The sequence below is a fragment of the Burkholderia sp. AU38729 genome (genome assembly GCF_020419725.1).
Lineage (GTDB): Bacteria > Pseudomonadota > Gammaproteobacteria > Burkholderiales > Burkholderiaceae > Burkholderia.
Genome location: NZ_JAIZQO010000001.1, coordinates 516,995 through 743,469, shown reverse-complemented (window position 1 = coordinate 743,469; position 226,475 = coordinate 516,995). Strand labels below are relative to the sequence as shown.

Genomic DNA, 226,475 nt, shown 5'->3' with positions numbered 1-226,475 from the left:
CGCGACGTCGCCGCACGCGAAGATCGCCGGGTCGCTGGTCGCGCCGAATTCGTCGACGACGATGCCGTCGTCGATCGCCAGCCCCGCGTCGCTCGCGAGCGACGCGTTCAGCGCGAGGCCGATGCCGGCCACCGCGAAATCGGCGTCGATCGTCGTGCCGTCGGCGAGCGTTGCACGCACCTTCGACGCGTCGTCCGGCTGCGCGTCGAGCGACGCGAGCGCCGCGCCCAGGCGGACGTCGACACCGTTCGCGCGATGCAGGTCGAGCAGGAAATCCGACACGATCTGCGGCACCGAGCGGCCGCACAGCCGCGGCGCGCCTTCGACGACCACGGCTTCGACGCCGAGCTTGCGCGCGGTCGCCGCGACTTCGAGGCCGATCCAGCCGCCGCCGATCACGAGCACGCGCCGGCTCGCACGCAGCTTCTCGCCGAGCGCGGCCGCTTCGTCGAGCGTACGCAGGTAATGCAGGTTCGGGGTCCTCACGAGTGCGTCCGGCAAGCGGCGCGACGTGCCGCCGGTCGCGATCACGAGGCGGTCGTACTCGATCTCGCGGCCGCTTTCGGTTGTCACGACGCGGCGTGCGCGGTCGATCGATGCGGCGCGCTCCGGCTGCCATGCTTCCACGTTCAGCGCGTCGAATTCGTCCGGACGCACGACGCGCACGGTTTCGATGTCGGCGTCGCCGGCCAGCACGGCCTTCGACAGCGGCGGACGCTCGTACGGCAGATGCGGTTCATCCGCGATCATCACGAGGCGGCCCGCAAAGCCTTCCGCGCGCAGCGTCTTCAGCACCCAGCCCGCGGCCTGGCCGCCGCCGATCACGACGACCGTGCCGGGCGCGGCCTGCTCCGGTGTGTTCTCTTCGCTCAAGATTTGCGCTCCGTCATGAACTTGCCTTCCGGCGCCTTCGCGTTCTTCTGCCGCCGCGTGTTGCCGTCGAGGCCGCCATCGACCGCCCATTCGGCGAACACGGTCGGGCCCGGCTCGAACTCGCGCGGCTGCCACTCGGGCGTCAGCACGTCTTCATCCGCGTAGTACTCGATCAGCGCGCCGGCCGGGTTCTGGAAGTACCAGAAGTACGCGGACGACACCGGGTGGCGGCCCGGGCCGAGTTGCGTTTCCCAGCCGCAGCGGTCGATGTGCATGCCGCCGCCGAACACCTCGTGGATGTCACGCACGGTGAATGCGACGTGGTTCAGGCCACGTTTTCCGTTCGGCAGCGCGAGCAGGAACAGGTCGTGATGGCCGCCGTGCGGCGCGCAGCGCATGAACGCGCCGCGGCCCGGGTAACGGTCGGACGTCTCGAAGCCCAGCAGCTCGTGATAGAACTTTTCCTGCGCGTCGAGGCAGTTCGTGAAGAACACCACGTGCCCGACCTCGACCGGCTCCGCGCGCGCATAGATCGGGCTCGGCTGGTCGACGCGCAGCGTCTGGCCCCACACGTTCGACGGCGAGCCCGTGATGTCGAGTGCGCGCTTGCGCGTGACTTCGATGCGGATCGCCATCCCGTTCGGGTCGATGCAGCCGACCGCATCGTCCTGCGCGTAATAACCAGGCTGGCCGGCGAGCTTCGTGCGCAGCGCGTCGAGTTCCTGCCGCGTCGCGACGCCCCACGTGACTTCCCGCAGCGTCGGCCCCGCCTCGAACGCAGGCGGCAGCGACGGATCGTCAGCCTTCACGGCCAGCACGGTGCAGCCGTTCAGCGTCTCGAAGCGTGCGCGCGTGTCGTCGTGCGAGACTTCCTTCATCCCCCAGTCGGCGAAAAAGCGCCGGCAGGTCGCGAGGTCGTCGACGCCGTACGTGATCTGCTCGATTCCCAAAATGCTCATTGCGTCATTCCCCTTCGCTCAGTTCGCCCACGGCAGCGGCGCGTCGTTCAAGCCCCAGTAGAGGCTCTTCTGCTGCATGTACTCGCGGATGCCGAGACGCCCCTTCTCGCGCCCCATCCCGCTCTCCTTCCAGCCCGAGAACGGCGTGGAGATCGAAAACAACTTGTACGTGTTGATCCAGACGGTGCCCGTCTCCAGCGCGCGTGCGATGCGCCACGCACGCTTGTAGTCGCGCGTCCAGATGCCGGCCGCCAGGCCGAACACGCTGTCGTTCGCCTGCGCGATCAGCGACGCTTCGTCGTCGAACGGCATCGCGACGAGCACCGGGCCGAAGATTTCTTCCTGGCAGATGCGCGCGCTGTTCGGCAGCCCTTCGAGAATCGTCGGCTGATAGAAGAAGCCGTCCTCGCGCCCATCGCCCGCAGGCCGCTCGCCGCCGCACAGCAGGCGACCGCCTTCCTCGAGACCGATCGCCACGTAGCGCTCCACCGATTCGCGATGCTTCGCGGTGATCAGCGGCCCCATCTGCGTGTCGGGGCGCGTCGGATCGCCCACGCGCAGCTTGCGTGCGCCCGCGACCAGGCGCTTCATGAATTCGTCGTACACCGAACGTTGCACGAACAACCGCGAACCCGCGATGCACGCCTCGCCCGACGAGCTGAAGATGCCGTACAGCACGCCGTTGACCGCGTGGTCGAGATCGGCGTCGTCGCACACGATGGTCGGCGACTTGCCGCCGAGTTCGAGCGACACGGGCATCAGCTTCTCGGCCGCGATGCGCGCGATGCCGCGGCCCACTTCGGTGCCGCCGGTGAACGACACCTTCTTCACCAGCGGATGACGCACGAGCACGTCGCCGATCACCGAACCCTTGCCCGGCAGCACGCTCAGCACGCCCTTCGGCACGCCCGCTTCCTCGCAGATGCGCGCCAGCGCCAGCGACACGAGCGGCGTGACTTCCGCCGGCTTCAGCACCACCGCGTTGCCGCCCGCCAGCGCCGGCGCGAGCTTCTGCGCATCGGACGCGATCGGCGAATTCCACGGCGTGATCGCCGCGATCACGCCGATCGGTTCGTACACGCTCATCGTCAGGTAGTCGCCGCGCGACGGCGTCAGCTCCTCGTCGAGCGTTTCGAGGCACGCCGCGAAATAGCGGAACGTGTTCGCGGCGCTCGCCACCAGCACGCGCGTCTCGCCGATCGGCTTGCCGTTGTCGCGGCGCTGCAGGTTCGCGAGCGCCTCGTGGCGCTGCATGATCAGGTCGGCGATGCGGTACAGCACCTGCGCGCGCTGGTGCGGCTTCAGCCCGGCCCAGTCGGCGCGGCGCCATGCGGCGTCCGCCGCCACGACGGCTTCGGCCGCGTCGTCCGCATTCGCGGTCGACACTTCCATGTTCAGCGACTGGTCGGCCGGATAGATGCTCGCGTAAGGCGCGCCACGGCCGCGCCGCCATTCGCCGCCGATCAGGATGTTGCCGTCGGGTACGAGGCTCGTATCGAAAGGAGTCATGTCACAAGTCCCACAAATCTGTCTCTGCACGCCCGCCCTCGCCGTGGCGCGGGCAGGCATTCAATGGCCCGGTCAGATCACGCAGCGGGCCGCGCGGTTGCGCAGCGCGCGGATCGCGCTGTACGCCGTCAGCGCGGACGTCTTCGGGTTGTCGGGCAGCGGTTTGCCACTCATTTCCAGCGACATCTCGCCGAATGCGCCGCGCGCGGTGATGCGGTGCACGTTGCGCTCGACCGCCGGATCGGCGATCAGGCGCACGTGCGTCGCATCGAGGCCGAGGCCCGCGAGCGCGACGGTGGCCGCGACGTTCGCGTTCTTCGGATACAGGCGCGCGGCATCGCGCGCGCTGCCTTCGAAGATCACCTTTTCCGCGGTCATCGCGCGCAGGTCGCACAGCGCCTCGGCGGGCGTGCCGAGCCAGCCGAGCGGCGGCTTGCGGCCCACGTACAGCACTTCGTCGAGGCCGCCCTGCTTCGCGGACGCCAGCGCATCGATCCCGCCGATCGCGCCGGACAGCAGCGTGACCGTCGCGTCGCCTTCGTCGGCCGCCTGCGCGAGCACGTCGAGCAGCGCGAGATCGGACAGCGCGCCGATCGACGCGACCGCGCAATCGGTGCCGGCCTTCAGCAGCGGCACGACGTGATCGACGAGCGCGCTGTGGCCCGCGCATTCGAGCGCGAACTCGGGGCGGCGGGCCAGTGCGTCGACCGACGACACGACCTCCACCGCGCCGCCCAGCACGCCCTGCACCGCCGCGCGCTGGTGTTCCGGCACGATCACGTGGGCGACGCGCAGCGACGCATCGTGCTCGACCGCGTGGTACACGGCCGCGCCGATCGCACCGAAGCCGATCATCGCGACGTCGACGGGTGCGTGGGCCCGCTTTTGCCCGTTAAGCATATTGGCGCTCCGACGGCTCTTCCTTCTTCACCGGCGGGCCTGCGAAGTTCGACGCGAACGCGCCGACCGACAGCATGTCGACCTCGACCATCACGGGGCCTGCCTTCGCCATCCCTTCGCGCACGATCGCTTCCGCGTCGTCGAGCGACGTGATCCGGTAGTGCGTGAGGCCGAAGCTCGCGCAGAACTGCGCGAAGTCGGGCTGGTGCAGCTGCACGAAGCAGCGGCGGCCACCGTAGTGCGCGTCCTGGATGTTGCGGATCACGCCGTAGCACTGGTCGTTCATCAGCACGATCATCACGTTCGCGTTTTCCTGCACGGCCGTGACGAGCTCGCCGACGTTGACCATCAGCCCGCCGTCGCCGACGAGGCACACCGTCTTCGCCGCCGCATCCGCCAGCGCCGCGCCGATGCCCATCTGGATGCCCTGGCCGATGCCGCCGCCGAGCGCATGCACGCCGGAGCGCGGCTCGAAGATCTTCAGCAGGCGGTTGCCCCACGTGCTGTTCGAGATCGTCACGTCGCGCACCCAGTTGTAGTCGCGGCCGACCGCGCCCTGCAGCGTGTCGACGAGCTGCTTGTACGGCCCGAGGCCCTTCGACACGTCGGCCACCGCCTGCTCGCGGGCGGCCGCGAGATCGGCCGCGAACTGCGGATCGACCGCCAGGCGGCCTTCGAGCTGGTCGGCCAGCTCGGCCAGCACACGCTTCGAATCGCCATGCACGAACAGCTCGTTGCGATAGCCGCGGTTGTCGGCAAGCGCGTCGGCATCGACGCGGAACAGCGGCTGCGGCAGCGCGAGCTTGTACTTCAGCGTTTCGTTGCCGCGCAGGCGCGAGCCGACGACGACGAGCGCATCGCAGGTCTTGTAGAACGCTTCGACGGACGCGTGCACGTTGAACGCGCCGAGCGTCGCCGGGTGATCCTCGGGCAGCACGCCGCGGCCCTGCACGCTCGTCACGACGCCGAAGCCGAGCTTCACGAGGCGTTCGACTTCCTCGCGTGCGTGGCGCGCGCCGCCGCCGAGCCACAGCAGCGGGCGGCGCTTGGCCGCGAGGGCATCGGCGAGCTTCGCGACGCGGGCGGTGTCGTGCTCGCGCACCGCGACGTGTGCCGGCGCGAGGTCTTCCGGCCATTCGATTTCAGCGGCCTGGATGTCGATCGGAATCTCGACCGACACGGGGCCCGTCGGCGCGGTCTGCGCGATGCGCACGGCTTCGCGGATCGTCGGCAGCACGGTTTCGACGGTACGCACGCGGAATGCGGCCTTCGAGATCGAATGCAGCATCGACAACTGGTCCGGCGCTTCGTGGATGTACGCGAGATCCTGGTCGAGGTACGGCGTCTCGATCTGCCCCGTGACGTGCAGCAGCGCGGTGCCGGCCGTCAGCGCCTCGACCATCGCGCCGGCCGCGTTGCCCGCCGCCGTGCCCGTGCTCGTGAACGCGACGCCGAGGCCGCCCGACACGCGGGCCAGGCCGTCGGCCATGTTCAACGCGCCGGCTTCGCCGCGTGCACCGACATACCGGATGTTGCCGCGCGAATTGATCGCGTCGAGGATCGGCATGTTGTGGATCGAGATGACACCGAATGCGGTCTTCACGCCGCACTGCTCGAGAAAGGCGGCAATCAGCTCGCCAACCGTGGTTTTTTTAGACATGGCGTGCAAAGCCTCCAGAAACGTCGATATGGCTGCCCGTCGTGTAGGACGACAGATGCGTTGCGAGATAAAAGAGTGCCCAGGCGGCCTCGTCAGGCTTGCCGAAGCGGTTCAGCGGAATGTTCTTCGTGCGGGCGATCGCGCCCGTCCAGTCCTCCCAGCTCTCTCCGGACTGCGCCTGCGTTTCGTAACGGCGGCGCCACTGGCCCGACTCGACGATGCCGATCAGGATCGAGTTCACGCGGATGCGCTGCGGCGCGAGTTCGGTCGCGAGCGACTTCACGAGGCTCAGCACGCCCGCGCGCGCCGACGACGTCGCGACCATGTGCGGCTCCGGCTGCAGCGCGAGCAGCGAGTTCACGCAAGTGATCGTCGGCGCCTGCGCGTCGCGCAGCAGCGGCAGGAACGCGCGCGTCGGGCGGATGATGCTGAAATACTTCAGTTCGAGTTCTTCGCGCCATGCGTCGTCGGTCGTGTCGGCGAAGGTCGACACGCGGCCCTGGCCGGCGTTGTTGACCAGCATGTCGGCACGGCCGAAGCGCGCCGATACGGCTTGCGCAAACGCGGCCACATCGGCTTCGTCGAGCACGTTGCAGCGCGCGGCGAGCAGTTGCGCGCCCGGATATTTTTCGACGAGCATCGCTTCGGCGCATGCGAGGCGCTCGCTGTCGCGGCCGCAAATCGCGACCGACGCGCCCGCCTGCAGGAACCGTTCGGCGGTCGCGAGGCCGATGCCGGACGAACCGCCCGTCACCACCGCCACCTGCCCGGTCAGATCGATCTGAATCATCGGAGTCCTAATGCCTTGAGAAACGTGTGCTCGTCGTCCGAGCGGTAATTGAGCCGCCGCGACAGTTCCGCCGCCGCGCGCTGCACCTTGTCGATCAGGCCGTCCGCGATCAACGCCGCGTCGATTTCCGGCCTCGGCACCGTCACGGTGATGCACGCGACGATTTTCTGCGTCTCGTTGCGCACCGGCGCCGTCACGACCGAGATGCCGCGCTCGAACGACGAATTGCTGACGCCGTAGCCGCGCAGCGCATCCTCGCGGATCACTTCGTACAGCGCGTCGACCGTTTCCGGCGTCGCGTTCGTCATCCGGTTCAACGCGCCTTCCGGGTACAGCGCATGCAGCTCCTTCAGCGACAGGTCGCCCATCAGCACGTGGCCGTGCGTCGTCGCATGCGCGGGCAAGCGCGTGCCGACGTTCACGCGGATCGAGCTGAACACCGGCGCCTGGCTCTGCGCCTTCGCGACGAACACCACGTCGCGGCCATCGCGGATCACGATGTGCGTCGTGAAGCCGGTCGCATCGCGCAGGCTTTCGATCACGGGCAGGCCGAGATCGGTCAGCTCCAGCGAGCTCAGGTATTCGAAGCCGAGCCGCAGCACGGCGATGCCGAGCTTGTAGTTGCGATCCTTGTCCGCACGCTCGAGGAAGCCGAGCGATTCGAGCGTCTGCAGCAGACGGAACACCGTCGTGCGCGGAATGCCGAGCCGTTTCGACAATTCGGGCGCGCCGAGCACGGGCTCGCGCGGCGAGAATTCGGCGAGAATCCGCAGCCCGCGTTCGAGGCCGGGGACCACGTAACTGGCTTCGGCCTTGCCGTTTTCGGTATCGGGTTGTTGCAGCGGTTCGTTCATGCCAGTCCCCGCTGTTGGTCGCACTGACGGCAGAACGTGTCGATCAGTGCGGAATAGACGGCCGGTGCTTCCACGTAGCCGGCATGGCCTGCTTGCGGAATCACCTGCAGCCCGACGTGCGCGGCCGCGGCGATCCGCTCGCATGCAGCGGGCGGCGTGATCGCGTCGTTCGCGCCCACCGCCACGGCCGTGCGGCCGCGAAAGCCGGCGAGATCGGTGGCGAGATCGGCGTTCGCAAGCAGATGCGTGGCCTGCGCGTAGCCGGCCGGCACGATGCGCGCCATGTTCCAGCGCACCCACGCACGCGCATCCTCGTTCGCGAAACCGGACAGCATATTGCCGCTGCGCTGCTCGGCGAGCCCGGCCGGGCCGAGTTCGGCGAGCAGCGCGAGCCGCGCGTCGCGGCGCGATTCGCGTGTTTCAGCCGGTGCGCTGCCGTAGCCGCCCGCGGGCGACACCAGCAGCAGGCCGGCGATCCGCGCGGGCATCACTCGGACGAGACCGCCCGCGATGATCGCGCCGAGCGAATGACCGACCAGCACGCAGCGTTCGATGCCGAGTGCCTCGAGCCACGCGTTCAGCGATGCCGCGTAATCGGCGGCTGCCGGCGACGCGCCGTGCACCGGCGTCGACACGCCGTAACCGGGCGCATCCCACGCGAGCACGCGCCGAGATGCGCCGAGCGTGTCGAGCTGGCGGACCCACGATGCGGCGCCCGAGCCGATGCCGTGCAGCAGCACGACGGGCAGCGCACGGCCCGCATGCTGCGCGCCGGCCTCGCGATAACCGATCGTGCCCGCCGCGCCGACCGCGCAACGCTGCTCGGGAAACTGCCCGAGCAGCGTGGCGAACGCCGCGGTGCGGTCGCGTTCACGTTTGTCGATGACACTCATTGCTTCACCTGCTCCGTCTCAACGCTTGATCTTCGCGAGCGGCGAATCGGGCGGATAGGTCGGCGTGACCGGCTTCGGCGAACCGAGCATCACGCACATCAGCGCATCTTCCTCGCCGATGTTGATTTCCGTGCGATACACGCCCGGCGGCACCGAGATCAGATCGCGCTCGCCGAGGATCGCTTCCCACGTCTCGCCGTCACGCTCGCAGATCACCTTCATCTTGCCGCGCAGCACGAAGAAGATTTCCTCGACGTCCATGTGGATGTGGCTCGGGCCGATGTTGCCGGCCGGGATGACCATCGTCGAGAACGTGAAGCCGCCGGCCGGCACCGTGTTGACGTCCTTCGCGACGCCCGTGCCGCCCGTGCCGACGTAGCGCATCTGCGCACGGCGGTACTTCGGGTCGTAGTCGGCCTGGAACTTCAGTGCGTCCCAGTCGTAGCGACGGGTTGCGTAGCGCGCCACGCGCCCTTCCATCCAGTCGTTGAAGCTTGCGCCTTCCGGCTGGTCCCACGACTTGCGTTCGAGATCGGCGTCCGCCATCGTCCTCTCCTTCATCAGAGTGAAAACTTCAATTCAATCAATTCATCACGAAGCCGCCGTTCACCGGCAGCAGTTGACCCGTCACGAAGCGCGCGCCGTCCGACAGCAGGAACAGCACGGGGCCCGTCACGTCGTCGGCCACCTGCGCACGCGTCAGCGCGCGGCCCTGCAGGTAGAACGCGTGGCGCTCGGCGGGCACGTAGGCGGTCGCCTCGACCTCGGTCAGCCCCGGCGCGATCGCATTGACCGTCACGCCGTGCGTGCCGAACTCGCGTGCCTGCGCATGGGTCATCGCGATCACCGCGCCCTTGCTCGCGACGTACGCGAGCAGCTTCGGCGCGCCCCACAGCGCGGTGTCCGACGCGAGGTTCACGATCGCACCGCGGCCCGACTGCGCGAGATACGGCAGCGCCGCATTGCTGACGAGCCACACGCCGCGCACGTTCACGTTCATCACGGCGTCCCACGTCGACACGTCGAGCTCGGTCGACAGCTTGCCGCCCGAGTTCGTGATCGCCGCGTTGTTGATCAGCGCGTCGATGCCGCCGAGCGCCGCCGCGCCCTGCGCGACGAACGCGGTGACGCTCGCCGGATCGGCGAGATCGAGCGCGAAGCAATGCACGACATGGCCGGCTTCGGCGAGTTGCGCGGCCAGCGCGCGGCCTTCGTCGAGCAGCACGTCACCGAACGCGACCTGCGCGCCCGCTTCGACGAGCGCCTTCACGAACGCCGCGCCGAGCCCGCGCGCGCCGCCCGTCACGAGCACGCGGCGCCCCGCGAGCGACACGACCGGAGCGCGCTCAGCCATTTGCCGGCTCCGAGGCGGCCTGCGCCTGCGCCGCGCGATGCGCGTCGAGCGTCGCAAGATGCTCCTGCGCACGCGTGCGCAGCATCCGGCGCACACGCGTCATGCCGACGTCGTGCTGGTACAGGTATTCGTGATCGCGCGCGTTCGGCGCGAGGCTTTCGAGGACGTAGCGGTCCTGCTCGAGCACGTCCCAGTGCAGGCCCTCGAGGCGGTTGCGGTACATGAAGCGCCACACGTCGCGCTGCCAGCCGCTGACCTTGCGGGTGCGCCAGAAGTAGACCTGGCAGTTGTCGCCGTCGACCGGCGTCGCGAAGCCGATGATCCCGAAGTTGCCGCCCGGGCCGAATTTCTGCTTGTACGGGATCGCGAGGCGCATCCACAGGCAGCCCGTTTCGCCGAGCTCGACCCAGTCGAAGTTCACGTCGCGCTGGCCGATCTTCTCGAACATCAGGCCCGTTTCCGTCTTGCGCACGCGCATGTCGGCCTGCTTGTCGCCTTCGGCCATCGAGTGCGAGGTGGCATGCAGGTACGCGCCGTGCATCGGGTCCATCACGTTGTCGATCGCGTACTGGTAATTGCACTTCCAGTTCGACACGCACAGGAAGTGGCCGTACGCGTCGTCGACCAGTTCCTCGGGCAGGTTCAGCGGCGCCGGCTCGCCGTGCGCTTCGTCACCGAACCACAGGAAGATCGCGCCTGCCTTCTCTTCGACCGGATACGACTTCACGCACTTCGTGCCTTCGAGCGGACAGTTCGATACGGCCGGCACGCGGTTGACCGTGCCGCCGCCGTCGACTTCGATGCCGTGATACCAGCAGGCGATGTTGCCGCCGAGGTTCCAGCCGAGCGACAGGCGTGCGCCGCGGTGCGGGCAGCGATCCTCGAGCGCGTGGACCTTGCCGTCGTGATCGCGCCACAGCACGATCTGCTCGGACAGGCGCGTGAGGCCGACCGGTGCATTCGACACCTGCCAGCTCGGCGCGACGGGGTACCAGTAGTTCTTGATGCCGCGGTCGAGATAGGCACGGACCGGGTCGTGTTGTGCTGCGTGTTGTTCGGGGGACGTCATCAGTGTGCTCCGGATGCGGTTGTCGTCGGATCGGCGGTCGGCGCTTACGCGGTCATTCCGCGAGCGAGGCCATTTCGGCGCGGAAGCGCTCAGGTGTCCAGACCGTGCCGTCCGGCGCGCGGAAGCCGATGCGGTTCAGGCCCGCGACGACCTCGTCCAGCTCGATCGCGCCGGCTTCGAACACGCGTTCGAGCGCATCGCCGAGGTCGTTTTCATACTGGGTCGGGGCGGCCTTGCGGTTCTGCCAGACCTGGTTCTCGACCTGGCCGGGGATCTCGATCTGCCCCTTGCCCGCGACGTTGTTCGGCTGCGGCGCCACCCACGGCTTCAGGAAGGGGTTGAAATTCACGGTCGCTTCTTTCATGTCACTCCACCTTGATCTGGATTTCCTCGCCGGCGAGCCGCACCGCGTACTGCTTCAGTGCGCGTCCGCCCGGACCCTTCAGGCATTCGCCCGTCTTGATGTCGAACACGGCCTCGTGCAGCGGGCATTCGACCGTGCCTTCGTCGACGAACCCCTGCGTCAGCAGCGCGTACGCATGCGGGCACACGTTCTCGAGCGCATACACGTCGTCGCCGACGCGGTAGATCCCGATTTCGACGCCGTCGGTCCGCTTGAACTCGATCGGCGTGTCTTCCGACAGCGCGCCGGCGTGCCCGGCGCAAACCCATTGTTCAGACATCTCACACCCTTCCTTCTGATCGACTCTCGGTTTGTTCCGATTTGTTCCATACCCGGAACATCAGTTTATGGATGGTGATTATAGGAGCGACTTTCCACGAGTAAAACAAAAAGCTGCTCGCCCTAGGGAAAACACTGACCGCCGGGTCGGCAATCGCGTGTATCCACCCCATCAAATGAAATTTTTTGTTATGCGACGGGGCTTTAACGGGTTTACGCGAGTTTTGTGCAGCGACGCCGGGTGCCGGCCGGAAACCCATCCGTCCCGAAAAAATTATTTTTGATACGGTGCGAGACGCCCCTATACTCCATTCCATCAGAGGCACATTGTTCCTTATATGGAACATACGAATGCCCACCCGATGGCGAAAACGCGCGACGGCCGGCCGTTCCCGCGCATGCCGCCACGGCACGTATTCATCAGGTTGGAGATTCAGGAGATCAAATGGTCAAGCATGCGGTAGCAGCAGCAGTGATCGGAGTGGGCGCCGTGTCGGGCGCGTGGGCGCAGAGCAGCGTGACGCTGTACGGCAGCATGGATGCGGGTGTCGCGTACGTGAACAACGTCGGCGGCCATGCGAAGTGGGCGATGATCCAGGGCAATACGCAGCCCGATCGGTGGGGCCTGAAAGGCAAGGAAGACCTCGGCGACGGCCTGTCGGCGATCTTCCAGCTCGAAAACGGCTTCTATACGAACAACGGCCAGTTCGCGACCGCGAACACGATCTGGAACCGCGCGGCCTTCGTCGGCCTCGGCTCGGAACGCTACGGCACGCTGACGCTCGGCCGCCAGACGCCGCTGTCGTTCGATTATCTCGATCCGCTCAGCACGGCCTACCTCGCGATGAGCTGGTACGCGTTCCACCCCGGCAACATCGACGGGCTCGCCGCGACCGGCAACGTGCCGTACAACAACTCGGTCAAGTACCGCTCACCGACCTTCACGGGCTTCTCGGCCGCGGCGACGATGGCGCTCGGCAACACGACGAACTTCTCGACCGGCAAGTCGGTCGGCGTCGCGCTGAACTATGCGAACGGGCCGTTCAAGGCGTCGGCCGTGTACTCGAACGAGCACGACCGCGCGATCCTGATCAGCACGACCGGCATCACGTCGTTCCAGGGGCAGAACACCGCGAACGGCTACACCGCGAGCAAGGTCGAGAACATCGGGGCGGGCGCGTCCTACCAGTTCGGCGACTTCCTCGTGCACGGCCTGTACACGCGCACGAAGATGCAGTCGAACGGCTTTTCGGACACGTTCCAGAGCTACGACGCGGGGATGAACTACCGCAGCAGCGCGTTCAACACGATCGCGGGCGGCGCGGCGACCACGACGCTGGCCGGCCGCCGCTGGACGCAGGTCGAGCTCGGCGACATCTATGCGCTGTCGAAGCGCACGCAGCTTTATGCGAACGTGTTGTACGAGCACGGTTCTGGCGGTGCGAAGGCCGCGTTCTTCACGGCGGGTGTATCGAGCACGGCAAACCAGGTGATCGTGCTCACCGGGATCCACCACTCGTTCTGAACGATGTCGGGCGTGCGTCGCCTGAAACGACAAAAGCGGCCCGCGGGCCGCTTTTGTCGTTCGCACATGGCATTTGCACGACCGCCGGCCGCGCATCGGCGCACTCAGAACATCGCGACCTTGTGGCGCGCGTGCGCGAAGGTCGGATCGCTTTCGAGCGGACGATAGTTCAGCCGCTGTGACAGGTCGACCGCCGCGCCGCACACGGCTTCGACGAGCCGCTCCTTCTCGCGCGCCTCGCCGATTTCCGAGCGCGGCACGGTCGCGGTGATCGCCGCGACGATCGAGCCCGAATGATCGCGTACGGGTGCGGTCACGGCCGAAATGCCGCTCTCGAACGCCGCCTCGCTCACCGCGTAGCCGAGCCGCGCGTAATGGCGCACGCGTTCGTACAGTTCGTCGACCGTGCCCGGCGTGCGCTCGGTGAACTGCTCGAGCCGCTTTTCCGGATACAGCTGGCGCAGTGCGTCGCGCGTCAGGTCGCCCATCAGCACGTGGCCGTGCACGGTCGCATGCGCGGGCAGGCGCGTGCCGACGTGCACTTTCACCGAACCGAACATCGACGTGTTGCTCTGCGCCTTCGCGACGAACACGACGTCACGCTGGTCGCGGATCAGCAGATGCGTCGACAGGCTGGTCGCGTCGCGCAGCCGTTCGAGCACGGGCGTGCCGAGATCGGTCAGTTCGAGCGAATTCAGGTATTCGAAGCCGAGCCGCAGCACGCCGACGCCGAGCCGGAAATAGCGGTCGCCGTTCACGCGCTCGAGGAAACCGAGCGCTTCGAGCGTCTGCAGCAGGCGGAACGTGGTCGTGCGCGGAATGCCGATGCGCTTCGACAGCTCGGGCGCGCCGAGCACCGGCTCGCGCGCGGAGAATTCGGCGAGGATCCGCAGCCCGCGTTCGAGCCCCGGCACCAGATAGGACGACGCGCCGCCGGACGATTCGTCGTCGCCGGGCGCCGCGGTTTCAGGTGCGTCGCTCATCGTTGTCTTGACCATGTGGACATGGACGGTAGGAAATCAGTCACGTAACAGGTCACGGATCGTCGTGGATATTCAGTCATGCTACCTCAGCGCGCACGGGGTTCACACCCGCGCGCATCGCCGCACCGCAGCATGCGGATCGCGACGCCGTGGCGAGTCAATCACGGTCGAGAGGATAGCAGCGATGGACCGCGCCACGCCATGCCGGAGTGGCCGGCAGCGCGGGAAGGCAGCCGCGTGAGTGGCGAGCGGCCGACGCGTGGCGGCCGGTGTGGCAGGCAAGACCGGACGGCCTACAGGCGCGACAGGTGAACCCGGATGTTTGCTCGATCGTATGTGAAGCCGCCGGCCGCATCCGGCTCGAGCACACGCGCCAGGTCGACCGCATACATCCATCCGCTGCCCAGGCGGCCGCCGTTGATCGCCCGGATGCGGCTGCCGCCGACGGCGATCGCCGCATGAAAGACCGTGCCGCCGCGCGAGAAGCCGACTGCGGTTCCCGCCGGAATGCTCGCACGCCCGTCCCATTCACCGCCGGTCTCGAAGTTGAAACGGGTTCGCCAGTGCTGGCCGATCGTGTCGAGCAGCGCGCCGGGCGCGATCATCGCATCGCTGCGCAGCAGGTACCGGACATAAGCCGCGGCGTCGTAGCAGACGCCGCCGGAAACATACTCGTTGATGTCGGCCATGCCGAACATCAGCGCCTGGGCGTGCTTCTGCCGTTCGGCGAAACCGGACTGGGCGACATGCCCGCCTAGCTGGGAGAGTTGCATGGGTGGCTCCTGGTGAAGAAGCAGGACGTCATCGTCCCGCCAACGCAATAACGTCATATGTTATTACGATATCGAACCACGTCCGGGCACGCGCTCGGACGTCACGGCATGCGCGCCGCCGAAGCCGGCGCGGCGGCGGCCGCCGCATCGGGATTCGGCGCGAGCCGCAGGCGCACGCGCAGCGGCTGCAGCATGTCGGGCGGCGGCGCTCGCCGACGATCGCACCCGAGATCCGACAGCGCGCGCACGTCCTGCGCGATCGCTCGCATCACGGCGCCCAGCGCCACGGCGACGATCGCCAGCGCGATCAGCGTGAATCCCCGTTCCGGCGCCCGCGCCGTGCGCGAGCCGCCGCGCGCATGGCGGTTGTAGTCGGTTCTGTCGTCGCACATGGCCTGCACTCTTGTCGATGGGTCGGCGTCCGGCGTCCGGTATTAGAATCACGGCGCGAAGAGCCGCATCGCCGGCGCGACGGATGCCTTGCAGGGACGTTAAGCGCGACGTATGGCACACACGTGTCGAATGGTACGGACCATTTGGCACGGCGAGCCCAGGCGGACGAGCGCGCAAGTGCGCCGCACGCGCCATCGCGCGAAGCGCGACAGGCGACGGAAAACTGGAAACGATCGGGAAGAACCACCCGGCGGCGGGCGGCATGCGATGAAGACGATCCTCGGGCGGCGGGATCGACGCGACGGCGTCAGGCTGTCACGGCGGCGTCATACGCGGCGCGGGCAAGCTGGCCGGCGGCGTAGGCCTCGGCTTCGCCGCGAAAGCCGTCCCGGCTGAACGCAACGACTTTCACGCCAACGCCGGTCGCCCGCTTCACCGTCAGCGCCCATTGCCATCCGCCGTCTTGTTCGAAGACGTGCAGCGAGGGTTCGAAGGAAGGGTCGAATACGGTCACGCGTTTTGCTCCTGCCCCCTTGCGCACCGCATCGGCAACGCTTGGGGCATGTCGAAAGGATCGCGCCGGGTGCGACGCGCTTTTGCCATTCGACAGTCTAGTCAAGGATTGTTGCGACGCACCATCAGAGGTTTCACTCATCTATCGGAACCGGGCGGTCGATCAAATTTCCTGAAACCCCATATGGCACGGGCCTCAGCGGCGTTTCAGCGCGCATGGCTCAGCAGTCGTGCGGCAACGTGCCGCACACGCGACCGCTTGCCTGCATCGATCGCCCATGAATTGCAAAACGGGGCGCGAATTGCCCGGCGATCCAGGCACGTCGGCGATGGGCGGGGTTACCGGCCCGTACCTACCGGCATCACGCGCCGAAACGTCAGGTTCACGCGCTCGCCCTGCACGCCCGGCGCCTTCGGCACGCGATGCTGCCATTCGGCCTGTGTGCGGCCTCGCATCACGAGCAGGCTGCCATGTCCGAGGCGATACGCATGCGTGACACCGATCTTGCGATGGCGAAGGTCGAACACGCGCATCGCCCCGAGGCTCACCGATGCGATCACCGGCGCATCGCCCAGCTCGGGCTCGTTGTCCGCATGCCAGCCGAGGCTGTCCTGCCCGTTGCGGTAGCGGTTGAGCAGCACGCTGTTGAAGTGCGCGCCGCACGTCGCCTCGACCGCGCGCTTCAGGTCGAGCACGGCCGGCGTCCATGGCGCCGGCACGTTGCGGATCCCCGAATACACGTAGACGGCATCCGGTTCGCCCTGCCATGCGGTCAGCCGCGGCAACGGAATGCGCCCGCGCGGCGTGCGGATCGTGTCCTGCTGCCACGCGACTTCCCCGATCAACGCGACCAGCGCGCGATCGGCATCGGACGGCGCCAGCCAGTCCGGGTACCAGTCCACGTCGGGTGCGGGCGTATCAGCGAAGAAATCGGGTGTCGACATGTCGGGAGAAACGGGCGATGAACGGAGCGAACGGGGCATGCCTGCATACTAGCCAACGGCGTCGCGCACAGCCATGCGCTGTCATTCGCGGATGCAAGGTGGCCGCGCTCGCACTCGGCGTCGACGCAGGCCCGATGTCCGGCTTCGACGGCGCGAAGATCGATGCCGCGTTCTTCGCGGGCACGGCGATCAAACGCAACTTCCTCGCGAATCTGGCCTACGGCGATCCGGGCGGCCCGTTCCCGCGCAGCCCGTGCTTCGATTTCGACGATATTGCCGGCATCGAGTGACGGCCGCGGGCCAGGGCCGGCGCCCGTAGATGTCGGGCTTGCGCCGGCCTGTTTCCAAACGGGGAAACGTGCCCTACCCGCCGCGCGTCAGCCGGATCAGCGTGATCTCGGACGGCACGCCGAAACGGTTCGGCGGCCCCCAGTATCCGGTGCCGCGGCTCGTGTAGAGCCACAGATTGCCGATGCGGCTCAGCCCGCCGATCACCGGCTGCTGCAGCCGCACGAACGGCGGCCATGGCAGAAACTGGCCGCCGTGCGTATGCCCCGACAACTGCAAGGTAAAGCCGGCGCGGTTCGCTGCTTCCGCGCTGCGCGGCTGATGCGCGAGCAGGATCTTCGTACCGACGTCATGCGGTGCACCCGCCAGCGCCTGCACGGGATCGCTGCGATGAGCGGGATCGAACCCGCCCGCCGTGAAATCGGTGACGCCCGCGAGCACCGCGTGCGCACCGTCATGTTCGATGAGCACATGCTCGTTGAGCAGCACCGTCAGCCCGATGCGCCGGAACTCGTCGATCCACGCATGCGCGCCCGCGTAATACTCGTGGTTGCCCGTCACCAGGAAGCTGCCGTGCCGCGACTGCATGCGGCCGAGCGGCGCCGTGTGGTCGCGCAGGCGCTTGACCGAGCCGTCGACCACGTCGCCCGTCACGACGACGAGGTCGGCATCGAGCGCGTTGACCGCGCGCACGATCCGTTCGACGTAGGGCCGCTTGATCGTCGGCCCGACGTGGATGTCGGACAGCTGCACGATCGTCAGGCCGTCGAGCCCGGCCGGCAACCCCGCGACCGGGATCGACACACGCTTGACCGCCGCCGTGCGGCGTGCACCGACGAACCCGATCACGGTGACGAACACCGCACCGGCCAGCACGCCGATCGCCGTGTCAGTCGCCGCGCCGGGCCACGCACCGTCGTGCCCGAGATGCCGCCATCCGGACACGCCGAGCAGCACGAATTCGCGAAGGAACGTCAGCAGGAGCAGCGACGAGAAGAAGCCCATCACGAGCGAGCCGGCCCAGCCGGCCAGCGTCGCGGCCCAACCTTCGTCGAAGCGGCGCGAGAACATGCCGACCGGGATCAGCACGACGAAGCTTGCCAGCACGAGCGCCGCGATCGTGCGCGCGACCGGCGACGTGAATGCATCGGGAATGATCCGAATCCCGACGTACAGATGGAACAGCATGCCGATTGCAATGAACCGGACAAAGAAACTTCGCATGGAACACTCACCTTCGTTGCGATACCGATACCGCTTCCGCGTTGCGTGTCGCACGAGGCCGTGAGGCTCCGTGCCGCGCGTCGCGCCATACGTACGATGGTACACAGATCGCGGCTGTGACGACCGGTCGCCGGCCGGGCTTCGACGCCGCGCGGCGCACCGGTCGACCGCGACTTCATCGGCCCGCCCGACGCGAGCGACGTTGACGCTTTCCCGAAGCCCGTCGTTACCGACATGCAGCGCACGCTGCACTTGCCCATCCCGGTCAGCCACTTCGAGAACGACGGCCGGATGATCGATGCGAACTTCCGCGTCTTGCCCGAAGGCACTGCGCGTTGCCGCTCTCGCGGGCGAGCACACGAGCAAACGAGCAGACAGCTCAGGCCGAACGCCCGCCGCAAATCCGTGGCGTCGATCACGACACGCTGCCGCGCTTCACACGCAATCCGGTCGACCCACTCGTCAACATTGCCCTCCATCCGCCGGATCGACCCTATTCCCCTGCGTTCGAACGGCAATCGGCCTTTTCCGTCCCGATTCCGCGCTGTCGACACGACAAATCGGCCGCCCTTCGTTCGTCTGACGATTCTTTACAGTCCGTTAGCAACCCTACGCGAGCGTGCGCTGGCAGAATCGCGACGGTCCGGTTTCGGTCGCCGAAACGCGATGCCGGACGTGTCGACGCGTCCCGTGACCGGCTCGCTCCCCCGCACGATGTACAGGGCGGGTAGCTGGCGGTCCGCATCGCGCTGATTTATTATCGGCCCCATATCCCGGAATCGTCGTCGCGGCGACGATTCGCATTGCGCCGCGCCCGGCATCCACCCCCAACGTCGAGCTCGTCACACCATGAGAAAAACAACGCCGCGCGCGCCCTTGCGCGTCGCCGCCGTCCTGGCGCCAGCCCTGCCGCTCGCGGGCTGCGCATCGCGCGGTGCACCGTCGTACGTCCTGTTCGGCGCGTATTTCCCGCTTTGGCTCGTCAGCGCGATCGTCGGCGTCATCGGCGCGATCGTCGCGCACCGCATATTCGTCGCGACCGGCTGGGCCGCGACGGTGCCCTACCAGCTGGCCGTCTGCACCGCGATCGGGCTCGTGGTCGCGGTGATCGTGTGGCTCACCGGCACGGGGCCGTTCGCATGAAGGCCGCCGGTATCGCCCGCCCCTCCGTCAAAGGCCGCGTGATCGCCCTGGCGATCGTCGCGCTCGGCATCGCGGCACTCGTGTATGCGTACCACCGCACGACGGCGTACCCGTCCACCGACGATGCGTCGATCGACGCGGACGTCGTACACGTCGCGTCGCCGGTCGGCGGCCGCATCGTGCAGCTCGCGGTACATGAAAACCAGCGCGTCGCGAAAGGCGACCTGCTGTACGTCATCGATCCCGTGCCGTACCGGCTGACGGTTGCGCAGGCGCAGGCCGACCTCGAACTCGCGCGCGCATCGCTCGACACGCGCCGCCGTTCGCTGATCGGCGAGCGCTCGAACGCGGCCGTGGCCGCCGAGCAGGTCAAGCGCGCGACCCAGAACAACGACCTTGCCACGCGCGACGTGAACCGGCTCGCGCCGCTCGCCGCGCAGGGCTACGTCAGCGCGCAGCAGTTCGACCAGGCGAAGGTCCGCCAGCGCGACGCGGCCGTGTCGCTCACGCAGGCACAGGAACAGCAGCGCGCGTCCTCACAGACGATCGGCGACGAAGCCGACGCGATCGCGACGCTGCATGCGCGCGAGGCCGCGCTCGCCCGCGCGCAGCATGCGCTCGAAGACACCGTCGTGCGTGCGCCGCACGATGGTCTCGTCACGGGCCTGAGCGTGCTCGCCGGCGAAACCCTTGCGCCGAACCAGTCGATCTTCACGCTGATCGACGCGAGCGAATGGTTCGCCGTCGGCAACTTCCGCGAGACGTCGCTGAGCCGCATCGAGGTCGGCGACTGCGCGACCGTCTATTCGATGATCGACCGCAGCCGCCCGCTGACCGGCAAGGTCGTCGGCGTCGGCGCAGGCATTGCCGACAGCGCCCGCATCAACCTGCCGCGCACGCTGCCGATCGTGCAGAACTCGGTGAACTGGGTGCACGTCGCGCAGCGCTTCCCGGTGCGCGTGAAGCTCGACGAACCCGACGGCAAGCTCGTGCGTGTCGGCGCCAGCGCCATCGTCGAGGTCCGGCATGGCACTGCCTGCCGCTGAGGTTCGTGCGCCGGGCCCGCGCGAAGTCCTGCGACTGCTCGCGCCGTTTCCGGGGCGCACGTCGATTGCCGTGCGGGTCGCGCTGATCTGCGCGCTGACCGCGCTCGTGACGGCCGCCTACGGCACGCCCGAAGCCGCGCTGTCCGCGTACGTCGTGTTCTTCATGATCCGGGCCGACCGCGTGACGAGCGTCGTGCTCGCGACCGCGCTGCTGGTGATCGTCACGATCGTGATCGGGCTCGTGCTCGGCATCGCGATCTTCAGCATCGACTATTCGATCCTGCGGGTCGCGTGCATGGCCGTGCTGTCGGTCGGCCTCCTCTATCTGACGTCGGCCAGCAAGCTGCGCCCGGTTGGCGCGATCCTCGCGATGATCGTCGGCTTCGGGCTCGACCAGCTCGGCCTCGCGCCGTTCGGCGAAGCTGCCACGCGCGCGCTGCTGTACATCTGGCTGACGATCGCGATTCCGGTCGGGGTCGCGATCGTCGTCAACCTGCTGATCGCGCCGTCGCCGCGCAAGCTCGCGCACGCGCAACTCGCGAAGCGCTTGCGGCTCGCCGCGCAGCGGCTGCGCGGTGACGATGCCGCGCGCGACGCATTCAATGCCAGCCTGCACGAAGGCGACAAGCAGCTGCTCACGTGGCTCAAGCTGTCGAAACTCGAGGGCTCGTCGTCCGCCGCCGACTTCGCGGCGTTGCGGCAGGCCGTGGCTTCCAGCACCGCGCTGCTCGTCGGCGTCGCGCTGGCCGATCGCGAACCGGATGCACGGCTGCCCGACGCATTTGCCATCCCGATTGCCGCGACGCTCGACGAGATGGCCGACATCCTCGACCAGGGTGGCTACCCGGTCGACGTGACGCTCGCGCTACCGCCGACCGACACGCTGCCGCCGCTCGCGCGGGTTGCTGCGACGGATCTCCAGGCGGCGATCACGCATTTCGCGGAACCGGCTGCGACGACCGACGTCGCTTCGTCGGCTTCGTCGGCTTCGTCGGCTTCGTCGGCTTCGTCGGCTTCGTCGGCTTCGTCGGCTTCGGCAACTGCCCCCGATGCCCCCGAATCCGCTCCGCCCCCCACCCCGCGCGGCGGCTTCTTCCTGCCCGACGCGCGCACCAATCCCGACCATATCCGCTACGCGCTGAAGACGACGGCCGCGGCGATCTTCTGCTACCTGCTGTATTCACAGCTCGACTGGTCGGGCATCCATACCTGCGTCGTCACCTGCTACATCGTGTCGCTCGGCTCGACGGCCGAGACGGTCGAGAAGCTCACGCTGCGGATCTTCGGCTGCATCGTCGGCGCGCTGCTCGGCACGGCGGCACTCGTCTTCGTCGTGCCGTCGCTATCGTCGGTCGGCCACCTGATGGCGCTGGTGTTCGCCGGCGGGTGGCTCGCCGCGTGGGTCGCGTTCGGCTCGCCGCGCATCGCCTATGCCGGCTTCCAGATCGCGTTCGCGTTTTTCCTGTGCGTGATCCAGGGCGCCGGCCCCGGCTTCGACCTGACGATCGCGCGCGATCGCACGATCGGCATCCTGCTCGGCAACGTCGTCGTGTATCTCGTGTTCACGCGCATCTGGCCCGTCAGCATCGGCAAGCAGATCGACGCCGGGCTCGCCGCGCTGATCGACCAGTGGCGGCGCCTCGTGCAGGTCGCACAGCCGGCCGAGCGGCGCGCGCTCGCGGCTGAGGCGTTCGCCCGCCACGGCGCGATCACGCAGGCGCTCGGGCTCGTCCACTACGAACCGTCGTGGGTACGGCCGGCCGCGTCGTGGCTCGCCAGCCGACGCCGTGCGCTCGCGGAACTCGGCGCGCTCGAAGGGCCGCTGTTCCTGCTCGCCGAACGCAAGCCCGGCGACGCGGCGATCGGCGCGCAGCTCGCCCGCGTGACCGAACCGCGCGACGACGCCGCCGCGCCCCATCGAGAACCCTTCGCGCCGCCGGCCACCCCGCCGCGCGCAGCCCCCACCGACCCCGCACGCGACGCGCTGCTGAACCTGATCGACACGCGGCTCGCGCACATCGCCGATGCCGCCCGTCAAGCCACACCGAAGGAGCCTGTTCCCCATGCGCCTACCTGAACCGCCGGCCGCCTCGATCGCCGCCGCCGCCCTCGCGACCGCCGTCGCGCTGGCCGGCTGCGCGACGTCGTCGATCGATCTGGCGCCGGAGGCGTCCGACCGCCCATGGCAGCCGCAAACGTCGGCCGCAGGCGACATCGTGCCGGGCCCGCCGCGCGCGTCCGCGCAAGGTTCGCACGACTACACGCTGCCCGCGTCGCCGGCGCTCGCGTCCGTTTCGCCGCCGGCCGCGCTCGATGCCGCGCACGCGTACACGCTGCCCGAGCTGATCGATCTCGCCGAATCGGCGAACCCGTTGACCCGTATCGCATGGAACGACGCGCGCAACGCCGCGCTCGCGGTCGGGCTGGCCAAGACCGCCTACCTGCCGAAGCTGTCCGCGACTGCCATGGGCGGATACCAGGCAAACCACGGGTCGACGTCGTCGTTCCTCGGCGACTCGTCGAGCAACTCCACCGTGCACGGCACCATCTCGGCGCTGTCGCTGCAATGGCTGCTGTTCGATTTCGGCGGCCGCGCGGCGCGCGTCGAAGCGGCCGAACAGGCGTCGATCGCGTCGAACGTCGCGTTTACGGCCGTTCACCAGCAGGTGATCCACGACGTGACCGTCGCGTACTACCGCTACGAAGCCGCACGCTCGCGCGCGCTCAGCGCCCAGCAGGGCCTCGCGAACGCGGACGCGATCCTCGCGGCGTCCCGCGCGCGGCTCAAGCACGGCGTCGGCACGGTCGTCGAACTCGCACAGGCGACGCAGAACCGCGCACAGGCCAACCTCGCGCTCGTGCAGGCGAACGGCACGGAGAGCGACGGCTACCTCGCCCTCGTCTCCGCGCTCGGCATCTCGCCGCTGTCGAAGCCGACTGTCGCCACGCTGCCGAAGCGGCCGCTGCCGCCCTCGCTCGGCTCGTCGGTCGACGCGATCGTGTCGGATGCGATCGCGCGCCGCCCCGACCTGCAGGGCGCGTTCGCGCTCGAAAAGGCCAATCGCGCGAAGATCAAGGCCGCGGAAGCCGCGTTCATGCCGAAGATTTTCCTGTCCGCGTCGACGTCGTACGCGAGCGGCGGCACGTCCATCTCCGCGCTGCCCGCGATCGGCGACCAGGCGCCGACCGTCAATCTGAACGGCAGCCGCTACGGCGGCGGCGTGTTCCTCGGCGTGACGATTCCGCTGTACGACGGCGGCCTGCGCTCGGCGGTACTGATGCAGGCGCGCAACGACGCGGAAAGCGCCTCCGCGCGCCTCACGCGGACCAAGGAGGAAGCGGTCCGCCAGGTGGTCGCCGCGCAGAACGCGGTACAGACGAGCCTGGCGTCGCACGACGCCGCGCAGGCGCTCGTCGATGCCGCGCAGACGAGTTACGACGCGGCGCTGACCGCGTACCGGAACGGCGTCGGTTCGGTCACCGATGCGACGATCGCGCAAAGCCAGTTGCTCGCCGCCCGCAACGCGGAGGTCGACAGCTATGCCGGTGCACTGTCGGCCGCTGCCGCGCTCGCACTTGCGACGGGAACGATCGGCTCGGCGCAGTAGCGCAGCCGCCGCGAGGCGGTTGACGCATGCGCTCGCCGCCTACTAGAATGCCGCCCATTCTTCCTTCAGGAACCATCGTGGACAGTTGCAGCACTCCGTTGCGTGCGCCGCTTGCCGCCTGAACGCCTGTCCGACGCAGTTCTCCTGCCCGGCTCGCGTTCCGCGAGCCGCACGCCACCCGTTTCACACTGAATGACGCATTCGCGCGGTACAGTACCGCGCGATGACGGCTATCTTCGTGTCGCCCTCGGCCTTGCGCCGCCGCGACGCGAAACGGCACGCGCTCCTTGCACGGCAGGACAACCATGACTTTCGATTTCGCACTCCGTCTTTTCACCGCGTTCGCCTGCGGCGTCGCCATCGGCATCGAGCGCCAGATGCGCCAGCGCACGGCCGGCCTGCGCACGATCACGCTCGTCGCGAGCGGCGCGTGCCTGTTCGTCACGCTCGGCGTGCTGACCGGCAACGGTGTCGCGGGCGTCACGCAGATCGCCGCCTACGTCGTGTCGGGCGTCGGCTTCCTCGGCGGCGGCGTGATCATGCGCGACAAGGGCTCGATCCAGGGCATCAACACCGCCGCGACGCTGTGGTGCTCGGCCGCCGTCGGCGTGCTGTCCGGTTCCGGTCATTACGTGCCGGCGCTCGCCGGCACCGGCGTCGTGCTGCTTACCAATACGCTGTTGCGCAGCGTCAGCCAGGCGATCAACGCGACGCCGGTATCGAACGCCGATCTCGTGCGCGAATACCAGATCACCGTGATCTGCCTGGCCTCCGACGAAGTGCACATCCGCACGCTGCTGTCGAACTCGATGTATGCGAAGCCGCTGTCGTTCCAGAGCCTCACGAGCGAGGACGTGCCCGACCAGCCGGACCGGCTGAAGGTCACCGCGACACTGAAGCTGCATCCAAAGGATCAGCAAAAGCTCGAGCAGATCGCGAGCCGGATGAGCATGGAGAAGAGCATTTCCAGCGTGAGCTGGACCGCGAAGGAAGCGGAGCCGATGATGGAGTGAGCGGCCTGGCGGCAGCTGCATATTGCGCTGCCGCCTTCACGCCCTGTCAGGGCGTCTCGATCAGCCCGGCCGAGATGGCCTTGACGACCGCCTGGACCTTGTTCGTCGCGCCCAGCTTCTCGAGGATGTTGTTGACGTGGAAGTTGACCGTCCGCTCCGAGATGCTGAGGATCTGGCCGATCTCGCACGCGGTCTTGCCCTCGGCCGTCCAGCACAGCACCTCGCGTTCGCGCGCGGTCAGCGTGACGCCCGCCGCCGGCGCCAGCTTCGGCACCATGAAGCGGCTCATCAGCGAATGCGACAGGTTCGCGAGCCAGTTGGTCTGCAACGTCAGCATGTTGATCTCGGCCGGCGTCAGCCGGTCGGCATGGCGGGCGATGCTCAGCAAGCCGAACGCACCGCGGGGCGCCCAGCTCGACTGCGCGACACCCACCGACAACCCGAAATCACGTGCGTCCTGCCACAGCGGGCACGGTTCGATCCGGTCGACGTCCGGCCAGACGATCATGTTGGTGCTGAGCGCGCCGTCGCGAACCGTCGAGTCGATCTCGATGTAGTTCTGCGCCTGGTAGTGCGCCATCCAGCCGTCCGGATAGGTATCGAAGATCGCGACCGCGGGCTTCGAAACGGGCAGCGGGACGCGAATGCCGTAACAGCAGTATTCGAATCCCAGCCGCTTGGAATAGGCGGCGATCCGCTGGAAGAGCTGCTGCTCGTCTTCCGCGGCGCTGAATTGTTGATAGGCATCCTGCCAGCGCAGTTCCATTCATTCTCCGACAACGTCACGCTGTCATACTTGTCAGGTTCCAGACCCGTTCGAGGCTGATACATTCCGCGCATGACTTCACCTTTGCTGCACTCGGTCCCCGGCCCGTCCCCGGACGGCTACGTACGCCTGTCAGAAAGCGCACTGGCCGTGCTTGCGCTCGACCATGTCGCAAGCGGCCTCGACGCATCGCTGCTCGAGGAATTGCGCGACAGCGCCATCGACGCGCGCCTCGCCGGCTACACCGAATGGCATCGCCCGGCCAGTGCCGGCGTCGCTTACGTGACGATCGGCTGGGACTGGTACCTCGAACGCGCGACGGGCGCGTTCGTGATCGCGGGCGGCGACGTCCGCAGCAACGTGATGGTCACCGACGCCACGGGCGCCGACATCGGCATGGTCCGCACGGCCGCCGCGCTCGCCGCACGGCTCGCGTGCATCGACTGGCCCGCCGCGGTCGCGTCGGCCCTGCTCGGACGCAACGACGCCTATCATGCCGGTCCGACGCTCCAGTGACAACTGGCTGCGCCTCTATTCCTCTGACAATTTCCGCCATGCTGGCGCTCTTTATAAGCAAAAGCGCCACGGTTTTCAATCCTGTTGATCAAGAAACCGTTACCACGTCCTAAACGGCGTCTTTCCGACGCGATCCTGTAAGAGTTACCAGTTACAGCCCCCTCGTGCTGCGCGATGTAATGCATGCATACAAAAGCACAGATCCGAGGACACCATGCGGACCTTCGTTCACGAGGAAGGGCGGTTGCCACACGAACTTGCGGCGGATCTAGGGCGCTATCGGCGCCGTGTGTTCGTCGAGCAGCTCGGCTGGGCACTCCCGTCAGCGAACGAAAGCTTCGAGCGCGACCAGTTCGATCGCGACGATACCGTGTACGTGTTCGCGCGGAACGCCGGCGGCGACATGTGCGGATGTGCGCGCCTGCTGCCGACGACGCGCCCGTATCTGCTGAAGTCGCTGTTCGCCGACCTGATCGCCGAAGACATGCCGCTGCCGCAATCGGCCGCCGTCTGGGAGTTGTCCCGGTTTGCGGCAACCGATGACGAAGGCGGGCCGGGCAATGCCGAATGGGCCGTGCGCCCGATGCTCGCAGCCGTCGTCGAATGCGCGGCGCAGCTTGGCGCGCGGCAGTTGATCGGCGTGACGTTCGCGAGCATGGAACGGCTGTTCCGCCGGATCGGCATACACGCGCACCGCGCAGGCCCGCCGAAGCAGGTTGACGGACGTCTGGTGGTCGCCTGTTGGATCGACATCGATCCGCAAACGTTTGCCGCACTAGGAATCGAGCCGGGGCAAGCCGCCCGGCAAGCCATCGCCGCCTGAACCGGAACGCGCGTTTCTGTCCGGGCGGTATCGTAACGAAGGAGAATCAACGTGGACCCGTCTCAGGTCTTTCGCGCGATGATGCCCGGGTTGACGAGCGCCAACGGCGCCCGCATCGCGGTCGCCTACCCGTCGTTTCCCCGGCCGCTGCCGCTCGTGCGGCTCGACCGCCGCGGGCTCGTGTTCCGTGCGGCCGGCGCCGCGCCGCTCGTCTGCGGGCTGCCGCGCGCGGCGACGCTGCTGGTCGCGGACGAGCCGCTCTGCTCGCTGCGCCTTGTGATCCGCGACATCGCGCCGGCCGGCGAAGGCCGGCATGACCTGACGATGCAGCCATCCGGCGCCGCCGGCGACGAATTGCTGTGGCACGCGTTGCGTGATCGCGAGCCCTACCGCCAGATTCAGCAGCCGCTTGCGCCCGTCGACGCGTCCGTCGCCACTGACGGCGACCCGCATGCGTCGGCCGGCGAAGCCGCGCCGCGCCCGTCGCGCAGCGCGGCCTTCCGGCTGCCGTGCCACAGCGACGCGCTGTTCTTTGCCGACTGGCTCGAATATCACTTCGACGAACTCCGTGCGCTGTCGCAACAGCATGGGCCGCAACTGCAGCTCAACCAGCTCGAGCGGCAGGTGGCCGACGACGAGGTCGGCGTACGCTTCGTCTACGACATCGATGGCCATGCGACGCGGCATGCGCTGACCGACTGCGCGCGCGAGGCCTGCGCATGGATCGAGACGGAGATGCGCGACAAGTATGCGTTACCGGTCGCGCAGGAGCGTTTCAGCGCGTTTGCGGCGCACGCGCGGGCAGGCGGCATGTGAGTGCGATGCAACACGAAGTTGTATCGATACAACTAGGGCTTGCCATGCCTCGGGTTTTCCCTTAAATTTACGTCTGTCTCCTCCATGTCTCCAAACATGGATTCAGCCCGCTCAATGTAGCGGGCTTTTTCTTGCCCGCGTGAATTACGGGGACAGATCATCTTCCTCCCCGCCTAACCTGCCTGGCGCACACTAGACGGCCACGGCCAGTAGTGGTGTACCGCAAATATCAGCGCCACCACCCCGATCACGACCAGCAGCAGGTACAACCAGCCCTTTTTGGTGGTGGGCAAATCAACCAGCGCACTCACGTCGCCCGTCAGGGCCGCCAGCGCGACCATGCCGAGTCCGACCAGCACCATCGTTCCCTTGGCCACCCATCCAAAGGCAATCTCCAACGCGCCCGCCCATCGCGACTGGCGATAAGGGCCGGTAACCGGCCGACGGAGATCGGGCTTACTCATTTGCGCCCTCTCGCCCGGGATCGGCACGTCGGCCCATCAATCGACAGACTGGCGCGAAAACAGGACGTCGAAGGTTGTCCTGACAAGCACCGGCTGCAATGGGGTGCGCGCATTTGATCGGGAGCGTCATGTTTTTTCTTTCACGAGACGAGGTTCGGCGGTTCGATTCGTTTGGCCGGAAGAAGCCCATATCGTTCGATACGATGGACCCACGCCGGAACGCGCGCCGTTCGTCACACGCAATCCGGATCGGCCGGCTTATCATTGACCGGCCCGCCACTCGCCCCCGAGGCCATCTTGCACGCCCATCTGCGCATTGCCCGCCCGGTCAGCAACCTCGCCCGTACCGAGCGCATGTATCGCGACGCTCTCGAGCTGTCCGTTCTTGCGCGCTTTGAAGATCACGACGGTTTTTCCGGCGTGATGCTCGGGCGCGACGGCCTCGACTATCACTTCGAATTCACGCACTGCCCCGACCACCCGATCGCGCCGTCACCGACGCCCGAAGACCTGATCGTGTTCTATCTGCCCGATCGGCCGGAATGGGAAGCTGCATGCGCGCGCGCCACGGAACATGGCTTCATGCCGGTGACGTCGTTCAATCCGTACTGGGAGATATCCGGGCAGACTTTCGAGGATGCCGACGGCTACCGGATCGTGCTGCAGAACGGCACGTGGCGCTGACAGGCGAACACGCGTGAATCGTTACGCGCCGGCCACGCCGGCGGCACGGGCGGCATACACGACGTGCCGACGCAGCGCGTGCCCGTCCGGCAACGCAGGATGGTCGAAATCACGCGCGGGCCGATGCTGCATGCCGAGCCGCTGCATCACGTGGCGTGATCGCAGGTTGGTGTCGGCCGTCCACGCGAAGATCTCGCCGAGCCCGATCCGGTCGAACCCGTCGGCCAATGCGGCGGCGGCGGCTTCGGCAACGTAGCCGCACCCCCAGGCGTGACGCGCCTGCCGCCACATGATCTCGACGCACGGCGCCATCGGATGCGTTGCACGCGCTTCGTGCGACAGGCCGCACACCCCGATCAGCATCGCGTCGGCACGGCGCTCGATGGCCCACGGGCCGAAACCGTGTGCATCGAAATGCGCGTCGAAGCGCGCGAGGACGTCGCTCGCCTCGTCAACGGACATCGGGCCGCGCGCGAGCCATGCGGTCACGTCTGGATCCTCATGCATCGCCGACAGCGCGCCCGCATCCGTCGGCCGCCAGCGACGCAGCGTCAAACGCTCGGTTTCGATCTTCGACGGTGTGGACATAGGGGCGATGGATCGTTCTGGCGACGTAACGCGAGCGCCGTCACAAACCTGAAAGCGGAACGGATGGGAGAAATGAAAATCGTCGCCTTTGTAGGCGACGATCCAGGGAACAGATGACGAGAAACGGGCGCCGGTGCGCCCGAGGCGGTTACTCGTTTTCCTCGAAGTAATGCCCAAACTTCGTCTGCTTCGTGCGGATATAACGCTCGTTTTCCTCGCGCACGGGCACCGCAAGCGCCACGCGTTCGCAAACCGGAATACCGTGCTTCGCGAGCGTGTCGAACTTCGCCGGGTTGTTGCTCATCAGCCGCACCGACGTCACGCCAAGGATCCGGAGAATCGCGGCAGCCGAGTCGTATTCGCGGGCATCGTCAGGCAGGCCGAGGTCGAGGTTCGCCTCGACGGTGTCGCGCCCCTGCTCCTGCAGCGCGTAAGCACGGATCTTGTTGCTCAGGCCGATCCCGCGCCCTTCATGGCCGCGCAGATACAGCAGCACGCCGCGGTCTTCCGCCGCGATGTAACGCAACGCGAGATCGAGCTGCTCGCCGCAGTCGCAGCGGTACGAGCCGAATACATCGCCGGTCAGGCACTCGGAATGAAGGCGCGTCAGCACGGACTGCTCGCCGGCGACGTCGCCCATCACGAGCGCGAGATGTTCGGCATCGCTGCCCGATACGCGGAAAGCGTACGACGTGAACGTACCGTAACGCGTGGGCAGCGACGCGGTAGCGACGAGCGTCACGCACTCGTCGGCCTGGCCATTGCCCGGCGTGGGCGATTGGGGACGCGAAGACATCATGAATTCAATCGAAACGTTCAGGAATGTAGGAATTGTGTGGATAGTGCGTGACCGGAGTTTACCGCTAATCTGGAATCGTCACGCGACTGCCGCCACCTGCGCGGCTATACTGGGCTCATCGGGTGACAAGCATCACACCCTGCCTGCCCAGCATCGACCTGCACACGGAGAAAGCGAATGAGTACGACTGTCGCGCAACTTCTCAAGGCCAAGCCGGATTCGGGCCGCACCATCTACACCGTCACGAAGAGCGACCTCGTCTACGACGCCATCAAGCTGATGGCCGAAAAAGGCATCGGCGCGCTACTGGTCGTGGACGGCGACGACATCGCGGGCATCGTCACCGAGCGCGACTACGCGCGCAAGGTGGTCCTGCAGGACCGCTCGTCGAAAGCCACCCGCGTCGAGGAAATCATGACGGCGAAGGTACGCTACGTCGAACCGTCGCAATCCACCGACGAGTGCATGGCGCTGATGACCGAGCACCGGATGCGCCACCTGCCCGTCCTCGACGGCGGCAAGCTGGTCGGCCTCATCTCGATCGGCGACCTCGTGAAGAGCGTGATTGCCGATCAGCAGTTCACGATCAGCCAGCTCGAACACTATATCCACGGCACGCCCGCGGTCACGTCCGCCTGACCCGCCCAGCAAAAAAGGCCCAAACGCGCGAGCGTCTGGGCGGAAAGCCGCCGGAATGCGGCGACGGAGGTTCTGCTCCTGCGGGCGAATGACGCGCACAACGGGTGCGCGTCTCGTCGATTAAGCGGTGCGCTCGGGCAGACCCGGGGACGTTCAGTTGCCGAAATAGACCGAGTTCACGGGATTCGGTGCTTCGCGCGTCATGCGACGGCCGGCTTGGCCCGCACCCGTCGCCACGGCACCGTAGCCGCTCGTATCGGCTTGCGCGAGCATCGGCTGGTTCGGTTGAATGCGTTGTTCAGCGGCCTGGATGTTGTCCGGATATTGCGAATCGCTCGCCAGCGGCTTGTAGCCGTTCTGTTCGAGTTGCACGAGTTCGGCCTTGACCTGGTCGCGGGTCAACCCCTGCTCGGACTGTGCAAACGATGCGATCGGGGTGGCAAGGACGGATGCGGCGATAGCTGCGTAGATGACCGACTTCATGATTTACCTCCGGTATGTGTTCTCTTTTGGTGTCGCCTCGGCAGGACTGTCTGAAGCGATTGAATCCAGTGTAGTGCTCGCCCATCCGAGGGGAAACCCTTAGTTTGAACATACAGCGTTGCGATTTTGACAAAAATCGCTGGCACATCCGGGACGATATCGCGGCAACTTGCTTCACTCGCACAACAATCGCTGACAAAATGCCGACAGCCGAATCACATATCCCGAAGGTTGTGTTGTAGAATCGTAAGGTTATATTCGTCAGTCGATCTTCCATCCACCATGTACGCGCTCACGCCCCTTTCGGTTTCGCCGTCCGGCCCGGCCGGCGTGCGCGCGCGCGCCGGTCATCCGGCGCATCCCCTCGCTCGACGCACGGCCCAGGCGCCGCTCGCCCCTGCCCGGCGCCTGATCTGACGGCTCGGTCTCCTCCCGGAGCCAGGTCAGACAGGCTCCGGGCGATCCCCATAGGCACGCCACGCCTGCCCTTGCCGATCATTTGGAGAACTGCCATGAAACAACGCCTTTACCAGTTGACCGAACTCGACGTTGCTCGCCTCGAGAAGCACGCCGAACACAACCCGCGCTTTCAGACGATGCTCGATACGCTTCTTGAGCGCGCCGACATCGTCCAGCCCGACGCCATCAAGGCGAACGTCGTCACGATGAACTCGCAGATCACGCTGCTCGACGAAGCGACCCAGGAACAGGCCACCTGGACGATTGTTTATCCGGATGCCGCCAATCTCGAGCTCGGCCGCCTGAACGTCTTCTCGCCCGTCGGCATGGCATTGCTGGGCACCCAGCGCGGCCAGATGGTCAAGGTGACGCAGCCGAGCGGCGCCGAAAAGCAGATGAAGGTCGCCGCGATCGTGTTCCAGCCCGAAGCCAACGGCGAATACACGCGCTGAGCCCCCCCCCTGCCGTCGGCACCGCGCCGTAGCGGTGCGCAACGAAAAAAGCGAGGCACAGGCCTCGCTTTTTTTGCGTCCGGACGACATGAATCGTCGACATCGCATTCCGCAGACGAAAAAAAGGCGCCCGAAGGCGCCTTTTTCGATGCTGCGTAGCGGGTTACCCCGCCGTCACGCTTAGAAGCGGTGACGCAGACCAACCGTTGCTGCGGTTTGGTTGATCGACGAGCTCGGCAGGTTGTCGCTGAAGTTGCTGCCGTTGTAGATCGACGCGCCGATGCCGTTCTTCGCTGCACGCTGGTACACAGCTTGTGCGTAGACGTCCGTGCGCTTCGACAGAGCGTAGTCAGCTTGCAGGCCGAACTGGTTCCAGTGCGTGCTGCCGTTGTTGATCTTCGCGTTCGTGTACGTGTAAGCAGCGCCCAGGCCGAGAGCCGGCGTCAGGTTGTACTTTGCGTTGACTTCGTAGTTGTCGGTGCGCAGCGTGCCGACGCCAACTGCGTTGTTGTCGAGGCGAGCTTGCGTCCATGCAGCGCCGACTTGTGCCGGGCCGAATGCGTAGCCAGCAGCAGCACCGTACGTGCGGACGCGGCCTTGGCTAGCGATGCCACCGATTGCCGACGACGTTGCGCCGTTTGCGTTCGTACCGTCACCCAGGTTCGCTTGCGAGTATGCACCCGCCAGCTTCAGGCCTTGGAACTGGTATGCAACGCCTGCGCTGTACGCACGGTTGTTACCGAAGTTCGTGTTGTTCGAGAACGAGTACGTGCCGCCGAATTGCAGGCCAGCGTAGTTAGCGCTCGTGAACTTGATCGTGTTGTTCTGAGCGACATCACCGTTCGTGCTCAGACGGTCGAGGTTCAGCGGGTGCGCGAAGTACGTGCCGCCCCACGAGCCCGTTGCCGTCAGCGGCGCCAGGTAGTCTTGCGTTGCGTCATACTGCTTACCCAGCGTGACCGTGCCGTACTGGCTCGACAGGCCGACGAAAGCTTGGCGGTTGAACATGCCGTTGCTGTTCGCGAACTTGCCGTTACCGATGTTGAAGCCGCTTTCCAACGTGAAGATTGCCTTCAGGCCGCCACCCAGGTCTTCCGAGCCACGCAGGCCGAAACGGCTCTGGTCAATGCCCGAACCCATCGCCCAACGCGACTTGCCAGCTTGGCCGAGTGCCGGCTGGACGTTGCTCGTGTAGGTGATGCCTGCGTCCAGCACGCCGTACAGCGTGACACTGCTTTGTGCGTGAGCGACGGTAGCAAACGATGCTGCAGCTGCTGCAACGATCAGAGTCTTGTTCATTCGTGGAGCTCCCTTCTAAAAAGAGGCAGGTCTCGCGACCTTGTTCATAAACGGTCTTCAACCGCCCGGGAGCGCCATCGATCCTGCTGGCCGCGCCCGGATAGTTGCCCGTTTGGGAACCGTGAGTTTAGGGGTGTACCCTAGGGGAGCGATCCGCAAATAAAGAAATAAGCTTTTCCAGAACTAGAAATAATGAAAGTGGGGACGAGTTATAAGTATTTGTTTTGACGTTTGTTTTTGACTTCTTGACGGGGGCTTTTTGGAGCCTTTCATCGCACCATTCTTACATGTCATCGTCTTGACGGTTGCATAGAAACAACAAACGGATTCGGCGCGACACCCCGAAATCGGTAAATTCTACCCAACTGGCTCTCGAATTTCTGGCTCCGGACACCTAAAACGCATCCGTCGGCCAGTAAACAGGGCACGACAGTCGTTCGGCGGGTCACATCCCCTGCACCCATCCATATAGAAAGGCCAGCTTCCACCTGCCGTGACACACGGTAACAGCGTTAACCGCTCGCGTAACCCGGCCGGCCGACTGGCAGGCTAATGTAAGGCAGCCTCGAATACAGAACAGGACACGCCATGAATCGACGCTCGTTGTTGCGCGCCATCGGATTGACTGCCGCCTTCGTCGGCACCGGCGGCTGGCTCCGCGCCGCCTCGGCCCAGCCGGCGCCGCCCGTGTACCGGCCGTCGGGCCCGAATCGCGTGCCCGGCGGCCCGCCCTATCCGGACCGCCCGGGCATCGCACCGCCGGCCGCCCGGCACGACCGCCGTCCGCCGCCGCCACGGCCGCACGGCTATATATGGACCGACGGCTACTGGCGCTGGCAGCGTGGCCGCTATATATGGGTGCCGGGGCGCTGGGTCGCACGGCGCCCCGGGCGTCGGTGGGTGCCCGGCTACTGGCGCCGCCAGGGACAGGTGTGGATCTACGTCGACGGTACGTGGCGATAGGCAGCCACCGGGCGCCCGGCCAGTAGCAGGCTCGGGGCAGGTGGCGCGAGCGAACCCGTGCCGCTCCGCCCCGACATCAACATCATGATGCCCGGCAGGCGCCCCCACGAATCCTGCCCCCTGGCCCAATGCCGGCGCGCAAACCGGGGAGATGCTTCCGGTCACGCAACCTCGACCATCGACGTTGCTCGCCGGTCTACCGCACACCATCCCGCCTCGACCGGACCCTGCCGCACTCTTCGTGCGCGATGCACAGAAAGACCGCCGTCTCGATCGCCCCGTACCTGCCCTTGTTAAACGGAGCATCGCCAGCGCATTGCCGCATACGGGACGAATGGAACGCACTGCAGCATCGGCGCCCTTGATCAAACCGACGAAATCATTTGGATAACGAACTCATGCAATGGCGATGCACCGGCAACTACGCCACGCCTCGTCGCATCGCCCCCGAACGCAGCACAACACCCAGCGACAAGGCGGCGCAAGCCCCCGCTCAGCGCCCGCCCCCTTCCATTTCCCGCGCACGACGTCGCGCAACGCAGATCGCGCGATGATGTTCGTCGGCCCACCGGATCATCGCCTGCATCGGCGTCAGGAACGAACGCCCGAGGTCGGTCAGCGCATATTCGACACGCGGCGGCACTTCGGCGTACAGCGTGCGACTGACGAAGCCGTCCTGCTCGAGCCGCTTGAGCGTGCGCGACAGCATCTGGTTCGACACATCGCCGATCGTACGGCCGAGTTCGTTGAAACGCATCGTCCCGCTGGACAACGCTTCGAGCACGAGCAGGCTCCACTGGTCGCCGATGCGGTCGAGCACATCGCGAATCGGGCATGGCTGATCGAGTTCGACGGATTCGTCGGCGGGCGGGAACGGCATGACTGGATTCTCTTTCACGGGCAACGCAGGGTCAGCGCGGTGTGACCTGTTCACACCGCGCTGACTTCTTGTGACGGGTTCGCGGCAACTGTACCATTCGATCGCCCCGACAGCCGCGCGGATTCGCCAGTTCAACGAAGCATGACGACGGCGCGCGGCCGTTACCGGCCCGTGTCGTCACGATACGGGCCGGGCGGAAAACCCCTCGCGGCGACAAGGCGCGTGCATCCGCAACCATGCGCCGCCGCCCGCTGATCGCCGCGGCAGGCTCGACCCGCGGTCGCTCTTCGCGCACCCACCCACGCTTCATCAGACAAGGAACCCGCTACATGTCATCGCTCCGCTCCCCCGTTCGCGCCGTTGCCGCGCTCGTCCTGCTGGCCGCGTCGACGGCCGCGCTGGCCGCCGGCCCGGCCACGCGCGACCTGGCCGCCGAGGAAGCCAACCGCCAGCTCGTGCTGACGTTCTACGACCGCTTCTTCAACAAGCACGAAGCCGTCGAAGCCGCCGCCGTCGTCGCGGACGACTACAAGCAGCACAACCCGCACGTGCCGGATGGCAAGAAGCCATTCGTGTCGTACTTCGTCGGCGCGTTCCAGAAGAACCCGGCATCGCGCGCGCGCATCGTGCGCAGCGCAACCGACGGCGACCTCGTCTACCTGCACGTGCATGCGACCGAGCGTCCGGGCGACCGCGGCGAAGCGGTCGTCGACATCTTCCGCGTCAAGGACGGCAAGATCGTCGAACACTGGGACGTGATCCAGCCGGTACCGGAAAAGTCCGCGAACGCGAACACGATGTTCTGACGCGCGCGGCCGGCACGTGGTGCGCCACGATGCGCAACCCCCGTCTAAGGACGATCGGCCGCCCGCCGGGCAAGCGCGCATGCCCCGCGGCGGCGAACTCCCCTACAATCGAGCTTCGCCGCCGTGCCGGCCTCCGTCCCGCATGACCGCACCGCCAGCCGCCGCGCCGCCGGCGCGCCATGGCAAGCGAAGCACGGCCGGCACGGGCGGCCGTTCGCGCAGACGGTGTCAACGATGAGCCCCGCCCATATTTCCCTCAGCAATGCCGGCGACCTGGTCGCCAGCCTCGGCAGTCCGCAGTTTCCCGCCCGGCTCTGGGCATGGCTGCGCGAAACCGTCGATCCGCACTCCCATTACAGCGTCGCGACGCGCTACCGCCGCGATGCGCCGTCGCAGTCGGTCGACAGTGTCGACGTGCTGTTCTTCGCGGGCGGCGACGATCCCGACGGCACGCGCCACGCGCTCGATCTCTATACCCAGGGCGACTGGCGCACCGACACGCTCCTCCCGCATATCGAGCGCGCCACCGATTCGCAGCTCGTGTTCTCGTGCAACGAAGACATCGATACGGCAACCGAATACGGCCGCCATTTCGCGCTCGGCGATCTCGGCGAAGACTGCACGCTGCTCGGCAGCGAGCGCGACTATGTCTATGCGTTCTCGTTGTTCCGCCGGCGCGGCCAGCCGTCCTATACGCTGGCCGAGCTGGCGCTGCTGCGGCAGCTCGGCGATTTCGTGCTGCCGCTCCTGATCCAGCATGCCCGGCTCGCCCGCCTGACGCCGCGCTCGGACGACGGCGCGTTGCTGCAGCGGTTCGAACAGCGCCTGTCGGCCAGCAGCGCGGTGCTGTCGCAGCGCGAACGGCTCGTGTGCCGCGCGGTGCTGCAAGGCCAGCCTGTCCCGCAGATTGCCGATACCCTCGCGCTCAAGCCCAGCAGCGTACGCACCTATCTCGGGCGCGCGCTCGCGAAGCTCGGTGTGGCGAACCGGGCCGGGCTGTTCGCGTGGTGCGTGACCGAAGAGGAACCGCCGGGGGACCGCGGTCAATAGCTGACACCTCCGCATCGCTGCACGCCCGCTCGCCCCCGCCTTCTTTGTCGCGCTTTGTCCTCAAAACGATGACAGACAACCGGCCGCCCCGCTCCTAGTATCTGACTCACCCGACGACCGGAACGCGTCGGATATCACGGAGACACGGCATGCCGAATACCGGATGGACGCCGGCCCACGCGGCCGCGCGCGCGTCGCCCATCGATCCGCCGATTCAGACCTGGCGGCGTGATCGGCATGACGCTCCGGCAGCGGCCGGCCTTCACGGCGACGCATCGCCGCGCCCGCCGCGCAACACCGGCACCTAGCCGCCCCGCATCTCATTCCAACCCGACCGGGTTCACGCGACCGGACGAGCCAGACGGCCCGCCCGCCGGACACGTGCGCCCGTCGAATCTTCCCCCATCCGGAGGAGACACATGCAACACGCCGATACCGTCTATCTGAACGGCCTGCTTTACACGGGCGACGCGCAGCGCCGCTTCGCTCAGGCGCTGGCCACCCAGGACGGCAAGATCGTCGCCGTCGGCCGCGACGACGACATCCGCCCGCTGGCCGGCCCGGCGACGCGCGTCGTCGACCTGGCCGGCAGGCTGATGCTGCCGGGCCTCATCGACGGCCACGTGCACCCGCTCGAAGGCCACCAGATCCTCGGTGACTTCGACCTGTCCGGCATCAACGATCCCGACACGATCCTGCAGCGCATTCGCGCATGCGCCGATGCGACGCCGAACGAACCGTGGGTCTATCTCGGCGGCGCCAACCTGGCCGCATTCGGCGCGTATCCGACCCGCGAGCTGCTCGACCGGATCGTGCCCGACCGGCCGCTGCTCGTGGTCGGCTTCGACGTGCACAGCGGCTGCCTCAACACGAAAGGGCTCGAAGCGGCCGGCATTCACGCCGATACGCCGGACCCGGCCGGCGGCGTGTACGAGCGCGACGCGTCCGGCGCGCCGAACGGCGTCGTGCACGAAGCGGCGTTCTACCGCGTGTGCCCGCTCATTCCGCAACTGAGCCCGGCCGGCTACCCGAAGTCGCTCGCGAAAGCGCACGCGATGGCGCACGGTTACGGCCTCACCGGCTGGTTCGACGCGCGCGTCGAGGAGGCCGAACTCAAGGCGTATGCCGACGCGCAGCGCTCGGGCGCGCTGAGGGTGTACATGAGCGCGGGCCTCTATGCGAACCCGCGCCGCGATCCGCGCGAGCAGATCGAGCGCTTCGCCAGATGGCGTCGCGAATACGAATGCGACAACCTGCGCCTGCATACGGTGAAGATCTTCGTCGATGGCGTGCCCGAATCGAAGACGGCCGCGCTGCTCGAGCCGTACGCCGGCACCGACGACTGCGGCCTCGCGCTGTGGAGCCAGGACGCGCTGAACGAGATCTGCCTGCTCGCGGATACGGCCGGCTTCGACCTGCACTTCCACACGCTCGCCGACCGCGCGGTGCGCATGACGCTCGACGCGCTCGAATACGTCCAGATCCGCAACGGTATGCGCGACCGGCGCGCGCAGCTCGCGCACCTGCAGCTCGTCGATCCGGCCGACATGAGCCGCTTCAACCGGCTCGGCGCGATCGCCAGCGTGCAGACGCTGTGGACGGCCGCCCGCGAGGAGCAGCAGCAGCTCTATCGCGACCTGCTCGGCGCCGAGCGCACCGCGCGCAACTATCCGTTCCGCAGCCTGCGCAACGCGGGCGCGATGCTCGCGGCCGGCTCCGACTGGTCGGTCAGCACGATGGACCCGATGCAGATCATCCAGACGGGCGTCACGCACCTGCTGATCGACCAGCCCGACAGCCCGCCGTGGAATCCGCACGAACGCCTCGACCTGCTCACGATGCTCGAGGCCTATACGGTGAACACCGCGTATGCGCTGCGCTTCGACGACTGCACGGGTTCGCTCGAAGCGGGCAAGGACGCGAGCTTCGCGATCCTCGACCGCAATCCGTTCGCGCACCCGGTCGAGACGTTCGCGCAAACCCGTGTGATCGAGACGTGCTTCCGCGGCGAAGTCGTGTATGCCGCGCCGGGCTGGGCCGACTGAAGCACGCAATCGGCGTCAGGCGACGGCCAGCGCCAGCACCTGCTCGGTCGTCAGCACGTCGCCGAACGTGTCCGACAGCGCGGCCAGCGTCGCGCGATGGAGGTCCCGGTGCGATACCGTGCCGCCCTCCGCGAGGTCGAGGTCGCGCGTCGCGCATGCGTCGTCGACGACGATCACCGCGTAGCCGAGCGGCACCGCATCGCGTGCCGCGCCGGCGACGCATGCATGCGTCATCAGCCCCGTGACGATCAGCGTGTCGACACCGGCCGCCTTCAGGCGCGCATCGATGTCCGTCGTCGGGAACACGCTCACCGACGTCTTCTTCACCACCGTGTGATGCGCCGCCGGCTGCAGGTTCGCGTGAAAGCGGAAGCCGTCGCTGCCGTCGGCGAAGATCGGGCCGTCGGCCGCATCGACGTGCTGCACGTGAAACACCGGCATGCCCGCGCGGTCGGCGAACGCGATCACGCGCTGCGCGTTGCCCAGCGCGCGCGGCCCCTCCGGAATCGGCAGGCGGCCGCTGAAATATTCATTCTGGAAATCGATCACCAGCAGCGCGGTGCGGGCGGCGGCGATCGATGTCGGCGCGCTCGCGCCCGCCAGGGTACGGATGGTCGGATGTTGCATGGGTCGCTCTCTCGGTTGGCATGTCGAAGGAACGGCGCGCCGGGCCAGCCGGCGCCGCCGGACGCGGCCCGGATGCTCCCGGGACGCGAGGCGCCAGTGTCGGGCCGCGCGGCCTGGCGCGACAGCGGTGCGCGGGACAACGTCCGACAGGATCGGGCCAACGTGCAAACCGCCTACGACAGCGCGGCTGTTCGCGCACCCGGCTGCGTGCGGCCATACGCAACCATCATCGCGAAGCTGAGCAGGAAGCCCGCGCCACCGATCAGCAGCAGGCCGGTCTCGCCGAACACCGGCAGCAGGTTCGTGAGCGCGCCCGTCACGACCCACGCAACGGCCATCACCGAGCCCGCGACGCCGAGCGCCCAGCCTTGCCGGTCCTCGCTGACCGCGTCGGAGAACGCCGTATACATCGTCGTGTACGCGACCATGTCGAAGCAGCCGACGACCATCGCGAGCGCCCACAGCACCGGCTCGTGCGGGAACAGCGCGGACAGGACCTGGCCGACGCCCGCGACGAGCAGGCCCGTCTTCGCGATGTCGACCACGCGCCACACGCGCAGCATCCGCCGCACGACGAACAGCAGCCCGAACACGAAGCAGAGCCCGATCACGCCGCTGAACAGCCCGAGCCGCGCGCCCGTGTAGCCGAATCTCGCCTGCAGCAGCAGCATGATAGTCTGCAGGTAGAGCCCATAGCCGACCTGCATCAGGAAGAACACCACCGACAGGAACGCGACGTTGCGCTGGCGCACGGCCTCCCCGATGATCCGCAGCGGCAGCAGCGGATCGATGCGCGTGTCGCCGCGCGGTGCGGCCGAGTCGCGATACGACGCCCAGGTCCAGCACGCGCAGGCCAGCGACAGCGCGGCGACCAGCACGAACGGCGTGCCGTAGTCGAACAGCGGCGAAATCGTGCGATCGGACGTCACGCCGCCGAGCACGGGGCCGACGATCACGCCCGCGCTGAACGCGAGCGACATGATGCTCATGTTGTATGCCTTGTTCTCCGGCGTGCTCAGGTCGGTGATCGCCGCCTGCGCGATGCCCTGGCAGCCGGCCAGCAGCCCGGTGAGCCCGCGGCCCGCCAGCAGCAGCGCGACGCTCGCGTGCCACGCGCCGGCCGCCATCATCGCGTAGCCGGCCGAGAGGCCGAGCACGCACAGCAGCAGGATCCTGCGCCGGCCGTAACGATCGGACAGGTCGCCCATCAGCGACGAGCCGAAGAACATGCACAACGGGTAGATCCCGTAGCCGAGACCGAGGTAGAAATTGCGCGCATGCGCGCCGGCGTCGGCCGGCAGGATGCCCGCGTGCGGATCGCTGAAGATCGCGGACATCATCGGATAGACGAGCCCGAAGCCCATCGCGTCGATCGCGATGGCGAGCAGGCAGGGGCCGAGCAACGTGTAGTCGAGCCGGGACATGGCGACCTTCCGGACAGAGTGGATGATCGCCCAAGCGTAACGATGGGGCGGCGGCCGCGGTAGGCCGCCGCCCGTGATGCTAAGCATCGGCAGGACCGCTACCCTGCCCACCGCCCGCGCCGATGGCTCGCCGGCGCGGGCGGCAGGCCACGGTCGCTACTTGACGCTCAACGGCTCGCCCTGGAACTGCCGGCGCCCGAGCACGCACGGCGCGCCGTCGTGCATGAACACGCTCGCGAGCAGCCCGAACGACGCCGCGAACAACACGTACCATGCGGGCGCGACGGGCGACCCGCTCGCGTGCGTCAGCCACGTGACGATGAACGGCGCGAAGCCGCCGAACACCATCACCGCGACGTTGTACGCGAGTGCGATGCCCGTGGAGCGCGAACGCGTCGCGAACTGCTCGGCGAGCGTGGTCGGCGCGGGCCCGTAGCAGATGCCGATGATCGTGCAGATCACGAGCTGCATCACGAGCAGGCGCCCGATGCCCGGCGCGGCAGCCAGCCACGTGAACAGCGGATACGTGACCGTCAGCAGCGCCAGCGAACCGGCGATCAGCACGGGACGCCGGCCGATGTGGTCGGACACGAGCGCCGCGAACGGGATCGTCACCGTCAGCAGCGCAACCGCCACCATCTGCACCTTGAAGACCTGGTCGAGCGGCAGCCCGAAGGTCTTGTGCACGAACGTCGGCATGTTGACGAGCATCACGTAGAACACGGCCGTGCCGGTGATCGTCTGCCCCATCGACACCAGCACGCCGCGCAGGTTGTCGCGCAGCACGCCCGACACGCTCGCCGGCGGCTCGACGGTCGACTTGCTCGCGGCGACGAACGCCTCGGTCTCCTCCATGTGCCGGCGGATCCACAGGCCGACCGGCCCGATCAGCAGCCCGAGCGCGAACGGCACGCGCCAGCCCCAGCTATGCAGCGCCGCGTCCGACAGCGACTGCGTGGCCCACGCGCCCATCGCGGCGCCCGAGAACACCGCGAGACACTGGCCGATCAGTTGCCACGATCCGTACAGGCCGCGCCGGTTCTCCGGCGCGCTTTCCACGAGAAACGCGGTCGCGCTCGCGTACTCGCCGCCCGTCGCGAAGCCCTGCAGCAACCGCGCGACGACGATCAGGATCGGCGCTGCCGGGCCGATCACGGCGTACGACGGCGCGAACGTGATCAGCGCGATCGACAGCGTCATCAGGAAGATGATGAGCTGCATCGCGGCCTTGCGGCCCTTGCGGTCCGCATAGAGCCCGAGCAGGATGCCGCCCACCGGGCGCATGAAGAAGCCGACGCCGAAGGTCGCGAGCGACATCAGCAGCGACGCGTACTGGCTCTCGGCGGGAAAGAACAGCCGCGCGATGATGCCGGAGAAGAAACCGTAAACGATGAAGTCGTACCACTCGAGGGTGTTGCCAACGACAGCGGCCACCACCTGCCGATGCCGCGAGTTCCGACGTGAGTCGCGCATGCTTGTCTCTCCTGCAGTCTCATGGCGCCGCGCCGCATGTGCGCCGTGTTGCTTGGCACGCATGGGCGAACCGGGTGTTCGTATCGCCGGCCGGCAAGGCGCGGGCACGGACCCGCACCATCGGAACCTCGCGGCCTGCCCGTACGACCAGCGTGAAACGATCATAGGGACGCCGAAAACCCGCATCAATTAACGCCCGCGGCGGATGATTAGCCGGAGATTAAATGTTGCCGCGCCGGGCGCCGCCACGCGGAAACCCCGGAAATCCGCGCATTGTTGCAGCCCCTGTTCTGCGGCAGAATCGACGGCCGCCCTTCCCGTCGCCCGGACCATGCGCAACCGCATCAACGAAGAGATCACGTTCCGCAAGCTCGAGGTGCTGCTCGCCTTCATGGAAGCCGGCAGCCTCGCGAAGGCCGCCGAGGCGCTGGGCGTGAGCACGGTCAGCGTGCACCGCGCGTTGCACACGCTCGAGGAAGGGATGCACTGCGCGCTGTTTCGCCACGAGGGGCGGAACCTGATTCCGACCGACGCCGCGCAGGTGCTCGCCGAAGTCGCGGGCGAAGTGCTCAAGACGATGACGGACGGGATCCGCTCGACACGCGAGGCGGCCGGCTACGGCGCCGGCCAGTTGAAGATCGGTTCGCTCTACTCGCTGACGATCCGCACCGTGCCCGAAGTCGTGATCGCGTTGAAGGAGCGCCGCCCCGAGCTGCAGGCCGAGCTCGTGCTCGGCTCGAATGCCGACCTGCTCGACAAGCTCCGGCAAGGCGCGATCGACGCAACGCTGATGGCGCTGCCCGAACCGGACGCCGAGATCGAATCGATCGCGCTGTTCGAGGACGAGATGTTCTTCGCCGCGCCGGTCGACTCGCCGTACGCGCGGCACGATGCCATCGATCTGTGCTCGTGCGGCGACGCGCCGTTCGTGTCGCTCGGCGCAGGCTTCGCGACGCATCATGGCTTCACGGAAGCGTTTCGTTCGGCCGGCGTCGCGCCCAACGTCGTGATGCGGGTGGGCGACATCTTCTCGCTGATCAATCTCGTGTCGGGCGGCGTCGGCTGCTCGCTGCTGCCCGGGCGCGTGCGCGACCTGTTCGCGCACAAGATCGCGCTCGTGCCGCTCGCCGGGCCGACGATCCGCCAGACGATCGGGCTGAGCTTCCTGCACCGGCGCGAACGCGACCCGAACCTGCTTGCGCTGGCAACCGTGTGCCGGCTGACGGTCAAGGGGCCGAACACGCGGTAACGCGCGGATCGCCCAGCCGGAAACGCGCCTTCTCCGTTCCGCTTCGCATTCCGGCATCGTCGCGCCCCGGCGCACCCACTCGCCCGCCACGCCACGACGAAGCGCGCGAGGTCATCCGTTTGGACGGCACGCCGCGCGCGCTTTGTTGCGATCATGACCGTCAATCATCGCGCGGCACATCTACGTGTGTCCGCCACGGAGACGCCATGAACGATCCCATGCTCGGCCCCATCGACCAGATCGGCTACGTGGTCGCGGATCTCGACCGCAGCATCGCGCGCTGGTGCGAACGCCATGACGTCGGGCCGTGGACCGTATTCCGCAACGTGCGCCTCGACGGCTTCCATCTCGGCGAACCCGTCGCGGTCACGATGGACGTCGGGCTTGCGTATCGCGGCGATCTGCAGATCGAACTGATTCACGTGACGAACGACACGGCGTCGCCGTACCGCGACGCGCACGGGCAGCCGCTCGTCGGGCCGCATCACGTCGCGTGGGTCGTCGACGATCTCGATGCCGCGCTCGCGCAGCTCACGGCCCGCGGCCTGCGTGTCGTGTTCGACGCGCGCAACCCGGCTACGCGCGTCGCCTATCTCGACGATGCCGACGATCCCGGCGTACGCGTCGAAGTGATCGAAGGCGCCGGCATGCGCGACACGATCGCGCGCGGCATCGCCGAGGCCCGCGCATGGGACGGCGCCGATCCGGTTCGCATCATCGACGCGCCGGCCACCTCCGCATAAGCGGCCCCGCGCGTCCCTCTCACTCACAGGAGCAAGCAACATGAAACGACTCGAAGGCAAAGTGGCGCTGATCACGGGCGGTGCCCGCGGCCAGGGCGAAGCGGAAGCGCGCCGGTTCGTCGCCGAAGGCGCACGCGTGGTGATCGCCGACGTGCTGGACGAAGCCGGCCAGCGCGTCGCGGCCGAACTCGGCGACGCCGCACGTTTCCAGCATCTCGACGTGACCCGCGAAGCCGACTGGCAGGCGGCCGTCGATGCGACGCTCGCGCAGTTCGGCCGCCTCGACATCCTCGTGAACAACGCGGCGGTCCTGAAGCTCGTGCCGATCGAAGCATGCTCGCTCGACGACTATCGCAAGGTGATCGACGTGAACCAGGTCGGCTGCTGGCTCGGCATGAAGTCGGCGCTGGGCGCGCTGAAGGCGGCGGGTGGCGGCTCGATCGTCAATGTATCGTCGACGGCCGGGATGGAAGGCGTCGCGGGCGGCAGCGCCTACGTATCGAGCAAGTTCGCGGTGCGCGGAATGACGAAGGCCGCCGCGCTCGAATTCGGCCGCTACGGCATTCGCGTGAACTCGGTACACCCAGGTGGCATCGATACGGTGATGGCGCGCCCGCCCGAGTTCGCGGATTTCGATCCGTCGTCGATCTACAGCGGCCTGCCGATCGCGCGCATCGGCAAGCCCGATGAAGTGGCCAATCTCGTGCTGTTCCTCGCGTCCGACGAATCCGCGTATTGCACCGGGTCGGAATTCATCGTCGACGGCGGAATGCTCGCCGGCAGTTCATTCCACTGAACCGAATCCACGTCGACACGCGCCCGCCAATCCGGCGGGCGCTTTCGTTTGTGCAGCGCTGCGTGGAGCGTACAGCCGCCCCCTCTGGCAATCACACGCCCGAAAACGACAATGCCGCCGGCGGCTGTCCCGCGCGGCGGCATCGTCATGGGCGGCGCTACACACCACGCGCCGCGCTTACCCCCTCGGCTGGATCGCCGGTGCGCCATTGCCGCGCGCCGCCTGCCTGCCGCCGCCACGCACGAAGCGTCGCCCGCGTGGACCGTACACGCCATCCGGTTCCGGATACAACATCAGCAGCACGAAATACAGCACGCCGCCCACCACCAGCGACACCGGCACGCTCAGATCGAGCCCGCCCGCGAGGTTGCCGAGCGGCCCGACGAACTGCCCCGGCAGGTTCACGAACGACAACCCGACGAACGCGGCCGGCAGCCACGCGCCCATCGCGCGCACGTTCCAGCCGTGCGTGAACCAGTAGTGGCCGCCGCGCAGCCCGCGGTTGAACACCTGCAGGTCGTCCGCGAGATAGTAGCCGCGCCGCGTCACGTAGCCGATCACCATGATCGCCATCCATGGGCAGCTGAACGTATCGATCAGCGTCGAGAACGTCGCGACGCTTTCGACGAGGTTGAACCAGAAGCGGCCGACGAAGATGAACGCGATCGCGATCGTGCCGATCAGCAGCGTCGCACGCACGCGGTTCAGCAGGCGCGGGAACATGCTCGACACGTCGAGGCCGGTGCCGTACAGCGCGGTCGTGCCGGTCGACATCCCGCCGATGATCGCGATCAGGCACATCGGCAGCAGGAACCAGCGCGGCGAGATCGCGAGCAGCCCGCCGACGTAGTCGTTCGACGCGATGAACGCGGGCGCCTTCGTCGCGATGATCGTCGCGGTCGCGAGGCCGAAGAAGAACGGTACGAAGGTCGCGATCTGCGCGGCGAACACGGCGCCCATCACGCGATGCTTCGGTGTGCGCTGCGGGATGTAACGCGCCCAGTCGCCGAGCGTCGACGCGAACGACACCGGGTTGCTGAGCGCCACCAGCACCGCGCCGACGAACGCGGCCCAGAAGCCCGCGCTGCCCTGCTGCACCGTGCCGGCATAGCTCACGTCGAACAGGCCGGCGAACGCGAACAGGCCCGCGACGAACAGCACGCTCGCGGCCCACACGGCGATCTTGTTGACCCACAGCATGAAGCGGAAGCCGTAGATACAGACGATCAGCACGAGCACCGCGAACACCATGTACGCCGCGCCGAGCGTGAAGCCGTTGACCGGCACGCCGACCATGTTGTGCGCGCCGCCGACGAGCGCGTCGCCCGAGCTCCACACCGCGAGCGAGAAGAACGCGATCGACGTGAGCAGCGCGAGGAACGAGCCGACGATCCGGCCGTGGATGCCGAAATGCGCGCCGGACGACACCGGGTCGCTCGTCCCGTTGCGCGGGCCGAACAGGCTCATCGGCGCGAGGATGCAGGTGCCGGCGAGCACGCCGAGCACGATCGCGCAGACCCCCGCCTTGAACGACAGCCCGACCAGCACGGGAAAACTGCCGAGCACCGACGTGGAAAAGGTATTGCAGCCGCCAAACAACAACCTGAACAGATCGATCGGCCGCGCGTAGCGCGATGCATCGGGAATGCGCTCGAAACCGAACGACTCGACCTGCGTAATCCTGCCTTCACTCATTTGTCTCCTACTCCTCTGGTGCGTCTGTACCGCCCGGGACTGCGGCGATACGACACATCGTCATCAATTCGCGGCCACTCTAAACCGGATCGCGCGGCGCAAATATCACGCATTCGAGACGTTTACGACGAAGGAGAACAATGTTTCCCGGCAGGCCGGCGGGCGGCGCCCGCGCCATCCGTCCGGCGCGGGCAATGCGAGGTCAGTGCGCGCCCTCCTCCGCCGGCGCGCGGCAGGCGATCAGGCCCCGCTGAACGGCTTGCCGCGCCTCGATGCCGGCGAGCCAGCGCTCGACGTGCGGGTAGTCGGCCAGATCGAGATCGAGTTCGGGCGCCGCGCGCAGCCACGGAAACGCGGCGATGTCGGCGATCGAGTACCGCGGCGACGCGAGATACGCCGATTCCGCCAAGCGGCCATTCACGACCCCATAGAGACGCCGCGCCTCGTTCCGGTAGCGCTCGAGCGCTTGCGCATTGACCGTCTTCGATGCATGCAGGAACCACCAGAGCTGGCCGAGCATCGGCCCGATTCCGCCGATCTGGAAGTGCAGCCACTGCTGGACGGCCGTGCGCTCGGCCAGCGTGTCGGGATGCAGAACGCCCGTTTTCGCGGCGAGATAGCTGAGGATCGCGCCGGATTCGAACACGGTCAGCCCGGCGTCGTGGTCGACGATGGCCGGGATCTTGCCGTTCGGGTTGATCGCGAGAAACGCCGGGCTGCGCTGCTCGCCGGCGGAAAGATTCACGTGCACGCGGTCGTAGGCGAGGCCGGCCTCTTCCAGGTAAATGGCGACCTTGTGCCCGTTCGGCGTGTTGGCCGTATAAAACGTGAGGGGATGCGTCGAGATCATGGTGGTCCTTGTCTTCCGGTTATCGTTGCAACTACAATCGTTGCAATTGCAATCCTATGCCGGAACCGATAGCCCCGGCGACATGCCAGTACTCGAAGGAGGGACATGCAGACTGCGCGATCCGGTCCGCCCGTGCGGACACCCGACACCCGCCGCGCCGCGGCGGCCTGCCTCGACAGGCTGATCACGCAGCGGCTCGCGCCGCGTGGCCATGCGGTGTCGCCGCTCGGCGCGATGCGCGCCGCCGCCGATTGCCTCGAACGCGATGCGGCGACATCGGAACGCGTCTGGGTCGTACGAGCCGATGCGCGGGCGCCGTCTGCGGACGCGGACGCACATCGCCGCATCAGTGCGTGGCCGCTACGGTTTCTCGATGCACGCAAGCGGTTCGAGAAGCCGCTGCTGTACCTGCTGCATGCGCGCGCGACCGACCGGCTGCGGCTGGCGTCGGTCGAAACCATCGATCGCGGGATCTTCGTCAACGATGCCGAAACGGTCGCGTCGTCCTGGCCGAAAGGCGTGACGCCCGATGTCCCGCACTGGCTCGCCGCTAACCCCGCGTGCACGCCATACGATCCGTCGTCGGGACATGAGGCGATCGCGATCCTGCGCCACGCGCTGCGCACGCTCTATGTCGCCGGCCAACCGGGATTCTGTTACCTCGCGAGCCACGACGACCTCGTACCCGATGCGAAGCCGCTGTCGGCCACCGCGGCCCGCGATGCGTTCAGCGGCATGGTGCGGGCCGGCCGGCGTACGGCGGCCGGCGCGGCTGCACATATCCGGCTGTGCGGCGCGGGCAGCACGCTCGCACAGGTGCGGGAGGCGGCCGACCTGCTGCACGACGAATGGCGCATCGATTCGACGATCTGGAGCTGCCCGAGCTACACGCAACTCGCCCGCGACGGTCATGCAGCCGACCGGTGGAACCTGCTGCATCCGCACGACGAACCGCGGATCGCGCATGTGCGCCGATGCCTCGGCGACAGCCGCACGCCGGTGCTTGCGATGACAGGCTATGCGCGGCACGTCGCCGCGCAGATCGGCGCGTTCGTCCCGGCCCGCTTCGCGGCGCTCGGCGCGGACCTGGCCGGCCCGGGCCCCGGCACACGCGCGCCGAATGCCCGCTGGATCGCCGCGGTCGCGCTTCGGCTGCTGGCCGACGACGGCCGCGTGCCGGCCGCCTGGGCCGCGCAGGCGATGCGCCGCTGTGCGAGCGGCTGACGTGCGGGCCGGCCGCCGCTACTTCGCGTCGGCGCCCGCGTCGCGCGCCGCGGCGGTCGCACGGTCGAGCGCGGCGGCCATCGCCGCCTGCTCCTTGCCGCCGAACTGGTCGAGGAAGAGCTCCGACACCGTCGACTGGTACACCTTCCACATCTTCTTGCGCAGCGTCCGCCCCTTGTCGGTGATGCTCGCATAGGCGGCACGGCCGTCGTCCGCCGAACGGGCGCGCGTGACGAGCCCCTCCTGTTCGAGCCGGTCGACGAGCCGCGTGAGGTTGTAGCGCTCGATCGCGAGCACGTCGGCCAGCTCGTGCATGCGGCGCGTGCCGTCGGGCCCGCTTTCGAGCCCCCACAGCGCGTCGTACCACGCATAGGCCGGCAGGCCGGCCGCCGCAAGGCGGCGCTCGATCTCGCGAATCATCGTCCGGTGTGCGCGGACGAACGAGAACCACAGATCGGGTTCGGGTGCGCTCATGTCAGGTCGTTCCTCTCGTTGAATTGCAGTTGCAATTAAATTTTACCTCGATAACAATTGCCCTCATACGATTGCAATTGCAACCATCTGCCCGCCGATCGGCGGGCGTTCCGTCGCGCGACGCGGCGCCACGACCGTCGCCCCGCGCAGCCTTATGCTTCTGGAGACACTGCATGACCGCACCTCTCACGCTACCCGACATCGACCCGCAGGAAACCCGCGAATGGCTCGATGCGCTCGAATCCGTGATCGCGCTCGAAGGCCGCCCGCGCGCGCACTACCTGCTCGACCGGCTTTCCGATCTCGACGCGGCACGCCACGGCGACCTGCACGGCCGCGTGACGACCGCGTACGTGAACACGGTGCCGCGTGAACGGCAGCCGGCCTACCCGGGCGATCTCGCGCTCGAACGGCGCCTGAACGCGATGATCCGCTGGAACGCGATGGTGATGGTGTTGCGCGCCGGCCGGCTTTCGAACGTCGGCGGGCACATCGCGACCTACCAGTCGGCCGCGGTGCTGTACGACGTCGGCTTCGATCACTTCTTCCGCGGCCGCACCGACACCTTCGACGGCGACATGGTCTACATCCAGGGCCATTCGGCGCCCGGCATCTATGGCCGCGCGTACCTGGAAGGCCGCATCACGGACGCGCAACTCGACAACTTCCGCCGCGAGACCGGCCGCGAAGCGGGACGCGACGGGCTGTCGTCGTATCCGCATCCGCGGCTGATGCCGGATTTCTGGCAGTTCCCCACCGTGTCGATGGGACTCGGGCCGCTCACGGCCGCGTATCAGGCGCGCTTCATGCGCTACCTCGAATATCGCGGGCTGAAAGCGCATCAGGGCCGCAAGGTCTGGGCCTTCCTCGGCGACGGTGAAATGGATCAGCCGGAATCGCTCGCCGCGATCTCGCTCGCCGGGCGCGAACGGCTCGACAACCTGATCTTCGTCGTGAACTGCAACCTGCAGCGCCTTGACGGCCCCGTGCGCGGCAACGGCAAGGTCATCCAGGAACTCGAAGGCACGTTCCGCGCGGCGGGCTGGAACGTCATCAAGGTGATCTGGGGCGCCGGGTGGGATCGCCTGCTCGAACGCGACACGACGGGCCTGCTGCGCCAGCGCATGATGGAATGCGTCGACGGCGACTACCAGACCTTCAAGTCGCAGAGCGGCGCGTACGTGCGCGAGCATTTCTTCGGCAAGTATCCGGAACTGCTTGAGCTCGTCGCGGACCTGTCCGACGACGACATCTGGAAACTGGCACGCGGCGGCCACGATCCGGAAAAGGTGCATGCGGCCTATGCGCGGGCGATGCGCGCGGACGGACGGCCGACCGTCGTGCTCGCGAAGACGGTCAAGGGCTTCGGGATGGGCGAAGCCGGCGAAGGCCAGAACGTGAACCACCAGTTGAAGAAGATGAGCGCGGACGCCGTACGCGCGTTTCGCGACCGCTTCGCGCTGCCGGTCAGCGATGCGCAGCTCGACGAACTGCCCTACCTGAAGCCGGAGCCGGGCAGCGCCGAGGCACGCTACTTCGCCGAACGCCGTGCCGCACTCGGCGGCCACGTGCCGGCCCGCTTCAGCAGCGTGGCGCCGCTGCCGGTGCCGCCGCTCGCCGCGTTCGACGGTCAGCTCAAGGACAGCGGCGAGCGCGGGCTGTCGACCACGATGGCGTTCGTACGCATCCTCGGCACGCTGCTGAAGGATCCGGCACTCGGCAAGCTCGTCGTGCCGATCGTGCCGGACGAGTCGCGCACGTTCGGGATGGAGGGCCTGTTCCGCCAGATCGGCATCCACTCGCATCTCGGCCAGCTCTATACGCCGCAGGACGCTGGCCAGCTCAGCTACTACAAGGAAGCGAAGGACGGGCAGATCCTGCAGGAAGGCATCAACGAATCGGGCGCGATCGCGTCGTGGATCGCGGCCGGCACCGCGTTCAGCAACCACGGCCTGCCGGCGATTCCGTTCTATATCTTCTATTCGATGTTCGGGCTGCAACGCGTCGGCGATCTCGCGTGGGCAGCCGGCGATGCACGTACGCGCGGCTTCCTGCTCGGCGCGACGTCGGGCCGCACGACGCTGATGGGCGAAGGGTTGCAGCACGACGACGGGCACAGCCACGTGCTGTCGTCGGTGATTCCGAACTGCGTGTCGTACGACCCGACCTATGCGTACGAACTCGCGGTGATCGTGCGCGACGGCCTGCGGCGGATGTTCGCGGAACAGGAAGATGTGTACTACTACATCACGCTGCTCAACGAGAACTATCCGCATCCGGCACTGCCGGACGGCGCGGAAGCCGGCATTCTCAAGGGGCTTTACCTGCTGCGCGAAGGCACGTCGCACACGGTCGAAGCGCCGCATGTGCAGTTGATGGGCAGCGGTGCGATCCTGCGCGAAGTGATCGCCGCGAGCGACCTGCTCGCGCAGGACTTCGGCGTGTCGAGCGACGTGTGGAGCGCGACGAGCCTGAACGAGTTGCGCCGCGACGGGCTTGCCGCGGAACGCTGGAACCTGCTGCATCCCGAGCAGGCGCCGCGCGTGCCGTACGTGCAGCAATGCCTCGACGGCCGCACGGGGCCGGTGGTGGTGGCGACCGACTACATGAAGATCGTCGGCGACCAGATCCGCGGGTTCGTCGACGGCCGGCGCTTCGTGTCGCTCGGCACCGACGGCTTCGGCCGCTCGGATACGCGCGACGCGCTGCGCACGTTCTTCGAGGTCGACCGGCACTTCATCGTGATCGCGGCGTTGAAGGCGCTCGCCGACGACGGCGCAATTGCGCGCGCACGCGTCGGCGAAGCCATCCGGCGCTACGGCATCGACATCGACAAGGTCGATCCGGCCAGCGTGTAGTTGCGCGGCGCGCGGCAGGCGGGATGGCCCGGCCTGCCGCGCCGCCGCCCCGTCCGCGCTACTGCGCTGGCTGCCCCGCCTGCGCGAGCGGGCCTTGCTGCGGGCCCTGCCCCGTTCCCGACGGCCAGCCGCCCGCCAGCGCCTTGTACAACGCCACCGTCGACGCCGCGCTGCGCATCTGCCCGTCGGCCGCCGCATCCTGTGCCTGCAGCAGCGTGCGTTGCGCGTCGAGCACTTCGTAGTAGTCGATCGCACCCGCCGAAAACCGCGTCTGCGCCAGTTGCGCGGCACGCGCGCTGTCGGTCGCGGCCTGCACCAGATGGCCCGTCTCGTCACGCGTGCGGGCGGTGCGCAGCAGCGCGTTCTCCGTTTCCTCCAGCGCCCCGAGCACGGTCTGCCGGTACTGCGCGAGCTGGCCGGCCGCTTCCGCATCGCTCGCGGCGATCCGCGCACGCACGCGGCCGACGTCGAGGAACGACCAGTCGATGCCGAGCGCGATCAGGTTCGTGTCGCTGCCCGCGCGGAAGAACCCGTAGCTGCTCGTCGCGCTGCCGAGCAGCCCCGACAGCGTAAAGCGCGGGAACAGGTCGGCCGTCGCGACGCCGACACGTGCGGTCGCCGCGTGCAGCCGTGCCTCGGCGGCCGCGACGTCGGGACGCCGCCGCAGCAGGTCGCCCGGCGTGCCGGGATCGATGTCGGCGGCCAGCGCCGGCAGCGGCACGGGCGTGCCCGCCGACGCGGCGGCCTTCGGGAGATCGAAGCGGCCGATCAGCGCATCCGGCGTCTGTCCGGTCAGCACCGCGAGCCGGTGCTCGTCGACGCCGATCGCCGCTTCGTACACGGCAATCCGCGACGTCGTCGATTCGTATTGCGCGCGCGCCCGCGCCGCATCGAGTTCGGAGCCGCGCCCCGCGCCGACGCGTGCATTGATCAGCGCGAGCGTCTGCTTCTGGTTGTCGGCGTTCTCGCGCGCGATCCGCAGCCGCTCCTGCGAGCCGCGCAGATCGACGTACGTGCTCGCCACCTCGCCGGCGATCGCGACGCGCACCGCGCGCACGTCCGCCGCGCTGGCGGCCGTTTCCGCACGCTGCGACTCGATCGAACGGCGCACGCGGCCGAACAGGTCGAGCTCCCACGCCGCATTGATCCCGACGCTGGACGTCGGCGTATCGCGCTGGCTGCGCGGCGCGCCGAATGCCTGGTCCTTGCTCATCAGCTGATGGCCGATCTGCCCGCTCACGGTGATCGTCGGGTAACGGTCGAACGTCGCCTGCGACAGCAGCGCATTCGATGCGTCGTAGCGCGACACGGCGACCTGCAGGTCCTGGTTCGCCGCGAGCGCCGTGTCGATCAGCTGCGTCAGCGCCGGATCGCCGAAGCCGCGCCAGAACGCGGCATCGGCATCGGCCGACGCATCGGGCGGCATATCCGGCGTCTCCGGCGTCGTACCGGACGACTCCGCCGGATGCGCATCGCGCGCGAACCGCGTGGCCGTGCCCGTGTCGGGCCGCTTGAAATCGGGGCCGACCGCGCACGCGGCGAGCGCCACCGACATCGCGAGCGCGGAAAGACGAAAAGCGGCGCTCATCGGTTTTCTCCTTCGAGGGTGCCGTGGTGTTCGCTCCACACGGCCGGCGTGCCGCCCGCGAGCTTGCGGATCGCCACATAGAACACGGGCGTCAGGAACAGCCCGAACAGCGTGACGCCCAGCATCCCCGCGAACACGGTGATGCCGGTGGCCGCGCGCACTTCGCTGCCCGCGCCGCCGCCGATCAGCAGCGGCACCGAGCCCGCGATGAACGCGACCGACGTCATCACGATCGGGCGCAGCCGCAGCTTGCACGCTTCGAGTGCGGCGTCGATCACGCCCTTGCCCTGGATTTCGAGCTCGCGCGCGAACTCGACGATCAGGATCGCGTTCTTGCACGCCAATCCCATCAGCACGACGAGACCAACCTGCACGAACACGTTGTTGTCGCCGCCCGACAGCCACACGCCGAACAGCGCGGCGCAGATGCACACGGGCACGATCAGGATCACCGCGAGCGGCAGCGTCCAGCTCTCGTACAGCGACGCGAGCACCAGGAACACGAGCATCACCGCGAGCGGGAACACGACGATCGCCGCGTTGCTCTGCGTGACCTGCTGGTAGCTGAGGTCGGTCCATTCGAGCGTGATGCCCGGCGGCAGCACGTCCTTCGCGATCTGCTGCAGCTTCTCGATCGCCTGCGACGACGACATCACCTTCGGATCGGCATCGCCGATCAGGTTCGCGGCCGGATAGCCGTTGTAGCGCACCACCGGGTCGGGCCCGTACGCCGGCGCCACGGTCACCATCGAGCCGATCGGCACCATCTCGCCCTTCGCGTTGCGCGTGCGCAGGTTCGCGATGTCGGCGGCCGTCTGCCGGTGGCCGGCATCGGCCTGCGCCATCACGCGGTACACGCGGCCGAACAGGTTGAAGTCGTTCACGTACATCGAGCCGAGATAGACCTGCAGCGTGCTGAACAGGTCGGTCAGCGCGACACCCTGCGCCTTCGCCTTCAACCGGTCGACCTTCACCTCGAGCTGCGGGATGTTCGCCTGGTACGAGCTGACCGGGTAGCTCATCCCCGGCGTCTTCGCGACCGCGCCCTGGAACGCGGTGAGCGCATTCTGCAAGGCGCCGTAGCCGAGCCCGCCGCGATCCTCCAGATACAGCGAATAGCCCGAGCCGTTGCCGAGGCCCTGGATCGGCGGCGGCATCAGCGCATAGGTGATGCCGCCGCCGATGGCCGCGAAGCGCGCGTTCAGGTCCGCGTTGATCTGCGCGGCGCTGCGGTGGCGCTGGTCGAACGGCTTCAGGATCACGTACGAGTTCGTGATGTTCGGCGTGTTCACGCCCTGCAGCGCATTCAGCCCGGCAAACGCCGGCATCATTTCGACACCGTCGGTGCCGAGCGCGATCTTCGTCATCTGCTCGGTCACCTCGCTGGTGCGGGCGAGCGACGCGCCTTCCGGCAGCTTCGCGCCCGCGAACAGGTACAGCTTGTCCTGCACGGGGATGAAGCCGCCCGGCACCGCGTTGAGCAGCAGCGCGGTGGCCGCGAGCAGCGCCGCATAGACCGCGAACACCACGCCGCGCCGCTTCAGCGTGCGGCCGACGAAGCCGTGATAGCGATCGGAACTGCGGTCGAAGAAACGGTTGAACGGATGGAACAGCCAGCCGAACGCGCGATCGAGCCCGCGCGTGAGCGCATCCTTCGGCGCATCGTGCGGACGCAGCAGCTTCGCGGCGAGCGCGGGCGACAGCGTCAGCGAGTTGATCGCGGAGATCACCGTCGAGATCGCGATCGTCACCGCGAACTGCCGGTAGAACTGGCCCGTGACGCCGGACATGAACGCCATCGGCACGAACACCGCGCACAGCACGAGCGCGATCGCGACGATCGGCCCCGACACCTCGCGCATCGCCTGGTGCGCGGCGTCGCGCGGGCTCAGGCCCTGCGCGATGTTGCGCTCGACGTTCTCGACGACCACGATCGCATCGTCGACGACGATCCCGATCGCCAGTACCAGCCCGAACAGCGTCAGCGTGTTGATCGAATAGCCGAGCAGATAGAGCCACGCGAACGTACCGACCACCGACACGGGCACCGCGACGAGCGGGATGATCGACGCGCGCCACGTCTGCAGGAACAGGATCACGACGAGCACGACCAGCACGACGGCCTCGATCAGCGTGTGCTGCACCGCGCGGATCGATTCGCGCACGAACACCGTCGGATCCCACACGGGCCGGTACGCGACGCCGGGCGGGAAACGCTTCGACAGTTCGTCGAACTTCGCATACACGGCCTTTGCGACCTCGAGCGCGTTCGCGCCCGGCGACAGGAAGATGCCGACCACCGCCGATGGCTTGTCGTTGAAATACGAGCGCAGCGTGTAGTCGCCCGCGCCGAGCTCGATGCGCGCGACGTCGGACAGCTTCACGACCTGCCCGTCGTTGCCGGTGTGCAGCACGATGTCGCCGAACTCCTGCGCGGTGCGCAGCCGGCCGCGCACGTTGATCGACAGCAGGAAGTCGTTCTTCTTCGGTGACGGCTCCGCGCCGAGCTGGCCGGCCGACACCTGCACGTTCTGCTCGCGCACGGCGGCAATCACGTCGCTCGCGGTCAGCCCGCGCGACGCGAGCCGGTTCGGGTCGAGCCAGAGCCGCATCGCATAATCGCCGGAACCGGACAGGCCGACGTCGCCGACACCCGTGAGCCGCGACAGCTCGTCCTTCACGTGCAGCGTCAGGTAGTTGCGCAGGTACAGCGAATCGCGGCTGTTGTCCGGCGAATAGAGGCTCACGTACATCAGCGGCGTGGGCGACTGCTTCTGCGTGGTCACGCCGTACTGGCGCACCTCGTCGGGCAGGCGCGACAGCGCCTGGCTCACGCGGTTCTGCACGCGCACGGCGGCCGTGTCGGGATCGACGCCCTGCAGGAACGTGACGACCACCTGCAGGCTGCCGTCGGAACCGGCGACCGACTTCATGTACATGATGCCTTCGACGCCGTTGATCGCCTCCTCCAGCGGTTCGGCGACCGATTCGGCGATTTCCTTCGGGTTCGCGCCCGGATACGTCGCTCGCACGACGACGCTCGGCGGCACGACTTCCGGGTATTCGCCGGCGGGCAGCATCGGAATCGAGATCAGGCCGATCGCGAAGATGACGATCGACAGCACGACCGCGAAGATCGGCCGGTCGATGAAGAATCGGGAGAAATCCATTGCATGTCTCCCGTTACTGCGCGGCCGGCGGCGCGCCGGCATCGGCGACGGCCTGCGTGCCGTTGCCCGGCCCGTTGCCCGCGCCGTTGCCGGCACCGGCGTCGGCGCGGGCGGGCAGCGTCTTCGGCTTCACCTGCGCGCCCGGATAGTAGATCCGCTGCATGCCGTCGACGACCACGCGGTCGCCCGCCTGGATCCCCTTCTCGATGATCCGCTCGCCCTCCACCCCGCGGCCGATCGTCACGTCGCGGCGCAGCGCCTTGTCGCCCGGCCCGATCACATACACGTACTTGCGGTCCTGGTCGGTGAGCACGGCCTTGTCGTCGACGAGCAGCGCATCCTGGTCGCGGCCGCTGACGAGTTGCACGCGCGCATACAGGCCCGGCGTAAACGTATGGTCCGCATTCGGGAGCCGCACGCGCGCGCGGATCGTGCCGGTTTGCGGATCGAGCCGGTTGTCGAGGAAGTCGACGGTGCCCGCATGCGGGAAGCCCGTCTCGTTCGCGAGGCCCACGCGCACCGGATCGGCACCGATCGCACGATGTTTCGGATCGGCGCGCCGCGCGTTGTAGCGCAGGTAGCTCTGTTCGTCGCAGTCGAAATACACGTAGACGGGGTTCTGCGACACGACGGTCGTCAGCAGCGTGTCGTCCGCGCGCGCCAGGTTGCCGACGGTGGCGACCGCGCGGCCGACGCGGCCCGCGATCGGCGCGCGCACTTCGGTGAAGCCGAGATTGAGCTTCGCATCGGCGACGGCCGCGTCGGCCGCCTGCAGGTCCGCGCGCGCCTGCTCGGCGGTGGCGCGCGCGTTGTCGAGCTCTTCCTGCGACGTCGCGTGCGCATCGATCAGCGTCTGCACGCGCTTGAGCTGCACATTCGCGAGGCTTGCGGCCGCACGGGCCCGCTGCAGCTGCGCATTGGCGCGATCGAGCGCGATCCGGTACGGGCGCGGGTCGATCTCGAACAGCAGCGCGCCCTGCGCGACCACGTCGCCTTCCTTGTAGGCGACACGCTGCAGATAGCCGCTCACGCGCGGCCGCAGTTCGACCGCGTCGACCGCTTCGACGCGTCCGTTGAATTCGTCCGCGAGGCGGATCGTGCGGGGCGCGATGGTGGCGACGCCGACTTCGGGAAGGGATTGAGCCGACGATGCGCCTTTGCCGTCGTGACAGCCCGACAACGCCAGCAGCAGTGCGCAGGCCGCGCCCAAAGGCGACGTCCTGCGTAGGGAAAAGGAGAGCATGATGCCTCGCGACGGGTTAAACTGCCGCGTAGCATAAAAGTTGAAGTTAACTTCAAGTCAAGCTTTCCCGGAGGGGCAACATGGGTATCCAGGAAACACCGCAATGGCCGCTGATGTCGATCCGCGAAGTGGCCGCGCGCAGCGGCGTGCCGGCGTCGACACTACGGTTCTACGAGACGCGCGGGCTTATCAAGTCGCACCGCAACGGCTCGAGCCATCGCCACTATTCGCGCGCGGTGCTGCGATTGATCGCGTTCATCGTGTTCGCGCAGAAGATCGGCTATTCGCTCGACGAGATCGCCGAGCAACTCGTCAGCCTCCCCGAGGACACCGCGCCGAGCAACAAGGACTGGCAGCGGCTGTCGCGCGGCTGGAAGCAGCGCGTCGCGAGCCGGATCGAGGAGTTGCAGCGCCTGTACATCAACCTCGACGAATGCATCGGCTGCGGCTGCCTGTCGCTGAAGCGCTGCAAGCTGACGAACCCGGAGGACCGTGCAGGCCGCAACGGGCCCGGCGCGCGCCGCTGGCTCGGCGACAAGCCGCCCACGGATATCGAGTAACCGGCGGGCCGGACGTGGCGCGCGATGCCGCCGCATCCAGCCACCTGGGTAGATTGCGTCACCCGACCCGCCAGCCGCCGTTCACCGCGATCGTCGCACCGGTGACGAACGACGCACGCGGCCCGGCGAGCCACGCGACCGCGTCCGCGATATCGTCCGGATGCCCGGCGCGGCCGGCCGGCGTCTGTTCGCGGATCGTCGCCGCAATGGCCGGCGCGACGCCGCTTTCGCCGAAGAAGCGCGTGTCGGCGATATAGCCGGGCGCGACCGTATTGACCGTGGCGCCGCGCGGCCCGAGTTCGCGCGCGAGCGCGACGGTGAACCCTTCGACGCCGGCCTTCGCCGCCGCGTACGCCAGGCCACCCGGCAGCAGGCTGCCGGCGCGCGCCGCGATCGAACCGATGTTGACGATCCGCGCGGCACGCTCGGCCAGATGCGGCAGCACAGCCAGGGTCGTCACGAACAGGCTTTTCAGGTTCGCGTCGAGCACGGCGTCCCACACGCGCTCGGCCTCGCCCGCCTCGGTATCCGCACCGACGCGGCCGGTCAGCCCCGCGTTGTTGACCAGCACATCGACGCAAGACCACTGCTCGATGATCGCGGCCACCGCCGCCTCCGCCTCCCGTCTCACGCTCAGGTCGGCGGTCTGCCCGATCGCCGCGCCGCCAAGCCGCGCGACGGCTGCTTCCAGCCGTGCCGCGTCGCGCCCGACGATCGCGACCCGATACCCGTCCTCCACCAGCCGGCGCGCGATTGCGAAACCGATCCCGCTCGACCCGCCCGTGACGATTGCCGTTCGCTGCTGTTCGATCCCTGTCATGACCTGCCCTCCCGAATGTCGACCGTTGATGACAAGGCCATTCTGGGCAGCACAGTGTGATAGGTAAAATACGAATTCGATGATCCACTGATACGCGAAAGGTATCGCATGATCGATCTACGCCAGTTCAGGCAATTCATCGCGGTCGCCGAGACGCTCAGTTTCCGGCGTGCGGCCGAGCGGCTGCACATGGCGCAACCGCCGCTCAGCGCGGCGATCCGCAAGCTCGAGGACGAGCTGGGCGTCGTGCTGTTCGAGCGCGACAACCGCGGCACGGCGCTCACGCCGGCCGGCGATGCGTTCCTGCTCGAAGCACGGCGCGCGCTCGAACAGGCCGAGCGCGCGGTGGCCGTGGCCCGCCGCGCGGGCGCCGGCCTCGGCGGCACGCTACGGTTGCGTTTCGTCGACAGCACGGTCAACGCGCTGCTGCCGCTGATCCTCCGCGCGTTCCAGGAACGCCATCCGGACGTCGACTTCCAGCTCGAGGAAGGCACGACCGCCGAGCAGGTACTCGCGCTGCGCCAGGACCGCACGGACGTCGGCCTCGTCGTGCTGCCGGTGGCCGATGCGGGCGACGTGCGCGTCGAGCCGCTGCTGCGCGACCGGATGGTCGCCGCGCTGCCCGACGGTCACCGGCTCGCACGCCGCCGGCGCATCGCGCTTGCCGAACTGGCGGACGAACCGTGGGTCATGTTTGCCGCGCACCACGGGCCCGGCATGCATGCGCTGATCTCGACGGCATGCGCGCAGGCCGGCTTCGCGCCGCGCGTCGTCCAGCAGCCGCGCCAGATGCAGACGACGGCCGGGCTCGTCGCGGGCGGCATCGGCGTCGCGCTGATGCCGCGCCTGTTCGTGCCGATGCAGCCGCAAGGCATTACGTTCTGCGAACTGAAGGATGCGGGCAGCCCGCTCGCGTACGAGCTGGCGATCGCGTATCGGACGCCCTCGCCGCTCGTCGATGCGTTGCGCGAGACCGCACGAAGCGCGGTGCGCGAACTGGGGCTGGTGCTGGCGACGTGACCGCGCGCGTCACGCGCGCGGCGCTCAGCCGCCGACGACGTTGAATGCAATGTCCACCACGGCCTGCCGGAACGCGTCCTGCCGCGTGGGCAGCGACGTGTACTCCAGCATCATGTGACTGTATGACACGGTCGTGCCGATCGCGCTCGCGATCATGAAGAACAGCACCGCCGGATCGACCGGGCGGATCACACCGGCCTCTACCGCCTCCGACAGCAGCGGGAACATCACGTCGTAATACGGGCGCACGAGCCGCTCCTGCAACCGGTCGAGCCGCCCGCCCTCCTCGGTCGCCGCCGTCGAGAAAAACATGCCCAGGTCGGGCTCGTCGAACTCGTGCTCGACGCACAGCTCGATCGCGCGCCGCACACGCTCGCGATGTGGTAGCGACGACGTGCGCAGCGCGCGCATTGCGTCGAACATCGGCTCGGCCAGCTCGGCGATCTGCTCGACGACCGCCAGCCATAACGTTTCCTTCGTCCCGAAATGGTGCGCGATCAGCGCCGCATCGACGCCCAGCTCGCGCGCGACTTCGCGCACGCTCGTGGCGTCGTAGCCACGCTTCGCGAACGTGCGGCGCGCGGCCCGCAATATCACGTCCGGCCCAACGGACGCCCCGGCCAGCGGCCGCCCTCGCATACGCCGCTTGGCCGGCGCGCGCTCAGTGACTTCAGCCACGTTCTCCTGCTCTCCTTGAATGATTCGAATACCCCTGTTCCGGCCCCGCTCGAGCGACGCCGAACACCGGGTGACCTGCCCCGCTCCGTTGACACGCGAAGCCGGGAAGCGCTAGGATCATACCTTATTCATCACGTGATGATTTATCCATGACAACCCCTACACGCATCGTCATCGTCGGTGGCGGGATCGCCGGGCTGCAGTTGGCCACCCGCCTGGGCGAGCGCCTCGGCCGGTCCGGGCACGCCCAGGTGACCGTCGTCGACCGCAGCCCGACCCACATCTGGAAGCCGATGCTGCACACGATCGCGGCCGGTACGCGCGACGTGCAGCAGCAACAGGTGATCTTCCTCGCCCATGCACGTGATCACGGTTACACGTACCAGCCCGGCGAGCTGACGGGGCTCGATCGCGCGCGCCGCCGCGTGCGGCTCGGCGAGATCCGCTCGCAGGACGGCGAACTCGTGCTCGACGCACGCGAACTCGAATACGACGTGCTGATCCTCGCGCTCGGCAGCCAGGCCAACGATTTCGGCGTGCCGGGCGTGCGCGAGCACTGCTACTTCATCGACAGCCAGAAGCAGGCCGAGACCTTCAACGAAGCGTTGCGGATGCGCGTATTTCGCAGCATCGCGCGCGACGAGCCGTTCCGCGTCGCGATCGTCGGCGCGGGCGCGACCGGCGTGGAACTCGCGGCGGAGCTGAGCCGCTTGCTGGAAGTGGCGCAGGCGTACGGCGACGCGACGGTGCGCGAGCGGCTGCAGCTCACGCTGCTCGAGAGCGGCCCGCGCATCCTCGCCGCGTTTCCGCCGCGGATTTCCGCGTCGGCGCAGCGGCGGCTCGAACAGATCGGCTTCCATGTGCTGACGTCCACCCGCGTCACGTCGGCCGACGCAAACGGCTTTCACTACGGCGACGGTTCGTTCGCGGAAGCGGACCTGATGGTGTGGGCAGCCGGCGTGAAGGCGCCCGATTTCATGCAGGCGCTCGACGGACTCGACACGAATCGCGCGAACCAGATCGTCGTCGGGCCGACGCTGCAGGCCACCGGCGACGAGCACGTGTTCGCGATCGGCGACTGCGCGAGCCTGCTGCCCGACGGCCACGAACGGCCGCTGCCGCCCACCGCGCAAGTCGCGACCCAGCAGGCCGAGCATCTCGCGATGCACCTGCCCGCGTGGCTCGACGGCACGCCGATTCCGCCGTTCGCGTTCCACGATTTCGGCGCGCTCGTGTCGATCAGCGACTACGACGCGTTCGGCACGCTCGGGCAGTTCGGGTTCTTTCGCGGCGGCTTCATCCAGGGGCGTTTCGCGCAGTTCAGCCACCTGATGCTCTACCGGCGGCACCAGCAGGCGCTGCACGGCTTCTCCAAGGCGACCCTGCTGTGGATCGCCGAACGGATCAACGGCTGCGTGCAGCCGCGCATCCGCCTGTCGTGATACCGCACGTGGCGGTGTCGCATAACGTTTCGAGGAAAACCGACATGAACAACCGTTTAGCGCCCTGGCTCATGACCGTTGCCGCGATCAGCAGCTTCGACATGCCGTCCGTCTCGTGGGGGGCGCCGCGGCGGCGCAGCGTCACGCGCGACCGGCTGCCGTCGTGGGACGTGACGAGCAAGCCGTCCATCAGCGTGCTCGAGCGGCCCACGGCCGACACCGTGATGATTTCATGGCGCGACGCCTGCACCGGGCACTACGGTTATCAGAAGTGGCGGCTGTTCACCACGCGCAAGCGCGGCGTGTGCGCGCTGTCGGGGCAGCCGATCGAGATCGGCGACAGCGTCTATGCGCCGCAATTGCTCGGCTCGACGCCGGGCAACGCCGCCGCGATGGTGCTGGCCGCGTGCATCGACGCGGCCCGCCCCGCCGAGGCGGCCTGACAGCCCGGGAGTCGACCCGGGGCCCTGCTTCAGCCAGAGGTGACGCGATCCGTATCGCGAACCGCCTCGTTCATGCGCGCTTCGGCTTCCGCATCCAGCCGCGCCGCATTCGCTTCGGCTTCTGCTTCCGGCATCAGCTCGCCTTCCCATTTCGCGACCACCGCGCTGGCGATCGAGTTGCCCACCGCGTTCGTGGCCGAACGGCCCATGTCGAGGAACGTATCGACGCCCAGAATCAGCAGCAGCCCGGCTTCCGGGATGTTGAACTGGTGCAGCGTCGCGGCGATCACGACGAGCGACGCGCGCGGCACGCCGGCCATGCCTTTCGACGTCAGCATCAGGATCAGCAGCATCGTGACCTGCGTGCCGAGCGACAGGTGAATGCCGTACGCCTGCGCGATGAACAGCGACGCGAACGTGCAGTACATCATCGAGCCGTCGAGATTGAACGAATAGCCCATCGGCATCACGAAGCTCGAGATCTTGCGGCGCACGCCGAAACGGTCGAGCGCATCGAGGATCTTCGGATACGCGGCTTCCGAGCTCGCGGTCGCGAACGACAGCATGAACGCTTCCTTGATCAGCACCAGCAGCTTGAACACGCGGCGGCCGAGGAACAGCAGGCCGGCCGCGACGAGCGTGCCCCACAGCAGGAACAGGCTCAGGTAGAAGTCGCCCATGAACACCGCGAACTTCAGCAGGATCGACAGGCCGTTGATCGCGACGGTCGACGCCATCGCCGCCAGCACCGCGAGCGGCGCGAGCTTCATCACGTAGCCGGTGATCTTCAGCATCACGTGCGCGAGCTGGTCGATCGCCGCGACGAGAATCTTGCCGCGTTCGCCGAGCGACGCGAGCGCCACCCCAAAGAACATCGAGAACACGACGATCTGCAGAATCTCGTTGTTCGCCATCGCCTCGGCGATCGACTTCGGCACCATGTGGCCGACGAAATCCTTCAGCGTGAACTTGGACGTCGCCAGATGCGCGGACGCGCCGATATCCGGCAGCGGCAGCCCGAGGTTCTCGCCCGGGCGCAGCAGATTCGCCATCAGCAGGCCGAGCAGCAGCGAGATCAGCGACGCGGTGATGAACCAGCCGAGCGCCTTCACGAACACGCGGCCCACCGACGACGCGTCGCCCATGTGCGCGATGCCCACGACCAGCGTCGAGAACACCAGCGGGCCGATCACCATCTTGATCAGCCGCAGGAACACGTCGGACACCAGCGAGATGTAGCCGGCGATTTCCGCCGCCGACTGTTTGTCCGGCAGCTGCGTGTAGATCATGTAGCCGATCAGGATGCCGGCCGCCATCGCCAGCAGGATCCAGCCTGCCGCGGACATTCGTTTGTTCATATCGGAATTGGACGCACGGGAAGAAGTTGACGGACGAAAGGCGCGCATTCCTGTGCCGTGCCAGGGTGCGCGCGTGGCGAGCCGGTCGTGCCCGGTGTATCAGGCACGGTCGCCGGCGCTGGTCGGCTCGCGGATCTCCACGAACCGACGTGCTGTCGCCGCAACGGCATTCGCGCGAGGGCGAGCGCCGTTGCGGAGCAGCGATTCAGCATGAAGCGATCAGGTCGGCTCGGGTCAGTAACCGATTGCCGAGCCGGCCGGCCGGCGCGGATCGTTGTAGCCGTAGATGAAGCCGACCCGTACGTTTCCGGACACCGACGAATCGTTCCCGGAACTCTGACGGCTCGCCGCTTCGGTGCCCGGCAGGCCGACCATGATCAGCTCGGCGGCGCCCCACGGCGTCTGTTCGACCATCTTGTAGCCCATGTTGCGCAGGATCGAGAGCGTGTCGGGCGACAGGCCGTAGGTTTCGTAATAGACCTCGTCGGGCAGCCACTGGTGGTGGATGCGCGGCGCGGTGACCGCGTCCTGCGGCGTCATCCCGTAGTCGATCACGTTCAGCACCGTCTGCAGCGTGATCGTGATGATGCGCGAGCCGCCCGGCGAGCCGACCACCATGAACACCTTGCCGTCCTTCTTCACGATGGTCGGCGCCATCGACGACAGCGGACGCTTGCCCGGCGCGATCGAGTTGCGCGTGCCCTGCACGAGACCGAACAGGTTCTGCGCGCCGACCTTCACGGTGAAGTCGTCCATCTCGTCGTTCAGGAAGAAGCCCGTGCCCGGCGCGATGACCACGGCGCCGAAGCGGCCGTTGACCGTGTAAGTCGTCGATACCGCGTTGCCGTCGTGGTCGATGATCGAATAGTGGGTCGTCTCCGGCTTCTCGTGCACGCCGACGCCCGGCTGCACGTCGACCGACGGCGTCGCCGTATCCGAGTGGATGCTCTTGCGGATCTGCGCCGCGTAGTCCTTGCTCGTCAGCTTCGCGACCGGGTTGTCGATGAAGTTCGGGTCGCCGAGCAGCGTGTTGCGATCTTCGTACGCGTGGCGCATCGCTTCGGTCATGTAGTGCACCGCCGCGGCCGAATGGTAGCCAAGCTTGCGCATGTCATACCCTTCGAGGATGTTCAGCGTCTCGCACATCGTCACGCCACCCGAGCTCGGCGGCGGGGCCGACACGAACTCGTAGCCGCGATACGTGCACGTCAGCGGCGCCATGTCCTGCGCACGGTACGACGCGAAATCCGCCGCCGTGATCAGGCCGCCGCCCTTCCTGGCCGCCGCCTCGACGATCTTCGGGATCTCGCCGTGATAGAACGCGTCGGGGCCCTGCTCCGCGATGCGCTCGAGCGTGCGCGCCAGGTCCTTCTGCACCAGGCGATCGCCCGGCTGCAGCGGCGTGCCGTCCGGCCGCAGGAAGATGCGGGCCGCTTCCGGATCCTTCTTGAAGCGGTCGATCGTCGTGTCGAGGATGTCCGTATCGGCACGCGTCAGCACGAAGCCGTCGCGCGCGAGCCGGATCGCCGGCTCCATCACCTGCTTGCGCGTGAGCTTGCCGTACTTGCGCTGCGCGAGATCGAGGCCGGCAACGGTGCCGGGCACGCCCACTGCGCGATAGCCGTACAGGCTGTCGTCAGGAATGACGTTGCCCTTCGCATCGAGATACATGTTCGCGGAAGCCGCGGCCGGCGCGGTTTCGCGGAAATTGATGAAGCGGTCGCGGCCGTCGGCCAGGTGGACGGTCATGAAACCGCCGCCGCCGATGTTGCCGCAGCACGGATTGGTCACGGCCTGCGCGTAGCCGACCGCCACCGCGGCGTCCACCGCGTTACCGCCTTCCTTCAGGATGTCGACGCCGATCTGCGACGCGAAATGCTGCGACGAAACGACCATGCCGTTCTTCGCTTCGACCGCGGGGTCCGATGCGGCGAACGCGCACACGCTCATGGCCGACAACAGGGTGAGTACTACGAGCCGCCTCATGACGGGATCCTCCAGACAAATAAAACCGTGGCATGCCGGAACGCGACGCCGCATCGGGGTGTGTCGACGCGGCAATCGAGCATGTAATAAACAATACATTCCAGCGAGGCCGCGATCATAGCACTCACTTTTTTGCACCAAAACCTAGGGTTATCACTAGACGAAGAACGAATATCAGCCGAATGGATCGTTTCTCAATGTTTGTTTTATTACAATGGTGAATGAGCCGGTCCACCGAGCGATGCGTCCCTCTAATTGCGGGGCGTGCACGGCCCGCCTGACGTCGATCGGCTAACATGCGTGGAGTCGCCGGCAGACACCCGTCTGCCGTTTGTTATTCAGATACGAGAGTTGGAGTGCCCGATGGGGACGAGCATCAGGGCGTTGCTGTTATCCCAGATGGATAGCTTCACGCCGTCGGAACAGAAGGTCGCGCAGGCGTTGCTGGACCGCTACCCGAGTCTCGGGCTCGGGCCGATTGCGAGCTTCGCCAAACAGGCGGAAGTGAGCGATCCGACCGTGTTTCGCTTCGTCGTCCGGATCGGCTTTCCGAATTACTCGTCGTTCCAGCAGGCGCTGTACGGCGAGATCGACACGGCGATGAATTCGCCGCTCGCGCGGATGGATGCGTTCCACTCGGCCGCGGGCATGCGCGACAGTCATTCGGCAATCTTCCAGCGGCTGTCCGAGTCGCTGGCCACCACGATCGAAGGGCTCGATGCGGCTGCGTTCGACGCCGCGGTGGCGCTGCTGGCCAATCCGGATGTGCGTGTCTTCTGCGGTGGCGGGCGTTACACGGCGCCGCTCGCGTCGCTGTTTTCGTTCACCCTCGCCTACGCGCGGCCACATGTTCAGTATATCGAACCGAACGTGAATCTCGCGTCGGTCGCGCTGGCGGACATGGGGGCCGGTGACGTGCTCGTTATTTTCGATTTTCGACGTTATCAACGGGACAGTATTCGGTTCGCTCAGGCCGCGCATCGGCTCGGCACGCGCGTGCTGCTGATCACGGACGAATGGCATTCGCCGATCGGCGAATTTGCGGAGATCGTGCTGCGGATTCGGGGGCAGCCGTTTGCGATGCTTCAGACGAACGTGCCGGCGCTCGCGCTCGCCGAGGCGCTCGTGATCGGCGTGACGAACCAGCTCCCGGAGATGGCAAGGCAGCGGATGGAGAAGATCGAGCATCTCAATTCCGGGGGGAGCGAGCCGGATATCAGTCAGCGGGATTTGCCGGAGTGAGGGCTCATCGCCATTCAGGCATGGGTTTCAGCGTTCGACGCCATCGAATTTGATCAAATCCTGCAACCCATGACATTCTTGAGTTACGCCAACAATCTTCGCGATGTTGCGCTCACGGCACCAGCTCCATGCGGTTGCTCCTCACGACCAGCTTGACGGGGTCCGTCTTCTTCCACTGCGACTTCGGAATCGTCAGTTGCCACTCGGCACCGCCCTGATCACGAAAGAACCCGGCAATACCCACTATTTTCGCGTCATCCTCCATTGGCACGGATAGCCGCACCGTGGCATCAGGCGCAAGCATGACCTCCTTACTGCCGAGCAAATCGGCACTCAGCAACACCCTGTCGTGGTCGATCAGCTCGAAGTAAGCGGCACGCTCGAAAACCTTCGCATCCTTTAACTGGTAGACGCGCATCACAACCGGCAGGGACTCTCCTTGGTCGTTCTGGTTGAGTGCGGAACGGCTCTCGACGACGAGATTCATCTGCTTGACCTTCGCGACGAAAATCGCTCGCGTCACGTCGACAGTCGTCTCCTTCACCGATTGCCACGTGCCGCAGCCGGCCAACAACACTGCCGTCAGCGCAACGGCGCTCGCCAAACGAACGCTTCGCATCATCCGATATGTTCGTGGTGTCACAACCAATCTCCCGTTTTGAGCGAGCATGGATAGCGCCGGATCGGACCGCCCACGCCTTCATACAGAACGAGCCGCACCGCAAAATGGAAACTCGCATAGCGGCCTACGAAGCGGCTGAGTACGTTTCCAAACAGCGCAACGTCGCCCGGTCCGGCGAAACCCGCCGGCTCGATACCGACGTTCACATTCACGATGCGGTCGACACGCGCGCCTGCCAGTTCCGTTTCCTCGTCGAGCCAGACGTAATGAATCGCCTCGATACGTCGCCGGTTATCGTCCTGTCGCGTCCAGTCGTACAACGACAGTGCGCCGCGCAGCACGTTCGCGTCCATCATGTTCAGCTCGGTTGTGCCAGCACCATTGAAGTGAGAAATCACGCGCCAGTGATAGTCCCCGCCGCGCGGGGGATACAGCGGCATCGTCGGGGCCGTCAGATTGCGCACGCGTTCGACGCCATTGAAATTCGAAGCAGGCGTGTTGATCATCGATTCACGCAGCGCCATCCGCGGCAAGCGCCCGTTGTTTGCCAACACCCGAACCGTTACGTACGCATCCGGCAAGCTGCCGGGTTCGTCCCAGAGATGCCCGCCTAACGTCACGACCATCTCGCGCCGGCCCGTCACGCCCTGCCGAACCAATGAGTGGTAGTACCGATCCGGCGACTCGTATCGGATCATCCCGCCCCGGTGCCGGAATTCCTTGATCGACTGATAGGTGTATTGCCTGGCGGTGCGTGGATCGTTTGCCACTACCGACAGTACGTCGTACGGCTCGACGTGCTCGCCCGCTGACGCCGGGGCGCACACCGGATAGTCACGGTCGTGTACGTTGGGCCGGATTGCCTGCGCATCCAGTTCGAACAGATTGATCACCGGCGTGCAGAATAGCCGGATGTTGTCCGCGCCGAACGTGACGTCACCAGGTATCCGATCCCGGATCACGATATCGAATTCAAGGCGCGTTTCGCCAGGTGGCACACTGGCCGCGTCGAAACCGCACAAGTCGACGAAGTGAAACTTCTCGGGGAACGCGAAATATTCGAGCATCGTCTGCTCGCGGTCGAGATTGGCGTCGCGCACGTCGAGATCGATCGGCCACAGTCGCGCCTGCGTGCCAAAGCCAGCCGCCTCGATAGACATTGCCGGCCGTGGTTGCAACTGGCCGTCGAGTATGCGCGGCATGCGCACGCCGATCGACTCGACCTGGCGCGTGAAAACGCCGTACAGCGCCGATGCAGTCGGTCGGTCGCCATGCAGGTATAGCCGGATACGCGACAGGTCGTCCAGCAACCGCTGCTCGCGGTGCAGCAAGTCAAACACGAGCCGGATCACCGTACGACCGTCCTCGCGCATGCGCGCGCCCGCATCGCGAACGGAGAGCGGCAGCAGGCGTATCGCCTGAGTGGTTCGATAAACACATATCGTCCCGTCCGGTCCAACCGGCGTCGAACGTACCTGCAACCCCGGCGGCAATGTATCGAGAATTCGCGCCTCGCCGGTGCGCGGCATACACTCGAGGATTGCCAGCGACGGAATCGTGCGGCCGGCATGTGGCCACAGGTGATCGACCAGCGGATCGGTGATTTCCGGTAGCGCGTCGTCGAGCTTCATTCGCAGCCGGCTCGTGAGGAATGCGAAACCCTCGTAAGTCTGCTCCACACTGTCGTGGCGCGCGCCGAGCATCGACATCCCCACGCGGCGCGCGACATGCGGCTGGGATTTCGCAAATTCCCTCCCCGCTTCGCGCAGGTAACGCATCTCCGCATCGAAGTAGCGCAGGTACGGGTCGTCCTCCGCGCTGAAACCGCCTCCTTCAGGCATCGTCGGTTTGTTTTTGTCTTCACTCATGGCTGGAGATCCGGTGGCAGCGGCGGCAGGAGCGGCATCGTCGATGCGACGCCCGCCTTGCCGACGATGAAAATGCGCTCAGGCATGCGGAACCCGCGTAGTTTCAACAGGTCGATCGGCCCGGCACCGACCTGCGTGCGCAACACGTACGACAGCGGCTCGTCGTTCCCGCCATTCCACGTGAGCCGATAGCGCGTGCTATCAAGCTGCTTGATGTCAGCCTTGCTCAGCAGACGCAGGAACGCCCAATCTCCAGTCGAATCGAACGCCTGCCGCAAGCCCGCGTTGAGCGTCTGCCATGTGAGCCCAGCGTGCCCGTTCAGGCCATTGCCGGGCCACGTAAGCGACGTCCAGCGCTCCTGCTGATTGAAATAGACGATCTGCTTGCCGTCGACCGACAATTCCGAGCGCGTCACTTTCGGTGTCGGCAGCGCCATCACTTCGAATTTTTCCCGCGCGTCGCCCTGCAGGTAGAGCTGCGCGCCAATCGTCGACAATTGCCGGAGGGCGCTCAGGAACTTCGGGTCGAACTGCAACGCCTGCGGTGCCAGCTCGTTTGGCGCCCAATGGTCGCCCTCGAGTTTCATCACGCCAGCCAGCTGTGTCGTGACGAAACGCGAAATCGATCCGGTATCGGGCCGCACATAGCGGCCAAGCTCCGCGAAGGACGCATCGGCCTGCGTATCGAAGAATGGATAGCGGCCGTTCATCGCCGCGTTGAACGGCGCGGCAACACTGGCTCGCCACGCGTCATTCAGGCCCGCTGCGGCCGGTTGCAGGATCGTCTGCCACGCGGACTCGAGCGGCTGCGCAAACATCGCATCGCCGAACCCCGCCCACGCCGCCCCCAGGCTCGCGGCCGTGAGCGCCGCGTCATCGCGCGCCTGGGACAATTCCGACAACTTGCCTTGGAACACTGCCTGCGCGAGCGTGCGCGCCATTGCCTGCGCGTCAGGACTGCTCGCGATCTGTTGCAGCTTCAGCCGCATCATCGTGACCGCCGTCAGGTAACGCGACAGGCTCACGCCGCTTAGCGCGATGTTGGCTGGTGCGCTGCCCTTCCCGTTTGCAGCGGCAGGTGACGCATTCGTTTCGCCCATCAGCACCAGCAGTGGTCCAAACGGCTTGTCGAGCGGATAGACGACGGTCGACGCGTCCTCGTCGGTCCCGATCAGATTCTGCGCCTTTCTTACCAGCGTATCGGCCAGCGCCTGTGACGGCCGCCCCGCCTGCGCTTGATATTGCACGGATTTCATCAATGCGATCAACGGCGAAGTCTGTGCATCCGCCAGTCGAGAAAGCTGTTCTATCGCGCCACTGAGATTGGACGTCGGTTGCCACTGCATACTGTTGAGCATGCGCTGCCATGCGGCCGTGTACTCGCCGAAATAGCGTGCCGTCAATCGCTGCTTCAGTTCCTCGCCTGCACGTTTCTCGTCCACGATCGTCGTGGTCTGGATCGCACCGGGCGCGAGCGGGTTACCAGTTGTCTGCCGCGGCTGATTGCCGGTCAGCACCCAATCGCTGCTGAGCTGGCGCTCGCCGGCAGCCTTGTCGATCGCCGTGGCGATCATGCCGTCCCACGCCGCACGCGTATAGATTCCGGGTACTGTCTGCGACGCCACAAACATCCCTCGCGCATCGGCGCCATTCAGGAGCGTTTCAAGCGACACGTCGGCGTATTTGTTCTTGACATCGTCGAGAATGCGCTGATACACCGTGTCGTCAGCCGACGCGAGTCCTATCTGCGTGACCAGCATGTTGCGAGTCGCTGTCACGAGTTGATCGTCCGTCTCAATTCGCCATTGGGGATGCGCTTTCAGGTGATCGGCGTAAAACTCTGCGAGCCGTCGGCCGGTATCGTCACGCTCGCCCAGCGGCATCTCCACGGGGCGCGGCCAAAGTGCCACGAGCAAGCGCTTCAGAAACGCTGAATCGGCCCGCGACGGATCGCCGAGCATCAGGTAGGTCTTGAGCGCGTTGTAGGTGCTGCCCCGCGTGTCCTGCGATTGAAGGCTGTCGGCGCGCGCCTGATCCGCGGCCTGCAGCAGCTTGCCGATCGTTTGCACGACAGGCGTCTGCAGGTTGCGGGTCGCCGCTACCTGATACGGTTGCCAGAGACCGTCAAGGATATCGTCATTACGCGACAAACCCGCCCGCAAGTACCACGGTACGCCATGCTGCTGCCGGTATTCGAGCGTTTCCATCACCTGTTGCAGCGCCAGTTGCGCGCGCCACGCGGCGGCCGTCTGGGGCCGCGCGTCGACCGCCGCGCTCGCTGCTGCCCGCGCATCTCGCATGAGCCGCTGGTTGGCGATGAACGACACGGACATCCATGCGCACCACGCGATGGTCGCAACGATCAAGCACGTCGCCAGCGCGTTCGGCCAGTAGAATCCCACGCGCCGACCAATGCGCCTCCGACTGGCGATTGCGTGCCATGCTGGCAGCAGAGCGGCCGGTTGCGGCGGGAGCTCGATCGGGACGCTCGGAACTGTCGCGCTCCCGTCCACGGTGACCGGCACTGGCGTCGGCATTGCCGCCGTTGTCGCAAATACGGGCGCGAACATCACGCCCGCCAGCGGTGTGCGCAGCCAGGGTGAACCCAGGAGCGTTTGCCAGCTGGCGACGATATCTTCGTGCTGCTTCCCGATGTATTGTGAGATTTCAGCTAGGCAGGTGATGCGTGTAGGCGCTGTACACAGGCGAACACCTGCATCCGCCGTCCCACGCTCGATCTCGGCAAGCTGATCGCGTAATGTCGGCGCCGACCGCCCTCCCTTGTACGCCAGCCCGGGAAATGCACCGATCGGCTCGAACGTATCGGGTCGATCTCCCTGCGTGGGCACTGCGTGCAGGAGCGTGACAGGCGCGGCGCAGCCGATGTCGGTCACAAGCGCGGCGAGTGCACGCGGCAATTCGGTATCGCGATCGTCCGCATGCGTAACCTGCACAATGCTGTCGACCGGCCGCCGGCCCCGCAGCTTACGGATCTGTCGGCGCCATGCGCCAGCCTCGATGCCGTCCGGTGCCACGTGCACGAGAATCGTGTTGCCGACGGGTATCGCACCCGCTCGCTTCAGGCCCGGTGCGACCTGGTCGATCAATGTATCCGCGCCGCTCACCATCAGCCACGGTGATCGGTATCGCCAGAGCCTGCCCCGCGAGGCGCGCAGTTCCTCGGCCACGCGTTGCAGACGGACGTCGAATTTCAACGACTTCTGCGCCTTCGTCGCGTCGCCGATATCCCTGCGAAACGTCCGTCCGGCAATGGTGTATGCACCGATAAAAAACAGGCAAAGATGTACGGCGACGAAGACAATCAGCGCGATGACGATGACGATCACCACTTGCATACGTGCCACACCGGGCGCGAGATCGAACAGGTCGCCCCGGCTCCATACGAGGCCAATTGCGCACGCCGCGACAATCAGCGCGGCAACAACCACGCCCCAGAGTGCGATGCGTCCGGAGGGCGCAGACGCTGCAGCGGGTGCTGCGTCAAGCGATCGCAAGGTCAGTTTCGGATCGGTCATGCTGAGCGTGTCCAGGCAATGAAGAATCCTTCCCGCGTGGACCGGGAAGCACATGAATGACGGCGGACTGCTCACCATCGATGATCAGCTGTGGCGCATCCACAGCACCACATTCGGTAGCGGCTGCGACGGACAGCCATCCGCTCGCACTGCCAAAATCGCCCACGATGTAGGCGAGATCACATTGGGCCTCGCTGTTCGCAAGTACCTCAAGGTTCGCGATGCGCAGCCCCTGATTGCAACGCTTGACGGCACGGGTGACCCAGGCACGCGTCACGGCAGTGACATCTGATTTGCCCCAGATCACGGCATTAGCGAAACCGTATTCGATTTCGTCGGCGTTGCCCTCGACGGGGCGATGCAGGGTCGCCAATGCGTGTACACCTTCGGGTAGAGCATAAAAGCCGGCGTCGAGCAGCATCGCGACGCATCCCTCCGTGCTGCCGTTCGGTGGCCGCGCCTCGTGCCATGCCGTTGCGATCACGAGCAGCGGGCATGCGTCGCGGGTGTCGAGCCATGCGTCCGCGATCAGTAAACCGTGCGCAGCCGGTACGACTGACACCTCGAGCAGCGGCAAACCGGCCAACTGCAACGCGTCGTGCATTTCCTGCTCGCGCAAAGCTTCGTCGCCGGGTTCGGCCAGTACACGCACTTTGGGCCAGTAGGCGGCTTCGTAGTGCGTGAGCACGTGGAGGCTCCCAGCAAGCGGTTCGAGCGCTTCGGCGATCCTGAGTGTGAGTTGGGTAACGGGTCGCTTTGGAGGCGTATCCGCTACGGCGTCGCTCCCCTCGGTCGGGTCGGCCACGTCGGCTTCGTCGGATAGTTCCAACGGGTCGTCAAAGCGGCAATGCTCAACGACACCCGCGCCCAAACGGGGCTGCTGCTGTCGCGGCAAACGCACCCCCGCATCGATCGCCTGTGCAAGCGTCTGGTCGTTCAAGGGCAAGCAATAGCCGACGCCCAGCACCCGAAGCGGCTGCTGCGCGACACGGATGCGCTCCGCCAGCCATCGGTCGCGATAGAGGTTGCGGTGGTATGCGCGGTACCACATAGCCTCATAGCGAGCGCGCTCGATCGCGAACAGAAAGCCGAAAAAGCCGTTCGGGATACCGACAACGCAGATCCAGAACCATGGGCCGCCCGCCCGCTCACCCTTTGGCCAAATCAGCAGAGTGGTGGCCGCTCCGAGCACCGCGCAGGCCAACCAGACGCAGAACCACCACGGCCAGAAGCGCGGGCGACTCGGATAGGCGTTCGGGAGCCCCGCCTGAGAGAGGTCGACGGGCATTATTCGAAGTGGACGTTCGGCAGCGACGAGATCAACCGACAACCGCATGCGCAGCGATGGCCGTCCAGCGCGAATGGCTTGTTGTCGCGATCGGGAAACTTGTTGGCGCCTTCGTCGATAAAGGTTGGGCCATGCAGATTGCAAGTCGCCTCATCGCCCTTGCGGGCAAGCGGCATACCCATGAATGTCGTCCATGGTGAGCCACCGGTGACTTCGCCGCCGTGTTCGAGTTTGTCGCCTTGTCGGATGGGTGATTTTCTATTCATGTCGCCACTTAAATTAGGTTGCCCCTCATCATTCAACTGACAATCGTGTGATACATCTTTTTGGGATATTTTTGTCCCAGTAAGTGCTGGTTAGGAGATGACTCTTTCCATCCACTTTGAGGTTGACAAATTCATCCCCACACGACGGAAATCTCTCCACAAAATCAGATGACGACGGGGAAAATGTGAAAATTCTTGCAATTTCGTACACCCCCATTCCATCGTCCATATACGACACCAAAAAACCGAGTCGCCCGCTAAAATCATAGCTCCCGACTTCGAGGCTCAATGGTTTATCCGTATCGAAACTTACCTCCCCTCGCCTAACCACATTCCCCCCAGTTAATTTCCAAACCAAATTCCTGCCATCAATACTGATCACGGCCACTTCACCTGGATATGGAGAGAGAGTTTTATATATATCTGCCGCATACAAGAAAGGTGATGTCGCAAGCATCATCACAGCCACGAAGCCTCTGACAGCCCTCATAAACCACTCCGATCTATGCACTTTTTAAATTCATCTTTAGAAGCGAAAGAATCAGTTGAAATTAGATCAACAACATCAACCCCATCGCCCGAAGCATTCACTATCAGCATGGGGCACATCTCCTCTCGCAGCGCGCACCTCACAACCATCGACGATTTATTCATCGAAAAAATCCTTCAATCCAAAAAAATCCGTCACAAAAAAATCGTCGACAGTCAAGAAACAATAAAATGCACATCAAGCCCCACCTAAACTCACACCTTCGACTATCTATACACTTTTATCGATCTAATAATGGAATTTATCACCCCAATCTTCCTCACCGCCTGCTTGCTTATATTTCCATCAGAAGTGGGCGGCTGATCAACAATAGAAAAGACGAAGACTGTCGGATTCATATTGACATCCCCCTCGAAAACTAACGCAGCAACATAGCAAGTTGCTGGGCGCTCCCTACCCTCCGAACCACCCTTACAGAGCACATTGACAACCTCATATGCAATGAAATCTCCAATTCTTTTCTTATTCGTTGGATAAAGAAAGCTATACCCACCCTCCGAATACACAAAGGCTTCATCTGCCAACAAAGGAACTTGTCTTACGTGCCCCAGAGAGAGAGAGAGAGAGAGAGAGATCTTTATATTTAAAAAATCCATTATTCCCAGCAGCACCATCAGCAGACTTGCCATATGAACATATGGTTGCAATTACATTCAACCGACTCACATCCACACACACGGCGCCATCCGGATTGACTTGCTTGTTCTTATAAATTGGCAAATCCATCTTGACCCCATTTTCGAATACAACAGTCCTTGCATGCAGAGGCAATCCAACCCAAAGCAACCCAAGAAATAGCACAATTCCGATAATATTCACATTATTCATTTCATGGATATCAACACTTTCACAATCCTCTGAGTGCGTGCAACTCTTTCACTCAGCCCCTTCAAGCTTCTTGCTCTTCGCACCGGACTCTAGGCGCATGCCACTATGCCAGCGTCGATTACTTGTCTGCCACATCCAACATCGGATAGATTCTCCTCAGTGTGTGACGCAAAACCAGCCACGTGCCAAATGGTGGTTAGTGATCAACGATGACGTTGGCGCAATACAATCAACCTTACGGACCAGAATCATTTTGCGCGCACCTGGGAAGCTGGATATTTTCTCTCAAGCACCTTTCGAATAGATTCAGCATTCTTATATCCCGCACGCGTTGATCGCCCATCGCGAAAATCACACTCACATTGATCCAAGAAAGGTGCACTGGCATCACTTTGCAGTCCAGCAAAAACTACTCCCGTTCGAGGATCGCCAGTCAGCTTGTAGACATAGCCGTCGTAATAGTCCCCTCCGTAATCATAATGATTAAGAGGAGTACGCACCAAAACAACAATCTCCTTATTTTTTCTATCGCAATCGGCATTCACAAAAAATACACTAGAAATTTCTGGAACCCCGTCATCCTTCACATAACGATCAAATAACACGTCATGCAAAACTTGATTTTCATCAAAAAATATCAGATGAGCGTCAAGCATGTACGGCCTCCCACCTTTAGAATAACCAGGCACATCAGATGTATTGATCATGAAATAAATATACACCCCCTTCATCGCAGGACCAGCGTCGATAATAGGTGATTGCAATTTATGACCTTCGTCAGCGCGAGAATTTATTGCGTCTACAATGACAACCGGAGCATCGGCCGCGTGTGATCGAGACACAGAAAGCAGAAAAAGTAATGCTATCGCGACACCGAATACATTAGGACGTTGATTACCCACAACAATGAACCCTCGCGAAATTCAACTCCATAAGACCTCTCGGCACAAAGAGAAACTCGAGTATTTCCAAGAATCCTTATTTTAAAATTAACGCAAACAATAATTACCGACAAATTGACGTCTCAAGGCTCTTTTCACTGGAAAATTTGATACATCATTAAGTATAATGAGAGAACCACTGGCATGCGGACAATCCACCTGCACCTCCTATCAAGCGAAAGCACGCCTCGACATCAAGATCGCGCACCCTTGTCAACTTTCTTGTCAATGCGAGTCTCAATCCAGAAGTAGCCAGTCGAATCTGCAGCCACTTCACATCGCTTTGAAATAGAAAAATACTTGATTCCCGGGCCAAAATTAATCCCCCCCACATTTCTGAGTCGCAAAATTAGGAGTATAGGTTGGATCATAAAACGTCGATTTTCGCTTGATTAGATCGATAACGTCTATCCCAAGCCTACTATCAACAACCACAAACCGCCGGTTATTACTGAATAAAACGCCGTAAACTCTACTCCCATACTCCTCTCTTCGAACAAGAGTTGCAGAAGGAACCCTTAAAATGGAAAGAAGAGTTCTTTGAGGATTCCTCCTACTTACCTTTTTAGGAAATCCATAAACCATTAATAGCGAGTCGTCAATACTGAACACTCCGCCATCAACTTCATGATCGATCTTTGACTTGCCCACTACTTTACCCGCACGCTCAATAACGATCGACCCATGACTGCTTTTTGCAGAAAATAAAGCATCGCACGACTTAATCATGGTTTCTGCTGTCGCGTTCGCAGCCAACATCATTACCGAAACGGCAAAAACATATCGTCTCACACCCATTCCCCCAGCACTTTGCTTGCCTCAAGAGTTTCCCGCCAACGCTCTGGCGGACTTTCCTTGTCAAAAGGGTTGACAATTTTTGAAACTGCCGCCGACACCTTCTCCGTAACGCCACCGTCGGAAGCCTTCGTGACAAGATACCTGACGCAAAATAATCCGGCCGTGTCGACGGCCGCATAAGCGTCATCCCCAACGAATTCTGGATTTATAATTTCAGGGCCAGGAAGAAAATTGCCATTAATCTTTTTCTTGAACCAAGCATGGTCGTAAGAGTTTGATTTGAGCCACCCTCGATAAACCCAATACTCGGAATAATTATACCTACCTGTAAGTTGCTTAAATCCTCTGCCGCGGAACTTCACACCGTCTCCGGCGTCCGTGTTACCAAGGGACAGCTTCCCCTCGTAGCGCAAGAAGCTTTTGACATCTGCCGCCGCGGCTGGAGGAGAACGTAGATAACCACGCTCTTCCGGCATGACGGAGATGTGATTTTTTTTAATAGCGATTCCGACCGATATCGAACTTTCCCTTGGTGCCATCATATAAAATGACTCAATCGCACATTGGCCGAAAAAATGTGAACATCTAATCGAATTGCTCAATCCATACTTTCTGATTACGACATTGATGTTGGCTCGATATTTCTCTTTGTATTCTTTCCCAGTCTTCCCAACGGCCCGGTATTTTGATTCGGGGTAGATTTGGGAGAGATCGGCTTCCGAAAGCCACCCACTTCTTCTGAAATGCCGAATAAACGCAAGCGGGTGAAAAAACCACAGCTCCAGCCCCTCCGGCAGCCCCGTTCTGTCCCAGAACTGAACTTTATTCAGGTACTCCAGGAATTTCTGGTAACCCGTCTCATTACCGTGGTAGAAGCCATCCTCATCGAGCAATCTCGCATAGCGCGCCTCGTTGTTCGTGCTGTCCCATTCACTCGGCGCGTTGCAGACAAGGCTGCGTAACTGCTGTCGTATCTCGGCGTCACGATTTACATAGGCCGACAGCACTCTCGCCTTGTGATCTTCCTGTGTTTCTCCCGCCACCGCGGGTACTTCATGCGGAGCGGCATCGTTCAGTATTGTCTTCAGTGCATCCACATCGCACAGTCCATCGCTACCGAACGGTGTATTGTCTTCGCTGATCTTCTGCCAACCCACTGGAGACAGGAAGTCCGCATCGGAAAACTTCTGAATACTTGGATCATTAATATCGATGTAGCCCGCCTTGTCTGCCGCCCAATTGATCCGCATCCACGTCGCTCGCGCATCTTCCGCCAATGTTTGAGACGGAGACAGGATGCGACCGAAACGCAGCAGTTCGTATCCGTCGCTCGGACACGATGAATAAAGCGCCGTCGCACGCTTGTACAGGTCGTACTCGTAGTCCTTTTCCTCGACGGGTTGCGGCGTGAGCAGTGTGCGGCTGCCGTCTTGCGCAACGCTCCATGCCCTGGTGTATTTCGAGCCGAGGCTGAAGTAGGTCTCGACAAGCAACGGTAATGTGTTCGAGCCCTCGTGACCCGGCTTGAACTCAATCCCGTGCAGTTTGCTTCGAGCATCGGCCTTCTCAGGCAAACGACGAAAGTTGCTGCCTGCCGGAATGATGAAATACGCGTGCCCCCACCAGTCTGTTCCATCCGGCGGGGTGGGCGTGCTGTTCCCCAGTTGCGTGCTCCCGAAATAGGCATCGAAATCCTCCGGCAGCATGAAAATTTCGAAGTGCAAATGCGGCATATCCTCATATGTGCCAAGCCACCCCACCACGTCCTTGCGCCTGACCTTCTTACCGTCCCCGGAGGCCGCCGGCGCCACCGCCCCCATGTCCACCAAACCAGTCGGCATGCGCAGGAACTCCGGCATCGCCTCGGCATTCGCCCCGTGCTCCTGATACTCCGCCAGCGGCAGGAGATGCATGTACAGCGAATAGAAGGTCAGCGTACGACCTTCACCCGTCTCGGTCGAATGCTTCAGCAACACAAATCCCGCATGGCTTTTTCCGCTGTCAACGGCATGCTGACAGACGCGATAGGCAACGACTTCCCCGTCGGCAATCGCGTGCACCTTGCCCTTCGTATCGGGTTGAAGATGCACGCCACAATGCCAGCGCCGATCGTGGGCGATCGGATAGACGCCGTGATCGCATTCGAACTTGTCAACAGCGTCCATCATCGGATCGGGGTTCGCTCCGGTCGGGGCCGCGAAACCGGCTTTGGGAAGAAATGGTGGGCTGATAATCATGATCGTTACCGTGTGTGGCTGTATTTGTCGCTGGGCTGGTAGTCGCTCACCGGCAGTTGCGGCAAGCTGATGGACGTATTGCGTGGCCCTTCGAACGTGAACGAGGCAGCCCTGATACGAAACTCACCCGGACAGTTGAATACGACATTGCCTTTCTCGATGGTCATCGACGCGCCGCCGCTGGCCACCATCGCCCCAGTCTTGGCGCTCACGAGCACATTCGCGCTGGCGCTCGACACATGCAATTGCTCGTCGGCGAAGAGATCCATCGACGCGCGTTGCGCCTGCAGTTCGATTTTCCCTTTCGAAAAAATCTTGATACCGAGCTTGTGCGCGCACAGCGAGATCAGGTCACCCGCCACCATGCGCAGCCGCCTGACGACACTCACGTCCAGGTTCTGACCTGCGGTGACGATCACGTTCTCGCCCGCCGAGTGCTGCACCGATTTCGGTGTCACGAATGCCATGCCGCCCGGTGCACTCGCGAGCAACCCCGCGTCGCGGAGCTGATTCAGGCCGTCCAACAGCGCCGCCTGCGTCGCGCGGTCCGCAGGATCGGCCTTGACCTGCGTCGCCGCAGCCGCAAGGTCCGTTACACGCTGCAATGCAGCCTTGAGTTGCGCGACAGCAGCGGGCATATCGAGGTGCGGCTTCCCGGACCCGCCTGCTGCATCTGCCGAGACGAACAACCCCTTCGGCGCACGCAGCGTGCCCCAGTCCTGCGTGGTCAGCTCGAAGCCCTCGCCGCGCTTGTTCTTCTCACTGTCGACGAGACAACCCATGTTGAGCGACGACTGCCCGAACACCGTCGCCAGGCGGATGCCCTCGTGGTCTTTCAAATCCTCGAAACGCAGCTTGTTGCCGAGCAGCGGGGAGCGGAACACAGCGCGGCTGTACCAGCCCTCCTTGCCATGCACGAGGTCCCGATGCGCATAGTCATGCAGGGCCCCAGCGATAAGCAGGCGATCGCAATTTCCGTGCGTCGCGACGACGCGTACTTCCGACCGCGGCAGCAGAGGGATGTGCAGGCCGCCTTGATACGACGCAGACGTACGCAGCAGGCGCAACGGCATGCTGTTCGTGCCGCGCTTGCCGCTGTGCCGGGTGAACAGGAGCCTGACGCGATAGCGGCCGTATTCATCCATCCACGCGTACGGCTCGTCGTCGCCGGATTCGACCACGCCGATCAGCATGCCGGTGACCCATCGCCAGTGCTTTTCCGGAACATATTCCGGCCGATAGGTCTGGTGCGCGGGAATCGCTTCGAAGGTGTTGATCACCGACTGGCTGCGGCTGCCGGTCGTGACGAGCTTCGTGATCACCATCCCGTGCGGCGCCTCCGGCACCACGTCATTGGCAATCCGCACCACCATGCCGGGCGTCATGCCAATGACGTTGCTCGTACCCGCTAGCCGCATCTGCCGCGTGAGCAGTTCGTCACGCCGCGCGTCGGCCAGCGCCTGCCCTTCTTCGACCGAGTGGAAATGCTCGATGCTGCGGTTCACGCTCCCATACACCGAGCGGTCGTCGTGGGCCACGACCGCCTCGACCTGTAGCGGATCGTCGGGTATGCGGTAGTTGTGATCCCATTCGCGCACCTTCTGCGGCACCAGCGCACGCGCGACTTCCAGCGTCAGAATCGCCTCGTGCCAGCTCACCAGGCCGGAATGCGGCAGCAATGGCACCTCGAGCGCTCGCATGTAGCCGCGCGGCGTATTGCTGAACACCAACGTATCGCGTTGCGGGCCGTCCTCCTTCCTGGCCTGTTTGAAGTAGTAGTAGACGCCCGCGCGCCGGCAATGCCGGTCGATAAAGTTCGCGACCGTCTCCTCGTACATCACGGTTTGTTCCAACTTCCCGTCGAGCCCCTCGAGTTCGAACTCGACATCGAAGGATTGGAACAAACTGCGATCGACGATCACGTCGCCCAGCAGCTCGTGCAACGACCTGTCCAGAAATACGGCCGAATCGTGCACCTCTTCAAGCAGCGAGAGACGCGGCTTCAGATGCAATCGATAGGTCGCCTCGTCGCGCGACGCGTTGACTCGAGTCCATTGCGTGACAACGCCGTGCACGGTACGCGCCGCATGCTGAACCGGAGCGATCATCCCCGCCATCGACGGAACGGACGCGCGTTCCTCGATCGTGAAAATCGCCGGCCGGCCGACGATCGCCGCACCGTCGATCCGTTTGTCCTTCGACGTCACGGTGATGTCCGCGAGGAATCGCGTATTCATCTCCTCGGTCAGGACGAAGGACACAACGGAGATCGGTGCATCCAGCGTCGCGATCTCCAGGTGCAGCGGTTGGGTAACGACCGAACCCGGGTGTTTCAGCACATCCTGAATGGTAAGCATGGCTGCTGTTGAACGAGAGGTTGTACACCGGCACGCTCGTCCATTCATGCATTCGGGGACGCCGTGCCACTACGCTCTCGTCAGTGAAGCATAGGCTCATGGAAATGAACACACACTGCCCCAGACCTGATAAGCCGTTATCTTTTACGATATTCAAAAAGAAAAGCGTCGCATTTTATTAAATTAGTTTTTATATTTATCGACCTGTAACATCTCGACACCTTCCCGCTCATGGCCCCGACAGAGCCGAGTCCTCGGTGAAGCAACGGCCCCGCAAGCCTCACTTCCTCGGAGGTACGCGGCAGTCACCCTCCAGCGCCATTCCCCATCAGAGAAAATCAATCTTTCAAAAAATTCGAGTTAGTGAGCACTCGACAATCATTCAATAAATCATCCTCGCAATCCACACCACCATACGACAACGAACGATTATCCCCGCGAATAATCGAATCGAACAATGTAGAAAATTGTCACGCGATAGTTGTGATTCGAACTTGCCATTTTTGATATGGCTAATCGAGGCCGTCAGACCGGCAGTGCGGTCAGAGAGTGGCATGGCAGGGGGTTGCACTCATGCCAGAATGACGCCCGGATTCGTCGCCGATCTGGTCGGCTCGCTCCTTCGTCGGCAGGCCGGAACCGTCACGGTCAAGCCCGTCGGCAACCCTGCCCGGCTATGCAGCAGGCTACGACGTGGGTGCGACATCGATAACGGACGGATGTCGCACCGCATGAATCAACTTCCAGACTTCACGACTCGACATCCTCGAGACTGAACACCTCCGTCTTGTCGTTGTACGAGAACACTTCCCCGTAACGGCCCCAGTCGATCACCGCATCGAGCGTTTCCTCGGCCGCTTCGTCCGACAGGAAATCCTCCAGCTCCTGCTCGAAGCGCACGCGCGGCGCCCGATGGCCCGGGCGCTCGTTCAACACCTTCCGAATCCGCGCAGCAAGCGGCACGTGCTTCAGCAGATGATCCGCGAACATCAGCTTGCGTTCCTGCGTGCCGAATTCCGCGAACACGCGGGCAGGCGGCGTGAGGAACACGTCCCCTTCCCGCACGTCCGCAAAACCGAGGTGCTGCAGCACTTCGGCGATCGGGAACAGTTCGTCGACTTCCAGATGCAGCGTACGCGCGATTTCCGGCATGTCCGCGCGGCCATGGTACGGCGCCATCGCGAGCGTCTCGATCAGGCCGGCCATCAGGTTGGTCGACACGCGCGGCATCCAGCTGCCGAGCTCCAGCCCCTTCTTCGTCGCCTCGCCGGTCTGGCGGGCCGTCATCTTCGCGTAGATGTCGTCGACGAGCTTGCGGAAATCGGTGTCGAGCCGGTTGCGCGGATGCTTGAACGGTACCTTGATCTCGGCGATCACACGGCCCGGGTTCGACGACAGCACGAGGATCCGGTCGCACATGAACACCGCTTCCTCGATGTTGTGCGTGACGATCAGCACCGACTTGATCGGCATGCGGCCTTGCGTCCACAGATCGAGCAGGTCGGTACGCAGCGTCTCGGCCGTCAGCACGTCGAGCGCGGAGAACGGCTCGTCCATCAGCAGGATCGTCGGATCGACGACGAGCGCGCGCGCAAAGCCCACGCGCTGGCGCATGCCGCCCGACAGCTCGCGCGGGTATGCGTTCTCGAAGCCGTCGAGACCGATCAGGTCGATCGCGGCCAGCGCACGCTCGCGCCGCTCGCGTGCGCCGACGCCGAGCGCCTCGAGGCCGGCTTCCACGTTCTGCAGCACGGTGAGCCACGGGAACAGCGCGAAGGTCTGGAACACCATCGCGACGCCTTCGGCCGGGCCGCGCAGCGGCTGGCCGAGATAGGTCACCTCGCCGCCGGTCGGCTCGATCAGCCCGGCGATGATGCGCAGCAGCGTCGACTTGCCCGAGCCGGAACGGCCGAGCAGCCCGACGATCTCGCCTTCGCGCAGCGACAGGTTCGCATCGTCGAGCACGAGCAATTCGCCCTGCGACTTGTTGAAGCCGCGGTTCACGTGCTCGACGCGCAGGATTTCGTCACCGAGGCGCGGCGGCTGCAGCGGCTGGGACGTCTTGGCGGGGGCGTTGATAACGGTCGAATTTTGCATCGCGCTTACTCTCAATCGAGACGGAGCCGGGATTCCGCATAGGCGTACATCGGACGCCACAACAGACGGTTGAACAGGGTAACGAACAGGGACATCACGGCGATGCCCAGGATGATCTTCGGGAAATCGCCGGCGGCGGTGGTCTGCGCGATGTACGCGCCGAGGCCGTGCGCGACGACCTTCGTGTCGCCCCACTGCACGAACTCGGACACGATGCTCGCGTTCCACGCGCCGCCCGATGCGGTGATGGCGCCCGTCACGTAGTACGGGAAGATGCCGGGCAGGGTCGCTTGCCGCCACCACTGCCAGCCGCGGATGCGGAAATTCTTCGTCGCTTCCTTGTAGTCGTTCGGATAGGACATCGCGCCGGCGATCACGTTGAACAGGATGTACCACTGCGTGCCGAGCACGATCAGCGGCGACAGCCAGATGTCCGCGTTCAGGTGGAAGTGGACGATCACGATCACGAACACCGGGAACAGCAGGTTCGCCGGGAACGCCGCGAGGAACTGCGCGAGCGGCTGGATCTTCTCCGCCAGCGCGGGGCGCAGGCCGATCAGCACGCCGAGCGGCACCCAGATCACCGACGCGATCGCGATCAGCACCAGCACGCGCAGCAGCGTGATGAGACCGAGCACGAGCACGTGTCCGACTTCAGCCATCGTCACGCCGGTCGCGACGAACGTGACGACGCGCCATACGATGTACGCCGTCAGCAGGATCACGAACGCGCCCCACACGATGTCGCCGATGCGCGACGCGCCGCGCGACGATGCGCCGCGTGCACGCGTGCTTTTCAGCGCCGGAAAGCGCAGCGGAATCCGCGCGGCCTGCGACAGCAGCCAGCCGGCCGGCACGAGCAGCTGATGGATCAGGTGCGTGCGGCGCATCATGTCGAGCAGCCAGGATTGCGGTGCGTCGCCGGAGGCCGTGTTTTCCATCCGGAACTTGTCGGCCCACGCGACCAGCGGGCGGAACAGGAACTGGTCATAGGCGAGGATCACGACCGACATCGCGACGATCACCCAGCCCACCGCGCCGAGATTCTTGTCGGAGATCGCCTGCGCGAGATAGGCGCCGATGCCCGGCAGCGTGATGGTCTGGTTGCCGACGGTGATCGCCTCCGATGCGACGACGAAGAACCAGCCGCCCGACATCGACATCATCATGTTCCAGATCAGCCCCGGCATCGAGAACGGCACCTCGAGCTTCCAGAAGCGTTGCCACGGCGTCAGGTGAAAACCGCGCGACACTTCGCTCAGGTCGCGCGGCACCGTGCGCAGCGACTGGTAGAAGCTGAACGTCATGTTCCACGCCTGGCTCGTGAAGATCGCGAAGATCGCGGCCAGCTCCGCACCGAGCACGCGGCCCGGAAACAGCGCGAGGAAGAACGTGACGGTAAACGAGATGTAGCCGAGCACCGGCACCGACTGCAGGATGTCGAGGATCGGGATCAGCACCATGCCCGCACGGCGGCTTTTCGCGGCGAGCGTGCCGTAGACGAGCGTGAACACGAGCGATGCAACCATCGCGGCAAGCATCCGCAGCGTGGTGCGCAACGCGTATTCGGGCAGGTTCGACGGATCGAGCGAGATCTTCTGCGTCTGCAGCACGCCGATCGGCGCCATCGTCTGGTGGAAGCCGACGATCGCCATCGCGAGTATGCCGATGATCAGCGGAAACGCGACCACGTCCCAGCGGTTGGGCAGCACGCGCCACGCGGACGCGTTGGCGGTGCGATTCGGATCGAAGAAACTGATATCCATCGGTAGCGTCTTGTGTTGAATTGAAAATCGATGGGTCCGGCCGCGTGTCGCGCGGCCGGGCGTCGCGCCCCGGCGCGAATCAGAACAGCCCGTGCAGCGCCCAGTACAGAGCGGCGGACAGCGCGATCGAGGCGGGCAGCGTCAGCACCCACGCGAGCACGAGGTTACGCACCGTATCCCAGCGCAGGCCCGCGCCGCTGGCCGTCATCGTGCCGGCCACGCCCGACGCGAGCACGTGCGTCGTCGATACCGGCAGCCCGTACGCGTCGGCCATCCCGATCGTCAGCATCGCGACGGCCTCGGCCGATGCGCCCTGCCCGTAGGTGAGATGCGACTTGCCGATCTTCTCGCCGACCGTCACGACGATCCGTTTCCACCCGACCATCGTGCCGAGGCCGAGCGCGATCGCGACCGCGACCTTCACCCACGTCGGGATGAATTTCGTCGCGCGGTCCATCTGCTTCTTGAACGCCTCGAGCGCGCTCGCGTCCTCGACCGAGAACGCCGGCGCCTTCGCCTTCTCCATCAACCGGATCGCCTCCGACGCGACGTACATGTTGTTGCGCACGTTGTCGACGAGGTTCTGCGGCACGCTCGAGATGCCGCCGGCCTGCGCGACCTGGTCGGCGATGGTGTCGGTGAGCTTGCCCAGTGCGGGAATCGTCGCCGGCGTCAGCTTGTGCGTGCGCACGTAGGCCTCGACATCGGCGCGCGGGTCGGCCGTCCGGGCGGCCGGGTCCGCATATTTGACGAGCGTCGTCGACGCGTGGCGCGCCACCGCGACGAACGTGCTCGTCTGATCGGGTGTCACGGCCTTGTTGAGCGCATACGCGGTCGGCATCACGCCGATCAGGATCAGCATGATCAGCCCCATGCCCTTCTGCCCGTCGTTCGAGCCATGCGCGAACGACACGCCCGTGCAGGTGAGGATCAGCAGCAGGCGGATCCAGAACGGCGGCGGCTTGTTGCCCTTCGGCTCCTGGTACAGCGCCGGCACGCGCACGAGCGCCTTCAGCAGCAGCAGCACGAGCGCGGACAGCACGAAGCCGATCAGCGGCGAGAACAGCAGCGCCTTGCCGACGCCGAGCGCCTGGTTCCAGTCGACGCCGCTCGTGCCCGACGGGCCGCTGACGATCTGGTTCATCAGGCCGACGCCGATGATCGAACCGACGAGCGTGTGCGAACTCGACGACGGCAACCCGAAATACCAGGTCGCGAGATTCCACGTGACGGCCGCGATCAGCAGCGAGAACACCATCGCGAAGCCCGAGCCGCTGCCCACCTGCAGGATCAGCTCGACCGGCAGCAACTGCAGGATCCCGAACGCGACGGCGCCGCTCGACACGAGCACGCCGAACAGGTTCCAGAGGCCGGACCACACGACGGCGAGGTGCGGGTCGAGCGAGTGCGTATAGATGACGGTCGCGACCGCGTTGGCGGTGTCGTGGAAGCCGTTGACGAATTCGAAGCCGAGCGCGATCAAGAGCGCGACGATCAGCAGCAGGAACGGGAGAACCGAGCTTTCCTTGACGGGACTGAGGTCGGCGCTGAGATGAATACCGACGTAGACGATGCCGCAGGCAATGATCAGAAAAAACAGCGCGAGGCTGACGATGCGCGTGCGGGTGCTGACCGCACCACTGGTTTCCGTTGCCGCGAGATTCGGCATGAAGGGGCTCCGGAGAGGTGACTCGGAGTGGCAGGCTATCGATCGGTCGTGACGCAAATGTGACGTGTCACTTACAGGACATTGACAAGCCATCTGTCAGGAATCGCGTCGCGCCGCGCAAGCCGCAAACACGGGCGTTCGACCTTGTAACTTGCGGGAATAAATTCGCCGCTGCGCCGGTATGGCACACGAAGGCGCCGGCTTATTCCAGGACGATCCGGCCGTCCGGTTTCGTCACACGAATGCGAGGCTCACATGTCTTCATCCCCCACCAACCCGTCGCGCCGCAAGGCGCTGCAGTGCATGGCCTTCGGCGGCCTCGGCACGCTGTTTACGCTGTCGGGCGGCGTCCTGACGCCGTTCGACCTCGCGCTCGCTCAGACCGGCGACGCGCTGTCGCCCAACGCGGGCCGCCCGCTGTTCGTGCAGATCAGCGACACGCACATCGGCTTCAACAAGGACGCGAATCCCGACGTATCGGCCACGCTGAAACAGACAATCGACCTCGTCAACGGCATGCCGGCAATGCCCGCGCTGGCGATCCATACCGGCGACATCACGCACCTGTCCAAGCCCGAGGAGTTCGACCACGCGTCGCAACTGCTCGCCGCGCTGCGCGTGCCGGAACTGCATACGGTGCCCGGCGAGCACGACGTCACCGACGGTTCGGGCGCCGAATATTTCGGCCGGTTCGGCAAGGCGTCGGACAACCGCGGCTATTACAGCTTCGACCACGCGGGCGTGCACTTCATCGGCCTCGTCAACGTGATGCACTTCAAGCCGAACGGGCTCGGCAGCTTCGGCGACGACCAGCTCGCGTGGCTCGCGCAGGATCTCAAGGGCCGCTCGTCGAGCACGCCGATCGTCGTGTTCTCGCACATGCCGATGTGGACCATCTACGAGCCGTGGGGCTGGGGTACCGGCGACGCGCCGCAGACGATGGCGCTGCTGCGCCGCTTCGGTTCGGTCACCGTATTGAACGGGCACATCCACCAGATCGTGTCGAAGGTCGAGGGCAACGTGACGTTCCACACCGCGCGCTCCACCGCGTTCCCGCAACCGACGGCCGGCAACGGCCCGGGCCCCGTGCCGCTCACCGTGCCGCGCGACCGGCTGCCGTCGATGCTCGGCGTGACGACCGTCGAATTCGCAGGCCATCCGGTCGCGTCGTCGCTGCGCGATGCGACGCTGGCCTGACGCACTGACCCCAAGGGAGACCGACATGACCCGTTTCAAGCGATCCAGCCTCATCGCGGCGCTGCTCCTGTGCGCCACCGCCCCGCTCACCGTGTTCGCCCAGGGCCCCGACGGCACGCTCGTGACGATCCGCAACTTCATGTTTTCGCCGATGTCGACGACGATCAAGGCCGGCACGACGATCACGTGGAAGAACCTCGACGGGGAACCGCACACCGTCGTCAACGACGCCGGCATCTTTCATTCGAAGGCGCTCGACCAGGACGAGACGTACTCGTTCCGCTTCGACAAGCCGGGCGTCTACAAGGTGTTCTGCGGGATTCACCCGTACATGAAGGAGACCATCACGGTCGAATGACGCGGCGCGTCACGACACGCGCTCGAGGGTCGGAAGCGACTGACGTCGAAGCAAACGCGGCCGCCCGTTGCACTGCGGGCGGCCCCGCGCCGCCGATCGCCTAAACTGAATCGATCCGTTCGGACCCGACCCACCCTCACACGCAGCGAGGCCAGCCATGACCGCGAGCCAGCCGGCACGCATGGATCTCCCCGGGCAAGTGGTGCTCGTGCTCCAGGGCGGCGGCGCACTGGGCGCATTCCAGCTCGGCGTCTTTCAGGCGATGGACGAAGCCGGTATCCGGCCCGACTGGGTGGTCGGGACGTCGATCGGCGCGATCAACGCGGCGCTGATCGCCGGGAACCCGCCCGCGCAGCGTTACGAGAAGCTGTCGGCATTCTGGCGCCGCATGACCGAACGGACCCGTTTCGACACTGCGCCGCTGCTGCCCGGCTGGAACCGGACGCTGGCCGAGCTGATGATCATCGGCGGCGGCATCGCGGGATTCTTCCAGCCCAATCCGGCCTCGTGGCTCGGGCCGATGGTGCGCCTCGGCGTCGATCGCGCGTCGTATTACCGGATCGCGCCGCTGCGCGACACCCTGGCGTCGCTGGTCGATCCCGAGCTGCTGAACGCGGGCCACCCGCGCCTGACCGTCAGCGCGGTCAATGCATGCTCGGGCACGATGCGCTATTTCGATTCACGCGATACGCGACTGTCGCTCGAGCACATCATGAGTTCCGGCGCGCTGCCGCCCGCGTTCCCGGCGATCAGGATCGACGGCGAGCCCTACTGGGATGGTGGCGTGTATTCGAACACACCGGTCGAGGTCGTGCTCGACGACAATCCTCGCCGCAGCTCGATCATCTTCTCGGTCCAGATGTGGAACCCGGCCGGCCCCGAGCCCCAGAGCATCTGGCAAGTGTCGGAGCGGCAGAAGGACATCCAGTACGCGAGCCGCACCGACAGCCACATCGCGCGCCAGCAGCAGATCCACCGGCTGCGCCACGTGATCCGCGAACTGGCGCGGCACGTGCCGGAAGCTGAACGCGCGTCGCCGGCCGTGCGCCGGCTCGCCGCGTGGGGATGCGAAACCACGATGCATCTGATCAAGCTCGCGGCGCCGCGACTCGCCGACGACAATCAGTTCAAGGACATCGATTTCACGCCGGCCGGCATCGCGGCCCGCCGGCAGGCCGGCTACGACGCCGCACAACGGGCCATCGCGGCGCGTCCGTGGGAGACACCGACGGACCCGACGGAAGGCCTGACGGTATTCGATGCCAGCGGGCCGCCGATCACGGAAGATCCGGCATGACATGCGGCGCCGCTATCGCGCGCCGAGCGCTTCGGCTCGATCACGCGCGCCCGGCCGGCTGCGTTCACCTCGACCATCAGCACACCGTCACGCGCAGCGTGTCGAAATAATCGTCGAGGATCGCGATGTTCATGGCGAGCGCTCCTGGCAACGCCGTCATCCTGAACCGGGAGCCTGCATGTCTCTGACCGATCGATTTTCACCGTGCGCGGACCTCGCACGCCCACTCACTGCCCCGCCGCGCGCAGGTCCGGCGCCGTGCCGGCAACCACCGGACACGATTGCGGCAACGCCTGCCCGAACAGCACGGCCAGCCCGCAAGCGGACGTGAACATGCCGAGGCCGTCATGCCCGACGCCCGGCACTTCGACGACCTGTTGCGCGAGATCGTCAGGATGCCGTTTCTTCAGATAGTCGAAATACGCGAGCCCGCGTGCGAGCCGGTACGGGCCTTGCGCCATGGCCGCGCATGAGCGGTCGATGAAGTGGGTGTACGGGTTCGTGTCGACCTGGCCGAGCAGGTACACGACATGACGCGCGACATAGCGCGTTTCGAGATCGCGCACGTCCTGCGACGCCACATAAGGCGGCGCCGACTTCGGCCCGTATTTCCACTCGGTCGCGCTCGGGCAGGTTCCGCCTGCGATCGCCTGGCCATCCGGCCGTTCGTCGTCGAAATACAGGTAGCTCGACGGGTTCGCGACCACATAGCGCACCGCGATGCCGGCCCGCGCGAGCGCATCGCCTTCGTGCCCGGCCACCGCGTAACGCTGCAGCAACTGCGCGCCGGCGGAGTGGCCGATCACGACGACCGTCGACAACGCGGGATACAGGCTGCGGTCGGCGAAATGCGCGAGCAATGCGTCGAGCGCGGTGAACGAACTGATCGGGGCGGGCTGGCGGGCCGGTTCGCCGCCCTTCCATCCTTCCTGGGTCCAGGCGAGCGTCGGCGCGGGCAGCGAGAACGCACGCGTATCGGCGCGTGTCAGGAATTGCGGCGCGACGACCATCGTGCCCTGGCCCGCCGCACCGGCCTTCTCGACGACCTGGAGCCCCGATGCGTAATAAGCGTCGGCGTTGCGCAGCGTGCCGTGAATCACGATGAACACACGCGTCACGTCGGGTGCCGCTTGGTCGACGGGATGGTCGGCATAGACGGGCAACATCGCGCTGCCCTGCGGCGTGTCGACGGTCAAGCGCTGGTCGGCGACTGCCTTCACCGGTGCTTCGAGGCGTTCGCGCTGGGTGGGTGTGGCGGCTTCGGCCGGACGCGCGCCGCCCAGGACGCCGATGGCTGCCGCGACCGAAATCGCGAACGCCAGGGTTCGGGTGGCCGGCAACACGCATGAGCGCCGGCTGCTTACAGAGGCGACGGGAATGAGTGACATGGCAACGGATCGAGTGGCGGATATGACTTTAACGGCGATGGTCGCAGAATCCGTCGCGCGCTGCCGGACGGTTACGGCAAGCGCGTCAGCCGGCCGGTTCTGCGCGGCGTTCGCGCCGCCCGCCCATCCTCGGCATCACCGCGCGTCGAACGTCGGGACACCTGGCCAACGACCGAATACCAACGTTACGCAACAGTGCGCTCTTTCAATTACAAATTCCGCATATTTAAAATGAAAATCATAATAAATTATTTACCCCGGATCAAATTTTAAAAATCCATCACATACAATTCAACCGCCGATCCAGATGATTTATGTGACGCCGAATCGGCATCCCGTTTCAATTATCGATATTGTTTCAACAATAGATAAGGAGAAGCGATCATGGCTCAAGTTACGCTTTGGGGCAGTGTGCAGGGCAACGGCACGGTCGTGGATGGCTCGGGCGGATTCACGGTGAAACGTGAAAGCACGGGGACGTATCAGCTCTCGTTCAGCACCGCATTCATCAAGACGCCGGCGGCTACCGCGTCGCAATGGGGATACGGCGGCGGGCAGAACACGCTGGACAACGTGATCTTCCCGGCACTTTCCGGCAGCGGCGCCACGATTCAGACCGGCGACTCGAATGGCAAATATACCGACCGGAATTTCAGTTTCGTCATTATCGGCACGATCAGCTGATATCCGATCGAATCTGCATTTACGCTGAAATCCGGGATTTCCTGAAAATACCATTTCGCCAATCCCGAGCGAAATGCAGGCGCCATGGGTTCGTCAGTTTGACGAACCCGGGATGCCGGGATGAATCCCGGCATCCGTCACCGGACCCGCCATCCGCCGGTGGGTCGCTCGCGCTGACCTGGAAGCGGATCGTCAGGATCGTCGACATCCCGACGATCGACGGGCCGGGCCGCGTCAGCCCGACGCTTCGGACGGATCGCGCTGCATCCGTTGCACGATCGCGTCCAGTTCGCCGAGATGCGTGACGACCGCCTGCTTGCCCGTGCGTGCCCATCCATCGAACGACGTCATCCCGCTCACCGCGCCGACGAACGCCACGCCGGCACGCTCGGCCGCCTGCGCATCCACCGCGTGGTCGCCCACGTAGATCGCCGAACGGGCCGGCACGCCCAGCCGCGCCAGCGCCAGCACGAGCCCTTCGGGATCGGGCTTGTGACACTGCACGTCCTCCCCGCCGATCAGCACGTCGACGCGCGACTGCAGTTCGTTCAGCGCAAGAATCGCCTCGATCCGGTAGCGGAACTTCGACGACACGATCGCGACCGCGAGACCCTGCTCGTGCAGACGCGCTAGCAGCGACGGCACCTCGGGATAGATGCGCGTGCCGTGCACCATGATCTCGTCGGCGCGTGCCACGAAGCGGCGCGCAAACGCGTCGGCCCGCGCCGGCTCGGTTTCGCCCGTCAGCGAGCGGAACATCTCGTGCAGCGGCAGCCCGATCACGGCACCGATCTGCGCCGGCGTCGCGCCGGCGGCATCCAGTTGATGCAGCGCGTATTCCGTGCATTCGATGATTGCGGCGGACGAATCCGCCAGCGTCAGATCGAAATCGAAGATGACGGCCCGAATCGGCATGAAAGGACTCTCTGAAAGAAATCGGCTTGCGCGCGATGCGCGAGCCGGCATGACGTTGCGATACATGCCCGCGTGTCGATCGATCAGCGTTCCTGACCGGATTGCCCGCGATCGGCCGCGTCGAACCCGTCCGGGTCGCGCTTCGCCCATTGTTTTGCCCACCCCAGCAACGGTTGCAGCGACGCCTCGAGCCGCCGGCCTTCGGCCGTCATGCAATAGCCGCCCTCGCCGTGCTCGACGAGACCCGACGCCTTGAGCTCGGCCAGCCGCGTATTGAGCAGGCGCGCATTCGTTTCGCAGGCTTCCTGCAATGCCCGGAATGTGAGCGGCTCGCCGCGCAGTTCCCACAGGATGCGCAGCGTGGTGCGCCGCCCGAGCAGATCCAGCACGACCATGATGGGTCGTCCCGTCTTCGATCCGCGAACGCGCTGTCCGATTTTTGGTGTGGTCATGCTGTACTTTTTAAAGCAATAGCCAGGCAGAGTCAATTGCTTGGATCACGCCTCGTCTTTGCTTTACTTTTTAAAGCATGGTGCCTACGCTTCCACGCATGCATCGTCTCGGGCACGGGGCTCACATGACTCAGCGTATTGCATCCGCATCACCGCCGTTCGAACCCGACATCGCAGCGTCGATCGACCGGATCATGCAGGGCCGTCCACCGTTGCGGCTCTTCACCACGCTCGCGCGCGATCCGCGCCTGTTCACCAAATTCTTTGCCGCCGGCCTGCTGGACAAGGGCCATCTCGACATCCGGCAACGCGAGATCGTCATCGACCGCACTACCGCGCTTTGCGGGTGCGAATACGAATGGGGCGTGCATGTCGCCGTGTTCGCCCGGACGGCGAAGCTGACCAGCGAACAGATCCGGTCGTTGGCGCTCGGCTCGGCAGACGATACATGCTGGAACGATGACGACCGGGTGCTGATCCGGATGTGCGATGCGCTGCATCGGCACTGCGATATCGACGATGACCTGTGGCACGCGCTGTGCCGGCATTTCAGTGACGAGGCACGGCTCGAGCTGCTGATGCTCGCGGGCTTCTATCGGACGGTCAGTTATCTCGCGAATGCACTGCGCCTGCCGCTTGAAGCGCATGCGGCACGGTTTCCGTCTCGTACGTCGGCATGTGCGGTTCATTCCCCTGATTTGTCCACGGAGGATCGACCCTGATTTCTGGCATGGCGACGAATAGAAGGCGATGGTCGAACAGGTGGATGGTTTTCCGCCCGTGATACGAGTGCTCGATACGCTCGCGCATGTCGATACGACCCAGGGGCGGTACGACATCCTTGACCAGCCCGCCTGAGGGCCGGATCGAGCCGTAACGCGGCGGCTCCGCCTCGCGCCCCTGGCATTCGCCAGGATCTGTCACCGCCATCGCACTTCCTGGTCGCGGGGAACAAAGTGCGTCAGGACGCGCCCGTTGATCCGTTGATCGCACGCGGAACAAACTCCGTCATCTCAAGCCACAGAAGGCCAACAATGCCGTTCATAGCACAACTGCTGGCCCCACTGTTATGGCCAATACATGGCCCCCGCCTCAACGGGCCGTCCAGCGCTGCAGACGCGCATGATTCGCGTGCAACCTTGCTGGTTCGGTAGTCCCGCCGCCAAACTGACCTCATGCGTTCGTGCTCGGTTGCCACGAACGCAGGCGCAGTCGAGGACAGAGCCCTACGCACCTTGACGGCACACGGACCCGGGCTACAGTCGCGGACAAGGTGATGAAGTGAGGGGAGACGGCTGGACAGGCAACGGCGATCCATATGCACGCGACGTGCACAGGGCCGGTTCTAGAAGCCGGGCCGTCAGCGTCAGCGATGTGCAAGGCTGGCGAAGGCCAGTCCGTTCAGAGATGAGCGAATCGCGACCTAGAGCAGCGCGATCCGCAGAGCGGAAATGATACCTTCTTTCGGTTTCTATTTTGATAAAATGACGGTCTCTGGCCATAAAAAACATCGAGACCACTATTCGAACATGACCACGTTGATATTGGAAACGTGACTAGGGGAGCTATGAGCAGGTTGAAGGAATTCATGAAGAGTGACGCTGGCGCTCGTGCCCGCTATCAGAAACGGAAGCGAAAGCGTGTACATATCTATATTGATAATATTGAGCCGCAGTCAAAGAGGATGCCCGAAGCTGCTCGGGATAAATTCCAAGAGGCTGTTGCCGATCAGCTAACCGCTGCGAAACGATCGACGTTCGCAGGCGACGTCGCTCTGAAAATTGACCTGGCGACGACAAGCCGCAACGCTCCACAGGCACACACGATAGCCAAGAATCTGCTGGATCTTCTCGGTGTGCGACGCCCGAATGTGCCCTGGCCACGCCAGCACCTCCTGTATAAAGACGATCGGCAAATCCAGGCACTTTCCGTTTCTTGTCGACACGGAGAAACTCACCCAGCAATCTGCATCGAGGCGCGACCATTCACGGCAATGCTCGACGATCTTGAACTTGCGGCCGAGGCAGCACGTGCAATCGAGATGAACCCCGACTATCTCTATGAACAAGACCGCGAGGCAGACTGGATCAAAACGTTCCGTAATCTCAAAGAGAACGAGGCGGACAATCGGCGCCTTCTTGGCAACAGCATTTACGACGCTTACCTGAAAATGACGCGATGGCACGCGCAACGCGCCCTGCTCAAGAGTAGCGGCGTCGCCACCCCTGTGCTGCATTGGATGTACGGTCACCAGAAAGGCATCGCTACTGGCCTTGGGAAAGAAGTGTGGGCAGAGCTTGTAGGCGAGTCGATGCTTCGACTCCAGGTTGGAGAACTGCCGATTGCCGCCGGCAGTTCAGAGGTGTTCAAGCAAAAGGTGCTGAACAAAATTGCCGACTTCAAGAAGCGTTGGGATTGGCTCATCACCCCCCTTGTCGTTGCAGTGGCTCTTGAGGTCGTCATTCGTCCCAATCCGGCGACCCCACCAGCCGTGCTTCATGACCTCGACAACATTGTTCGGGACTATCTTCTTCCCGGCATCGTTCCTGAATTTGGTACAGTGTCCGATCATCGCTGGACAATTGATTTCGACGAATTACAGAGAACCAGCCCCGAGATTTCGGCGTCCTGGGGTCCAAATCCCACGCCGCCGCCAGGAACGAAATCAGGCGTCACACGGTACGAAGCGTGGCGACTTCCTGCTGTCGCGAATGAACCAGGTTTCGTCAGCGTAGCCCTCATAGCAGACGTGGACGGGAATGGCGATCGCATGGACGAAATTGATAAAAGCATTGACAAATGGGCACGTCTGGGCGGTCGCCAGTATCGATACTAAAGCAGGGCTCTCACGCACTATCACGGGAACGCAAATCACAGCGACGCAGACGGGAATGCCTCGGTAAGGGGCAAAGCAGAAAGAAGTGCGTCGCCCGGAGGGCGACAATCTGCGTTGCCCGTCGCGCATCGCGCGCGTGAGTATTCAGACATTCCCCGCTCGGCAGTTCTAATCCGGCTCGATCGACGAGCCGATGAGCGACAACGATCCGGGAGCAGCGTGATCCCAAAAAGGGGCGAAGCAAAACATGACCTAGATTAAAATAACCAATAATAGGCTGTTAATTTTAAAATAAAGAGATATTCTGATGGGAAATCTATACAAGAGCACACTTAAAAGCGGCTCAATCATGAACGGTCATTACAGACATTCCGACGCATTTCAAATAATCAAAAGCACAAAGGAAAGCTCAATCAACAATGGAAAATATCTGGACATCGAGTACAACCAGGCGTATGCCAGTGTTCACTCGAACAGGGTAACGACGAATGACCCCGACAAAGTTTTCCATGAAAACAGGATGCGCGAGCGTGCGCACCTTGATTTTATAAAGGAGCTCATCTCCCTCCTTTCTATCGTCACAAATCAATACTTCGATCTCGATTTCGACGGAACAAAAAATATTAGACCATCCGATCAGGAGGAAATTGAGAAATTTTCCGACACTTCATCATCCCCGGAGATTAGAAAAGATCCCTACCGGGTGGCACAGAAACAAAACTTCACCATGAGCTTTGTCTCCATCCATCCTGACGCAGATATTTTTTTCAAAAACTATTTCAAACTAAATTTCGAAGCAAGATCAAGGTACAATGCATCAATATTTCTATATCAAAGCATGCGTAAAATTTTTCTCACTTCGGCCAGCATGGCCATTGTTGGCCTTATATCCGCCATCGAAAATCTGATGGATTTTGAGAGCAAAAAGCTCGACAAAAAACCAGCCCAATGCCAGCAATGCAGCCAGCCCATCTTTTCAATATCGAAGAGATTCAAAGAATTCATGTTAAAATTCTCCGAGTTTGACGCAAACAATCCAAACAGCCTTCTAAATAAATTTTATTCAAAAAGAAGCTCGATATCTCACCTCGGCGGAATACTCGAAATAGACCGACTTCTCTCAAGGTTTTCCATGGCGGAGCATCGCGAATTCACGGAAATTGAAACCCATGTTCGCATCGCATTATTCAACTACTTGTTGAAGTATGATTTCGGCAATGAAGCAATGGCAACGCCGCGCGACGAATGCGCCAATCCAGCGAAAAAGGGCTGAAGCGCCTCACATGTCCTGAAGAATGATACCGTAATCGAATACGAGTCGCCCTCCTCAATTGCCGAATCGACAGCTAACCATGCCTCTTCGACGACATTCGGCTCCTTTGCGAGGGTGACGTTGTGCGCGGGAATCGGACCGAACACAATCTCGTACATGCGCTGAAGCTGCGGCAGCATGAGCGGCTCCGGTAGCCGGTATGCCGGAAAAGATGTGCATTCGACCTTGTTGCGCAACCACTCGACCCGTTTTCTGACGCGAAGCTCGCCGATTCGTTCGCGGCATGGTCGCATTGGAGGGATATCCCGAGACAAAGCCCGTGGACAAAAGTGGCACGCGCACGCGGATGCTCACTGCAGACTTCCTAAAGAAAGTCGGTTATGTCGCCGCAAAATCAAATTGACCAGCGATTGGCTGTGAACTCGCGGACCGCTCCTTCCCACGCACATTCAGTCCGCACAGCGGCGGCTGAGCTCGCTTGGATGGGCTACGCCCTGTAGCGAGTGTTCGCTCATCGAGCACAGTACTATTCATTTCCGCTTCCGATGGAACTAATCGCTGCCCGCCAGCAATGACGAATCGGAAACGGGAGCCTTGACACGCCCCAATCCTTTGGATTTCTCGCCGGTATCTGACTTTGGTCCGCCCACCTGCCGGCAAACCCGCTCCCCGATCCATCGCGCGGACGCACGCCGGGGGCTAGCCGGGGCAGTCCCAAGCTCGATCGGAACGCAGCAGCATCCTGGCTCCCCGGTGACTACTGGGATATCCGCAGTACTCCTCTCCGGCTGCCTTGATGAGACGCTGCGGATTGCGCACAAAGACATTTGCCGGCGTTTCGCCAGAAGGTAGCGGGAGCGACGAATAGAGCCAGAATACGCGCCGCCAGCCGTCTCTATCGCGTTAATCCCCGAGGAGGACTTTCAGCAGATCAGTGACCGCCGGGAGTATCGCACCCTGCGCGTTGAACTGGAAGTCTGGGTGCCTGTAGGTCCGTTCCGCAGCGCCCCAAACTCCAAGCAGCGCTCCATTCAAGCGCCCACGAGCCGCGTACAGGTGTGAGTTGCTTCGGGACGCACTGTCAGCCATTTCCGCGACGCATTTCCCATCGGGCCAGTTCCTAGGCCGAAGCTCATTGCGGAATACAATGGCCTGCAGCTGTGAGCCACCATTGCCCATGGCAGCCAACGTCGACGTCGCTGAAGACTTCTCGTCAAGGATGGAATCGAGTAGTTTCGTGAGGTCATTGCGGAGGCCTTCGGCGGAGATCCACAGCGCGTGGTCAGAAGTTGCAGCCCAGTGTAGTTCCAGGTCGTGCCAGGACCGGGAATGGAGGTGTTCGAGATGATCCGCACCCCCGTGTGTCACCTTGAAGAGAATCCGAGGTGCCTCATTGGGACCGTTGCCGCTGAAGTGCGCCAGCACGTTTCTGAGCTCCGAATCGGGTCGAATCAGCTATCAACCCCATTGCCAGCAATGCTTTCAAACATATCGCCAAGTTCCGATATATGATTCGCCCATCGACGATACCTGTTTGCCAGACTGAAACGCCCGCCCGATCCATGCCGACCGAACTCGACATCGAAGCCATCCTGAAAGCGCTCTCGAACCCCGTGCGCCGGGAAATCCTCCTCTGGCTGAAAACGCCGGGCGAGCATTTCCCGAACCAGACGCTGCCGTACGAACACGGCGTCTGCGCGGGCCAGATCGACGCGCGCTGCGGGCTGTCGCAGTCGACCGTCTCCGCGCACCTCGCGACGCTCCAGCGCGCGGGGCTCGTGACGTCGACACGGATCGGCCAGTGGGCGTTCTTTCAACGCAACGAGGCCGTCATCGACGCATTTCACGACGCCCTGCGCCGCGAACTCTAGTCAACACGGCCGAACCGGCCATGCGGAGCGCCGTCGCCCATGACGCGACGGTTTCCCGCCTTTCGTGAAGAGGTTATTTGCCATGCCCACCCTGTTCGATCCCGTCACCCTCGGCGACCTGACCCTGCCGAACCGCATCGTGATGGCGCCGCTCACCCGCTCCCGTGCCGGCGCGACGCGCGTGCCGAACGCACTGATGGCCCGCTACTACGCCGAGCGCGCAACGGCCGGCCTGATCATTACCGAGGCAACGTCGGTCACGCCGCAGGGTGTCGGCTACGCGGATACCCCCGGCATCTGGTCCGATGAGCAGGTCGAGGGCTGGAAACAGGTGACGCAGGCCGTGCATGCGGCCGGTGGGCGCATCGTGCTGCAACTGTGGCACGTCGGCCGGATCTCCGACCCGGTGTTCCTGAACGGCGACCTGCCGGTCGCGCCGAGCGCGATCGCCGCGGGCGGCCACGTGAGCCTCGTGCGTCCGCAGCGCCCGTACGTCACGCCGCGCGCACTCGAACTCGATGAAATCCCGGGCATCGTCGCCGCGTACCGCAAGGGTGCGGAGAACGCGAAAGCGGCCGGCTTCGACGGCGTCGAGATCCACGGCGCGAACGGCTACCTGCTCGACCAGTTCCTGCAGGACAGCACCAACCACCGCACCGATGCGTACGGCGGCCCGATCGAGAACCGCGCACGCCTGCTGCTCGAAGTGGTCGATGCGGCGATCGACGTGTGGGGCGCCGGTCGCGTCGGCGTGCACCTTGCCCCGCGCGGCGACGCGCACACGATGGGCGATTCCGACCCGGCGGCAACGTTCGGCTATGTCGCGCGCGAACTCGGCCGCCGCAAGATCGCGTTCATCTTCACGCGTGAGTCGTATTCCGGCGACCATCTGAGCCCGCGCCTGAAGGAAGCGTTCGGCGGCCCGCTGATCGCGAACGAGCAGTTCACGCTCGACACCGCGCAGGCTGCGCTCGCAAGCGGCAGCGCCGACGCGATCGCATGGGGCAAGCTATTCATCGCGAACCCCGACCTGCCGCGCCGCCTCGAACTCGGCGCACCGCTCAACAAGCCGGTGCCGGAGACGTTCTACGCGGAAGGCGAAACGGGTTATACCGATTACCCGGCGCTGAGCAACGCGGCCTGACGGCCCGCAGCGCGTGTTCAGCGGCGCACGTCCGCCCGCATGAACACGCGCTGCGTCTCGTCGAGGCCAAGCGCGACGTGGTGCGCGCGGATCGCGCGCAGCGTGTCGTCGAGCGCGGCGGCATCGACGATGCTGAAACCCAGGCGCGCGTAGTACGGCGCATTCCACGGCGCGTCGCGAAACGTCGACAGCACGATCTCCGCGATCCCTTCCTGCGCTGCGCGTGCCATCACCTGTTCGATCAGGCGCGCGCCGATCCGCTGTCCGGCATGCGACGGCGCGACATCCAGTTCTTCCAGATAAAGCCGCTGCGCATCGAGCAGCCGGTAGAACGCAAACCCGACGCACATACCCTGCGGATCGACCGCGACATACGCGCGACCGTCGTCGATGCGCTCGAGTACGGCCGTCGCATCGGTCGGCTCGCCTTCGGCGATCTGGGTCATGCCGATTGCGCGGAATCGCTGCGCGGCGGCGACTTCGACGGCGGCCATCGCGGCCGCGTCTTCCCGCGTGGCGGGACGGATCAGGATCGATGCAGTCATCACGGCAATTCAGGCAGACAGTCTGGAACGGCCGTCACTATAATCGAAACCTCATACGTTTCGAACGCCCCACCCACGAGGTTCGTCATGACGCTGTCCGCGCTCGCCGTCTTCGCTGTCACCCTGCTCGTCACCGCCGGCACGCCCGGCCCGAGCGTCGCCGCGCTGGTCGCGCGCGTGCTGACGAACGGCGTGCGTGACGTGCTGCCGTTCCTCGCGGCCATGTGGCTCGGCGAAGCGCTGTGGCTCACGCTCGCGGTCGCGGGGCTGTCCGCGTTCGCGCGCACGTTCGCGGCCGGGCTGATCGTGCTGAAGCTGCTCGGCGTCGCGTACCTGCTGTTCCTTGCATGGAAGATGTGGACCGCGCCGACCGAGACCGGGGCCGACGACCTGCCGCGCGGCCAGTCGCCGTGGCGCATGTTCGTCGCGGGCATGCTCGTTACGCTCGGCAATCCGAAGATCATGGTGTTCTATCTCGCGCTGCTGCCGACGATCGTCGATCTCTCGCACGTGGGTGTGACCGCATGGGCCGAACTCGTCAGCACGATGCTCGCGGTCCTGATCCTCGCCGACTGCTTCTGGTCGCTGCTGGCGTCACGCGCACGGGCGTTCCTGACGTCGGCACGCGCGAAGCGGTTCGCCAACCGCACGAGCGCGACCGCGATGGCCGGTGCGGCGGTGGCGATCGCGACGCGCTGAGCGCCATTGTCCGGCGCCCGTCGCGCCGCGGCCCCTCCACTGCCCGGGGAATCGACATGAAGACCTGGCTCTCTGCTGCCCTGCTCTGCCTGTCCGCCACGCTCGCGCACGCGGCCGGCGTCAAGTTCGTCACCATCCCGGCCGACACGGCCGGCCCCGAGCTGCGCGCCGTCATCTGGACACCCTGCGCAACCCCCGCGCAGCCGCTCACGATCGGCCCGTTCGTGCTGAAAGGGCAACGCAACTGCCCGACCGTCGGCGACAAGCTGCCGCTCGTCGTGATTTCGCACGGCCATGCCGGTACCTACTTCGGGCATCACGACCTCGCCGAAACGCTCGCCGACGCAGGCTACGTCGTCGCGGCAATCAACCATCCCGGCGACACGCATACCGACATGAGCCGCGCGGCCGACCTGCGGGAGCTGGTCGAGCGGCCGGACGACATCAAGCGCCTGGTCGACTACATGCTAACCGCCGAGCCCGACGCCACGCATATCGATCCCGCGCGGATCGGCTTCTTCGGCTTTTCGCGCGGCGGCTATACGGGCCTCGTGCTGGCCGGCGCCAATCCGGATTTCGTCCACGCGCACGTGGCCTGCCCGGACCCGACCTGGCTGATCTGCAAGCAGATCCGCGACCGTGACCTGCCGCGCCAGCCGCTGACGCACGATCCGAGGATCAAGGCCTACGTGATCGCCGACCCGATGAACGAATTCCCGAGCGCCGATACGCTGAAGGACGTGCACGCGCCGATCCAGCTGTGGGGGTCCGAAGCGGGCGGCGACGGCGTGGAGCCGGAAACGATCCCCGCGCTGGCCGGCATGCTGCCGCAACGGCCGGAATTCCACGTCGTGCCGAACTCCGCGCATTTCGCGTTTCTCGCGCCGTGCTCCGACCAACTGGCGCAGGTCTCGCCTGACGTCTGTACCGATGCGAAGGGATTCGATCGCGCGGCCTTCCACGAAACGCTCGATGCAAAGGCGCTCGCGTTCTTCAGCGCCAATCTGCGCTAACAGCGAAACGTCTTGCGCCAGACGCCCGGCGCCGGCACATGGTCGTTGCACGCGATCAGCGCGCGCACCAGCGCCCAGTCGTCGTCATCGCAGAAGTCGAGCAGCATCGCGCCATACGGGCCGGGCTGCTCATGCAGTCGTTCAGTCAGCCGCGCATGAATGCCCCGCACCCTGCCGTCGCCGTGCGCGACCACCGACGGATTCGCGCCCATTCCCGTCCCGCTGCAGAAGTTGATCGCCCAGCGGCCGCTGTCCGGCGATGGCAGGTCCATCAGCAGTGCGTCGATCGCACGCCACTTCCAGCCGATCGACGCGGCGACCGGCACGCGGTATTCGTCCTGGATCACGAATGCGCCGTCGGGATGATCGATCGTGAACGTCGCGTTGTCGGGCCATGCGGTCAAATCGATGCCGAGCGGCCGGCTGCTGCGAAAGCGCCGCAGCAGCACGATCGCGCCGCGCACGTCGCCGAGCGCGGGCAGCGTGCCGCCGGCATGCCAGCGCAGCCGCGGATGCCGCGCACGATGTGCGTCGAACGTCGCATCGAAACCGCGTGTGCACGCGTGCACCGGCCATTCGTCCTTCACCGACATCACCAGGCATTCGCGCGGATGCGCGTCGAGAAAGCGCGCACAAGTTGCCAACACGTCGTCGAACGTCATGCCGAGCGCGATGCCGCCGTGATGGATGTCGAACGCATCGCGCACGTGCCGGCAGCGGATGTCGAGCAGCCGCACGCCATGCGCGAGCTGGGCATCGAGCGGCGCATGCTGGGTACGCACGAGCCGATCGTCGACGGTATACGCACAGGTGTCATGGCTGCCCGGTAGGGTCAGCGTATGCAGCAGTCGTGCATCGTCGAGCGCCGACATCCAGTCGGCGGGCGGCAGGCACGTATCGTGGCTCGAAGGGATCATGAATCGATGAATGACAAGGAAAGAAAGCCGTGGGTCACGGCATCGGATGTCGCGGCGCGCGCCGGCGTGTCGCGCTCCGCGGTGTCGCGTGCATTCTCGCCGACGGCGAGCATCGCGCCGCAGACACGTGAGCGCGTGATGATCGCCGCGCGCGCGCTCGGCTACCAGGTCAACCTGATCGCGCGCGACATGATCACGCAGCGCAGCAGCATGATCGGCGTCGTGACGGCCGGGTTCGAGAATCCGTTTCGCGCACGGCTGCTGTCGGACCTGATGGCCGCGCTCGGGCAGCGCGCGCTCACGCCGCTCGTGACCAATGCCGAAGATCCGCGCCAGGTCCGGCAATCGCTCGAACAGTTGCTCAGCTACCGGATCGCGGGGCTGGTGATGACGTCCGCGTCGCCGCCGCTGTCGGTCGCGCAGCAGTATCTCGAACACCGGATCCCGGTCGTGATGATCAACCGCGAGGCGAACCTGCCGGGCGCGGACATCGTCGTCAGCGACAACGCGGCAGGCGCCGTCCACGCAGCGCAGCGGCTCGTGCGGGCCGGCGCGCGCCGGCTCGCGTTCGTCGGGCCGCGCGGCGCGAGCTACAGCGCGCAGTCGCGCGCCTTTTCGTTCGAGCAGGCGATCGGGCGCGGCGACGCGTTCGACGCGACACTCGCGCACGTGCTCGACACGCCGTCCGACACGCATGCAAGCGGCGTCGACGCCGCGCGGCAACTGTTCGCGAACGGCAAGCGGCCCGACGGCGTGTTCTGCTCGTCCGACCTGCTCGCGCTCGGCGTGATCGACGTCGCGCGCAGCGAATTCGGGTTGCGCGTGCCGGACGACGTACGCGTGATCGGCTTCGACGACATCCCGGCCGCCGATTACGATGCGTACCGCCTCACGACGCTGCGGCAGGACACGCGCGGCCTCGCGCAGGCGGCGGTCGACCTGCTCGCCGACCGGATGCAGGCGTTCGACGGCCCGTCGCGCACGCGCATCGTGCCGGTCACGCAGGTGGTGCGGGCCAGCTGCGCATAACCACGGAGAATCGGGCGCGGCAGCGCCGCGCGTCACTTCAACCCGCCCGCGAACCCGCGCAACAGGTAGCGTTGCACATAGCCGGCCACGGCCAGCGTGGGCAGCGATGCCATCAGCCCCGCGCTCATCAGGTCGCCCCAGTCGATGCCGTTCTCCGTCACGTAGCCGGCAATTGCGAGCGGCAGCGTGAAGCGGCTCGGCGTCGACACGAACAGCAGCGCGATCAGGAATTCGTTCCACGCGGCGATGAACACGAAAATTGCGGTCGCGATCAGCCCCGGCGCGCACAGCGGCAGCACGATCTGCACGAGGCGGCGCGCGAGCCCCGCGCCGTCGATGCAGGCGGCTTCCTCGTATTCGATCGGCACGTCGCGCACGAACGCGAGCAGCATCCAGATCGCCATCGGCAACGCATAGATCTGGTACGCGAGCATCAGGCCGAGCGTCGAATCGAGCAGGTGCAGCCGCTTCGCGAGCGCGAACAGCGGCACCGCGATCGTGATCGGCGGCATCAGCTTCAACGCGAGCACGAGCACCAGGAACAGCAGGTCGAGCCGCGCCGGAAACCGCAGCCGCACGAGCGCATACGCGGCCGGAAACGCGAGCGCCAGCGCGAGCAGCGTCGTGCCGAAACCGACCAGCAGCGAATTGAACAGTGGCGCGCCGATGCCGTTGGACCAGACCGACGCGAAATGCTCGACGGTCGGCGCGGCCGGCCAGATCCGCAACGGGTGATCGAGGCGTTCGAGCGTCGGCATGAACGCCGCGCCGGCCATCCACAGGCACGGCAGCAGCAACAGCGCGAGCGCGGCGATGCGCAGTGCCCACGGCATCGCGCGACCGAATGCGGCGCCCGTTCGCGCGCCCGTGATGCGAGCGGGTTGCGCCGTCATGCGCGCCGCTTGCGAACCGTCTGCCATACGTACCCCGAGACCAGCAGCGCGGACGCCGCGAGCATCAGCACCGACGCGGCGCTCGCCGGCCCGACGTTGAAGAAGCGGAAGCCCGTGTCGTAGATATAGGTCGACAGTGTCTGCGTCGCGTTGCCGGGGCCGCCGCCCGTCAGCGCATAGACCTTGTCGAACAGCTTGAACGTGTCGATCGAGCGCAGGAGCAGCGCGAGGCCGATCTGCGGCGCCGCGAGCGGCAGCGTGATGTCGCGCAGGCACTGCCACTCGCTCGCGCCGTCGGTGCGCGCGGCTTCGTACAGCTCCTGCGGGATCGACTGCAGCCCGGCGAGCACGATCAGGAACGCCATCGGCGTCCACTGCCATACGTCGACGAGCGCGAGCGACCACAGCGCGAGATGCGGATCGGACAGCCAGCGCACGCCTTCGATGCCGAACGCCGCGAGCAGCGCGTTCAGGAAGCCGTCGAAGTTGAGCCAGTTGCGCCAGATCGCCGAGCACACGAGCGTGGACAGCATCATCGGCAGGATCGCGAGCGGCAGCGCGATGCGCCGCCCCGGAAACGCGCGCACGAACAGCAGCGCGAGGCCGAAACCCAGCGCGACTTCGACGAGCGACGCGACGATCGTGAAGCGCAGCGTGTTGCCGAAGCCGGCCGTGAACGCGTCGTCGCCGAGCACCGCGCGATAGTTCGCGAGCCCGGCGAATGCACGGCGGCCGGCCGAATAGTCGACCTGGCAGAACGAATCGATCAGCACCTGCGCGACCGGATACAGCGCGAGCGCGGCGAGCACCAGCAGCGCGGGCCCGAGCAGCGCGACGAACGGCAGGCTACGGCCGAAGGCTTTCATGCGCTGGGTCCCGGCGAGCGTTCGAGGCGAGCCGTCACTTGCCGGCCGCGGCCGTCGCCTGCGAGATCTTCTGCTGCGCCTGGCGCAGCGCGGCGTCGGGCGCGGCCTGCCCGGTCAGCGCGAGCTGCAGCTGGTCGCCGAGAATGCTCTCGACCTGCTGCCAGTCGTTCACGCGCGGCCGCGCACGGCCAGCTTCGAGCGCCTTCAACTGATCCGGATACCAGCGGTACTGGCGCACCAGCGCCGGATCGTTGAACACGCTGCGGCGGGTCGGCGGAATGCCGATGCCGGCGAGGCGCGTCTGCGTGTCGCGCGCGGTCAGGTACGCGAGGAAATCCTGCGCGAGCTTCGCGTGCGGCGCGTCCTTCGGGATGCCCATCTGCCAGATGCCGAGCATCGGCGCCGGGCCGGCGGTCTGCCCGGGCGGCGGCTGCAGCGCGATCTGGCCGACCACGCGCGACTGCTTCGGATCGTCGAGCGCCGGCACCCACGCCGGCCATACCTCGATCGACTGCGCGGCCGTGCCGCGCTGCAGCGCATCGCGCACTTCCGCCGCGCCGTACACGTCGACGTCCTTCGGCGCGGACGCCTTCAGCGCGAGGAAGGTCTTCAGCGCCGCCTGCGCCTCACGCGAATCGATCGTCACGTTGCCGGCGCGGTCGAACACGTCGCCGCCGTAGGCCCACAGGATCGGCAGGAAGCCCGTCACGACCGGGTTGCCCTTCGTGCCGCGGAACACGACGCCCGACACGCTCTTGTCCGCGCCGCCGACGGTCTGCGCGATCTTCAGCACGTCGTCCCAGTTGCGCGGCGGCTGCAGCTTGTACTTCGCGAGCAAGTCCTTGCGGTACGCGAACATCTCGACGTTGCCGACGATCGGCAACGCGTACAGCGCACCGGCCGCGTTGCGGCCGAGCGCGACTGTGGACGGCACGAGATCGGCATCCGCGAGTGACGCGGGCAGCGGCTTCAGCCATCCGTTGCCGATGAATTCGGGCGCCCACGTGTCGTCCATCATCACGAGGTCGAACGCGCCGGTGCCTTCGCGCATCGACAGCTTGAGCTTCTGGTACAGGTTCGCGTTCGGCAGCTTGAGCAGCTCGATCTCGGTACCCGGGTGCAGCTTGTTGAAGCCGGCGACGGCGTCGGCCAGCCCCTTGCCGTAGATATCGTCGCGGCCTGCGATGACGAGATCCGCGGCAACGGCGTGCGTGGCGGCGAAGGACAGCGCAAGGGCGGCGGACAGCGCGCGCAGGCGGCTCAGCAAGGTCATGAGGTCTCTCTCGTTCGACGTGGTGGCGGGACGGCCGGGCGTTGCACACGTGTGCAACGCGGGGGATGCTTCCGGCCGCCTGTAGCGAACGCTATTGTTCACGCCGATCGTTAAGAATTTATGGCACGCGGCGATCGCCGGTGCGCCACGCCTGCGGCAGCGCTTGCCACAGCGAGTCGGGCGACAACCCGGCCGCCCTCCAACCGCCTGCTGCTCGCCGCCCATTGCTCGCCGCCCATTTCTCGTCGCCAGCCGCCCGCGTTCCGCGCGCCGTGTCCCATGCCCTGCGCTCAAAAATTCACGCGAATACCCGCCATCACCGCCAGTTGCCGGCTCGAGTTGCTGTTCGCGAGCACCGGGATCTGCGCGTAGTTCACCGCGTTACCGTCCGCGTCGGTGCCGAGCCCCTTCCCGCTCGCGATCTGGCCGATCGCGACCGCATACAGCGCCGTGCGCTTCGACAGGCTGTAGTTCGTGCCGACGTTCACCTGGTGGAACCGCGTCGTGCCGCGCCCGTCGGTGTGGGCTGCGTTGAAGATGTACGCGACGCCGCCCTGCAGCGCGGGGGTGAACATATACGTGGCGTTCACCTCGCCGATATCGAACGTGAACGCCTGCGTGCGCGGCTGCGCGGTGGTCGAGAAATAACGGCTGTCGCCGAGGCGCGTATGCGTATAGGTGAGCGCGATCGTCGCGTCGCCGAACGTGACCGAGCCGCCCGCGCCGAACGCGCGCATCGAGCCCGCATCCTGCAGCAGGCAATACATCGCGCCCGGGTTGCTGCACGCGAAATCGCCGATATAGCCGTTCGCGCCGCCGAGCGCCGCGTCGAGCGGCTGGTGCAGGTCGACGTAGCCGACCGAGAACGCAACCGGCGCGCGCGTATACGTCGCGGCCACCGCGTAACCGCGCTTCGCGGAGAAATCGCCGGCCTGCCCGCCGAAGCTGAACGTGCCGCCGAACGTGAGGCCGTTGAAATCGGCGCTGGTGAATTTCACCGCGTTGTTGAAGTTGAACGCGGCGTTCAGGTTGTCGACGTCGCCGAGGTGCGAGCCGTACGGCGTCGCCCAGTTGTTGCTCGACACGTACGCGCCGAGCATGTCGGTGTACGAGTCGTACTGGCGGCCGAGGCCGAGCGTACCGATCCCGTCCTGGCGCAGCCCGACCCATGCCTGCCGGCTGAAGGCCGTGCCGCCCTGCAGCGCCTGCCCGTTCGCGGACAGGAACTGCTGCTCGAGCGTGAACACCGCACTGAGCCCGCCGCCGAGCGGCTCGGCGCCCTGGAAGCCGAACCGCGACGGCACGAGGTTGCCGCCGCCCATCTGCCATGCATGGCCGCCGCCCGTGCTGCCGTCGGCGCGCGTGAACTGCTGGTTCGTCGAGTAGATGATGCCGGTATCCACGGTGCCGTACAGCGTCACGCTGCCCGAGGTCTGCGCGTGTGCGTGCATGCAACCCAGCGTCGCCGCCGCCGCGGCCAGTCGTCGTCCGATCTTCATGTCCCGCCCCTCTGTTGTCATCGATTCGCAGTGCAGATCGATGGGGTTATCGATATGGGTGACAGGACTCTATCCAGCGAAAATTCAGGACCTCTATCGCAAATCGGCAAACAGTCGCACGCGTTGCTTGCGACGGTGCCCGGCGGCGCCGTCGCGGCGCGCGCGCATCATTCGGGGCGCGTCGTCTGCGACGGCAGCTCGCCGAACAGGTCGCGATACTCGCGCGCGAAATAGCCGAGGTGCGTGAACCCCCAGCTCGCGGCAGCCTCACCGACGCCGAGCTGCTGCACGGGCGTCGTGCGCAGCAGGCGGCGCACCGCGTTCAGCCGGATCGTGCGCAGATAGCCGACCGGCGTGACGTCGGCCACGCGTTGAAAACTCGTTTGCAGCGTGCGGCGGCTGCAGCGCAGCGCGCGACACAGTTCGAGCACGGTGACGGGTTCCTCGGGCCGGTCGCGCAGATGCTTCTCGCAACGGCTCACGATGTCGCTGTAGGTGGCGTGCGTGATATCGCGGCGCTCGACGCCGATGCCCTGCTCGAGCGCATCGAGGAACATGCCGAGCATCGCGTCGCGGAACATCTTGCGGGTGGCCGCGTATTCGAGGTGGCCCGGGTTGCGCTGCGCGTCGTCGATCAGCGACGACAGCCGCACGCCGAGCGCGACGCCCTGCTCGTCGGACAGCCGCGTCACGTGGCGCAGCTTGCGCGCGCCGGATGCGCCGAATTCGGCTTCGCAGAGCTCGTCGACCATGTCGGACGCCGCGCTGATCCCGACCAGCCCCATCCCTTCCGGCGTGTGGAATTCGAAATCCTCGCCGGCGCGCAGCGCCAGCAGCGCATAGCCGTCGACGGGCTGGCCCTGGAACGTGCCCGCGAGCGGCACGGACAGCGGCACCGCGAGCGACGTGCGCCCGGCCGGCGCGAGCCCGGTTTGCGCGACGCGCCGGTTGGTCGTTTCGCGGAAGAAGTGGAAATCGTCGTACAGCACCTGCGTGACGGTGCCCTTGAAGCGGCCCGGCGTCATCTGGCGGTACACCTGATGCCAGCCCGCGATCGCGAGCCCGTGATCGTGCACGTCTTCGTGTGAGCGTGACTGGAACAGCATCGGCATCTCCGGTAAAACCCTTAAACGCGGCCGCCGGTTCCCCGGCGCGCAACGCCACAGCTTACCCGTGCAAAATCCTGCGTAGTGCGGTTTCGAACGCAAGACAGGCCGCCGACAGCGCGGTGGCCTGCTCGCCCGTCAGGCGGACGTAGCGGCGGAACGACGGCATCCGGTTCACGACCTCGCTGCCGCCGAACGGCACGATCGCGAGCGTCCAGCGGCCGTCGCGCGCGTCGATCGTGCAGTCGGTCAGGTGCAGCGGCCGCAGCGCATCGGCCAGCGACGGCTCGGCGACCAGCGCGGCCAGCGTGTCGGCGAATCCGGGGTCGCATCCTGGAGCGGCCAGCGCGTCGATACCCGTGCAGCGCAGCCAGCCGGTCTGCCGCACGCGCGCGCTGCCCTGCACGGCCGGGCCGCACGCGGTGGCCGCCACCTTCACGCTGATCGTGTGCATCAGGAACTGACGGTCGACCCGCTCGTCGATGCTCACGCGCACGCCGTTCGGCAGCCTCGCCGTCCGACTGCCGACGTGATCGGCATCCCGCTCGGCGCGCAGATCGGCCAGCACGCGCGCGGCGATCGCGCCGGGCCGGTGGCCGGGCGGCGGCGCATCGGGCGCCATGCGCCAGCGGGCGAGCACGGCCTTCACGATGCGACGTGCTCGTTGCGCAGCACTTCCTCGACCGGCACCGGCTTGAACGGATGCCGGCGCTGCACGACGAGCGTCCAGAACAGCGCGTACAGCGCGGTGAGCCCGAGCATCGCGCCGAACGGCACGTAGATGTCGCGCGCGTTCATGCCCGGCGGCGTGATGTACCAGATCGCGAGAATGATGCCGACGCTCGACACGATCTGCGGCAGCGGGAACAGTGGCGAACGGTACGGGCGCGGCAGGTCCGGGCGGCGAATCCGCAGCATCACGACCGACGCGGTGACAAGCAGGTACGCGGTGCCCCACGCGCAGGTGGCGGCGAGCACGAGGTGCAGGATGCTGTCGAGATTGCCGTTGATCAGCCACGCGTGGAAGATCGGCACGATCGCCGCCGCCACGATGCCGACCACTGGCGTCTTGAAGCGCGGATGCAGGTACGCGAAGCAGCGCGGCAGCGCGCCGTCAATCGCCATCCCGTACAGGATGCGCGGCAGCCCGGCCATCAGCGTGTTGATCGTCGCGGCACCGGCGCACAGGAACGCGATGCCGAACCACACGCGGCCGAACGGCCCGAGCACCTGCAGCGCGAACGCGGGAATCGCGCCCGGCGTGTCGAGCAAATGCGTGAGGCCGTCGGGGCTCACCGGCACGTTCGCGACCTGGCGGCGGATCGCCGCGCCATACAGGAACATGCAGATCGCGACGCCGACGAGGCCCAGCGCCATCGCACGCGGAATCGTCTTGCCCGGCGACTTCATTTCCGGCGCGAGCGGCGTGACGAACTCGCAGCCGACGAACATGAACATCGCCATCCCGACCAGCGACAGCACGGCCGGCACCGACGTGCCGACTTCCGAGCCGCCGAACCAGCCGTCGAGATGCACGGCCGGCGCGGCCGCGAGCCCGAGGATCCCGAAGATCATCAGCGACAGCCACATGCCGGCCGTCAGCACGATCTCGAGCTTGCTGAACACCTTGATGCCGATGATGTTGGTGATCGCGAACGTCACCACGAGGCCGACGCCGACGAGCCACGAGCTGTTGTGCTTCTCGAACGCGGCATTCAGCGATTCGAAATTGACGAGCGCCATGATGCCGCTCAGGATCGTTTCCGCCGTGCCGGCGAACACGTGCACGAGGAAATACGCGGAGATCGTGCCGGTGATCGCCCAGAAGCGGCCGAGCCCGCACGACAGGTAATCGTAAACCGAGCCGGCCGTCGGCAGCATCGCGGCGGCTTCGGAGAAGGTGGTCGCCTGCGCCTGCATCATCACGAACGCGATGATCATTGCGACCGCGAACGCCCAGCCGCCCATCCCGAAGCCCGACGTCGCGGTGAGAATCACCGGGCTGGCCATGATGAGGCCGACTGCGCTCGCCAGCGCGGTCGGAAAGCCGACCGCACCCGCCTTCAGCACCGTGCCGCCACCCGCTTCAGCCGGCGTGCCGGCGGGCGTGTCGCCCGCTGCGCCGGTAACTCCAGACCATCCCGACATCCCTGTCTCCTTCCTGTGTCGCCCCCGGCCGACGCTTCGTTGGCGGCCGGGGTTCCATGGCTATGCGGTCGGCCCGGGCGGCGCTTCAGCGCTTCGATTCCCGGGCCCCTAGTCGATCACACCTCGATCCGATGTCGAAAAAATACGCAGGCAAAATAATCCGGTCATAGCGCAAATTGGCAAACCGGCGGCGGCCACGCTGCCCGCCGCCGGCGCGCCGTCACGGGGTCACACCGTCACGCGAACGGCACGGCCTCGAAACCCGCCGCGAGCGCGTCGACGATCCGGTCGAGCTGCTCGCGCTGGATCACGAGCGGCGGCGACAGGATGATCTTCGTGCCGACCGGGCGCACCAGCACGCCGTTCTCGCGCGCGACTTCCGCGACCGCGTTCGCATAGCCCGAGAGCGGGTCGATCGGCTCGCGCGTGTCCTTGTTCGCGACCAGGTCGAGCGCGAGCATCAGCCCCTTGCCACGCACTTCGCCGACCGCCGCGAAGCGTTCCGCGAACGGCTTCAGCGCTTCGAGCAGATACGCGCCCTGCTTCGCCGCGTTGGCCGGCAGGTCCTCCTTCACGACGATGTCGAGACTCGCGATCGCGGCCGCGCAGGCGACCGGATGGCCCGCATACGTGTAGCCGTGCATGATCGCGCCGCCGAAATCGGCGTTCGCGGCGAACGCGTCCTCGATCCGTGCGTTCACGACCGTCGCGCCGAGCGGCACGTAGCCCGACGAGATGCCCTTCGCGAGACACATGATGTCCGGGCGCACGCCCCAGCCGCGGCTGCCGAACATACTGCCGCTGCGGCCGAAGCCCGTCACGACTTCGTCGGCGATCAGCAGGACGCCGTAACGGTCGCACACCTCGCGCACCAGCGGCCAGTAGTTGGCCGGCGGCACGATCACGCCGCCCGCGCCCTGAATCGGCTCCGCGATGAACGCGGCCACCGTGTCGGGGCTCTGGAACTGGATCTCGCGCTCCAGCATCTCCGCGCAGATCCGGCCGAGTGCTTCGGGATCCTGTGTAAACGGGTTGCGGTACAGCCACGGCGTCTCGACGTGGAAGCAGCCCGGCAGGTTCGGCTCGTAGTTGCGGCGGAACACCGTGTTGCCGTTCACCGACGCACCGCCGAAGTGCGTGCCGTGATAGCCCTGCTTCAGCGAGATGAACTTCGTGCGGTCGGCTTGGCCGCGCACCTTCCAGTACTGGCGCGCGATCTTCAGCGCGGTCTCGATCGAATCGGACCCGCCCGAGCTGTACAGCACGCGGCGCATGCCCTCCGGTTCGAGCATGTCGATCACCTTCTTCGACAGTTCTTCCGCGCGCGGATGCGAAATGCCGTCGAACAGCTGGAAGTATTCGAGCTCGTCGAGCTGGCGCACGATCGCGTCCTTCACTTCCTGGCGATTGTGGCCGACGTTCACGTTCCACAGGCCCGCGACGCCGTCGACAAGCTTGCGGCCCTGTTCGTCGAACACGTAGCAACCGTCGCCGCGCACGATGCGGATCGGCGTGCGCTGTTTCATCTCGTTCGGGTGCAGCATCGGGTGCCAGAATTTCGCTTCGTTGTAGCTCATTGCAGTCTCCACTGTCGGATCGGTTGAGGTTGAGGCCGCGCGTCAGTGCGCGATGCAGACGGATTTGGTTTCGGTGAAGCCTTCGATCGCGTACTGGCCGAATTCGCGGCCGATCCCCGATTGCTTGTAGCCGCCGAACGGCATCGACGGGTCGAGCGGGATATGGCAGTTCACCCACACGGTGCCGGCCTCGATCTGCGGCACGAGGTTCATCACGCGGGTCAGGTCGTTGCTCCAGAGGCTCGCGGCGAGGCCGTACGGCGACGCGTTCGCGAGACGCACCGCATCCGCCGCGTCGTCGAACGGCACGACGACGATCACCGGGCCGAACACTTCGTCGCGCACGATCGCGCTGTCCGGATGCGGATCGGCGATCACCGCCGGCTTCACGTAGTAGCCGGGCAGGTCGTCGGCCGGCGTGCCGCCCGCGAGGAACGTGAGGCCCGCGCGGCGCGCGCCTTCGATGTGCTGGACGACCTTGTCGCGATGGTGCGCGGAGACCAGCGGGTTGATCTGCGCGGTCGTGTCGAGGCCGGCGCCGAGCTTCATCGACTGCGCGACGCCCGCGAGGCCGTCCGCGAGCTGCTTGAACTTGCTGCGATGCACATAGATGCGCGAGGCGGCCGCGCACACCTGCCCCTGGTTGAAGAACGCGCCGGCCGCGACGCCGTCGAGCGCCTGCGCGACGTCGATGTCGTCGAGCATCACGATCGGGTTCTTGCCGCCGAGCTCGAGCGAGAAACGCGTCATGTTCTGCACGGCCGCCGCGCCGACCAGCTTGCCGGTCGCGGTCGAGCCCGTGAACGAGATCTTCGCGATCGACGGGTGGCTCGCGAGCGCGGCGCCGCACACGCGGCCGCCGGTGACGACGTTGAACACGCCGGGCGGCACGCCGGCTTCGCGTGCGAGCTCGGCCAGTCGCAGCGCGGTGAGCGGCGTTTCCGGCGACGGCTTCAGCACGATCGTGCAGCCGGCCGCGAGCGCGGGAATCAGCTTCCACACCGCGATCATCAACGGAAAATTCCACGGCACGATCGCGGCGACCACGCCGACCGGCTCCTTGCGCGTATAGGCCGTATAGCGCGCGCCGGGCGGGAACGGGATCGACACGTCGAGCGTCTGGCCGGTGATCTTGGTCGCCCAGCCGGCCATGTAGCGCACGTATTCGACGCTCGCGCCGACCTCGATCGCGCGCGACACGTGGATCGACTTGCCCTGGTTCAGCGTTTCGAGCTGCGCGAGCGTTTCGGCGTCGGCTTCGATCAGGTCGGCGAGTTTCAGCAGGATGCGTTCGCGGTCGGCCGGGCGCAGGCCGCTCCACACGCGGGTGTCGAATGCGCGCTTCGCGCTGGCGACCGCGCGGTCGACGTCGTGTGCGTCGGCGTCCGCGACCGTCGCAAGCCGCTCGCCCGTCGCGGGGTCGTACACGTCGAGCCGCGCGGCCGCGTGGGCGGGCTGCATTTCACCGTCGATGAAGAGGCCGAAGTCGCGCGCAACGAAGGTGCGCACGGTGTCGCTGACGGCGACGAAATTCGTGGTGCTCATGGGCGTCTCGAGGATTGTCGTGGCTGGACCGCGTGCGCACGGGCACGCGGGCGTCGTTCCACTGTATCGACGAGGGTTCGCGCCCGGTGAGCGCAAATTGGCAGCGCGTGGGCGCTGAGTGGGCGGGTTCGAATCCCGCGGGATGGCTGGCGATCGCGAAAGGTTCGAAGTCCGGATCGCAATTATCCGATGAATTACAGGAACAACGCCCCCACCAGTTCCGTGCGGTTCGACACGCCGAGCTTGCGGTACATCCGCATCAGGTGCGTCTTGACGGTCGGCTGGCCCAGCGCGAGATCGCGGGCGATCTCCTTGTTCGAGCGGCCGTCGCGCACGAGGCGCGCGATCTGCTCCTCGCGGTAGGTCAACCGCTCCTCGCAGCCGATCCGGTGAATTCCGCGCCGCGCGCGCAGCAGCGGGCTCAGCGCGGCTTCGGCCACGGGCTGCAGCCGCGCGAGCGCATCGATTTCGCCGGGCGCGAACCGCCCGGCCGTGCTGTTGCCGGCCACGCCGCCGCGCGTGTCGCCCGCCCCGAAGCGCAGCAGCGAGAACGCGCCGACCGTGCGGCCCGCGTCGCGCAGCCAGATCTCGACGACGTCGGCCACGTCGTGCCGCCGCAGGAAGCGGGTCCAGTACGCGGACGCGTCGCGCCTTTCGTCAGGCAATTGGGAAGCAAGCGTGACGACCGCACGCTCGCCGGCCGCGCAGCGCGACGGATGCAGCGGATCGAGCATCCGGTAGCGCGCGACATAGGTGCGATGCATCGATTCCGGCATCCCGAACAGCTCGAAATCGGCCGGTTCGCCGCTTTGGTCGAGCCGGTAGAACACGATCGCGGACGGGCTCGCGAACGCGTCGAACGCGTCCACGCACGCGCGCAGCGCGCGTGGCCAGTCGGCGGCGGCCGGGTCGGCGGCGGCCGGGTCGGCGGCGGCCGGGTCGGCGGGAGCGGATGAGGTCGGCATGGTGGAATCGGCTGGCGGGCGAACTTATTGAAGATCGAAGTTCGGGCCAGCCTACCGACGCCGAAAAGCGCCGGTGAGCACAAATCGGCAAATCGTCCCGGCCCGGCCGGCATCGCGGGTTCGGCCGGGGCGATACGGGCGCGCGACGGTACGCGCGCCGCTTTCAGCGTGCGTTCGCGGCGAACGTGTCGCAGGCGCTCAGTTCGCCCGATTGCATCCCGCGCCGCAGCCAGTACACGCGCTGGTCGCTGGTGCCGTGCGTGAAGCTCTCCGGCACGACATAGCCCTGCCCTTGCTGCTGCAGCCGGTCGTCGCCGATCGCGGCCGCCGCTTTCAGCCCCTGTTCGAAATCGCCGGGTTCCATCAGCCGCTGGTTCGCGCGCTGCGCGTTGTTCGCCCACACGCCGGCGAAGCAGTCGGCCTGCAGCTCCATCCGCACCGACAGCGCGTTCGAGTGCGCCTGGCTCGCCCGCCGGCGCGCGGCGTCGACCTTGTCGGAAATACCGAGCAGGTTCTGCACATGGTGGCCGACCTCGTGCGCGATCACGTAAGCCTGCGCGAAATCGCCGCCCGCGCCGAAACGCTTGCGCAGTTCGTCGTAGAAGCCGAGGTCGATGTACACCTTGCGGTCGCCCGGGCAGTAGAACGGCCCCATCGCGGTCTGGCCCGTGCCGCATGCGGTCGGCGTCGAGTTCGTGAACATCACGAGCGTCGGCGGCTGGTACTGCGCGTGCAGCTGGGTATTGAACACGCCCGTCCACGTGCGCTCGATATTGCCGAGCACCTTGCGCGTGAACACCGCGCCCGTATCGTTCGCCGGCTCGCCCTGCCGCTGCGCGGGCGCGGGCTGCGCCTGCTGCTGGCGGCCCTGCAGCGCCGACGCGCCTTCGAGTATCACGCGCGGGTCGATCCCGAAGAAATACGACGCGGCGAACGCAACCACGATCGTGCCGATGCCGATCGTCGCGCCACGCCCGCCGCCGAACCCGCCGGCGCCGCGGCGATCCTCGACGTTCGTGCTTTCCGTTTCGTCGTCCAGCCTCATAGCCGGCCCTCCCTGTTCTTGTCGATGGTCCGGCACGCGAGCGCGCAACCGGGCGATAGGTTGTCGTGACACGATCCCCGGCCGATGCAGCGCGCATGTGGGGTGCGCTGCCGCCGGGATCGCCGGCCTGCCGCTCCGCTCGCACGACGGAATCGGCCGGCCGGTGCGCCGCGCGTCGATGCGCGGCCCGCCCGCGCTATTCTGCCGGGCTTTCGTGACTTATCGCAAAAATGTGGAGGATAGAGCGATTCGGCGCCGCACATCGTCAGCCTTTGCAAAATGGCTCGCAGCCGCGCCGATCGCCGGAATGCCGCCCGCGTTCATCCTTTCGGCTGATACCGGCGCGCGCCCGCGCCGCCTAAAGTGACCGGAAACGACACCTTTCCGGAGCACGACATGACCCACCCGTCACCCCGCACGATCGCGATCACCGGCGCCGGCACCGGCATCGGCGCCGCGTGTGCGCGCCGCTTCGCCCGCCGCGGCGACCGCGTCGTGCTGATCGGGCGGCGCCAGGCGCCGCTCGACGCGCTGGCCGCCGAAACGGGCGGCCTCGCGCTGGCCGGCGACGCCGCGAGCACCGCCGACTGGGCCCGCTTCCTGCCGCGGATCGCCGAACGCTTCGGCCGCGTCGACGCGCTCGTCGCATGCGCGGGCGGCCACGGCCTCGGCCGCGCGGACGAAACCGACGACGCGCAATGGCGCGACGCGATGCACGCGAACCTCGACACCGCGTTCGTCAGCGCGCGCGCATGCCTGCCCGACCTGATCGCGCAGCGCGGCAGCATCGTGCTGGTCGCATCGATCGCCGCGCTCGCGGCCGGGCCCGGCGTGTGCGGCTACACGGTCGGCAAGCACGCGCTGCTCGGGCTCGCCCGGTCGCTCGCACGTGACTACGGGCCGCACGGCGTGCGGGCGAATGCGGTGTGCCCCGGCTGGGTCCGCACGCCGATGGCCGACGCGGAGATGGAACCGCTGATGTCGGCGCACGGTGACACGCTCGACGGCGCGTATGCACGCGTCAGCGCCGACGTGCCGCTGCGGCGCGCGGCCGATCCGGACGAGATCGCGGCCGTGTGCGCGTTCCTCGCGTCGCCAGACGCGTCGTTCGTGACCGGCGCGACGCTCGTCGCCGACGGCGGCGCGATGGTGGTGGACGTGCCGACGCTCGCGTTCGACAAGCTTTGATGCGCGTGGGTGCGGCGCACGCGTGACGTACGCGTCGCGGGCTGCGCTTCGTGCACGCGCCCTGCGCTCCACCTCGCATCCGCCGCCGCACGCATACCGCGCCGCCCGCTTGTTTCCCGCCCCCGAAAATCCGCTACCATCGACCGATCCCGCCGCCCGCCCGGCACCGCCTCACGGTTCGAACGTCGATGAACATCCGGTTTCTTGAAACCTTCGTCTGGCTCGCGAAGCTGGAAAATTTCCGGCTCACGGCCGAAAAACTGCACACCACACAGGCGGCCGTGTCGAGCCGCATCGCGTCGCTCGAGGAAGCATTCGACGTCCGCCTGTTCGACCGCAACACGCGCTCGGCCACGCTCACGCCCGCCGGGCGCCGCATGCTCGCGTACGCGGAGCGGATCGTGCGCCTCGACGGCGAAATGCGCCGCGACATCGATGCGGCGAGCGATGCGGGCCTGATCCGGATCGGCGTGATCGAATCGATCGTGCACAGCTGGTTCCCCGCGCTGATGGCGCAACTGCGCGAGCGCTATCCGCGCCTCGACGTCGAGATCACGAGCGACACGACGCTGCACCTGATCCGCCTGCTCAGCACCGACGGCGTCGACCTGATCCTGCAGACCGACCCGGTGCCCGGCCCCGATTTCACGAACCTGCCGCTGTGCGAATTCCCGGTGCGCTGGGTGGCCAGCCCGCGCCTCGGGCTCGGCGGCCAATCGCTCGACGCCGCGCGCCTCGCGGCATTCCCGATCATCAGCTTCTCGCGCCACTCGGGCCCGCACGCGACGATCGAGCGGCTGTTCGCGGCCGTCGAGCGGCCGGCCAGCATCAACTGCATCACGTCGGTCGCCGCGATGATCCGCCTCGTCGCCGACGGCTTCGGCGTGGCCGCGCTGCCGCCCGCGATCATCGGGCGCGAACTCCACGAAGGCACGCTCGAACTGCTCGATGTCGAACCCGAATTCCCCGCGCTGCCGCTCGTCGCGACATACCGCAGCCAGGGCCTGCCGGTGGCCGCGCGCATCGCGGAGCTGGCCAGCGAAGTCGCGCGTGCAATGTCGGCCGCCGCGCATCACGCGAAGACGGCCGCGCCCGACAGCGCGGACAAAACACCCGCCCGTCCCGCGACAAAAGCCAAAGCGAAAGCGCCGACAAAAGCGAAGCGCACGACACCATCCGCCCCGCCCGCCGCAAAACGCCGCCCGCGCCGCTCATAAGAAAACCTGTTCACCGCGAATTTGTTTTCTTGTTGGACGGGCGCGGCCCGTCTTCGGGAAACTGAGGTTCCTGACACACCCCCGTCACGAGGAACCCCGCGATGACCCGCCTTTCCCTTCCGCACGGCCAGCTTTGCGTCTGGACGGATATCGACCCCGCGCACGAAGCCGATTTCAACGCGTGGTACGACCGCGAGCACATGCAGGAACGTGTCGCGATTCCCGGCTTCACGCATGCACGGCGCTTTCGCGCGACCGATCGCGGCCCGCGCCAGTACCTCGCGCTGTACGTGACGGACGCGCTCGACGTGTTCCAAGGCGACGCGTACCGGCGCGCATTCACGCAGCAGACCGCATGGTCGCTCGCGAACTTCGAGCGCATGACGGGCACGCAGCGACGCGTCGGAGAACTGACGATCGAGGCCGGCGACGGCGAAGGTGCGCATCTCGCGCTGTTCGTGCTGCCGCCGGATCGCATCGACGTGCCGTCCCTGCGCGAGCGTTTCGATGATGTGCTGCACGAACCGGGCATCCACGCCGCGCGGCTCTTTTGCACCGCGCCCGAGCTGTCCGCGCCGATCGGCGCCGCTGCGGCCGCCCGCCCGGCCGCCGACGCGCTCGTGCTGATCGAAGGCAGCGATGCGGCCGCGACGCGACGCGTGGCCGCCACGCTCGCCGGGCACGACGACGTGCGCACCTTCGCGCTGCTGTGGCGCGCCGCCGCGCCGCTGCATGTCACGCGCGGCGACGTCGAAGCCGAACCCGCTGCCGCGGCATGTTCGGCCTGATCGCCCACGCCGGCCGCACCGCAGGCGCGACGCACACCCTCGCATCGGTCCGGCATTTCATCCCGTTCCCCATCACGACACGCCCGACACCATGAACACGCTCGCCCAGCCCGCCGCCCACGCGCCCCGCCGCGTCCGCACCAGCCGACTCGCGACCGCGAGCATGATCGGCACGTCGCTCGAGTGGTACGACTTCACGATCTACAACACGCTCGCCGCGCTCGTCTTCAACCACCTGTTCTTCCCGTCGGTCGATCCGCTGGCCGGCACGATCCTCGCGTTCTCGACCTATGCGGTCGGCTACGTGTCGCGCCCGCTCGGCGGTTTCGTGTTCGGCAATCTCGGCGACCGCATCGGCCGCCGCGCGGTGCTGATGCTCACGCTCGTGCTGATGGGCGTGACGACCGCGTTGATGGGCGCGCTGCCGACCTATGCGCAGGCCGGCATCCTGAGCCCGATCCTGCTCGTCGCGCTGCGCTTCGTGCAGGGCGTCGCGCTCGGCGGCGAATGGGCCGGCGCGGTACTGCTGTCGGTCGAGCACGGCGACCAGAAGCGGCGCGGGCTGTCCGCATCGTGGACGCAGATCGGACCGTCGTTCGGCACGCTGCTCGGCACCGGCTGCATCGCGCTCGTGACGCTGTCGACCACGTCCGGCGATTTCCTGTCGTGGGGCTGGCGCGTGCCGTTCGCGGCCAGCGCGCTGCTCGTCGTGTTCGGCTTCTGGCTGCGGCGCGGCGTCGATGAAACGCCGCAGTTCGAGCAGCTCGCCGAATCGCACGCGACCGCCGAGGTGCCCGTCGCCGACGTGCTGAAGGTCCACTGGAAGCGCCTGCTGATCGCGGGTGGCTCGCGGATCGGCTCGGACGTGCTGTATGCGCTGATCGTCGTGTTCACGCTCACCTACGTGACGACCGTGCTGCACCTGTCGCGCCCCGTCGCCTTGACGGCCGTGATGATCGGCACGGCCTGCAACGCGCTCGCGGTGCCGGTCTTCGGCGCGCTGTCGGACCGCTTCGGCCGCCGGCCCGTGTATCTCGCCGGCGCGCTCGCCGGCATCGTGTGGGCGTTCGTGTTCTTCACGCTGCTCGATTCGGCGCGCCCCGGCGCGATCGTCGCGGCCGTGGCGATCGGCCTCGTGATCCACGCGGTGATGTACGGCCCGCAAGGTGCGTTCGTGACCGAACAGTTCCCGACCCGCGTGCGCTATGCGGGCTCGTCGCTCGCGTACACGCTCGCCGGCATCGTCGGCGGCGGCTTCGCGCCGCTCGTGATCGCCGCGCTGTTCCGGCAGACGGGCACGACGACGGCCGTGTCGCTGTACGTCGCCGCCGCGCTCGTCGTCACGTCGATCGCGCTCCTCGTCGCACGCGAAACCGCGCACAAGCCGCTCGCGGATTGAACGTCGCCGCCGGCAAACCGTTTCATTCCTTCGCAATTCAAACTGATACGCATATGCCAACCCTGTCGTTCAATGTCATTCCCCGGGAAGGGGCGCCGGCCACCGTCGACGTCGAGATCGCGCGCGTCGTGATCGCCGGCTGGGCCGGCCGCGATCCGGCCGCGATCCAGGCGCATATCGACGAGCTCGCGGCGCTCGGCGTCGCGCCGCCGTCGACCACGCCCTGCTTCTATCGCGTGTCGGCCGCGCTGCTCACGCAGGCGCCTGCGATCGGCGTGCTCGGCGCACGCTCGGGCGGCGAGATCGAATGCGTGCTGGTCGACAGCCCGGCAGGCACGCTCGTGACCGTCGGCTCCGATCATACGGATCGTGAGGTCGAAGCCTACGGCGTCGCGGTGTCGAAGCAGGTGTGCGCGAAACCGCTCGGCCACGACGCGTGGCTTTACGCGGACGTTGCGGATCACTGGGATGCGATCGAAATGCGTTCGTGGCTGATTTCGCGCGATGGCGGGCGGACGGCGTACCAGCACGGCGCGGTGAGTGGTTTGCTTGCGCCCGAGATGCTGTGGCAGCGCTTCGATGACGGCCGGACGATGCCCATACGCGCAGCGATGTATGGCGGCACCGTTGCCGTGCATGGCGTGATCGCGGCAATGGGTGACGGCGAGGCGTTCGAGATGGAGCTGCACGATCCGGTGCTCGGGCGCAGCCTTCGGCACCGCTATGCGGTGGAGGTGTTGCCGGTCGTGGCATAACGGGCAACGAGGCGCGGCACATGGGCGCGCCAGCGTTCTGTCGCCGCGCCGGCTCCCGCTAATACGCTTAAAAGCAGTGATAGTCGGGAAAGTTGAATTGCGAGTTGCCGCAATACAGCACACCAGCCAGGTTGGTACACCCGCTCAATGCAAGCATCATTGCGCCCGCAACCGACACTTTCCACCCGAAATGCAACATCGCGCCCCCGTTTCCGCCTTTTCGACATGAGCCGACATGATGCGCATCGGACGGGCCCGGGTATGTGGAGAATTGTTGTGCCGCGGGTGCTGCGGTTCGCCATCGTGCCAGCCCGTACCGGAGCATGGACCCAGGCACGGGCCGTTGCTCACTTGAGACACCCGAGCCCCACCAGCGTCGCCTCGACCGCCGCGTCGAGCGGCGTCACCGGCTCGCGGCCGAGCACCGCCGTCACGCGCGTGTTGTCGAGCCGGATCGGCTCGCGCCACAGGTAGCGCATCTCGAGCAATTCGCGCAGCGTCGTGACGAACGGCGCCGCCGCCCACACGAACCACCACGGGAACTTGCGCACCGTCGGCCGCAGCCCATGCCGCTGCGCGACGCGGCGCACGGCCTCCGCCATCTGCGTGCCATCCGCATCCCAATGCCCGCCGAGATGAAAGCGCGCGAACGGCTCCAGCGTGTCGCGCCGCTCGATCAGCTCGACCATCGCGCGCGCGGCGTCCGGCACGTACGACCATTGGTGCCCGATGCCATCCCGCCCCGGCACGCTGATGGACGCAACCGGCTGCCCGGCCTTGACGAACCCCGCCGCGAACCAGCTGTTGCCGGTGAGCTTCGGCCCGAAGAAATCGCCGGCCCGCACGATGATCGTGCGGACGCCCTGCCCGGCCGCATCCTGCAGCCGGCGCTCCAGCTCGACGCGGATCGCGCCCTTGCGCGTCGACGGATGCTGCGGCGCATCTTCGACCAGCACCGGAAACGCATCGGCGCCATAGTTGTAGACGGTGCCCGGCAGCACGATGGTCGCCCGCTCCGCCTTCGCCGCCGCGATCGTGTTGTCGATCATCGGCAGCACCTGCCCGGCCCAGTTCCGGTAGCCCGGCGGATTCACCGCGTGCACGATCACGCTGCAGCCGCGCGCGGCCCGGACGACCGCGTCGCGGTCCATCGCGTCGCCGCGCATCCAGGCGATGCCGTCGCGCTCCACGACTTCGACATCGAGCCCGCGCTTCAACCCGCGCACCTGCCAGCCCGCATCGCGCAACTGCCGCGCGACTTCCCCGCCAATTCCGCCGCTCGCGCCGAGCACGAGTGCCTGTCGTTGCGTTCCGCCTGCGTGGGTCGTCATTGCCGCTCTCCTTGAATGAACCGTGATGACACGCATTCTGGCGCCCCTTCGGCTATCAAGGAATTGCCGAACCTAATGGATCGGCTATACATTTATGTATGACCACCGATCTGAACTGGGAACGCTACCGCACCTTTCTCGCCGTGCTGACGGAAGGCTCGCTGTCGGGCGCGGCACGCGCCCTCGGCATCACGCAGCCGACGGCCGGCCGCCACGTCGCGGCGCTGGAGGCCGCGTTCGGCCAGACGCTGTTCACGCGCTCGCCGTCCGGCTTGCTGCCGACCGAGGCGGCGCTCGCGCTGCGCGGCCATGCGGAGGCGCTGCGCAGCGCGGCCGCGGCGTTCGAGCGCGCAGCGGCAAGCCACGGCGCCGGCGTGCGTGGCATCGTGCGGATCTCGGCCAGCGACGTGATCGCCGTCGAAGTGCTGCCTCCGATGCTCGCGCAATTGCGGCGCAATCATCCGGGGCTCGTCATCGAACTGGTGCCGACCGACCGCCTCCAGGACGTGCTCAAGCGCGAGGCCGACATCGCGGTCCGGATGGCGCCGCCCACGCAGGAGGCGCTCGTTGCTAGACGCATCGGCGCGGTCGATGTCGGGCTGTATGCGCGCGACGACTACCTGGCGCGCAACGGGGTGCCCGAGACGACCGACGAACTCGCGCATCACGCGCTGATCGGCTTCGATACGGTCACGCCGTTCATCCGCTCGATGGGCCGCAGCATGCCGCAGTGGAAGCGCGATGCGTTCTCGCTGCGCACCGACAGCAACCTCGCCCAGCTCGCGATGATCCGCGCCGGCTACGGGATCGGCTTCTGCCAGAGCGGGCTCGCGAAACGCGACGCGCGGCTCGTGCGCGTGCTGCCGGACACGCTCGCGATGCAGCTGGAAACCTGGGTCGTGATGCACGAGGACCTGCGGTCGAGCCCGCGCTGCCGCGCGGTGTTCGATGCGCTGGTTGATGGCCTGCGTGCGTATGTGAGCGGCGAAACCGTCGAATAAACCGGGCGCGGCGACGGCACGAACGCAGGGAACGAAGCGCCCGCGCGGCGCTATTCGTAAATTTTCCCGGCGAACAGGATGTCCGCCATGCGCCGCCACGGATTGTCGGGCACGTCGTAGAAACGCAGCCCTTCCTCCGACGTCTCGGCCCAGTCGACCATCGCGTCGAGATACTCGCCGATCGAGCGGTTTTCCCAGCCGAGCGCGGCGCGGGCGTACGGCGACGGCGGCACGTCGGCCTCGAGCTGGCGCTCCGTGTTCCAGTCGTGGCCGAGCACGCGCAGGAAGTGGATCAGCGAGCGTTCGTCGACCACGCGCTCCAGCGCATCCTGCAGCTTCGCGGCCATCTGGCGTTGCAGTTCGTCGTTCATTTTTTGTCCCCTGGCGCGCCTCTCACTACGCGCCGCCGCAAATCGTGCGGCCCGGTTTTACATCAGCAATTGCCGCGACAGCACCTCGCGCGCCTGCGTGACGGCTTCGCGTTCGCCGGGCATCGGCGGCGTCAGCGAAAACACCGCGTCGGGCAGCGGCGGCAGCCGGTATTTCGCGCCGAGCCGCATCATGCCCTCGCCGATCGCCGACGCGCACAGGCAGCCCACCCCGAGCCCCGCCGCCAGCATCGACTGCAGCCCCGCCACCCCCGACGCGCTGTGCACGAGCCGGTACGGCATGTGCTGCTCGTCGAGCGAGCGCACCGCGACCTGATGCATCATGCAGTCGTCCGGCAGCAGCACGAGCGGCAGCGGCTCGGGCAACTGCTCGGCGAGCGCGGGCGATGCGACCCACGACAGCGGCTCGCGCCGCAGCACCCAGCGCGTATCGGCCGACGCCGGCCGGAACGGCCCGCTCGACAGGTTCATCACCACGCCGAGATCGACCTGCCCGCGCGCATGCGCGGCCTCGATATCGGCGCTCTTCATCGCGCTGACGTGCAGGCTCAGTTGCGGGTAGCACTCCCGCAGCCGCGCGAGCAGCCCCGCGACTTCGTTGGTCCGGTAGTAATCGGTGATCGCGACGCGCAGCTCGCCCTTGATCGCCTGCCCGCGCACTTCGTCGAACGCGGCCTCGTTCAGCGCGACGATGCGCCGCGCGTGCTGCAGCAGCCGCGAGCCGGCCGGCGTCGGCTCGACTCCGCGCTTGCTGCGCACGAACAGCGGCACGCCGGCGCGCGATTCGAGCTTGCGCACCTGCTCGCTGACCGTCGACTGCGACAGGTGCAGCAGCGGCGCGGCGGCCGTCAGGCTGCCGGCGTCCGCGACCGCCGCGAAAGTACGCAACTGATCCAGGTCGAAACCGCGCATCGCCATTCTCCATCCATCGATTAACCCGATGGATGCTACCACCAATTCCCGCTTTTCCGATTCATCGCCACCACCCAGAATGGGGGTCAATCGCCCGCCCACGGCCGAACCGGCGCTTCTGTCGTCGCGACCGGCGTGAATGTGGCACTCATTCTTTCGGACCTGCTTCCATGACGAACGACACCCTTGCCCCCTGCGTGCCGGCCGGCACGGCCGCCGCGGCGACGCCGCGCAGCCACCACGGCTGGGCGCTGGTGGTCCTGCTGGTTGGCGCGATTTTGCCGCCGCTCGACTACTTCATTGTGAATCTCGCGCTGCCGGCCATCCGCGACGGCATCGGCGCACGCCCGGCCGAGCTGCAACTGGTCGTGTCCGCGTACGCATGCGCGAATGCCGTCGTGCAGATCACCGGCGGCCGGCTCGGCGACCTGTACGGCCGCAAGCGCATGTTCATGATCGGGATGGCCGGTTTCGTCGTCGCGTCGACACTGTGCGGGCTCGCCGGCAGCGGCGCGGTGCTGGTCGGCGGCCGCGTGCTGCAGGGCCTGTTCGCCGCGATCCTCGCGCCGCAGGTGCTCGCGACGATCCGCAGCGTGTTCAGCCCGCAAGAGCAGGTGCGCGTGATGGGCTTCTACGGTTTCGTGTTCGGCCTCGCGGCCGTGATCGGCCAGCTCGGCGGCGGCGCGCTGATCAGCCTGCATCCGTTCGGGCTCGGCTGGCGCGCGATCTTCCTCGTCAACCTGCCGATCGGCATCCTGGCGCTGATCGGCAGCTGGCGCTTCATCCCGGAGAGCCGGCCGCCGAAAGGCCAGCGCATCGACGTGCCGGGCATGGTGCTGCTGTCGCTGTTCCTGCTGATGCTCGTCTACCCGCTCACGCACGGACGCGAGGCCGGCTGGCCGCTGTGGATGGTCGCGTGCCTCGTCGGCGCGCTGCCGATGCTCGGCGCGCTGCTGGCGGTCGAGGCGCGCCGTCTCGCGGGCGGCCACGATCCGCTGCTCGACGTGCGCCTGTTCCGCAACCCCGTCGTCGCGCTCGGGCTCGTGCTGGCGTTCCTGTTCTATACGCTGAGCGCGTTCTTCCTGAGCTACGGAATCTACCTGCAGGGCTGCCTGAACTGGTCGCCGCTCGCGTCGGGGCTCGCGATCCTGCCGCTCGGGCTCGGCTTCCTGTCGAGCCCGCTGCTGATGCCGCGACTCGTCGGCCGGTTCGGCGGCTATCGCGTGCTCACGCTCGGTTTCGCGATGCTCGCGGCCGGCGTCGCGACGGCCGCCGCGCTGGCGGGTGCCGCCAAGCCGGGCGTCGGCTTTTACGTGGGGATCGCGGCGATCGGGATCGGCCAGGGCCTCGTGCTGCCGTCGGTCGTGCGGATCGTGCTCGCGGAAGTCGACACGGCGCGCGCGGGCGTCGCCTCCGGCATGGTCACCGCGATGCTGCAGATCGGCGCGGCCGTCGGCGCGGCGACGCTCGGCGGCGTGTTCTTCGCCCGGCTCGGCGCGCATCCGGCCGCACTCGATTACGTGCAGGGCTTCAGGACGTCGATGTTCGCGCTGACGGCCGTGCTGCTCGTGTGCATCGCGCTGTCGGCGCTGCTCGGGCCGCTGCATCGGCGGCTACATGCAGACACGTAAGCGTGGCGGGAATCGTTGCGGCGGCAGGGTCCGACGCGGAAAGCGGTGCCGGTGCAGTCGCTTGCCGGCATCCGGCTCACGCGGGATGCTGGCGTTGCGCCTGGCGCGCTTCCCATTCGGCCAGCTCGGCGCGATAGCGCGCGAGGGCTTCGTCGTAGAGATCGAAGACGCACGGCGAGCAACCGCTGTTGCAGCAGTCTTCGAGTTCGGGCTGGATGGGCGGGGTCGGACGGGGATCGTCGACGGACGGATCCGGAGAGGCAGTGTTGGGCACGGCGATAATCGAATGAAAAGACTCGTTCAGTATAAGCGGATGCCGCCCGATATGCGTGCCGCGCGGGCCATGCCACGCGGCCTCATATCCCCAATATCGTCACCTGGTCGTGGCGGATTCGGACCTCGCTCGTCCATGCATCGATTTCGGCAATCACTTCCGCAAGCGCAGCGCAACTCGTGTCCAGACGGTCAATGAAATCCTGCCGCGAATCGCGGAACACAAAGCCGAGCCGGTCGAGTGCCGTCGTTTGCTGCGTGGCGTCGCCCAGCATGCTGCGCGTGTCGCCCAGCTCGTCCACGATCCGCAGCCAGTCCGGCATGCCGATGCCATTGAACGCGTAATGATCGTAGTCCGGGATCTGCCGCGCGATCGCCGCTTCGAGCAGGCCGAAGACGTCCTCCCTGAAAAACAGCGATCCCTCGTTCCAGCACTTGCGCGCATACGGCCCGCCCATGAGCTCGATATAGGCGGTGTCCTCGATTTCCGCGAGATCCCTGATGATCCGGATGTCGTCCATGGGGTGTCGTCGTTGTCGCCATGGCATCGCTCACGCTTCGCCGGGCGCTGATCCATAATGGCGCGATTGTCGGCGAACCCGGCAATGCTGTCGATGCCTCGCTTCCATCGCGTTCCGGCCGGCGCACGGCCCGAACCCACCGCGACGCTCGCCGCCGCATCCTCGTCATCGCCCCACAGGAGCCGCACGATGGCCGAAGCAGTGAATCCGCCGGAAGTCTGGGCGCCGTTCGGCGCGTTCTCGATGGCCGTGATCCAGGGCGATGGCCGGATCGTGCATCTGAAGGGGCAAGTGTCGCTCGACCGCGACGGCCAGGTGGTCGGCCACGGCGACATGCGCATGCAGGTACGTCAGACGCTCGACAACATCCGCGCCGTGCTCGCCACGATGGGCGGACAGATGCAGGACGTGATCTCGCTCGTTCACTACGCGACCGACATCGATGTCTTCATGCAGACCGGCGACATCCGCAAAGCGGTCTTCGCCGAGCCCTATCCCGTGACGACGACCGTCCAGGTCGAGCGTCTCTACCATCCCGATCTGCTGATCGAGATCACCGCTGTTGCCGAAATTCCGCTGGAGCGTTTTCGGCGGCCTGAATCGCGCGCGTGAATCAGCGATGCGGCGCCGCGCCGTATGACGCGCCGGCCGTAACCTTCCCGACCGGCGCGCCTGCCCCCCACCCGCTTACTTCACCTGCGCGCCCGGCTTCACGGCCCCCGCCCCCGCCTTGTCGGCCAGCGGCTGCCACGCGGCACCGAGCGAATACCAGTCGACGCGGCGCGTGAGCGTCATGATGCCGGCGAGGATCGCGAACAGCAGCAGCGAACCGAGCATCAGCGCGTTGTCTTCCGACAGCAGCAGCCCATAGAGCGCCGCGTACAGCACCGCGAGCAGCACCGCGAACACCGCCCCGCGCTTCACGCTGTGCAGCACGAACGACAGATAGAAGGCGAGCAACCCGATGCAGGCGCCGCTCGCCGCGAGATACGCATACGCGAACTTGATGTGTTCGGACAGGCTCAGCAGCAACAGGAAGAACAGCGCGAGCGACAGGCCGACCAGCGTGTACTGGATCGGGTGAATGCGCAGCCGCTTCACGAGCTCGTACATGAAGAAGCTCGCAAACGTGAGCATCACGAACAGCGCACCGTACTTCGTCGCACGCTCGGCCTGCAGATAGACGTTCACGGGTTCGATCACCGACACCGACGCCATTTCGATCGCGCCTTCCCCGTCGCCGGAGATGATCTGCTCACGCGCTTTCGTATTGAACGACGTCACGCGCCAGTTGCCAGTGAAGCCGCGCGCATCGACCGTGCGGTTGTTCGGCAGGAATGCGCCGTCGAAGCTCGGATGCGGCCACGTCGATTTCAGCGAGAAATCGTTCTGGTCGCCCACCGGCGCGAACGCGACGGAATCCGCACCGCGCAACGGCAGGTCGACGCTGAACGGCACGACCGCCCCCGCGTTTGCGTCCGCCAGCGCCGCGAGATCGACGTTCGCGTGCACGCCCTGGCGCAGGCTGTCCAGCCGCGTGCCCTGCTCGACGTCGAAGCGCGTGCCGCCGATGCGCAGATCGGGTTGCGCCGTCAGCCCGCGAATGTCGCCGATGCCGATCGACACATAGGCACCGTCGATCTTGAAGCTCACGTGGCCGTCCGCCTGCGGCAGCTTCTTCAGGTCCGGCAACGGCAGCGTGCCGGTCATTCGGCTCGCCAGCTCGTACACCAGCGCCTTGTGGATGCCGCGATAGCGGACGCTGGTGGTCAGCGTGCCGTCGACGTTCAGCGTCTTCGGAAACACGAGCAGGCGCTTCGTCTCGCTGCGCAGGCTCGTCTTCGTCGCGCCGCCGGCCGCCGAATCGTCGCGCACGCGCGTGACTTCCGTGTAGTGCACGACGAGCACGGGGCCCGCCACCGTCTGCGGCCCCGCATAGCTCGACCAGATGCTCTGCAGCGCATCCCGGCGATACGCGGCGCGTTCGTGCACGATGCTTTGCACCATCTGCAGCGGGATCAGGATCAGCAGCGCGAGAAATGCGGTGATCGCGAATTTGAACAACAGGACTCGATTCATGGCCGACAGGTACCGGAGTAAAAGGGTACGGTCAGCATGAGCCGCCCCGGTGAAGGGCGATTGAAGCCGGTGTGAAGCGAAGGTGTGGCGAACGTGAAGTTGAAGGGCATTCAGCCCGCCGACGGCAACGTGAGCGTCGCGCATGCGCCGCCTTCGTCGCGGTTCGCGAGCGCGACCTGGCCGCGGTGCAGCATCGCGACCTCGCGGACGAAACACAGCCCGAGGCCCGTGCTGCGATCCTGGCCGTCGGGGCGCGGCAGCGAATAGAAGCGCTCGAACACGCGCGCCAGTGCGTAGTCGGGCACGCCGGGGCCGTCGTCGGCCACGCGCACGACCGCGACGTGCGCCCTGCCCGCCGGCTGCCGTTCGAGCGCGATGCGGATCGTGCTGCCCTGCGGCGCGAAATCCAGCGCGTTGTCGAGCAGGTTGCCGAGCGCCTGGCGCAGCAGGAACGGATCGCCTTCGACCACCGCCGGATCGGCCGCGTCGTGCGCGTCGATCGCGAGGTTCACGCCGCGCTGCCGCGCGCGCGGCTCGATATCGTCGACGAGCTGTTCGAGCACCGGCCGCAGCGCGACCGGTTCGCGCACCGACAGGCGCTGCTTCTGCTCGACTTCGGCGAGCGCGAGCAGCTTGCGGATCATTTGTTCGAGGCGGCCGGCCTGGCGGCGGATGTTCTCGGTGAAGCGCCGCCGGTTCGCCACCGGCATGTCTTCCTGCAGCAGTTCGGCCGCGCCGCTGATCGCCGCCAGCGGGCTCTTCATCTCGTGCGTGAGCGTGTGGATGTAGGTCTCGACGTACTGCCGGTCCTCCAGCCGCTGATGCATGCTTTCCACCGCGCGCCCGAGCTCGGCCAGTTCGCTCGCGCCCTGCAGCGGCATGTCGGCGCGCTCGCCCGCCGCGATCGCGCGCGCATAGCGCTGCAGGCGCCGCAGCCCGACCACCAGCCACCACGTGCAGGCCACGCCGATCAGGATCGCGCCGCCCATCAGCAATGCGCCGTACAGCATGATCTTGCGCTGGCTGCGCGCAATGAACGGCGCGACCGTCTGGTTCGGCTTCGCGATCGTCAGCACGCCGATGATCGCGTTGCCGTGCCGGATCGGCGCCGCCACGTGCATCACCGTGCTGCTGTCGTCGTTCGGATCGCTGCGCGTGCTGCGCGCGCCGTACTCGCCGCGCAGCGTCCGGTACACGTCGTTCCAGCGCGAATAGTCCTGCCCGAGCGCGCGGCCGGACGAGTCGTAGCGCACGATGCCGTGCGCGTCGGTGATGTAGAGGCGGTAGCCGATCGTGTTCTTCTGCACGCCCCACACGTTCGCGCTGATCGGGCGTTCGTGCAGATTCGACAGTTGCCGCGCGAACGCGCCGTTGGCGATGTGGCCGTTCGCCATGTCGTCGGCGGCCAGCGTCGCGAGTACTTGCGCGGTATCGACGAGCGTGTCCTCCATCGCCTCGCGCACGCCCGGCTTCACCTCCTGCACGAACACGCGCAGCGTGATCAGCGCGGCCAGGCCGACGATCAGGAAAAAGCCGAAGAAGATGCGCAGGCCGATATGCATAGGCGGAGCCGGTCGTTACGGTTGCAGCGAATAGCCCATCCCGCGATGCGTGCGGATCGGGTCGCGCTCGGGATCGATCGCGCGCAGCTTCGCGCGCAACGTCTTGATGTGGGTGTCGACCGTGCGGTCGGCCGAGTCGAATGCCTCGTGCCACACGAGGTCCATTAGCTGTTCGCGCGAATAGATGCGCCCCGGATGCCGGACCAGCAGCGCCAGCAGCCCGAACTCGTAGCGCGTGAGGTCCAGTGCGTGGCCGAGCCACGCTACGCGGGCGCCGTCGGTGTCGAGTGTGAAACCCGGTGCGGTTGTCTCGGCCGGTGCGGGTGATGTTGCAGGCGAGGATGCCGCTTCGGGCGCGGCCGTCCGGTAGAAGCGCCGCAGGATCACGCGCACCCGCGCCGCCAGCTCGCGCGGCGAAAACGGCTTGACCACGTAATCGTCGGCGCCGATCTCGAGCCCGACGATCCGGTCGATTTCATCGTGCCGCGCGGTGAGGAAGATCACCGGCACGTCGGAGAACGTGCGCAGCCGCCGGCACACCTCGAAGCCGCTGAGATCCGGCAGGCCGACGTCGAGCACCACGAGATCGACGCGCGTGTCGCGCAGGTGGTCGAGCGCCGCCTGGCCGAGCATGCAGTGGACGGTCTGCATGCCGTCGGTGCCGAGGGCATAGATGATCGTGTCGGCGATCGCCACTTCATCTTCGACGATCAGGATAGTGGGCTGATGCATGGTCTCAGGCTGGGCTCGCGCAATCCGGTGCGACATTGTACGCACGGCCGGCCGTGGCGCGAGCCCCCGCCTTGCCCTTGCCCTGCCGCGCTATGCCACGCGGCCGGTCACCGGAATCGACGCGCCGGTGATCGCCTGCGCGTCGGCCGACAGCAGGAAGCCGATCGTCGCCGCGATCTGCTCCGGCTTCACCCAGCGCGTGAAATCCGCGTCCGGCATGTCCGCGCGGTTCGGCGGCGTATCGATGATGCTCGGCAGGATCGCGTTCACCGTCACGCCGCGGTCGAGCAGTTCGGCCGCCAGCGCCTCGGTGAGCCGCGCGACGCCGGCCTTCGCGGCCGCGTAGGCGCCCATCCCCGTGCCGGCCTTGAACGCCGCGCCCGCGCCGATGTTGACGATGCGCCCGGCCGGGTTCGCCAGCAGGTGCGGCAGCGCGGCCTTCGATGCGTTCAGCGCGGTCTTCACGTTCAGTTCGTACATGCGGTCCCACGTGGCGGCGTCGCCGTCGGCGATCGTCTGCCACACGAACGCGCCCGCGATGTTCAGCAGCGCATCGACCCGGCCGAATTCGCGCTGCACGGTGTCGAGCGCCTGCGCGGCGGCCTGCGGATCGACGAGATCGATGCCGCCGATGCGCAGCGCGTCGGCCGGCACGCCGGGCAGCGCCTGCGCCGCCGGGGCCGCGCCGCGGCCGATCAGCGCGACGCGTGCGCCGCGCGCGCCGAGCCACGCGGCCGTCGCGACGCCCAGATGGCCGAATCCGCCGGTGATCGCGACTGCCTTGCCTTTGAAATCGTGTTCCATCGATGTTTTCTCCTGGATCGAGGGTTGCTTGATGATGTGTGTTGCATGAGCGATGCCGGCCGCGGCATGCGTGCGCGGCCGGCAATGTGCCACAGGGTAGCGCCGTTCACGCATCCGTGCGCACCGCGACGAGGCTGCGACGGCGCAGTTCTTCCGTCGTTTCGCCCTGGTTGTCCGGGCGCCAGCCCGGCGGCAGCAGCACGAAGCGGATCGCGGTCCACACGTCGCGGGCGGTTGCGACGTCGCGGGCAAGGCTCGCCCAATGCTCGAGCTCGACGACGAACGGGTTGCGCGAGCGGGTCGGCGTGACGAGGCCGAAACGGCACGGCTCGTCGGCGCGCTCGGCGACGTAGGTGCCGAACAGCCGGTCGAACACGACCAGCACGCCGCCGTAGTTCGCATCGAGATAGTCGAGGTTAGACGCGTGGTGCACGCGGTGCGCGGACGGCGTGTTGAACACGGTTTCGAGCCAGCCGAGCTTCGGCATCCACGTGTTGTGCAGCCAGAACTGGTACATCAGGTTGAACGACAGGATCGCGAGCACGGCTTCCGGACGCACGCCGAGCCACACGAGCGGCGTGAAGAACATCGCGGCGCCGGCGATCTTGCCGGTCCAGCCGAGGCGAAACGCGGACGACAGCGTCAACTGGTTCGGCGAATGATGCACCGCATGGGTCGACCAGAAGAACCGCACGCGGTGCGACGCGCGGTGATACCAGTAGTAGCAGAACTCCTGGCCGACGAACACGAGCAGCGCGAGTGCAACGCTGTGCAGCGGGATCGTGAAGAGCCGATGCGCCCACGCGAGGTCGAACAGCGGCGTGGCGAGCGACAGCGGCACCAGCGCGAGCAGCTTGCGGCCCGCGAGATCGGCGAGCGACAGCCACACCTCGTTCCAGTCGAACGGTTCCGGCCCGCGGGCGCGGCGCCAGGTGAGCACGGCCGCCTCGACGAGCGAGACGGCGACGATGAAGAGCGTGACGTAGTACGCGAGCTTTCCTGTGGTGGTGAGCATGATGGACCTTTCCTCCGGTTGAGTCGGACGCGTCATCGGCGGCACGGGCTGCCATCGCGTCGAATGGAACGCACTGTAGTGGGCGCGGAACGGAAAGGCCACGCGGGAAATATGTCGCCGTATGTCGTGGGGGAAGGCGCTCGGGTGAGGTGTGGCGAGCGAAGGCGCTGGCGGGCTGGAGCGGGGCGGATTTCGAGCTGCGCGTTCGTGTGTCATGTGGGAAATGTGTCACCGCATGTCGCGGTGAAATGCGTTCGGGCGGTAAGCGGCACTCGCGTGCGCTCGTGGATTGAAAACCGACCCGCTCGTGCGTGCGCTTGCATGTCCGGCGAGCAATGTATCGCCGCCTGTCGCGCCGAAACCGGTCGACGCTGCACGCAAGCTGCAGCGACGGATGCGGCTGCGCGACACATGCATGAGACAGGTGCCGATCGGAAGCCGATTCGTCGGACGGCATGCGATTACGGCTTCAGGAAGGAGAAGCCGGTTCCGGTCGTACGTGGCGCACTGCCCGCGTTCGGTTCGCGCGAGTCACCGCAATGCATGCATGAATCGGCCGGCAAATATGTCGCCGCATGTCGCCGCGACACATTTGCGCGCTGCGCAAGACAGGTTCGCCCCCCGTGCCACGCCACCCTGCTCTCACGCAATTGCATCGCCGACAGCCTTGCCCGGCGCGGCATGCCCGCGATCGGCGCGGCCGGCACACGCATTCGTCGTACTTCGAATCAGCACGCCACGTGTAACACCGCGACATCTTTTATGACGCGACGAGCGCGTGTCATCGCCCTAAAGTTCGTCCCGTCGCCACGCCACTGCGTGCACCGAAACGAACCGCAAGGACACCCGATGAAAACCCGCCTCCTCGTCACCGCCACCGCTCTCACCCTCGCCTGCGCGCCGGCCTTCGCCGGCTGGTCCGGCCACGGCACGGCATACACGCCGCGCGGCACCTACAACGGCGCGCACGCCGGCTCGTGCGGCGGCGGCAGCTGCTCGCATGCGGGTGGCGTGATCGGCCCCGGCGGCGGTATCGCGACCAACACGGGCACCGTCACGCGCACCGCGCCCGGCCAGTTCTCGAACAGCGGCACGGCCGTCGGTCCGAACGGGCGCTCGGTCGAACACAGCGGCGACACGAGCTGCGCGGGCGGCACCTGCTCGCACACCGGTTCGCTGACGGGCTCGGACGGCCGCAGCGCCACGACGTCGGGCAGCGTGACGCGTAACGGCCCGGGCCAGTATTCGTCGAGCGGCACGATCACGGGCGCGAACGGCAACACGGCCAGCCACACGGCATCGACGAATTGCGCGGGCTCGACCTGCTCGCGCTCGGGCACCGTGACGGGCACCGACGGTGGAACCGTCACGCATTCCGGCAGCGCGACGCGCGTGGCGCCGGGTGTCGTGACGACGTCGGGCGGCTCGACGGTCGTGCACGGCGGCACGGTGTCGACCGGTGGCACGGCCGTGATCCACGGCAGCACGACGGCGGGCGGCACGGTCGTCGTGGCCGGCGGGACGGTGCCGGTTCCTGTCCCGGTGCCGGTGCCGGTGCCCGTCGTGGCGCCCGCGCCTGCTGCCGTGGTCGTGACGGCCCCGCCGCCCGTCGCCACCGTCGCTGTCGCGGCACCGGCGCCCGCAGCGGCTGCCGTCGTGGTGACGCCTCCGCCGCCTCCGCCCGCCGTCATCGTCACGCCGCCCCCGCCGAAGGTCGTGCGTATTGCGGCGCCGAAGGCCGTCGTCGTCACGCCCGCGCCGCGCGTCGTCTACGTCGCGCCGCCGCCGCCGAAGGTCCTGTACCTCGCGCCGCCGCTGCCGCGCTCCGTGTACGTCGCCCCGCGCGCCGTGTATGTCGCTCATCCGCCGCGCGCCGTCATCTGGGTGCCCGCCCACTGGGCCGGCCGCGTGTGGGTGCCTGCGCACTGGGCGTAACCCGGACGCGCTTCGTTTCGCTTCGTTTCGTTTTCCATCCGTTTCATCAACCACCCGGCCGGCGCAGACCGTCGGCCACGCAAGGAGAAACCCCATGAAGTCCATCAAGAAGATGATTGCCGTCGTCGTTTTGTGTATCGTCTCAGCAGCAGCGTCGGCCCAGCAGATGCCGCCCGGCGCGGCGAACGGCGGTGCGCGCGTCGAACGTGCGCTGATGCAGTTGCAGACCCGCTTCGCCAGCGCGAACACGACGCACGACGGCAAGCTGACCCGCGAACAGGCGGCCGCGGGCATGCCGATGGTCGCGCAGCATTTCGACGAAATCGACACGCAGCACAACGGCTACGTCACGCTCGAGCAGCTCGCCGGCTTCATGCGCCAGCGCATGGCGGCCCGTTGAGCCCGCACGACGATCCGGCCACGCACGCACCGGGAGGCAAGCGATGGAACAGTCCTGCAGGATCGTCGTGCTCGACGACGAAGCCGAGCTGCGCAACATGCTGCAGCGCTTCCTGAGCGGCCACGGCTTCCAGGTGCGCGCGGTCGCCGACGGCAAGCGGCTCGACCGCCTGCTGCAGCGCGAACCATACGACCTGCTGGTGCTCGACCTGATGATGGAGCCCGAGGACGGCCTGAGCGTGTGCCGGCGCCTGCGCGCCGAAGGCCAGACGCTGCCGATCCTGATGCTCACCGCGAAAGGCGACGCCGCGGACAAGGTCGTCGGCCTCGAGACGGGCGCCGACGATTACCTGGCGAAGCCGTTTCTCCCCGACGAACTCGTGGCCCGCGTCCGCGCGCTGCTGCGGCGACAGAAGATGGCGGCCGGCGAGCCGACGGTCACGTCGCAGCGGTTGCGGTTCGGCGCATTCACGTTCGACGTCGGCCAGCAGACGCTGATGCGCGACGGCACATCCGTGGAAATCCATTCGGCGCAGATGCTGCTGTTGCACGCGCTCGGCTCGTCGCCGAATCGCGCGGTGAGCCGCGAGAACCTGCTCGCCCGCGCGCGCGGCCGCGACCATGACGCACTCGACCGCAGCGTCGACGTGCAGATCCTGCGGCTGCGCCAGATCGTCGAGGACGACCCCGGCAAGCCGCGCTTCATCAAGACCGTCTGGGGCATCGGCTACATGCTGGTGGCCGGCATCGAGTCGTGATGCGCATCCCGCTGCCGCGCTCGCTGCTTGCGCGCAACATCGCGCTGCTGGTGGCGCTCGTCGCGCTGTCGCTCGTCTGTTCGCTCACCGCGCTGCTGCACTACGTGCAGCGTCCACGCATCGAGCGGGCCTCGATCGTCTTCTCCGACTACGTGCAGTTGCTCGACCGCACGCTCGCCGCCCTGCCGCCCGACGCCGGCCGCACGGTCATCGCGCAGTTCGGCGGCCAGGCTGCATTGCCGCCCGCCGCACCGCCGCAAACGCCGAACCCGGCGGCCTTCTTCCGCACCTGGCAGCGCGACGTGTTCATGCAGGCGCTCGAACGCCACCTGCCGCCCGACCTCCCCGCGCGCTGGCAATCGGGCGACGACGAACGCCTGTGGATCCGCCTGCACGTGGCCGGCTCGCCCGTGTGGGTGCCGCTGCCGATGGCCGCCGACGCGCAGGCGAGCGGCATCACGACGGCGCTCGTGCTGTCGGTCGGGCTGGCGCTGCTCGCGGCGCTGACCGGCTACCTGATCCAGCTCCACCTGAACCGGCCACTCGACGCGCTGGCACGCGCGGCGCAGCGCGTCAGCGCGGGCGAGCGCCCGCCGTCGCTGCCCACCGACGGCCCGACCGAAATCGCCGATGTGAGCCGCGCGTTCAATCAGATGGCCGACGCGCTGCAACAGGCGGAAGCGACTCGCTCGCTGATGCTGGCCGGCGTGTCGCACGACATCCGCACGCCGCTCACCAAACTGCGCCTGGCGATCGCGATGGCGCTGCCGCGCGGCACGCACGACGCGCTCACCACGTCGACCGAGCATTACCTCGACCAGATCGATACGATCCTGCAGCAATTCATGGACTACGCGGGCAGCGGCGAGCGCGAAACGCCGCAAACCGGCGACCTGAATGCGCTGATCGGCCAGCTCGTCGCGGATTTCGCGGGGCTCGGCCATGAATTCGACTTCGACGAAGGCGAGGTGCCCGCGTTCGCGTTCCGTCCGATCAGCCTGATGCGGCTGCTGATGAACCTGATGCAGAACGCGGTCGTCTATGGCAAGACCGGCCTTGGCGTGCGTACGTGGACCGAGCGCGGCATCGCGTATGCGGTGGTCAGCGATCGCGGCAACGGTATCGGCGCGGCCGAACTCGAACGGCTCAAGGCGCCGTTCAGCCGGGGCGCGAACGCGCGCAGTCATGCGGGCGGCACGGGCCTCGGACTCGCGATCGTCGAGCGGATCGCCCGCCTGCACGGCGGATCGCTGGCGTTCCGCGACCGGGATGGCGGCGGGCTGGAGGCGGTCGTTGCGCTGCCGCTTGATTCGGCGGGGGCGGTGCGGCGGTCGATGTCGGTCTGAGGGGTTGTTTGGCTTTTGGCTTTTGGCTTTTGGCTTTTGGCTTTTGGCTTTTGGCTTTTGGCTTTTGGCTTTTGGCTTTTGGCTTTTGGCTTTTGGCTTTTGGCTTCTGGCTTTTGGCTTTTGGCTTTTGGCTTTTGGCTTTTGGCTTCTACCTGCTGCCTGCCGTGTGCCGTGTGCAGCCAGGCCGTCTGACCGTCTGCCGTCTGGCCTTTTGTCCGACTGTCTACCTGTCCGCCTCCCAGCCACGCGACCTCGCGTATCCGCGCATCACGGCACGTGACATGCGCCGACATAATTCCTGCGTGGCGCATCACGCCCGACCTCCGCATACTTGCGCCTGCGTGTTGCGCAACGGCATGAAAACGCTCCCCCTGCCAGCGATCACGCCCCGCTTCCGATCGTTCGCGTTCCTGAATGCCGCGACAGTATCGGCAACCTCATCCAGGCCACGGAGATCGACATGTTTTCTTCCCTTCACGCACTTGCCGCCCACGCCAAACGTCTGACCAGTGTCGCGCTGATCGCCGGCACCCTCGCGATGACCGGCTGCGCATCGACCGCGACTACATCCATGACCGCCGCGCCGGCAACTCGCACGCAGCCGCAGGTTCATGCGGACGTCGTGTATGTATCCACGTTCGACGTGGACACGACCGACGTCAAGGTCGACGGCGGGATGATCAGCAAGATCGCGCCCCTCGCGAGCGGATCGTCCGCCGACGTGCAGCGCCAGCAGAGCGCGCTGAAAACTCGCGAGCAGCTCGCCGACGCACTCGTGCGCGAACTCCGGTCGCAAGGCATCCCCGCGCTGCGCGGCCCGGTGCCGGACGGACGCGACGCGCTGGTCGTCGAAGGCCGGTTCGAGTCGATCGACGCGGGCAACCGCCGCCGCCGCACGCTGATCGGGCTCGGCGCGGGCAAGAGCGAAGTGAAGGCGTCGGTCACCGTGCTGTTCCAGCCGGCGCATGGCGCGCCGCAGCCGCTCGGCACGTTCTCGTCCAGCGCGAACAGCGGCCACCTGCCCGGCATGGTGGAAACCGCCGGGGTCGGCGCGGCGGCCGGCCGCCTCGCGACGTCGGCAGCGGTTGGCGCCGGCCTGCATGGCGTGTCGGAAGTGAAGCACGACACGGTGGCGTCCGATACGGACCGCCTCGCGCGCTCGATCGCGAAACAACTCGCGACGCAGAACGCGGCAAATGCGTGGCTGCCGACGGTGTCGGCGAGCTGACGCACCGGGCCGCCGCCTGCGAGGCCCGACGGGCACGCAGGCGAGCGGCCGGGCATAATGCGCGAGGCCGGTCCGGCGCCACGCGCCGCGACCGTGCCGAGCCACCCGACGGCCCGCATCATGGCCCGTCCCGAATCCTGAACTTCAATCCGTGAATGTCATGCAAGTACTCGTCGTAGGAACCGGCAAGCTGGCCAGCGAACTGCTCGACGCGCACCGGCTCGACCCGGCCACCTGCCGCGTGATCCCCTGGTCGGACAGCGCGCGCGACGATGCGCAGCGCAGCGACGCCCGAACGATCGTCGTGCATGCCGGTTCCGGCCGCGAACTCCCCGCCGTGATCGCGTTCTGCGCGGCCACCGGATCGCCACTCGTCGAGCTGTCGACCGGCTCCGAGCTCGAAACCGGCTCGCACGCTTTCCCGGTCGTGCTGTGTCCGAACACGAACATCCTGATGCTCAAGTTCATGAGCATGCTGGAAAGCAGCGGCCACCTGTTTCACGACTGCCGGATCAGCCTGACGGAGTCGCACCAGGCCGGCAAGACGTCCGTCCCCGGCACGGCCGTCGGGATCGGCCAGTCGCTCGGCGTGCGGCCGGAAGACATCCGCTCCGTGCGCGACCCGGACGTGCAGCGCAGCGAATTCGCGGTCGCCGACGATCAACTCGGCCGCCACGCGATACACCGGATCCGCATCGACGACGGCGCGTGCAGCCTGCAGTTCGAATCGCGCGTGGTGGGCGCGACACCTTACGCCGATGGCGTGTCGCGCATCGTCGACGCTGTTCGGCTGCACGATCTCGAGTGCCGCCGCTATTCGATCGTCGAATTCATCCGCAACGGTTGGCTGTAGTCGCGGCGATGCGCGGCGGGCGGCATGCGCGCATCGCAGGTCGCAGACGTTTTCGCTCAACGCAAGACAAGGTTCGGTGCCGACTTCCGTGGAGGTCGTCGACCGCCCGAGCCGCGACATCCGGGCCGCCGCCGACCGCGCCTGACGTCCCGCATGGCCGGCGTTCAAGATCACGCCAGCCGGCTTCGCCGCCACGGCCGCTCGCGAAATTCGACGCGCAATCGTCCTGCCGCATTCGCTGGTAAGTTACCGGCCGAGGTTCATTCGCCGAGATGGGGTGCGAGTCACCACTAACGCCGGCGCCTGAACCGCTCCCCTCGACCTCTCCCCGACAGGAGTGCAACCGATGCCCCGACCCGATTTCATCAAGCACTGGACCGAACTCGAAGAACCGGACGCGCATTGCTATCGCGGCGATACCGAGCCGATGGCGCTGGACGCACCGCTTTCCGCCGCGCTCGGCATCACGCGTATCGGCATTCATCACGTCAGGCTTCTGCCCGGCCGACGGACGTCCTATCCGCATGCCGAAAGCACCGAGCAGGAATTTGTGTACGTGCTCGAGGGCAAGCCCGACGTCTGGATCGACGGCGTGCTTCACCCCGTTGCCGAAGGCGATTCCGTCGCGTTTCCGGCGGGCACCGGCATCTGCCACACCTTCATCAACAACACGAAGGACGAGGTCAGGCTGATGGTGATCGGTGAACGTCCGCGCGACGACAACCGCATCCGCTACCCGATGAACGAGGCGTATGAGCTGACCCGCGCGGACCGCTGGGTGGACTGGCCCGACAGGCCGCTCGGGGACCACGACGGGATGCCGGACTGACGCCTGTGCAGATTCACCCGACGGAACCCGCCGAGCCCACGGTGCGAACTCGCAGCGGGCCGCCGAAACCGCCGTGTTTCACCGGTCGTTACCGCGTCCACCGTCACTCACTGCCAAGCACCGCCCCGCTCTCGGGCAACGTCGCACCTCCGTCGACGACGATCGTCTGCCCCGTGATGTACGCGGCATCCGCCGACGCGAGAAACAGCATCGCGTTCGCGATATCTTCCGGTTCGCCCATCCGCGCGAGCGGAATGTCACGCGCGATCTGCGCCGCGACCGACGCGTCGCCGAGATTGCCGGCCGCCGGCGTGCGAATCATGCCCGGCTCGACGCCGTTCACCGTCACGTTGCGGCGCGCGAGCTCCAGCGCGGCCGCACGAATGAAGCCGTTCACGCCGGCCTTCGACGCCGCGTAATGCGCGAGCCCCGGGTACACGACGCGCGGCCCCGTCACCGACGACGTGACGAGCAGCCGCCCCGCTCCCGCGCGCTCGAATGCCGGCAACGCAGCCTGCGCGAGCCAGAACAGCGCCGACAGGTTGACCGACAGCGTCCGGTCGAGCGTCGGCTCGTCGATCTGCGTGAACGGCGTCAGCGGAAAATACGCGGCATTGTGGACGACCACATCGAGCCGGCCACCGTCGCGCTCGACCGCCGCGACCAGTGCGCCCAGTTCGTCGCGGCTGGCGGCATCCACCCGATAGGCGCGCGCCTCGCCGCCCGTGCTCGCGAGCGCATCGGCCTGCGCGGCGGCCGCCTCGCCGTTCAGGTCGGCAAGCGCGACGAACGCGTCGGATTCCGCGAATCGGCGTGCGATCGCCGCGCCGATCCCCTGCGCGGCGCCCGTGACGAGCACGACGCGCCCGCTGAAATCCGCCCGCAGGCGGCCGCTGCCCGGCACGGCATTCATCGCTGCGCCTCGCCGCCGAGCGGATGCACGGTTTCGTTGAGCACCTGCGCGTGCGCGCCGACGGGGAAGTTCGACAGCGTGCCGAAATCGCCGCCCTGGTAGCCGAAGATCTTGCCGTCGGTCTTGCGCTGCGCGAGGTCGATCAGCACGACGCCGAGCGTCGGCACCACCTTTTCGCGCCACACGAACAGATACAGCGCGTCTGCAATCCTGAAGTAATGGCAGCGGTCGACATCGGCCAGCCCGCCTTCGACCCCCTGCAGGCACTGCCACGCGTAGAAATTCTCGTTCAGGTAGATGTGCTCGTAGCATTCGGTCGGGCTGTAGCGATACATCGTCCGCTTGCCGATCAGCTCGCGCGTGGGCCCGTGCAACGGCCCCGGCTGCGTGTGACCGCCGAGCGTGCCGTGCCGGAACTCGGCCTCGACGCCCGTCAGCGGCAGCCCGCGCGCAACCCGTGTGAACGCGTCGATGCGCGTGTCGGCCTCGGTCGGCAGCGCGCCGACGACCGACGTCCATACGCCGTTGTCGAGATCGATCACGAGACTGACCGACGTCGCGCGGGCGGCCGAATCGATGTAGTCGACGAAGTACAGCCCGTCGCGCAGCCGCGTCACGCGGCACGGCTCGCGGCCGCCCGTGTCGGTCGCCGCATCACGCCACTGCAGTGCGCCGGGCTCGAACATATAGACGCGCCACGTGCCCGATGCGTCGCCGAGCGCAAGCGTCCGCCCGGCGAGCGCGTCGACGGATGCGAGGATGTTCGCTTCCGGCGCGAAGCCGTCCGCGAGCGCGCCAACCTGAATGAATACCGGATCCTGTCGTTCCACTTGCCGTCTCCCGCGCAGCTTCAGGCCCGGCGGGCCGTGTACGCTGCTCATGTGCACATGGTGCGGGCTGCGCGCGCCGCGCGGTATCGGCCAAAAGGATGAAGGGCGCACGGCGCCGGAACGCGCTAAAGTGCACGACATCCGCGCCGCGCCCGGCGCGAGGAGCGCACATGCACCGCGTCACTCATTACCGACGGACCGACGAAGGCATCGAGGCAATCAGCCTTGAATCCGACCGTGCATTTCCGCGCCACGCGCACGACGAATTCGGGGTCGGCGTGATCGTCAGCGGCGCGCACCGGTCGTGGAGCGGCCGCGGGCAGGTCGACGCACTGGCCGGCGACGCGATCATGGTCAACCCGGGCGAGATGCACGACGGCTCGCCGATCGAGGCCGGCACGGGCCGGCGCTGGCGAATGCTGTACCTCACACCCGCGCTGGTTGCTGGCGTGGCGGCGGAAGAAGGCCTCGGCGGCATCGAACTGGCGCATCCGGCGGTACGCGACGCGCGGCTCGCGGCCGCCGTCGGCCAGCTGCATGCACGTATCGTCGCGGGAGAATCCCAGCCGCTCGCCCGCGACGAGGCGCTCGTGATGCTCGTCGCCGGGCTGCTCGCCCGGCACGCGAACCGCCCGCTGCCGGCGGCGGGCGTCGCACCGGCGATCCGCCTCGCCAGGGAACGGCTCGACGCGGCGCCGGCCGCGCCCGTTTCGCTCGCCGAGCTGGCCGACCTGAGCGGCGTCAGCCGCTTCCAGCTGCTGCGCGGGTTTGCCCGCGAACTCGGCATCACACCGCACGCGTACCTGATCCAGTCGCGTGCGCGGCTGGCGCGCGCGCTGCTGGCCAGCGGCTTGCCGATCGCCGATGCCGCGGCCGAAGCCGGCTTTGCCGATCAAAGCCATTTGACGCGTGCGTTCGCGCGCCAGTTCGGGATCACGCCGGGGCGGTTCACGCAGGCCGCTTGACGCCGCTGCCATCCTGCGGGGCCCGTCGCCGAACATACCGACCTCGAAGGCTGCGACCACGTCGACTGCTGCGACGGCACGCCGCGCCATGCGCTGCTCGCGGTGACTGTCGCCCGCCCCGGTCATCCGAGCATGCCGAATCGCGCGCTCCGTATTCGACACGCCCGCGCACGCTGCAATTTCGTTCAAGACGTGCACGGCCGCCGTACGCGACGATGCGGCGCATGAAGACACGACTGATCGGCTATCTCTATCTCGCCGCCGCCATGGCGGGCGTCGGCAGCACCGTCATCGCGAGCCGTCTCGCGGCCGGCGGCCTGCCGCCGTTCGCGGCCACCGCGCTGCGCTTCCTGATCGCGACACCGCTGCTGTTCGCGCTGATGCGCGCGCAGCGCATGCGCTGGCCACGCCTCTCCACGCGCGACGCCGTGCTGCTCGTCATCCAGGCGGCGGCGGGCGGTGTCGGTTATACGGTGCTGCTGATCTGCGGCACGAAGCTGTCGTCGCCGCTCGACGCGGGCGTGATGCTCGGCACGCTGCCCGCGATGTCGACGCTGATTGCGGCCGTCGTGCTGCGCGAGCGGCAGACGCCGCGCGACTGGGTGGCCGCCGCGCTCGCAACGGCCGGCGTGCTGTTCGTCACGTTCGCGCCCGGCCAGGCCCTGCCGTCGCTCCGCACACTCGCCGGCGATGCGCTGGTGCTGGCCGCCGTCGCCTGCGAAGCCGTATTCATCCTCCTCAACCGGCGGCTGGCCGCACCGTTGCCGCCGCTGGCGCTGTCCACCGCGATGTCCGGCCTTGGCTTCGTCCTCGCCCTCGTGCCCGCCGCGTTCGAATGGCACGCGGTGGCGACCGGCTGGACGGTCGACGCGGTGTCGGCGATCGCCTACTACGCGCTGGTGCCGACCGTGCTCGGCTATCTGTGCTGGTATGCGGGCTCGGCGCGCACGAGCGGAACCGAGGCCGCGCTGTTCACGGCGGTCGCGCCGGTCTCGGCCGTGCTGTTCGCGGTCGCGCTATTCGGCGAAACGCTCAGCGGCACGCGTATCGCGGGTATCGCGCTCGTCATCGCCGGCATGGTCGTCGGCGCGACGCGGCGACGCGAACCGCCAGCCGAAGCACGCGATACGCACCCGGCAAATCCGGATCGACCGTCCCGCCCCGCGCCCGCCGCGCAAACAGCCACCGACTGACTCGCGCTCCTCGCGCCGTTGTGCCGTTGCGGAAACGGCGGCGGCTCGGCCCCGCCATACAACCGGTCGATCCTCGCGTTTCCCCCGTGCGGCCGACAACTGTAGGAATGTGTCCGCGCACCGCAAAACCGTTGCGCACCACCCCGCAAGATGCAATATTCGCGTGGCCGGGACCTTTGACAACCATCGAACAACAATCCGCCACGCAATGAACAGGAAGGAAGCCAAAACAAGAATCGCGGTGCTGCTGTCCGCGGGAACGAGGAAGGCCGACGCATTGGCCGAACTGTCCGGACAAGGACTCAAGGATCGTGTGCTTGCGCACCTGATCGCGTCGCACCCCGATCCCGAACGCTGCCGCCAGAACAGGCTGCACATCCGGATCCTGGTCGCGCTCGGCGTCGCCCAACTCGCGATCAGCCTCATGCTCGCGTACTACTTCTTCGCCACCGGCGCCGGCAACGGCCTCGTGCTGGTGTTCCTCGCGCTGACCGTGCCACTGTCGCTGCTGTTCATCTGGGGCTTTGCAACCAATCGTGTCGGCGCGTACCACGCGTTCATCCTGCTGTCGCTGCTGCAGGTGCCGAAGACCATCGCCGCGCTCGGACGCGATCCGTCGACCGCGCTACCGAGCCTCGCGATCACGATCCTGCTGGTGGGCTATGTCTGGTTCGTCCGCAACCGCCTGTTCCCCGACTACGGCTGGTTCACGCCGCGCAAGGTCGAAGGCCGTTACGCGTTCGTCGAGCACGCCTGACGCCACCGGCATCGAGCACCGGCCGCAAGAAAAAAGGCGCCGGGCCGCCCCGCAATCGCGGGACGGCCCGGCGCCTTCTGCATTCCGGAACCGGTCGGCTTACTTGGCCTTTTCAGCCGAATCGCTGATCGCCTGGCCACCCTTCGAAATGTCCTGCCCCACACCGGCGACCGTGTTGCAACCGGCGAGCGCGGCGGTCACCACCAGCAGCATTGCAGCAATCGTACGCGTCATTCTCATTCTCCTTGGAATCAACAAGCCCGACGGGCGAAACGTGTGCGGCGTCGCGCCCGGCAAGATGCCGGGCACGGGGCCTGACCTGATTATACGGAGACGGCCGCCGCGCGCCAGTCCGAACCCGCCGCCTGTCACATGGGCCACACAGCCGGTTCGCGCAGATTTTCCTTGACTTCAACACGCCAGGAACTAATATACGCACCGCGTATATTTCTCGTCAGGAGCCGCCGATGACCGTCCCCCAGCAAGCCTTCCTCCGCGACGCCATGCGCCGCCTCAACATGACGCGCGAAGCGTTCGCCAGCCGCATCGGTGTGAGCCGGCGCGCGCTGGATACCTGGCTTCTGCCCGACGATTCGCAGGAATCGCGCGGGATGCCCGAGATCGTCGAACGCTTCGTGTCGGAAATCGTCGAGCGCTCGGTACCGGAAGGCGGCAACTATACGCAAAGCGTAGATAATCAGGGGCTGGCCAAGCAGTTCTTTTTCGAGGGAAAGCCGCAACTGCTGTCGGTCGACCAGTTCTCGCGGGAATCGGTCGAGGCGCTGTTTCGCGTGGCCGACGTGATGCAGCCCATCGCGCGCCGCCACAAGATTTCGCGCGTGCTGGAAGGCGCGGTGCTCGGCAACCTGTTCTTCGAGGCCAGCACGCGTACGCGCGTGTCGTTCGGCGCCGCCTTCTGCCGGCTCGGCGGTTCGGTGTGCGACACGACGGGCTTCACGTTCTCGTCGATGGCCAAGGGCGAATCGATCTACGACACGAGCCGCGTGATGGCCGGCTATGTCGACGCGCTCGTGATCCGCCATCCGGAGAAAGGCTCGGTGGCCGAGTTCGCGCGCGCGACCAACCTGCCCGTGATCAACGGCGGCGACGGCCCCGGCGAGCACCCGAGCCAGGCGCTGCTCGATCTCTATACCATCCAGCGCGAGTTCTCGCGACTCGGCAAGATCGTCGACGGCGCGCACATCGCGCTGGTCGGCGACCTCAAGTACGGCCGCACCGTGCACTCGCTCGTCAAGCTGCTCGCGCTGTACCGCGGGCTCAAGTTCACGCTCGTGTCGCCGCCGACGCTCGAGATGCCGGCCTACATCGTCGACCAGATCGCGACGAACGGCCATGTGATCGAGCAGACGACCGATCTCGCAGCCGGGCTGCGCGGCGCGGACGTCGTCTATGCAACGCGGATCCAGAAGGAGCGCTTCACCGACGAGTCGTTCGAAGGCTACACGCCGGATTTCCAGATCAACCAGGCGCTCGTCGATTCGGTGTGCAAGCCGGACACGTTGATCATGCACCCGCTGCCGCGCGACAGCCGGCCCGGCGCGAACGACCTGTCGGTCGACCTGAACCGCGACCCGCGCCTCGCGATCTTCCGCCAGACCGACAACGGCATTCCGGTGCGGATGGCGATCTTCGCGGTGCTGCTCGGCGTCGAGAACCTCGTCCAGCATTCGATGCGCGACGCGACGTGGCGCCCGCCGGCCTATCTCGGGCCGGAGGATGCGGTGTTTCACGGGGTCGATTGAGAAGGAACTGCGGGGGGCAAGCCAGTCAGGCGCCCCTACGTTCAACGGAAAGCGCGCCGGGCAGCCCGGCGCGCTTTATTCTTTGCGCGGTGAACAGATGAGCAATCAGCGCCTAGGACGCCCACGGATCGATTACCCGCAGGCCAACCGCCTCGAATGGCGCGACGTCGCGCGTCGCAATGATCAATCCGTTCGCCTCGGCCGTCGCGGCGATGAAGCAGTCGGCGGGCGCGATCGCGGTGCCCGCGGCACGGGCCCGCGCGCGGATGCCGGCATAGGCTTTCGTCGCCACCTCGTCGAACGGCAGGATCCGACCGCGAAACAGCGGCACGACACGCTGCTCGATGCTTTGATGAAGCCAGTCGCGCCTGCGACCTTCCGGCAACGCCGCCACGCCGAAGCGCATTTCGGCGAGACTGATCGCAGCCAGAAACAGCGTTTCGACGTTCTGGGCATCGAGCCACTCGATCACGGCCGCGCTCGGCTCGCGCCGCAACGGCTCGGACATCACGTTCGTATCAACAAGGATCATTCGAAGCTCATCGGGTCGGTTAGCGTCTTGTCGCGCTGCGCGTCGAAATCGACACCGCCCGCCTCCCGTCCGATTTCCGCCAGCAGCGTCCCCAGCTTGAGCCGGCCTCCCGGAAGAACGGCCTGCTCGAGGATGTCCCGCACCTCGGCTTCGGTGCTGCGCCCATGCTGGGCCGCACGAATCCGAAGCGCACGGTGCACTTCATCGGGCAGGTTTCGAACCGTAATCACAGGCATGATGCACCTCACTACATTTGCTTTCAATGCAGTCATATTAGCACCTTGATGTCATGGCGGGCGATCCGCGACAGAACCACTCTACCCCGCCAGACACGCCCGCCACAGCTGGCCTTTCGGCCATCAACACTGCCCCGTGCGCCCCCACCGCCACCCCGTCACATTAGTTGACACTTCCCTTACTGACGCTAACAAGAACGCTTCTCATTCAATAAAAAATTACATAGAATGCCGCCTGAAAACAAATCGTAATAATTCCCGGCGGCATGCACACTTCCGTAGCGCACCGCCTCCGGGGCCACACCGCGAGGTCGAAGCGCACCATGAAGTCACGTTCCGACGAGCTGAAGCTCGGTAAATTCACCACCCTGTGCAGCGTACTCGCCGCAAGCCCGGCCTTCGCGACGGACGGCACGCCGCCGCCCGCCCCGGCCGGCGCCGAAGGCCATCTCGCGCCGATCGAGGTCCAGGGCAAGGCCGAGCACAGCTACAAGGCCGACTTCTCCGCTTCCGCGAAATTCACCGCGCCGCTCGTCGACACGCCGAAATCCGTCACCGTGATCCCGCAGGAGCTGATCCAGAACAGCGGCGCGTCGACGCTGACCGAAGCGCTGCGCACCGTGCCCGGCATCACGTTCGGCGCCGGCGAAGGCGGCAACCCGCTCGGCGATCGCCCGTTCATCCGCGGCTACGACACGCAGGGCAGCATGTTCGTCGACGGCATGCGCGACACCGGCGCGACGACGCGCGAGATCTTCAACACCGAGCGCATCGAGATCACCAAGGGATCCGACGGTGCGTACGGCGGCCGCGGCGGCGCGGGCGGCAGCATCAACCTGATCACGAAGGCCCCGCACCTCGGCACCACCGCCGCCGCGAGCGCGGGCCTCGGCACCGACCGCTATCGCCGCTTCACGGCCGACGGCAACTGGCAGTTCGCCGACCACGCCGCGTTCCGCCTGAACCTGATGAGCCACAACAACGACGTCGCCGGCCGCGACGCGGTGAACAACGAGCGCTGGGGCGTCGCACCGTCGATCGCGTTCGGCCTCGGCACGTCGACGCGCGTCGTCGCGAGCTATTACCACCTGCAGACGGACGACCTGCCCGACGGCGGCATCCCGTACTACTACGGCTTCAACCTCCCGAAAGGCGTCGCCACCGACGGCCCGGCGCCCGTCGACCGCCACAACTTCTACGGCCTGACCAACCGCGATTTCCGCAAGACGACGTCGGACATCAGCACGCTGAAGATCGAGCACGACCTCACGTCGTCGCTGACGATCCGCAACACCACGCGCTATACGGAATCGACGCAGGACTACATCTGGACGCAGCCCGACGACAGCCAGGGCAACGTGGTCAACGGCAAGGTCTGGCGGCGCGCGAACACCCGCAACAGCGCGATCAACAGCATCGCGAACCAGACCGAGCTGTTCGGCGAATTCCGCACCGGCCCGTTCAAGCACAGCTTCACGACCGGCATCGAGCTGTCGCGCGAATGGGGCAAGCGCGACACGTACAACGTCGCCGCCGCGAACGGCAAGATCTGCCAGAACGGCGTCGGCGCGGCGTCGGGCTACAACTGCACGAGCCTGTGGTCGCCGAACCCGAACGACCCGTGGGCCGGCTCGATCACGCGCAACAACGACTATGCGCATGCCCGCACCGTGACGAAGTCGATCTACGGCTTCGACACGATCGAGATCACGCCCCGCTGGCAGGTCAACGGCGGCGTGCGCATCGACGACTACTCGACCCGCTTCACCGACACCAAGGCCAACGGCGGCAAGACCACCACGCGTGACGACACCCTCGTGAACTGGCAGGCCGGCCTCGTGTTCAAGCCGGCGCAGAACGGCAGCATCTATGCGTCGTACGCGACGTCGTCGACGCCGGCCGGCATGATGCTCGGCGAAGGCAGCGAAACGCAGTCGCTCACGCCGGGCCGCGGCGGCGTCGGCTCGAACGCCGATCAGCTGGCGCCGGAAAAGAACCGCAGCATCGAGCTCGGCACGAAGTGGAACGTGCTGAACGACAAGCTCGCGCTGACCGCCGCGCTGTTCCAGATCGATACGACGAATGCGCGCGTGACGCTGCCGAACAACCAGTACGCGATGGTCGGCAACAAGCGCGTGCAGGGTCTCGAACTCGGCGTCGCGGGCCAGATCACGAAGCAGTGGCAGCTGTTCGGCGGCTATACGTACATGAAGAGCGAACTGCGCGACAACGGCAAGGACACGGCGAACAACGGCAACCGGTTCCCGAACACGCCGAAGCACAGCTTCACGATGTGGTCGAACTACGACGTGACGCCGAAGTTCACCGTCGGCGGCGGCGCGTTCTACATGTCGCAGGTGTTCGGCGATCCCGCGAACCAGCACGCGGTGCCGTCGTACTGGCGCTTCGATGCGATGGCGCAGTACCGCATCAACAAGAAGCTCGACCTGCAGCTGAACGTGAACAACCTGTTCAACCGCACCTACTTCGACCAGGCGTATCCGGCGCACTACGCGTCGATCGCACCGGGCCGCTCGGCGTTCGTCACGCTGAACGCGCGCTACTGATCGATGGAGGCCGTGTCGCTGAAGGCGCTCGCGTCGGTATCGCCGCGTGAGTTCGCCGACATCCTGGCCGGGCCGGCCGAGCGCGCCGCCGCGTGGGTCGCGGCGGCGGCCGACAACGGCATCGTCGATGCACAGGCCGTCTACGGGCAATACCTGCTCGACGGACATGGCGTCGCGCGCGATCCGGCGGCCGCGTTCAACTGGTTCCGGCACGCGGCGCGCGCCGGCCACGCGATGGCGATGAACATGCTCGGCCGCTGCTATGAGTTCGGCTGGGGCACGGCCGCATGCGCGCCGGTCGCCGTGTACTGGTACCGGCTCGCCGCGCAGGCGGGGCTCGACTGGGGCATGTACAACTACGCGACGGCGCTCGCGCTCGGTAACGGCGTCGACGAGAATCGCGCCGAGGCGCTCGACTGGTTCCAGCGCGCGGCCGCGCTCGGCCATGCGAAATCGATCAACCTGATCGGCGGCTTTTACGAGGACGGCTGGGTCGTACCGGTCGACCGCGACGCCGCGTTCGACCACTATCGACGCGCCGCCGTGGCCGGCGACTTCCGCGGCCAGTTCAACCTTGCGCGGCTGCTTGCCGAGCGCGGGCGCGTCGACGAAGCGCTCGCGTGGCTTGCACGCGTGCCGGCCTCTGCTACCCCCGCGTTCGTCGCGAAGATGCGCGCGTATCTCGCGTCGTCGTCGATCGACGCATTTCGTGCGGCCGCGCTGGAATTGCAAACACCGCCACAGCCTCAGCCACACTGTATGGACACCGCATCATGATGCTTCACATCCCCGGCGTACTGACGAAAGCGCAGGTCGCGCAATGTCGCGAACGGCTCGATGCGGCCGAATGGGTCGACGGCAATGCGACGTCCGGCACGCAGTCGGCGCTCGCGAAACGCAACCGGCAATTGCCGGAAGGCGCGCCGGCCGCACGCGCGGTGGGCGACGCGATCCAGGACGCGCTCGCACGCCATCCGCTGTTCTTCTCGGCGGCGCTGCCGCTCAAGGTGTTTCCGCCGCTGTTCAATCGCTACGAAGGCGGCGAGACGTTCGGCACGCACGTCGACAACGCGATCCGGCTGCTGCGCGGCACGGATTTCCGCGTGCGCAGCGACCTGTCGGCGACGCTGTTTCTCGAAGAACCCGATGCGTACGACGGCGGCGAGCTGTGTGTCGAGGATACGTACGGCACCCATCGTGCAAAGCTGCCGGCGGGCGACCTCGTGCTGTATCCGGCGTCGAGCCTGCATCACGTCACGCCCGTGACGCGCGGCGCGCGCGTCGCGTCGTTCTTCTGGATCCAGAGCATGGTGCGCGACGACGGCGACCGCACGCTGCTGTTCCAGCTCGATACGCAAATTCAGGCGCTTTCCGCGGAGAAAGGCGCGAAGGATCCGATGGTCATTTCATTGACGGGGATTTATCACAACCTGTTGAGGAAGTGGGCGGATGCATAACCAACGATATGCAAGGCAGCCGCTGGACGTATTGCGCGGCTCGGTCGTGCGCTACGACGGTCCCGTCGATCCAATCGAGGAAAGCGGTTGGGAGGCGCCGCCACACGACACGCGAAACGACGGCGTCCACGCGGGCACGACCATCGATACGCGAGGATAAGAGGCTCACGCCCCCGCAGCGGAAACCGCGACACATCCTCCGCCGGACTCTGGCATATTGGCGATTCGTCTGACCAAATCACCCACGAGCACCCGGCCTCGCGCAACCGCGCTTCCTGCTGCCGGCCGGACGTGGCCCGCAACCGTCATTGCGCCACTTCGTCCACTATCGTGATTTCGCTCTCCGATCCCGTTGTCCGGTCCATTACCCTGCTGGAGTCGCACGAAGGGTTTGTCGATCTCGCAGGTTTCCATGAGCGTATCGCCGTTGCTCCCAGCCCCGACGACGTCTCAAACAAGAGCCCGCATTTCCTGAAAGTGCGTCGTGGCGTGGCGGACCGGCTGATCGCCGCCGCGCATACGCTGCCCGCCGGCCTGCGCCTGTACGTCAAGGAAGGCTATCGCCCGCTGGCCCTGCAGCGCCACTACTTCACCGGGCATCTCGCGCATCTGCGGCGGACGCTGAATCCGTTGCCGGACGAAGACACCCTGGTCACACTGACGAGCCACTACGTCGCACCGCCGGAAGTCGCCGCGCACCCGACGGGCGCGGCCGTCGACCTGACGCTGATCTCGGCGGATGGCATCGAGCTCGACATGGGTTGCGTACTCGATGCCACCGACCAGGAATCGTCCGGCGCGTGCTACACGCACAACCCGTTCATCAGCCGCGCAGCCGCCCGCAACCGTCAGGTACTGATCACCGCGCTGGCGGGCGCCGGCCTCACCAATTACCCGTCGGAATGGTGGCATTGGTCGTTCGGCGACCGCTATTGGGCCGCGATGCACGATCAATCGCACGCCATCTACGGCCCCGTCGAGGAAAACATGCTCGACGAAGCCTCACGCTGACATTCTTTCCGACGAAACGCGCCCGCCTCGGTAACATCCTCACTTGTCGATCCCTGCCCGCTCCCGCACAATCGCAGCACCTGCATCACTCTCCCCCGCGCCGATGTCCTATGCGTCACTCGCCACCGGCGTCCTCCTCGCGGGCGGCCTCGGTCAGCGCTTCGACCCGAGCGGCCTGCACAGCAAGCTGCTCGCGCTGCTTCCCGACGGCACGCCGGTGGCGATCGCGGCCGCCCGCCATCTCGCGGCGGCCACGGCCGACGTGATCGCCGTCGTGCGTCCCGGTGCCGAAAAACTCGCGATGCTGCTGAACGAAGCCGGCTGCCACGTCGTCTATGCGCCCGACGCCGTGCGCGGCATGGGCGCGAGCCTCGCGGCCGGGGTGCGCGCGACGCCCGACGCGAACGGCTGGCTCGTCGCGCTCGGCGACATGCCGTGGATCGCGGCGTCCACCTACGAAGCCGTCACGCGCGCGCTCGACGCCGACGACGCGTCGATCGTCGCGCCCGCACATCGCGGCGTGCGCGGCCATCCGGTCGGGTTCGCCGCGCACCACTTCGATGCGCTCGCCGCGCTCGACGGCGACACGGGCGCCCGCGCGCTGTTCGCCAGCGCGCCGGTGCAACTGCTCGACGTCGACGACCCCGGCATCGTGCGCGACGTCGATACACCGGCGGATTTGCGCTGACCGGGATCGCACCACGCGCGCGGTGCAAAGCAGCGCCAGCGCCGCGCCCAGCGGGCTCCTGCTGAAACCCGCCCATCCGCGGCTTGCACCGACGACACACCACCCGCCGCCACAATCCCGCTGCAAATGCGCACCCGATTGGCTATAACGGAGACGAGGCGCCCCTGCCGCGCCACCGCCGTCACGCACTCCGCGAGTTCTCCATGACCGATCACACGACCCCGACGCCCGAGCCACCGGCCGACCCGAACCGCGACCCGGAAGACGATCCGTTGTCGCCACCGTCGCCGGGTCATCATCACGACAATCCGCAGCAACCCGACGGCCCGCCGAGCAAGGATCCGGTCTAGCCGCAAGGCGCCCCCCCTTCTCCGCGCGGTTCCCGTCGTCATGCGCCATAGCCGCATGATGCTGCCTAGCGCGCCGTATACCCGCCGTCGATCGGCAGCGACACGCCGCTGACCATCGACGCCGCATCGCTCAGCAGGAACAGGATCGGTTCGACAACCTCGTCCGGCTCCGCGAATCGCCCGAGCGGAATCGCGGCCAGCATCGGCGCCCGCTTTTCCGGTTCGCTCCACGCGAACTGCGCCATCGGCGTGAGCGTGACGGTCGGGTTCACACTGTTCACACGAATGCCGTGCGGCCCGAGTTCGATGCACAGCACGCGCGTGATCGCGTCCATCGCCGCCTTCGACGCGCAATAGCTCAAATGCGCGGGCAAACCGACGAGCGCGGCCTGGCTCGACACGTTGACGATGCTGCCCCGCGCCTGCGCGACACCACGCGCGTCGCGGGCAATCATCTTCCGGGCGACGGCCCGGGCAACGAGCGCCGCGCCGCGCGCATTGACGGCCATCACGCGATCGAAATGCGCGGCGCTCACCTCGAGCGCCGACTCGAGCGATGCAATCCCCGCGCAATTCACGAGGCCGTCGAATGTATCGTGCGCGGCGAGCGCGGTATCGATCGCATGCTCGTCGCCACCGACGTCGAGTCGCATCGTCTCGCACGCGGCCTCGCCGACCAGCGCATCGAGCGCGGCCATATCGCGCCCGGCCGCGACGACCCGCGCGCCCGCCTGCGCCAGCGCGATCGCGCACGCGCGCCCGATCCCGCTCGACGCCCCCGTGACGAGCACCCGCGAACCGCCGAAATCGAATCGTGTCTTCATGATGGCGTGTGCAACTCGTGCATGATCGGTTTGAGCGCCGGATACAGCGCCGTATAAAGCGCAAAGCGCGCCGCATACGCTTTCGCGCGTTCGGCATCCGGCCGCGCGCGCTCGACGAGCGTGACCCAGCCGCCTTGCGCATCGTCGTGTGATACGAGCCCTGCCCCGACGCCCGCGAGCAAGGCGGCCCCCATCGCGGCTTCGACATCCTGCTCGATCGTCCACACCGGGAAGCCCGTCACGTCCGCGATGATCTGCATCCATAGCGCCGAATGCGCGGCCCCGCCGACGACGATCAGCCGGTCATCCAAAGCCACCGCGCCGCGTCGGCCGGCCTCGATGTTGTGCCGCAACGCGAACGCGACGCCTTCGAGCACCGCGCGATACAGGTGCGCCCGTGTATGCGCGAGACTCAGCCCGACGAACGCGCCGCTCGCCTTCGCGTCCCACACGGGGCTGCGCTCGCCCATCAGGTACGGCAGGAACAGCACGCCGTCGGCGCCCGGCGGCACGCGTTCGGCCGCTTCCTCGAGCAGCACGTGCGGATCGCCGTGCGGCAGCAGGCGTGCCGCTTCGATTTCCGCGTGGCAGAACTGGTCGCGAAACCAGGCGACCGACGCGCCAGCCGTGATCGCGCCGCCGAACACGTACAGGTCGCGCTGCCCGTTGAACACGTGCGGCATGCTGACGAGCCCGTGACGCGCATCGACGTGCCGGCTCACGTAACCCCAGCACATGCTGGTGCCGATCATCGCGACATGCTGCCCCGTGCGCGTCGCGCCGGCCGCGAAGGTCGCGACGGCCGCATCGATGCCGCCGGCGACGACGGGCGTGCCGGCCGGCAGCCCGAGAGGCTCCGTCCATTGCGACAACAACCCGCCGACGATGTCCGTCGATTCGACGAGCCGCTCGGGCATCATCGTCGCCGGAATGCCGAGCATGTCGAGCGCGTCGTCGGACCACTCGCGGCGCGCGACGTCGTACACGCCGCCGATATTGCCGGCCGAACTGTGATCGACCGCGACCTCGCCGGTCAGCAGGTAGATCACATACGCGTTCGGCGGCAGGAAATAGCGCACGTTCGCCCACACGTCCGGCCGCTGGTCGCGCAGCCACAGCATCTTCGTGAAGCCGTAATAGCTGTCGACGCCGTTGCCCGTGATCACGCGCAGCCGCTCGACGTTCACGTTCGCGTTGACCCAGTCGACTTCCGCGGTCGCGCGCCGGTCCATCCAGATCAGGCACGGATGGAGCGGCCGCATGTCGATGTCGACCGGAATGCCCGAGCCGCCGTACAGGCTGCCCACGCACACCGCGCGAATCGCATCGGCCGGCACGCCCTGCGCGCGCGCATCGCTCACGCAGCCCGCGATGCACGCGAGCACCGCATCGAACCACACCTGCGGCCATTGCTCGGCCCACAGCGGGCGCGGCGTATCGGGCTGGTAGCCGGCCGAGCGCCGCGCGACGATCGTGCCATGCCGGTCGACGAGCAGCGCCTTGGTGCTCTGCGTGCCGATATCGACGCCAATGACGTATTCCATGATGTCTCCGGTGAGGCGCACGCCGGCCGTCAGCGGGCCGGCTTCAGCAGCACCTTGATCGATTCGGGCGATTTCGCGACGCGGATCGCGTCGTCCCAGTCCTCGAGCGCGAAATCGTGCGTGACGATGCCTTTCGACGTGACGAGCCCGCGCGCGAGCAGGTCGATCGCGATCGGGTAGCAGTATGGCCCCAGGTGCGCGCCGCGTACGTCGAGCTCCTTGCGATCGCCGATGATCGACCAGTCGACGGTCGCATCCTCGCCGAACACGCTGAATTCGACGAAGCGGCCGAGCTTGCGGATCAGGTCGAGCCCCTGGCTCACGCCAACCGGCGCGCCGGTCGTCTCGATGTAGACGTCGCAGCCGTAGCCGTCGGTGAGCGACCGGACGATCTCGCGCGCGTCGTCGCGCGCCGGGTTGATCGTCACGTCCGCACCGTACTCGCGTGCGAGTTCGAGCCGCTCGTCGATCAGGTCGATCACGACGAGTTTCTTCGGCGTCTTCAGGTGAGCGACCTGCGTCATCATCAGCCCGAGCGGCCCCGCGCCCGCGATCACGACTACGTCGTCGAGCTGGACATCGCCGCGGTTCACCGTATGGATCGCGCACGACAGCGGCTCGATGATCGCGGCATCCTCGAGCGATACGCCGAGCGGAATCTTGTGGACGATCGCGGTCGGCGGAATGCGCATGTATTCGGCCATCCCGCCGTCGGCCACCTCGCGCTGGAAGCCGAAGATGTTGTGCACTTCGCACATCCAGTACTGGCCCGACTTGCAATAGCGGCACTTGCCGCACGGCACGATCTGCTCGGCGATCACGCGGTCGCCCACCGCCACGCCGAAATGTTCGGCCGCGCCGTCGCCGAGCGCTTCGACGTGGCCGAAGAATTCGTGGCCGGGAATCACGGGCACCTTCACCCACGGGTTCGGGCCGCCCCAGAACATCTTCGCGCCCGTGTAGCACTTGCAGTCGCTCGCGCAGATTCCGCATGCGGCGATGCGGATCACGAGCTCGTTCGCGCCGGGGCGCGGCTTCGCGACCTGTTCGACGCGATAGTCCTCGGGGCCGTGGCAGACGACCGCGGTCATCCGCGGCTGGGCTTCGGGTGTCGTCATGGATAGTCTCTTTCGTGGGTGATCTGTATAACTGATGAATGAATCGTTACCGCGACCGTTCGCGGCTGATGTAGATCGCGAGCAGGATGATTCCGCCCTTGATCACGTTCTGCACATACGGGTTCACGCCGATCATGTTCAGCCCGTTGTTGAGCACGCCGAGCAGCAGCGCACCGACCAGCGTGCCAAGGATCGCGCCGCGCCCGCCCGAGATCGACGTGCCGCCCATCACGACGGCCGCGATTGCGTCGAGCTCGAAGCCCACGCCCGCGTTCGGCTGACCGCTCATCAGGCGCCCGGTCAACACGATCGCGGCGAGCGCCGACGTGAGCCCGGCCAGCGTGTAGACGATCAGCTTCACGCGCGCGACCCGCACGCCGGTGAGCCGCGTCGCCTGCTCGTTGCCGCCGATCGCATACACGTAGCGGCCGAACGGCATCCGGTCGAGCAGCAGCCACGCGATCGCATAGACCACCAGCATGATCAGCACCGGCGCCTGGATGCCGAGCACCTTGCCGCTGCCGAAGAACGCAACCCAGTCGGGCAAGCCGTCGATCGGGTAGCCGCCCGTGTAGATCAATGCCAGGCCGCGCGCGATGCCCATCGTCGCGAGCGTGACGATGATCGGCGGCATCCCCGCGAACGCGACGAACACACCGTTCAGGAAGCCGAAACCGAAGCCGACCGCGATGCCGATCGCGAGCGCCGCAACCGCGTTCACGCCCGCGACCATCAGCCCGGCCGCGAGCGTGCCCGACAGCGCCATCACCGAACCGACCGACAGGTCGATCCCGCCGGTCAGGATCACGCAGGTCATGCCGACCGCGATGATCGCGTTGATCGACACCTGGCGCAGCACGTTTTCCAGGTTCGCGGCGGACAGGAAGCTCGGGCTCGCGATCATCATCGCGATGCACACGACGATCAGGCCGACGAGCGGATAGAACAGCGTCGAGCGCCGCAGCTGCGCCCACCTCGCGCGTGGCGGCGGTGCGTCGCCGTGTCCGGCGGTGGCCGCGAGCGTCGTGGAAGGCGTGGAAGAAGAATCAGGCAGGTTCATGGGTCGCTCCTCGCGTGCCGGCCGTGGCATAGGTCATGACCGTGTCGGGATCGATCTCGTCGCCTGCGAGCGTCGCCTCGATGCGGCCCTGCCGGAACACGGCGACGCGATCGCACATGCCGACGATTTCCGGCAACTCGGACGAGATCATGATGATGGCGTAGCCGCGCGCGGTGAGTTCGCGCATCAGCCCGTAGATTTCGGCTTTCGCGCCGACGTCGATGCCGCGCGTCGGCTCGTCGAAGATCAGCACCGACGTGTGATGGTTCAGCCAGCGCGCGATCACGACCTTCTGCTGGTTGCCGCCGGACAACGTCGCGACCTCGGTATGGATCGACGGCGCCTTCACGCCGACGCGCCGCATCACGTCGAGCGTGGTGCGCGCTTCGCCGCGCCGGTCGATCAGCCAGCGCATCGACCGGTACTTGCCGAGGTTGTTCAGCGAGATGTTGTCGCGGATCGAGAACGACGTGACGAGCCCTTCCGTCTTGCGGCTCTCCGGCAGGATGCCGATGCCCGCGCGCAGCGCGTCGGCCGGATCGGCGAGCTTCGCGGCCGCGCCGCGCACGCGCACGTCCTTGCGATGCGCACGCGTCGCGCCGATCACCGCGAGCGCGGTTTCCGTGCGGCCCGAGCCGACCAGCCCCGCGAAGCCGAGGATCTCGCCGGCATGCAGCGTGAAGCGGTTCACCGGGCCACCGCGTTCGATCTGCAGTTCGTTGACCTCCAGCACGCGCGGCGCATCGGCCGCACGCGCCGGCTTCGGCGGAAAGCTGCTTTCGATCCGGCGGCCGACCATCATCCGTACCAGTTGCTCGACGTCCGTGCGTGCGACGTCGGTCGTCGCCACGTACTGGCCGTCGCGCAGCACCGTGATGCGGTCGCACACCGCGAAAATCTCGTCGAGGTGATGCGAGATGAAGATCATCGCGACGCCCTGCCGCTTCAGCTCGCGCATGATCGCGAACAAGTGCTCGGCCTCGGCCGGCGTCAGCGTGGCGGTCGGTTCGTCGAGGATCAGGATGCGCGCGTCGAGCGACAGCGCCTTGCCGATTTCGACGAACTGCTGTTGCGCGACCGACAGTGCACGGATCGGCGCATCGAGATCGATCGCCACGCCGAGCCGCGCGAAGATCGCGGCCGCCGCGTGACGCATCCGCTTGCGGTCGCGCGCGCCCCAGCGATTGCGCAGCTCGCGGCCGAGGAACAGGTTGTCGACGGCGTCGAGGTGCGGAATCAGGCTGAATTCCTGGAACACGATGCCGACGCCTGCCGCGACCGCATCGTGATAGTCCGCGAAATGGCGGGCGGTGCCGTCGATCTCGATCGTGCCGGCATCCGGCTGGTGAATGCCGCACAGGATCTTCATCAACGTCGACTTGCCCGCGCCGTTCTCGCCGAGCAGCGCATGAATCTCGCCGCGCGCGATCTCCAGATCGATGTCGGACAGCGCCTTCACGCCCGGAAAGCTTTTCGTGATGTGGCTGAGCCTGAGTATCGTGTCCATCGGCTTCTCCGTGCGAAGCGCGCCGGCCGTGCCGACGCCCTTCGCGTCGCATCGCACGTCGTTCACCAGCTGAAGCCCTTCGCGTTGCCGCGATCGACCACCTTCACGTCGACGGGGATCGCCTTCGGCACCGTCGCGCCCCACTTCCGCGCGATCGCGATGCCGAGCGCGATGCGCACCTGGTCGGCCGGGAACTGCGCGGTCGTCTCGATGAACTTCGAATTCGGCTTCTGGATCGCGGCGATCGCCTCGGGCGCGCCGTCGACGCTCGTCAGCTTGATGTCCTTGCCCGAGCTCTCGATCGCGGCGAGCGAGCCCATCGCGCCGCCGTCGTTCACGCTGAAAATGCCCTTCAGGTTCGGATGCGCGGAGATCATGTTTTCCGTGACCGACAGCGCGGTCGCGCGCTCCTGCTTGCCGTTCTGCGTATCGACCAGCTTCACGTTCGGGTATTTCGCAAGCCCGGCCTTGCAGCCGCGTACGCGTTCGAGAATCGGCACGACCGGGATGCCGTCGAGAATGGCGACCTCGCCGCTGCCGCCGATCGCCTTCGCGAGGTAGTCGCACGACATCACGCCCGCGTCGTAGTTCTTCGAGCCGACGAACGAATCGACCGGGCCGTTCGCGTTCGCATCGACGGCCACCACCACCGCGCCGGCCTTCTTCGCCTGCGTAATCGCCGACTGGATGCCGGTCGAATCGGTCGGGTTCACGAGCAGGATGTCGATCTTCTTCTGCAGCATGTCCTCGACGTCGCTCACCTGCTTGCTGACGTCGTGATGCGCGTCGGTGACGACGACCTGCGCGCCGATCGACGCAGCGGCGTCGTTCAGCGCCTTCTGCATCGTCACGAAATACGGGTTGTTCAGCTCCTGGAACGTCATGCCGATGCGCAGCGGTGCGGCCTGCACGGCGGCAGCGGGCAGCCAGGCCGCGACGGCGAGCGCGGCAATCACCGCCATACGGGCGGCGCGACGGGGGAATGAAGCGGGCGATGCATGCGTCATGACGGTGTCTCCGGTTATGTGTGCGGCTTTTTCGTGGTTGAACGCGCCCCTCGCGACGTGGGCGACGCGATTGCGCTGGGTGAAACGGTGTGGAAAGTCCAGGCGGGCCGCGGCCCCGCGATCATCCGGGCTGCGGCGCGAGCTCGGGGATGCCGGGCGTGACGACACGCGGCGGCAGCGGATTGCCGGTGGGCGCCGCGTGCAGCGCGAGCTCGCGGCTGCGCGCATTCAGGCGCTGCAGCGCGCGGAATTCGGACGGCGCCATCCCCTTCACCGCGCGGAACTGGCGGTTGAAGTTCGACACGTTGTTGAAGCCGGCCTGGAAGCAGATATCGGTGATGTTCGCGTCGTCGGCGAGCAGCATCTGGCACGCGGACTCGATCCGCAGACGATTCACGTACTGCACGAACGGCATGCCCGTCTGGCGGTGGAACGCGCGCGAGAACGCGCTGACGCTCTGCCCGGTCAGTTGCGCGAGATCGGCTTCCCGCAGCTCGGACGCAAGGTTCTTGCCGATGTAGGACAGCGCATGGCTGAGCCGCGTGGGCGTGACGTCGGCCTGGTCGTACGCGGGGCTCGCGAGCAGCGTGCGTTCGGCCGCCCCGCAAAGCCGTTCGAGGATCGTCATGAACAGCGCGATGCGGCGCATGCCGCGCGCGGCCAGCAGTTCGTCGAACAGCGGCGCGATCGCGGCGCTGGTCGCCGCATCGAAGCCAACCCCGCGCCGCGCATCGTCGAGCAGCGCCTGCGCGTCGCGGCATTCGGGAAACGCGTCCATGCAACGGCGCACGAACGCCGGGTCGAACTGGATCACGAGATTGCGGCGCTCGACGGTTTCGCCTTCGGCCATGTCGCTGACCCAGTTGTGCGGCAGGTTCGGGCCAAGCAGCACGAGATGGCCGGGGCCGAACGAGCCGATGTGGTCGCCGACGAAATACTTGCCGCGCGTCGCGACGATCAGGTGCAGTTCGAATTCGGGATGGAAGTGCCAGCGGATCGTGCGATACGGATAGCCGTGCGACCAGACCTTGAACGACTCGTCGCGTCGCACGTCGACCACTTCCAGATCGGGGTGCATCATGGTTGGCGTCTCCATTCCCATATCTCGCTGGCCGGTTCGTTGCGCGCGTGCGCCGCGTATTTCACACGGCGACGCGACCGGTCGCATGGGAAGCAATGTAGGTCGATCGCGCGCGCGGCTCCACCAACTTTACGCCTGATTTCCGATACTTTTTTGCGCATTCCGGCCGCACAGGGCGCCGGACGACAAATTTGTGCAGCGCGGAACGGCCTGGCGGCCGCCAGCTCCGGTGGTTACGCGGCCGCGTGCTCGCGCGCCGTCCGCACTTCGTACGCCTTCAGGTGGTTGTACGCGATCCGCAGCAGCGACAACGTATCGGCCGCCTGCGGGTCGCGGCGCGCGAGCAGGTCGCCGATCACGTGATCGGCTTCGACACGCGCATGGTTCTCGACGTCGCGCAGCATCGACGCGGTCAGCGGCGACGGCGTCAGCACCATCCGCTGCATCCGCTCGATGGCGGCCGGGTCGGGCCGGTGGCCATTGTGCTCGGCAATCGCGCTGCATTCGCCGAGCATCCTCTCGAGCAGGCGGCGGCCGTCCGGCGCGGCGAGAATGTCGCCCACCGAGCCGCGGAACAGCGACGTGCTCGCGGCGAGCGTCGCGAGGAACACCCATTTTTCCCACATCCGCGCAACCACGTTGTCGCTGAGCGTCGCATCGAACCCCGCGCCGCCGAGCACGTCGGCCACCGCGCGCACGCGCGGCGATTCACCGCCCGCGAGCTCGCCGAAGGTGACCCCGTGCGTGTCGTTGAGGTGCACGATGCGCTGCTCGCGATCGAGCGTCGCCGCGATCACGCACAGCCCGCCGAGCACCTGCGCGGCGCCGAACCGGTCGCGCAGCACGTCGAGATGACGCATCCCGTTGAGCATCGGCAGGATCAGCGTCTGCGGGCCGACGAACGGCGCGAACGACTGAATTGCATCGTCGAGGCTGTATGCCTTGCAGCTCAGCAGCACGAGGTCGAACGGCGCGACGCCGGCACCCGCATCGCCCGCGCGCACGGTCTGCACGTTCGCGAGCGTCAGGTCGCCGCGCGGGCTGCGGATCAGCAGCCCGTCGCGCGCCAGCGCGGCCGCGCGGCCGTCGCGCACCAGGAACGTCACATCGCGCCCCGCCGCGGCCAGCCGGCCGCCGAAATACCCGCCGACCGCGCCGGCCCCTACCACCAGAATTCGCATCGTTGCCTCCTTTCGGTTTCATTCGCCGCCGCGCCACCGAGCCGGGCCCGCAGCGCACACGCCATTGCCCCGTGAGTATAGCGACACCCGTTATGCATATGCATAGATACCCTTGTCGGGATTAGAGGGATGCGTCCACGGTACCGGTTCCTAGGGATAACCCGTCTACGGTGACGCCCGTCGGACGCCGTCAAGACACTTACCCCGTCACGCCGTTCCGGGGAGCATCCACGACTGACCGACCACACACCATGCGCAACCTTTCCCTGAATCAGAAACTCGCCTCGATGATCGTCATCCTCTGGCTCGGCCTGCTTGTGATCGCCGGACTCGGCGCATGGCAGACGCGCGCATCGATGATCACGGACCGCCGCGAACAGCTCGCATCGCTGGTCGCGCAGGCCGCGAGCGTGACCGACCATTTCTACAAGCTGTCGCAGCAGAACGCGCTGCCGGAAGCCGAAGCGAAGCAGAAGGCGATCGAGGCGATCGCCGCGATGCGCCACGGCGCCGACGGCTACATCTCGATCAACGACTCGAAGCCGGTGATCGTGATGCATCCGATCAAGTCCGAGCTCAACGGCAAGGACGTGTCGAATTTCACCGATCCGAACGGCAAGCACCTGTTCGTCGAGATCGTGAAGGCCGGCAACCTGGAAGGCGGCAAGGGCTTCGTCGAGTATCTGTGGCCGAAGCCGGGCGCCGACAAGCCGCAGGACAAAACCAGCGCGGTGCAGCGCTTCGCGCCATGGGACTGGTATCTCGTGACCGGCATGTACATGAACGACGTCCGCTCGGCGGTGCTCGAAAGCGTCGGCCGCTGGCTCGCGATGACGGCCGTGCTCGGCGGGATCGCGACCGCCGTGATGGTGCTGGTGCTGAAGAGCGTGCGCGCGAACCTCGGCGGCGAGCTGGAGGTGGCGCTCGACGCCGCGCAGCGCATCGCGCAGGGCGACCTGACCGCGCGCGTGACCGTGAAGCAGGACGATCGCGGCAGCCTGCTGCATGCGCTGCACACGATGCAGGGCGGGCTGATCGACATGGTGTCGCGCGTGCGGATGGGCACCGAGAACATCAACGTCGGCGCGAGCGAGATCGCGTCCGGCAACACGGACCTGTCGCAGCGCACCGAGGAACAGGCGGCCGCGCTCGTACAGACCGCGTCGAGCATGGACCAGATGACCGCGAACGTGAAGCAGAACGCGGACAGCGCCGCGCAGGCCGCGTCGCTCGCCGATCAGGCCGCGCAGGTGGCGACGCGCGGCAGCGCGGTGGTCGACGACGTCGTGCGCACGATGAACGAGATCACCGACCGCTCGCACAAGATCGGCGACATCATCGGGGTGATCGACGGGATCGCGTTCCAGACCAACATCCTCGCGCTGAACGCGGCGGTTGAGGCTGCGCGTGCCGGCGAACAGGGTCGCGGCTTCGCGGTGGTCGCGGCCGAGGTGCGCTCGCTCGCGCAACGCTCGGCGACGGCGGCGAAGGAGATCAAGTCGCTGATCGTGTCGTCGAACGAGACCGTCGAGCAAGGCGCGGCGCTCGTCACGCACGCAGGCGAGACGATGGCCGAGATCGTGCAGTCGGTGCGGCGCGTGAACGAGATCCTCGACGAGATCAGCCATGCATCGCGCGAACAGAGCGCCGGGATCGAGCAGGTCAATCGCGCGGTGGGCGAGATGGACCAGGTGACGCAGCAGAACGCGGCGCTCGTCGAGGAAGCCGCGGCCGCCGCGCATTCGCTGCGCGATCAGGCCGAGGCGTTGCGGGATGCGGTGACGCGGTTTGCGTTGCCGGCCTGACGGCGGCCGCCCGGCGCACGCGTGCTCACGCGGCGCGGCCGGGCCGTGACGCGGTCAGGCCAGTGCCAAGCCCCAACCCCGCCGCACGCTGGATCAACTCGACGTCGTTGCTCACACCAAGCTTCTTCATCGCACTGATCTTCTGCGCGCTGACCGTCTGCTTGCCCTTGCTCAGACGCTGCGCGATCGTCTTGATCGGCACCCCCGACAGATACAGGCGAATGACCTCGATCTCGCGCGCCGACAGCTTCACGGGCGCCTCGCCGCGCTCGCCGAATGCATCGACCGCGCGCCTGATGAGCGGCGACAGGTAACGCCCGCCGCTGTAGCTCGAATGAATGGCCGTGACGATATGGCCGACCTCGTCGAACTTGCTGACGATGCTCACGCCGCCGATCGCGAGGATCGACCCGAAGATCAGCGGATTCTCGTTCGCGACCAGCGCGACGATCCCGACGTTCGGACGCGTGCGCCGCAGCCAGTCGAACATTGCGAGGCCGTCCATCTGCTCGTCTGCCCGGATCGCATAGTCGACCAGCACGACATCGCAGTCGACGCCGCCGAGCGACGCGACCAGTTCGGCCACGCTCCGGTACACCGCGACGATCTCGATCGCACAGCCGCTGCCCGCGACCTGCTCGATGCCGGCCAGCGTCAACGGCCAGTCGTACGCGAAAACGACGCGAACATTGAATTTCCTCATGCGCAGTTCCAGGTGATTCATCGGCCGCGCGACACGGGGCACGCACGGCCGATTTGGCGTTGAAAGGACATTCAGGCTATTTTTAGCCTGAATGTCGATTCTATGAAGCTGCGCGCAGGCGGGATATCGGACGGCATCGGGATCGGCCGCCGGAGACGTAATACGAGTTTGATATTTGCGCCGGTTCGAACGCCCGACACGAGGCGCCGGTCGCCGCTGACATCCCCCGAATGGCCAGCGTGGCGGCCGATCCGGGCCAAGCGACCGGCCAGCAGGTAAAATCGACGCCTTTGCATCCCGCGCCGGGCCACCGGCGGCGAGCGACGCGCCGATGCCGGCCGCGCGCCGCCGCCCGTTTGCCGGCTGCCCGTACCCCCGCTTTCCCCATGACCGAATCCGACCTGCAACCCGACGACACCTCCATCCACGAAGACGGCCTCTGGCGCGACAACGGCTGGACGGCCCGCATCATCAAGAACGAAGACGACGACGGCTGGGCCGTCGAGATGATCAAGGACGGCGAGTCCGAGCCCGCGCTCGTCGGGCCGTGGACCATGGGCCGCGACAAGAAGAACCCGAAGCCGATGGACGCGAACGCGTTCCGCACGCTCGTGAAGACCGCGACCGAGGTGCTGATGCGGCACGAGCAGCAGCGGCGCGCGATGCTGCACAAGGAAGTGACGGTTCAGGGCGAGGACGACCAGGATGTGTCGGTGACGCTCGACATCGTGCCGGACGAATTCGAGCCGTACGCGCAGCTCAAGGCATTCGATCCGTATGGCGAGCTGCTGGCCGAAGCGAAGGTGTCGGCCGGGTTCAAGCTCAACAAGGCCAGCGCCGAGCGCTGGGTCGCATCGGGCTTCGAGCGGCCGGCCGCCTGATCGCGCGCCGCGCGCCGGGCCGCGCGCTCAGGCGCCGGCGCCCTGCCGTGCGCGCCGCAACCGGCGCGCCGCCAGCTTGCGCCGCACGAGCTGTTCGAACTGCTGCGTCGCGACCGCCGGGTCGCGCGCGGCCAGCCCGAGCGCGTTGCGCACGAGCTGGATCGGCGTCAGCACGAGGCCCCACGGCACCCCCCACCAGCCGAACGCGGCCGACGCCAGCAGCGCGACCGCCTGCTTCCTGCGGCCGCAACGCCGGCAGCACACATGGCGTCGCGTCGCCCAGCGCGTGACGAACAGCAGCGACACGACGCGATGCGACGCATGGACATCCACCGGCTGGTCGTCGCGACCGCAGATCGGGCATGGCCCGTAACGCCAGTCGTGCACGTACTCCCAGACTTTCGCATCGGGCACCCGTTCCGCCTCGATGACGATCGGATGCGCTTGCGCGCACGCCGCACGGCAATAGCGGCGGCCGTCGATCGACCGCCCGCCGGCCAGGAACGTCCTGCCGCAGTGACTGCACTCTGCCACGGTAACCTCGGATAAGCGTGATGCGCCGCGTGCCGGCCGCGCGCAGCATGGCTGCACCGGCGGTCCGGACGGGCCGTTTACTGTCTTAACGGCCGGCATCGCGCGGTCTTGAGCGGCGGTTTGCCGCCGCGCGTCAGGCGTGCAGCCCGTGCGCGGTCATCAGCCGGTACAGCGTCGCGCGCGAGATGCCCAGCTCGGCCGCCACGTCCGCATGCTGGTGGCGGTGGCGCATCAGCGTTTCCTCGATCGCGTGCCGCTCGGCCTGCCGGCGCGCTTCCGCGAGCGTCGGCGGCCGCCGCGACGTGTACGGGTGCAGTTCGAGATCCGCGGCCGAGATCATCGGGCCGTTCGTCATCACGACCGCGAACCGGATCCGGTTGATCAGCTCGCGCACGTTGCCGGGCCATGGGTAGTTGTGGATCGCTTCGATCGCGCACGGCATAAAGCCGCGAATCCGGTGCGAACTGTCACCGCGATAGCGCCGCAGCACGTGGTCGGCGAGCAGCATGATGTCGCGGCCGCGCACGCGCAGCGGCGGCTCGTCGATGCGCAGCACGCACAGGCGGTAGTACAGGTCGGCACGGAACCGCCCCGCCTGCATCGCGGCCTCGAGATCGACGTGGGTCGCCGACACGATCCGCACGTCCACCGGAATCGACGCGTGCCCGCCGAGCCGCTCGATCATGCCTTCCTGAAGGAAGCGCAGCAGGCTCGCCTGGCTCTCGAACGGCATGTCGCCGATTTCGTCGAGAAACAGCGTGCCGCCGTGCGCGGCCTCGATCCGGCCGATCTTGCGCTGGTGCGCGCCCGTGAACGCGCCGCGCTCGTGGCCGAACAGCTCGGCCTGCAGCAGCGTCGGCGGAATGGCCGCGCAGTTCACGGCGACGAAGGGCGCGTCGGCGCGCAACGACTGCTGGTGGATCGCCGCCGCCGTCAGCTCCTTGCCGGTGCCGGATTCGCCGGCGACGAAGACGGTGGCGTCCGTGTTCGCGACCTTGCGGATCGTCGCGAACAGCCGGCGCATGGCGTTGCACGAGCCGATCATCGTGCCGCCGGGGGGCGCCGCAGCGGCGTCCGGGCTGCCGTCCGCGAGCTTCAGCATCCCGTATGCATGGCCGACCAGATAGCCGATCGTCGTATAGGCGTTCGCATTGCGCACGTAGTCGAAGCAGCAGTGGCGAATCAGGCGCGCGACGGTGAGATCCCGCAGCCGCTCATGGTCGGCGAGCGCGACCCAGCCGACGCGCGGATCGCGCAGCAGCGTTTCGAACGACATGACGTCGAGCGACGCGAAGCTGCCGAAATCGACGATGCCCGCATGCGGGCGGTTCACCCTGACGAGATTCAGTGCGTCCGCAACGGTTTTCGCGCGCCACACGTCCCAGCCGCGCGACGCGAGGCAGTCGACGAGCGCGGCATCGTGCTGCTGCGACAGGTAGACAAGTGGCCGCGGCGGTACGACATGGTTGCGCCGGACGGCAACGAACGGCGCCGGTCCCGCCTCGCGTTCGAGATCCTGCGGGCCCGACACCCTGATCTGGCAGCAATGGTTCACGATGGCCTCGTCGCTTGGATAGGTGGTCGAAACGGCCGTTGCCGGATCGCGCGGGGCGGGACATCGTGGTCCCGCGGCGCAGCGCCGGGCCGTCCTCGGATTGACGTTTCGTTATCGGCAGAACACGACGCGCTGCGTGTAGATTTGCGGCTCGACGACCGGCTTCGCGGCACGGTTGAGGTCGTCACGATAGGCGCGGTAAGTCTTGCCGTTCACCGTCACCTCCGTCGCAGGGGCCGTCTCGATCGAGCCGAGCCCGTTGCGCTGCCACCCGCTCACCCGCTCCGCCGCCGTCACGGTCGACTCGCCGGCGATCTTCTGCGTGATCGCGCTGCCGTCGCTCCATGGCTGCGTCTGCATGTCCTCGGCATGCTGCATCGCGCCGATCGTCTTGCCGGTCGATATCGGCCCCTTCTGCGCTTCGAACGGCGCGCCACGGCCGTACACCGGCGATTGCCACGACGGGGCGTGACCTTCCTCCGGCATCATGTAGATCATCTGCGGATCGCCGATCATCATCATCGGCGCGCATGCCGTGTTGTCGGCGCGACCGAGCGTCGACAGCGCCTGCTGAACGCTCACGGCGTTCGCGGCGGTCTGCTCGCCCAGGATCACGAAGACCGCCGGGTTCTGAAATACCGACTGCGCCGCGGCTTGTGCGCTGTACAACAACAGAGCGACCAAAAAGATCCTCATGATTGAGGCCTCCTTGCATCCTCGTCAGGCAAAAAGAGGTGTTGACCTCGGGGATGGGATCAACACCCGTCAAACAGGCAACGACCGTCGGGCATCGGGTTCGAACGTCTCCCGTGCGGCCGGTGTTCCGGTCACACGGGAAACCGATCCGCGTGCTTACGACGACGTGCTCGTCGAGATGACGGCCGGAGCCGGCACGACCGGTGCAGCCGGGGCCGCCTGCTGGTCGACCGAAGCCGGCGGCAATGCTTGCGCCGGATCGGACAACGCCGGCATGTCGGCGGGCTGCGCAGCCGCTGCTTCCGGCGCCTTCGCGTCGGCGGCCGGCATGTCGGCAGGCGCCGCAGCGACGGCAGGCTGCGCGGCTTCCGGTGCGGGCGCTTCCGCGGCGACCGGCGCCGGCTCGGCGGCCTTCGCATCGGCTGCCGGCGCGGGCATCGCGGCTTCAGCCGCGGGCGCCGCGACGACGGCTGCCGCCGGCGTCGGGTCCGCAGCCGGCGCGGCAGCGGCCTGCGCTGCGTTGTCGGTCGCGGCCGGCATCGGCTCCGGCGCCTTGTCGGCGACGGGCTGCACAGGCTCGGGGGCCTTGTCGGCAACTGCCGGTGCAGGTTCCGGTGCCTTGTCGGCGACCGCCGGTGCCGGTTCCGGTGCCTTGTCGGCGACCGCCGGTGCCGGTTCCGGTGCCTTGTCGGCCACCACCGGTGCGGGTTCGGGCGCCTTGTCGGCCACCACCGGTGCGGGTTCCGGTGCCTTGTCGGCGACCGGCTGCACGGGCTCGGGTGCCTTCGTGTCGGCGACCGGTGTGGCAGGCGCCTGCGATGCCTTGTCCGCGACTGCCGGTGCGGCGATCACGGCGGCAGCCGGCACGGCCGCCATCGCAGCCGCCGGGATGACCGACGCTGCAGGTGCGGCAGCTACCGCGGGTGCTGCGGCTACGGCCGGCGCTGCGGCTGCAACGGCGGGGGCTGCTACGGCCGGTGCGGCCGCAACAGCAGGCGCTGCCACTGCCGGCGCAGCAGCTGCGACAGCCGGCGCTGCGACAGCCGGCGCAGCGGCAACCGGCGCCATCGACGGCACGGGCACGGGTACCGGCACCGACACGGGTGCTGCCTGCACAAAATTCGTCGCCACCGGACGGGGCTGCGCCGGCGCCGGCGCGGCAGCGCCGAGCGGCGGCAAGCCCATGCGGTCGCGCACGATCGGATCGCGATACTTCACGTCGTCGGCGACCGTCGCTTCCACGCTCGGCGCCACGTTCGAACGGGCGAGCGGCGCGGTCGTGCCCGGGCACAGGTGCCCGGTCGCTTCCACCGCACGCCGGTTCGCGTCGCTCTGGCAGAGCAGCGCGAGCGCCACGTCGGTCAGGCCCATCGCGCGGAATTCACGCGCATCGAGACGTCGCACGCAGGCCTGGTCGACCAACGTCGTGCCGCCCGTCGCGCCGAACCCCGGGAACGACACGCCGACGCTCACCGAGCCCATGCAGGTATCGGACAGCGTGGTCGTCAGCCCCGGCGCCTGGATCGAGGGGTTCGTCTTGATCGTCTGCGTCCCGGAGTAATTGACGTTTTCCGAGGTCTGGGTGTTGTACGGGTTGGTGCCGGGTGCGCCTGACGACTGGAGCGAACTGACGCTCTGCGGCGTCACGTTCGAACCGCCACTCGTGCCGGACGGCATCGTCACGTTCACGTTCACGCTCGAATTGCCGCTGCCGCGAACCCCGCTGGAGCTGGTGGCGTTGCCGCCGCGCGAGCTCGTGGTGTTCGTGTTCATGCTCGAGCCGCCGCCCTGGCTGATGGCCGTCGACGAGGTCGACGACTGCGAGCTCGAAGTCGAGTCGGCGGTTTGCGCCTGGGCGCCGATCGTGGTCATCGCGAACATCGCAGCGCATGCCACCTTGATCCTGTTGCTGTTCATTTCACTCTCCGGACGAGGTTTGACCTCCCACCCAGGCAACCGTACTAGTTCCCCTGATTCCCTTCAGCTTTGCCTGCTTCCCCGAACTGTTTCCAGCCGTTGCCCAGCTGGGACCATGAGCCTGCCGACATGCCCTGCCACTGCTGGGCGTCGGGTCCGCCGATGGCACTGCCCGAAGAAAGCGTTTGTTGTTCTGACGGTTTGGTTGTCTGGTCAGGTTTGTTTGACGTCTGCAAATTCGATTGCACGTCGTCGGCAATACGGTCAGCGCCATACGCCGTCAGAGACGCGAGCATCAGAGCGGCGGCAATCAGTTTCTGCTTCATGCCAACTCCTTACGTGACAACAATGTGGGGCAAAGAGACCAGCGTCGCTGGGAAACTGGTCCCCCCACACCTGACTAATGACTGCTTCCGGTCGCACTTGAACTGCCCTGGCTTCCGCCCGCCGCGGACGGCGAGCCGGCCGGACCTGTACTCCACACGGTCGACGAGTTGTAGTGATTCGAACCCGTGATCGCGCCTGACCCACCACTGCCGGTCAGCCCAGCGGCACCCGCGTTGGCATAGCCCTGGTCGTTCGCGCTCGAAGCCGTGTAGTGATTCGCACCGAGTACGATCGTGGCACTCACCCCTCCCGATAGCGCATTCGCGTTCTCGTTCGTTTTGCTGTTTCCACCGTTCGAGGCTGCGGCACCGATACCGCCGCCTGCCGCGTACGCGCCCCCGTTCAAGCCTGAACCACTGGCCGTCGAGGTCGAGTTGTGGAAGGCGGATGCCGTACCGACGGAACCAGCAGGTGTCACCGTACTGCCAGCGCTTGCACCCGCCGTCGAAGTCGAGTTGCTGGTATAGCTGCCGGACCCGACCAGCACCGAACCGGAAACACCCGACGCAACGGATTGCGTCTGGTTGGTCGTGGACAGTCCCGCGGCCATGGCAGCCGACGACAAGACGGTGAGCGCTGTCGCTAATATCACGTTGGCTTTCATAGCAATCCCTTGCTGTGATGAAGTTCGGCGGTGGCGGAGCCGGGCCTGCCCCCCATCGGACGAAACCCGGCATCCGTACCGCCAGCCAATGACGAACGCTACGCGTCGCGGCTTAGTGGTGATACGTCCAGCCGATCGAACCGGCATTCGCGCCGCTGCTGCCAGTCGCTTGTGCTCCACCGAAGCCGAAGCCGCCAACCGTCGACGTTTGGGTGTGGTTCGTGTACGAGATCGAACCGCTGCCCGGGCCGCCGGCCAGTGCGCCGGCTGCACCGAGTGCCGAGCCGGAATCGGTCGCGGAGAAATGACCGAACCCTGCGACCCCAGCCATCGTCGAACCGCCGCTCGACGAGTTGCTGCTCGACACCGTGCCGCTACCTGCGAACGCTGCACCCGAAACCGCCAGAACTGCTGCTGCAATCAGAAGCTTCTTCATGGTCGACTCCAAAACGGCGTGGACGGAGTGAATCGGGAAGATCGCACGCCATCGATCCTCCCGACTTGAGCAATCCTAAAAATTAAGGATCACTATCCAATCAATAAAATCTCATTGCCTTTTAAATCAAGTTTTTTGCGATTTTGGCCAAACGAAGCTTAGCTTCGAGATTTTTGTTTATCCAAATTTTTTTGTAGGTGTTTTCTATTATTTTTATGAACATTGGCCTTGCATCGAAAACACCATTGCTTGATGAACCGGAACGATGCGCACATCTTTCCGGCTTGCGATATTCGATACCCCGCCGGACGGCATGTCATGAATCGACATCCCGTTTCCGGAATCGAAAATTCGCGAATACATTAACCACCGCAAATTGCAGCGCCGCTTGAAATACATCTTTTACACGGGCGACAAGGGCCTGCATTGCAGCCGGGTGGCGTGTGTTCTCCCTGAGCTATCGACGAAGCGTCTTCCGGATAATCCGGCCGACAGGCTGTTCGATCTAATCCGGCCGGCGCCGGCATGGGCCACGCACGATCGGAGCGGCCCTGCATGGCCGAGGACGAATCGGCATCACGCTGTCCGGCACGAACAGCCTGATCCATCCGGGTGAACTGAATGAGAGCGAGTACCGCTGTCGCCCGACTGCCGTGCGGCGCGACAACCGCGCCAGCACGCGGCGCGCGCGGCGCGCGCGGCGGGCAAGAAACCGGGACAGCGCAACCCGCGAAGCTGGCACAGCGTCGCGAGCATCACCCCGGCCTTTCCGACTACCCCATTGATGCGCAAAGTACGCACCGATCAAGCTACTGCTTATGGTCTTCATCGCCGTTTCCCCGACTGCTTATTGACGAGTTGGCCGCCCCACCGCTTTGTTACATCGTTTCAGCCGCCCGCCGGTGCGTCCAATACCGCAAGCAGCGTGCCACGCGATATTCCACCGCAGCTTGCGCGCGGCACACGCCCGCCACGGCGGCCCGCAGCACCTGAAACGGCATTTTTTGTTTCAGGAATGTATCGCAATAACAGTCTGACACCCGCTCCAATCGTTAAGCGCCGCGACGCAATCTCCGGATTAGACGGACGAATCCGGCCCGCAGGCCCGCACCGGGCGGCCAGATGAACGAGTGTTTCAAACTTGAGAACCGGGCTGCCGCGCAAGGCCGGCGGCGCGGGCATTTCCGCCTGCAAACCGGGGGGGCGCGGCATGTGCGCCCCCTTCCTGCGCCATCACAAACGAGAATCGATTCGCCCGACACCGCGTACCGAAAGCCCGATACGGCAGCCTCCGGCGAGCCATCGACACGCATTTCTCCTGACGACCGAAACGAATTTGATTCATCCGTGAAAATACCAACAGGATCACGCACCGCTCGAGAGCCGAAATGGACCGTAACAATGAAAACTTTCGTGACGACGTAATAATTAAAACAAATGAAAAATCGCGCCCCATCATGCCGCCCATCATTTTTTTCACTTTCATTCGCCCCGCCTTTCACGCACCGAATCACCCGATTCGCGGCACCTTCAGGAAACACTTTTAATCCTTTATCCACGCCTTTCTCATTGATGAAACATTCAAACTCAACACCTGTTTGACGGCGCCATTCCCGCAAAAGCCTGATTTATCGTGCGTTTCGTCGTATCGATTCGCATCGATCCGGCAATTTCCCCGCTCGCTTTTCTGTCCCCACGATACATGCATGAAACAGAAGCGCGCGTATCGCGCGGCAATCGCGCCGCCGCTCCCGTGCGCATCGCGACGGCATCGTTCATGGCATGCCGATTGCCTGATCTCCGGCTCTCACCGAGCGGCACGCCGAGGCACAAGATCACGGACGGCGGCCTGCTCGTCAATCAGCGTATCGGGGAAAAGGCGATGAAGATCACCACCGGTCGATCGGCGTGCGCGTCGTTCAAGCATCAACGGGGTAGTCAGCGAAACCGGAGCGCCTGTCGCGGCGCTTCGTCGACCTCGGCCCATGCGAGCCGGCGCTTGCCGAAGCGCTACCCGTGCGGCGGGATGGAACGCGTGCGCACCGCCGTCGAGCAAATCGACGTGTGGTTCCTCGAGCTGCTCGACGAAGGTGAAAGCCATGAATGACCGGGTCGCGCTCGAGACGCGCGCCGGTCAGCGCGTCCTGGTGACGGGCGGCGCCGGCTTTCTCGGCAGCTACGTATGCGAACGCCTGGTCATGGAAGGCGCGTCCGTCACGTGCATCGACAGCCTGCTGACGGGGCGCAAGCTCAACGTCGCCGACCTGAAGGCGTCCGGCCGCTTCGAATTCGTGAAGGGCGACGTCTCGCTCGGCCTGCCGCAACTGCAGGTGGACGAGATCTGGAATCTCGCGTGCGCGGCATCGCCGCCCACCTACCAGGTCGATCCCGTTCATACGATGATGACCAACGTGCTCGGCATGAACCACTGCCTCATGCTCGCGCGCAAGACGGGCGCACGCGTGTTCCAGGCGTCGACCAGCGAGATCTACGGCGACCCGGACGTGCACCCGCAGACGGAAACCTATCGCGGCAACGTGAACACGATCGGCCCGCGCGCGTGCTACGACGAAGGCAAGCGCGCGGCCGAGGCGCTGTGCTACGACTACTACCGCACGCACGGCATCGACGTGCGTGTCGCGCGCATCTTCAACACCTACGGCCCGCGGATGTCGCCGCACGACGGCCGCGTCGTGTCGAACTTCATCGTCGGCGCACTCCACGGCGCGCCGCTCGAGATCTACGGCGACGGCCGGCAGACCCGCTCGTTCTGCTTCGCCAGCGACCTGATCGACGGCTTCTTCTGCCTGATGAGCGCCGAGCGCAACGTCGGCACGCCGGTCAACATCGGCAACCCCGGCGAATTCACGATGATCGAGCTCGCGGAGAAAGTGCTCGCGATGACGGGCTCGACATCGGAGATCGTGTTCCGGCCGCTGCCGATCGACGATCCGCATCAGCGCAAGCCCGACATCTCGGTCGCGTCGGCCGAGCTGGGCTGGCGGCCGGCCATCGATCTCGACGAAGGGCTGCGCCGGACCGTCGACTATTTCAGCCGCGAACTGTGGCTCGAGCCGGTGCTGCGCGTGACCGGGGCCACGGCATGAAAGTGCTCGTGACAGGCGGAGCGGGCTATATCGGCAGCCATACCTGCAAGGCGCTCGCGGCAGCGGGACACGAACCGGTCGCCTACGACAACCTGTCGACCGGCCATCGCGACGCGGTTCGCTGGGGGCCGCTCGTCGCAGCCGACATTCTCGACCGCGACGCGCTGTCGAAGGCGTTCGCCGCGCATCGGCCCGACGTCGTGATCCATTTCGCCGCACTCGCTTACGTCGGCGATTCGGTGCTCGCGCCCGACCGCTATTACACGGTCAACGTCACCGGCACCTGCACGCTGCTGAGCGCGATGCACGCGGCGGGCATCGGCAGGATCGTGATGTCGTCGTCGTGCGCGACCTACGGCGTTCCGGACGGGCTGCCGATCTCGGAGCGCATGCCGCAGCACCCGATCAATCCGTACGGCTTCACGAAGTACGCGATGGAACGGATGGCCGCCGATTTCGAGCGCGCGTATGGGCTGAAGTGGGTCGCGCTGCGCTACTTCAACGCGGCCGGCGCGGACCCGGACGGCGAGATCGGCGAATGCCACGAACCGGAAACGCACGCGCTGCCGCTCGCGATTCGCGCGGCACTCGGAATCGGCCCTGCGTTCCAGGTGATGGGCACCGACTACCCGACGCCCGACGGCTCGGCGATTCGCGACTACGTGCATGTTAGCGACCTCGCCGACGCGCACCTGAAAGCGACCGCCTATCTGTGCGGCGGCGGCCACAGCGTCGCCCTGAATCTCGGCACCGGCCAAGGAACGTCGGTGCTCGACGCCCTGCGCGCCGTCGAAGCCGTGACGGGCCGGCGCGTACCGACGGTAACGACCGCGCGCCGCCCGGGCGACCCGCCCGAGCTGTACGCCGACGCCACGAAAGCCGCGCTCGTGCTCGGCTGGCGGCCGCGTTTCACCGCGATCGAACCGATGGTCGAACACGCCGCGGCGTGGTTTCAGAAAGCACTGCAATTCGAATCCGGCAATTGAGCCAGTTTCCTTGAACGCCACGCAGGGGAATCACCATGAAGGTACGGATCGCCATCGTCGGCACGGGCTACGTCGGGCTGGTCAGCGGCGCGTGCTTTGCGGATCTCGGGCATGACGTCGTCTGCATCGACAACGATCGCGGCAAGATCGACGCGCTGAACGAAGGCCGCATGCCGATCTACGAACCGGGCCTCGACGCCGTCGTCGCCCGCAACGTCGAACGCGGCACGCTGCGCTTCAGCAGCGACCTCGCGGCGAGCGTGCGCGATCGCGACGCGGTATTCATCGCGGTCGGCACGCCGACGCTGCCGGGCACCGACCAGGCGGACCTGCGGTACGTCGAGGCGGCCGCGCGCGAGATCGCGTCGAACCTGACCGGCTTCGCGGTCGTCGTCACGAAGTCGACGGTGCCGGTCGGCACCAACCGGATCGTCAAGCGGATCGTCGAACGCTGCGCGCCGGACGGCATCGACGCGACGATCGCATCGAATCCGGAATTCCTGCGCGAAGGCTCGGCGATCGACGATTTCATGCACCCGGACCGCGTCGTGTTCGGTGCCGAGCATCCGCGTGCGATCGAGATCATGACGGCCATCTATGCGCCGCTGGAAGCGATGGGCCATCTCGTGCTCGCGACCGAGATCGAAACGGCCGAACTCGTGAAATACGCGGCGAATGCGTTCCTCGCGGTGAAGATCAGCTACATCAACGAGATCTCGGACCTGTGCGAAGCCGTCGGCGCCGATGTCGAGCTGGTCGCGAACGGGATGGGCCTCGACCGCCGCATCGGCGCGTCGTTCCTGAAGGCCGGCCCCGGCTGGGGCGGCTCGTGCTTCCCGAAGGACACGCGCGCGCTGAAGGCGACGGCTTCCGAACATGCGGTGCCGCTGCGCATCGTCAGCGCGGCGATCGAATCGAATGCGCTGCGCAAGGAGCAGATCCTGCGCCGCATCGAGAAAGCCTGCGGCGGCTCGATCAAGGACAAGCGCATCGCGGTGCTCGGCCTCACGTTCAAAGGCCAGACCGACGACGTGCGCGAAAGCCCGAGCATCGACGTGATCCAGCTGCTCGTCGGCGCGGGCGCGCATATCCGCGCGTACGACCCGGCGCGTCCGCACGAAGCGTCGCGGCTGCTGCCGCAAGTCTTCATGGAAGGCTCCGCGATCGACGCGGTGCGCAGCGCGGACGCCGTCGTCGTGATGACGGAATGGAAAGCGTTCGAGGCACTCGATCTCGCCGACCTCGCGGATCACATGGCCGATCCCGTGATGCTCGACATGCGCAACCTGTTCAGCGAACGGCTCGCCGTCGACAGCGGCTTTCGCCGCTACGAGCGCGTGGGCCGCGCGTGCGGCGAACGCATGCCGGCCGACCCGGCACCGGAACAACCGCCTGCCAGCGAGGACACCCGGCTGCCACGCGGCCTGCTTCAAGACTGATGATCTGACCTTGACGGGAGAGCACCATGAAGAAGCTGGTTGCGTCGCTTGCGGGCGGCCTTGCGCCGGATACCGCCGACACCACCGGTGCCGCCGGTGCCGACGCGGATCGCACCGCATCGACGAGCGCGGACGTGCCGCTCGTCGTCCCGTTGATGGACAGCGGCACCCGCATCGTCTTCCACCTCCTCGCGCTGGCCTGGTTCGTCGCGCTGGGCATCTTCTGGCGCTGGTGGTTGCGCGACGAGCACTACGTCGACGCCTTCCGCTTCGGCGTCAACTGCTTCGTGCTGTTCTGGACTACCTTCATTCCCGGCTACTTCATCTTCATCATCCGCTCGGCGGTCGTGCCGAACCCCGCGCTGCCGGTGCCGCGCGACTGGCGCGTCGCGATGGTCGTCACCAAGGCGCCGTCCGAGCCGTTCGACATCGTCCGCACGACGCTGCTGGCGATGCTCGACCAGACCTACCCGCACGATACATGGCTCGCCGATGAAGACCCGTCGCCCGAGACGCTCGACTGGTGCCGCGAACACGGTGTATTCGTGTCGACGCGGCGCGGCATCGCCGCGTACCACCGGACGAGCTGGCCGCGCCGGACCCAGTGCAAGGAAGGCAATCTCGCGTACTTCTACGACAGGGTCGGCTACGACCACTACGATTTCGTGTCGCAGCTCGACGCCGATCATGTGCCGACCCGCACCTATCTCGAGGAGATGCTGCGGCCGTTCATCGATCCGGCAGTCGGCTACGTGTCGGCGCCGAGCATCTGCGACAGCAATGCGGCCATGAGCTGGAGCGCACGCGGGCGCGTGAACGTCGAGGGGCCGCTGCACGGCACGATGCAGGCCGGCTATGCGGGCGGCCTCGCGCCGCTGTGCATCGGCTCGCACTATGCGGTGCGCTGCCGCGCGCTGCGCGAGATCGGCGGGCTCGGGCCCGAGCTCGCCGAGGATCACTCGACCACGATGATCTTCAATTCGAAGGGCTGGCGCGGCATGCATGCGCTGAACGCGATCGCGAACGGCGAAGGGCCGCGCACGTTCGGCGACCTGGCCACGCAGGAATTCCAGTGGTCCAAGAGCGTGATGATCATCATGCTGCGCTACACGCGCCACTATTTCATGGGGCTGCCGCTGAAGCTGAAGGCGCAGTTCCTGTTCTGCCAGATGTGGTACCCGCTGTGCGCGCTCGCGATGGCCGGCGGCGTCGTGATTCCAGTCGTCGCGCTGCTGACCGGCCGCGTGTGGGCGCACGTCGACTACCTCACGTACCTCACCTACGCGCTGCCGCTGGCCGTGCTGCTGCTGTGCGTCGTGACCTGGGCCACGCATTCGACCCAGTCGTGCCGCCCGCTGAATACGAAACTGCTGTCGTGGGAAGGCCTGTCGTTCGTGTTCGCACGCTGGCCGTGGGTCGTGCTCGGCTGCGTGTCGGCGGTGCTCGACTGCGTGCGCGGCAAGGAATTTCCGTTCAAGGTCACGCCGAAGGGCGGCGCGATCGAACAAGACGCGCCGCTGCGCGTGGTCGCCCCGTATCTGCTGATCTCGCTGTTCTGCAGCCTGCCCGTCGTCACGGTCGAGGATCCGCGCAACGCCGCCGGCTTCTATCTGTTCTCGACGCTGACGAGCATCCTGTATCTGGTGATCGCGGCCGTCGTCGCTGTGAATCACGGCCGGGAGCAAGGGCTCGCGTGGTCGGCGTTCAGGCAGATGTTCTTCAGCCGCCTGCCCGTGCGCAACACGCTCTTCGTGATCGCGCTCGCGATACTGCTGTCGGGCATCGGGCTGCGCGCGCCGAAAGGCTGGCAGGCGATGATGTGGCGCTCGGGTTTGCCGGCCGTGGTCGCGCCCGTGCCGGGCGAACCGGTGAAGCAACCCGAACTCGGCGCCTACGATCCCGAGAACACGCTCGCGGGTGAGCGGAATCTCGCGTTCGACCATGTGTTCGTGTCGTGGAACGCACCCGACATCCGCGCGGAAATCGACGATGCGTACCGGCGCGCGCAGGCGCGCAACCGCGCGCTGATGCTGACCGTCGAGCCCTGGGCGGCCGGCGACACGCGGCAACGCGCGCTGCTCGACGATATCGCACACGGCCGCTACGACGCGCGGATCGCGGCCACCTGTTCGGCGCTGGCCGCGTTGAAGCACCCCGTGTTCGTGCGCTGGGGCCACGAGATGGAGGCCGACACCGGGCGCTATCCGTGGGCCATCGGCGATGCATCGGCTTACGTGCAGGCGTACCGGCGGGTCGTGACCGCCTGCCGCGCGATGACCGACCAGATCCGCTTCGTGTGGTCGCCGGCCGGCAACCGGAACCTCGACGACTATTTCCCGGGCCGCGGCTATGTGGACGACATCGGCCTGTCCGTGTTCGACTGCCCGCGCTGCGCGAGCTGGCCGGCCGGCGGCCACGCGTCCGCCGCGAGCATCCTGCGGACCAAGTACGAGCGGGTGGCCGACTACGGGCTGCCGGTGATGGTCACGGAGCTCGGCGTCGACGGGTCGAGTTCGCGCAAGCGCGAGGCACTCGACGAATTCCAGCGGTCGCTGTGGCGCTATCCGCTGCTGAGGGCCGTGGTGTATTTCAACGCGGTCGATACGCCCGGCGCGTGGCCCGTGCATTACGTGCCGGACTGGCGGATCGCGCCGGCCTTCCTGCAGACGACGGTGGTCGCCAGGTGACCGGCACGGCGAGCGACGGCGCGCCGGCTTTCAGCGATCGGCCGTCAGCCGAGCAGTTCCTTCCTGCGCAACTGGACGACGTCGCGCATCGGCGGCGCGCCGAACAGCCGGCTGTATTCGCGGCTGAACTGCGACGCGCTTTCGTAGCCGACGACGGCGGCCACCGACCCGACGTCGCCACCCTGCCGCAACAGCAGCCGCCGCGCCTCGTGCAACCGCAACTGCTTCTGGTACTGCAGCGGGCTCAGCGTCGTCACGTGCTTGAAATGATGGTGCAGCGACGACACGCTCATGTTGACCGCCTGCGCGAGCGACTCGACGCGCATCGGCTCGGCGAAGTGATCGCGGATCCATTCGATCGCGCGGGCGATCCGGTGCGTCTGGCTGCCCGCGATCGCCATGTGCCGCAGCCGCGTGCCCTGCCCGCTCGTCATCAGCCGGTACAGCAGTTCCTTTTCGATCAGCGGCGCGACGACCGCAATGTCGGCCGGCGTATCGAGCAGCCGCATCAGCCGCAGCGCGGCATCGAGCAGCGGCGGCGTCAGCTCGGCGAGCGCGATCCCCTCGCCTTCGGGGCCCGCGTCTGGTTCGGGCAGCCGCATCTCGGCCGCGAGCTCGACGATGCGCTGCGGATCGAGCGTCAACGACAGGCACAGGTACGGCGCGTCCGGTGACGCGGACGTCACGCGTGACAGGATCGGCAAGTCGATGGAGGTAATCAGGCAATTCTGCGCGTCGTACTCGTAAGCCTGACCGGCCACGGTCACGCGCTTCGAGCCCTGCGCGGCGATCACGAGCGCGGCCCGCGACACGCCGCAGCCGAGATCGACCGGCCGCGTGTGCCGGTGCAGCATCAAACCCGGCACGGCCGTTGAATGCGAGCCGTCCGCGGGCGCGAAGCGGCTGATCAGCGTCGCCAGCTCGCGCTGCCCGGATGCGCGCGACGCCACGATATCGGTCATGTCCATGACGCTTCCTCGATCAATTTCCTCATGTCGCGGGAGCATAGCGAAACCGCCCGCCGCCTGCCGGGGATTTGCAGGATTGTTCAATAAATTTGCAGGATTGGGTAGACGCAAAAACCGATGCCTCGCGCACACTCAGGGCCTGCTCACGCTCATAGCGGGCTTGCGAACGTGCGTTGCCGGTCGTAGTGCAAGGAGTGAGGAGCGCCGTTTGGCCGAGCCAAACAAGCGACGATCGACGCCGCAATACGGCCGGCAACGCACGTTCCCCTGTTTTGGGTAAATTCATTCGTGGGGCTGGCCCCCAGAAGGGCCGATCGCGGCGTCATGCTCCTTGCGAATACGTCGAGTATTCGCTGCGTCGCATTCCTTGCGCTCGGCCCTTCTGGGGGCCAGCGCAAGCCCGCTATGAGCGTGAGCAGACCCTGTGACCGGGCGCATGCCGGGTTATCCCCCACGGAGACAATCACAATGCCTACCTCCTTTGTCCTGAACGGCAAGAACGTCACGCTCGACGCCGATCCGTCGATGCCCGTCCTCTGGGCGATTCGCGAACACGCGGGACTGACCGGCACGAAGTTCGGCTGCGGCATGGCGCAGTGCGGCGCGTGCACCGTGCATCTCGAAGGCCAGGCCGTCCGCTCGTGCGTGCTGCCGCTCGCCGGCATCGCGGGCAAGCACGTCACGACGATCGAAGGCCTGCAGAGCAAGCCCGCGCAGGCCGTGCAGGCCGCCTGGGTCAAGCTCCAGGTGCCGCAGTGCGGCTACTGCCAGTCCGGCCAGATCATGTCGGCCACCGCGCTGCTCGAACAGAACCCGAAGCCGACCGACGCGGACATCGACGCCGCGATGAACGGCAACCTGTGCCGCTGTGCGACCTACGCCCGCATCCGGGCGGCGATCCACGACGCGGCCGCGACGCTGGGAGCCTGACCATGACGATCGAACTCGACAACACCGGTTCGGTGCGCCCGTCGCGCCGCACGTTCCTGAAGGCCGCGGGCGCCGCGGCCGCCGTCAGCCTGACCATCGGCTTCGACTTCAGCGGCTTCGGCCGCCGCGCGCTCGCCGCGCCCGCGCCCGCCGCCGACTTCGCGCCGAACGCATTCCTGCGCATCACGCCCGACGGCACCGTCACCGTCATCGCGAAGCACGTCGAAATGGGCCAGGGCGCGTATACGGGCATCGCGACGATCGTCGCCGAGGAGCTCGACGCCGACTGGTCGCACGTGCGCGTCGAAAGCGCGCCGGCCGATGCGAAACGCTACGCGAACCTCGCGTTCGGCACGATGCAGGGGACGGGCGGCAGCTCGGCCATGTCGAACTCGTGGCAACAACTGCGCGAAGCCGGCGGCAAGGCCCGCGCGATGCTGGTATCGGCCGCGGCGGCCCGCTGGAAGGTGCCGGCGAGCGAGCTGACGACCGCCAATGGCGTCGTCACGCATGCGAAGAGCGGCAAGACGGCCGCGTACGGCACGCTCGTCGCCGATGCGTCGAAGCTGCCGGTGCCGGACAAGGTCACGCTGAAGCAGCCGGCCGATTTCAAGCTGATCGGTCACCCCATTCCGCGCGTCGACGCGTCGGCCAAATCGAACGGCACCGCGCATTTCACGCTCGACACGACCGTCCCCGGGATGCGCGTCGCGCTGCTGCAGCGCCCGCCCCGCTTCGGCGCGAAGGTGAAGTCGTTCGATGCGACGGCGGCCAAGGCCGTGCCGGGCGTCGTGTCGGTCGTGCAGGTGCCGGGCGGCGTCGCCGTCGTCGGCACCGGCTTCTGGGCCGCGAAGCAGGGCCGCGACGCACTGAAGATCGAATGGGACGAAACGAACGCCGAAAAGCGCGGCTCGGACGAGATCATGCGCGAATACCGGCAGCTCGCCGACAAGCCGGGCACGTCGGCGCGCAAGGACGGCGATGCCGACGCGGCGATCACGGGCGCGGCGCGCAAGATCAGCGCGACGTACGAATTCCCGTATCTCGCGCACGCGCCGATGGAGCCGCTCGACGCGGTCGTCAAGCTGACGGCGAACAGCTGCGAAATCTGGGCCGGCGACCAGTTCCAGACCGTCGACCAGGCCAACGCGGCCCGGACGGCCGGCCTGAAGCCCGAGCAGGTGCAGATCCACACGCTGTACGCGGGCGGCAGCTTCGGCCGGCGCGCGAACGCGTGGTCGGACTACGTGGTCGAGGCCGTGTCGATCGCCAAGGCGCTCGGCGCGGACGGCAAGCCCGTGAAGCTGCAGTGGACCCGCGAGGACGACATCCAGGGCGGCTTCTACCGGCCGATGTACTTCCACAAGCTCGACGCGGGGCTGACCGCGGACGGCAAGCTGGTCGGCTGGCGCCACCGGATCGTCGGCCAGTCGATCCTCGCCGGCACGCCGTTCGAGGCATTCATGGTGAAGAACGGCGTGGATGCGACCTCGGTCGAGGGCGCGGCGAACCTGCCGTACGCGGTGCCGAACGTGTCGGTCGAGCTCACCACCACCAAGGTCGGCCTGCCCGTGCTGTGGTGGCGCGTGGTCGGCAGCTCGCACACGGCGTACGCGGTCGAGGCGTTCATCGACGAAGCCGCGCACACGGCGGGCAAGGATCCGTACGCGTTCCGCCGCGACCTGCTCGCGAAGGAGCCGCGCATGCGCGCGGTGCTGGATCTCGCCGCGCAGAAGGCCGGCTGGGACCCGGCCAGGCCGCTGCCGAAGGGCCGTGGGCGCGGGATCGCGGTCGCCGAAGCGTTCAAGAGCTATGTCGCGCAGGTGGCCGAGGTGTCGGTCGACGCGGACGGCAAGGTGAAGGTCGAGCGCGTGGTGTGCGCGGTCGATTGCGGGATCGCGATCAATCCCGACATCGTCGCCGCGCAGATGGAGGGCGGCATCGGCTTCGGGCTCGGCGCGGCGATGCACAGCGCGATCACGCTGAAGGACGGCCAGGTCGAGCAGCGCAACTTCGACGGGTACCACGTGCTGCGGATGGCCGAGATGCCGAAGGTCGAGGTGCATATCGTGCCGTCGGCCGAAGCGCCGACCGGGGTCGGCGAACCGGGCGTCGCGCCGATCGGGCCGGCGGTCGCGAACGCGATCTTCGCGGCGACGGGCAAGCGGCATTACGTGCTGCCGTTCGATTCGGCGGATAGCGCGAAGGCTTGAGGATGGGCCGGAACGCCGGCCGCGGGGCGCAGACGTCTCGCGGCCGGCGTTTTTTATTCAGGAGGCTGACGATGTAGGGTTCGATGTCGGCAAAAATCAACCGTAACATATTGATTTTCATTGAAAATCAATCGACCCATGTAGGGTTCCATGTAGGGTTCGATTTGCCGACCTCGCACCTGCGCCGCGACGTGTTCCTCATGCCATTCCCCCGCCTCGCCCCACACGTTACGTCGGACGTAACGCCCGTAACGTCGCCCGCCGATGCTACGTAACAATCCTTCACGGTTGTCCCGCCCCGTTTTCTCTACGCCCCGCGCCTCCCGTTAAAAATTCTTTTAAATTCAAGGCTGCCGCGCCGCCTGCGCTGGCGCCGCCCCCGGTCGATCCCCGACGATCCGCTCCCTGGCCCGGAAGTTGCAGCACAGGACCCGCAAACACTCCTTTATGGACATGCGAGGGCCACCATGGATTGCAAATACCTGTACATCGACAACATAAAAATCAACTTCGTGCGCCGCACGATCGAAATCGACAACAAGATCATTGATGTCACGCCGCGTGAATTCGACGTCGTCGAATTCCTGCTCGACAACATGAACAAGATCGTGCCGCGGCAGGCAATCCAGGAAGCCGTGTGGGGCCGTGAACTCGGCGTGTCGTCGCGCACGCTCGACACCCATATCTCGCGTATCCGTTCGAAGCTGAAGCTCGATCACGACAAGAACCTGCGGATCATCCCGATCTACGCAGTCGGCTATCGTCTCGTGCTGTTCGGTGCGGCGATGACGCACGTCGAGCGCCACGAAGCCGCGCCGATCCTGCGCGTGGCGCCGCAGGCCGTGATGGCCGCCGACTACGCGTGACGCTTTCCCCGCGCCGCCCGCACGCGGCGCGCCGGCCACGCTCCCCCCACCGCGCTGCGGCGATCCGCAGCGCCTCGCGGCCCGCCCGTCGGGCGCGGCCTGCACGCCGCCCGGCCCGCCAGCCAGTCGCGACCCGACCGCCGCCTCCGGGCGGCGGTCGCTTTTGAGCGGCGGCAGCCGAACGTCCTCGCGCGTCACGCTTCGCCGCGCCCGCACCGTCCATCGCCGTCCATGCCCGTGACGACGGATTCCGGCGTGACACGCGGCCTTCGTCGTCCCTACAATCGACGCAGCAGCCGCGCGCCCTCCGCGCCGCCGGCCCCCGGAACGAACGGAATGACCATGAAGATCCGCGCGTCGCGAACCGTTGTCGCCTGCCTGTATGCGCTGGTTGCGCTCGTGTGCGCCACGCCGCCACCCGTTGCGCATGCAGCCGACGACGACGCGCTGCACGTCGCGTCGATGACGCCCGGCAATCCCGATGAAGGCAGCGCCGGGCGCGACACGCCGCCCGCACGCCAACGACGGATGGATGCCGCCGCGACCACCCCGCCCGAACGCGCACGCCGACAGGCGTCGCCCGCGGCGTCCGCCGATCCGCCTTCGTGCCATGCGCGGCCCGTGATGACGATGTGCCGCGGCCTGCACTCGAACGCCGCGAAGCAGCGCTGCATGCGCTGCCTCGACGAGTGACGACGCGCAGTGTGCCGCCTCATGCGGCGCGCTGCGCTTCCAGCCACGCCTGGAACATCAGCACCGTCCACAACTGGTGCTGCCAGTTCATCCGCCCCGTCACGTGCTGCCGCCACAGGCGCTCGACCGCGGCCGCATCGAAGAAACCTTCCTCGCGCAACCGCGACGGCCGCAGCAGCGCCTCGGCCCAATCCCGCAGCGCGCCGCGCAGCCAGTGATCGACGGGCGCGCAGAAACCCTGCTTCGGCCGGTCGATCAGTGCGGACGGCACGTACCGGTCGAGCAGCCGGCGCAGCAGCGCCTTCGATTGCCCTTCCGGCAAACGCACCGCCGCCGGCACGCGCCACGCGAACTCGACGACGTGATGATCGAGGAACGGCATGCGCGTTTCGAGGCTCACGGCCATCGCCGCGCGATCGACTTTCGCGAGGATGTCGGTCGGCAGGTACGTGAGCGTATCGATCGCCATCGCCTGCTCGGCGAAGCTCAGGTGCGCGGGCCACGCGGATACGGTGTCGAGCGGCGTCGCCGGCTCCTGCCCCGACAGCGCGAGGCGCTCGGGATGATGCACCGACGACATCAGCAGCCGGTACAGCCCGATGCGGCTCTCGGCCGTCATCACGTGGCCGAGCTTGTGCAGCCGATCACCGATGCGCGCGGCCGATTCGCGTGCCTCCACGCCGCCCCACGCACCCTGCGCGACGGCCGCGAGCTGGTCCGCATGATCGGGCCGCAACGCATGCAGCGCGGCGGCGATCCGTGCGCGCACGGCACCGGGGACACGATGCAGCTTGCGCCACAGGCGCGGCGTCAGGAAGTAGCGCGTATAGCCGCCGAACAGCTCGTCGCCGCCGTCGCCGGACAGGCTCACCTTCACGTGCCGGCGCGTCAGCTCGGACACGAGAAAGGTCGGGATCTGCGACGCATCGGAGAACGGCTCGTCGTAGATCGACGGCAGCTTCGGCACGACGCCGAGCGCGTGGTCGGCCGTGACGTAGAGCTCGGTATGACGCGTGCCGAGATGACGCGCAACCGCCTTCGCATACCCGGCTTCGTCGTAGCCGGCTTCATGGAAGCCGATCGTGAACGTATCGACCGGCGTCGACGATTGCGCCTGCATCAGCGCGACGATCGTCGACGAATCGATGCCGCCCGACAGGAACGCACCGAGCGGCACGTCGGCCTCCATCTGCCGCGCGACGGCCTGGCGCAAGACCGCGTCGAGCTGGCCGACGGCCTCGTCGGCGTTGCCCTCGAACGGCTGCGCGCGACCATCCTCGATCGCCTGATCGAGCGTCCAGTACGCCCGCAGGCGCGGCGTGTCGCGCGCATGCTCGAACTGGATATACGTGCCGGGCGGCAACTTGCGGATGCCACGATAGATCGTATGCGGCGCGGGCACGCTCGACTGGCGCAGGTACAGGCACAACGCGTCGCGATCGATCGCGCCGTCGAAGCCCGGATAGCCGCGCAGCGCCTTCAGCTCGGACGCGAACACGAGCGCGTCGCCGATTCGGCCATAGTAGAGCGGCTTCTCGCCGATCCGGTCGCGCGCGAGCGTCAGCACCCGCGATTCGCGATTCCACAGCGCGATCGCGAACATGCCGGTCGCGCGCCGCAACGTCGCCTCGACACCCCACGCGACGATCGCCGCGATCAGCACCTCGCTGTCGGAGTGGCCACGCCACGCCGGTGCGCGCCCCGCGCGCTCGAGCTCCGCGCGCAGTTCGCGATGGTTGTAGATTTCGCCATTGAAGACGATGACGTAGCGGCCGCACGTGGATGCCATCGGCTGTCGGCCGTGCACCGACAGGTCGACGATCGCGAGCCGCCGGTGGCCGAGCGCGATGCCGGCTTCCGGATCGACCCAGATCCCCTGTCCGTCCGGCCCGCGATGCGCGAGGCTTGCCGTCATGCGCGCGAGCGTGCCGCGCGCTGTCTCCTCATCGAAGGCGACGCTATTCAGAAAGCCGTCGATTCCGCACATTGATTTGTCTGCCCCTGTTGACCAGTTCCGTCACGCATGGCGCAACCTCGCGGCCCGCCGTCCGGCGTGACGGTCGAGCCATATTACGAAGAAATAAATCAGCAATAATTCACTGGTGAATGCTGCAATCACTCGAAAAAAACGCTGTCAAGCAGCGTGCGTGCATCACGACGGTCCGCGCGGCCGACGTGCCCCGCCGGGCCGGCCACGGACGGGCCGGCCCGGCGATCATCGGGTCACGCGGAAAAACGGGGAACGGACCGCGTCAGGACGGCATCCGGCGCGCCGCCAGATACGCAAGCTGTGCGCGGTTCTGCACGTTGAAGAGTTTTTCGAGCGAGCGGATGTGGTGACCGACCTTGTGCAGCGACGTGCGCAGCGCGCTCGCGATCTCCTGGTCGGACAGCCCGTGCACGAGACGGTCGAGCACCTGCTGTTGCTCGTCGCCGAGTGCGAAGCCGCGCATCCGTGCGATGCGTGCCTCGAGGAACGGCAACGCGACACGATGCACCGCGAGGCTCACCGACAGCGCACCGCCGATCACGCGATCGTCGATCCAGTCGGTGCCGTGCGTTTCCGACGTCACGTTCACCGCGACACGCAAATCGAGACGCGGCGCCGACAGGCCGAACAGCACGCCGCTGTTCATCGCATGCGCGCGCAGATGGCCGGCGAGCGCCAGCATCTTGCGGTCGCCGCTGCCCTGCGCGGCCGCCTCGATCTCGTCGAGCCGCCACGCGACCGGAAAGCCGCTCTGCCGCACCTGCGCGAACCGCGGATCGCTCTCGTAGAGCATCCCTTCGATAAATGGCTGCATGAATGTCGCGGGCGCGAGGTCGCGCAGCAGATGCGCGCACAGGATGCGCCGCCCGATCATTTCGAAAGCGCCGTAACCGAGCGTACTGAAACCGATTTGCCGCAAGCGCGCATGGCATTGCGCGAAATCGACCGGAGTGAGGTCGGTTTTACCGGATTCAATTTGAGTGCCGGTAAAAACGTCGTGCCCGATTGCCTGATATTGATTCGAATAAGCCGCAGTCGTTGCGATATCGGCCTGCGAAAACCACTCGACGCGTGGTGCGCCGTCAGCATATGTCATGAGGAGCCCGCCCTTTCCCAATATGTGAAACTGCGCCCCGTCACGATCTGGTCTTTTCTTTATGGATTGTCTGGTCTTCGTTATCGGCGTGCGAATAGGAATCTTCCGCCGCCATTAGTATTACGGCATATTACGCATACACAGGCATTTTTGTACAATGCCCCCGCGTTTCGTCAGGGATGACGATCGGCGCATATCACACGATGCTCGATCGCACCGCCACGAACGCCGTACACGATACGGCCGCCGCCAGGCGATGCGCGTCGATTCCGAGGGATGGCACATGTCCGATATTGCATTGCATGAAGAAGCGGTCGCCCCAACCTTTCCCCGCCCGACGCACGGGTCGAACGCGTGCCCGGACGTGCTGCGGGAGCGCCCCGTGCAGGTCGTCTGGTGCGACGACGTGAAGCGCGGCGAGCTCACGCAGCCGCACGCGCCGAAGCTCGGCGTCGCCGATACGCTCGCGCACGCGCAGAGCACGGCCGAGCGCAGCCGCATCGTCGCGAGCCTGCTGCACCTGACGGGCTTCTCGACGTTCGCGTACTTCGCGCTCGAATTCGCGCACGAGCGCGTCGAAAGTCTCTACCTGCACGAAGCCTTCACGCCGGCCACCTATCGCGGCGACTACGTGCGGCACAACCATCACGACATCGACCCGCGCACGCTCGGCGCGCGCGTCTGCAACATGCCGATCGTGTGGGACCTGCAGCAGTTGCGCCGCGAACACCGCGAGCGCGACGACGGCCCGCGCGCGACGCCGGCCGCGCTCGACGGCTTCCTGCAGACGATGCACGACGACGGAATGTGCAGCGGCATCATGTATTCGATGGCCGTGCCCGGCACGCGGCTGCATGCGTTCATGAGCTTCACCGCGCCGCGCCGCACGCGTGAATGGATCACGCCGGCGACGATCGAGCAGGCGCTGTCGATCGGGCTGTCGGTGCACAAGTTCGCGTCGCCGCAGCTGATCTCGACGTCGCGCGAGCGCGCGGTGAACGGGCTCACGCCGTTCGAGCAGGAGCTGCTGCTCGGCATCGCCGAAGGCGCCTCGGACAAGGAGATCGGCCGGCGCCTCGACACCAGCGCGCACAACGTCGACTATCACCTGCGCAAACTGCGCAAGCGCTTCGGCGTCGCGAACCGGATCCAGCTCACGTACCTGACGTCGAAGCTCGAGCTGATCTGACGGTCGCGCGGCGTGCGCGGCCTGTCGCAAGCGGACGCGTAAACGCACATGCCGGCCTCGCGGGCCGGCATGTACGGGTTGCGGCGCGGTGCCGGGTCCGGCGCCGCTTCCTGGAAGACGACCTGCGTTACTTCAGCAGCGTCATCTGCACTACCTTGACGATCACGAGACCGACCGCGATCACGAGATAGCCGCGCAGCACGGCCATCCACACGCGCGTCGTCATCGTCATCTTCTGCGGCTCGAGCGTCTCGAGCGGCGGCATGCGCCACGTATCGCGCTGCGTACGGTCGACGCCCGGTTCGACGACGCGCTTGTTGCGGCGGATCAGCACCGTCGCGAGATAGCCGACGATCGCGAGCACGCTGCCGCCCACCAGCACGTCGATGATCGCTTCGCCGCTGATGTCCGGATACATCACCGATGCGGTCAGGATGATCGACAGCATCACGAGCACCCAGATCACCGCGCCGGTGAACACGTTGAGCTTCGTCGAGTTGATCCACGGGCCGAGCACCTGCTTGTCGTTGCAGAGCAGCAGCAGGAACACGGTGGCGCTCGGCAGCAGCACGCCCGCGAGCGTCTGCACGGCTTCCGTCAGCAGGCCCAGCGGGCTGCCCGGGATCAGCACCAGCGCAGCGGCGGCCGCGACGATGCCGAAGTAGACGAGATAGAAGCCCTTCGCATCCGACACGTTGCGGTGCAGCGAGTGACGGATCTTGAACACGTCGCCGATCGCGTAGGCGGTCGACAGCGAGACGGCCGCCGCGCCGATGATGCACGCGTCGAGCAGCGCGACGGCGAACAGCGTCGCGCTCGTGCGGCCCGAATACTTCTCGAGGCCCGCGATCACGCCGCCGGCATCGGTGAAGTTGCCGAATTCCGGATGACCCGAGAACAGCTGGGCCGAGAACGCGATCATCGCGACCGCGCCGACCAGCACGAAGGCGATGCCGATCCACAGGTCCGCCTTTTCATACTTCATGAAGCGCGGGGTGATGCGCTTGTCGATCACGTAGCTCTGCTGAAAGAACAGCTGCCAGGGTGCGACGGTCGTACCGACGATGCCGATCACGAGCAGCATCACGTCCGACAGCTTCGAATGCGCGGGCCAGTTCGGGATGAAGAAATCGCGCGTGATCTGCCCGACCGGCGGATGGATCGCCACGAGCACCGGCACGAGCAGCAGGCTCAGCAGGCACAACCCGATCGCGAATCGCTCGAAGCGCCTGAAGTCGCCCGTACTCACCGCGGCCATGGTCAACGCCGCGGCCACGCACACGCCGGCCACCTTCGGCAGCCCGAAGAAATCCAGCACGAACGTGATGCCGATGAACTCGGTGACGATGGTGAGCGCATTGAGCAGGAACAGGTCGATCACGCTGAACGCGCCCCAGAACTTGCCGAAGCGTTCGAAGATCAGGCGGGCGTGGCCGACGCCCGTGACCGCGCCGAGGCGCAGCACCATTTCCTGGTTCACGTACAGCACGGGCACGAGCAGCAGCAGCGTCCACAGCAGCGTCGTGCCGTAGTTCTGGCCGGCCTGCGTGTAGGTGCCGAATGCGCCGGCGTCGTTGTCGCCGACCATCACGATGAGGCCCGGGCCGATGATCGCGAGCAGCGTGCGCAGACGCGCCCACCACGTGCCGCGTGCACCGGTGTCGTGACGCGCGATCGTGCCGAGCGCGCCGCGGATATCGCCCAGGTGGGCTTCGTCGAGCACGGCGCTGCGTTCGGCGGCGATCGGTGGAGAAACGTTGGATGGCGTGGACATGATTTATTCCGTACGGCTAAGGGTTATCTGAAGAGCGTGTGACCTTGGAATACGCGCGGGGCGGACGCGCGATGGCGGCCGTGCGTGCGCATGCCGAGGCGCGCTCGGTACTTCCTGCTCAGTGGATCAACGCTTTCAGCTGGTTCAACAGGCGGGCGAACACCCGCGGACGGGCGTCGAGCGTCAGCATCGCTTCGTAGTGGTTGCGCGATTCGGTGACGTGCGGGAGATTCGACAGCAGAAGGCCGAAGTTCATGATCTGGCTCCGTGCGGCGACGGCAGGCTGCCGGCCGCGTGTGGGGCGCGGGGCCAGTCCGGGGCCTGAACGACGTGTCAGGCTAGTCGGCCGGATTGTCCCTGCGACCCGGGTTCAAAAGGGTCTGTGCGTGCAACGGGCATAAGGGACAACTGTCACTGTCGTTCATGGCGGCTCCTGTGCGGTGTTCCGGAGAACACGGTTGACCGCCGTCAGGCGGGCGGGCCGGGATTCGCGAGCCGACGAAAGGCGTGCGCGAACGCGGCCGCCTGCCAGGCGGCGGTGAAACCGGCGGGCGCATGCGAAAACGCATCACGCTAACCGGCGCGAATCAGGGTGCACGTAGGAATTTGCTGCGGAGTACTGCTGCGCGCACCGTTTGCCTGGGAGACAAACGGCGGCTTCGATGAGGCGCGGACGTCGGTCGCTCAGGCGGAAATTTCGTTCGAAGATCGACTACTGCAGGCGTCCAAGGCGGCGGCCCCAAGAGTGAAGATGCCGGATTCTATGGACCGCCCAAAAGTGAAGTCAACCCCTCCAAACCCCATTTCTCGAAATAATTTTCGCGCGTCACATCACTGAAAGAATTGCCCTTGAAAACACGTGACGCAACCTTTCAGCGCATGCGGTGCAACCGGGGATCGATGCGTATGAACAACGCGGCACCCCGTCCGGTCGCGCCCCTTCGTTGCCGATCCGTTGCCCGTCCCGTGCCGGAACGGGCCGCCGAAGCGCCCGCGCAACGTGCGCCATTTTTATGCGTTTTTTACTTGCGCTGCAGCAAACGACGCGAATACAATCCGCCGCAATTCATCAAGGGAGTCCCTCCGTGGACACATGCTCTAGTTGCAGTTCGATGCCGGTCCAGGCCGGCCAAGCCATCGCGAGATAGCAGCCAGACGCATGTCTTTCGCCGCTAACTCGCATTCGTCGGGTTAGCGCGCTTCCTCCCGAGCCGGTCATCGCCGGTTCGTCCGTTGCACGCTCCGTTACGTTCCACCCTCCGATCGCAGGCCGCGTCATGCGCCCGCGCTCGACCACGTCGTCCGGCCCGAGCCGGACACGACGGAGGCAGCGTCATGTTTTTTCAATCGTTCGCGGTCAGACTCAAGCGCATCGTGCATGTCGCATGCGACCGCTCGTTCGTCTCCGGCCTGTCGCCGCTCGCCCACGCGTTCAGCAACTGGCGCGGCACGGCGCTCGCCCACGTGCCGGCCGCGCCCCGCCTGCTCGACTGCCTGCTGGTCGCCGTGATGGCCGCCGCGGTCGCCCTCGTCGCGCTGCTGTGCTCGGCCGCATCGCGCCTCGGCTTCGCGCAGGTGGGCCGCATCGGCGGCTGGCTGCCGTAAGCCCCGCCGGCATGCGGCAGCGCCACGCGCCAGGTGCCGCCGCGCGACCGTCTCGTCTCGCCACGCTTCCCGCAACACGTTTTCGTTTCTTCAGCCCAATTAATCAAACCGCCAACGGAACCCACATGAAGAACTACCTCGAACCCGTCCCGCGCAAGCGCCGCGTCAATGCGCTCGCCACGCTGCTGCTGTCGCTCGCCGCCACGTCCGCGTTCGCGCAAGCGTCGTCGCCGGCCGCGGCCGAACCGGCGGCCGGCGCCAGCGACGCCGCCGCTCCCGCACAACAGGCCGCCGATGCTGCCGCGCCCGCCCCCACCGGCTTCTGGGAGCGCTCGAACCTGCTCGGCAACATGGGCGGCCTGCGCGACGTGCTCGGCGATCACGGCATCACGCTGAGCCTGCAGGAAACCAGCGAGTACCTGTACAACACATCGGGCGGCACGCATCGCGGCGGCGCGTACCAGGGGCTCACGCAATTCGGTTTCAACGTCGACACGGGCAAGGCGGTCGGCCTGCCGGGCGGCACGTTCAACGTGTCGGCACTGCAGATTCACGGCACCAACCTCACGCAGCGCAATCTGCAGACGCTGCAGACCGCAACCGGCATCGAGGCGAATTCGACCACGCGCCTGTGGGAGCTCTGGTACCAGCAGTCGCTGCTCGACGGCAAGGTCGACGTGAAGGTCGGCCAGCAAAGCGTCGACCAGGAATTCATGGTGAGCCAGAACGCGGCGACGTTCATGAACGCCACGTTCGGCTGGCCCGTGCTGCCGTCGACCGACCTGCCGGCCGGCGGCCCCGCCTATCCGCTGTCGTCGCTCGGCGTGCGGCTGCGCGTGAAGCCGTCCGATGCGTGGACCGCGATGGTCGGCGTGTTCGACGGCAACCCGGCCGGCCGCAGCGACGGCGATGCGCAGGTGCTGAACGCGCACGGCACCAACTTCAACCTGCGCAGCGGCGCATTCGTGATCGGCGAAGTGCAGTACGCGCTGAACGCGCCGCCCGCCGATCCGAAGGCGCCGCAACCGGCCGGCCTGCCTGGCACGTACAAGCTCGGCTTCTGGTATCAGTCGCAGCATGCGAACGACCCGCGCTACGGCACCGACGGCCTGTCGCTCGCGGATCCCGCCAGCAACGGCATTGCCGCAACCCATCGCGGCAACTACTCGTTCTACGCGGTCGCGGACCAGATGGTGTGGCGGCCGTCGGCCGACAGCCCGCGCTCGGTCAACGTGTTCGCGCGCGTGATGGGTGCGCCGGGCGATCGCAATACCGTCGATTTCGCGGCGAACGCAGGCGTGACGCTGAAGGCGCCGTTCAAGGGACGCGACAACGACGTCGCGGGCATCGCGGTCGGCTACGCGAAGATCGGCTCGCATGCGCGCGGCCTCGACGGCGACACCGGCGTCTATACGACGCCCGGCTATCCGGTGCGCCGCGCGGAGACGGTCGTCGAAGCGACGTACCAGTACCAGGTCACGCCGTGGTGGCAGCTGCAGGCCGACCTGCAGCACTTCTTCCGTCCGGGCGGCGGCATCCCGAACCCGAACGCGGCCGGTGCGCGCATCGGCGACGAAACGGTCGTGGGCGTGCGCACGACGATCACGTTCTAAAGCAGGCCCGAAGCAGACACGGGCCGGACGGCCGCTTGCGCGACCGCCCAGCCCGTGCGTTCTCTTGCAACCCCAGCGCGCGGCCCGCGCCGCGCGTCACTCGCCGTACAGCCCGAGCAGTTTCAGCGTGACGCCGTTGGTCCAGCCGAAACCGTCCTGCAGCGGATATTCACCGCCCCCGCCGCCGCCCGTGCCGGCGCCTTCGACCACGTACTTCTCGACGAGCTTGCCTTCGGTCGCATACACATGCTTCACGTCGGACAGGAAGCGCGTGCCGATGTCCTTCGCAAGCGCCGGTTCGCCATAGCGGCGCAGCCCGTCGATCGCGATCCACTGCAACGGCGCCCAGCCGTTCGGCGCATCCCACTGCTGCCCCGTGTTCTCCGTGGTCGTCGCGAGGCCGCCCGGCTGCAGCAGCGTCTTGCGCACCTCGCGTGCGGTCGCCTTCGCGCGCTCGGGCCACGCCACGCCCGCGAACAACGGATACAGCGCGGCGGCCGTCACCGCGTCGCGCGGCTTGCGCTGCTGCCAGTCGTAGTCGCCGTAGTAGCCTTTGCGGTTCCACAGATAGCGGTTGATCGCGGCCGCCCGCCGCGCCGCGCGCGCGGAAAAATCGGTCACGCACGCCACGTCGCGCGTGACCGCGCAGCCCTTCACGATCGTCGTCTCGAGATGGAACATCAGGCTGTTCAGGTCGACCGGCACGATCGACGTCGTGCGGATCGTCGCGAGTGTCTTGCCGTCGCCGAACCAGCGCGAGCTGTAGTCCCAGCCACTTTCGGCGCCCGCGCGCAGGTCGCGGTAGACCTCGTTCGCCGGACGCGCCGGCACCGACTTCGCGGTCGTCACGTCCTCGAGATACGACTCGTCGCGCGGCGTATCGCTCGCGTCCCAGTAGCGGTTCAGCACCGCGCCGTCGGGCATCGCGACCACATGGCGCGTGGCCTGCCCGTGCGGCGTCGTGGCTTCGCCCTGCATCCAGTACGCATGTTCCTTGCGCAGTGCCGGCAGGTATTTCTGATAGACCTTGTCGCCTTCGGCCTGCGCGGCGAGCGTGACCATGTACGCGAAGAACGGCGGCTGCGAGCGGCTCGCGTAGTACGTGCGGTTGCCGTTCGGGATGTGCCCGATCGTGTCGATCAGATGGGCGAAGTTGTCGAGCATGTTGTCGACGAGATCCTCGCGGCCCGACACCTGCAGCCCGAGCATCGTGAAATAGGTGTCCCAGTAGTAGCCTTCGCGGAAGCGGCCGCCAGGCACGACATACGGCTTCGGCAGCGGGATCAGCGAGCTGTACGGCGGCACCGTCGTGCTCGTGCGCGTGAGCTGCGGCCACAGCCAGTCGATGTGCTGGCGCAGCGTCTGGTTCGGCGGCGGCGTCACGCCGCCTTCCGGCGGCGGCGTGAAATGCTGCGCGACGAACGCCTTCAGCGAAAAACCCGGCTGCGATTTCTGTTGCTGATACAACTGCACGATCGTCGCGGGATCGCCATCGGGCGTCGCGTCGACGAAGGTCTTCTGGTCGGGATAGAGCTGCGCGGTCTGCACCGCGACGAACAGGTCGCCGTAGAGCTGGCTCGGCGGCGGCAGCAGCGCACCCGATGCGGGGACGGCAACCGCGGCCGTAGCCGGCGGTACCGGCTGGGCAGCCGCCTGCGCGGCGGCCTGGTTCGCGTTGTCGGCCTGCGCGGCGCAGCCGGCGACGGCGAGATACGCGACGGCCAGCGCGGCAGCCCAGCGAAGACGCGGCGCGGGTGGCGCGAGAGGTGGTGCGAGACGTGCTGAGTCAGGACTTGAGAAGCGACTCGAGAAGCGCGATGCGATCGATGCGGCACGACGTGACGTCATGACGTGTCCCCTCCTTTCGATGGTGAGTGGGTCGGCACGAGGTCTCGTTCGCGCGCGCGCTCGTCTCGATGGCCCTCGATCGATGCGCGTCGTTTTGTGATGCGAGTGGGTCCGACTGTCGCACGAAACGTGCAGATCAAGCAAGTTTCGATTCGTGCGACTGGCGCCGACAACCGCGCGTGGCCCGCCACGCACACGCGTCGAGCGCATCCGCATCGGTCTCGCCGAGCGCGCCCGCTGCATCGACGCGCCCGTTCACGATCGCGAGCAGTTCGTGCTCGATGAAGTCGGGCGCGGCGCATCGCGCAGCCTGCCCGCGCGGCAGCGTCATGCAGTCGTTCTTTCCACGCCACCGCCAACCAGGACGACTGTTGCAACATGCGGAACAACTGTTGTCGTACGTGACTCAACGGTCACATTGTGGGCATAATGGCGCCTTTACCGCGCGCCCAGCCCATGTCGCCCGTCTTTCTAGCACCGCTCATCGTTGCCTGTGCGTTGTTCATGGAAAGCGTCGACGCGAACATCATCGTCACCGCCCTCCCCGCGATGGCGAGGGACTTCGGGCACAGCCCCGTCACGTTGAACATTGCGATCACGGCCTACGTCGTCGGGCTTGGCGTGTTCATCCCGATCTGCGGCTGGCTGGCCGACCGCTTCAGCGCACGTTCCGTATTCCGCACCGCGATCGGCATCTTCGTCGTCGGCTCGCTGATGTGCGCGGCCTCCAATTCCCTCGGCGTGCTCACGTTCGCGCGCTTCATCCAGGGCGTGGGCGGCGCGATGATGGTGCCCGTCGGCCGCATCATCATCTTCCGCGCCGTGCCGCGCTCGGATCTCGTGCGCGCGATGAACTACCTCGCGATTCCCGCGCTGTTCGGGCCCACGGTCGGGCCGCTCGTCGGCGGCTTCATCACGACCTACCTGCACTGGCGGATGATCTTCTTCATCAACGTGCCGATCGGCATCTACGGGATCTACCTCGCCAGCAAGCACATCGCGAACACGCGCGAGCCCGATCCGGGCCCGCTCGACTGGTTCGGCTTCCTGCTGTCGGCCAGCGGCGCCGCGCTGTTGCTGATGGGCCTCACGCTGATCGACGGCGCGCTCACGTCACGCTCGAACGCGCTCGTCATGTGCGTGGCGGGCACCGTCCTGCTCGCGCTGTACGTACCGTACGCGCGCCGCAAGGAGCGCCCGGTGCTCGACCTCAGCTTCCTCAAGATCCCCACGTATCACGCGAGCGTCGTCGGCGGGTCGCTGTTCCGTATCGGCCTTGGCGCGGTGCCGTTCCTGCTGCCGCTCGCGCTGCAGGAAGGGCTCGGCATGAGCGCGTTCCATTCGGGGCTCATCACGTGCGCGTCCGCGTTCGGCGGCGCGATGAGCCGCTCGACGGCCACCCATACGCTGCGCCACTTCGGCTTCCGCACGGTGCTGATCTACAACGCGGCCTTCGCGGGGCTCGCGATCGCCGCGTACGGCGTGTTCCATCCCGGCATGGCGACCTGGGCGATCTGGCTGATCGTGCTCGTCGGCGGCATCTTCCCGGCGCTGCAGTTCACGAGCCTGAACTCGATGATCTACGCGGACATCTCGCCGCGCGACGCGGGCCGCGCGACGAGCCTCGGCAGCGTCGTGCAGCAGATGTCGCTCGGCCTCGGCGTGACGGTCGCCGGCCTCGTGCTGCACATTTCGCACTGGCTGCAGGGCCATCAGAAGATGATGTGGTCGGATTTCTGGCCCGCGTTTCTCGTGGTCGGGCTGTGCTCGTTCGCGTCGATTCCGATCACGCGGCGGCTGCCGCCCGGCGCCGGCGACGAAGTCGCGCGCGGCAAGCGGCAATAGCCACCAGGCGGACGAGCGGGAAATCGCGAGAGGGGCCGAACGGGCAAAAGGAAAAACCGCCCGCGAAGCAAACCGGAAAATAAAAAAAATCAGCGGACATCCACACGGGGCCGGTGCACAGCCGCATGGATGTCCGCTCAGGGCTCCGGGTCTCCCGATGGGGGTTGAGAATCCCGGATTCGCTTCCTGCGTGCCATGGACATATGTGCGTCGGAAGCAAAAGCGTTGCGCGTGTTTATCGTTGCGCCATGAACTGCACTATAGGGAAACTTGCGCAACGCATCTGTCAACCATTGTCAGACGCGGTGCATCGGCACGTCGCACGCGTGCGCCGCTTTCGCGCTAAAGTGGTTCCCGACCATCACTCCCGGCCGCCCTTCCGATGCTGACGCTCTCGACCGCCGCCGCCCGCGCGCTGCATCTCGCCGCGCAAGGCCTGCTGACGCCGCCCCGCCGCAAGGCAACCAAATCCGACGTGCTCGACACGATCCGCCGGATGGCGCAGTTGCAGATCGATACCATTCACGTCGTCGCGCGCAGCCCGTATCTCGTGCTGTTCAGCCGTCTCGGCGATTTCTCGCCGCAGTGGCTCGACGAACATCTCGCCGAGGCGCGCCTGTTCGAATACTGGTCGCACGAAGCGTGCTTCCTGCCGGTCGAGCAGTTCGGCCTGATGCGCTACAAGATGCTCGATCCGTCGGGAATGGGCTGGAAATACGCGGCCGAATGGCATGAGCAGAATCGTCCCGACATCGAGCGGCTGCTCGCGCGGATTCGCGCCGAGGGCCCGGTACGGTCGGCCGATTTTGCCCGCGAGGATGGCGCGAAAGGCAATGGCTGGTGGGATCGCAAGCCCGAGAAGCGCCACCTGGAAGTGCTGTTCACGACGGGCGACCTGATGGTGTCGGAACGCCGCAATTTCCAGCGCGTGTACGACGTGCGCGAGCGCGTGCTGCCCGACTGGGACGACACGCGCGACCTGCCGCCGCGCAGCGCCGTGCTGCCCGCGCTGCTCGACTACACGTGCCGGGCGCTCGGCGTCGTGCGCGCGGACTGGGTGGCCGACTACTATCGGCTGCCGCGCCGCTCCTACCGCGCGGAGCTCGAGCAGCTCGCCGGCGCGGGCGACCTCATCCCGGTGGCGATCGACGACTGGAAGGAGCCGGCCTACGTGCATCGCTCGCTCGAAGCGTTGCTGCCGGCCGCGGAGGCCGACACGCTGCGCTCGACGGTCACGACGCTGCTGTCGCCGTTCGATCCGGTGGTATGGGACCGGCGGCGGGCGTCGACGCTGTTCGGTTTCGACTACACGATCGAATGCTATACGCCCGGGCACAAACGGCGTTATGGCTATTTCTGCCTGCCGGTACTGCATCGCGGGCGGCTGGTCGGGCGCATCGACGCGAAGGCGCATCGCACGCTCGGCACGTTCGAACTGAAGGCCGTGCATGTCGAGCCGGGCGTGCGGTTCGGCACGGGGCTCGCAGCCGATGTCGCGAAGGCGGTGAAGAAGCTTGCGGCATGGCACGGCACGCCGGAGGTCACGGTCGGGCAGCAGGCCCCGCCGGAGCTGGTGAAGGCGCTGGCCGGCGCGTAGCCGTCCACGCAGCCGGCTGGCACGGCGGCGGCGCGCGCCGCCGGCCGTCGATCAGTCGCGCAGCTTGCGGAAACGCGAGGTGCCGTCTTCGAGGTTCCCGTTGAACATCGCTTCCGGCCGGACCCACAGCCCGCGCGCATGCGGCCACAGGTGTTCGTACACGACCACCGATTCCTCGGTTTCGGAATGGCGAGCAACGCCGATGTAGCGGTACAGCCCGCCCTTGTAATGGCGATGCGTCGCGAGCTGTTCGGCTTCCTGTTCGGTCATGATGGGCTTCTCTTCGGCAAAAACGGAAAGCGCGTATTGTATGCGCTGCGCCGCGCGTCAGCGTTTCGCGTAGATGTCCGGGCGGCGGATCTCCATCACGCGCTCCGGATTCGCGCACGGCTCGAAGCCGACCGGCCGGTACAGCGCGTGCGCATCGGACGTCACGAGCATGATGCGGCGCAGGCCCTGCACCACGTCCTGTGCAAACACGTGGTCGATCAGCGCGCGGCCGTAGCCGTTGCCGCGCTCGGCCGGCAGCACGAACACATCGCACAGGTAAGCGAACGTCGCGTGATCGGTCACGAGACGCGCGAACCCGACGAGCCGGTCGCCCACGTAGGCGCCGAAACACAGCGAGCCCTCGATCGCCCGCTCGACCACGTCGCGCGGAATGCCCTGCGACCAGTACGCGTCGCGATGCAGGAAGTCGAAGATCGCGTCGACGTCGAGTTCGCGCTTGTCGGTGGAAAATCTCAGCGTGGCGGGGGTGGCAGGGGTGGCAGCGGGCACGTCGGTCTCCGGTTGGGGTGGTGGAAGACGAGACGCTGACGATACCGCGCGGCGCGGCGGGCTACAAGCGGCGACACTTGTCGCCATGGCCAGACGGCGCGCATGCTCATTCCGGACGATTCTGGTGTGTAACGAAGCTGGGGCGGGTCGACTTGTACAGCAAACCGTACACCTTTATCGACTGTGGTAAACTTGTACGGTTATATGTACAAGTGAGGCAATCATGCGCACGATTCATTTTTCGGACGCCCGTGGCAATCTGAAGACTGTTATCGACCAGGTCGTCGACGATGCGGACGTGACGCTCATCACGCGCCGCGATGCGCCGAACGCCGTCATCATGTCGCAGGACTACTACGACAGCTTGATGGAGACGGTGCACTTGCTGCGCTCGCCGGCCAACGTCGCCCATCTCGAGCGTTCGATCGCGCAACTGCGCAAGGGCAAGGCAAAGGAACACAAGCTCGCGGCGGATGACGAATGAGTGTACGCCGCGGGCTCTTTACTTCCGACGCGTGGGACGACTATGTCTACTGGCAGGGGCAGGATCGCAAGACGCTCAAGCGTATCAACCAGCTCATTCGCGAAGCCCAGCGAACGCCGTTCGAAGGCATCGGCAAACCCGAACCGTTAAAGGCCAATCTCTCCGGCTTCTGGTCACGCCGTATCGACGACACGAACCGTCTGGTCTACGAGGCTGACGACTTGCAGATCAGCATCGTGTCCTGCCGTTACCACTACGAATAGCATCGCCCCGCGGGTCATGGCGCCCGCAACGCGCGATCTGCCTTGCAACGCTTCAACGGCAGCGGCCGCGCCGCGACTATCCGCGTCACCTCGCGCGTGCGCGGGTCGATTTCGAGGTCGAGGCATGCACAACCGTAGCCATGCCCGCCGGCGTTGGTGACGACCCAGCCCTTCGTCGACATGTCGGGCATCTTGTCGAGGCCCGGCACCGGCTCGTTGCCCATCGTCAAGAGTGTCCAGGTGCCGTCCTTGTCGTTCAGCCACCAGTTGGCCGGCGACGGATTCTCAAGCCATCCGCAACGCTTTTCCGGTGCGGCAGATACCTGCGTCGCGGCTGCCAACGTAAAGGCTGCACCCAGCATCCACATTGCAAGACGTGCACGAGTGATTGTCATGTAATCGATCCGGAAACGAATGTGCATCGGGAAACCGTCATTGCGGGTGCCGGACAGCATACCGGGCTTTCTCTCGCATGTCGCTCGTCCGCACCAGCCATCCGGTCGCATCGGTCGTCGCGAGCGGCGACTACGAGCTCGGCTTTCAGCAGATTCGGTGACAATGTCGCCAGCCCCATCAACTCGCCACACCGCTTCATGCCCTACCGCCTCATCGCATTCGACTTCGACGGCACGCTCGCCGATTCGCTCGACATCTTTCTCGCCGCGCTGTCGGAAGCGTCGCGCCTGCACGGCTTTCGCGACGCCACGCCCGAGCTGCGCCCGGCGCTGCGCGGCATGTCGGCGCGCGACATCATTCGCGCGCTCGACGTGCCGATGTGGAAAGTGCCGCGCGTGACGATCGACATGCGCCGCCTGATGCAGCCGCGTGTCGCGCAAGTGGCGCTGTTCCCCGGCGTTGCCGAAACGTTCGACGCGCTCGCCGCGCGCGGCATCCGCATCGCGATCGCCACGTCGAATACCGAGGCGATCGTGCGTGACCGGCTCGGCCCGCATGCCAGCAGCCGTGTCGAGCATTTCGCATGCGGCATTCCGCTGTTCGGCAAGGCACGTCGCCTGCGCGCGCTCGTTCACGAGGCCGGCGTGCGCAGCGACGAAGTGCTGTACGTCGGCGATGAAATCCGCGACGCCGACGCGGCGCGACGCGCACGCATCGCATTCCAGGGCATCGCGTGGGGCTATACCGCGCCGGACGCGCTGCAGGCGCATTGTGCGACACCGTTGCTGCCGCGTCTCGACGCATTGCTCGATCGCGTGTGACGCATGCGCGCGCTTTGCGCGTCCGGTTCGCCCCATCGCGCGATGCGCACGTCATCGCACGACACAGCCGCACGACGATGAAAAGCGGATGACACCCACGTGCATCCCGCACGCGTCAGGCGCGCAAAAATTGCCGCCGTCGCACACGCAACAGGTACGCACTACCTGTCGGCGTGCTGGCTCATCGATTCGTCTTACCAACCGTTACACAAACCACAGCGCGGTTGCACCTGCTACCGGATCGCTCTCCTAGAATCAGTCGGGCCGGGAAACACTTCGACCGGCGCCGCGGCAGAGCGGCGGTCGAATCCGGCCCGGGCGCGCCCGGTCTCTCGCACAGCGACGGATCCCGTGATCCGTTTTTCAACCAGAGCCCCGATCGAAAGGAGGTCCCATGAACCGCTTTCCCCAACTCTCGCGCCTTGCATTGTCTGCCGCTGGCCTGCTTCTCGTCGCCGTGACGGCGACCGCGCAAACCGCACAACCGGCACCGGCCTCGCCGAACGCACCGGCCGCCGCCGCGACGCGGATCCACGAAGCCGACCAGGCCTTCATCACCGACGGCACGAAGACCGTGTCGACGCAGCACGACGCGGCACGTATCGCCGATTCGCGCACGTCGGACAGTCAGGTCAAGGCGTTCGCGCAACGCGTGTCGACCGACGATGAAAAGATCATCCAGGCGATGCGCGCGGCCAGCCCGCGCGGCGTCGACGTGCCGGCCAACGACCCCGATACGGCCGTGCTGGGCAGCATCAAGAACCTGCGCGGCGCCGAGTTCGACAAGGCGTATATCGAGCAGGTCGCGCTCGCCGGCCAGCAGAAGGCCATCTCGGCATTCCAGGCCGAAATCGCGTCGGGCCGCGACACGAAGCTGAAGGAAGTCGCACGCCAGTCGCTGCCGATCCTGCAGAAGCACTACGCGGACGCGCAGAAGCTCGCGGAACGCCACCACCTCGCATCGGCGCAGTAACGCGCCGCGGCGCCGCGCATCACGCGCGGCGCACTGCTTCCCCCTGTCGTCGCGTCGCCGCTCCCCTTCCGGCGGCGCGACGCACGTCAAACGTCACGCTTCACGCGTGACACGTTACGTCGCGAGCTTCGCCAGCAGCCGCGCACGCACCTCCGGCCATTCGTCGTCGATGATGCTGAAGCGCACCGAATTGCGCTTGCGGCCATCCGGCATGATCCGCTCGTGCCGCACGATCCCTTCCTGCTTCGCACCGAGCCGCAGGATCGCCGCGCGCGATTTCTCGTTCAGCTCGTCGGTCGTGAACTGCACGCGCACGCAGTGCAGCACGTCGAACGCATAGCCCAGCAGCAACCATTTCGCTTCGGTATTCGCGCGCGTGCGCTGCGCCGATTCGCTCAGCCACGTATGGCCGATCTCGAGCTTGCGGTTCTTGCGATCGATCTTCCAGAAACGCGTGCTGCCGATCACGCGGCCCGATGCGCGATCGACGATCGCGAACGGCATCACGGTGCCGGCCGAACGCCCCTGCAATGCGGTGTCGATATACGCGTCGATCGTCTCGGGGCCCGGCACGACCGTGACCTTCAGGTTCCACAGCTGGCCGTCGGCAGCCGCGTCCAGCAGCGCCTGCCGGTCGGATGAATCGAGCGGCCTCAGTTCGACGTGTTCGCCGGTGAGTATCGGTGGTTCGAGGCAAGCAGAAGCGTCGGTCATGAAGGATTCCGGAAAGTGGCGGCGATGGCGGCGAAACACCGATCATACGACCGCGTCAGCCGAGGAGCGCGGCCAACCGGCGGCGAATCGCCTTCGCCTCGCCGCGCAACGCGTCGGCAAACGCATCGACGAGCAGGCTCTTCGGCCGGTGCTCGGGCACGATCACGCTGACCCGGTACGGAAACGACCGCGTGAGCGGCCGCACATGCAGGTCGCGCCCGACGAAATCGAGCGCGGTCAGCGGATTGACGATCGCCGCACCGAGCCCCTGCCGCACGAACGCACACACCGACACGGCTGACGGTGTTTCGACGACCGAGCGCGGCGCCACGCCGAGCTGCGCGAACGCCTCGTCGATCAGGATGCGGTACGGATCGTTCAGCGACAGGCTCACGAACGGGCGATCCGCGAGATCCGGCAGATCGATCGCGTCCTGCGCGAGCAGCGGATGGCCGTCGGGCAGCACGCACACTTCGTCGACTTCGAGCAGCGGCGTGAGCACGGTGCCGGCCGGCGCGACGTCGCGCTCGGTCAGCCCGAGGTCGTAACGCTGCGCGGTCAGCCATTCTTCGAGCACCGGCGATTCCTGCGTCGCCACCGACACGCTGACGCCAGCATGCTGCTCGCTGAAACGCCGGCACGCACCGGGCAGGATCGCATGCGAGAACGCCGGCAACGCGATCACCGACAGTTGACCGTCACGAAACTCGCGCAGGCGCGCAGCAGTCGCCGCGACACGTTCAAGCCCCACATACGCGAGCCGCACGTCGTCGAACAGCGTGAGCGCGGCCATCGTCGGCCGCAGCCGGCCGTGCGCGCGCTCGAACAGCGCGAAGCCGACGACCTGCTCCATGCGCGCAAGCTCGCGGCTGATCGTCGGTTGCGACGTATAGAGCATCTCGGCCGCGCGCGTCGTGCTGCCGGTGACCATCAGCGCGCGAAAGACCTCGATATGGCGGTGCGTGAGCATGATCTGCTATATCAAATATGAATCGAATGTCGATAAACAGGCATTTTACTGGATAGTCAATCTGGCGCATCATGGCCGTTATCCGTTCATTCGACCTGATTCATCTGCCATGTCCCTCGATTCCCGCCAGCTCGCGACGCTCGCGCAGCAATACGGCACCCCGCTGTGGGTGTACGACGCCGACGTCATCCGCGACCGCATCGCCCAACTGCGCCAGTTCGACGTGATCCGCTACGCGCAGAAGGCGAACTCGAACGTCCATATCCTGAAGCTGATGCGCGAGGAAGGCGCGTGCGTCGACGCCGTATCGCTCGGCGAGATCGAGCGCAGCCTCGCGGCCGGGTTCAGTCCCGCCGGCGAGCCGGAAGGCGTCGTGTTCACGGCCGACCTGATCGACCGCCCGACGCTCGCGGCCGTGCTGAAGCACGGCGTGACCGTGAACGCCGGTTCGCTCGACATGCTCGCGCGCATCGGCGAGCACGCGCCCGGCCACCGCGTGTGGCTGCGCGTCAACCCCGGTTTCGGCCACGGCCACAGCAACAAGACCAACACCGGCGGCCCGCAGAGCAAGCACGGCATCTGGATCGACGACGTGCCGCGCGCGATCGAGATCGTGCGCCAGTACGGGCTGAAGCTCGTCGGCATCCACATGCATATCGGTTCGGGTGTCGACTACGGCCACCTGTCGCAGGTGTGCGATGCGATGGTCGATCTCGTCACGTCGCTCGGCCACGACATCGACGCGATCTCGGCCGGCGGCGGCCTGTCGATCCCGTATCGCGACGGCGAGCCGCGCGTCGACGTCGGTCACTACTTCAGCCAGTGGGACGCCGCGCGCAAGCAGATCGAGCGTCACCTCGGCCACCCGGTGCGCATCGAGATCGAGCCGGGCCGCTTCCTCGTCGCCGAAGCCGGCACGCTCGTCACCGAAGTGCAGGCCGTCAACCGCCGGCCGAAGCACGACTTCGTGCTGATCGACGCGGGCTTCAACGACCTGATGCGCCCGTCGATGTACGGCAGCTACCACGCGGTGTCGGTGCACACGCAGGATGGCGCGCTGCCGGCCGAACGGCCGCTCGTCGATCTCGCGATCGCGGGGCCGCTGTGCGAATCGGGCGACGTGTTCACGCAGGACGCGGGCGGCGTGGTCACGCACCGCAAGCTGGCGCAGCCGCAGATCGGCGACCTGCTGTTCCTGCACGATGCAGGCGCATATGGCGCGTCGATGTCATCGAACTACAACAGCCGGCCGCTCGCGCCGGAAGTGCTCGTCGATCGCGGCGCGCCGCGGCTGATCCGCCGCCGGCAGACGATCGGCGAATTGCTCGCGCTCGAAACGTTCGAGTAACGCGTGCGCGCCAGATGATCGAGCGTGAGCGGGCGCACCTTCGACAGGTCGCGCCCGTGCATCCGATCAGCCCCGCACGTCAGCCCGCGCGCCGCACGGGCGCCATTTTCGAGAAGTATTTCGCGCCCGCGACGCAGCCGACCACGACGACCGTCACCGCGACCATCGACGGCGGCACCGTCTCATGCAGCAGCCCGGCCGCCAGCAGCAGGCCGAAGAACGGCTGCAGCAGCTGCAACTGACCGACGCCTGCGATCCCGCCGAGCGCGAGCCCGCGATACCAGAACACGAAGCCGATCAGCATGCTGAACAGCGACACGTACGCGAGCCCCCACAGCGCGGCAGCATCGACGCCGTCGAACGAAACGGGCCAGGTGAACCACGTGAGCGGCAGCATCAGCGGCAGCGACAGCACGAGCGCCCACGAGATCACCTGCCAGCCGCCCAGCTCGCGCGACAGGCGTGCGCCTTCCGCGTAGCCCAGCCCGCATGCGACGATCGCGGCCAGCATCAGCGCATCGCCGACCACCGACGCCTGGCCGCCGTTGCGCAGCGCAAACGCGGCCACCGCGCAGCTGCCGATGATCGAGAAGATCCAGAACGGCAGCCGCGGCCGTTCGCCGCCGCGCCACACGCCGAACAGCGCGGTCGCGAGCGGCAGCAACCCGACGAACACGATCGCGTGCGCCGATGTCACGTGCTTCAACGCAAGCGCCGTCAGCAGCGGAAAGCCGATCACGACCCCGAGCGCGACGATGGCGAGCGACACGGCCTCGGCACGCGTCGGCCGCCGCTGCTTCAGCCCGGCGAGCAGCAGCAGGCCGAGCGCGCCGGCGATCGTCGCGCGCGCAAAGGTGAGGAACAGCGGGTCGAGCCCCTGCACCGCGATACGCGTCGCGGGCAGCGAGCCACTGAAGATGATCACGCCCAGCAAGCCGCTGAGCCATCCGTCGGTCGTCTTTTGCACGGGAAATCCTGAACGGGGAAAGTGGATGACCGATGATCCGCCGCGCGCGAAATGCGCGTAAGCTACAGCCCAATACAATTCGGACAAACTGTACTGGACAACCAGACGTACAGTTCATTCTTCGCCATGAGCCAGGCCACCCCGCTTCCCGTTCCGCCCACCCCGTCGCGCACGCGCGTGGAAACCGTGATGGATACGTTGCGCGCACGCATCGCGAGCCGCGCGCTGGTGCCCGGCGCGCGCGTGCCGTCGATCCGGATGATGGCGGACGCGCTGGGCGTGTCGAAATCGACCGTGGTCGATGCGTACGAGCGGCTCGCGAGCGAAGGCGTGCTGGTCGCGCGGCGCGGCTCGGGTTTCTATGTGTCGGGGCATGCACCGCCGCTCGCGCTTGCCGATCTCGGCCCGCAGCTCGATCGCGGGCTCGATCCGCTATGGCTGTCGCGCCAGTCGCTCGAAGCGGCGCCGACGTCCGTGAAGCCCGGTTGCGGATGGCTGCCGCCGTCGTGGCTGCCCGACGAGAGCCTGCGCCGCGCGCTGCGCGCCGCGTCGCGCGACGAAGCCGACGCGCTGACCGACTATGCGACACCGCTCGGCCTGCCCGCGATGCGCCAACAGCTCGCCTGGCGGCTCGCGCAGCACGGCGTCCAGGCCGAACCCACGCAGATCATGCTGACCGACGGCGGCTCGCACGCGCTCGATCTCGTCTGCCGGCTGCTGCTGGAGCCGGGTGACACGGTCGTGCTCGACGATCCGTGCTACTTCAACTTCCAGGCGCTGCTGCGCGCGCACCGTGCGCGGGTCGTCAGCGTCCCGTACACGCCGAACGGCCCCGATCTCGCGCGCTTCGAGCAAGTGCTCGCCGAGCATCGGCCGCGCCTGTACATCACCAACTCGGCGCTGCACAACCCGACCGGCGCGACACTCTCGGCGCCCGTCGCGCACCGGCTGCTGACGCTCGCGGCCGAACATGGCCTGCTGATCGTCGAGGACGACATCTTCGCGGATTTCGAGAGCACGCCCGCGCCGCGCCTCGCGGCCTTCGACGGGCTGTCGCGGGTCGTGTCGATCGGCAGCTTCTCGAAGACGCTGTCAGCCGCGATCCGCTGCGGCTACGTCGCCGCGCGCCCGGAATGGATCGAGGCGCTCGTCGACCTGAAGCTCGCGACGTCGTTCGGCCATGCGCAGATCGGCGCGAACGTCGTGCACCGGCTGCTCGTCGACGGCACGTACCGGCGCCACGTCGACAGCCTGCGCACGCGCCTCGCGGACGCGATGGGCGAAACGCTCCGGCGCGTCACGCGCGCCGGGCTCAGGATCTGGACGGAGCCGCGCGGCGGCCTGTTCGTGTGGGCGGAGTTGCCCGACGGGCTCGACGCCGCGCGCGTCGCGCGCCATGCGCTGGACCACGATGTGGTACTCGCGCCCGGCAACGTGTTCAGCGCATCGCACAATGCAACGTCGTACCTGCGCTTCAACGTGTCGCGCTGCAAGGGGCCGGCGGTGTTCGATGCGCTGGCGCGGGCGATGGAGGCGGTGCGGGCGGCGGACACGACCGGACGCATGCTCGCCCGCGAATCGTGACGGCGGGCGCGCGCTAGCTGCCGGCCGCCACGATCTCCGCGACGAAATCGACGAACGCTCGCACCTTCGCGGGCGGCAAGTGGCGCGACGGGTAGTACGCGAACAGCGGGAACGCCTCACCGCGCCAATCCGCAAGCAACTCGACGAGCCGCCCCTGTTCGATCAGCCCCGCCACCCCGCTCGCCTTGAAGCGTGCGATGCCGACGCCGGCGAGGCATGCACCGAGCATCGTGCCGGCGTCGTTGACGAGCAGCCTGCCCGTCGTCTTCACGGGCACGCGCTTGCGGCCGAGCCGATAGACCCATTCGAGCGGCTGGCCGGTCAGCGTGTTGCGCATCTGGATGCACGCATGGCCGACGAGGTCGGCTGGCGCTTCCGGGCGTCCGTATCGTTTCACGTACGCAGGTGCGGCGACCGTCACTGCTCGCGTCTCCAGCAGCTTGCGCGCCACCAGCGACGACGAAGGCGGTTCACCGAACCGCACCGCGACGTCGAATCCTTCCGCAACCAGATCGCCGAGTTGCTCGCGCGCCGCCAGTTCAAGCGACAGATCGGGATGGCGCGCCAGGAACGCGGGGAGATGCGGCGCCAGCACCCGCCGGGAAAAATACGCGTCGACATTCACGCGCAGCCTGCCGCGCACGGCCGCAGCCGAACCGGCGGCCAGCGTGACCGCGTCGCCGATGCCGGCGAGCAGCGGGCCGATGTCCTCGTACAGGCGACGCCCCTCGTCCGTCAGCGTGACCGACCGCGTCGTGCGATCGAGCAGCCGTACGCCGACCCGCGCCTCCAGCCGGCCCACGGCGCGGCTGACGCCGGACGGCGACAGGCCGAGTGCGTCGGCCGCGCGCGCGAAGCTGCCGCTTTCGACGATCGCGGCGAGCACGCCCACGTTCGCCAGGATCCGCCCGTCGATGCTCATGATTTCACTCATGACAAAAGATCACCAATCAAATGACATGGATTCGATTCCATCAGGAATCGCCGCTCCCTATCATGCAACCCGATGCATCGCGACGGCAAGCCCGGTCGTTCCGGCATGCCGCTTCTCCACTTCTCGATGAGGATTTCGAATCATGTACGCCATTACCGGCATCACCGGACAGGTCGGCGGCGCGCTCGCCCGCACATTGCTCACCGCGGGCCAGCCCGTACGGGCCGTCGCGCGCGACGCCAATCGCGCCGCGCCGTGGGCCGCGCGCGGCTGCGACGTCGCACTCGCCGACATGACCGACACCGCCGCGCTGACGACGGCCTTCTCGAACACGGCCGGCGTATTCGTGCTGCTGCCGCCCTGCTTCGATCCGTCGCCCGGATTCCCCGAAACGCGCGCGGTCATCGACGCCGCCGGCGCGGCGTTGCGCGCCGCGCGGCCGCGCAAGGTCGTCTGCCTGTCGACGATCGGTGCGCAGGCGACGCAGGTGAACCTGTTGACGCAGTTGACGATGATCGAGCAGGCGTTCCGGGACCTGCCGATGCCTGTCGCATTCCTGCGCCCCGCATGGTTCCTTGAAAACGCCGCATGGGACGTCGCGACCGCCCGCGACGCGGGCGTGATCCACAGCTTTCTGCAGCCGCTCGACCGCCCGGTGCCGATGGTTGCCACCGAAGACGTCGGCCGCACGGCGGCGGCCCTGCTGCAGGACGAATGGTCCGGAACGCGCATCGTCGAACTCGAAGGACCGCGGCGCGTCAGCCCGAACGATCTGGCCGCCGCGTTCGCCCGCGTGCTCGGGCGCCCCGTACAAGCCGAGGCCGTCCCGCGTGATACGTGGGCCGGCCTGTTCGATGCGCAGCGGATGCGCTATCCCGAACCGAGCATGCGCATGCTCGACGGCTTCAATGAAGGCTGGATCGACTTCGCGTCGGCGCCTGCGGATGTCCTGAAGGGACACCTCGACGCAGACGCCGTGCTGCGCACGCTCGTCACGAGCGCCGCCTGAACGGGAACGAGGCGGCGGGATGCCCCGCCGCCTGCCTCACACCTCCCCCGCGTGCACCCTCGCCCGCACTTGCGCAAACGACGTATCGACGAGCAGGCGCCCCGTATCGAACACCGTTTCCAGCGCATCCTCCCACTCGCCTTCGAGCATCCGGTTGTCCCACGCGGCGGGCTCAGGATCTGGACGGAGCCGCGCGGCGGCGTGCGGATGGGCGCGAGCCACCGTATCCATGCTGGAGAATGATGAAGCCCGGCAATCGGGCGGACAACTACGGAATGAATCGGCAATCTGCCGCCAAGCAGGCCGACATCCGATAAAGCATGTCAATTGGGTTGCGTCGTTTCGCAAATCGTACACGTCCAATAGACGAGCGCGCCTCCGTCAGCCGATAGTTTTCGTCCTCCTCCGGATAACTATCGAATCGATGAGCGAAACCTTCGATCGACGCGACGCCACGCACCAAGAAGACTGCGACGAATGGATATACGTCGGAACCACTTATACAAACACCACACCGGGATCCACTCACACCATCGAACTCGACATGGCGCAAATCTGCGAAAACATGTCGAACAAAGCATTCAGGCGCCTGATTGCTCGGCTGCGCGATGCTGCAATTGTCCTGATTCGTGAGCGAATTCATGGCCTCGCCGCTTGGGATCAGGAAGAACAGCGCCGCGTCCAGACTTGGTTCGGCCGATCAGATGACATGGTCCGCCGAAGACTCGACACCGGATTACCCAAACTTCTGCGCGTCATGCAGGAGCTGAAACCTGAGAATGTCATCAGGTGGGACGAGCAAACGCAGAGAAACGTAACGTGCACCGTCTTTCCCGACAACGGAATCACTGATGCAGCAGTATGCAAACCCGATTCGCACAGGCGGATAATCGCGATTTATCCGCACTTCTGCGCACTCCCCGATGCTCGGCTTTCTACCAGCTGCAAGCTGAAAGTCCTGATTCATGAATGCACGCACTACGTCGACACATTCAACTCAAACGACGAAATCTATGGGTTCGGCACCGGCCTGAAGTACTGGGCTCAGACACACCATGATGTAGCGATCGACAATGCAGACAGTCTCGCCTGCTACATTTCATTTTTCGACGACAGGATTCTGTGGTGACATTTCTTGCACGCACGATAAGCACCGCGATCTGGTTCTGCCTCTCGTTTTCGATGTCATCCACGGCGTGTACCGTTTCCGAAGACATGCTTGACAGCGTCCCGCTCAATTCCGACGCGATCCCTAACGAGGATCGCGTCAAGATTGCAGAGATGGTTATTCGCGCTCGTCAATGGCCGGATGCAGAGATTCGTGGCATCGTCACTGCCGGCGCCTACATCGGGGAAGTCGGTCCACAAGCGCTCGCGTTGCGACGAGCGGCGAACCTGAAGGAATACCTGATACAACTCGGCGTCAAGAACGAGAACATCTGGTCCGATACCCACATCATCTCGAAACCGTATCCGAAAGACAGCGCCGGTTACGAAGGCTATCTTCAGATAGGACTGACACTGGTGCCGCTTTGCAACGATGGATGTCGGCGCCTGTGCGGCGATCCGCGCACCACGCCGACATCCAGAGCCCTTCACTAAGGTAGTCCGCAGCCAAACGACATCGCGATCGCGTCGGCGACGGAGTGACCCGAACCTCTCACGCCGCCACCGCCGCCTGCTTCACACCTCCCCCGCGTGCGCCCTCGCCCGCACTTCGGCAAACGAAGTATCGACAAGCAGGCGCCCCGTATCGAACACCGTCTCCAGCGCGTCCTCCCACTCGCCCTCCAGCATCCGGTCGTCCCACGCGGCGGGCAGCGTCGTCGTCCGATACTCACCGGTGCGGAAACTGCGCAGCAGCGTGAGCCGCCCCTTCTTCGAGCGCTTGCCCTGATCGGTGACCGGATCCTTGCAGACGTCGTGCCACACGCCGCCACGCCGGATCGCCGAGCACTTCATCGCGAAGCGCTGCGTATCGCGGTTCACCTGCTGCAGCAGCCCGCCGCCCATGCCGAACACGACGTTGCCGGCCGCATAACCCGCGTCGTCGAGCGCGGACAGAATCGCGTCGATCGACAGTTCGTCGACGCCGTCGCCCTGGATCACGCGCACGCGATTCAGCACGCGCCGCCCCTTGCCGTTCACGGTCGAGCCGAACGATGTGTCGAGCGCACGCACGGTCTGCAGCACGATCGCCACCGGGTCGCCCGAATCGGGCCGCACGACCAGCGTCGCGCCGGAATCGAGCACGGCCTGCCGAAGCTCGCCGCCCCACAGATCGAGCGCCGCGAACAGATCGTAGGAGTCCGACACGACCGACACGATCGCACCGGGCAGGCCAAAGCGGCGAATCATGTTCCGGTACGCATCGGCTTCGTGTTCGCGGCCCCACGACGTGATCGTGCTGTGCTCGGCCGCCGGCACCGAGTACGCGGCCATCGGCTCCCGATAGAAGCGGTTCGCGGCCAGCACGCCGAGCACCGTATCCGAACCCATGAAGTTGACGAGGTGCGCGGCACCGCCGATCGCGGCCGACTCCGCGCTCGACACGCCGCGTGCGCCGAAGTCGTGCAGCTTGAAGGGCAATTGCGCGAGATCGTCGTCGGTCTTTTCCAGGAAGCGGCGGATCGTCTGCCGCAGGTGCCAGCTGCGCGTCGCGACCGTCACCGGATACCACACGCGCAGCAGCATCGTCTCGAGATACGACGCGAGCCAGAACACCTGCGGGTCGTCGCATTCGACCGTCATCAGCACGTTGTGCACCGGCACGACCGAGCCCTCGGGCACCGCGCGGATCGTCACCGGCAGGTAGCCGTCGTAGCGTTCGACGATATAGCGCCAGCCTGCCTCATTGAACGGCTCGCCGTGCACGGTGAAGAAATCGCGCGCCTCGTCGATCATCGCGTGCGTGATCGGCTTGCACAGATATTCCTTCAGCAGCATCTGCAGGCCGAAGAACACCGTGCGGTCGTAGCGGCCGCCGCGCGATTCGACGTACGAGAACATCGCCGACGCGTCGGGCGGATATTGCAGGAAGTGGGAAGCCTTGTACGAATCCGTGTTGAGGATCGGATTGGCGAGAACCGCGGCAAAGCCGCCGAGATCGTTTTGCATGGCTAGAGCTCCTCTAGGCCGTTGAAGTGCCGCCGCGTCTGTCGCGGCGGACGGAATGCGGGGAATCAGCGGATCACAGCTTCCCCAGGAAGTGATACGCGATGTCGAAGTGATCCTCGAACATCACGCTGCGCATCTGCGCGAATTCGTTGAGCGGCACCCAGCGCGCCTTGTCGGCATCGTCGCTGCCCTTCACGCGCGGCAGCTCGCCGGTCGGGAAGTTGAACAGGCACGCATGCGTGATCGTGCGGCCGCGCAGCGAGCGCGTCGGGTGATCGAACACCTGGCGATCCTTGATCGAGCCGCGCAGCACCGGCTCCGGCAGCTTCAGGCCGGTCTCCTCGCGCAGCTCGCGGATACAGGCCGCGTCGAGCCGCTCGTCCTGGTTCACGAACCCGCCCGGCAGCGCCCACAGGCCGCGGCCCGGCTCGCTGCGGCGGCGCACGAGCAGGATATGGCCCGAGTGCACGACCACCGCGTCGACCGTCACGAACGTGACGGGATACGGGGCGGCCGCCCACGCCTTGCGATACCCGGCGATGAATTCGGCTTCGGACTTCAGCTGCGCGAATTCCGGCTGCGTGCGGAAACGCTCGAGCCAGCCGAACACGGGTTCCGGCACGGCCCACTGCACGAAGCTGTTGGTGCGCTCGGCGAAATACTGGTCGCGGATCTCGGTGGCGGAAATGTCTTCGGTCGCATCGACGTCGACGAGCTCCCATTGCGGGAACATCCGCAGGTAATACGAGGTGGCGTCCTTCTCGTGGCCGATCAGCCCGACCTTGCGCTGCGCGATGTCGCCGAGCGCGGACGCGACGGCGTCCTGCACCCAGCGCACCCAGTCGCCGTCGTTGTAGGTCGAATCCTGCAACGGCGCGATGGTGACGCGGTCGCGCTCGGACGCGTCGAGCAGCGAAGCCAGCATCTGGCGGCGCTCGTCGAACGAGAACGGATCCTTGATGGTGCGGGGCTTGTCGGTCGATCCGATCAGCACGCACACGCGCTCGGCCCGGCTCAGTGCCGACTTCAGCACGTTCAGGTGACCACGATGCGGAGGCTGGAAACGACCAATGAAAACGAGCGCGTCGAAGCGCCGGTTCTGTTGCGTACTCATGAGGCTCCCTCAAGAGATTGAAACGCTTCGGGTCTGTCCCGAAGGGTTGAAACGAATCCTAGGGGAAATCCCGAGGTGCGTCAATCCAGCCCGTTCGAGCCCCTCCTCGACTTGACGAAGTCTGACGAAACTCGGGTTATTGGCGCGGTACACTCGATTTCATCCCACTCCGCGCCAGGGCGCCCGCCATCATGAGGATCTCAGTCAGCCGCACCGTCGGCGTCGATCGCAGACGCCTCTTCACGTGGTCGCAGGATTACGCGCGGCGGCTCGTGTGGGACAGCTTCCTCACCGACGCCTACCTGCTCGACGGCATGACGGCCGACGTCGGCGTCGATGCGTTCTGCCGCAGCCAGTCAGGCGCGACGATGGTGTCGCGCTACATCTCGTACCGTCCGCCGCAGGTTGCCGCCGTCGAAATGGTCGACGGGCCGAAAGTGCTCGAACGCTTCAGCGGCAGCTGGAACTTCACCGAGCACACGCCCGGCACGACCGAAGTGAAATTCACGTACCACTTCCGCGCCCAGCCGGCCTGGCTGCGCTGGCTGCTCGAACCGCTGATCGGCGCGTTCTACCTCGTGCAGACGCGCCGGCGTCTCGATTCGTTCAAACGCTGGGCCGAAGCCGAAGCGCTGCCGCACTGAGCGGCGAGCTCGGGCCGTACGGCGCGGCGCGTTTGCGCCACCTCCCCTCGAATGCGTCCGAACGCGCCATCGCCGCGCCGTCCCGGCATGCGCGCGACGATCACGTGCGGCATCAGCGATCCGGAAACCGGCTTCCATGCGGCCGGCGGCGACTGCTACTGGGCCGTGCTGAGCAACGGCAAGCGCGCGGCCGTCGCGAATACCCAGGGTATCGTCGGCACCGACGACGCGACGCTGCACAGCGTGTCGTCGTTCCGGTTCGAGCGTTAGCGGGAACGTCGTGACGTGCGATCGCCCGGGCATGAATCGACGTGCGATGCGTCATCGCAACGACACCTCGGCAGCCTGTCGCCGACACCCGCAAGCGTAAAAGCGCATTGCATGGCCCGATCCGCAACGGCCGCTCCTCCAGCCGCGCCGTTCGAACCGCATCCGCGCTAACGTGCGCCGTCCCCGCGCAACGGGAACGTTTCCGCCCTCGCGTCGCGGCGCAACGTGACCGCTGTACCCGTCAGCCATCCTGAAGATTTCAGGATCGGGCGTGCGATCGCGTACAGGCGGTCGGCGCTCGCGCCATAGAAGTACAGATAGCCGTCGTTGCCATCGCGATGCAATTCGGTCTCGCCCAGCTCGCCGGCACCCGCCTGTTTCACCGCACGATCCAGCCGCTGCTCCAGCGCGTGAAGGCGCGCCTTGTCCTTCTCGTAGTAATCGAAGTGCACCATCACGACTGGCCCGGGCGGCTTCGGCGGCACGTCAGCGGCCGCGTTGGCGGCAAGCAGCGCCCAGCCGAGCAACGCGGCACACCGGATTCTGTTAGGCATATCGGCAAAGGAAGTGAATCGCCTGCTCACGTCGGCGCGCCGCCGCGCGCAACCTGCTGCCGGACTTGCGCCTGCGTGCCGAGCGCAGCGGCGATCGCATCGACCGCATCGGCCGCACGCGCCGCGCCGCACATGAACGCATCGACGGCCGCGAAGCGATGCTCGGGCCACGTGTGGATCGTGATGTGCGATTCGGCGAGCAGCACGACGCCCGTCACGCCATGCTCGCCGCCGAAATGATGGAAATGCGCGCCGATCACGCGCGCGCCGGCCTGCCGCGCCGCTTCGGTGAGAATCGACTCGAGCCGGGCGGCGTCACGCAGCAGCGCCGCGTCGATGCCGGCCAGGTCAGCCAGCACGTGCGAGCCGAACGTCGCGCGCGGTGGCGTGATCCCGTCGCGCGCGGTCATTTGTGCGACCCGTACGACGAATATCCGCTGCGCGCCGATGAGCTGCCCCAGCCGCTGCCACCCGAGCCGCTGCCGCCGATCGATGCACAACTGAACAGCGTGACGACGATCAGGCCGTAGATGCCGTAGAGGATGTACCGAATCACGCGTTGCCCCCGTCCGATGCAAAGCGCTTCCACAGCCATTCAGGCAGCCACAGCACCAGCAGGCCGATCAGCAGGTAGACGGAACGGCCGCTGAACGAGAACAGCGCGCCCATGTTCAGGATCACGAGCAGCGCGCTGAACACGAGCGGCAGCGGTGCGAAACTGTGCGGGCCCTTCCGGCCGAACAGGCCCGTCGACGCGGTGGCGCCGGTTGCCGCCGCAGCCGCGGCCGTCGCGAGCGCCGGCGTGCCGAAGCGTTCGGCAAGCGTGCTGGCCGACAGCGGCCGCGCGCGCGACCAGACGATCTCCGCGTCGCTGCGCTCGCGCGTCAGCTTGTCCTTCTGCCAGCCGTAGTCGATGATCGACGTGCGATCGCCGACCTGCACGCGCCAGTTGAACGCACCGACCACGTAGACGACCTCCGAGTCGTATTCCTCGCGCAGGCGGTAGGTCTTGTCGCCGTCGGTCACGTCGGCATCGCTGCCGATCGTCGGCCACTGGTCGAGCACCTGCACGCGTTCCCAGCGCCCTTCGCTCTGCACGAGCCACAGGAACCCGCGCGTCGGGTTCAGCAGCAGGTATTCGTCCCACGTCTCTTCGTCGTCCGGCACGCGGCAACGCATCATCCCGATCACCGTGTACTTCACGCCGTCGAACGTGCCGATCGCGCCGAGCTCCAGCGCCCCCTTCACCGCTTCGAGCTTGCGCTGCGCCGCGAACACGGTCTGCTGCTCGGCCGTGCACTGCACGCCCGCATGGCAGCTGCCGCACACCACGTAGTCGGCCACGTTCGGCGCATACGACAGCGGCGCGCCGCAGCTCGGGCACGCGAACGGCACCATCTCCGCGCCGCGCTTCTCGCGCGTATCGTGGTCGCTATCGCGCAACCCGGTGAAAGCGAGCGCATCGAAATCGAGCGCTTCGCCCGTATAGACGGCCGGGCTCCCGCCGTTCGAATCGGCGTCGGAATAGTCGTAGGTCGCGAACGCGTTGCCGGTGCGCAGGTCGACGACGCGCGCCGCCCAGCCGGCATCGACGCGGAACGGCAGTTCGCCGTCGCCGCCCGTGCAGCGCGCGGTGCGCACGTCCGACACGAGAAACGCGCGGCCACCATGGTCGATCCGCATGCCCGGTTCCAGCGTGCCGAACGCAGGCCATGCGCCGCCGGACGCATCGTCGGGCTCGCGCACCGTGATCGCATACTGGCCCGACGCATCCGACAGCCAGCCGAACGTGCCGTCGTCGAACACGACGTACCACTCGCTCCACGCACCGGCATCGTAGGTCATCTGGATGCGCCCGAGCACCGTGAACGTACGCTTGCCGTAGCGACCGGCCGTGCCGATCTGGATCGGCGACGCATCGTCGAGCACCGTCGCCAGTTCGCCGATGCGTTCGACGTCGGTGCCCCGCTTGAGGAGCGTGCTGCGACAGAACGCGCAGACGGCCATCACCGCCGCCGCCGAGCGAAACTCGACCGGCGCGCCGCACTGGGGGCACGAGGTACTGAACATGCGCGACGCTTACCGCGTGAGCTTCGCGAGGATCTCGGCCTTCGCGCGCGAATATTCGTCTTCGGTCACGAGGCCCTTGTCGAACAGCGCCTTCAACTGTTCGAGCCGCTGCACGTAGTCAGTGCCTTCCGCCGGTGCGGCAGTCGGTGCGGCAGCCGCCGGCGCTGCGGCGGGCGCGGGCGCTGGCGGTGCGGCCGGCGCCGGTTGCGCGGCGCCCGCCATCTGGCCGGCCATCGCCTGCCCGATCGCCGCACCCGCGGCAAGCCCCGCGCCGATCCCGGCGATGCCGCCCGGGTTCTGCGCGGCGAGCGGAATCGCCTGCGCGGTCTGGTATTGCGTGGCGCGCGCGAGATCGCCGGCCATCCCCGCGCCGATCCGCAGATCGAGCGCCTTCTGCAGTTCAGCCGGCAGCGACACGCTTTCAACCGCGAACGCGTCGAGCGCGAGGCCGTAGCGCGTGAACACCGGCACCAGCGCCTCGGCGACGCGCTGCGACAGCAGCGACTGGTTCGCGGCCATGTCGACGAATGGCACGTCAGCCGAGCCGAACGTCGTGCTCATCGCGGTGACGACCAGGTTGCGCAGTTGCTGTTCGAGATCGTCGACCGTGTACTGCGCGCGGGTGCCGCTGACTTCGCGATGGAACGCGCCCGCATCGACGATCCGGTACGAGTAGATGCCGAACGCACGCACCTGCACGAAGCCGAATTCGCGATCGCGGATCGTCACCGGCTGCGCGGTGCCCCAGCGCCGGCCGAGCTGCAGCCGCGTGCTGAAGAAATAGACGTCCGACTTGAAAGGCGACTGAAAGAGTTTGTCCCAGTTCTTCAGGTACGTGAGCACCGGGAGCGTGTTCGTTTCCAGCGTGTACAGCCCCGGCTGGAACACATCGGCGACCTTGCCTTCGTTCACGAAGATCGCGACCTGGGTCTCGCGCACGGTCAGCTTGCCGCCGTACTCGATTTCCTGGTCTTCCATCGGATAGCGCCAGGCCAGCACGCCGTCCGTGTCTTCCGTCCATTGCAGGACGTCGATGAACTGCTTGCGGATGAATGAACCCAGACTCATGTCGGTCTCCTCGAAACGCGTGGCGCGTCAGGTCAGGCAGGCGGCATTGATGATGCCGACGACGAGCGACGCGGTGCCCATCAGGCCGCCCATCGCGACGTTGCGATCCTCGATCGCATGATTCATGCCGGGCATCAGGCGTGTGAGCGCCGCATAGGTGATCAGTTGCACGGCCATCGCGCCGACCGCCCAGATCACGACTTCGCCGAGCGTGGAATTGTGCGCGATGCTGGACGCGAGCGTCAGGCAGAAGCCGATCAGTGCGCCGCCGAACGACAGCGTCGCGGCGGCGTTGCCGTCGCGGATCAGCGCCAGTTCGTCGAACGGGGTGACCTTCAGGTACACTGCCGCGAACACAAGAAGCAGCACGAACGCCGACAGTAAATGAACCGCATAGAGATAGGCACTATTCATTCTTTCCCTCGGATTTTGTGCTCGGTTCGCCGCCCCGTCGCCGGCCGGCCCGCACAGGGCCAGCTGACAAAATTCCGCGCCAGTATATCCACATTGCCGACCGCCGCACAACGGACGCCCCATGCTGCATAGGCGCGCTCTCGTCCTGTCGATTCTCGTGCTCGCGTCGTGCGGGCTCGGCTACGAACTGATCAGCAGCGCGCTGTCCAGCTACCTGCTCGGCGATTCGATCCTGCAGTTCTCGTCGGTGATCGGCTGCTACCTGTTTGCGATGGGGATCGGCTCGTGGCTCGCGAAGTTCGTCGAGGACGACGACGTGCTCGACCGCTTCGTCGACATCGAGCTGCTCGTCGGCCTGCTCGGCGGCGTGTCGGCCGCGCTGCTGTTCGTAGTGTTCGCGTGGCTCGCCGCGCCGTTCCGCGCGGCGCTGTATGCGCTCGTGCTGGCGCTCGGCCTGCTGATCGGAATGGAGATCCCGCTCGTGATGCGCGCGTTCCAGCAGCGGCGCCAGGCGTTCCGCCATACCGTCAGCGAAGTGCTCACCTTCGACTATCTCGGCTCGCTCGCCGTATCGCTGATCTTCCCGCTGGTACTCGCGCCGCGTCTCGGCCTGCTGCGCACCAGCTTCCTGTTCGGGC

At 66.5% G+C, this 226,475-nt stretch carries 215 protein-coding genes and 2 pseudogenes (2 of these 217 running past the window's edge); 92 read left to right on the top strand and 125 right to left on the bottom strand.

What is annotated here, in order from left to right; translation table 11 throughout:
• From LGM56_RS03295 to LGM56_RS03235, 13 genes are all read right to left on the bottom strand, one after another.
• Nucleotides 1-873, bottom strand: the 5' portion of a protein-coding gene (locus tag LGM56_RS03295; RefSeq protein WP_226202796.1) for an NAD(P)/FAD-dependent oxidoreductase. It extends 372 nt beyond the left edge of the window; only the first 873 of its 1,245 coding nucleotides appear in the window; it begins with the start codon at nt 871-873; its stop codon lies off the left edge, out of view.
• The gene (locus LGM56_RS03290; RefSeq protein ID WP_089458496.1) at nt 870-1,832 is read right to left on the bottom strand and encodes a VOC family protein; all 963 of its coding nucleotides are present in this window, start codon (nt 1,830-1,832) and stop codon (nt 870-872) included. The genes LGM56_RS03295 and LGM56_RS03290 overlap by 4 nt, the downstream gene beginning before the upstream one ends.
• Before the next feature lie 18 nt (nt 1,833-1,850).
• Nucleotides 1,851-3,341, bottom strand: a complete 1,491-nt coding sequence (locus LGM56_RS03285) for an aldehyde dehydrogenase (protein ID WP_226202794.1) — start codon at nt 3,339-3,341, stop codon at nt 1,851-1,853.
• Nucleotides 3,342-3,413: 72 nt separating this feature from the next.
• Nucleotides 3,414-4,241 carry an aspartate dehydrogenase gene (locus tag LGM56_RS03280; RefSeq protein ID WP_089496643.1) on the bottom strand — a complete coding sequence of 276 codons (828 nt, stop codon included), beginning with the start codon at nt 4,239-4,241 and terminating at the stop codon, nt 3,414-3,416.
• Nucleotides 4,234-5,901, bottom strand: coding sequence for a thiamine pyrophosphate-binding protein (locus tag LGM56_RS03275; RefSeq protein ID WP_089496642.1), 1,668 nt, complete (start codon nt 5,899-5,901; stop codon nt 4,234-4,236). The genes LGM56_RS03280 and LGM56_RS03275 overlap by 8 nt, the downstream gene beginning before the upstream one ends.
• Nucleotides 5,894-6,691 carry an SDR family oxidoreductase gene (locus tag LGM56_RS03270; RefSeq protein WP_226202792.1) on the bottom strand — a complete coding sequence of 266 codons (798 nt, stop codon included), beginning with the start codon at nt 6,689-6,691 and terminating at the stop codon, nt 5,894-5,896. Before LGM56_RS03270 ends, LGM56_RS03275 begins: the two co-directional genes overlap by 8 nt.
• Complete coding sequence (locus LGM56_RS03265) at nt 6,688-7,545, bottom strand: IclR family transcriptional regulator (protein WP_089496640.1); 858 nt, start codon at nt 7,543-7,545, stop codon at nt 6,688-6,690. The genes LGM56_RS03270 and LGM56_RS03265 overlap by 4 nt, the downstream gene beginning before the upstream one ends.
• The gene (locus LGM56_RS03260; protein WP_226202790.1) at nt 7,542-8,438 is read right to left on the bottom strand and encodes an alpha/beta fold hydrolase; all 897 of its coding nucleotides are present in this window, start codon (nt 8,436-8,438) and stop codon (nt 7,542-7,544) included. The genes LGM56_RS03265 and LGM56_RS03260 overlap by 4 nt, the downstream gene beginning before the upstream one ends.
• An 18-nt stretch (nt 8,439-8,456) precedes the next feature.
• Nucleotides 8,457-8,984 carry a cupin domain-containing protein gene (locus tag LGM56_RS03255; RefSeq protein WP_039344094.1) on the bottom strand — a complete coding sequence of 176 codons (528 nt, stop codon included), beginning with the start codon at nt 8,982-8,984 and terminating at the stop codon, nt 8,457-8,459.
• A 37-nt stretch (nt 8,985-9,021) separates the two neighbouring features.
• Nucleotides 9,022-9,792: an SDR family oxidoreductase gene (locus LGM56_RS03250; RefSeq protein WP_226202788.1), complete on the bottom strand. Its 771-nt coding sequence runs from the start codon at nt 9,790-9,792 to the stop codon at nt 9,022-9,024.
• Nucleotides 9,785-10,861, bottom strand: a complete 1,077-nt coding sequence (locus LGM56_RS03245) for an aromatic ring-hydroxylating oxygenase subunit alpha (RefSeq protein WP_226202786.1) — start codon at nt 10,859-10,861, stop codon at nt 9,785-9,787. The genes LGM56_RS03250 and LGM56_RS03245 overlap by 8 nt, the downstream gene beginning before the upstream one ends.
• A gap of 52 nt (nt 10,862-10,913) precedes the next feature.
• On the bottom strand, nt 10,914-11,225 hold the full coding sequence (locus LGM56_RS03240) for a recombinase-like helix-turn-helix domain-containing protein (RefSeq protein WP_089427169.1): 312 nt from the start codon (nt 11,223-11,225) through the stop codon (nt 10,914-10,916).
• 1 nt (nt 11,226) lies between these two features.
• Nucleotides 11,227-11,544 (bottom strand): non-heme iron oxygenase ferredoxin subunit, encoded by a 318-nt coding sequence (locus tag LGM56_RS03235; RefSeq protein WP_011354710.1) that lies wholly within the window; start codon nt 11,542-11,544, stop codon nt 11,227-11,229.
• A gap of 444 nt (nt 11,545-11,988) precedes the next feature.
• On the opposite strand from LGM56_RS03235, the gene LGM56_RS03230 reads away from it, so the two are divergent.
• Nucleotides 11,989-13,068 carry a porin gene (locus LGM56_RS03230; RefSeq protein WP_226202784.1) on the top strand — a complete coding sequence of 360 codons (1,080 nt, stop codon included), beginning with the start codon at nt 11,989-11,991 and terminating at the stop codon, nt 13,066-13,068.
• Between the two features lie 104 nt (nt 13,069-13,172).
• Here LGM56_RS03230 and LGM56_RS03225 read toward each other — a convergent pair whose 3' ends face one another.
• From LGM56_RS03225 to LGM56_RS03205, 5 genes are all read right to left on the bottom strand, one after another.
• Nucleotides 13,173-14,066, bottom strand: coding sequence for an IclR family transcriptional regulator (locus LGM56_RS03225; RefSeq protein WP_226202782.1), 894 nt, complete (start codon nt 14,064-14,066; stop codon nt 13,173-13,175).
• 278 nt (nt 14,067-14,344) lie between these two features.
• Nucleotides 14,345-14,881, bottom strand: coding sequence for a type 6 secretion system effector deamidase TecA (gene tecA, locus LGM56_RS03220; protein ID WP_226202780.1), 537 nt, complete (start codon nt 14,879-14,881; stop codon nt 14,345-14,347).
• A 44-nt stretch (nt 14,882-14,925) separates the two neighbouring features.
• Nucleotides 14,926-15,216: a hypothetical protein gene (locus LGM56_RS03215; protein ID WP_226202778.1), complete on the bottom strand. Its 291-nt coding sequence runs from the start codon at nt 15,214-15,216 to the stop codon at nt 14,926-14,928.
• Nucleotides 15,217-15,524: 308 nt separating this feature from the next.
• On the bottom strand, nt 15,525-15,731 hold the full coding sequence (locus LGM56_RS03210) for a hypothetical protein (protein ID WP_089429068.1): 207 nt from the start codon (nt 15,729-15,731) through the stop codon (nt 15,525-15,527).
• Between the two features lie 338 nt (nt 15,732-16,069).
• Nucleotides 16,070-16,675 carry an alpha-ketoglutarate-dependent dioxygenase AlkB family protein gene (locus LGM56_RS03205; protein ID WP_226202776.1) on the bottom strand — a complete coding sequence of 202 codons (606 nt, stop codon included), beginning with the start codon at nt 16,673-16,675 and terminating at the stop codon, nt 16,070-16,072.
• 98 nt (nt 16,676-16,773) lie between these two features.
• On the opposite strand from LGM56_RS03205, the pseudogene LGM56_RS03200 reads away from it, so the two are divergent.
• Nucleotides 16,774-16,965: pseudogene (locus LGM56_RS03200) on the top strand (nitroreductase family protein); the annotation flags it as partial.
• Nucleotides 16,966-17,038: 73 nt separating this feature from the next.
• Here the strand turns inward: LGM56_RS03200 and LGM56_RS03195 are convergent.
• Nucleotides 17,039-18,187: a metallophosphoesterase gene (locus LGM56_RS03195; protein ID WP_089496634.1), complete on the bottom strand. Its 1,149-nt coding sequence runs from the start codon at nt 18,185-18,187 to the stop codon at nt 17,039-17,041.
• 849 nt (nt 18,188-19,036) lie between these two features.
• Between LGM56_RS03195 and LGM56_RS03190 the strand changes: the two genes are divergently transcribed.
• From LGM56_RS03190 to LGM56_RS03170, 5 genes are all read left to right on the top strand, one after another.
• Nucleotides 19,037-19,330, top strand: a complete 294-nt coding sequence (locus LGM56_RS03190; RefSeq protein ID WP_089496633.1) for a hypothetical protein — start codon at nt 19,037-19,039, stop codon at nt 19,328-19,330.
• A complete protein-coding gene (gene mdtN / locus LGM56_RS03185; RefSeq protein WP_089496632.1) occupies nt 19,327-20,376 on the top strand; it encodes a multidrug transporter subunit MdtN in 1,050 nt (349 codons plus the stop codon). Before LGM56_RS03190 ends, mdtN begins: the two co-directional genes overlap by 4 nt.
• A complete protein-coding gene (locus LGM56_RS03180; RefSeq protein ID WP_226202774.1) occupies nt 20,357-22,453 on the top strand; it encodes an FUSC family protein in 2,097 nt (698 codons plus the stop codon). Before mdtN ends, LGM56_RS03180 begins: the two co-directional genes overlap by 20 nt.
• Complete coding sequence (locus LGM56_RS03175; RefSeq protein WP_089496630.1) at nt 22,440-23,984, top strand: TolC family protein; 1,545 nt, start codon at nt 22,440-22,442, stop codon at nt 23,982-23,984. Before LGM56_RS03180 ends, LGM56_RS03175 begins: the two co-directional genes overlap by 14 nt.
• A 305-nt stretch (nt 23,985-24,289) precedes the next feature.
• A complete protein-coding gene (locus LGM56_RS03170) occupies nt 24,290-24,997 on the top strand; it encodes an MgtC/SapB family protein (protein ID WP_011354660.1) in 708 nt (235 codons plus the stop codon).
• A 46-nt stretch (nt 24,998-25,043) separates the two neighbouring features.
• Here LGM56_RS03170 and LGM56_RS03165 read toward each other — a convergent pair whose 3' ends face one another.
• Complete coding sequence (locus LGM56_RS03165) at nt 25,044-25,763, bottom strand: autoinducer binding domain-containing protein (protein WP_089496629.1); 720 nt, start codon at nt 25,761-25,763, stop codon at nt 25,044-25,046.
• A 72-nt stretch (nt 25,764-25,835) separates the two neighbouring features.
• On the opposite strand from LGM56_RS03165, the gene LGM56_RS03160 reads away from it, so the two are divergent.
• The 3 genes from LGM56_RS03160 (at nt 25,836) to LGM56_RS03150 (ending at nt 27,918) form a co-directional block, all read left to right on the top strand.
• Nucleotides 25,836-26,279 (top strand): DUF4902 domain-containing protein, encoded by a 444-nt coding sequence (locus tag LGM56_RS03160; RefSeq protein WP_089496628.1) that lies wholly within the window; start codon nt 25,836-25,838, stop codon nt 26,277-26,279.
• Nucleotides 26,280-26,493: 214 nt separating this feature from the next.
• Nucleotides 26,494-27,102 (top strand): acyl-homoserine-lactone synthase, encoded by a 609-nt coding sequence (locus LGM56_RS03155; RefSeq protein ID WP_027789397.1) that lies wholly within the window; start codon nt 26,494-26,496, stop codon nt 27,100-27,102.
• A gap of 51 nt (nt 27,103-27,153) precedes the next feature.
• Nucleotides 27,154-27,918: a hypothetical protein gene (locus LGM56_RS03150; RefSeq protein WP_179254884.1), complete on the top strand. Its 765-nt coding sequence runs from the start codon at nt 27,154-27,156 to the stop codon at nt 27,916-27,918.
• 173 nt (nt 27,919-28,091) lie between these two features.
• Here the strand turns inward: LGM56_RS03150 and LGM56_RS03145 are convergent, their stop codons facing one another.
• Complete coding sequence (locus LGM56_RS03145; protein ID WP_226202772.1) at nt 28,092-28,382, bottom strand: hypothetical protein; 291 nt, start codon at nt 28,380-28,382, stop codon at nt 28,092-28,094.
• Between the two features lie 297 nt (nt 28,383-28,679).
• Between LGM56_RS03145 and LGM56_RS03140 the strand changes: the two genes are divergently transcribed.
• Complete coding sequence (locus LGM56_RS03140; protein ID WP_089427154.1) at nt 28,680-29,066, top strand: VOC family protein; 387 nt, start codon at nt 28,680-28,682, stop codon at nt 29,064-29,066.
• Nucleotides 29,067-29,087: 21 nt separating this feature from the next.
• Here LGM56_RS03140 and LGM56_RS03135 read toward each other — a convergent pair whose 3' ends face one another.
• On the bottom strand, nt 29,088-29,654 hold the full coding sequence (locus tag LGM56_RS03135) for a GNAT family N-acetyltransferase (RefSeq protein ID WP_226202771.1): 567 nt from the start codon (nt 29,652-29,654) through the stop codon (nt 29,088-29,090).
• A 148-nt stretch (nt 29,655-29,802) separates the two neighbouring features.
• Nucleotides 29,803-30,453, bottom strand: coding sequence for a GTP cyclohydrolase II (gene ribA / locus LGM56_RS03130; RefSeq protein WP_069260282.1), 651 nt, complete (start codon nt 30,451-30,453; stop codon nt 29,803-29,805).
• Between the two features lie 177 nt (nt 30,454-30,630).
• Here ribA and LGM56_RS03125 point away from each other — a divergent pair, with 177 nt between their 5' ends.
• On the top strand, nt 30,631-31,092 hold the full coding sequence (locus tag LGM56_RS03125) for a CBS domain-containing protein (RefSeq protein WP_069252006.1): 462 nt from the start codon (nt 30,631-30,633) through the stop codon (nt 31,090-31,092).
• 153 nt (nt 31,093-31,245) lie between these two features.
• Here the strand turns inward: LGM56_RS03125 and LGM56_RS03120 are convergent, their stop codons facing one another.
• Complete coding sequence (locus LGM56_RS03120) at nt 31,246-31,575, bottom strand: DUF4148 domain-containing protein (protein ID WP_089496625.1); 330 nt, start codon at nt 31,573-31,575, stop codon at nt 31,246-31,248.
• A gap of 512 nt (nt 31,576-32,087) precedes the next feature.
• Here LGM56_RS03120 and LGM56_RS03115 point away from each other — a divergent pair.
• On the top strand, nt 32,088-32,486 hold the full coding sequence (locus LGM56_RS03115) for a GreA/GreB family elongation factor (RefSeq protein ID WP_059239999.1): 399 nt from the start codon (nt 32,088-32,090) through the stop codon (nt 32,484-32,486).
• A gap of 180 nt (nt 32,487-32,666) precedes the next feature.
• Here the strand turns inward: LGM56_RS03115 and LGM56_RS03110 are convergent, their stop codons facing one another.
• Nucleotides 32,667-33,785: a porin gene (locus LGM56_RS03110; RefSeq protein ID WP_089442094.1), complete on the bottom strand. Its 1,119-nt coding sequence runs from the start codon at nt 33,783-33,785 to the stop codon at nt 32,667-32,669.
• Between the two features lie 588 nt (nt 33,786-34,373).
• Between LGM56_RS03110 and LGM56_RS03105 the strand changes: the two genes are divergently transcribed.
• Nucleotides 34,374-34,748: a YXWGXW repeat-containing protein gene (locus LGM56_RS03105; RefSeq protein WP_089496623.1), complete on the top strand. Its 375-nt coding sequence runs from the start codon at nt 34,374-34,376 to the stop codon at nt 34,746-34,748.
• Nucleotides 34,749-35,241: 493 nt separating this feature from the next.
• Here LGM56_RS03105 and LGM56_RS03100 read toward each other — a convergent pair whose 3' ends face one another.
• Nucleotides 35,242-35,628: a winged helix-turn-helix transcriptional regulator gene (locus LGM56_RS03100; RefSeq protein ID WP_089496622.1), complete on the bottom strand. Its 387-nt coding sequence runs from the start codon at nt 35,626-35,628 to the stop codon at nt 35,242-35,244.
• A 329-nt stretch (nt 35,629-35,957) separates the two neighbouring features.
• On the opposite strand from LGM56_RS03100, the gene LGM56_RS03095 reads away from it, so the two are divergent.
• The 3 genes from LGM56_RS03095 to LGM56_RS03085 all read left to right on the top strand — a co-directional run bounded on the left by LGM56_RS03095 (nt 35,958) and on the right by LGM56_RS03085 (nt 39,529).
• Nucleotides 35,958-36,434: a nuclear transport factor 2 family protein gene (locus LGM56_RS03095; protein ID WP_011354627.1), complete on the top strand. Its 477-nt coding sequence runs from the start codon at nt 35,958-35,960 to the stop codon at nt 36,432-36,434.
• A gap of 234 nt (nt 36,435-36,668) precedes the next feature.
• Nucleotides 36,669-37,484: a helix-turn-helix transcriptional regulator gene (locus LGM56_RS03090; RefSeq protein ID WP_226202769.1), complete on the top strand. Its 816-nt coding sequence runs from the start codon at nt 36,669-36,671 to the stop codon at nt 37,482-37,484.
• 419 nt (nt 37,485-37,903) lie between these two features.
• A complete protein-coding gene (locus tag LGM56_RS03085) occupies nt 37,904-39,529 on the top strand; it encodes an amidohydrolase (RefSeq protein ID WP_226202767.1) in 1,626 nt (541 codons plus the stop codon).
• 15 nt (nt 39,530-39,544) lie between these two features.
• On the opposite strand, the gene LGM56_RS03080 is transcribed toward LGM56_RS03085, so the two are convergent.
• From LGM56_RS03080 to LGM56_RS03070, 3 genes are all read right to left on the bottom strand, one after another.
• Nucleotides 39,545-40,156: a cysteine hydrolase family protein gene (locus LGM56_RS03080; RefSeq protein ID WP_226202765.1), complete on the bottom strand. Its 612-nt coding sequence runs from the start codon at nt 40,154-40,156 to the stop codon at nt 39,545-39,547.
• A gap of 173 nt (nt 40,157-40,329) precedes the next feature.
• Nucleotides 40,330-41,580, bottom strand: a complete 1,251-nt coding sequence (locus tag LGM56_RS03075) for an MFS transporter (protein WP_226202762.1) — start codon at nt 41,578-41,580, stop codon at nt 40,330-40,332.
• A 156-nt stretch (nt 41,581-41,736) separates the two neighbouring features.
• Nucleotides 41,737-43,053 (bottom strand): MFS transporter, encoded by a 1,317-nt coding sequence (locus tag LGM56_RS03070; protein ID WP_226202761.1) that lies wholly within the window; start codon nt 43,051-43,053, stop codon nt 41,737-41,739.
• A 331-nt stretch (nt 43,054-43,384) separates the two neighbouring features.
• Here LGM56_RS03070 and LGM56_RS03065 point away from each other — a divergent pair, with 331 nt between their 5' ends.
• From LGM56_RS03065 to LGM56_RS03055, 3 genes are all read left to right on the top strand, one after another.
• Nucleotides 43,385-44,302: a LysR family transcriptional regulator gene (locus tag LGM56_RS03065; protein ID WP_226202759.1), complete on the top strand. Its 918-nt coding sequence runs from the start codon at nt 43,385-43,387 to the stop codon at nt 44,300-44,302.
• A 206-nt stretch (nt 44,303-44,508) separates the two neighbouring features.
• Nucleotides 44,509-45,045 (top strand): VOC family protein, encoded by a 537-nt coding sequence (locus tag LGM56_RS03060; protein ID WP_226202757.1) that lies wholly within the window; start codon nt 44,509-44,511, stop codon nt 45,043-45,045.
• A 40-nt stretch (nt 45,046-45,085) separates the two neighbouring features.
• Nucleotides 45,086-45,841 (top strand): glucose 1-dehydrogenase, encoded by a 756-nt coding sequence (locus LGM56_RS03055; protein WP_226202756.1) that lies wholly within the window; start codon nt 45,086-45,088, stop codon nt 45,839-45,841.
• 177 nt (nt 45,842-46,018) lie between these two features.
• On the opposite strand, the gene LGM56_RS03050 is transcribed toward LGM56_RS03055, so the two are convergent.
• Nucleotides 46,019-47,536 (bottom strand): purine-cytosine permease family protein, encoded by a 1,518-nt coding sequence (locus LGM56_RS03050; protein WP_226202754.1) that lies wholly within the window; start codon nt 47,534-47,536, stop codon nt 46,019-46,021.
• A 202-nt stretch (nt 47,537-47,738) separates the two neighbouring features.
• A complete protein-coding gene (locus LGM56_RS03045; protein WP_226202752.1) occupies nt 47,739-48,386 on the bottom strand; it encodes a glutathione S-transferase family protein in 648 nt (215 codons plus the stop codon).
• A 105-nt stretch (nt 48,387-48,491) separates the two neighbouring features.
• Here LGM56_RS03045 and LGM56_RS03040 point away from each other — a divergent pair, with 105 nt between their 5' ends.
• Nucleotides 48,492-49,610: a transketolase-like TK C-terminal-containing protein gene (locus LGM56_RS03040; RefSeq protein WP_226202749.1), complete on the top strand. Its 1,119-nt coding sequence runs from the start codon at nt 48,492-48,494 to the stop codon at nt 49,608-49,610.
• A gap of 18 nt (nt 49,611-49,628) precedes the next feature.
• Here the strand turns inward: LGM56_RS03040 and LGM56_RS03035 are convergent, their stop codons facing one another.
• Nucleotides 49,629-50,084 (bottom strand): MarR family winged helix-turn-helix transcriptional regulator, encoded by a 456-nt coding sequence (locus LGM56_RS03035; protein ID WP_089432930.1) that lies wholly within the window; start codon nt 50,082-50,084, stop codon nt 49,629-49,631.
• 173 nt (nt 50,085-50,257) lie between these two features.
• Between LGM56_RS03035 and aceE the strand changes: the two genes are divergently transcribed.
• Nucleotides 50,258-52,942 carry a pyruvate dehydrogenase (acetyl-transferring), homodimeric type gene (aceE, locus tag LGM56_RS03030; protein ID WP_226202747.1) on the top strand — a complete coding sequence of 895 codons (2,685 nt, stop codon included), beginning with the start codon at nt 50,258-50,260 and terminating at the stop codon, nt 52,940-52,942.
• A gap of 58 nt (nt 52,943-53,000) precedes the next feature.
• Here the strand turns inward: aceE and LGM56_RS03025 are convergent, their stop codons facing one another.
• From LGM56_RS03025 to LGM56_RS03015, 3 genes are read right to left on the bottom strand one after another with little or no spacing between them, the layout of a single operon-like run.
• Nucleotides 53,001-54,530 (bottom strand): efflux transporter outer membrane subunit, encoded by a 1,530-nt coding sequence (locus LGM56_RS03025; protein WP_226202745.1) that lies wholly within the window; start codon nt 54,528-54,530, stop codon nt 53,001-53,003.
• Nucleotides 54,527-57,700: an efflux RND transporter permease subunit gene (locus tag LGM56_RS03020; protein WP_226202743.1), complete on the bottom strand. Its 3,174-nt coding sequence runs from the start codon at nt 57,698-57,700 to the stop codon at nt 54,527-54,529. Before LGM56_RS03020 ends, LGM56_RS03025 begins: the two co-directional genes overlap by 4 nt.
• Nucleotides 57,701-57,713: 13 nt before the next feature.
• Nucleotides 57,714-58,943: an efflux RND transporter periplasmic adaptor subunit gene (locus LGM56_RS03015; protein ID WP_089496608.1), complete on the bottom strand. Its 1,230-nt coding sequence runs from the start codon at nt 58,941-58,943 to the stop codon at nt 57,714-57,716.
• Between the two features lie 80 nt (nt 58,944-59,023).
• Here LGM56_RS03015 and soxR point away from each other — a divergent pair, with 80 nt between their 5' ends.
• Nucleotides 59,024-59,503 carry a redox-sensitive transcriptional activator SoxR gene (gene soxR, locus LGM56_RS03010; RefSeq protein ID WP_124585397.1) on the top strand — a complete coding sequence of 160 codons (480 nt, stop codon included), beginning with the start codon at nt 59,024-59,026 and terminating at the stop codon, nt 59,501-59,503.
• A gap of 58 nt (nt 59,504-59,561) precedes the next feature.
• Here the strand turns inward: soxR and LGM56_RS03005 are convergent, their stop codons facing one another.
• The gene (locus tag LGM56_RS03005; RefSeq protein ID WP_089496607.1) at nt 59,562-60,323 is read right to left on the bottom strand and encodes an SDR family NAD(P)-dependent oxidoreductase; all 762 of its coding nucleotides are present in this window, start codon (nt 60,321-60,323) and stop codon (nt 59,562-59,564) included.
• Nucleotides 60,324-60,431: 108 nt separating this feature from the next.
• On the opposite strand from LGM56_RS03005, the gene LGM56_RS03000 reads away from it, so the two are divergent.
• A complete protein-coding gene (locus LGM56_RS03000; protein WP_226202741.1) occupies nt 60,432-61,343 on the top strand; it encodes a LysR family transcriptional regulator in 912 nt (303 codons plus the stop codon).
• A 24-nt stretch (nt 61,344-61,367) separates the two neighbouring features.
• Here the strand turns inward: LGM56_RS03000 and LGM56_RS02995 are convergent, their stop codons facing one another.
• Nucleotides 61,368-62,021, bottom strand: a complete 654-nt coding sequence (locus LGM56_RS02995) for a TetR/AcrR family transcriptional regulator (protein ID WP_089475174.1) — start codon at nt 62,019-62,021, stop codon at nt 61,368-61,370.
• 149 nt (nt 62,022-62,170) lie between these two features.
• Here LGM56_RS02995 and LGM56_RS02990 point away from each other — a divergent pair, with 149 nt between their 5' ends.
• Nucleotides 62,171-63,463 (top strand): NAD(P)/FAD-dependent oxidoreductase, encoded by a 1,293-nt coding sequence (locus LGM56_RS02990; RefSeq protein ID WP_226202739.1) that lies wholly within the window; start codon nt 62,171-62,173, stop codon nt 63,461-63,463.
• A gap of 44 nt (nt 63,464-63,507) precedes the next feature.
• Nucleotides 63,508-63,906: a DUF3331 domain-containing protein gene (locus LGM56_RS02985; protein WP_226202737.1), complete on the top strand. Its 399-nt coding sequence runs from the start codon at nt 63,508-63,510 to the stop codon at nt 63,904-63,906.
• Between the two features lie 29 nt (nt 63,907-63,935).
• Here LGM56_RS02985 and LGM56_RS02980 read toward each other — a convergent pair whose 3' ends face one another.
• On the bottom strand, nt 63,936-65,264 hold the full coding sequence (locus tag LGM56_RS02980; protein WP_089458535.1) for a dicarboxylate/amino acid:cation symporter: 1,329 nt from the start codon (nt 65,262-65,264) through the stop codon (nt 63,936-63,938).
• Nucleotides 65,265-65,498: 234 nt separating this feature from the next.
• Nucleotides 65,499-67,250 carry a gamma-glutamyltransferase gene (ggt, locus tag LGM56_RS02975; RefSeq protein ID WP_226202735.1) on the bottom strand — a complete coding sequence of 584 codons (1,752 nt, stop codon included), beginning with the start codon at nt 67,248-67,250 and terminating at the stop codon, nt 65,499-65,501.
• Nucleotides 67,251-67,613: 363 nt separating this feature from the next.
• On the opposite strand from ggt, the gene LGM56_RS02970 reads away from it, so the two are divergent.
• Nucleotides 67,614-68,492 carry a MurR/RpiR family transcriptional regulator gene (locus tag LGM56_RS02970; protein ID WP_264170795.1) on the top strand — a complete coding sequence of 293 codons (879 nt, stop codon included), beginning with the start codon at nt 67,614-67,616 and terminating at the stop codon, nt 68,490-68,492.
• A gap of 112 nt (nt 68,493-68,604) precedes the next feature.
• Here the strand turns inward: LGM56_RS02970 and tssJ are convergent, their stop codons facing one another.
• From tssJ to LGM56_RS02900, 14 genes are all read right to left on the bottom strand, one after another.
• On the bottom strand, nt 68,605-69,114 hold the full coding sequence (gene tssJ / locus LGM56_RS02965; RefSeq protein ID WP_226202731.1) for a type VI secretion system lipoprotein TssJ: 510 nt from the start codon (nt 69,112-69,114) through the stop codon (nt 68,605-68,607).
• 17 nt (nt 69,115-69,131) lie between these two features.
• Nucleotides 69,132-70,982 carry a type VI secretion system baseplate subunit TssF gene (gene tssF / locus LGM56_RS02960; RefSeq protein WP_226202729.1) on the bottom strand — a complete coding sequence of 617 codons (1,851 nt, stop codon included), beginning with the start codon at nt 70,980-70,982 and terminating at the stop codon, nt 69,132-69,134.
• Entirely contained in the window at nt 70,979-74,518 is a 3,540-nt protein-coding gene (locus LGM56_RS02955) for an ImcF-related family protein (protein WP_226202727.1), read from the bottom strand. The genes tssF and LGM56_RS02955 overlap by 4 nt, the downstream gene beginning before the upstream one ends.
• Complete coding sequence (locus LGM56_RS02950; RefSeq protein WP_226202725.1) at nt 74,484-75,806, bottom strand: hypothetical protein; 1,323 nt, start codon at nt 75,804-75,806, stop codon at nt 74,484-74,486. The genes LGM56_RS02955 and LGM56_RS02950 overlap by 35 nt, the downstream gene beginning before the upstream one ends.
• On the bottom strand, nt 75,806-76,072 hold the full coding sequence (locus LGM56_RS02945) for a PAAR domain-containing protein (protein WP_175842382.1): 267 nt from the start codon (nt 76,070-76,072) through the stop codon (nt 75,806-75,808). The genes LGM56_RS02950 and LGM56_RS02945 overlap by 1 nt, the downstream gene beginning before the upstream one ends.
• Nucleotides 76,073-76,100: 28 nt before the next feature.
• The gene (locus LGM56_RS02940; protein WP_226202723.1) at nt 76,101-76,562 is read right to left on the bottom strand and encodes a hypothetical protein; all 462 of its coding nucleotides are present in this window, start codon (nt 76,560-76,562) and stop codon (nt 76,101-76,103) included.
• A gap of 266 nt (nt 76,563-76,828) precedes the next feature.
• Nucleotides 76,829-77,251: a hypothetical protein gene (locus LGM56_RS02935; RefSeq protein ID WP_226202721.1), complete on the bottom strand. Its 423-nt coding sequence runs from the start codon at nt 77,249-77,251 to the stop codon at nt 76,829-76,831.
• 447 nt (nt 77,252-77,698) lie between these two features.
• Complete coding sequence (locus LGM56_RS02930) at nt 77,699-78,106, bottom strand: hypothetical protein (RefSeq protein ID WP_226202719.1); 408 nt, start codon at nt 78,104-78,106, stop codon at nt 77,699-77,701.
• A 603-nt stretch (nt 78,107-78,709) separates the two neighbouring features.
• Nucleotides 78,710-79,183, bottom strand: a complete 474-nt coding sequence (locus LGM56_RS02925; RefSeq protein ID WP_226202718.1) for a hypothetical protein — start codon at nt 79,181-79,183, stop codon at nt 78,710-78,712.
• Nucleotides 79,180-81,426: a M23 family metallopeptidase gene (locus LGM56_RS02920; RefSeq protein ID WP_226202716.1), complete on the bottom strand. Its 2,247-nt coding sequence runs from the start codon at nt 81,424-81,426 to the stop codon at nt 79,180-79,182. The genes LGM56_RS02925 and LGM56_RS02920 overlap by 4 nt, the downstream gene beginning before the upstream one ends.
• Nucleotides 81,427-81,431: 5 nt before the next feature.
• The gene (locus tag LGM56_RS02915) at nt 81,432-83,783 is read right to left on the bottom strand and encodes a type VI secretion system Vgr family protein (RefSeq protein ID WP_226202714.1); all 2,352 of its coding nucleotides are present in this window, start codon (nt 83,781-83,783) and stop codon (nt 81,432-81,434) included.
• 750 nt (nt 83,784-84,533) lie between these two features.
• On the bottom strand, nt 84,534-85,880 hold the full coding sequence (locus LGM56_RS02910) for an AAA-associated domain-containing protein (protein ID WP_089442051.1): 1,347 nt from the start codon (nt 85,878-85,880) through the stop codon (nt 84,534-84,536).
• 11 nt (nt 85,881-85,891) lie between these two features.
• Complete coding sequence (locus tag LGM56_RS02905) at nt 85,892-87,646, bottom strand: ABC transporter permease (protein ID WP_226202712.1); 1,755 nt, start codon at nt 87,644-87,646, stop codon at nt 85,892-85,894.
• A gap of 79 nt (nt 87,647-87,725) precedes the next feature.
• Complete coding sequence (locus LGM56_RS02900) at nt 87,726-89,315, bottom strand: inorganic phosphate transporter (RefSeq protein ID WP_226202710.1); 1,590 nt, start codon at nt 89,313-89,315, stop codon at nt 87,726-87,728.
• Nucleotides 89,316-89,570: 255 nt separating this feature from the next.
• Between LGM56_RS02900 and LGM56_RS02895 the strand changes: the two genes are divergently transcribed.
• The 3 genes from LGM56_RS02895 (at nt 89,571) to LGM56_RS02885 (ending at nt 92,167) form a co-directional block, all read left to right on the top strand.
• A complete protein-coding gene (locus tag LGM56_RS02895) occupies nt 89,571-90,512 on the top strand; it encodes a metallophosphoesterase family protein (RefSeq protein ID WP_226202709.1) in 942 nt (313 codons plus the stop codon).
• Nucleotides 90,513-90,537: 25 nt separating this feature from the next.
• Nucleotides 90,538-90,870 carry a cupredoxin family copper-binding protein gene (locus LGM56_RS02890; protein WP_226202708.1) on the top strand — a complete coding sequence of 111 codons (333 nt, stop codon included), beginning with the start codon at nt 90,538-90,540 and terminating at the stop codon, nt 90,868-90,870.
• A gap of 157 nt (nt 90,871-91,027) precedes the next feature.
• Nucleotides 91,028-92,167, top strand: coding sequence for a patatin-like phospholipase family protein (locus LGM56_RS02885; RefSeq protein ID WP_226202707.1), 1,140 nt, complete (start codon nt 91,028-91,030; stop codon nt 92,165-92,167).
• Between the two features lie 227 nt (nt 92,168-92,394).
• On the opposite strand, the gene LGM56_RS02880 is transcribed toward LGM56_RS02885, so the two are convergent.
• The gene (locus LGM56_RS02880; RefSeq protein ID WP_226202706.1) at nt 92,395-93,555 is read right to left on the bottom strand and encodes an alpha/beta fold hydrolase; all 1,161 of its coding nucleotides are present in this window, start codon (nt 93,553-93,555) and stop codon (nt 92,395-92,397) included.
• A 384-nt stretch (nt 93,556-93,939) separates the two neighbouring features.
• Between LGM56_RS02880 and LGM56_RS02875 the strand changes: the two genes are divergently transcribed.
• Nucleotides 93,940-94,239 carry a hypothetical protein gene (locus LGM56_RS02875; RefSeq protein ID WP_226202705.1) on the top strand — a complete coding sequence of 100 codons (300 nt, stop codon included), beginning with the start codon at nt 93,940-93,942 and terminating at the stop codon, nt 94,237-94,239.
• A gap of 234 nt (nt 94,240-94,473) precedes the next feature.
• Here the strand turns inward: LGM56_RS02875 and LGM56_RS02870 are convergent, their stop codons facing one another.
• Nucleotides 94,474-95,154 (bottom strand): HAD family hydrolase, encoded by a 681-nt coding sequence (locus tag LGM56_RS02870; protein WP_226202704.1) that lies wholly within the window; start codon nt 95,152-95,154, stop codon nt 94,474-94,476.
• Nucleotides 95,155-95,237: 83 nt separating this feature from the next.
• Complete coding sequence (locus LGM56_RS02865; protein ID WP_226202702.1) at nt 95,238-95,642, bottom strand: winged helix-turn-helix transcriptional regulator; 405 nt, start codon at nt 95,640-95,642, stop codon at nt 95,238-95,240.
• Between the two features lie 41 nt (nt 95,643-95,683).
• On the opposite strand from LGM56_RS02865, the gene LGM56_RS02860 reads away from it, so the two are divergent.
• Nucleotides 95,684-96,328: a carboxymuconolactone decarboxylase family protein gene (locus LGM56_RS02860; protein ID WP_319000747.1), complete on the top strand. Its 645-nt coding sequence runs from the start codon at nt 95,684-95,686 to the stop codon at nt 96,326-96,328.
• On the opposite strand, the gene LGM56_RS02855 is transcribed toward LGM56_RS02860, so the two are convergent.
• Entirely contained in the window at nt 96,210-96,536 is a 327-nt protein-coding gene (locus LGM56_RS02855) for a hypothetical protein (RefSeq protein ID WP_179254863.1), read from the bottom strand. The genes LGM56_RS02860 and LGM56_RS02855 overlap by 119 nt on opposite strands.
• Nucleotides 96,537-97,194: 658 nt before the next feature.
• Between LGM56_RS02855 and LGM56_RS02850 the strand changes: the two genes are divergently transcribed.
• The 4 genes from LGM56_RS02850 (at nt 97,195) to LGM56_RS02835 (ending at nt 102,730) form a co-directional block, all read left to right on the top strand.
• Entirely contained in the window at nt 97,195-98,442 is a 1,248-nt protein-coding gene (locus LGM56_RS02850; protein ID WP_089498102.1) for a hypothetical protein, read from the top strand.
• A gap of 307 nt (nt 98,443-98,749) precedes the next feature.
• Nucleotides 98,750-99,715: a hypothetical protein gene (locus tag LGM56_RS02845; protein ID WP_226202700.1), complete on the top strand. Its 966-nt coding sequence runs from the start codon at nt 98,750-98,752 to the stop codon at nt 99,713-99,715.
• A gap of 1,562 nt (nt 99,716-101,277) precedes the next feature.
• A complete protein-coding gene (locus LGM56_RS02840; protein ID WP_089427115.1) occupies nt 101,278-101,586 on the top strand; it encodes an ArsR/SmtB family transcription factor in 309 nt (102 codons plus the stop codon).
• Between the two features lie 82 nt (nt 101,587-101,668).
• Nucleotides 101,669-102,730, top strand: a complete 1,062-nt coding sequence (locus LGM56_RS02835; protein ID WP_226202698.1) for an alkene reductase — start codon at nt 101,669-101,671, stop codon at nt 102,728-102,730.
• A gap of 17 nt (nt 102,731-102,747) precedes the next feature.
• Here the strand turns inward: LGM56_RS02835 and LGM56_RS02830 are convergent, their stop codons facing one another.
• A complete protein-coding gene (locus LGM56_RS02830) occupies nt 102,748-103,275 on the bottom strand; it encodes a GNAT family N-acetyltransferase (protein ID WP_226202696.1) in 528 nt (175 codons plus the stop codon).
• 87 nt (nt 103,276-103,362) lie between these two features.
• Between LGM56_RS02830 and LGM56_RS02825 the strand changes: the two genes are divergently transcribed.
• On the top strand, nt 103,363-103,974 hold the full coding sequence (locus LGM56_RS02825; RefSeq protein WP_226202694.1) for a LysE family translocator: 612 nt from the start codon (nt 103,363-103,365) through the stop codon (nt 103,972-103,974).
• Between the two features lie 56 nt (nt 103,975-104,030).
• Complete coding sequence (locus LGM56_RS02820) at nt 104,031-104,987, top strand: alpha/beta hydrolase family protein (RefSeq protein ID WP_226202692.1); 957 nt, start codon at nt 104,031-104,033, stop codon at nt 104,985-104,987.
• Here the strand turns inward: LGM56_RS02820 and LGM56_RS02815 are convergent.
• The gene (locus tag LGM56_RS02815; RefSeq protein WP_226202690.1) at nt 104,984-105,904 is read right to left on the bottom strand and encodes a phosphatidylinositol-specific phospholipase C; all 921 of its coding nucleotides are present in this window, start codon (nt 105,902-105,904) and stop codon (nt 104,984-104,986) included. The two genes, LGM56_RS02820 and LGM56_RS02815, sit on opposite strands and share 4 nt — an antisense overlap.
• A gap of 6 nt (nt 105,905-105,910) precedes the next feature.
• On the opposite strand from LGM56_RS02815, the gene LGM56_RS02810 reads away from it, so the two are divergent.
• Nucleotides 105,911-106,933, top strand: a complete 1,023-nt coding sequence (locus LGM56_RS02810; RefSeq protein WP_226202688.1) for a LacI family DNA-binding transcriptional regulator — start codon at nt 105,911-105,913, stop codon at nt 106,931-106,933.
• Nucleotides 106,934-106,965: 32 nt separating this feature from the next.
• Here LGM56_RS02810 and LGM56_RS02805 read toward each other — a convergent pair whose 3' ends face one another.
• From LGM56_RS02805 to LGM56_RS02755, 11 genes are all read right to left on the bottom strand, one after another.
• Entirely contained in the window at nt 106,966-107,853 is an 888-nt protein-coding gene (locus LGM56_RS02805; RefSeq protein WP_373452556.1) for a carbohydrate ABC transporter permease, read from the bottom strand.
• Nucleotides 107,823-108,692, bottom strand: coding sequence for a carbohydrate ABC transporter permease (locus tag LGM56_RS02800; protein WP_226202686.1), 870 nt, complete (start codon nt 108,690-108,692; stop codon nt 107,823-107,825). The genes LGM56_RS02805 and LGM56_RS02800 overlap by 31 nt, the downstream gene beginning before the upstream one ends.
• Nucleotides 108,693-108,726: 34 nt before the next feature.
• Nucleotides 108,727-109,965, bottom strand: a complete 1,239-nt coding sequence (locus tag LGM56_RS02795) for an ABC transporter substrate-binding protein (protein WP_226202684.1) — start codon at nt 109,963-109,965, stop codon at nt 108,727-108,729.
• A gap of 290 nt (nt 109,966-110,255) precedes the next feature.
• Nucleotides 110,256-111,464 carry a porin gene (locus LGM56_RS02790; RefSeq protein ID WP_226202682.1) on the bottom strand — a complete coding sequence of 403 codons (1,209 nt, stop codon included), beginning with the start codon at nt 111,462-111,464 and terminating at the stop codon, nt 110,256-110,258.
• Between the two features lie 167 nt (nt 111,465-111,631).
• Entirely contained in the window at nt 111,632-112,570 is a 939-nt protein-coding gene (locus LGM56_RS02785; RefSeq protein ID WP_039344159.1) for a helix-turn-helix domain-containing protein, read from the bottom strand.
• 61 nt (nt 112,571-112,631) lie between these two features.
• The gene (locus LGM56_RS02780; protein ID WP_413226736.1) at nt 112,632-113,219 is read right to left on the bottom strand and encodes a DUF3156 family protein; all 588 of its coding nucleotides are present in this window, start codon (nt 113,217-113,219) and stop codon (nt 112,632-112,634) included.
• Nucleotides 113,216-114,718, bottom strand: coding sequence for an APC family permease (locus LGM56_RS02775; RefSeq protein ID WP_226202680.1), 1,503 nt, complete (start codon nt 114,716-114,718; stop codon nt 113,216-113,218). Before LGM56_RS02775 ends, LGM56_RS02780 begins: the two co-directional genes overlap by 4 nt.
• A 236-nt stretch (nt 114,719-114,954) precedes the next feature.
• Entirely contained in the window at nt 114,955-116,295 is a 1,341-nt protein-coding gene (locus LGM56_RS02770) for an aspartate aminotransferase family protein (protein WP_226202678.1), read from the bottom strand.
• Nucleotides 116,296-116,337: 42 nt separating this feature from the next.
• A complete protein-coding gene (locus tag LGM56_RS02765) occupies nt 116,338-117,840 on the bottom strand; it encodes an aldehyde dehydrogenase family protein (protein ID WP_226202676.1) in 1,503 nt (500 codons plus the stop codon).
• 194 nt (nt 117,841-118,034) lie between these two features.
• A complete protein-coding gene (locus tag LGM56_RS02760) occupies nt 118,035-118,805 on the bottom strand; it encodes a helix-turn-helix transcriptional regulator (protein ID WP_226202675.1) in 771 nt (256 codons plus the stop codon).
• 163 nt (nt 118,806-118,968) lie between these two features.
• Entirely contained in the window at nt 118,969-119,850 is an 882-nt protein-coding gene (locus LGM56_RS02755) for a neutral zinc metallopeptidase (RefSeq protein ID WP_226202673.1), read from the bottom strand.
• Nucleotides 119,851-120,246: 396 nt separating this feature from the next.
• Between LGM56_RS02755 and LGM56_RS02750 the strand changes: the two genes are divergently transcribed.
• The 5 genes from LGM56_RS02750 to LGM56_RS02730 all read left to right on the top strand — a co-directional run bounded on the left by LGM56_RS02750 (nt 120,247) and on the right by LGM56_RS02730 (nt 125,197).
• Nucleotides 120,247-121,038 carry an SDR family NAD(P)-dependent oxidoreductase gene (locus LGM56_RS02750; protein WP_226202671.1) on the top strand — a complete coding sequence of 264 codons (792 nt, stop codon included), beginning with the start codon at nt 120,247-120,249 and terminating at the stop codon, nt 121,036-121,038.
• 188 nt (nt 121,039-121,226) lie between these two features.
• Nucleotides 121,227-122,255, top strand: a complete 1,029-nt coding sequence (locus LGM56_RS02745) for a LysR family transcriptional regulator (RefSeq protein WP_226202669.1) — start codon at nt 121,227-121,229, stop codon at nt 122,253-122,255.
• Between the two features lie 101 nt (nt 122,256-122,356).
• On the top strand, nt 122,357-123,043 hold the full coding sequence (locus LGM56_RS02740; protein ID WP_226202667.1) for a DUF4286 family protein: 687 nt from the start codon (nt 122,357-122,359) through the stop codon (nt 123,041-123,043).
• A 91-nt stretch (nt 123,044-123,134) separates the two neighbouring features.
• On the top strand, nt 123,135-124,442 hold the full coding sequence (locus LGM56_RS02735; RefSeq protein ID WP_226202665.1) for an MFS transporter: 1,308 nt from the start codon (nt 123,135-123,137) through the stop codon (nt 124,440-124,442).
• A gap of 53 nt (nt 124,443-124,495) precedes the next feature.
• Nucleotides 124,496-125,197: a DUF2848 domain-containing protein gene (locus tag LGM56_RS02730; protein WP_226202663.1), complete on the top strand. Its 702-nt coding sequence runs from the start codon at nt 124,496-124,498 to the stop codon at nt 125,195-125,197.
• A gap of 347 nt (nt 125,198-125,544) precedes the next feature.
• On the opposite strand, the gene LGM56_RS02725 is transcribed toward LGM56_RS02730, so the two are convergent.
• Nucleotides 125,545-126,528, bottom strand: a complete 984-nt coding sequence (locus tag LGM56_RS02725; protein WP_226202662.1) for an NAD-dependent epimerase/dehydratase family protein — start codon at nt 126,526-126,528, stop codon at nt 125,545-125,547.
• Nucleotides 126,529-126,626: 98 nt separating this feature from the next.
• On the opposite strand from LGM56_RS02725, the gene LGM56_RS02720 reads away from it, so the two are divergent.
• Nucleotides 126,627-127,529 carry a LysR family transcriptional regulator gene (locus LGM56_RS02720; RefSeq protein ID WP_226202660.1) on the top strand — a complete coding sequence of 301 codons (903 nt, stop codon included), beginning with the start codon at nt 126,627-126,629 and terminating at the stop codon, nt 127,527-127,529.
• A gap of 50 nt (nt 127,530-127,579) precedes the next feature.
• Here the strand turns inward: LGM56_RS02720 and LGM56_RS02715 are convergent, their stop codons facing one another.
• On the bottom strand, nt 127,580-127,900 hold the full coding sequence (locus LGM56_RS02715; RefSeq protein WP_089496568.1) for a hypothetical protein: 321 nt from the start codon (nt 127,898-127,900) through the stop codon (nt 127,580-127,582).
• Nucleotides 127,901-127,957: 57 nt separating this feature from the next.
• The gene (locus tag LGM56_RS02710) at nt 127,958-128,830 is read right to left on the bottom strand and encodes a LysR family transcriptional regulator (RefSeq protein ID WP_046548590.1); all 873 of its coding nucleotides are present in this window, start codon (nt 128,828-128,830) and stop codon (nt 127,958-127,960) included.
• Nucleotides 128,831-129,000: 170 nt separating this feature from the next.
• On the opposite strand from LGM56_RS02710, the gene LGM56_RS02705 reads away from it, so the two are divergent.
• Complete coding sequence (locus LGM56_RS02705; protein WP_226202658.1) at nt 129,001-130,461, top strand: MFS transporter; 1,461 nt, start codon at nt 129,001-129,003, stop codon at nt 130,459-130,461.
• Nucleotides 130,462-130,537: 76 nt separating this feature from the next.
• Here the strand turns inward: LGM56_RS02705 and LGM56_RS02700 are convergent, their stop codons facing one another.
• Nucleotides 130,538-130,735, bottom strand: coding sequence for an oxidoreductase-like domain-containing protein (locus LGM56_RS02700; protein ID WP_226202656.1), 198 nt, complete (start codon nt 130,733-130,735; stop codon nt 130,538-130,540).
• Nucleotides 130,736-130,817: 82 nt separating this feature from the next.
• Nucleotides 130,818-131,255, bottom strand: a complete 438-nt coding sequence (locus LGM56_RS02695) for a hypothetical protein (protein ID WP_226202654.1) — start codon at nt 131,253-131,255, stop codon at nt 130,818-130,820.
• A gap of 189 nt (nt 131,256-131,444) precedes the next feature.
• Here LGM56_RS02695 and LGM56_RS02690 point away from each other — a divergent pair, with 189 nt between their 5' ends.
• Nucleotides 131,445-131,867 carry a RidA family protein gene (locus tag LGM56_RS02690; protein ID WP_089496566.1) on the top strand — a complete coding sequence of 141 codons (423 nt, stop codon included), beginning with the start codon at nt 131,445-131,447 and terminating at the stop codon, nt 131,865-131,867.
• A 75-nt stretch (nt 131,868-131,942) separates the two neighbouring features.
• On the opposite strand, the gene creD is transcribed toward LGM56_RS02690, so the two are convergent.
• From creD to LGM56_RS02665, 5 genes are all read right to left on the bottom strand, one after another.
• Entirely contained in the window at nt 131,943-133,334 is a 1,392-nt protein-coding gene (creD, locus tag LGM56_RS02685) for a cell envelope integrity protein CreD (RefSeq protein WP_089496565.1), read from the bottom strand.
• 110 nt (nt 133,335-133,444) lie between these two features.
• A complete protein-coding gene (gene creC / locus LGM56_RS02680; RefSeq protein ID WP_226202652.1) occupies nt 133,445-134,896 on the bottom strand; it encodes a two-component system sensor histidine kinase CreC in 1,452 nt (483 codons plus the stop codon).
• 15 nt (nt 134,897-134,911) lie between these two features.
• Complete coding sequence (creB, locus tag LGM56_RS02675; protein WP_206140180.1) at nt 134,912-135,628, bottom strand: two-component system response regulator CreB; 717 nt, start codon at nt 135,626-135,628, stop codon at nt 134,912-134,914.
• A 90-nt stretch (nt 135,629-135,718) separates the two neighbouring features.
• Nucleotides 135,719-136,432, bottom strand: coding sequence for an SDR family NAD(P)-dependent oxidoreductase (locus tag LGM56_RS02670; RefSeq protein WP_071332246.1), 714 nt, complete (start codon nt 136,430-136,432; stop codon nt 135,719-135,721).
• Nucleotides 136,433-136,538: 106 nt separating this feature from the next.
• A complete protein-coding gene (locus LGM56_RS02665; RefSeq protein ID WP_089496561.1) occupies nt 136,539-137,447 on the bottom strand; it encodes a sterol desaturase family protein in 909 nt (302 codons plus the stop codon).
• 849 nt (nt 137,448-138,296) lie between these two features.
• Here LGM56_RS02665 and LGM56_RS02660 point away from each other — a divergent pair.
• The 7 genes from LGM56_RS02660 (at nt 138,297) to LGM56_RS02630 (ending at nt 144,795) form a co-directional block, all read left to right on the top strand.
• Nucleotides 138,297-139,382: a hypothetical protein gene (locus LGM56_RS02660; RefSeq protein WP_226202650.1), complete on the top strand. Its 1,086-nt coding sequence runs from the start codon at nt 138,297-138,299 to the stop codon at nt 139,380-139,382.
• A 94-nt stretch (nt 139,383-139,476) separates the two neighbouring features.
• Nucleotides 139,477-139,782, top strand: a complete 306-nt coding sequence (locus LGM56_RS02655) for an EF-hand domain-containing protein (RefSeq protein ID WP_089442017.1) — start codon at nt 139,477-139,479, stop codon at nt 139,780-139,782.
• A 43-nt stretch (nt 139,783-139,825) separates the two neighbouring features.
• The gene (locus tag LGM56_RS02650) at nt 139,826-140,539 is read left to right on the top strand and encodes a response regulator (protein WP_226202648.1); all 714 of its coding nucleotides are present in this window, start codon (nt 139,826-139,828) and stop codon (nt 140,537-140,539) included.
• Nucleotides 140,539-141,885, top strand: a complete 1,347-nt coding sequence (locus tag LGM56_RS02645; protein ID WP_226202646.1) for an ATP-binding protein — start codon at nt 140,539-140,541, stop codon at nt 141,883-141,885. The genes LGM56_RS02650 and LGM56_RS02645 overlap by 1 nt, the downstream gene beginning before the upstream one ends.
• 460 nt (nt 141,886-142,345) lie before the next feature.
• On the top strand, nt 142,346-143,113 hold the full coding sequence (locus LGM56_RS02640) for a DUF4410 domain-containing protein (RefSeq protein WP_089496557.1): 768 nt from the start codon (nt 142,346-142,348) through the stop codon (nt 143,111-143,113).
• Between the two features lie 160 nt (nt 143,114-143,273).
• Nucleotides 143,274-143,966: a dihydrodipicolinate reductase gene (locus LGM56_RS02635; protein ID WP_089496556.1), complete on the top strand. Its 693-nt coding sequence runs from the start codon at nt 143,274-143,276 to the stop codon at nt 143,964-143,966.
• A gap of 346 nt (nt 143,967-144,312) precedes the next feature.
• Entirely contained in the window at nt 144,313-144,795 is a 483-nt protein-coding gene (locus LGM56_RS02630) for a cupin domain-containing protein (RefSeq protein ID WP_226202644.1), read from the top strand.
• Nucleotides 144,796-144,898: 103 nt separating this feature from the next.
• Here LGM56_RS02630 and LGM56_RS02625 read toward each other — a convergent pair whose 3' ends face one another.
• Complete coding sequence (locus LGM56_RS02625) at nt 144,899-145,708, bottom strand: SDR family oxidoreductase (protein WP_226202642.1); 810 nt, start codon at nt 145,706-145,708, stop codon at nt 144,899-144,901.
• Nucleotides 145,705-146,538: a molybdenum cofactor biosynthesis F family protein gene (locus tag LGM56_RS02620; RefSeq protein ID WP_226202640.1), complete on the bottom strand. Its 834-nt coding sequence runs from the start codon at nt 146,536-146,538 to the stop codon at nt 145,705-145,707. Before LGM56_RS02620 ends, LGM56_RS02625 begins: the two co-directional genes overlap by 4 nt.
• Before the next feature lie 170 nt (nt 146,539-146,708).
• Between LGM56_RS02620 and LGM56_RS02615 the strand changes: the two genes are divergently transcribed.
• The 3 genes from LGM56_RS02615 to LGM56_RS02605 all read left to right on the top strand — a co-directional run bounded on the left by LGM56_RS02615 (nt 146,709) and on the right by LGM56_RS02605 (nt 149,453).
• Nucleotides 146,709-147,503: an AraC family transcriptional regulator gene (locus tag LGM56_RS02615; RefSeq protein WP_226202638.1), complete on the top strand. Its 795-nt coding sequence runs from the start codon at nt 146,709-146,711 to the stop codon at nt 147,501-147,503.
• Nucleotides 147,504-147,727: 224 nt separating this feature from the next.
• The gene (locus LGM56_RS02610; RefSeq protein ID WP_226202636.1) at nt 147,728-148,696 is read left to right on the top strand and encodes a DMT family transporter; all 969 of its coding nucleotides are present in this window, start codon (nt 147,728-147,730) and stop codon (nt 148,694-148,696) included.
• 208 nt (nt 148,697-148,904) lie between these two features.
• Nucleotides 148,905-149,453 carry a permease gene (locus LGM56_RS02605; RefSeq protein ID WP_226202634.1) on the top strand — a complete coding sequence of 183 codons (549 nt, stop codon included), beginning with the start codon at nt 148,905-148,907 and terminating at the stop codon, nt 149,451-149,453.
• A gap of 99 nt (nt 149,454-149,552) precedes the next feature.
• Here LGM56_RS02605 and LGM56_RS02600 read toward each other — a convergent pair whose 3' ends face one another.
• Nucleotides 149,553-149,687, bottom strand: a complete 135-nt coding sequence (locus tag LGM56_RS02600) for an entericidin A/B family lipoprotein (RefSeq protein ID WP_006485835.1) — start codon at nt 149,685-149,687, stop codon at nt 149,553-149,555.
• A 233-nt stretch (nt 149,688-149,920) separates the two neighbouring features.
• On the opposite strand from LGM56_RS02600, the gene LGM56_RS02595 reads away from it, so the two are divergent.
• Nucleotides 149,921-151,216, top strand: a complete 1,296-nt coding sequence (locus tag LGM56_RS02595) for an aspartate carbamoyltransferase (protein WP_089427078.1) — start codon at nt 149,921-149,923, stop codon at nt 151,214-151,216.
• Nucleotides 151,217-151,328: 112 nt separating this feature from the next.
• Here LGM56_RS02595 and LGM56_RS02590 read toward each other — a convergent pair whose 3' ends face one another.
• Both LGM56_RS02590 and LGM56_RS02585 read right to left on the bottom strand, forming a co-directional pair.
• Entirely contained in the window at nt 151,329-151,748 is a 420-nt protein-coding gene (locus tag LGM56_RS02590) for a type II toxin-antitoxin system VapC family toxin (RefSeq protein WP_089462315.1), read from the bottom strand.
• The gene (locus LGM56_RS02585; protein ID WP_089448087.1) at nt 151,745-151,984 is read right to left on the bottom strand and encodes a FitA-like ribbon-helix-helix domain-containing protein; all 240 of its coding nucleotides are present in this window, start codon (nt 151,982-151,984) and stop codon (nt 151,745-151,747) included. The genes LGM56_RS02590 and LGM56_RS02585 overlap by 4 nt, the downstream gene beginning before the upstream one ends.
• A 323-nt stretch (nt 151,985-152,307) precedes the next feature.
• Here LGM56_RS02585 and LGM56_RS02580 point away from each other — a divergent pair, with 323 nt between their 5' ends.
• The 6 genes from LGM56_RS02580 (at nt 152,308) to LGM56_RS02555 (ending at nt 158,057) form a co-directional block, all read left to right on the top strand.
• Nucleotides 152,308-154,551, top strand: coding sequence for a TonB-dependent receptor (locus LGM56_RS02580; RefSeq protein WP_226202632.1), 2,244 nt, complete (start codon nt 152,308-152,310; stop codon nt 154,549-154,551).
• A 3-nt stretch (nt 154,552-154,554) separates the two neighbouring features.
• Nucleotides 154,555-155,328 (top strand): tetratricopeptide repeat protein, encoded by a 774-nt coding sequence (locus LGM56_RS02575; protein ID WP_226202630.1) that lies wholly within the window; start codon nt 154,555-154,557, stop codon nt 155,326-155,328.
• On the top strand, nt 155,325-156,008 hold the full coding sequence (locus tag LGM56_RS02570) for a Fe2+-dependent dioxygenase (protein WP_226202628.1): 684 nt from the start codon (nt 155,325-155,327) through the stop codon (nt 156,006-156,008). The genes LGM56_RS02575 and LGM56_RS02570 overlap by 4 nt, the downstream gene beginning before the upstream one ends.
• Nucleotides 156,009-156,299: 291 nt before the next feature.
• The gene (locus LGM56_RS02565; RefSeq protein WP_226202626.1) at nt 156,300-157,019 is read left to right on the top strand and encodes a M15 family metallopeptidase; all 720 of its coding nucleotides are present in this window, start codon (nt 156,300-156,302) and stop codon (nt 157,017-157,019) included.
• A gap of 103 nt (nt 157,020-157,122) precedes the next feature.
• Nucleotides 157,123-157,707: an NTP transferase domain-containing protein gene (locus tag LGM56_RS02560; RefSeq protein ID WP_226202624.1), complete on the top strand. Its 585-nt coding sequence runs from the start codon at nt 157,123-157,125 to the stop codon at nt 157,705-157,707.
• A gap of 203 nt (nt 157,708-157,910) precedes the next feature.
• Nucleotides 157,911-158,057 (top strand): hypothetical protein, encoded by a 147-nt coding sequence (locus LGM56_RS02555; RefSeq protein ID WP_166896045.1) that lies wholly within the window; start codon nt 157,911-157,913, stop codon nt 158,055-158,057.
• A gap of 65 nt (nt 158,058-158,122) precedes the next feature.
• On the opposite strand, the gene LGM56_RS02550 is transcribed toward LGM56_RS02555, so the two are convergent.
• The 8 genes from LGM56_RS02550 to panE all read right to left on the bottom strand — a co-directional run bounded on the left by LGM56_RS02550 (nt 158,123) and on the right by panE (nt 167,379).
• Nucleotides 158,123-158,881 carry an SDR family oxidoreductase gene (locus tag LGM56_RS02550; RefSeq protein WP_226202622.1) on the bottom strand — a complete coding sequence of 253 codons (759 nt, stop codon included), beginning with the start codon at nt 158,879-158,881 and terminating at the stop codon, nt 158,123-158,125.
• On the bottom strand, nt 158,878-160,425 hold the full coding sequence (locus LGM56_RS02545; RefSeq protein WP_226202619.1) for an FGGY-family carbohydrate kinase: 1,548 nt from the start codon (nt 160,423-160,425) through the stop codon (nt 158,878-158,880). Before LGM56_RS02545 ends, LGM56_RS02550 begins: the two co-directional genes overlap by 4 nt.
• A gap of 29 nt (nt 160,426-160,454) precedes the next feature.
• Nucleotides 160,455-161,543 carry an alcohol dehydrogenase catalytic domain-containing protein gene (locus LGM56_RS02540; protein WP_226202617.1) on the bottom strand — a complete coding sequence of 363 codons (1,089 nt, stop codon included), beginning with the start codon at nt 161,541-161,543 and terminating at the stop codon, nt 160,455-160,457.
• 46 nt (nt 161,544-161,589) lie between these two features.
• Nucleotides 161,590-162,603: an ABC transporter permease gene (locus tag LGM56_RS02535; RefSeq protein ID WP_226202615.1), complete on the bottom strand. Its 1,014-nt coding sequence runs from the start codon at nt 162,601-162,603 to the stop codon at nt 161,590-161,592.
• Nucleotides 162,590-164,110 carry a sugar ABC transporter ATP-binding protein gene (locus LGM56_RS02530; RefSeq protein ID WP_226202613.1) on the bottom strand — a complete coding sequence of 507 codons (1,521 nt, stop codon included), beginning with the start codon at nt 164,108-164,110 and terminating at the stop codon, nt 162,590-162,592. Before LGM56_RS02530 ends, LGM56_RS02535 begins: the two co-directional genes overlap by 14 nt.
• A gap of 62 nt (nt 164,111-164,172) precedes the next feature.
• The gene (locus tag LGM56_RS02525) at nt 164,173-165,117 is read right to left on the bottom strand and encodes a substrate-binding domain-containing protein (protein ID WP_089496540.1); all 945 of its coding nucleotides are present in this window, start codon (nt 165,115-165,117) and stop codon (nt 164,173-164,175) included.
• 121 nt (nt 165,118-165,238) lie between these two features.
• Entirely contained in the window at nt 165,239-166,198 is a 960-nt protein-coding gene (locus LGM56_RS02520; RefSeq protein ID WP_226202611.1) for an AraC family transcriptional regulator, read from the bottom strand.
• Nucleotides 166,199-166,431: 233 nt separating this feature from the next.
• Nucleotides 166,432-167,379, bottom strand: coding sequence for a 2-dehydropantoate 2-reductase (gene panE / locus LGM56_RS02515; protein WP_226202609.1), 948 nt, complete (start codon nt 167,377-167,379; stop codon nt 166,432-166,434).
• A 251-nt stretch (nt 167,380-167,630) separates the two neighbouring features.
• Here panE and LGM56_RS02510 point away from each other — a divergent pair, with 251 nt between their 5' ends.
• On the top strand, nt 167,631-169,184 hold the full coding sequence (locus LGM56_RS02510; RefSeq protein ID WP_226202607.1) for a methyl-accepting chemotaxis protein: 1,554 nt from the start codon (nt 167,631-167,633) through the stop codon (nt 169,182-169,184).
• Nucleotides 169,185-169,209: 25 nt separating this feature from the next.
• Here the strand turns inward: LGM56_RS02510 and LGM56_RS02505 are convergent, their stop codons facing one another.
• The gene (locus LGM56_RS02505; RefSeq protein ID WP_089496536.1) at nt 169,210-169,887 is read right to left on the bottom strand and encodes a response regulator transcription factor; all 678 of its coding nucleotides are present in this window, start codon (nt 169,885-169,887) and stop codon (nt 169,210-169,212) included.
• Nucleotides 169,888-170,273: 386 nt separating this feature from the next.
• On the opposite strand from LGM56_RS02505, the gene LGM56_RS02500 reads away from it, so the two are divergent.
• The gene (locus tag LGM56_RS02500; RefSeq protein WP_069252109.1) at nt 170,274-170,768 is read left to right on the top strand and encodes a hypothetical protein; all 495 of its coding nucleotides are present in this window, start codon (nt 170,274-170,276) and stop codon (nt 170,766-170,768) included.
• A gap of 27 nt (nt 170,769-170,795) precedes the next feature.
• Here LGM56_RS02500 and LGM56_RS02495 read toward each other — a convergent pair whose 3' ends face one another.
• The 8 genes from LGM56_RS02495 to LGM56_RS02460 form a co-directional block, all read right to left on the bottom strand.
• Nucleotides 170,796-171,302: a hypothetical protein gene (locus tag LGM56_RS02495; RefSeq protein WP_226202605.1), complete on the bottom strand. Its 507-nt coding sequence runs from the start codon at nt 171,300-171,302 to the stop codon at nt 170,796-170,798.
• A gap of 133 nt (nt 171,303-171,435) precedes the next feature.
• A complete protein-coding gene (locus LGM56_RS02490; protein WP_413226734.1) occupies nt 171,436-172,857 on the bottom strand; it encodes a sigma 54-interacting transcriptional regulator in 1,422 nt (473 codons plus the stop codon).
• A gap of 111 nt (nt 172,858-172,968) precedes the next feature.
• Complete coding sequence (locus tag LGM56_RS02485) at nt 172,969-173,553, bottom strand: hypothetical protein (RefSeq protein WP_089496533.1); 585 nt, start codon at nt 173,551-173,553, stop codon at nt 172,969-172,971.
• A 156-nt stretch (nt 173,554-173,709) separates the two neighbouring features.
• A complete protein-coding gene (locus tag LGM56_RS02480) occupies nt 173,710-175,470 on the bottom strand; it encodes a chemotaxis protein CheA (protein WP_226202603.1) in 1,761 nt (586 codons plus the stop codon).
• A gap of 44 nt (nt 175,471-175,514) precedes the next feature.
• On the bottom strand, nt 175,515-175,796 hold the full coding sequence (locus LGM56_RS02475; RefSeq protein ID WP_039360925.1) for a hypothetical protein: 282 nt from the start codon (nt 175,794-175,796) through the stop codon (nt 175,515-175,517).
• A gap of 74 nt (nt 175,797-175,870) precedes the next feature.
• Nucleotides 175,871-176,461, bottom strand: a complete 591-nt coding sequence (locus tag LGM56_RS02470) for a hypothetical protein (RefSeq protein ID WP_226202601.1) — start codon at nt 176,459-176,461, stop codon at nt 175,871-175,873.
• 112 nt (nt 176,462-176,573) lie between these two features.
• On the bottom strand, nt 176,574-176,897 hold the full coding sequence (locus LGM56_RS02465; RefSeq protein WP_089496530.1) for a hypothetical protein: 324 nt from the start codon (nt 176,895-176,897) through the stop codon (nt 176,574-176,576).
• A gap of 1,135 nt (nt 176,898-178,032) precedes the next feature.
• Nucleotides 178,033-178,383: a hypothetical protein gene (locus LGM56_RS02460; protein WP_226202599.1), complete on the bottom strand. Its 351-nt coding sequence runs from the start codon at nt 178,381-178,383 to the stop codon at nt 178,033-178,035.
• Nucleotides 178,384-178,530: 147 nt separating this feature from the next.
• Between LGM56_RS02460 and LGM56_RS02455 the strand changes: the two genes are divergently transcribed.
• From LGM56_RS02455 to LGM56_RS02435, 5 genes are read left to right on the top strand one after another with little or no spacing between them, the layout of a single operon-like run.
• Nucleotides 178,531-179,004, top strand: a complete 474-nt coding sequence (locus LGM56_RS02455; RefSeq protein ID WP_226202597.1) for a hypothetical protein — start codon at nt 178,531-178,533, stop codon at nt 179,002-179,004.
• Nucleotides 178,997-180,004: a UDP-glucuronic acid decarboxylase family protein gene (locus tag LGM56_RS02450; protein ID WP_226202594.1), complete on the top strand. Its 1,008-nt coding sequence runs from the start codon at nt 178,997-178,999 to the stop codon at nt 180,002-180,004. The genes LGM56_RS02455 and LGM56_RS02450 overlap by 8 nt, the downstream gene beginning before the upstream one ends.
• Nucleotides 180,001-180,990: a UDP-glucose 4-epimerase GalE gene (gene galE, locus LGM56_RS02445; RefSeq protein ID WP_089496526.1), complete on the top strand. Its 990-nt coding sequence runs from the start codon at nt 180,001-180,003 to the stop codon at nt 180,988-180,990. The genes LGM56_RS02450 and galE overlap by 4 nt, the downstream gene beginning before the upstream one ends.
• Before the next feature lie 35 nt (nt 180,991-181,025).
• Complete coding sequence (locus tag LGM56_RS02440) at nt 181,026-182,429, top strand: UDP-glucose dehydrogenase family protein (protein WP_226202592.1); 1,404 nt, start codon at nt 181,026-181,028, stop codon at nt 182,427-182,429.
• 26 nt (nt 182,430-182,455) lie between these two features.
• A complete protein-coding gene (locus LGM56_RS02435) occupies nt 182,456-185,116 on the top strand; it encodes a glycosyltransferase (protein ID WP_226202590.1) in 2,661 nt (886 codons plus the stop codon).
• A gap of 44 nt (nt 185,117-185,160) precedes the next feature.
• Here LGM56_RS02435 and LGM56_RS02430 read toward each other — a convergent pair whose 3' ends face one another.
• Nucleotides 185,161-186,084 carry an AraC family transcriptional regulator gene (locus LGM56_RS02430; RefSeq protein WP_226202588.1) on the bottom strand — a complete coding sequence of 308 codons (924 nt, stop codon included), beginning with the start codon at nt 186,082-186,084 and terminating at the stop codon, nt 185,161-185,163.
• Between the two features lie 468 nt (nt 186,085-186,552).
• On the opposite strand from LGM56_RS02430, the gene LGM56_RS02425 reads away from it, so the two are divergent.
• The 4 genes and pseudogenes from LGM56_RS02425 to LGM56_RS02410 all read left to right on the top strand — a co-directional run.
• Complete coding sequence (locus tag LGM56_RS02425) at nt 186,553-187,014, top strand: (2Fe-2S)-binding protein (protein ID WP_006480868.1); 462 nt, start codon at nt 186,553-186,555, stop codon at nt 187,012-187,014.
• 2 nt (nt 187,015-187,016) lie between these two features.
• The gene (locus LGM56_RS02420; protein ID WP_226202586.1) at nt 187,017-189,227 is read left to right on the top strand and encodes a xanthine dehydrogenase family protein molybdopterin-binding subunit; all 2,211 of its coding nucleotides are present in this window, start codon (nt 187,017-187,019) and stop codon (nt 189,225-189,227) included.
• A 467-nt stretch (nt 189,228-189,694) separates the two neighbouring features.
• Nucleotides 189,695-190,093: a winged helix-turn-helix domain-containing protein gene (locus LGM56_RS02415; RefSeq protein WP_089496522.1), complete on the top strand. Its 399-nt coding sequence runs from the start codon at nt 189,695-189,697 to the stop codon at nt 190,091-190,093.
• Between the two features lie 501 nt (nt 190,094-190,594).
• Nucleotides 190,595-190,786: pseudogene (locus LGM56_RS02410) on the top strand (lytic transglycosylase); the annotation flags it as partial.
• Nucleotides 190,787-190,805: 19 nt separating this feature from the next.
• On the opposite strand, the gene asnB reads toward LGM56_RS02410, so the two are convergent.
• Both asnB and LGM56_RS02400 read right to left on the bottom strand, forming a co-directional pair.
• Nucleotides 190,806-192,773, bottom strand: a complete 1,968-nt coding sequence (asnB, locus tag LGM56_RS02405) for an asparagine synthase (glutamine-hydrolyzing) (RefSeq protein WP_226202584.1) — start codon at nt 192,771-192,773, stop codon at nt 190,806-190,808.
• Nucleotides 192,774-193,038: 265 nt separating this feature from the next.
• Entirely contained in the window at nt 193,039-193,872 is an 834-nt protein-coding gene (locus LGM56_RS02400; protein WP_226202582.1) for a helix-turn-helix transcriptional regulator, read from the bottom strand.
• A gap of 283 nt (nt 193,873-194,155) precedes the next feature.
• Here LGM56_RS02400 and LGM56_RS02395 point away from each other — a divergent pair, with 283 nt between their 5' ends.
• The gene (locus tag LGM56_RS02395; protein WP_226202580.1) at nt 194,156-195,061 is read left to right on the top strand and encodes a helix-turn-helix transcriptional regulator; all 906 of its coding nucleotides are present in this window, start codon (nt 194,156-194,158) and stop codon (nt 195,059-195,061) included.
• A 127-nt stretch (nt 195,062-195,188) separates the two neighbouring features.
• Here LGM56_RS02395 and LGM56_RS02390 read toward each other — a convergent pair whose 3' ends face one another.
• Nucleotides 195,189-196,835 (bottom strand): NRAMP family divalent metal transporter, encoded by a 1,647-nt coding sequence (locus LGM56_RS02390; protein WP_226202578.1) that lies wholly within the window; start codon nt 196,833-196,835, stop codon nt 195,189-195,191.
• Between the two features lie 118 nt (nt 196,836-196,953).
• A complete protein-coding gene (locus LGM56_RS02385) occupies nt 196,954-197,091 on the bottom strand; it encodes a hypothetical protein (RefSeq protein ID WP_179254881.1) in 138 nt (45 codons plus the stop codon).
• Between the two features lie 1,079 nt (nt 197,092-198,170).
• Here LGM56_RS02385 and LGM56_RS02380 point away from each other — a divergent pair.
• Both LGM56_RS02380 and LGM56_RS02375 read left to right on the top strand, forming a co-directional pair.
• Entirely contained in the window at nt 198,171-198,440 is a 270-nt protein-coding gene (locus LGM56_RS02380; RefSeq protein WP_226202576.1) for a hypothetical protein, read from the top strand.
• A gap of 125 nt (nt 198,441-198,565) precedes the next feature.
• Nucleotides 198,566-200,053, top strand: a complete 1,488-nt coding sequence (locus LGM56_RS02375) for a carbohydrate porin (protein ID WP_226202574.1) — start codon at nt 198,566-198,568, stop codon at nt 200,051-200,053.
• Nucleotides 200,054-200,149: 96 nt separating this feature from the next.
• On the opposite strand, the gene treA is transcribed toward LGM56_RS02375, so the two are convergent.
• Both treA and LGM56_RS02365 read right to left on the bottom strand, forming a co-directional pair.
• The gene (treA, locus tag LGM56_RS02370) at nt 200,150-201,901 is read right to left on the bottom strand and encodes an alpha,alpha-trehalase TreA (protein WP_226202571.1); all 1,752 of its coding nucleotides are present in this window, start codon (nt 201,899-201,901) and stop codon (nt 200,150-200,152) included.
• A gap of 136 nt (nt 201,902-202,037) precedes the next feature.
• On the bottom strand, nt 202,038-202,232 hold the full coding sequence (locus LGM56_RS02365) for a hypothetical protein (RefSeq protein WP_226202569.1): 195 nt from the start codon (nt 202,230-202,232) through the stop codon (nt 202,038-202,040).
• Between the two features lie 125 nt (nt 202,233-202,357).
• On the opposite strand from LGM56_RS02365, the gene LGM56_RS02360 reads away from it, so the two are divergent.
• Both LGM56_RS02360 and LGM56_RS02355 read left to right on the top strand, forming a co-directional pair.
• The gene (locus LGM56_RS02360) at nt 202,358-203,746 is read left to right on the top strand and encodes an MFS transporter (protein WP_226202567.1); all 1,389 of its coding nucleotides are present in this window, start codon (nt 202,358-202,360) and stop codon (nt 203,744-203,746) included.
• Nucleotides 203,747-204,128: 382 nt separating this feature from the next.
• Nucleotides 204,129-205,343, top strand: a complete 1,215-nt coding sequence (locus tag LGM56_RS02355) for a winged helix-turn-helix domain-containing protein (RefSeq protein WP_226202565.1) — start codon at nt 204,129-204,131, stop codon at nt 205,341-205,343.
• A 51-nt stretch (nt 205,344-205,394) separates the two neighbouring features.
• Here the strand turns inward: LGM56_RS02355 and LGM56_RS02350 are convergent, their stop codons facing one another.
• Nucleotides 205,395-205,613, bottom strand: coding sequence for a DUF1653 domain-containing protein (locus tag LGM56_RS02350; protein WP_226202563.1), 219 nt, complete (start codon nt 205,611-205,613; stop codon nt 205,395-205,397).
• A gap of 57 nt (nt 205,614-205,670) precedes the next feature.
• Nucleotides 205,671-206,210 (bottom strand): GNAT family N-acetyltransferase, encoded by a 540-nt coding sequence (locus LGM56_RS02345; protein WP_413226733.1) that lies wholly within the window; start codon nt 206,208-206,210, stop codon nt 205,671-205,673.
• Nucleotides 206,211-206,346: 136 nt separating this feature from the next.
• Here LGM56_RS02345 and LGM56_RS02340 point away from each other — a divergent pair, with 136 nt between their 5' ends.
• Together LGM56_RS02340 and LGM56_RS02335 are read left to right on the top strand one after the other, a co-directional pair.
• A complete protein-coding gene (locus LGM56_RS02340) occupies nt 206,347-206,607 on the top strand; it encodes a type II toxin-antitoxin system Phd/YefM family antitoxin (RefSeq protein WP_060968669.1) in 261 nt (86 codons plus the stop codon).
• Nucleotides 206,604-206,870, top strand: coding sequence for a Txe/YoeB family addiction module toxin (locus tag LGM56_RS02335; RefSeq protein ID WP_226202559.1), 267 nt, complete (start codon nt 206,604-206,606; stop codon nt 206,868-206,870). Before LGM56_RS02340 ends, LGM56_RS02335 begins: the two co-directional genes overlap by 4 nt.
• 14 nt (nt 206,871-206,884) lie before the next feature.
• Here LGM56_RS02335 and LGM56_RS02330 read toward each other — a convergent pair whose 3' ends face one another.
• Nucleotides 206,885-207,325, bottom strand: a complete 441-nt coding sequence (locus LGM56_RS02330; protein WP_179254880.1) for a DUF4087 domain-containing protein — start codon at nt 207,323-207,325, stop codon at nt 206,885-206,887.
• 138 nt (nt 207,326-207,463) lie between these two features.
• On the opposite strand from LGM56_RS02330, the gene LGM56_RS02325 reads away from it, so the two are divergent.
• Entirely contained in the window at nt 207,464-208,087 is a 624-nt protein-coding gene (locus LGM56_RS02325; protein ID WP_226202557.1) for an HAD hydrolase-like protein, read from the top strand.
• A 394-nt stretch (nt 208,088-208,481) separates the two neighbouring features.
• Nucleotides 208,482-209,060: a DUF4142 domain-containing protein gene (locus tag LGM56_RS02320; RefSeq protein ID WP_089458612.1), complete on the top strand. Its 579-nt coding sequence runs from the start codon at nt 208,482-208,484 to the stop codon at nt 209,058-209,060.
• A gap of 114 nt (nt 209,061-209,174) precedes the next feature.
• Here LGM56_RS02320 and LGM56_RS02315 read toward each other — a convergent pair whose 3' ends face one another.
• Together LGM56_RS02315 and LGM56_RS02310 are read right to left on the bottom strand one after the other, a co-directional pair.
• Complete coding sequence (locus LGM56_RS02315; protein WP_089496510.1) at nt 209,175-209,774, bottom strand: GNAT family N-acetyltransferase; 600 nt, start codon at nt 209,772-209,774, stop codon at nt 209,175-209,177.
• Nucleotides 209,775-209,829: 55 nt separating this feature from the next.
• On the bottom strand, nt 209,830-210,744 hold the full coding sequence (locus LGM56_RS02310; RefSeq protein ID WP_089427034.1) for a LysR family transcriptional regulator: 915 nt from the start codon (nt 210,742-210,744) through the stop codon (nt 209,830-209,832).
• Between the two features lie 109 nt (nt 210,745-210,853).
• Between LGM56_RS02310 and lysA the strand changes: the two genes are divergently transcribed.
• The gene (gene lysA / locus LGM56_RS02305; protein ID WP_226202555.1) at nt 210,854-212,092 is read left to right on the top strand and encodes a diaminopimelate decarboxylase; all 1,239 of its coding nucleotides are present in this window, start codon (nt 210,854-210,856) and stop codon (nt 212,090-212,092) included.
• Nucleotides 212,093-212,171: 79 nt separating this feature from the next.
• On the opposite strand, the gene LGM56_RS02300 is transcribed toward lysA, so the two are convergent.
• Complete coding sequence (locus tag LGM56_RS02300) at nt 212,172-213,059, bottom strand: DMT family transporter (protein WP_206139410.1); 888 nt, start codon at nt 213,057-213,059, stop codon at nt 212,172-212,174.
• A 126-nt stretch (nt 213,060-213,185) separates the two neighbouring features.
• Between LGM56_RS02300 and LGM56_RS02295 the strand changes: the two genes are divergently transcribed.
• Nucleotides 213,186-214,643 (top strand): PLP-dependent aminotransferase family protein, encoded by a 1,458-nt coding sequence (locus LGM56_RS02295; RefSeq protein ID WP_226202553.1) that lies wholly within the window; start codon nt 213,186-213,188, stop codon nt 214,641-214,643.
• Between the two features lie 13 nt (nt 214,644-214,656).
• Here LGM56_RS02295 and LGM56_RS02290 read toward each other — a convergent pair whose 3' ends face one another.
• Nucleotides 214,657-215,565, bottom strand: coding sequence for a LysR family transcriptional regulator (locus LGM56_RS02290; protein ID WP_226202552.1), 909 nt, complete (start codon nt 215,563-215,565; stop codon nt 214,657-214,659).
• A gap of 154 nt (nt 215,566-215,719) precedes the next feature.
• Between LGM56_RS02290 and LGM56_RS02285 the strand changes: the two genes are divergently transcribed.
• Nucleotides 215,720-216,586 carry an NmrA family NAD(P)-binding protein gene (locus LGM56_RS02285; RefSeq protein WP_226202550.1) on the top strand — a complete coding sequence of 289 codons (867 nt, stop codon included), beginning with the start codon at nt 215,720-215,722 and terminating at the stop codon, nt 216,584-216,586.
• Nucleotides 216,587-216,622: 36 nt separating this feature from the next.
• On the opposite strand, the gene LGM56_RS02280 is transcribed toward LGM56_RS02285, so the two are convergent.
• A complete protein-coding gene (locus tag LGM56_RS02280) occupies nt 216,623-216,817 on the bottom strand; it encodes a hypothetical protein (protein WP_226202548.1) in 195 nt (64 codons plus the stop codon).
• A gap of 193 nt (nt 216,818-217,010) precedes the next feature.
• Here LGM56_RS02280 and LGM56_RS02275 point away from each other — a divergent pair, with 193 nt between their 5' ends.
• Both LGM56_RS02275 and LGM56_RS02270 read left to right on the top strand, forming a co-directional pair.
• Nucleotides 217,011-217,715: a M35 family metallo-endopeptidase gene (locus LGM56_RS02275; protein ID WP_226202546.1), complete on the top strand. Its 705-nt coding sequence runs from the start codon at nt 217,011-217,013 to the stop codon at nt 217,713-217,715.
• Entirely contained in the window at nt 217,712-218,188 is a 477-nt protein-coding gene (locus tag LGM56_RS02270) for a hypothetical protein (protein WP_226202544.1), read from the top strand. The genes LGM56_RS02275 and LGM56_RS02270 overlap by 4 nt, the downstream gene beginning before the upstream one ends.
• 81 nt (nt 218,189-218,269) lie before the next feature.
• Here the strand turns inward: LGM56_RS02270 and LGM56_RS02265 are convergent, their stop codons facing one another.
• Both LGM56_RS02265 and LGM56_RS02260 read right to left on the bottom strand, forming a co-directional pair.
• A complete protein-coding gene (locus tag LGM56_RS02265; RefSeq protein ID WP_226202541.1) occupies nt 218,270-219,703 on the bottom strand; it encodes a nicotinate phosphoribosyltransferase in 1,434 nt (477 codons plus the stop codon).
• Between the two features lie 73 nt (nt 219,704-219,776).
• Nucleotides 219,777-220,817 (bottom strand): bifunctional nicotinamide-nucleotide adenylyltransferase/Nudix hydroxylase, encoded by a 1,041-nt coding sequence (locus LGM56_RS02260; RefSeq protein ID WP_089458618.1) that lies wholly within the window; start codon nt 220,815-220,817, stop codon nt 219,777-219,779.
• Nucleotides 220,818-221,008: 191 nt separating this feature from the next.
• On the opposite strand from LGM56_RS02260, the gene LGM56_RS02255 reads away from it, so the two are divergent.
• Nucleotides 221,009-221,461, top strand: coding sequence for a type II toxin-antitoxin system RatA family toxin (locus tag LGM56_RS02255; protein ID WP_027789550.1), 453 nt, complete (start codon nt 221,009-221,011; stop codon nt 221,459-221,461).
• Nucleotides 221,462-221,548: 87 nt separating this feature from the next.
• A complete protein-coding gene (locus LGM56_RS02250) occupies nt 221,549-221,731 on the top strand; it encodes a hypothetical protein (protein WP_226202538.1) in 183 nt (60 codons plus the stop codon).
• Between the two features lie 167 nt (nt 221,732-221,898).
• On the opposite strand, the gene LGM56_RS02245 is transcribed toward LGM56_RS02250, so the two are convergent.
• The 6 genes from LGM56_RS02245 to LGM56_RS02220 are packed head-to-tail and all read right to left on the bottom strand — an operon-like array spanning nt 221,899 to nt 225,837.
• On the bottom strand, nt 221,899-222,315 hold the full coding sequence (locus tag LGM56_RS02245) for a hypothetical protein (RefSeq protein ID WP_226202536.1): 417 nt from the start codon (nt 222,313-222,315) through the stop codon (nt 221,899-221,901).
• Entirely contained in the window at nt 222,312-222,695 is a 384-nt protein-coding gene (speD, locus tag LGM56_RS02240) for an adenosylmethionine decarboxylase (RefSeq protein ID WP_089496497.1), read from the bottom strand. Before speD ends, LGM56_RS02245 begins: the two co-directional genes overlap by 4 nt.
• Nucleotides 222,692-222,841 (bottom strand): hypothetical protein, encoded by a 150-nt coding sequence (locus tag LGM56_RS02235; RefSeq protein ID WP_155291822.1) that lies wholly within the window; start codon nt 222,839-222,841, stop codon nt 222,692-222,694. Before LGM56_RS02235 ends, speD begins: the two co-directional genes overlap by 4 nt.
• Nucleotides 222,838-224,355: a DUF4178 domain-containing protein gene (locus tag LGM56_RS02230; RefSeq protein ID WP_226202534.1), complete on the bottom strand. Its 1,518-nt coding sequence runs from the start codon at nt 224,353-224,355 to the stop codon at nt 222,838-222,840. The genes LGM56_RS02235 and LGM56_RS02230 overlap by 4 nt, the downstream gene beginning before the upstream one ends.
• Nucleotides 224,356-224,364: 9 nt before the next feature.
• Nucleotides 224,365-225,423 carry an SPFH domain-containing protein gene (locus LGM56_RS02225; RefSeq protein WP_226202532.1) on the bottom strand — a complete coding sequence of 353 codons (1,059 nt, stop codon included), beginning with the start codon at nt 225,421-225,423 and terminating at the stop codon, nt 224,365-224,367.
• Nucleotides 225,424-225,450: 27 nt separating this feature from the next.
• Nucleotides 225,451-225,837, bottom strand: a complete 387-nt coding sequence (locus LGM56_RS02220; protein WP_011354425.1) for a DUF350 domain-containing protein — start codon at nt 225,835-225,837, stop codon at nt 225,451-225,453.
• A 121-nt stretch (nt 225,838-225,958) separates the two neighbouring features.
• On the opposite strand from LGM56_RS02220, the gene LGM56_RS02215 reads away from it, so the two are divergent.
• Nucleotides 225,959-226,475, top strand: partial view of a polyamine aminopropyltransferase gene (locus tag LGM56_RS02215; RefSeq protein ID WP_226202530.1) — the start only. 998 nt of this gene lie beyond the right edge of the window; the window shows 517 of its 1,515 coding nt (coding positions 1-517); it begins with the start codon at nt 225,959-225,961; the stop codon falls past the right edge of the window.

Excerpts from the sequence above, each read along its gene's own strand:
- LGM56_RS02825 (WP_226202694.1), top strand. The coding sequence starts at position 103,363 with ATGACGCTGTCCGCGCTCGCCGTCTTCGCTGTCACCCTGCTCGTCACC.
- LGM56_RS02275 (WP_226202546.1), top strand. The coding sequence starts at position 217,011 with ATGAGCGAAACCTTCGATCGACGCGACGCCACGCACCAAGAAGACTGC.
- LGM56_RS02800 (WP_226202686.1), bottom strand. The coding sequence starts at position 108,692 with ATGAAAGCCTTCGGCCGTAGCCTGCCGTTCGTCGCGCTGCTCGGGCCC.
- creC (WP_226202652.1), bottom strand. The coding sequence starts at position 134,896 with ATGCATATCGGCCTGCGCATCTTCTTCGGCTTTTTCCTGATCGTCGGC.
- LGM56_RS03175 (WP_089496630.1), top strand. The coding sequence starts at position 22,440 with ATGCGCCTACCTGAACCGCCGGCCGCCTCGATCGCCGCCGCCGCCCTC.
- LGM56_RS02325 (WP_226202557.1), top strand. The coding sequence starts at position 207,464 with ATGCCCTACCGCCTCATCGCATTCGACTTCGACGGCACGCTCGCCGAT.
- LGM56_RS02895 (WP_226202709.1), top strand. The coding sequence starts at position 89,571 with ATGTCTTCATCCCCCACCAACCCGTCGCGCCGCAAGGCGCTGCAGTGC.
- LGM56_RS03190 (WP_089496633.1), top strand. The coding sequence starts at position 19,037 with ATGAGAAAAACAACGCCGCGCGCGCCCTTGCGCGTCGCCGCCGTCCTG.
- LGM56_RS03105 (WP_089496623.1), top strand. The coding sequence starts at position 34,374 with ATGAATCGACGCTCGTTGTTGCGCGCCATCGGATTGACTGCCGCCTTC.
- LGM56_RS02395 (WP_226202580.1), top strand. The coding sequence starts at position 194,156 with ATGTCCGATATTGCATTGCATGAAGAAGCGGTCGCCCCAACCTTTCCC.
- mdtN (WP_089496632.1), top strand. The coding sequence starts at position 19,327 with ATGAAGGCCGCCGGTATCGCCCGCCCCTCCGTCAAAGGCCGCGTGATC.
- LGM56_RS02610 (WP_226202636.1), top strand. The coding sequence starts at position 147,728 with ATGAAGACACGACTGATCGGCTATCTCTATCTCGCCGCCGCCATGGCG.
- LGM56_RS03215 (WP_226202778.1), bottom strand. The coding sequence starts at position 15,216 with ATGTGCGACGACAGAACCGACTACAACCGCCATGCGCGCGGCGGCTCG.
- LGM56_RS03170 (WP_011354660.1), top strand. The coding sequence starts at position 24,290 with ATGACTTTCGATTTCGCACTCCGTCTTTTCACCGCGTTCGCCTGCGGC.
- LGM56_RS03160 (WP_089496628.1), top strand. The coding sequence starts at position 25,836 with ATGACTTCACCTTTGCTGCACTCGGTCCCCGGCCCGTCCCCGGACGGC.
- LGM56_RS03055 (WP_226202756.1), top strand. The coding sequence starts at position 45,086 with ATGAAACGACTCGAAGGCAAAGTGGCGCTGATCACGGGCGGTGCCCGC.
- LGM56_RS02605 (WP_226202634.1), top strand. The coding sequence starts at position 148,905 with ATGAACAGGAAGGAAGCCAAAACAAGAATCGCGGTGCTGCTGTCCGCG.
- LGM56_RS02545 (WP_226202619.1), bottom strand. The coding sequence starts at position 160,425 with ATGGAATACGTCATTGGCGTCGATATCGGCACGCAGAGCACCAAGGCG.
- LGM56_RS03270 (WP_226202792.1), bottom strand. The coding sequence starts at position 6,691 with ATGATTCAGATCGATCTGACCGGGCAGGTGGCGGTGGTGACGGGCGGT.
- LGM56_RS02520 (WP_226202611.1), bottom strand. The coding sequence starts at position 166,198 with ATGATGCACCCCGATCTGGAAGTGGTCGACGTGCGACGCGACGAGTCG.
- LGM56_RS02250 (WP_226202538.1), top strand. The coding sequence starts at position 221,549 with ATGCGCGCGACGATCACGTGCGGCATCAGCGATCCGGAAACCGGCTTC.
- LGM56_RS02595 (WP_089427078.1), top strand. The coding sequence starts at position 149,921 with ATGACCGTCCCCCAGCAAGCCTTCCTCCGCGACGCCATGCGCCGCCTC.
- LGM56_RS02870 (WP_226202704.1), bottom strand. The coding sequence starts at position 95,154 with ATGCCGATTCGGGCCGTCATCTTCGATTTCGATCTGACGCTGGCGGAT.
- tecA (WP_226202780.1), bottom strand. The coding sequence starts at position 14,881 with ATGACGTTATTGCGTTGGCGGGACGATGACGTCCTGCTTCTTCACCAG.
- LGM56_RS02575 (WP_226202630.1), top strand. The coding sequence starts at position 154,555 with ATGGAGGCCGTGTCGCTGAAGGCGCTCGCGTCGGTATCGCCGCGTGAG.
- LGM56_RS02860 (WP_319000747.1), top strand. The coding sequence starts at position 95,684 with ATGGTGCCTACGCTTCCACGCATGCATCGTCTCGGGCACGGGGCTCAC.
- LGM56_RS02315 (WP_089496510.1), bottom strand. The coding sequence starts at position 209,774 with ATGACCGACGCTTCTGCTTGCCTCGAACCACCGATACTCACCGGCGAA.
- treA (WP_226202571.1), bottom strand. The coding sequence starts at position 201,901 with ATGACGTCACGTCGTGCCGCATCGATCGCATCGCGCTTCTCGAGTCGC.
- LGM56_RS02910 (WP_089442051.1), bottom strand. The coding sequence starts at position 85,880 with ATGCAAAATTCGACCGTTATCAACGCCCCCGCCAAGACGTCCCAGCCG.
- LGM56_RS02335 (WP_226202559.1), top strand. The coding sequence starts at position 206,604 with ATGAGTGTACGCCGCGGGCTCTTTACTTCCGACGCGTGGGACGACTAT.
- LGM56_RS02310 (WP_089427034.1), bottom strand. The coding sequence starts at position 210,744 with ATGCTCACGCACCGCCATATCGAGGTCTTTCGCGCGCTGATGGTCACC.
- LGM56_RS02350 (WP_226202563.1), bottom strand. The coding sequence starts at position 205,613 with ATGACCGAACAGGAAGCCGAACAGCTCGCGACGCATCGCCATTACAAG.
- LGM56_RS02375 (WP_226202574.1), top strand. The coding sequence starts at position 198,566 with ATGAAGAACTACCTCGAACCCGTCCCGCGCAAGCGCCGCGTCAATGCG.
- LGM56_RS02570 (WP_226202628.1), top strand. The coding sequence starts at position 155,325 with ATGATGCTTCACATCCCCGGCGTACTGACGAAAGCGCAGGTCGCGCAA.
- creB (WP_206140180.1), bottom strand. The coding sequence starts at position 135,628 with ATGCATCAGCCCACTATCCTGATCGTCGAAGATGAAGTGGCGATCGCC.
- LGM56_RS02655 (WP_089442017.1), top strand. The coding sequence starts at position 139,477 with ATGAAGTCCATCAAGAAGATGATTGCCGTCGTCGTTTTGTGTATCGTC.
- aceE (WP_226202747.1), top strand. The coding sequence starts at position 50,258 with ATGACCGCACCTCTCACGCTACCCGACATCGACCCGCAGGAAACCCGC.
- LGM56_RS02695 (WP_226202654.1), bottom strand. The coding sequence starts at position 131,255 with ATGGACGACATCCGGATCATCAGGGATCTCGCGGAAATCGAGGACACC.
- LGM56_RS03025 (WP_226202745.1), bottom strand. The coding sequence starts at position 54,530 with ATGAGCGCCGCTTTTCGTCTTTCCGCGCTCGCGATGTCGGTGGCGCTC.
- LGM56_RS03245 (WP_226202786.1), bottom strand. The coding sequence starts at position 10,861 with ATGACGTCCCCCGAACAACACGCAGCACAACACGACCCGGTCCGTGCC.
- LGM56_RS02635 (WP_089496556.1), top strand. The coding sequence starts at position 143,274 with ATGCAAGTACTCGTCGTAGGAACCGGCAAGCTGGCCAGCGAACTGCTC.
- LGM56_RS02225 (WP_226202532.1), bottom strand. The coding sequence starts at position 225,423 with ATGAGTCTGGGTTCATTCATCCGCAAGCAGTTCATCGACGTCCTGCAA.
- LGM56_RS02355 (WP_226202565.1), top strand. The coding sequence starts at position 204,129 with ATGCTGACGCTCTCGACCGCCGCCGCCCGCGCGCTGCATCTCGCCGCG.
- LGM56_RS02710 (WP_046548590.1), bottom strand. The coding sequence starts at position 128,830 with ATGCGCGGTTTCGACCTGGATCAGTTGCGTACTTTCGCGGCGGTCGCG.
- LGM56_RS02330 (WP_179254880.1), bottom strand. The coding sequence starts at position 207,325 with ATGCTGTCCGGCACCCGCAATGACGGTTTCCCGATGCACATTCGTTTC.
- LGM56_RS02740 (WP_226202667.1), top strand. The coding sequence starts at position 122,357 with ATGACCCGCCTTTCCCTTCCGCACGGCCAGCTTTGCGTCTGGACGGAT.
- LGM56_RS03080 (WP_226202765.1), bottom strand. The coding sequence starts at position 40,156 with ATGCAACATCCGACCATCCGTACCCTGGCGGGCGCGAGCGCGCCGACA.
- LGM56_RS02985 (WP_226202737.1), top strand. The coding sequence starts at position 63,508 with ATGAACAACCGTTTAGCGCCCTGGCTCATGACCGTTGCCGCGATCAGC.
- LGM56_RS02525 (WP_089496540.1), bottom strand. The coding sequence starts at position 165,117 with ATGACGCATGCATCGCCCGCTTCATTCCCCCGTCGCGCCGCCCGTATG.
- LGM56_RS02365 (WP_226202569.1), bottom strand. The coding sequence starts at position 202,232 with ATGACGCTGCCGCGCGGGCAGGCTGCGCGATGCGCCGCGCCCGACTTC.
- lysA (WP_226202555.1), top strand. The coding sequence starts at position 210,854 with ATGTCCCTCGATTCCCGCCAGCTCGCGACGCTCGCGCAGCAATACGGC.
- LGM56_RS02290 (WP_226202552.1), bottom strand. The coding sequence starts at position 215,565 with ATGAGCATCGACGGGCGGATCCTGGCGAACGTGGGCGTGCTCGCCGCG.
- LGM56_RS02835 (WP_226202698.1), top strand. The coding sequence starts at position 101,669 with ATGCCCACCCTGTTCGATCCCGTCACCCTCGGCGACCTGACCCTGCCG.
- LGM56_RS03280 (WP_089496643.1), bottom strand. The coding sequence starts at position 4,241 with ATGCTTAACGGGCAAAAGCGGGCCCACGCACCCGTCGACGTCGCGATG.
- LGM56_RS03180 (WP_226202774.1), top strand. The coding sequence starts at position 20,357 with ATGGCACTGCCTGCCGCTGAGGTTCGTGCGCCGGGCCCGCGCGAAGTC.
- LGM56_RS02905 (WP_226202712.1), bottom strand. The coding sequence starts at position 87,646 with ATGGATATCAGTTTCTTCGATCCGAATCGCACCGCCAACGCGTCCGCG.
- LGM56_RS02765 (WP_226202676.1), bottom strand. The coding sequence starts at position 117,840 with ATGAGCACCACGAATTTCGTCGCCGTCAGCGACACCGTGCGCACCTTC.
- LGM56_RS02260 (WP_089458618.1), bottom strand. The coding sequence starts at position 220,817 with ATGAGTACGCAACAGAACCGGCGCTTCGACGCGCTCGTTTTCATTGGT.
- LGM56_RS02615 (WP_226202638.1), top strand. The coding sequence starts at position 146,709 with ATGCACCGCGTCACTCATTACCGACGGACCGACGAAGGCATCGAGGCA.
- LGM56_RS02585 (WP_089448087.1), bottom strand. The coding sequence starts at position 151,984 with ATGCCTGTGATTACGGTTCGAAACCTGCCCGATGAAGTGCACCGTGCG.
- LGM56_RS03095 (WP_011354627.1), top strand. The coding sequence starts at position 35,958 with ATGTCATCGCTCCGCTCCCCCGTTCGCGCCGTTGCCGCGCTCGTCCTG.
- LGM56_RS02920 (WP_226202716.1), bottom strand. The coding sequence starts at position 81,426 with ATGATTATCAGCCCACCATTTCTTCCCAAAGCCGGTTTCGCGGCCCCG.
- LGM56_RS02940 (WP_226202723.1), bottom strand. The coding sequence starts at position 76,562 with ATGAGGGCTGTCAGAGGCTTCGTGGCTGTGATGATGCTTGCGACATCA.
- LGM56_RS02805 (WP_373452556.1), bottom strand. The coding sequence starts at position 107,853 with ATGGCAGACGGTTCGCAAGCGGCGCGCATGACGGCGCAACCCGCTCGC.
- LGM56_RS03290 (WP_089458496.1), bottom strand. The coding sequence starts at position 1,832 with ATGAGCATTTTGGGAATCGAGCAGATCACGTACGGCGTCGACGACCTC.
- LGM56_RS02875 (WP_226202705.1), top strand. The coding sequence starts at position 93,940 with ATGGCTCAAGTTACGCTTTGGGGCAGTGTGCAGGGCAACGGCACGGTC.
- LGM56_RS02935 (WP_226202721.1), bottom strand. The coding sequence starts at position 77,251 with ATGGCAAGTCTGCTGATGGTGCTGCTGGGAATAATGGATTTTTTAAAT.
- LGM56_RS02380 (WP_226202576.1), top strand. The coding sequence starts at position 198,171 with ATGTTTTTTCAATCGTTCGCGGTCAGACTCAAGCGCATCGTGCATGTC.
- LGM56_RS02415 (WP_089496522.1), top strand. The coding sequence starts at position 189,695 with ATGGATTGCAAATACCTGTACATCGACAACATAAAAATCAACTTCGTG.
- tssF (WP_226202729.1), bottom strand. The coding sequence starts at position 70,982 with ATGAGTGAAGACAAAAACAAACCGACGATGCCTGAAGGAGGCGGTTTC.
- LGM56_RS02670 (WP_071332246.1), bottom strand. The coding sequence starts at position 136,432 with ATGGAACACGATTTCAAAGGCAAGGCAGTCGCGATCACCGGCGGATTC.
- LGM56_RS02730 (WP_226202663.1), top strand. The coding sequence starts at position 124,496 with ATGCCAACCCTGTCGTTCAATGTCATTCCCCGGGAAGGGGCGCCGGCC.
- LGM56_RS03035 (WP_089432930.1), bottom strand. The coding sequence starts at position 50,084 with ATGAGCGCACCCGAACCCGATCTGTGGTTCTCGTTCGTCCGCGCACAC.
- LGM56_RS03260 (WP_226202790.1), bottom strand. The coding sequence starts at position 8,438 with ATGAGTGTCATCGACAAACGTGAACGCGACCGCACCGCGGCGTTCGCC.
- LGM56_RS02460 (WP_226202599.1), bottom strand. The coding sequence starts at position 178,383 with ATGAAAGTGAAAAAAATGATGGGCGGCATGATGGGGCGCGATTTTTCA.
- LGM56_RS02505 (WP_089496536.1), bottom strand. The coding sequence starts at position 169,887 with ATGAGGAAATTCAATGTTCGCGTCGTTTTCGCGTACGACTGGCCGTTG.
- LGM56_RS03240 (WP_089427169.1), bottom strand. The coding sequence starts at position 11,225 with ATGAAAGAAGCGACCGTGAATTTCAACCCCTTCCTGAAGCCGTGGGTG.
- LGM56_RS03085 (WP_226202767.1), top strand. The coding sequence starts at position 37,904 with ATGCAACACGCCGATACCGTCTATCTGAACGGCCTGCTTTACACGGGC.
- LGM56_RS02890 (WP_226202708.1), top strand. The coding sequence starts at position 90,538 with ATGACCCGTTTCAAGCGATCCAGCCTCATCGCGGCGCTGCTCCTGTGC.
- LGM56_RS02745 (WP_226202669.1), top strand. The coding sequence starts at position 121,227 with ATGAACATCCGGTTTCTTGAAACCTTCGTCTGGCTCGCGAAGCTGGAA.
- LGM56_RS02590 (WP_089462315.1), bottom strand. The coding sequence starts at position 151,748 with ATGATCCTTGTTGATACGAACGTGATGTCCGAGCCGTTGCGGCGCGAG.
- LGM56_RS02945 (WP_175842382.1), bottom strand. The coding sequence starts at position 76,072 with ATGAATAGAAAATCACCCATCCGACAAGGCGACAAACTCGAACACGGC.
- LGM56_RS03135 (WP_226202771.1), bottom strand. The coding sequence starts at position 29,654 with ATGTCCACACCGTCGAAGATCGAAACCGAGCGTTTGACGCTGCGTCGC.
- LGM56_RS02855 (WP_179254863.1), bottom strand. The coding sequence starts at position 96,536 with ATGGCGGTGACAGATCCTGGCGAATGCCAGGGGCGCGAGGCGGAGCCG.
- LGM56_RS03045 (WP_226202752.1), bottom strand. The coding sequence starts at position 48,386 with ATGATCTCGACGCATCCCCTCACGTTTTATACGGCCAACACGCCGAAC.
- LGM56_RS02845 (WP_226202700.1), top strand. The coding sequence starts at position 98,750 with ATGGGAAATCTATACAAGAGCACACTTAAAAGCGGCTCAATCATGAAC.
- LGM56_RS02600 (WP_006485835.1), bottom strand. The coding sequence starts at position 149,687 with ATGACGCGTACGATTGCTGCAATGCTGCTGGTGGTGACCGCCGCGCTC.
- LGM56_RS03075 (WP_226202762.1), bottom strand. The coding sequence starts at position 41,580 with ATGTCCCGGCTCGACTACACGTTGCTCGGCCCCTGCCTGCTCGCCATC.
- LGM56_RS02425 (WP_006480868.1), top strand. The coding sequence starts at position 186,553 with ATGCCTACCTCCTTTGTCCTGAACGGCAAGAACGTCACGCTCGACGCC.
- LGM56_RS03020 (WP_226202743.1), bottom strand. The coding sequence starts at position 57,700 with ATGGATTTCTCCCGATTCTTCATCGACCGGCCGATCTTCGCGGTCGTG.
- LGM56_RS02540 (WP_226202617.1), bottom strand. The coding sequence starts at position 161,543 with ATGACGACACCCGAAGCCCAGCCGCGGATGACCGCGGTCGTCTGCCAC.
- LGM56_RS02950 (WP_226202725.1), bottom strand. The coding sequence starts at position 75,806 with ATGCCCGTCGACCTCTCTCAGGCGGGGCTCCCGAACGCCTATCCGAGT.
- LGM56_RS02630 (WP_226202644.1), top strand. The coding sequence starts at position 144,313 with ATGCCCCGACCCGATTTCATCAAGCACTGGACCGAACTCGAAGAACCG.
- creD (WP_089496565.1), bottom strand. The coding sequence starts at position 133,334 with ATGAATCGAGTCCTGTTGTTCAAATTCGCGATCACCGCATTTCTCGCG.
- LGM56_RS02735 (WP_226202665.1), top strand. The coding sequence starts at position 123,135 with ATGAACACGCTCGCCCAGCCCGCCGCCCACGCGCCCCGCCGCGTCCGC.
- LGM56_RS02830 (WP_226202696.1), bottom strand. The coding sequence starts at position 103,275 with ATGACTGCATCGATCCTGATCCGTCCCGCCACGCGGGAAGACGCGGCC.
- LGM56_RS02760 (WP_226202675.1), bottom strand. The coding sequence starts at position 118,805 with ATGCCGACCTCATCCGCTCCCGCCGACCCGGCCGCCGCCGACCCGGCC.
- LGM56_RS02550 (WP_226202622.1), bottom strand. The coding sequence starts at position 158,881 with ATGAAGACACGATTCGATTTCGGCGGTTCGCGGGTGCTCGTCACGGGG.
- LGM56_RS02435 (WP_226202590.1), top strand. The coding sequence starts at position 182,456 with ATGAAGAAGCTGGTTGCGTCGCTTGCGGGCGGCCTTGCGCCGGATACC.
- LGM56_RS02400 (WP_226202582.1), bottom strand. The coding sequence starts at position 193,872 with ATGACATATGCTGACGGCGCACCACGCGTCGAGTGGTTTTCGCAGGCC.
- LGM56_RS02755 (WP_226202673.1), bottom strand. The coding sequence starts at position 119,850 with ATGAGGCTGGACGACGAAACGGAAAGCACGAACGTCGAGGATCGCCGC.
- LGM56_RS02815 (WP_226202690.1), bottom strand. The coding sequence starts at position 105,904 with ATGATCCCTTCGAGCCACGATACGTGCCTGCCGCCCGCCGACTGGATG.
- LGM56_RS02480 (WP_226202603.1), bottom strand. The coding sequence starts at position 175,470 with ATGAACAGCAACAGGATCAAGGTGGCATGCGCTGCGATGTTCGCGATG.
- LGM56_RS02775 (WP_226202680.1), bottom strand. The coding sequence starts at position 114,718 with ATGTCGGGATGGTCTGGAGTTACCGGCGCAGCGGGCGACACGCCCGCC.
- LGM56_RS02345 (WP_413226733.1), bottom strand. The coding sequence starts at position 206,210 with ATGGCGACAAGTGTCGCCGCTTGTAGCCCGCCGCGCCGCGCGGTATCG.
- LGM56_RS03060 (WP_226202757.1), top strand. The coding sequence starts at position 44,509 with ATGAACGATCCCATGCTCGGCCCCATCGACCAGATCGGCTACGTGGTC.
- LGM56_RS02255 (WP_027789550.1), top strand. The coding sequence starts at position 221,009 with ATGAGGATCTCAGTCAGCCGCACCGTCGGCGTCGATCGCAGACGCCTC.
- LGM56_RS03000 (WP_226202741.1), top strand. The coding sequence starts at position 60,432 with ATGATCGATCTACGCCAGTTCAGGCAATTCATCGCGGTCGCCGAGACG.
- LGM56_RS02320 (WP_089458612.1), top strand. The coding sequence starts at position 208,482 with ATGAACCGCTTTCCCCAACTCTCGCGCCTTGCATTGTCTGCCGCTGGC.
- LGM56_RS02295 (WP_226202553.1), top strand. The coding sequence starts at position 213,186 with ATGAGCCAGGCCACCCCGCTTCCCGTTCCGCCCACCCCGTCGCGCACG.
- LGM56_RS02500 (WP_069252109.1), top strand. The coding sequence starts at position 170,274 with ATGACCGAATCCGACCTGCAACCCGACGACACCTCCATCCACGAAGAC.
- LGM56_RS03250 (WP_226202788.1), bottom strand. The coding sequence starts at position 9,792 with ATGGCTGAGCGCGCTCCGGTCGTGTCGCTCGCGGGGCGCCGCGTGCTC.
- LGM56_RS02450 (WP_226202594.1), top strand. The coding sequence starts at position 178,997 with ATGAATGACCGGGTCGCGCTCGAGACGCGCGCCGGTCAGCGCGTCCTG.
- LGM56_RS02690 (WP_089496566.1), top strand. The coding sequence starts at position 131,445 with ATGGCCGAAGCAGTGAATCCGCCGGAAGTCTGGGCGCCGTTCGGCGCG.
- LGM56_RS02360 (WP_226202567.1), top strand. The coding sequence starts at position 202,358 with ATGTCGCCCGTCTTTCTAGCACCGCTCATCGTTGCCTGTGCGTTGTTC.
- tssJ (WP_226202731.1), bottom strand. The coding sequence starts at position 69,114 with ATGATGCGAAGCGTTCGTTTGGCGAGCGCCGTTGCGCTGACGGCAGTG.
- LGM56_RS02785 (WP_039344159.1), bottom strand. The coding sequence starts at position 112,570 with ATGCTGTTCCAGTCACGCTCACACGAAGACGTGCACGATCACGGGCTC.
- LGM56_RS02340 (WP_060968669.1), top strand. The coding sequence starts at position 206,347 with ATGCGCACGATTCATTTTTCGGACGCCCGTGGCAATCTGAAGACTGTT.
- LGM56_RS02650 (WP_226202648.1), top strand. The coding sequence starts at position 139,826 with ATGGAACAGTCCTGCAGGATCGTCGTGCTCGACGACGAAGCCGAGCTG.
- LGM56_RS02220 (WP_011354425.1), bottom strand. The coding sequence starts at position 225,837 with ATGAATAGTGCCTATCTCTATGCGGTTCATTTACTGTCGGCGTTCGTG.
- LGM56_RS03090 (WP_226202769.1), top strand. The coding sequence starts at position 36,669 with ATGAGCCCCGCCCATATTTCCCTCAGCAATGCCGGCGACCTGGTCGCC.
- LGM56_RS03265 (WP_089496640.1), bottom strand. The coding sequence starts at position 7,545 with ATGAACGAACCGCTGCAACAACCCGATACCGAAAACGGCAAGGCCGAA.
- LGM56_RS03115 (WP_059239999.1), top strand. The coding sequence starts at position 32,088 with ATGAAACAACGCCTTTACCAGTTGACCGAACTCGACGTTGCTCGCCTC.
- speD (WP_089496497.1), bottom strand. The coding sequence starts at position 222,695 with ATGACCGCGCGCGACGGGATCACGCCACCGCGCGCGACGTTCGGCTCG.
- LGM56_RS03040 (WP_226202749.1), top strand. The coding sequence starts at position 48,492 with ATGCAGACTGCGCGATCCGGTCCGCCCGTGCGGACACCCGACACCCGC.
- LGM56_RS02790 (WP_226202682.1), bottom strand. The coding sequence starts at position 111,464 with ATGAAGATCGGACGACGACTGGCCGCGGCGGCGGCGACGCTGGGTTGC.
- LGM56_RS02770 (WP_226202678.1), bottom strand. The coding sequence starts at position 116,295 with ATGAGCTACAACGAAGCGAAATTCTGGCACCCGATGCTGCACCCGAAC.
- LGM56_RS03120 (WP_089496625.1), bottom strand. The coding sequence starts at position 31,575 with ATGAAGTCGGTCATCTACGCAGCTATCGCCGCATCCGTCCTTGCCACC.
- LGM56_RS02555 (WP_166896045.1), top strand. The coding sequence starts at position 157,911 with ATGACCGATCACACGACCCCGACGCCCGAGCCACCGGCCGACCCGAAC.
- LGM56_RS02385 (WP_179254881.1), bottom strand. The coding sequence starts at position 197,091 with ATGAACTTCGGCCTTCTGCTGTCGAATCTCCCGCACGTCACCGAATCG.
- LGM56_RS02420 (WP_226202586.1), top strand. The coding sequence starts at position 187,017 with ATGACGATCGAACTCGACAACACCGGTTCGGTGCGCCCGTCGCGCCGC.
- ribA (WP_069260282.1), bottom strand. The coding sequence starts at position 30,453 with ATGATGTCTTCGCGTCCCCAATCGCCCACGCCGGGCAATGGCCAGGCC.
- LGM56_RS02660 (WP_226202650.1), top strand. The coding sequence starts at position 138,297 with ATGAAAACCCGCCTCCTCGTCACCGCCACCGCTCTCACCCTCGCCTGC.
- LGM56_RS02900 (WP_226202710.1), bottom strand. The coding sequence starts at position 89,315 with ATGCCGAATCTCGCGGCAACGGAAACCAGTGGTGCGGTCAGCACCCGC.
- LGM56_RS02930 (WP_226202719.1), bottom strand. The coding sequence starts at position 78,106 with ATGCTTGACGCTCATCTGATATTTTTTGATGAAAATCAAGTTTTGCAT.
- LGM56_RS02725 (WP_226202662.1), bottom strand. The coding sequence starts at position 126,528 with ATGACGACCCACGCAGGCGGAACGCAACGACAGGCACTCGTGCTCGGC.
- LGM56_RS02625 (WP_226202642.1), bottom strand. The coding sequence starts at position 145,708 with ATGAATGCCGTGCCGGGCAGCGGCCGCCTGCGGGCGGATTTCAGCGGG.
- LGM56_RS02850 (WP_089498102.1), top strand. The coding sequence starts at position 97,195 with ATGAAGAGTGACGCTGGCGCTCGTGCCCGCTATCAGAAACGGAAGCGA.
- LGM56_RS02820 (WP_226202692.1), top strand. The coding sequence starts at position 104,031 with ATGAAGACCTGGCTCTCTGCTGCCCTGCTCTGCCTGTCCGCCACGCTC.
- LGM56_RS02465 (WP_089496530.1), bottom strand. The coding sequence starts at position 176,897 with ATGAAGAAGCTTCTGATTGCAGCAGCAGTTCTGGCGGTTTCGGGTGCA.
- LGM56_RS03110 (WP_089442094.1), bottom strand. The coding sequence starts at position 33,785 with ATGAACAAGACTCTGATCGTTGCAGCAGCTGCAGCATCGTTTGCTACC.
- LGM56_RS03230 (WP_226202784.1), top strand. The coding sequence starts at position 11,989 with ATGGTCAAGCATGCGGTAGCAGCAGCAGTGATCGGAGTGGGCGCCGTG.
- asnB (WP_226202584.1), bottom strand. The coding sequence starts at position 192,773 with ATGTGCGGAATCGACGGCTTTCTGAATAGCGTCGCCTTCGATGAGGAG.
- ggt (WP_226202735.1), bottom strand. The coding sequence starts at position 67,250 with ATGAGGCGGCTCGTAGTACTCACCCTGTTGTCGGCCATGAGCGTGTGC.
- LGM56_RS03145 (WP_226202772.1), bottom strand. The coding sequence starts at position 28,382 with ATGAGTAAGCCCGATCTCCGTCGGCCGGTTACCGGCCCTTATCGCCAG.
- LGM56_RS02530 (WP_226202613.1), bottom strand. The coding sequence starts at position 164,110 with ATGGACACGATACTCAGGCTCAGCCACATCACGAAAAGCTTTCCGGGC.
- LGM56_RS02645 (WP_226202646.1), top strand. The coding sequence starts at position 140,539 with ATGCGCATCCCGCTGCCGCGCTCGCTGCTTGCGCGCAACATCGCGCTG.
- LGM56_RS02640 (WP_089496557.1), top strand. The coding sequence starts at position 142,346 with ATGTTTTCTTCCCTTCACGCACTTGCCGCCCACGCCAAACGTCTGACC.
- LGM56_RS02955 (WP_226202727.1), bottom strand. The coding sequence starts at position 74,518 with ATGACCGATCCGAAACTGACCTTGCGATCGCTTGACGCAGCACCCGCT.
- LGM56_RS02880 (WP_226202706.1), bottom strand. The coding sequence starts at position 93,555 with ATGTCACTCATTCCCGTCGCCTCTGTAAGCAGCCGGCGCTCATGCGTG.
- LGM56_RS02705 (WP_226202658.1), top strand. The coding sequence starts at position 129,001 with ATGACGAACGACACCCTTGCCCCCTGCGTGCCGGCCGGCACGGCCGCC.
- LGM56_RS03235 (WP_011354710.1), bottom strand. The coding sequence starts at position 11,544 with ATGTCTGAACAATGGGTTTGCGCCGGGCACGCCGGCGCGCTGTCGGAA.
- LGM56_RS03125 (WP_069252006.1), top strand. The coding sequence starts at position 30,631 with ATGAGTACGACTGTCGCGCAACTTCTCAAGGCCAAGCCGGATTCGGGC.
- LGM56_RS02475 (WP_039360925.1), bottom strand. The coding sequence starts at position 175,796 with ATGAAGCAGAAACTGATTGCCGCCGCTCTGATGCTCGCGTCTCTGACG.
- LGM56_RS02970 (WP_264170795.1), top strand. The coding sequence starts at position 67,614 with ATGGGGACGAGCATCAGGGCGTTGCTGTTATCCCAGATGGATAGCTTC.
- LGM56_RS03065 (WP_226202759.1), top strand. The coding sequence starts at position 43,385 with ATGCGCAACCGCATCAACGAAGAGATCACGTTCCGCAAGCTCGAGGTG.
- LGM56_RS02580 (WP_226202632.1), top strand. The coding sequence starts at position 152,308 with ATGAAGTCACGTTCCGACGAGCTGAAGCTCGGTAAATTCACCACCCTG.
- LGM56_RS02990 (WP_226202739.1), top strand. The coding sequence starts at position 62,171 with ATGACAACCCCTACACGCATCGTCATCGTCGGTGGCGGGATCGCCGGG.
- LGM56_RS02665 (WP_089496561.1), bottom strand. The coding sequence starts at position 137,447 with ATGCTCACCACCACAGGAAAGCTCGCGTACTACGTCACGCTCTTCATC.
- LGM56_RS03165 (WP_089496629.1), bottom strand. The coding sequence starts at position 25,763 with ATGGAACTGCGCTGGCAGGATGCCTATCAACAATTCAGCGCCGCGGAA.
- LGM56_RS02390 (WP_226202578.1), bottom strand. The coding sequence starts at position 196,835 with ATGTCCACGCCATCCAACGTTTCTCCACCGATCGCCGCCGAACGCAGC.
- LGM56_RS02980 (WP_089458535.1), bottom strand. The coding sequence starts at position 65,264 with ATGAACAAACGAATGTCCGCGGCAGGCTGGATCCTGCTGGCGATGGCG.
- LGM56_RS03205 (WP_226202776.1), bottom strand. The coding sequence starts at position 16,675 with ATGTCGACACCCGATTTCTTCGCTGATACGCCCGCACCCGACGTGGAC.
- LGM56_RS03275 (WP_089496642.1), bottom strand. The coding sequence starts at position 5,901 with ATGTCTAAAAAAACCACGGTTGGCGAGCTGATTGCCGCCTTTCTCGAG.
- LGM56_RS02915 (WP_226202714.1), bottom strand. The coding sequence starts at position 83,783 with ATGCTTACCATTCAGGATGTGCTGAAACACCCGGGTTCGGTCGTTACC.
- LGM56_RS03100 (WP_089496622.1), bottom strand. The coding sequence starts at position 35,628 with ATGCCGTTCCCGCCCGCCGACGAATCCGTCGAACTCGATCAGCCATGC.
- LGM56_RS03285 (WP_226202794.1), bottom strand. The coding sequence starts at position 3,341 with ATGACTCCTTTCGATACGAGCCTCGTACCCGACGGCAACATCCTGATC.
- LGM56_RS02265 (WP_226202541.1), bottom strand. The coding sequence starts at position 219,703 with ATGCAAAACGATCTCGGCGGCTTTGCCGCGGTTCTCGCCAATCCGATC.
- LGM56_RS02720 (WP_226202660.1), top strand. The coding sequence starts at position 126,627 with ATGACCACCGATCTGAACTGGGAACGCTACCGCACCTTTCTCGCCGTG.
- soxR (WP_124585397.1), top strand. The coding sequence starts at position 59,024 with ATGGGTATCCAGGAAACACCGCAATGGCCGCTGATGTCGATCCGCGAA.
- LGM56_RS02715 (WP_089496568.1), bottom strand. The coding sequence starts at position 127,900 with ATGAACGACGAACTGCAACGCCAGATGGCCGCGAAGCTGCAGGATGCG.
- LGM56_RS03225 (WP_226202782.1), bottom strand. The coding sequence starts at position 14,066 with ATGGTCAAGACAACGATGAGCGACGCACCTGAAACCGCGGCGCCCGGC.
- LGM56_RS02430 (WP_226202588.1), bottom strand. The coding sequence starts at position 186,084 with ATGGACATGACCGATATCGTGGCGTCGCGCGCATCCGGGCAGCGCGAG.
- LGM56_RS02535 (WP_226202615.1), bottom strand. The coding sequence starts at position 162,603 with ATGAACCTGCCTGATTCTTCTTCCACGCCTTCCACGACGCTCGCGGCC.
- LGM56_RS02285 (WP_226202550.1), top strand. The coding sequence starts at position 215,720 with ATGTACGCCATTACCGGCATCACCGGACAGGTCGGCGGCGCGCTCGCC.
- LGM56_RS02795 (WP_226202684.1), bottom strand. The coding sequence starts at position 109,965 with ATGACCTTGCTGAGCCGCCTGCGCGCGCTGTCCGCCGCCCTTGCGCTG.
- LGM56_RS02440 (WP_226202592.1), top strand. The coding sequence starts at position 181,026 with ATGAAGGTACGGATCGCCATCGTCGGCACGGGCTACGTCGGGCTGGTC.
- LGM56_RS03015 (WP_089496608.1), bottom strand. The coding sequence starts at position 58,943 with ATGCTCTCCTTTTCCCTACGCAGGACGTCGCCTTTGGGCGCGGCCTGC.
- LGM56_RS03195 (WP_089496634.1), bottom strand. The coding sequence starts at position 18,187 with ATGCGAAGTTTCTTTGTCCGGTTCATTGCAATCGGCATGCTGTTCCAT.
- LGM56_RS02470 (WP_226202601.1), bottom strand. The coding sequence starts at position 176,461 with ATGAAAGCCAACGTGATATTAGCGACAGCGCTCACCGTCTTGTCGTCG.
- LGM56_RS02280 (WP_226202548.1), bottom strand. The coding sequence starts at position 216,817 with ATGGATACGGTGGCTCGCGCCCATCCGCACGCCGCCGCGCGGCTCCGT.
- LGM56_RS03005 (WP_089496607.1), bottom strand. The coding sequence starts at position 60,323 with ATGACAGGGATCGAACAGCAGCGAACGGCAATCGTCACGGGCGGGTCG.
- LGM56_RS03050 (WP_226202754.1), bottom strand. The coding sequence starts at position 47,536 with ATGAGTGAAGGCAGGATTACGCAGGTCGAGTCGTTCGGTTTCGAGCGC.
- LGM56_RS03070 (WP_226202761.1), bottom strand. The coding sequence starts at position 43,053 with ATGCGCGACTCACGTCGGAACTCGCGGCATCGGCAGGTGGTGGCCGCT.
- LGM56_RS03155 (WP_027789397.1), top strand. The coding sequence starts at position 26,494 with ATGCGGACCTTCGTTCACGAGGAAGGGCGGTTGCCACACGAACTTGCG.
- LGM56_RS02840 (WP_089427115.1), top strand. The coding sequence starts at position 101,278 with ATGCCGACCGAACTCGACATCGAAGCCATCCTGAAAGCGCTCTCGAAC.
- LGM56_RS02885 (WP_226202707.1), top strand. The coding sequence starts at position 91,028 with ATGACCGCGAGCCAGCCGGCACGCATGGATCTCCCCGGGCAAGTGGTG.
- LGM56_RS02510 (WP_226202607.1), top strand. The coding sequence starts at position 167,631 with ATGCGCAACCTTTCCCTGAATCAGAAACTCGCCTCGATGATCGTCATC.
- LGM56_RS02750 (WP_226202671.1), top strand. The coding sequence starts at position 120,247 with ATGACCCACCCGTCACCCCGCACGATCGCGATCACCGGCGCCGGCACC.
- LGM56_RS02810 (WP_226202688.1), top strand. The coding sequence starts at position 105,911 with ATGAATGACAAGGAAAGAAAGCCGTGGGTCACGGCATCGGATGTCGCG.
- LGM56_RS03255 (WP_039344094.1), bottom strand. The coding sequence starts at position 8,984 with ATGGCGGACGCCGATCTCGAACGCAAGTCGTGGGACCAGCCGGAAGGC.
- panE (WP_226202609.1), bottom strand. The coding sequence starts at position 167,379 with ATGCGAATTCTGGTGGTAGGGGCCGGCGCGGTCGGCGGGTATTTCGGC.
- LGM56_RS02230 (WP_226202534.1), bottom strand. The coding sequence starts at position 224,355 with ATGTTCAGTACCTCGTGCCCCCAGTGCGGCGCGCCGGTCGAGTTTCGC.
- LGM56_RS02560 (WP_226202624.1), top strand. The coding sequence starts at position 157,123 with ATGTCCTATGCGTCACTCGCCACCGGCGTCCTCCTCGCGGGCGGCCTC.
- LGM56_RS02485 (WP_089496533.1), bottom strand. The coding sequence starts at position 173,553 with ATGAGGATCTTTTTGGTCGCTCTGTTGTTGTACAGCGCACAAGCCGCG.
- galE (WP_089496526.1), top strand. The coding sequence starts at position 180,001 with ATGAAAGTGCTCGTGACAGGCGGAGCGGGCTATATCGGCAGCCATACC.